General features: G+C 66.7%; 208 protein-coding genes, 2 tRNA genes, 1 rRNA gene, 3 pseudogenes, 3 riboswitches and 1 other annotated feature (1 of these 218 cut by a window edge). Of the genes and pseudogenes, 98 read left to right on the forward strand and 116 right to left on the reverse strand.

Annotation, left to right across the window (positions count from 1 at the left end; all coding sequences use genetic code 11):
- Window positions 1-241: ribosomal RNA gene (locus tag METUNV1_RS14005) — 16S ribosomal RNA — on the reverse strand; the annotation flags it as partial.
- Between the two features lie 351 nt (window positions 242-592).
- A complete protein-coding gene (gene tyrS / locus METUNV1_RS14010) occupies window positions 593-1,792 on the reverse strand; it encodes a tyrosine--tRNA ligase (RefSeq protein WP_008062899.1) in 1,200 nt (399 codons plus the stop codon).
- A 99-nt stretch (window positions 1,793-1,891) separates the two neighbouring features.
- Here tyrS and METUNV1_RS14015 point away from each other — a divergent pair, with 99 nt between their 5' ends.
- Window positions 1,892-2,977, forward strand: a complete 1,086-nt coding sequence (locus METUNV1_RS14015; RefSeq protein WP_008062900.1) for an anhydro-N-acetylmuramic acid kinase — start codon at window positions 1,892-1,894, stop codon at window positions 2,975-2,977.
- 13 nt (window positions 2,978-2,990) lie between these two features.
- On the opposite strand, the gene erpA is transcribed toward METUNV1_RS14015, so the two are convergent.
- The 6 genes from erpA to rplM form a co-directional block, all read right to left on the reverse strand.
- Complete coding sequence (gene erpA / locus METUNV1_RS14020) at window positions 2,991-3,341, reverse strand: iron-sulfur cluster insertion protein ErpA (RefSeq protein WP_008062901.1); 351 nt, start codon at window positions 3,339-3,341, stop codon at window positions 2,991-2,993.
- 31 nt (window positions 3,342-3,372) lie between these two features.
- On the reverse strand, window positions 3,373-3,774 hold the full coding sequence (locus METUNV1_RS14025; protein WP_008062902.1) for a bactofilin family protein: 402 nt from the start codon (window positions 3,772-3,774) through the stop codon (window positions 3,373-3,375).
- A gap of 25 nt (window positions 3,775-3,799) precedes the next feature.
- Entirely contained in the window at window positions 3,800-4,462 is a 663-nt protein-coding gene (locus tag METUNV1_RS14030) for a DUF6776 family protein (protein WP_193374315.1), read from the reverse strand.
- A 74-nt stretch (window positions 4,463-4,536) separates the two neighbouring features.
- On the reverse strand, window positions 4,537-5,568 hold the full coding sequence (gene argC / locus METUNV1_RS14035) for an N-acetyl-gamma-glutamyl-phosphate reductase (RefSeq protein WP_008062904.1): 1,032 nt from the start codon (window positions 5,566-5,568) through the stop codon (window positions 4,537-4,539).
- A 125-nt stretch (window positions 5,569-5,693) separates the two neighbouring features.
- On the reverse strand, window positions 5,694-6,092 hold the full coding sequence (gene rpsI / locus METUNV1_RS14040) for a 30S ribosomal protein S9 (RefSeq protein ID WP_008062910.1): 399 nt from the start codon (window positions 6,090-6,092) through the stop codon (window positions 5,694-5,696).
- A 13-nt stretch (window positions 6,093-6,105) separates the two neighbouring features.
- Window positions 6,106-6,534, reverse strand: a complete 429-nt coding sequence (gene rplM, locus METUNV1_RS14045; protein WP_008062912.1) for a 50S ribosomal protein L13 — start codon at window positions 6,532-6,534, stop codon at window positions 6,106-6,108.
- A gap of 482 nt (window positions 6,535-7,016) precedes the next feature.
- Here rplM and METUNV1_RS14050 point away from each other — a divergent pair, with 482 nt between their 5' ends.
- Window positions 7,017-7,439, forward strand: a complete 423-nt coding sequence (locus METUNV1_RS14050; RefSeq protein ID WP_008062913.1) for an OsmC family protein — start codon at window positions 7,017-7,019, stop codon at window positions 7,437-7,439.
- A 39-nt stretch (window positions 7,440-7,478) separates the two neighbouring features.
- Here the strand turns inward: METUNV1_RS14050 and coq7 are convergent, their stop codons facing one another.
- From coq7 to METUNV1_RS14075, 5 genes are all read right to left on the reverse strand, one after another.
- A complete protein-coding gene (gene coq7 / locus METUNV1_RS14055) occupies window positions 7,479-8,099 on the reverse strand; it encodes a 2-polyprenyl-3-methyl-6-methoxy-1,4-benzoquinone monooxygenase (RefSeq protein WP_008062914.1) in 621 nt (206 codons plus the stop codon).
- Window positions 8,100-8,123: 24 nt separating this feature from the next.
- Window positions 8,124-8,696: a CNP1-like family protein gene (locus METUNV1_RS14060; RefSeq protein WP_139026374.1), complete on the reverse strand. Its 573-nt coding sequence runs from the start codon at window positions 8,694-8,696 to the stop codon at window positions 8,124-8,126.
- Window positions 8,693-9,274: a DUF3501 family protein gene (locus METUNV1_RS14065; protein WP_008062916.1), complete on the reverse strand. Its 582-nt coding sequence runs from the start codon at window positions 9,272-9,274 to the stop codon at window positions 8,693-8,695. The genes METUNV1_RS14060 and METUNV1_RS14065 overlap by 4 nt, the downstream gene beginning before the upstream one ends.
- Window positions 9,275-9,303: 29 nt before the next feature.
- Window positions 9,304-9,723 carry a rubrerythrin family protein gene (locus METUNV1_RS14070; RefSeq protein WP_008062917.1) on the reverse strand — a complete coding sequence of 140 codons (420 nt, stop codon included), beginning with the start codon at window positions 9,721-9,723 and terminating at the stop codon, window positions 9,304-9,306.
- Between the two features lie 69 nt (window positions 9,724-9,792).
- Entirely contained in the window at window positions 9,793-10,380 is a 588-nt protein-coding gene (locus METUNV1_RS14075; RefSeq protein WP_008062918.1) for an RNA pyrophosphohydrolase, read from the reverse strand.
- Between the two features lie 145 nt (window positions 10,381-10,525).
- On the opposite strand from METUNV1_RS14075, the gene METUNV1_RS14080 reads away from it, so the two are divergent.
- Together METUNV1_RS14080 and METUNV1_RS14085 are read left to right on the forward strand one after the other, a co-directional pair.
- Window positions 10,526-12,247: a proline--tRNA ligase gene (locus METUNV1_RS14080; protein WP_008062919.1), complete on the forward strand. Its 1,722-nt coding sequence runs from the start codon at window positions 10,526-10,528 to the stop codon at window positions 12,245-12,247.
- A gap of 2 nt (window positions 12,248-12,249) precedes the next feature.
- On the forward strand, window positions 12,250-12,861 hold the full coding sequence (locus METUNV1_RS14085; RefSeq protein ID WP_008062920.1) for a lytic transglycosylase domain-containing protein: 612 nt from the start codon (window positions 12,250-12,252) through the stop codon (window positions 12,859-12,861).
- On the opposite strand, the gene METUNV1_RS14090 is transcribed toward METUNV1_RS14085, so the two are convergent.
- Both METUNV1_RS14090 and ffh read right to left on the reverse strand, forming a co-directional pair.
- Entirely contained in the window at window positions 12,862-13,482 is a 621-nt protein-coding gene (locus METUNV1_RS14090) for a response regulator transcription factor (RefSeq protein WP_008062921.1), read from the reverse strand.
- 21 nt (window positions 13,483-13,503) lie between these two features.
- Complete coding sequence (ffh, locus tag METUNV1_RS14095; RefSeq protein WP_008062922.1) at window positions 13,504-14,859, reverse strand: signal recognition particle protein; 1,356 nt, start codon at window positions 14,857-14,859, stop codon at window positions 13,504-13,506.
- A 37-nt stretch (window positions 14,860-14,896) separates the two neighbouring features.
- Between ffh and METUNV1_RS14100 the strand changes: the two genes are divergently transcribed.
- The 14 genes from METUNV1_RS14100 to METUNV1_RS14165 all read left to right on the forward strand — a co-directional run bounded on the left by METUNV1_RS14100 (window position 14,897) and on the right by METUNV1_RS14165 (window position 27,450).
- A complete protein-coding gene (locus tag METUNV1_RS14100; protein WP_008062923.1) occupies window positions 14,897-15,703 on the forward strand; it encodes a cytochrome C assembly family protein in 807 nt (268 codons plus the stop codon).
- Window positions 15,704-15,709: 6 nt separating this feature from the next.
- Window positions 15,710-16,984: an HlyC/CorC family transporter gene (locus tag METUNV1_RS14105; RefSeq protein ID WP_008062924.1), complete on the forward strand. Its 1,275-nt coding sequence runs from the start codon at window positions 15,710-15,712 to the stop codon at window positions 16,982-16,984.
- 112 nt (window positions 16,985-17,096) lie between these two features.
- Complete coding sequence (pilB, locus tag METUNV1_RS14110) at window positions 17,097-18,812, forward strand: type IV-A pilus assembly ATPase PilB (protein WP_008062925.1); 1,716 nt, start codon at window positions 17,097-17,099, stop codon at window positions 18,810-18,812.
- 62 nt (window positions 18,813-18,874) lie between these two features.
- On the forward strand, window positions 18,875-20,107 hold the full coding sequence (locus METUNV1_RS14115; protein WP_008062926.1) for a type II secretion system F family protein: 1,233 nt from the start codon (window positions 18,875-18,877) through the stop codon (window positions 20,105-20,107).
- Window positions 20,108-20,119: 12 nt separating this feature from the next.
- Window positions 20,120-20,977, forward strand: a complete 858-nt coding sequence (locus tag METUNV1_RS14120) for a prepilin peptidase (protein ID WP_008062927.1) — start codon at window positions 20,120-20,122, stop codon at window positions 20,975-20,977.
- Between the two features lie 172 nt (window positions 20,978-21,149).
- Window positions 21,150-21,455: an FmdB family zinc ribbon protein gene (locus METUNV1_RS14125; RefSeq protein WP_008062928.1), complete on the forward strand. Its 306-nt coding sequence runs from the start codon at window positions 21,150-21,152 to the stop codon at window positions 21,453-21,455.
- Window positions 21,455-22,084, forward strand: coding sequence for a DUF502 domain-containing protein (locus METUNV1_RS14130; protein ID WP_008062929.1), 630 nt, complete (start codon window positions 21,455-21,457; stop codon window positions 22,082-22,084). Before METUNV1_RS14125 ends, METUNV1_RS14130 begins: the two co-directional genes overlap by 1 nt.
- Window positions 22,085-22,124: 40 nt before the next feature.
- On the forward strand, window positions 22,125-23,918 hold the full coding sequence (aspS, locus tag METUNV1_RS14135) for an aspartate--tRNA ligase (RefSeq protein ID WP_008062930.1): 1,794 nt from the start codon (window positions 22,125-22,127) through the stop codon (window positions 23,916-23,918).
- Window positions 23,919-23,921: 3 nt separating this feature from the next.
- Window positions 23,922-24,299 carry a guanyl-specific ribonuclease gene (locus METUNV1_RS14140; protein ID WP_008062931.1) on the forward strand — a complete coding sequence of 126 codons (378 nt, stop codon included), beginning with the start codon at window positions 23,922-23,924 and terminating at the stop codon, window positions 24,297-24,299.
- A gap of 3 nt (window positions 24,300-24,302) precedes the next feature.
- The gene (locus tag METUNV1_RS14145) at window positions 24,303-24,761 is read left to right on the forward strand and encodes a barstar family protein (RefSeq protein ID WP_008062932.1); all 459 of its coding nucleotides are present in this window, start codon (window positions 24,303-24,305) and stop codon (window positions 24,759-24,761) included.
- Window positions 24,758-25,207 (forward strand): dihydroneopterin triphosphate diphosphatase, encoded by a 450-nt coding sequence (nudB, locus tag METUNV1_RS14150; RefSeq protein ID WP_008062947.1) that lies wholly within the window; start codon window positions 24,758-24,760, stop codon window positions 25,205-25,207. The genes METUNV1_RS14145 and nudB overlap by 4 nt, the downstream gene beginning before the upstream one ends.
- 69 nt (window positions 25,208-25,276) lie before the next feature.
- The gene (locus METUNV1_RS14155; protein WP_008062948.1) at window positions 25,277-25,699 is read left to right on the forward strand and encodes an Hsp20/alpha crystallin family protein; all 423 of its coding nucleotides are present in this window, start codon (window positions 25,277-25,279) and stop codon (window positions 25,697-25,699) included.
- A gap of 111 nt (window positions 25,700-25,810) precedes the next feature.
- Window positions 25,811-26,713 (forward strand): acetylglutamate kinase, encoded by a 903-nt coding sequence (argB, locus tag METUNV1_RS14160; RefSeq protein WP_008062949.1) that lies wholly within the window; start codon window positions 25,811-25,813, stop codon window positions 26,711-26,713.
- Window positions 26,714-26,823: 110 nt separating this feature from the next.
- Entirely contained in the window at window positions 26,824-27,450 is a 627-nt protein-coding gene (locus METUNV1_RS14165) for a pyrimidine 5'-nucleotidase (protein WP_139026381.1), read from the forward strand.
- 6 nt (window positions 27,451-27,456) lie between these two features.
- Here METUNV1_RS14165 and hemB read toward each other — a convergent pair whose 3' ends face one another.
- Both hemB and yihA read right to left on the reverse strand, forming a co-directional pair.
- Entirely contained in the window at window positions 27,457-28,470 is a 1,014-nt protein-coding gene (hemB, locus tag METUNV1_RS14170) for a porphobilinogen synthase (RefSeq protein WP_008062951.1), read from the reverse strand.
- Window positions 28,471-28,787: 317 nt separating this feature from the next.
- Window positions 28,788-29,411, reverse strand: a complete 624-nt coding sequence (gene yihA, locus METUNV1_RS14175) for a ribosome biogenesis GTP-binding protein YihA/YsxC (protein ID WP_008062953.1) — start codon at window positions 29,409-29,411, stop codon at window positions 28,788-28,790.
- Window positions 29,412-29,520: 109 nt separating this feature from the next.
- On the opposite strand from yihA, the gene METUNV1_RS14180 reads away from it, so the two are divergent.
- Window positions 29,521-30,171, forward strand: a complete 651-nt coding sequence (locus METUNV1_RS14180; protein WP_008062954.1) for a c-type cytochrome — start codon at window positions 29,521-29,523, stop codon at window positions 30,169-30,171.
- A 23-nt stretch (window positions 30,172-30,194) separates the two neighbouring features.
- Here METUNV1_RS14180 and METUNV1_RS14185 read toward each other — a convergent pair whose 3' ends face one another.
- Entirely contained in the window at window positions 30,195-31,016 is an 822-nt protein-coding gene (locus METUNV1_RS14185) for a ferritin-like domain-containing protein (protein ID WP_008062956.1), read from the reverse strand.
- 66 nt (window positions 31,017-31,082) lie between these two features.
- Between METUNV1_RS14185 and msrP the strand changes: the two genes are divergently transcribed.
- The gene (gene msrP, locus METUNV1_RS14190) at window positions 31,083-32,039 is read left to right on the forward strand and encodes a protein-methionine-sulfoxide reductase catalytic subunit MsrP (protein ID WP_008062958.1); all 957 of its coding nucleotides are present in this window, start codon (window positions 31,083-31,085) and stop codon (window positions 32,037-32,039) included.
- 26 nt (window positions 32,040-32,065) lie between these two features.
- Complete coding sequence (locus METUNV1_RS14195; protein ID WP_008062962.1) at window positions 32,066-32,701, forward strand: protein-methionine-sulfoxide reductase heme-binding subunit MsrQ; 636 nt, start codon at window positions 32,066-32,068, stop codon at window positions 32,699-32,701.
- Between the two features lie 7 nt (window positions 32,702-32,708).
- Here the strand turns inward: METUNV1_RS14195 and METUNV1_RS14200 are convergent, their stop codons facing one another.
- From METUNV1_RS14200 to bioB, 7 genes are all read right to left on the reverse strand, one after another.
- The gene (locus METUNV1_RS14200) at window positions 32,709-33,218 is read right to left on the reverse strand and encodes a PEP-CTERM sorting domain-containing protein (RefSeq protein ID WP_008062965.1); all 510 of its coding nucleotides are present in this window, start codon (window positions 33,216-33,218) and stop codon (window positions 32,709-32,711) included.
- A gap of 18 nt (window positions 33,219-33,236) precedes the next feature.
- Window positions 33,237-36,359 (reverse strand): ExeM/NucH family extracellular endonuclease, encoded by a 3,123-nt coding sequence (locus METUNV1_RS14205; RefSeq protein WP_008062967.1) that lies wholly within the window; start codon window positions 36,357-36,359, stop codon window positions 33,237-33,239.
- 82 nt (window positions 36,360-36,441) lie between these two features.
- Entirely contained in the window at window positions 36,442-38,379 is a 1,938-nt protein-coding gene (locus METUNV1_RS14210; protein WP_008062968.1) for a 5'-nucleotidase C-terminal domain-containing protein, read from the reverse strand.
- Window positions 38,380-38,495: 116 nt separating this feature from the next.
- Window positions 38,496-39,704, reverse strand: a complete 1,209-nt coding sequence (locus METUNV1_RS14215) for an MFS transporter (protein WP_008062970.1) — start codon at window positions 39,702-39,704, stop codon at window positions 38,496-38,498.
- Window positions 39,701-39,871 (reverse strand): hypothetical protein, encoded by a 171-nt coding sequence (locus METUNV1_RS14220; protein ID WP_008062972.1) that lies wholly within the window; start codon window positions 39,869-39,871, stop codon window positions 39,701-39,703. Before METUNV1_RS14220 ends, METUNV1_RS14215 begins: the two co-directional genes overlap by 4 nt.
- Window positions 39,868-40,773 (reverse strand): methyltransferase domain-containing protein, encoded by a 906-nt coding sequence (locus METUNV1_RS14225; RefSeq protein WP_008062973.1) that lies wholly within the window; start codon window positions 40,771-40,773, stop codon window positions 39,868-39,870. The genes METUNV1_RS14220 and METUNV1_RS14225 overlap by 4 nt, the downstream gene beginning before the upstream one ends.
- 7 nt (window positions 40,774-40,780) lie before the next feature.
- The gene (bioB, locus tag METUNV1_RS14230; protein WP_008062975.1) at window positions 40,781-41,761 is read right to left on the reverse strand and encodes a biotin synthase BioB; all 981 of its coding nucleotides are present in this window, start codon (window positions 41,759-41,761) and stop codon (window positions 40,781-40,783) included.
- A gap of 23 nt (window positions 41,762-41,784) precedes the next feature.
- On the opposite strand from bioB, the gene METUNV1_RS14235 reads away from it, so the two are divergent.
- Together METUNV1_RS14235 and METUNV1_RS14240 are read left to right on the forward strand one after the other, a co-directional pair.
- Complete coding sequence (locus METUNV1_RS14235; protein ID WP_008062977.1) at window positions 41,785-42,561, forward strand: ComF family protein; 777 nt, start codon at window positions 41,785-41,787, stop codon at window positions 42,559-42,561.
- A 68-nt stretch (window positions 42,562-42,629) separates the two neighbouring features.
- Window positions 42,630-43,115, forward strand: coding sequence for a tRNA (cytidine(34)-2'-O)-methyltransferase (locus tag METUNV1_RS14240; RefSeq protein WP_008062979.1), 486 nt, complete (start codon window positions 42,630-42,632; stop codon window positions 43,113-43,115).
- A gap of 12 nt (window positions 43,116-43,127) precedes the next feature.
- Here the strand turns inward: METUNV1_RS14240 and METUNV1_RS14245 are convergent, their stop codons facing one another.
- The 5 genes from METUNV1_RS14245 to METUNV1_RS14265 are packed head-to-tail and all read right to left on the reverse strand — an operon-like array spanning window position 43,128 to window position 45,776.
- Window positions 43,128-44,117 carry an NAD(P)H-dependent glycerol-3-phosphate dehydrogenase gene (locus tag METUNV1_RS14245; RefSeq protein WP_008062981.1) on the reverse strand — a complete coding sequence of 330 codons (990 nt, stop codon included), beginning with the start codon at window positions 44,115-44,117 and terminating at the stop codon, window positions 43,128-43,130.
- 16 nt (window positions 44,118-44,133) lie between these two features.
- Window positions 44,134-44,583, reverse strand: a complete 450-nt coding sequence (locus tag METUNV1_RS14250) for an SH3 domain-containing protein (RefSeq protein ID WP_008062984.1) — start codon at window positions 44,581-44,583, stop codon at window positions 44,134-44,136.
- Window positions 44,583-45,062 (reverse strand): protein-export chaperone SecB, encoded by a 480-nt coding sequence (secB, locus tag METUNV1_RS14255; RefSeq protein WP_008062986.1) that lies wholly within the window; start codon window positions 45,060-45,062, stop codon window positions 44,583-44,585. The genes METUNV1_RS14250 and secB overlap by 1 nt, the downstream gene beginning before the upstream one ends.
- A gap of 35 nt (window positions 45,063-45,097) precedes the next feature.
- Complete coding sequence (grxC, locus tag METUNV1_RS14260) at window positions 45,098-45,355, reverse strand: glutaredoxin 3 (RefSeq protein WP_008062987.1); 258 nt, start codon at window positions 45,353-45,355, stop codon at window positions 45,098-45,100.
- A gap of 4 nt (window positions 45,356-45,359) precedes the next feature.
- Window positions 45,360-45,776 (reverse strand): rhodanese-like domain-containing protein, encoded by a 417-nt coding sequence (locus METUNV1_RS14265; protein WP_008062990.1) that lies wholly within the window; start codon window positions 45,774-45,776, stop codon window positions 45,360-45,362.
- Between the two features lie 276 nt (window positions 45,777-46,052).
- On the opposite strand from METUNV1_RS14265, the gene gpmA reads away from it, so the two are divergent.
- The 5 genes from gpmA to METUNV1_RS14290 are packed head-to-tail and all read left to right on the forward strand — an operon-like array spanning window position 46,053 to window position 50,864.
- On the forward strand, window positions 46,053-46,874 hold the full coding sequence (gpmA, locus tag METUNV1_RS14270) for a 2,3-diphosphoglycerate-dependent phosphoglycerate mutase (protein ID WP_008062992.1): 822 nt from the start codon (window positions 46,053-46,055) through the stop codon (window positions 46,872-46,874).
- On the forward strand, window positions 46,862-48,121 hold the full coding sequence (locus tag METUNV1_RS14275) for a murein hydrolase activator EnvC family protein (RefSeq protein ID WP_232416317.1): 1,260 nt from the start codon (window positions 46,862-46,864) through the stop codon (window positions 48,119-48,121). Before gpmA ends, METUNV1_RS14275 begins: the two co-directional genes overlap by 13 nt.
- A 43-nt stretch (window positions 48,122-48,164) precedes the next feature.
- The gene (locus METUNV1_RS14280) at window positions 48,165-49,550 is read left to right on the forward strand and encodes a S41 family peptidase (RefSeq protein ID WP_008062994.1); all 1,386 of its coding nucleotides are present in this window, start codon (window positions 48,165-48,167) and stop codon (window positions 49,548-49,550) included.
- A gap of 44 nt (window positions 49,551-49,594) precedes the next feature.
- Window positions 49,595-50,056 (forward strand): hypothetical protein, encoded by a 462-nt coding sequence (locus METUNV1_RS14285; protein ID WP_008062995.1) that lies wholly within the window; start codon window positions 49,595-49,597, stop codon window positions 50,054-50,056.
- A gap of 55 nt (window positions 50,057-50,111) precedes the next feature.
- The gene (locus METUNV1_RS14290; RefSeq protein WP_008062996.1) at window positions 50,112-50,864 is read left to right on the forward strand and encodes a HesA/MoeB/ThiF family protein; all 753 of its coding nucleotides are present in this window, start codon (window positions 50,112-50,114) and stop codon (window positions 50,862-50,864) included.
- Between the two features lie 48 nt (window positions 50,865-50,912).
- On the opposite strand, the gene METUNV1_RS14295 is transcribed toward METUNV1_RS14290, so the two are convergent.
- The 13 genes from METUNV1_RS14295 to METUNV1_RS14355 form a co-directional block, all read right to left on the reverse strand.
- The gene (locus tag METUNV1_RS14295) at window positions 50,913-52,235 is read right to left on the reverse strand and encodes an NAD(P)/FAD-dependent oxidoreductase (RefSeq protein ID WP_008062997.1); all 1,323 of its coding nucleotides are present in this window, start codon (window positions 52,233-52,235) and stop codon (window positions 50,913-50,915) included.
- A 367-nt stretch (window positions 52,236-52,602) separates the two neighbouring features.
- Window positions 52,603-53,082 (reverse strand): disulfide bond formation protein B, encoded by a 480-nt coding sequence (locus METUNV1_RS14300; RefSeq protein WP_008062998.1) that lies wholly within the window; start codon window positions 53,080-53,082, stop codon window positions 52,603-52,605.
- A 48-nt stretch (window positions 53,083-53,130) separates the two neighbouring features.
- On the reverse strand, window positions 53,131-54,453 hold the full coding sequence (hslU, locus tag METUNV1_RS14305) for an ATP-dependent protease ATPase subunit HslU (RefSeq protein WP_008062999.1): 1,323 nt from the start codon (window positions 54,451-54,453) through the stop codon (window positions 53,131-53,133).
- A gap of 26 nt (window positions 54,454-54,479) precedes the next feature.
- Entirely contained in the window at window positions 54,480-55,019 is a 540-nt protein-coding gene (gene hslV / locus METUNV1_RS14310) for an ATP-dependent protease subunit HslV (protein ID WP_008063000.1), read from the reverse strand.
- 73 nt (window positions 55,020-55,092) lie between these two features.
- Window positions 55,093-56,301, reverse strand: a complete 1,209-nt coding sequence (locus METUNV1_RS14315; protein ID WP_008063001.1) for an STAS domain-containing protein — start codon at window positions 56,299-56,301, stop codon at window positions 55,093-55,095.
- Window positions 56,302-56,443: 142 nt separating this feature from the next.
- Window positions 56,444-58,456, reverse strand: coding sequence for a TonB-dependent receptor (locus tag METUNV1_RS14320; protein ID WP_008063003.1), 2,013 nt, complete (start codon window positions 58,454-58,456; stop codon window positions 56,444-56,446).
- Window positions 58,457-58,554: 98 nt separating this feature from the next.
- Window positions 58,555-58,905, reverse strand: coding sequence for a hypothetical protein (locus METUNV1_RS14325; RefSeq protein ID WP_008063007.1), 351 nt, complete (start codon window positions 58,903-58,905; stop codon window positions 58,555-58,557).
- 22 nt (window positions 58,906-58,927) lie between these two features.
- Window positions 58,928-59,365: an RNA polymerase-binding protein DksA gene (dksA, locus tag METUNV1_RS14330; RefSeq protein WP_008063009.1), complete on the reverse strand. Its 438-nt coding sequence runs from the start codon at window positions 59,363-59,365 to the stop codon at window positions 58,928-58,930.
- Window positions 59,366-59,463: 98 nt separating this feature from the next.
- Window positions 59,464-60,678: a class I SAM-dependent rRNA methyltransferase gene (locus tag METUNV1_RS14335; protein WP_008063011.1), complete on the reverse strand. Its 1,215-nt coding sequence runs from the start codon at window positions 60,676-60,678 to the stop codon at window positions 59,464-59,466.
- A 309-nt stretch (window positions 60,679-60,987) separates the two neighbouring features.
- Entirely contained in the window at window positions 60,988-61,638 is a 651-nt protein-coding gene (locus METUNV1_RS14340) for a DUF484 family protein (protein ID WP_008063013.1), read from the reverse strand.
- 7 nt (window positions 61,639-61,645) lie between these two features.
- Complete coding sequence (gene dapF / locus METUNV1_RS14345; RefSeq protein WP_008063016.1) at window positions 61,646-62,479, reverse strand: diaminopimelate epimerase; 834 nt, start codon at window positions 62,477-62,479, stop codon at window positions 61,646-61,648.
- Window positions 62,476-62,913: a CoA-binding protein gene (locus METUNV1_RS14350; RefSeq protein ID WP_081471367.1), complete on the reverse strand. Its 438-nt coding sequence runs from the start codon at window positions 62,911-62,913 to the stop codon at window positions 62,476-62,478. Before METUNV1_RS14350 ends, dapF begins: the two co-directional genes overlap by 4 nt.
- A complete protein-coding gene (locus METUNV1_RS14355) occupies window positions 62,910-63,785 on the reverse strand; it encodes a lysophospholipid acyltransferase family protein (protein ID WP_008063020.1) in 876 nt (291 codons plus the stop codon). Before METUNV1_RS14355 ends, METUNV1_RS14350 begins: the two co-directional genes overlap by 4 nt.
- Before the next feature lie 171 nt (window positions 63,786-63,956).
- Here METUNV1_RS14355 and metK point away from each other — a divergent pair, with 171 nt between their 5' ends.
- A complete protein-coding gene (gene metK, locus METUNV1_RS14360) occupies window positions 63,957-65,120 on the forward strand; it encodes a methionine adenosyltransferase (protein ID WP_008063022.1) in 1,164 nt (387 codons plus the stop codon).
- Between the two features lie 82 nt (window positions 65,121-65,202).
- On the opposite strand, the gene METUNV1_RS14365 is transcribed toward metK, so the two are convergent.
- The 3 genes from METUNV1_RS14365 to pmbA all read right to left on the reverse strand — a co-directional run bounded on the left by METUNV1_RS14365 (window position 65,203) and on the right by pmbA (window position 68,429).
- On the reverse strand, window positions 65,203-65,859 hold the full coding sequence (locus METUNV1_RS14365; protein ID WP_139026375.1) for a hypothetical protein: 657 nt from the start codon (window positions 65,857-65,859) through the stop codon (window positions 65,203-65,205).
- Window positions 65,860-65,933: 74 nt separating this feature from the next.
- Window positions 65,934-67,016, reverse strand: coding sequence for a TRAP transporter substrate-binding protein (locus tag METUNV1_RS14370; protein WP_008063025.1), 1,083 nt, complete (start codon window positions 67,014-67,016; stop codon window positions 65,934-65,936).
- Between the two features lie 72 nt (window positions 67,017-67,088).
- A complete protein-coding gene (pmbA, locus tag METUNV1_RS14375; RefSeq protein ID WP_008063027.1) occupies window positions 67,089-68,429 on the reverse strand; it encodes a metalloprotease PmbA in 1,341 nt (446 codons plus the stop codon).
- 83 nt (window positions 68,430-68,512) lie between these two features.
- Between pmbA and yjgA the strand changes: the two genes are divergently transcribed.
- The gene (yjgA, locus tag METUNV1_RS14380; protein ID WP_008063028.1) at window positions 68,513-69,100 is read left to right on the forward strand and encodes a ribosome biogenesis factor YjgA; all 588 of its coding nucleotides are present in this window, start codon (window positions 68,513-68,515) and stop codon (window positions 69,098-69,100) included.
- Window positions 69,093-69,695, forward strand: a complete 603-nt coding sequence (mog, locus tag METUNV1_RS14385) for a molybdopterin adenylyltransferase (protein ID WP_008063030.1) — start codon at window positions 69,093-69,095, stop codon at window positions 69,693-69,695. The genes yjgA and mog overlap by 8 nt, the downstream gene beginning before the upstream one ends.
- Before the next feature lie 25 nt (window positions 69,696-69,720).
- Here mog and mtgA read toward each other — a convergent pair whose 3' ends face one another.
- The 3 genes from mtgA to METUNV1_RS14400 are packed head-to-tail and all read right to left on the reverse strand — an operon-like array spanning window position 69,721 to window position 72,215.
- Window positions 69,721-70,413, reverse strand: coding sequence for a monofunctional biosynthetic peptidoglycan transglycosylase (gene mtgA, locus METUNV1_RS14390; protein WP_008063031.1), 693 nt, complete (start codon window positions 70,411-70,413; stop codon window positions 69,721-69,723).
- A gap of 11 nt (window positions 70,414-70,424) precedes the next feature.
- Window positions 70,425-71,258, reverse strand: a complete 834-nt coding sequence (gene aroE, locus METUNV1_RS14395; RefSeq protein ID WP_008063033.1) for a shikimate dehydrogenase — start codon at window positions 71,256-71,258, stop codon at window positions 70,425-70,427.
- 33 nt (window positions 71,259-71,291) lie between these two features.
- Window positions 71,292-72,215: an energy transducer TonB gene (locus METUNV1_RS14400; RefSeq protein WP_008063034.1), complete on the reverse strand. Its 924-nt coding sequence runs from the start codon at window positions 72,213-72,215 to the stop codon at window positions 71,292-71,294.
- 136 nt (window positions 72,216-72,351) lie between these two features.
- Here METUNV1_RS14400 and METUNV1_RS14405 point away from each other — a divergent pair, with 136 nt between their 5' ends.
- Both METUNV1_RS14405 and METUNV1_RS14410 read left to right on the forward strand, forming a co-directional pair.
- Entirely contained in the window at window positions 72,352-73,176 is an 825-nt protein-coding gene (locus METUNV1_RS14405; RefSeq protein WP_008063035.1) for an undecaprenyl-diphosphate phosphatase, read from the forward strand.
- A complete protein-coding gene (locus tag METUNV1_RS14410) occupies window positions 73,176-73,760 on the forward strand; it encodes a YqiA/YcfP family alpha/beta fold hydrolase (protein WP_008063036.1) in 585 nt (194 codons plus the stop codon). Before METUNV1_RS14405 ends, METUNV1_RS14410 begins: the two co-directional genes overlap by 1 nt.
- An 18-nt stretch (window positions 73,761-73,778) precedes the next feature.
- Here METUNV1_RS14410 and METUNV1_RS14415 read toward each other — a convergent pair whose 3' ends face one another.
- Window positions 73,779-75,248: a hypothetical protein gene (locus METUNV1_RS14415; protein WP_193374316.1), complete on the reverse strand. Its 1,470-nt coding sequence runs from the start codon at window positions 75,246-75,248 to the stop codon at window positions 73,779-73,781.
- Window positions 75,249-75,408: 160 nt separating this feature from the next.
- Here METUNV1_RS14415 and METUNV1_RS14420 point away from each other — a divergent pair, with 160 nt between their 5' ends.
- The gene (locus METUNV1_RS14420) at window positions 75,409-76,203 is read left to right on the forward strand and encodes a thymidylate synthase (RefSeq protein ID WP_008063038.1); all 795 of its coding nucleotides are present in this window, start codon (window positions 75,409-75,411) and stop codon (window positions 76,201-76,203) included.
- A complete protein-coding gene (locus METUNV1_RS14425; RefSeq protein WP_008063039.1) occupies window positions 76,200-76,718 on the forward strand; it encodes a dihydrofolate reductase in 519 nt (172 codons plus the stop codon). Before METUNV1_RS14420 ends, METUNV1_RS14425 begins: the two co-directional genes overlap by 4 nt.
- Window positions 76,719-76,787: 69 nt before the next feature.
- Here METUNV1_RS14425 and METUNV1_RS14430 read toward each other — a convergent pair whose 3' ends face one another.
- The 5 genes from METUNV1_RS14430 to METUNV1_RS14450 all read right to left on the reverse strand — a co-directional run bounded on the left by METUNV1_RS14430 (window position 76,788) and on the right by METUNV1_RS14450 (window position 82,327).
- Window positions 76,788-79,040 (reverse strand): arginine/lysine/ornithine decarboxylase, encoded by a 2,253-nt coding sequence (locus METUNV1_RS14430; protein WP_043360018.1) that lies wholly within the window; start codon window positions 79,038-79,040, stop codon window positions 76,788-76,790.
- Window positions 79,041-79,201: 161 nt separating this feature from the next.
- Window positions 79,202-79,873, reverse strand: coding sequence for a PEP-CTERM sorting domain-containing protein (locus METUNV1_RS14435; protein ID WP_008063042.1), 672 nt, complete (start codon window positions 79,871-79,873; stop codon window positions 79,202-79,204).
- Window positions 79,874-80,026: 153 nt separating this feature from the next.
- Window positions 80,027-80,593, reverse strand: coding sequence for a dCTP deaminase (dcd, locus tag METUNV1_RS14440; RefSeq protein ID WP_008063044.1), 567 nt, complete (start codon window positions 80,591-80,593; stop codon window positions 80,027-80,029).
- 136 nt (window positions 80,594-80,729) lie between these two features.
- Entirely contained in the window at window positions 80,730-82,013 is a 1,284-nt protein-coding gene (locus METUNV1_RS14445; RefSeq protein ID WP_008063047.1) for an NAD(P)/FAD-dependent oxidoreductase, read from the reverse strand.
- Complete coding sequence (locus METUNV1_RS14450; RefSeq protein ID WP_008063049.1) at window positions 82,010-82,327, reverse strand: c-type cytochrome; 318 nt, start codon at window positions 82,325-82,327, stop codon at window positions 82,010-82,012. The genes METUNV1_RS14445 and METUNV1_RS14450 overlap by 4 nt, the downstream gene beginning before the upstream one ends.
- Window positions 82,328-82,614: 287 nt before the next feature.
- On the opposite strand from METUNV1_RS14450, the gene soxY reads away from it, so the two are divergent.
- Window positions 82,615-83,400 carry a thiosulfate oxidation carrier protein SoxY gene (gene soxY, locus METUNV1_RS20165; RefSeq protein ID WP_008063051.1) on the forward strand — a complete coding sequence of 262 codons (786 nt, stop codon included), beginning with the start codon at window positions 82,615-82,617 and terminating at the stop codon, window positions 83,398-83,400.
- An 84-nt stretch (window positions 83,401-83,484) separates the two neighbouring features.
- Here the strand turns inward: soxY and apbC are convergent, their stop codons facing one another.
- Window positions 83,485-84,573 carry an iron-sulfur cluster carrier protein ApbC gene (gene apbC / locus METUNV1_RS14460; protein WP_008063053.1) on the reverse strand — a complete coding sequence of 363 codons (1,089 nt, stop codon included), beginning with the start codon at window positions 84,571-84,573 and terminating at the stop codon, window positions 83,485-83,487.
- A 173-nt stretch (window positions 84,574-84,746) separates the two neighbouring features.
- Here apbC and metG point away from each other — a divergent pair, with 173 nt between their 5' ends.
- The 4 genes from metG to METUNV1_RS14480 all read left to right on the forward strand — a co-directional run bounded on the left by metG (window position 84,747) and on the right by METUNV1_RS14480 (window position 89,150).
- Complete coding sequence (metG, locus tag METUNV1_RS14465; protein ID WP_008063061.1) at window positions 84,747-86,897, forward strand: methionine--tRNA ligase; 2,151 nt, start codon at window positions 84,747-84,749, stop codon at window positions 86,895-86,897.
- Between the two features lie 9 nt (window positions 86,898-86,906).
- Window positions 86,907-87,200, forward strand: a complete 294-nt coding sequence (locus METUNV1_RS14470; RefSeq protein WP_008063063.1) for an acylphosphatase — start codon at window positions 86,907-86,909, stop codon at window positions 87,198-87,200.
- 145 nt (window positions 87,201-87,345) lie between these two features.
- Window positions 87,346-87,792, forward strand: coding sequence for a hypothetical protein (locus METUNV1_RS14475; protein WP_008063065.1), 447 nt, complete (start codon window positions 87,346-87,348; stop codon window positions 87,790-87,792).
- Between the two features lie 326 nt (window positions 87,793-88,118).
- Window positions 88,119-89,150: a hypothetical protein gene (locus METUNV1_RS14480; RefSeq protein ID WP_008063069.1), complete on the forward strand. Its 1,032-nt coding sequence runs from the start codon at window positions 88,119-88,121 to the stop codon at window positions 89,148-89,150.
- A gap of 37 nt (window positions 89,151-89,187) precedes the next feature.
- Here the strand turns inward: METUNV1_RS14480 and METUNV1_RS14485 are convergent, their stop codons facing one another.
- From METUNV1_RS14485 to thiC, 4 genes are all read right to left on the reverse strand, one after another.
- Window positions 89,188-89,754 (reverse strand): YggT family protein, encoded by a 567-nt coding sequence (locus METUNV1_RS14485; RefSeq protein ID WP_008063070.1) that lies wholly within the window; start codon window positions 89,752-89,754, stop codon window positions 89,188-89,190.
- A 64-nt stretch (window positions 89,755-89,818) separates the two neighbouring features.
- Window positions 89,819-90,631: a pyrroline-5-carboxylate reductase gene (gene proC / locus METUNV1_RS14490; protein WP_008063073.1), complete on the reverse strand. Its 813-nt coding sequence runs from the start codon at window positions 90,629-90,631 to the stop codon at window positions 89,819-89,821.
- A gap of 85 nt (window positions 90,632-90,716) precedes the next feature.
- Window positions 90,717-92,690: a reprolysin-like metallopeptidase gene (locus METUNV1_RS14495; RefSeq protein ID WP_008063075.1), complete on the reverse strand. Its 1,974-nt coding sequence runs from the start codon at window positions 92,688-92,690 to the stop codon at window positions 90,717-90,719.
- Window positions 92,691-92,758: 68 nt separating this feature from the next.
- Window positions 92,759-92,847: riboswitch (cyclic di-GMP riboswitch) on the reverse strand.
- 357 nt (window positions 92,848-93,204) lie between these two features.
- Entirely contained in the window at window positions 93,205-95,121 is a 1,917-nt protein-coding gene (gene thiC / locus METUNV1_RS14500) for a phosphomethylpyrimidine synthase ThiC (RefSeq protein WP_008063077.1), read from the reverse strand.
- 49 nt (window positions 95,122-95,170) lie between these two features.
- Window positions 95,171-95,272, reverse strand: a riboswitch (TPP riboswitch).
- A 108-nt stretch (window positions 95,273-95,380) separates the two neighbouring features.
- Between thiC and METUNV1_RS14505 the strand changes: the two genes are divergently transcribed.
- Window positions 95,381-96,976: a carbonic anhydrase gene (locus METUNV1_RS14505; protein ID WP_008063078.1), complete on the forward strand. Its 1,596-nt coding sequence runs from the start codon at window positions 95,381-95,383 to the stop codon at window positions 96,974-96,976.
- An 87-nt stretch (window positions 96,977-97,063) separates the two neighbouring features.
- Here METUNV1_RS14505 and ahcY read toward each other — a convergent pair whose 3' ends face one another.
- Window positions 97,064-98,473 (reverse strand): adenosylhomocysteinase, encoded by a 1,410-nt coding sequence (gene ahcY / locus METUNV1_RS14510; protein WP_008063080.1) that lies wholly within the window; start codon window positions 98,471-98,473, stop codon window positions 97,064-97,066.
- Window positions 98,474-98,546: 73 nt separating this feature from the next.
- Window positions 98,547-98,643: riboswitch (S-adenosyl-L-homocysteine riboswitch) on the reverse strand.
- A 131-nt stretch (window positions 98,644-98,774) separates the two neighbouring features.
- On the opposite strand from ahcY, the gene METUNV1_RS14515 reads away from it, so the two are divergent.
- On the forward strand, window positions 98,775-100,208 hold the full coding sequence (locus METUNV1_RS14515) for a C13 family peptidase (RefSeq protein ID WP_008063082.1): 1,434 nt from the start codon (window positions 98,775-98,777) through the stop codon (window positions 100,206-100,208).
- 140 nt (window positions 100,209-100,348) lie between these two features.
- Here METUNV1_RS14515 and METUNV1_RS14520 read toward each other — a convergent pair whose 3' ends face one another.
- From METUNV1_RS14520 to METUNV1_RS14535, 4 genes are all read right to left on the reverse strand, one after another.
- Entirely contained in the window at window positions 100,349-100,726 is a 378-nt protein-coding gene (locus METUNV1_RS14520) for a hypothetical protein (protein ID WP_008063083.1), read from the reverse strand.
- A 1-nt stretch (window position 100,727) separates the two neighbouring features.
- Window positions 100,728-102,812, reverse strand: coding sequence for a protein kinase domain-containing protein (locus METUNV1_RS14525; protein ID WP_008063084.1), 2,085 nt, complete (start codon window positions 102,810-102,812; stop codon window positions 100,728-100,730).
- Window positions 102,813-103,256: 444 nt separating this feature from the next.
- Entirely contained in the window at window positions 103,257-104,129 is an 873-nt protein-coding gene (locus METUNV1_RS14530; RefSeq protein WP_008063085.1) for a c-type heme family protein, read from the reverse strand.
- 135 nt (window positions 104,130-104,264) lie between these two features.
- The gene (locus tag METUNV1_RS14535; RefSeq protein WP_043359983.1) at window positions 104,265-104,645 is read right to left on the reverse strand and encodes a YkvA family protein; all 381 of its coding nucleotides are present in this window, start codon (window positions 104,643-104,645) and stop codon (window positions 104,265-104,267) included.
- A 186-nt stretch (window positions 104,646-104,831) separates the two neighbouring features.
- Between METUNV1_RS14535 and METUNV1_RS14540 the strand changes: the two genes are divergently transcribed.
- Entirely contained in the window at window positions 104,832-106,892 is a 2,061-nt protein-coding gene (locus tag METUNV1_RS14540) for an autotransporter family protein (protein ID WP_008063087.1), read from the forward strand.
- 70 nt (window positions 106,893-106,962) lie between these two features.
- On the opposite strand, the gene rng is transcribed toward METUNV1_RS14540, so the two are convergent.
- The 9 genes from rng to METUNV1_RS14585 form a co-directional block, all read right to left on the reverse strand.
- The gene (rng, locus tag METUNV1_RS14545; RefSeq protein ID WP_008063088.1) at window positions 106,963-108,417 is read right to left on the reverse strand and encodes a ribonuclease G; all 1,455 of its coding nucleotides are present in this window, start codon (window positions 108,415-108,417) and stop codon (window positions 106,963-106,965) included.
- A gap of 29 nt (window positions 108,418-108,446) precedes the next feature.
- Entirely contained in the window at window positions 108,447-109,073 is a 627-nt protein-coding gene (locus tag METUNV1_RS14550) for a Maf family protein (RefSeq protein WP_008063089.1), read from the reverse strand.
- Between the two features lie 73 nt (window positions 109,074-109,146).
- The gene (gene rlmH, locus METUNV1_RS14555) at window positions 109,147-109,617 is read right to left on the reverse strand and encodes a 23S rRNA (pseudouridine(1915)-N(3))-methyltransferase RlmH (protein WP_008063090.1); all 471 of its coding nucleotides are present in this window, start codon (window positions 109,615-109,617) and stop codon (window positions 109,147-109,149) included.
- Window positions 109,618-109,633: 16 nt separating this feature from the next.
- Entirely contained in the window at window positions 109,634-110,008 is a 375-nt protein-coding gene (gene rsfS / locus METUNV1_RS14560; RefSeq protein ID WP_008063092.1) for a ribosome silencing factor, read from the reverse strand.
- 9 nt (window positions 110,009-110,017) lie between these two features.
- Window positions 110,018-110,665, reverse strand: coding sequence for a nicotinate-nucleotide adenylyltransferase (nadD, locus tag METUNV1_RS14565; RefSeq protein ID WP_008063094.1), 648 nt, complete (start codon window positions 110,663-110,665; stop codon window positions 110,018-110,020).
- Complete coding sequence (locus METUNV1_RS14570) at window positions 110,658-111,452, reverse strand: BPSS1780 family membrane protein (RefSeq protein ID WP_008063095.1); 795 nt, start codon at window positions 111,450-111,452, stop codon at window positions 110,658-110,660. Before METUNV1_RS14570 ends, nadD begins: the two co-directional genes overlap by 8 nt.
- Window positions 111,443-112,399, reverse strand: coding sequence for a homoserine kinase (locus tag METUNV1_RS14575; protein WP_008063096.1), 957 nt, complete (start codon window positions 112,397-112,399; stop codon window positions 111,443-111,445). The genes METUNV1_RS14570 and METUNV1_RS14575 overlap by 10 nt, the downstream gene beginning before the upstream one ends.
- 44 nt (window positions 112,400-112,443) lie before the next feature.
- A complete protein-coding gene (locus tag METUNV1_RS14580; protein ID WP_008063097.1) occupies window positions 112,444-112,800 on the reverse strand; it encodes a DUF2782 domain-containing protein in 357 nt (118 codons plus the stop codon).
- A 120-nt stretch (window positions 112,801-112,920) separates the two neighbouring features.
- The gene (locus METUNV1_RS14585) at window positions 112,921-113,649 is read right to left on the reverse strand and encodes an LOG family protein (RefSeq protein WP_008063098.1); all 729 of its coding nucleotides are present in this window, start codon (window positions 113,647-113,649) and stop codon (window positions 112,921-112,923) included.
- Between the two features lie 125 nt (window positions 113,650-113,774).
- Here METUNV1_RS14585 and polA point away from each other — a divergent pair, with 125 nt between their 5' ends.
- From polA to METUNV1_RS14620, 7 genes are all read left to right on the forward strand, one after another.
- On the forward strand, window positions 113,775-116,501 hold the full coding sequence (polA, locus tag METUNV1_RS14590) for a DNA polymerase I (RefSeq protein ID WP_008063099.1): 2,727 nt from the start codon (window positions 113,775-113,777) through the stop codon (window positions 116,499-116,501).
- 178 nt (window positions 116,502-116,679) lie between these two features.
- Window positions 116,680-117,783, forward strand: coding sequence for an acyltransferase family protein (locus METUNV1_RS14595; protein WP_008063100.1), 1,104 nt, complete (start codon window positions 116,680-116,682; stop codon window positions 117,781-117,783).
- Between the two features lie 212 nt (window positions 117,784-117,995).
- A complete protein-coding gene (locus METUNV1_RS14600; protein WP_008063101.1) occupies window positions 117,996-119,366 on the forward strand; it encodes a surface lipoprotein assembly modifier in 1,371 nt (456 codons plus the stop codon).
- A gap of 63 nt (window positions 119,367-119,429) precedes the next feature.
- Window positions 119,430-120,272: a FecR family protein gene (locus tag METUNV1_RS14605; protein WP_008063102.1), complete on the forward strand. Its 843-nt coding sequence runs from the start codon at window positions 119,430-119,432 to the stop codon at window positions 120,270-120,272.
- 86 nt (window positions 120,273-120,358) lie between these two features.
- Complete coding sequence (locus METUNV1_RS14610) at window positions 120,359-122,245, forward strand: glycosyltransferase (RefSeq protein WP_008063104.1); 1,887 nt, start codon at window positions 120,359-120,361, stop codon at window positions 122,243-122,245.
- Between the two features lie 13 nt (window positions 122,246-122,258).
- Window positions 122,259-127,424 carry a tetratricopeptide repeat protein gene (locus METUNV1_RS14615; protein ID WP_008063106.1) on the forward strand — a complete coding sequence of 1,722 codons (5,166 nt, stop codon included), beginning with the start codon at window positions 122,259-122,261 and terminating at the stop codon, window positions 127,422-127,424.
- Complete coding sequence (locus tag METUNV1_RS14620; protein ID WP_008063108.1) at window positions 127,421-128,266, forward strand: class I SAM-dependent methyltransferase; 846 nt, start codon at window positions 127,421-127,423, stop codon at window positions 128,264-128,266. Before METUNV1_RS14615 ends, METUNV1_RS14620 begins: the two co-directional genes overlap by 4 nt.
- Here METUNV1_RS14620 and METUNV1_RS14625 read toward each other — a convergent pair.
- Window positions 128,232-129,185 carry a class I SAM-dependent methyltransferase gene (locus METUNV1_RS14625; protein ID WP_139026376.1) on the reverse strand — a complete coding sequence of 318 codons (954 nt, stop codon included), beginning with the start codon at window positions 129,183-129,185 and terminating at the stop codon, window positions 128,232-128,234. The genes METUNV1_RS14620 and METUNV1_RS14625 overlap by 35 nt on opposite strands.
- A gap of 193 nt (window positions 129,186-129,378) precedes the next feature.
- Here METUNV1_RS14625 and METUNV1_RS14630 point away from each other — a divergent pair, with 193 nt between their 5' ends.
- A complete protein-coding gene (locus METUNV1_RS14630) occupies window positions 129,379-130,233 on the forward strand; it encodes a class I SAM-dependent methyltransferase (RefSeq protein ID WP_008063111.1) in 855 nt (284 codons plus the stop codon).
- Between the two features lie 6 nt (window positions 130,234-130,239).
- Here METUNV1_RS14630 and METUNV1_RS14635 read toward each other — a convergent pair whose 3' ends face one another.
- Genes METUNV1_RS14635 through METUNV1_RS14650 form a run of 4 tightly spaced genes read right to left on the reverse strand, consistent with a single transcriptional unit; the run spans window position 130,240 to window position 133,994 of the window.
- Window positions 130,240-130,914, reverse strand: a complete 675-nt coding sequence (locus METUNV1_RS14635) for a methyltransferase domain-containing protein (protein ID WP_008063113.1) — start codon at window positions 130,912-130,914, stop codon at window positions 130,240-130,242.
- Between the two features lie 11 nt (window positions 130,915-130,925).
- Entirely contained in the window at window positions 130,926-132,002 is a 1,077-nt protein-coding gene (locus METUNV1_RS14640; RefSeq protein ID WP_008063114.1) for a class I SAM-dependent methyltransferase, read from the reverse strand.
- 52 nt (window positions 132,003-132,054) lie between these two features.
- Window positions 132,055-132,954 carry a WcbI family polysaccharide biosynthesis putative acetyltransferase gene (locus tag METUNV1_RS14645; protein WP_008063115.1) on the reverse strand — a complete coding sequence of 300 codons (900 nt, stop codon included), beginning with the start codon at window positions 132,952-132,954 and terminating at the stop codon, window positions 132,055-132,057.
- Window positions 132,951-133,994 (reverse strand): GSCFA domain-containing protein, encoded by a 1,044-nt coding sequence (locus METUNV1_RS14650; protein WP_008063116.1) that lies wholly within the window; start codon window positions 133,992-133,994, stop codon window positions 132,951-132,953. The genes METUNV1_RS14645 and METUNV1_RS14650 overlap by 4 nt, the downstream gene beginning before the upstream one ends.
- A gap of 273 nt (window positions 133,995-134,267) precedes the next feature.
- Between METUNV1_RS14650 and METUNV1_RS14655 the strand changes: the two genes are divergently transcribed.
- The 5 genes from METUNV1_RS14655 to METUNV1_RS14675 all read left to right on the forward strand — a co-directional run bounded on the left by METUNV1_RS14655 (window position 134,268) and on the right by METUNV1_RS14675 (window position 140,747).
- Window positions 134,268-135,836, forward strand: coding sequence for an HAL/PAL/TAL family ammonia-lyase (locus METUNV1_RS14655; RefSeq protein ID WP_043360027.1), 1,569 nt, complete (start codon window positions 134,268-134,270; stop codon window positions 135,834-135,836).
- Complete coding sequence (locus METUNV1_RS14660; protein WP_008063118.1) at window positions 135,833-137,050, forward strand: AMP-binding protein; 1,218 nt, start codon at window positions 135,833-135,835, stop codon at window positions 137,048-137,050. Before METUNV1_RS14655 ends, METUNV1_RS14660 begins: the two co-directional genes overlap by 4 nt.
- Before the next feature lie 194 nt (window positions 137,051-137,244).
- Window positions 137,245-137,637, forward strand: a complete 393-nt coding sequence (locus METUNV1_RS14665; RefSeq protein ID WP_008063119.1) for a hypothetical protein — start codon at window positions 137,245-137,247, stop codon at window positions 137,635-137,637.
- A gap of 12 nt (window positions 137,638-137,649) precedes the next feature.
- Complete coding sequence (locus METUNV1_RS14670; protein ID WP_008063120.1) at window positions 137,650-138,963, forward strand: sensor domain-containing diguanylate cyclase; 1,314 nt, start codon at window positions 137,650-137,652, stop codon at window positions 138,961-138,963.
- Complete coding sequence (locus tag METUNV1_RS14675; RefSeq protein WP_008063121.1) at window positions 138,960-140,747, forward strand: putative bifunctional diguanylate cyclase/phosphodiesterase; 1,788 nt, start codon at window positions 138,960-138,962, stop codon at window positions 140,745-140,747. The genes METUNV1_RS14670 and METUNV1_RS14675 overlap by 4 nt, the downstream gene beginning before the upstream one ends.
- A 66-nt stretch (window positions 140,748-140,813) precedes the next feature.
- Here the strand turns inward: METUNV1_RS14675 and METUNV1_RS14680 are convergent.
- Window positions 140,814-140,890 (reverse strand) — tRNA-Arg (locus tag METUNV1_RS14680).
- A 171-nt stretch (window positions 140,891-141,061) separates the two neighbouring features.
- Here METUNV1_RS14680 and METUNV1_RS14685 point away from each other — a divergent pair.
- On the forward strand, window positions 141,062-141,583 hold the full coding sequence (locus tag METUNV1_RS14685) for a c-type cytochrome (RefSeq protein ID WP_008063122.1): 522 nt from the start codon (window positions 141,062-141,064) through the stop codon (window positions 141,581-141,583).
- Between the two features lie 72 nt (window positions 141,584-141,655).
- Here METUNV1_RS14685 and METUNV1_RS14690 read toward each other — a convergent pair whose 3' ends face one another.
- Window positions 141,656-143,665 carry a UvrD-helicase domain-containing protein gene (locus METUNV1_RS14690; RefSeq protein WP_008063128.1) on the reverse strand — a complete coding sequence of 670 codons (2,010 nt, stop codon included), beginning with the start codon at window positions 143,663-143,665 and terminating at the stop codon, window positions 141,656-141,658.
- A 136-nt stretch (window positions 143,666-143,801) separates the two neighbouring features.
- Here METUNV1_RS14690 and METUNV1_RS14695 point away from each other — a divergent pair, with 136 nt between their 5' ends.
- The gene (locus METUNV1_RS14695; RefSeq protein WP_008063129.1) at window positions 143,802-146,129 is read left to right on the forward strand and encodes a Tex family protein; all 2,328 of its coding nucleotides are present in this window, start codon (window positions 143,802-143,804) and stop codon (window positions 146,127-146,129) included.
- A 53-nt stretch (window positions 146,130-146,182) separates the two neighbouring features.
- Here the strand turns inward: METUNV1_RS14695 and METUNV1_RS14700 are convergent, their stop codons facing one another.
- Window positions 146,183-146,404, reverse strand: a complete 222-nt coding sequence (locus tag METUNV1_RS14700) for a hypothetical protein (RefSeq protein WP_008063130.1) — start codon at window positions 146,402-146,404, stop codon at window positions 146,183-146,185.
- A gap of 2 nt (window positions 146,405-146,406) precedes the next feature.
- Window positions 146,407-147,090, reverse strand: a complete 684-nt coding sequence (locus METUNV1_RS14705) for a DUF4197 domain-containing protein (RefSeq protein ID WP_043359986.1) — start codon at window positions 147,088-147,090, stop codon at window positions 146,407-146,409.
- A gap of 39 nt (window positions 147,091-147,129) precedes the next feature.
- On the opposite strand from METUNV1_RS14705, the gene METUNV1_RS14710 reads away from it, so the two are divergent.
- The 5 genes from METUNV1_RS14710 (at window position 147,130) to METUNV1_RS14730 (ending at window position 152,930) form a co-directional block, all read left to right on the forward strand.
- Window positions 147,130-147,633 (forward strand): TlpA disulfide reductase family protein, encoded by a 504-nt coding sequence (locus tag METUNV1_RS14710; protein WP_193374317.1) that lies wholly within the window; start codon window positions 147,130-147,132, stop codon window positions 147,631-147,633.
- Between the two features lie 51 nt (window positions 147,634-147,684).
- On the forward strand, window positions 147,685-148,911 hold the full coding sequence (locus METUNV1_RS14715) for an efflux RND transporter periplasmic adaptor subunit (protein WP_008063133.1): 1,227 nt from the start codon (window positions 147,685-147,687) through the stop codon (window positions 148,909-148,911).
- Window positions 148,912-148,919: 8 nt separating this feature from the next.
- Window positions 148,920-150,143 carry an ABC transporter permease gene (locus tag METUNV1_RS14720; protein WP_008063135.1) on the forward strand — a complete coding sequence of 408 codons (1,224 nt, stop codon included), beginning with the start codon at window positions 148,920-148,922 and terminating at the stop codon, window positions 150,141-150,143.
- Window positions 150,140-150,832 (forward strand): ABC transporter ATP-binding protein, encoded by a 693-nt coding sequence (locus tag METUNV1_RS14725; protein ID WP_008063137.1) that lies wholly within the window; start codon window positions 150,140-150,142, stop codon window positions 150,830-150,832. The genes METUNV1_RS14720 and METUNV1_RS14725 overlap by 4 nt, the downstream gene beginning before the upstream one ends.
- 64 nt (window positions 150,833-150,896) lie before the next feature.
- A complete protein-coding gene (locus tag METUNV1_RS14730) occupies window positions 150,897-152,930 on the forward strand; it encodes a site-specific recombinase (RefSeq protein ID WP_008063139.1) in 2,034 nt (677 codons plus the stop codon).
- 3 nt (window positions 152,931-152,933) lie between these two features.
- On the opposite strand, the gene METUNV1_RS14735 is transcribed toward METUNV1_RS14730, so the two are convergent.
- The 4 genes from METUNV1_RS14735 to METUNV1_RS14750 all read right to left on the reverse strand — a co-directional run bounded on the left by METUNV1_RS14735 (window position 152,934) and on the right by METUNV1_RS14750 (window position 156,305).
- A complete protein-coding gene (locus tag METUNV1_RS14735; protein ID WP_232416316.1) occupies window positions 152,934-153,998 on the reverse strand; it encodes an NYN domain-containing protein in 1,065 nt (354 codons plus the stop codon).
- 219 nt (window positions 153,999-154,217) lie between these two features.
- The gene (locus tag METUNV1_RS14740; RefSeq protein ID WP_008063141.1) at window positions 154,218-155,225 is read right to left on the reverse strand and encodes a DUF6976 family protein; all 1,008 of its coding nucleotides are present in this window, start codon (window positions 155,223-155,225) and stop codon (window positions 154,218-154,220) included.
- Between the two features lie 19 nt (window positions 155,226-155,244).
- Window positions 155,245-155,982 carry a hypothetical protein gene (locus tag METUNV1_RS14745; RefSeq protein ID WP_008063142.1) on the reverse strand — a complete coding sequence of 246 codons (738 nt, stop codon included), beginning with the start codon at window positions 155,980-155,982 and terminating at the stop codon, window positions 155,245-155,247.
- A gap of 238 nt (window positions 155,983-156,220) precedes the next feature.
- Window positions 156,221-156,305 (reverse strand) — tRNA-Leu (locus tag METUNV1_RS14750).
- 101 nt (window positions 156,306-156,406) lie between these two features.
- Here METUNV1_RS14750 and METUNV1_RS14755 point away from each other — a divergent pair.
- Window positions 156,407-158,146 (forward strand): ABC transporter transmembrane domain-containing protein, encoded by a 1,740-nt coding sequence (locus METUNV1_RS14755; RefSeq protein ID WP_008063143.1) that lies wholly within the window; start codon window positions 156,407-156,409, stop codon window positions 158,144-158,146.
- Window positions 158,147-158,225: 79 nt separating this feature from the next.
- Window positions 158,226-159,476, forward strand: coding sequence for an OmpP1/FadL family transporter (locus METUNV1_RS14760; RefSeq protein WP_008063144.1), 1,251 nt, complete (start codon window positions 158,226-158,228; stop codon window positions 159,474-159,476).
- Between the two features lie 46 nt (window positions 159,477-159,522).
- Here METUNV1_RS14760 and METUNV1_RS14765 read toward each other — a convergent pair whose 3' ends face one another.
- Window positions 159,523-160,809, reverse strand: coding sequence for a GGDEF domain-containing protein (locus tag METUNV1_RS14765; protein ID WP_008063145.1), 1,287 nt, complete (start codon window positions 160,807-160,809; stop codon window positions 159,523-159,525).
- A 112-nt stretch (window positions 160,810-160,921) separates the two neighbouring features.
- Window positions 160,922-162,304: a cation:proton antiporter gene (locus METUNV1_RS14770; RefSeq protein ID WP_232416315.1), complete on the reverse strand. Its 1,383-nt coding sequence runs from the start codon at window positions 162,302-162,304 to the stop codon at window positions 160,922-160,924.
- A 493-nt stretch (window positions 162,305-162,797) separates the two neighbouring features.
- Between METUNV1_RS14770 and METUNV1_RS14775 the strand changes: the two genes are divergently transcribed.
- From METUNV1_RS14775 to METUNV1_RS14785, 3 genes are read left to right on the forward strand one after another with little or no spacing between them, the layout of a single operon-like run.
- A complete protein-coding gene (locus METUNV1_RS14775) occupies window positions 162,798-164,474 on the forward strand; it encodes an alkaline phosphatase D family protein (RefSeq protein ID WP_008063150.1) in 1,677 nt (558 codons plus the stop codon).
- Window positions 164,475-164,507: 33 nt separating this feature from the next.
- On the forward strand, window positions 164,508-165,347 hold the full coding sequence (locus METUNV1_RS14780) for a PEP-CTERM sorting domain-containing protein (protein WP_008063152.1): 840 nt from the start codon (window positions 164,508-164,510) through the stop codon (window positions 165,345-165,347).
- Window positions 165,348-165,351: 4 nt separating this feature from the next.
- Window positions 165,352-166,113 carry a hypothetical protein gene (locus METUNV1_RS14785; RefSeq protein ID WP_232416314.1) on the forward strand — a complete coding sequence of 254 codons (762 nt, stop codon included), beginning with the start codon at window positions 165,352-165,354 and terminating at the stop codon, window positions 166,111-166,113.
- A gap of 10 nt (window positions 166,114-166,123) precedes the next feature.
- Here METUNV1_RS14785 and METUNV1_RS14790 read toward each other — a convergent pair whose 3' ends face one another.
- From METUNV1_RS14790 to gstA, 4 genes are all read right to left on the reverse strand, one after another.
- Window positions 166,124-166,411 (reverse strand): hypothetical protein, encoded by a 288-nt coding sequence (locus tag METUNV1_RS14790; protein WP_008063154.1) that lies wholly within the window; start codon window positions 166,409-166,411, stop codon window positions 166,124-166,126.
- Between the two features lie 61 nt (window positions 166,412-166,472).
- On the reverse strand, window positions 166,473-169,127 hold the full coding sequence (locus METUNV1_RS20140; protein ID WP_008063155.1) for an AAA family ATPase: 2,655 nt from the start codon (window positions 169,125-169,127) through the stop codon (window positions 166,473-166,475).
- A complete protein-coding gene (locus METUNV1_RS14800) occupies window positions 169,124-170,248 on the reverse strand; it encodes a metallophosphoesterase family protein (protein ID WP_008063157.1) in 1,125 nt (374 codons plus the stop codon). The genes METUNV1_RS20140 and METUNV1_RS14800 overlap by 4 nt, the downstream gene beginning before the upstream one ends.
- Before the next feature lie 97 nt (window positions 170,249-170,345).
- Window positions 170,346-170,954 carry a glutathione transferase GstA gene (gstA, locus tag METUNV1_RS14805; protein ID WP_008063165.1) on the reverse strand — a complete coding sequence of 203 codons (609 nt, stop codon included), beginning with the start codon at window positions 170,952-170,954 and terminating at the stop codon, window positions 170,346-170,348.
- Window positions 170,955-171,164: 210 nt separating this feature from the next.
- Between gstA and dksA (METUNV1_RS14810) the strand changes: the two genes are divergently transcribed.
- Window positions 171,165-171,593: an RNA polymerase-binding protein DksA gene (dksA, locus tag METUNV1_RS14810; protein WP_008063166.1), complete on the forward strand. Its 429-nt coding sequence runs from the start codon at window positions 171,165-171,167 to the stop codon at window positions 171,591-171,593.
- A gap of 69 nt (window positions 171,594-171,662) precedes the next feature.
- Here the strand turns inward: dksA (METUNV1_RS14810) and infA are convergent, their stop codons facing one another.
- Entirely contained in the window at window positions 171,663-171,926 is a 264-nt protein-coding gene (infA, locus tag METUNV1_RS14815) for a translation initiation factor IF-1 (protein ID WP_008063167.1), read from the reverse strand.
- Window positions 171,927-172,251: 325 nt separating this feature from the next.
- Between infA and paeA the strand changes: the two genes are divergently transcribed.
- Both paeA and METUNV1_RS14825 read left to right on the forward strand, forming a co-directional pair.
- Window positions 172,252-173,547, forward strand: a complete 1,296-nt coding sequence (gene paeA, locus METUNV1_RS14820; protein WP_008063168.1) for a polyamine export protein PaeA — start codon at window positions 172,252-172,254, stop codon at window positions 173,545-173,547.
- A gap of 37 nt (window positions 173,548-173,584) precedes the next feature.
- Complete coding sequence (locus METUNV1_RS14825; protein WP_008063169.1) at window positions 173,585-174,790, forward strand: glycoside hydrolase family 2 TIM barrel-domain containing protein; 1,206 nt, start codon at window positions 173,585-173,587, stop codon at window positions 174,788-174,790.
- A gap of 150 nt (window positions 174,791-174,940) precedes the next feature.
- On the opposite strand, the gene METUNV1_RS14830 is transcribed toward METUNV1_RS14825, so the two are convergent.
- On the reverse strand, window positions 174,941-176,023 hold the full coding sequence (locus METUNV1_RS14830; protein WP_008063170.1) for a serine/threonine protein kinase: 1,083 nt from the start codon (window positions 176,021-176,023) through the stop codon (window positions 174,941-174,943).
- A gap of 63 nt (window positions 176,024-176,086) precedes the next feature.
- On the opposite strand from METUNV1_RS14830, the gene queE reads away from it, so the two are divergent.
- From queE to METUNV1_RS14845, 3 genes are all read left to right on the forward strand, one after another.
- A complete protein-coding gene (gene queE, locus METUNV1_RS14835) occupies window positions 176,087-176,716 on the forward strand; it encodes a 7-carboxy-7-deazaguanine synthase (protein ID WP_008063179.1) in 630 nt (209 codons plus the stop codon).
- 62 nt (window positions 176,717-176,778) lie between these two features.
- Window positions 176,779-177,144: a 6-pyruvoyl trahydropterin synthase family protein gene (locus METUNV1_RS14840; RefSeq protein WP_008063181.1), complete on the forward strand. Its 366-nt coding sequence runs from the start codon at window positions 176,779-176,781 to the stop codon at window positions 177,142-177,144.
- 27 nt (window positions 177,145-177,171) lie between these two features.
- Window positions 177,172-179,226: a transglycosylase domain-containing protein gene (locus METUNV1_RS14845; RefSeq protein WP_008063182.1), complete on the forward strand. Its 2,055-nt coding sequence runs from the start codon at window positions 177,172-177,174 to the stop codon at window positions 179,224-179,226.
- On the opposite strand, the gene METUNV1_RS14850 is transcribed toward METUNV1_RS14845, so the two are convergent.
- From METUNV1_RS14850 to METUNV1_RS14870, 5 genes are read right to left on the reverse strand one after another with little or no spacing between them, the layout of a single operon-like run.
- Window positions 179,171-180,457, reverse strand: coding sequence for a dihydroorotase (locus tag METUNV1_RS14850; protein WP_008063183.1), 1,287 nt, complete (start codon window positions 180,455-180,457; stop codon window positions 179,171-179,173). The genes METUNV1_RS14845 and METUNV1_RS14850 overlap by 56 nt on opposite strands.
- Window positions 180,454-181,422 (reverse strand): aspartate carbamoyltransferase catalytic subunit, encoded by a 969-nt coding sequence (locus METUNV1_RS14855; protein ID WP_008063184.1) that lies wholly within the window; start codon window positions 181,420-181,422, stop codon window positions 180,454-180,456. Before METUNV1_RS14855 ends, METUNV1_RS14850 begins: the two co-directional genes overlap by 4 nt.
- Window positions 181,423-181,424: 2 nt before the next feature.
- Window positions 181,425-181,922 (reverse strand): bifunctional pyr operon transcriptional regulator/uracil phosphoribosyltransferase PyrR, encoded by a 498-nt coding sequence (gene pyrR / locus METUNV1_RS14860; protein ID WP_008063187.1) that lies wholly within the window; start codon window positions 181,920-181,922, stop codon window positions 181,425-181,427.
- Entirely contained in the window at window positions 181,909-182,352 is a 444-nt protein-coding gene (ruvX, locus tag METUNV1_RS14865; protein WP_008063189.1) for a Holliday junction resolvase RuvX, read from the reverse strand. The genes pyrR and ruvX overlap by 14 nt, the downstream gene beginning before the upstream one ends.
- A complete protein-coding gene (locus tag METUNV1_RS14870; protein ID WP_008063191.1) occupies window positions 182,345-182,923 on the reverse strand; it encodes a YqgE/AlgH family protein in 579 nt (192 codons plus the stop codon). The genes ruvX and METUNV1_RS14870 overlap by 8 nt, the downstream gene beginning before the upstream one ends.
- Before the next feature lie 118 nt (window positions 182,924-183,041).
- Between METUNV1_RS14870 and METUNV1_RS14875 the strand changes: the two genes are divergently transcribed.
- Entirely contained in the window at window positions 183,042-184,493 is a 1,452-nt protein-coding gene (locus METUNV1_RS14875; protein ID WP_008063193.1) for a cryptochrome/photolyase family protein, read from the forward strand.
- Window positions 184,494-184,505: 12 nt separating this feature from the next.
- Here METUNV1_RS14875 and METUNV1_RS14880 read toward each other — a convergent pair whose 3' ends face one another.
- Entirely contained in the window at window positions 184,506-185,300 is a 795-nt protein-coding gene (locus tag METUNV1_RS14880; protein ID WP_008063195.1) for a BPSS1780 family membrane protein, read from the reverse strand.
- A gap of 171 nt (window positions 185,301-185,471) precedes the next feature.
- Between METUNV1_RS14880 and METUNV1_RS14885 the strand changes: the two genes are divergently transcribed.
- Genes METUNV1_RS14885 through METUNV1_RS14895 form a run of 3 tightly spaced genes read left to right on the forward strand, consistent with a single transcriptional unit; the run spans window position 185,472 to window position 187,382 of the window.
- Entirely contained in the window at window positions 185,472-185,834 is a 363-nt protein-coding gene (locus METUNV1_RS14885; RefSeq protein ID WP_008063197.1) for a hypothetical protein, read from the forward strand.
- A 46-nt stretch (window positions 185,835-185,880) separates the two neighbouring features.
- A complete protein-coding gene (locus METUNV1_RS14890; protein ID WP_008063198.1) occupies window positions 185,881-186,390 on the forward strand; it encodes an acyl-CoA thioesterase in 510 nt (169 codons plus the stop codon).
- Window positions 186,391-186,443: 53 nt separating this feature from the next.
- Complete coding sequence (locus METUNV1_RS14895; RefSeq protein WP_008063200.1) at window positions 186,444-187,382, forward strand: MBL fold metallo-hydrolase; 939 nt, start codon at window positions 186,444-186,446, stop codon at window positions 187,380-187,382.
- A gap of 210 nt (window positions 187,383-187,592) precedes the next feature.
- Here the strand turns inward: METUNV1_RS14895 and METUNV1_RS14900 are convergent, their stop codons facing one another.
- The 4 genes from METUNV1_RS14900 to METUNV1_RS14915 form a co-directional block, all read right to left on the reverse strand.
- A complete protein-coding gene (locus METUNV1_RS14900) occupies window positions 187,593-190,214 on the reverse strand; it encodes a DNA topoisomerase III (RefSeq protein WP_008063202.1) in 2,622 nt (873 codons plus the stop codon).
- 187 nt (window positions 190,215-190,401) lie between these two features.
- The gene (locus METUNV1_RS14905; RefSeq protein ID WP_008063203.1) at window positions 190,402-190,863 is read right to left on the reverse strand and encodes a Smg family protein; all 462 of its coding nucleotides are present in this window, start codon (window positions 190,861-190,863) and stop codon (window positions 190,402-190,404) included.
- A gap of 82 nt (window positions 190,864-190,945) precedes the next feature.
- Complete coding sequence (gene dprA, locus METUNV1_RS14910) at window positions 190,946-192,037, reverse strand: DNA-processing protein DprA (RefSeq protein WP_008063204.1); 1,092 nt, start codon at window positions 192,035-192,037, stop codon at window positions 190,946-190,948.
- Between the two features lie 19 nt (window positions 192,038-192,056).
- On the reverse strand, window positions 192,057-193,073 hold the full coding sequence (locus METUNV1_RS14915; protein ID WP_008063205.1) for a LysM peptidoglycan-binding domain-containing protein: 1,017 nt from the start codon (window positions 193,071-193,073) through the stop codon (window positions 192,057-192,059).
- 256 nt (window positions 193,074-193,329) lie between these two features.
- On the opposite strand from METUNV1_RS14915, the gene def reads away from it, so the two are divergent.
- From def to METUNV1_RS14980, 13 genes and pseudogenes are all read left to right on the forward strand, one after another.
- Complete coding sequence (def, locus tag METUNV1_RS14920) at window positions 193,330-193,833, forward strand: peptide deformylase (protein ID WP_008063206.1); 504 nt, start codon at window positions 193,330-193,332, stop codon at window positions 193,831-193,833.
- Window positions 193,833-194,783 carry a methionyl-tRNA formyltransferase gene (fmt, locus tag METUNV1_RS14925; protein WP_008063208.1) on the forward strand — a complete coding sequence of 317 codons (951 nt, stop codon included), beginning with the start codon at window positions 193,833-193,835 and terminating at the stop codon, window positions 194,781-194,783. The genes def and fmt overlap by 1 nt, the downstream gene beginning before the upstream one ends.
- Before the next feature lie 125 nt (window positions 194,784-194,908).
- On the forward strand, window positions 194,909-195,763 hold the full coding sequence (gene htpX, locus METUNV1_RS14930; protein WP_008063210.1) for a zinc metalloprotease HtpX: 855 nt from the start codon (window positions 194,909-194,911) through the stop codon (window positions 195,761-195,763).
- Between the two features lie 108 nt (window positions 195,764-195,871).
- Window positions 195,872-196,261: a DUF2237 family protein gene (locus METUNV1_RS14935; protein ID WP_193374318.1), complete on the forward strand. Its 390-nt coding sequence runs from the start codon at window positions 195,872-195,874 to the stop codon at window positions 196,259-196,261.
- Between the two features lie 149 nt (window positions 196,262-196,410).
- The gene (gene rsmB / locus METUNV1_RS14940; protein WP_008063214.1) at window positions 196,411-197,661 is read left to right on the forward strand and encodes a 16S rRNA (cytosine(967)-C(5))-methyltransferase RsmB; all 1,251 of its coding nucleotides are present in this window, start codon (window positions 196,411-196,413) and stop codon (window positions 197,659-197,661) included.
- Window positions 197,612-198,223, forward strand: coding sequence for a DUF4390 domain-containing protein (locus METUNV1_RS14945; protein WP_008063215.1), 612 nt, complete (start codon window positions 197,612-197,614; stop codon window positions 198,221-198,223). The genes rsmB and METUNV1_RS14945 overlap by 50 nt, the downstream gene beginning before the upstream one ends.
- Window positions 198,220-200,322, forward strand: a complete 2,103-nt coding sequence (locus tag METUNV1_RS14950; RefSeq protein ID WP_008063216.1) for a sensor histidine kinase — start codon at window positions 198,220-198,222, stop codon at window positions 200,320-200,322. Before METUNV1_RS14945 ends, METUNV1_RS14950 begins: the two co-directional genes overlap by 4 nt.
- Window positions 200,323-200,337: 15 nt before the next feature.
- Window positions 200,338-201,585, forward strand: a complete 1,248-nt coding sequence (locus METUNV1_RS14955) for a sigma-54-dependent transcriptional regulator (RefSeq protein WP_008063217.1) — start codon at window positions 200,338-200,340, stop codon at window positions 201,583-201,585.
- Window positions 201,586-201,799: 214 nt separating this feature from the next.
- A pseudogene (locus METUNV1_RS14960) lies at window positions 201,800-202,642 on the forward strand (magnesium chelatase domain-containing protein); the annotation flags it as partial.
- A gap of 229 nt (window positions 202,643-202,871) precedes the next feature.
- Entirely contained in the window at window positions 202,872-204,479 is a 1,608-nt protein-coding gene (locus METUNV1_RS14965) for a hypothetical protein (protein WP_008063219.1), read from the forward strand.
- Between the two features lie 465 nt (window positions 204,480-204,944).
- The gene (locus METUNV1_RS14970; RefSeq protein WP_008063220.1) at window positions 204,945-205,247 is read left to right on the forward strand and encodes a helix-turn-helix domain-containing protein; all 303 of its coding nucleotides are present in this window, start codon (window positions 204,945-204,947) and stop codon (window positions 205,245-205,247) included.
- 179 nt (window positions 205,248-205,426) lie between these two features.
- Window positions 205,427-206,011, forward strand: coding sequence for a TIGR02391 family protein (locus tag METUNV1_RS20270; RefSeq protein ID WP_008063221.1), 585 nt, complete (start codon window positions 205,427-205,429; stop codon window positions 206,009-206,011).
- A 78-nt stretch (window positions 206,012-206,089) separates the two neighbouring features.
- Window positions 206,090-207,373 carry a hypothetical protein gene (locus METUNV1_RS14980; RefSeq protein WP_043359993.1) on the forward strand — a complete coding sequence of 428 codons (1,284 nt, stop codon included), beginning with the start codon at window positions 206,090-206,092 and terminating at the stop codon, window positions 207,371-207,373.
- 83 nt (window positions 207,374-207,456) lie between these two features.
- Here the strand turns inward: METUNV1_RS14980 and METUNV1_RS14985 are convergent, their stop codons facing one another.
- Both METUNV1_RS14985 and METUNV1_RS14990 read right to left on the reverse strand, forming a co-directional pair.
- Entirely contained in the window at window positions 207,457-208,245 is a 789-nt protein-coding gene (locus METUNV1_RS14985; protein ID WP_008063229.1) for a hypothetical protein, read from the reverse strand.
- Window positions 208,246-208,251: 6 nt separating this feature from the next.
- Window positions 208,252-209,154: a BrxR family helix-turn-helix transcriptional regulator gene (locus tag METUNV1_RS14990; RefSeq protein WP_008063230.1), complete on the reverse strand. Its 903-nt coding sequence runs from the start codon at window positions 209,152-209,154 to the stop codon at window positions 208,252-208,254.
- Window positions 209,155-209,243: 89 nt separating this feature from the next.
- Here METUNV1_RS14990 and METUNV1_RS14995 point away from each other — a divergent pair, with 89 nt between their 5' ends.
- From METUNV1_RS14995 to METUNV1_RS15010, 4 genes are read left to right on the forward strand one after another with little or no spacing between them, the layout of a single operon-like run.
- Window positions 209,244-210,437, forward strand: coding sequence for a ComEC/Rec2 family competence protein (locus tag METUNV1_RS14995; RefSeq protein ID WP_008063232.1), 1,194 nt, complete (start codon window positions 209,244-209,246; stop codon window positions 210,435-210,437).
- Window positions 210,434-212,689 carry a ThiF family adenylyltransferase gene (locus METUNV1_RS15000; protein WP_008063234.1) on the forward strand — a complete coding sequence of 752 codons (2,256 nt, stop codon included), beginning with the start codon at window positions 210,434-210,436 and terminating at the stop codon, window positions 212,687-212,689. Before METUNV1_RS14995 ends, METUNV1_RS15000 begins: the two co-directional genes overlap by 4 nt.
- A gap of 45 nt (window positions 212,690-212,734) precedes the next feature.
- Entirely contained in the window at window positions 212,735-212,893 is a 159-nt protein-coding gene (locus METUNV1_RS15005; RefSeq protein WP_232416313.1) for a hypothetical protein, read from the forward strand.
- 53 nt (window positions 212,894-212,946) lie between these two features.
- Window positions 212,947-213,300: a BP74-related protein gene (locus tag METUNV1_RS15010; protein WP_043359996.1), complete on the forward strand. Its 354-nt coding sequence runs from the start codon at window positions 212,947-212,949 to the stop codon at window positions 213,298-213,300.
- Between the two features lie 90 nt (window positions 213,301-213,390).
- Here METUNV1_RS15010 and METUNV1_RS15015 read toward each other — a convergent pair whose 3' ends face one another.
- A complete protein-coding gene (locus tag METUNV1_RS15015) occupies window positions 213,391-213,771 on the reverse strand; it encodes an H-NS histone family protein (protein ID WP_232416312.1) in 381 nt (126 codons plus the stop codon).
- 389 nt (window positions 213,772-214,160) lie between these two features.
- On the opposite strand from METUNV1_RS15015, the gene METUNV1_RS15020 reads away from it, so the two are divergent.
- The 3 genes from METUNV1_RS15020 (at window position 214,161) to METUNV1_RS19895 (ending at window position 217,545) form a co-directional block, all read left to right on the forward strand.
- A complete protein-coding gene (locus tag METUNV1_RS15020) occupies window positions 214,161-215,009 on the forward strand; it encodes a hypothetical protein (RefSeq protein ID WP_139026378.1) in 849 nt (282 codons plus the stop codon).
- A gap of 539 nt (window positions 215,010-215,548) precedes the next feature.
- Window positions 215,549-217,132: an AAA family ATPase gene (locus tag METUNV1_RS15025; RefSeq protein ID WP_157257872.1), complete on the forward strand. Its 1,584-nt coding sequence runs from the start codon at window positions 215,549-215,551 to the stop codon at window positions 217,130-217,132.
- Between the two features lie 5 nt (window positions 217,133-217,137).
- Window positions 217,138-217,545 carry a hypothetical protein gene (locus METUNV1_RS19895; protein ID WP_008063240.1) on the forward strand — a complete coding sequence of 136 codons (408 nt, stop codon included), beginning with the start codon at window positions 217,138-217,140 and terminating at the stop codon, window positions 217,543-217,545.
- 291 nt (window positions 217,546-217,836) lie between these two features.
- Here the strand turns inward: METUNV1_RS19895 and METUNV1_RS15030 are convergent, their stop codons facing one another.
- From METUNV1_RS15030 to METUNV1_RS15065, 8 genes and pseudogenes are all read right to left on the reverse strand, one after another.
- On the reverse strand, window positions 217,837-218,139 hold the full coding sequence (locus METUNV1_RS15030; RefSeq protein WP_232416311.1) for a hypothetical protein: 303 nt from the start codon (window positions 218,137-218,139) through the stop codon (window positions 217,837-217,839).
- A 112-nt stretch (window positions 218,140-218,251) separates the two neighbouring features.
- A complete protein-coding gene (locus METUNV1_RS15035; RefSeq protein ID WP_008063242.1) occupies window positions 218,252-218,830 on the reverse strand; it encodes a hypothetical protein in 579 nt (192 codons plus the stop codon).
- A 21-nt stretch (window positions 218,831-218,851) separates the two neighbouring features.
- Window positions 218,852-219,378: pseudogene (locus METUNV1_RS20235) on the reverse strand (HupE/UreJ family protein).
- 730 nt (window positions 219,379-220,108) lie between these two features.
- A complete protein-coding gene (locus METUNV1_RS15045; protein ID WP_008063245.1) occupies window positions 220,109-220,624 on the reverse strand; it encodes an MFS transporter in 516 nt (171 codons plus the stop codon).
- The gene (locus METUNV1_RS15050) at window positions 220,617-221,162 is read right to left on the reverse strand and encodes an MFS transporter (RefSeq protein WP_008063246.1); all 546 of its coding nucleotides are present in this window, start codon (window positions 221,160-221,162) and stop codon (window positions 220,617-220,619) included. The genes METUNV1_RS15045 and METUNV1_RS15050 overlap by 8 nt, the downstream gene beginning before the upstream one ends.
- Window positions 221,112-221,220: a sequence feature (AL1L pseudoknot), on the reverse strand. Its footprint overlaps the gene before it by 51 nt.
- Window positions 221,119-221,498 (reverse strand): annotated as a pseudogene (locus METUNV1_RS15055) (transposase); the annotation flags it as partial. (Overlaps the previous feature by 102 nt.) The gene METUNV1_RS15050 and the pseudogene METUNV1_RS15055, both read right to left, overlap by 44 nt.
- A 66-nt stretch (window positions 221,499-221,564) precedes the next feature.
- The gene (locus tag METUNV1_RS15060) at window positions 221,565-224,033 is read right to left on the reverse strand and encodes a heavy metal translocating P-type ATPase (RefSeq protein ID WP_008063248.1); all 2,469 of its coding nucleotides are present in this window, start codon (window positions 224,031-224,033) and stop codon (window positions 221,565-221,567) included.
- Between the two features lie 359 nt (window positions 224,034-224,392).
- Window positions 224,393-225,124: the 3' portion of a glycosyltransferase family 39 protein gene (locus tag METUNV1_RS15065; RefSeq protein ID WP_008063250.1), read on the reverse strand. The gene runs 222 nt beyond the window's last position; the window shows 732 of its 954 coding nt (coding positions 223-954); its start codon lies beyond the right edge, outside the window; its stop codon occupies window positions 224,393-224,395.

Below are 225,124 nucleotides of genomic sequence, written 5' to 3' on the forward strand. Positions count from 1 at the left end.
CTAATCTGACATCGGCCACTCCAATCGCGCGAGGTCTTGCGATCCCCCGCTTTCTCCCTCAGGACGTATGCGGTATTAGCACTTCTTTCGAAGTGTTATCCCCCACGACTGGGCATGTTCCGATGTATTACTCACCCGTTCGCCGCTCGCCACCAGGGTTACCCCCGTGCTGCCGCTCGACTTGCATGTGTAAAGCATTCCGCCAGCGTTCAATCTGAGCCAGGATCAAACTCTTCAGTTTAATTCCCAAAACTCGTCAGAATTCACAGGTATAAGCTTTCGCTTAAAACCTTTGATTCGTATGAGCACTTCAATTTAGTTGTCATGCGATCAACCACCGCCCCAAGTCACCCTGAAACGACAGCTGCTCGCCATCCCAACTACAACGTGCCCACACCTATCGGCTGTTTGTTTTGTTAAAGAACGTTCGCTGCTGAGCAACGAGAGGTGCGCATTCTACGGATAATTTCGAGGTGGTCAACACCTTCGCCAAAGATTTTTGAAGTTTTCTTTTCGACCCGAAACCGGAAATGCGAAAAGCATGCATCAGGAAGCAAAAACTTCCTTTTGCATCAGGGCTCATACCGATGCGTCAGCGAACAACCAGCCGCGCAAACTTTCTTTTGCCGACCTGGGCGACGACCGACATACCGGCAGCGAGCACCAGCCCGCGGTCAGAAATCTTGTCGCCGTCCAGGCGCACACCGCCCTGGTCGATCATGCGGAGCGCTTCGGACGTGGTCCCTGTCAGGCCCGCAGCCTTCAGCGCCTGGGCGATCGCGATACCCGCACCCGCGGTGTCCAGCACCGTGTCCTGAAGGTCTTCGGGAATACCCCCCTGCCGGAAACGGGATTCGAAATCGGCCAGCGCGGCCTCCGCCGCAGCCTGGCCGTGGAAACGTCCGACCAGTTCCTGCGCCAGCAGCACTTTCACGTCCCGCGGATTGCGGCCGCCGGCGATGTCCTGCCGGAAGGCAGCAATCTCCTCCGTACTGCGGAAGGACAGCAGATCGTAGTAGCGCCACATGAGGTCGTCTGATACGGACATGACCTTGCCGAAGATTTCGTTGGCCGGCTCGGATACGCCGATGTAGTTGCCCAGGGATTTGGACATCTTGTTCACGCCATCCAGACCTTCCAGCAGCGGCATCATGAGCACCACCTGCTGCGGCTGACCGTACTGCTTCTGCAATTCCCGCCCCATCAGCAGGTTGAAGCGCTGGTCGGTCCCCCCGAGTTCGACGTCAGCCTTCAACGCCACCGAGTCGTAACCCTGGCAGAGCGGGTAGAGGAACTCATGGATCGCGATCGGCTGATTGCCGGAGAAGCGCTTGGCGAAGTCGTCTCGTTCAAGCATCCGGGCGACCGTGTGACGCGACGCCAGCCGGATCATGCCGTCGGCGCCGAGTTCGTTCATCCAGGCAGAGTTGAACACGACCTGCATGCGCGAAGCGTCCAGAATCTTGCTGACCTGGGCGCGGTAGGTTTCGGCGTTTTCGAGCACCTGCTCGCGCGACAGAGGCGGGCGGGTCACGTTCTTGCCGGACGGATCACCGATGGCACCGGTGAAATCGCCGATCAGAAACAGGATTTCGTGCCCCAGATCCTGAAAGTGCTTCAGCTTGTTCAGCAGCACGGTGTGCCCGAGGTGCAGGTCGGGTGCGGTAGGATCGAAACCCGCCTTGATGCGGAGCGGACGCCCCGTCCTCAGTTTTTCAATCAGATCGGCCTCGGGGAGCAGCTCCTCCACCCCGCGCTTGATCAGTGCCAATGCCTTGTCGACTTCACTCATGACTGAATCCCGGATTACTGCGGCACTTACTGCGGCCGCGCACGAAGCGCAGGATGTTAGCGCATGCGACGGCCAGCACCGAAGCAGCGGAGCCCGGGCATGAGCGAACTGTTCGTAGGATTGATGTCAGGCACCAGCCTGGACGGTGTCGATGCGGTACTCGCGGATTTTTCGGATGGACGCCCGCGCGTCCTGGGGCATGCGCACCGCAGCTTTTCACCGGCGCTTCACGACACGCTGCTCGCGCTGTGCCAGCCGGGCGAGAACGAGATCGACCGCTCCCAGCGCGCCAGCCTTGAGCTGGCCGAGCTCTACGCAGCGCTGACGCGTACGCTGCTGGCGTCCACCCACACCGAACATGCCGCCGTATCAGCGATCGGCTGCCATGGTCAGACGGTAAGGCACATGCCAGACCGCGGATACACGCTGCAGCTGAACGCGCCCGCGGTACTGGCCGAAAGGACCGGCATCCGGGTGGTATCGGACTTCCGTGCGCGCGATGTTGCGGCGGGTGGACAGGGCGCCCCGCTGGTACCCGCCTTTCACGCCGCTCTGTTCGGCGAAGGAAAGAGGCGAGCCATTCTGAATCTGGGCGGCATGGCCAACCTGACGCTGCTGGCGCCGGGCGAAGCGGTGAGGGGGTTCGACTGCGGGCCGGCCAATGCGCTGATGGACGCATGGATCGCAGAACGGCTGGGGCGAGCTTATGACGCAGACGGTCGCTGGGCCGCCAGCGGACAGGTGGACACCGTGCTGATCGAGCAGCTCCTCGCCCATCCCTTCTTCGCCCAAAAGCCGCCGAAGAGCTGCGGACGGGAGCAGTTCAATCTGAACTGGCTGTATGCACACCTGCCGGAACATCTGGTCGCGCAGGACGTACAGGCGACCCTGGCGGAGCTGACTGCGCGCTCGGTCGCCCAAGCCCTGGCTGACGCCAGCTTCCGACCGGACGAAATGCTGGTCTGCGGCGGCGGCGCCTACAACGGTCACCTGATGCGGCGGATTGCTGCCTGTACCGGCTGCACGGTCAGAAGCACCGCGGATGAGGGCGCCCCGCCCGAACAGGTCGAGGCACTTGCCTTCGCATGGCTGGCACGCTGTGCAGTCACCGGCGCCCCGGGTAACCGCCCAGAGGTGACCGGGGCACGCGGGCTGCGCGTGCTCGGCGCGGTATGGCCAGCCTGAATCGGCCTAAGGGTCAGACCGAGAAGGACGAACCGCAACCGCAGGTCGAGGTCGCGTTCGGATTCTTGATCACGAACTGCGCGCCTTCGAGGCCTTCGCTGTAATCGATTTCAGCGCCCACCAGATACTGGTAGCTCATCGGGTCGATCAGCAGGGTCACGCCGTTCTTTTCGAGCGCGGTATCGTCCTCGTTGGTCACCTCGTCAAAGGTGAAACCATACTGGAAGCCAGAGCAGCCACCACCGGACACAAACACACGCAGCTTCAGGTCGGGGTTGCCCTCTTCGAGGATGAGTTCCTTCACCTTGGAGGCAGCGCTGTCGGTGAAGACGAACGGGAGCGGCATATCGGTCACTGCATTCATTTCAGTACTCCTGTCTAAAGCGGTGCCGGCCTCAGCTTGCGCTGGCCAGCTTCAATTCGACCGCGCGGGGCGCGGCCTCCTGATGTTCGAGCTGTCCCTTGACGATAGCACCAAGGTGAACTTCAAGTCTGTTGTAGACCACGTCGCCCGCAATTCGTGCCTGCGGCTGCAACTCGAGGAACTCGGTCGACACGATCGGCCCCTGCACGGTGCCGTTGATCATGGCATGGGTCACGGTCACTGCGCCCTCGATGCGCGCATGTTCGCTCAGCACCAGCGTACTGGGTTCGTTGTCATCGGCGCGCACGTTGCCGATCACTTCGCCGTCTACACGCAGGCCGCCGCGGAAATGGATATCGCCGTTCACGCGCGTACCTGCGCCAATCAGGCTGTCGATGCGCTTGCTGGGCTTTTCAGGTTTCTTTCCGAACATCCGTGAGCTCCGTCGCTGTGGGCCGTCAGGGCGAGGCGGTCGCCCGCGCCCTGATCTGCCCGTCCTGCAGGAAGCGCGCCTCAACCGACAGCAGCCGGGCCCCCTGGGGCAGCGTGAACATACCGTCCACGCGCTGAAAGTGCCGGAAAGTCAATCGGTTGCCCTGACCACCTGCTTCCGGCGAGAGAGCGATGGTAGCACCCTGTCCGGCGCGGTCAATCGACGCCACGATCTGGTAGACACCGCGCACATCGGCTTCACCCTTTCCGCCGACACGCGCAACGAGCATGCGGTAGCGGTAACGCCCCGCACCGCCGGCATCCGGCTCGATCGCAAGACGGTTGATGCGAAAGCCGGGCTCCAGGCCGGTACTGCCGCTGCCGGCCAGGCTTTCGAACATCAGCATGTCTTCCCGCAGCCGCGCGTTATCGGATTCCAGCGTACGGATGCGCGCCGCGAGCTGTTCCTGCGCCGCGCGCTCGATCTGCAGGGTGCTGTGGGCCGAATCCGCCTGCTGGCGTGCGCTGATGAGCTCTGTCTCCAGCACGGCCAGCCTTTCCCGCAATGCACCCACCTCGCTCTGCATGCCTCCGACATCCAGCCCCGACCAGCCGCGGCCCGCATCGTAGAAGCCACGTGCGATCAGCACGAACACCGCTGCGAGCAGCGCGCCGACCGCCAGCCGCATCCACCACGGCGCATGCGAACGGATGGCCACCCGTCGCGCCGTGATGCCGTGACGGAAGCGCCAGCGGCGCGCCTTCAGGGCAAGACCGGAACGAGCTCTAGTCCACACGACTCGGCGAATCCGAACATCAGGTTCATGTTCTGCACCGCCTGGCCGGCCGCGCCTTTCACAAGGTTGTCGATGACCGACAGCACCACCACCGTGTCGCCGCCCTGAGGGCGATGCACCGCAATGCGGCAGTTGTTGGACGCCCGCACCGAGCGGGTTTCCGGATGGCTGCCGGCCGGCAGCACGTCGACGAAGCGTTCGCCGCGATAGCGGTTTTCGAACAGCGCCTGCAAATCGCAATCCTTGGTGAGGCGCGCGTAGAGCGTCGCGTGGATGCCGCGGATGAGCGGCGTCAGGTGGGGCACGAACGTCAGGCCCACCTCTTCGCCCGCAACGGCGGCCAGCCCCTGCCGAATCTCCGGGAGGTGGCGATGGCCCGGCACACCGTAGGCCTTGAAATTGTCACCGGCCTCAGCGAACAGCGTATGGACCTCGGCCTTGCGGCCGGCACCCGACACGCCGGACTTCGCATCGGCGATCAGGGATGCCCGATCCACCACACCGGCTTCGATCAGCGGAATGAAACCCAGCTGCACCGCGGTCGGGTAGCAGCCGGGATTGGCCACCAGCTGCGCCGACCTGACCTGCTCGCGATTCACTTCCGGCAAACCGTACACCGCGCCCTTGAGGACCTCCGGGCAGGCATGCGGCATGCCGTACCACTTCTCCCAGGACGCCTCGTCCTTCAGGCGGAAGTCAGCCGCCAGATCGATCACCTTCACGCCGGCATCGAGCAGCGCCGGCACCTGCTGCATGGCGATGCCGTTGGGTGTGGCGAAGAACACCGCATCGCAGCGTTCGAGTCCGGCCTGGGCCGGATCGGAAAAAGCCAGATCGACATGGCCGCGCAGGCTGGGGAACATGTCCGACACCGGACGCCCCGCGTCGCCGCGCGAGGTGATCGCCGCCAGCTCGACCTCCGGATGACGCGCCAGCAAGCGCAGCAATTCAACACCGGTGTATCCGGTACCGCCGACGATGCCCACCCTGATGCCCACTTCGATTCCTCCTGCGATGGAACACGCGTCGGACAGCCGAGGCCGGACGCGAAAAAGAGAATGATGCCAGAAATGAAAAAGGCCGCCTGAAAGGCGGCCTTTTCCGTGCGCCGGGGCGCAGCGTATCAGCGCTTCGAGAACTGCTTGCGACGACGCGCCTTGTGGAAGCCGACCTTCTTACGCTCGACTTCACGGGCATCGCGGGTCACAAAGCCAGCCTTGCTCAGCGCAGGCTTCAGGTTCGCATCGTAATCGATCAGCGCGCGGGTGATGCCGTGGCGCACCGCACCTGCCTGACCCGATTCGCCACCGCCGGTGACGTTCACCAGGATGTCGAAGGTGCTGACATGCTCGGTCAGTTCGAGCGGCTGGCGCACGACCATACGACCGGTTTCGCGCGAGAAGAACTCGTCCACCGGCTTGTCGTTGACGACGAAAGCGCCCTTGCCCGGACGGAGGAACACACGGGCAACCGCGGTCTTGCGACGGCCGGTGCCGTAGTAATAATCAACTTTGAATGCCATGACCGTTCCGTCCTCAGATGTCCAGAGCCTTGGGCTGCTGCGCGGCGTGCGGATGTTCCGCGCCGGCGTAGCACTTCAGCTTCTTGATCATCGCGTAGCCGAGCGGACCCTTGGGCAGCATGCCCTTGACGGCCTTCTCCAGCACGCGCGCCGGGAAGCGCTGCTGCAGCTTGGTGAAATTGGTTTCGTAGATACCGCCCGGGTAACCCGAATGACGGTAGTACTTCTTGTCCTGCGCCTTGTCACCGGTCACGCGGAGCTTGTCCACGTTGACGACCACGATGTAGTCACCGGTATCGACGTGCGGGGTAAACACGGGCTTGTGCTTGCCGCGCAGACGGCGTGCGATCTCGCTGGCGAGGCGCCCGAGTACCTTGTCAGAGGCATCGACAACGTACCAGTCGCGCACGACTTCATGCGGCTTGGCTGAAAAGGTTTTCATCTCGAACGTCCTGTGATTCTGGGCGAGATCGCCCAAAAGCCCGCGAATTTAACTCGCGATATTGAGCGTGTCAATCCCTGGGAGACAACAAAAAAAGCGCGACTCCTGGGAGTCGCGCTGAATCCACACCAAAGGAGGAGGGTGGAGGAGACACCTGCGGCGGGCCCCGCTTGTGACGCAACCCGCGAAAACTTGATTTGATTATTGCCGAGCAGCCGGCCGAAATCAAGAATTTTTTTGCATCGCACAAGAAGAATTCGGGCCGTTTTCAGGCGCAGCCCTGCTCTTCACTACCGATCAATACCCTTTCAAATCACATGGATATGTGTGCCACGCTTGTGCAAGCCCTTGATGTACAAACGTTCACTTCGCTGCAGCCGGGATGCAATCCGCCATGCGGTGCGGCAATGCAACACACGCACCACGCCCGACGCCACCGGGTGCGCGATTACAATCGCGCTTCGCCAAACGAGGGTGCTGCAATGGAATGCGTGGTCAAGTGGGTCGACAACATGAGCTTCCTGGCCGAAACCGGCTCAGGGCATGTGATCAATATGGATGGTGCGCCGGAGGCCGGCGGCCGCAATCTGGCGCCCCGCCCGATGGAACTGCTGCTTGCCGGCACCGGAGGCTGCACCGCTTTTGACGTGGTGCTCATCCTGAAGAAGGCTCGCCAGCAGATCGAGGGCTGCGAAGCGTCGATCAAGGCCGAACGCGCAAGCGAGGATCCCAAGGTATTCACCCGCATCAACTTCCACTTCAAGGTGAGCGGCCGCGGACTGAAGCCGGAGGCTGTGGAGCGGGCCATTCACCTGTCGGCCGAAAAGTACTGCTCGGCCTCCATCATGCTGGGCAAAACCGCCACCATCGAGCACACCTGGGAAATCGTGGATACGGCTGCCTGAGCAACACGGCCGGCGCCCGACCGGGCGCTGCCGCGGTCTTCAGATGTAATAGGCCACGCCGGTCATCACACGCGAAGCGGCCCGCATCGCGACACGGACCGGCGTCGGCAGTTCGGCCGCTCCCAGCCGCTCGGCGGTGTGCGCATGTTCGCGTTCGTCCTGACGCATCTGTTCGAGGATGCGCCAGGATTTCTGGTCGGCGGGCGGGAGCCGGTCAAGATGGCTCTGCAGATGGGCCTCGACCTGCTTTTCGGTTTCCGCCAGGAAGCCGAGGTTCCACTTATCCCCGACGATTCCGGCGGTCACGCCGATCGCCAGCGCGCCGCCGTACCAGAGCGGATTGAGCAGGCTGGGGCGGCTCCCCAGTTCGGACATGCGCGACGCCGTCCAGTTGAGGTGCTCGGTCTCTTCGACCGCCGCCTGACGCAGCGCGTCGCGGGCCGACGGATCGCGGCAGGTCAACGCCTGCCCCTGATACAGCGCCTGGGCGCAGATCTCGCCGACGTGATTGACCCGCATCAGGGCGCCGACCTGGCGGCGCTGCGCCTCGTCGAGGTCGGCTTCGGGAAGGTCGGCGCCCGGCAGCGGCCGAGTGGTACGTGCCGGCGCGGCCAGCGTACGCAGGGCGCGGTCGAATTCGGTAATCAGGCGGTCAAGCATGAGGACAGTCCGGAAGACGGTGATTCATCGATAGCCGGTGATCGGCGTGCCAGTGCGGGCATTGAAGCTGTCCGCCAGCACCTCCAGTATGCGGCGCGGTTCCATCGCGACGCCGGCCGAACACAGGTAATCGGAGTACAGCATGAACACGTAGGAGTTGAGGCGATTGCCCCCGCCGATCGGCAGCCAGCGGCTGCCGCGGGTTTCACTCCACTCGCCATTCCTTTGCAGCGTCGCGTACAGCCGGCGCTCACCGGTGCCACACCGTATGCCCTCGACCGAAATGTTCTCGGTGCCGCTGGGCGACACCACGCGCGAAATGAAGCGGACAGCGCCGTCCGTCCCCACGTTCAGATGCTCACGCGCGATGTAGTAGCGGTTGCGGGTCTGCGCATTCAGGTAGTACTCACGCCAGTCCGGCCGCGACGGCATCGGGGGAATGGCGTAGTCGTCCTCCTTCACCTTGGACGGATCCTTTTCCTCGCCCCGGAAGGGCTCGGGGCTTTGCCAGTTGGTGATCTGGGCAGACGCGACGCCAGCCGACAGGGCCAGCAGCAAGGCGACCATGGGCCGCAGGAGGTGAAAACGCTTTTTCATAGAGGAATCAGGTCTGCGCACAGCGCGGCACGGACCGCCTGCGGCAGGGCGCCGGATCGCGCCGGATAGTGCGCGTGATCCACCCCTGCCGACAGTGCCGCACCCGCTGCGAGCGCCCTTCTCATTTCATCCGTCAGTTCGAATCTCAGGAAATGTACCGCCGAAGTCTTGAGCGCGTCGCTGCGCGGAAGATCTTCGTCGGCAATCGCATGCACCGGCGCGTGCCCATCCACCTGCAGCCAGACCGCGTGTTCGACACCGACCAGCCGGGACAGCCACTGCCGGCGCTGCAGTGCATCATCGTAACCGATGAGCATGCTGGCTTTCAGATTGCTGCCGCCGGGCACCAGCGGCGCATAGGCGGCAATCTCCTGATGGATGCCGTCCTCTTCGAAAATGCGCTCGATACGCAGCATTTCCTGTATCTGGTAAAGCACCGTCAGTGCATCCTCGAACTGCAGCACGACGTGGTCGCCGAGCGCCACCGTGCGCATCTTCTTGTGGGCGATCACCCGACGACGGAAAGCCGGCCGCTCACGCGCGTACTGCTCGAGGCTGAGCAGCTTGTTGCGCAGCATCGCCGGCACTGAGGAGGCACCCGGCACATTCAATCCAGCAACTCGTCCAGCGCGCGCTTGAACCGGTTGGCGTGCGACCGCTCTGCCTTGGCCAGCGTTTCGAACCAGTCCGCCACCTCGTCGAATCCTTCCTCCCGCGCGGTGCGCGCCATGGCCGGATACATATCGCTGTACTCGTGCGTTTCGCTGGCGATCGACGCTTTCAGGTTGTCGCGCGTACTGCCGATCGGCAGGCCGCTCACCGGGTCGCCGCAGTGCTCGAGGTACTCGAGATGACCGTGCGCATGGCCGGTCTCGCCCTCCGCGGTCGAGCGGAAAACCGCGGCGACATCGCTCTGGCCCTCGATGTCGGCCTTGGCAGCGAAATACAGATAGCGCCTGTTCGCCTGCGCCTCGCTGGCGAAGGCCTCTTTCAGATGAGCTTCGGTTCGGGATCCCTTGAGCGGCATCGTCATTTCCTCCGGCCCGGTCGTACGGCGGGCGCCCACGACCCGTTGCCGAAGGATAGCCCCGACCGCTCAGGAAGACGAGTGCGAGTGCAGCGGATCGACCACATCCGTCGCAGGCGGTGTCATGGCTGGCGGTTCGCCCTCCAGACCGGTCGGTCGCGAGGTCGCGCCGCGCGGACGGGCCGGGCGGAAAGCCAGACGCGCCAGTTCGGTCAGCGCCTGCTGATAGACCTGACGCTTGAACTCGATGACCGAATCAAGCGGGATCCAGTAGTCGCTCCAGCGCCAGGCGTCGAACTCCGGATGATCGGTGGCGCGCAGACAGACGTCACAGTCGCGCCCGACCATGCGCAGCAGATACCAGATCTGCTTCTGGCCACGGTAGGCGCTGCGCCACTCCCGCCGCACCCAGTTACGCGGCACGTCGTAACGCAGCCAGTCGCGGGTGCGGCCGACAATGCGCACGTGCTCCGGACGCAAACCCAGTTCCTCCCAGAGCTCCCGGTACATCGCCTGCTCTGGCGATTCACCGTGGTTGATGCCGCCCTGCGGAAACTGCCAGGCGTGTTCGCCTATGCGCTTGCCCCAGAAGACCTCGTTGCGCGCATTGATCAGAATGATGCCGACGTTCGGGCGGTACCCTTCCCGGTCGAGCATGGTTGGACCTGCTTGGTGAAATTTTCCACGGATTCTTCCACATTTCGGGGCTGAATTGAAGCGAGGCAGCCAGTCGGGGCCGACGCGCGCGAAACCGCTAGAATCATGGGTTTATTGACCGATCCGCAGCGGACGCCGACTTTTCATGCACGCCAGCAAATTCTTCATTTCCACGCTCAAGGAAGCGCCCTCCGACGCCGAGGTCGTATCGCACAAGCTCATGACCCGCGCCGGCATGATCCGCAAGCTTGCCGGCGGCATCTACAACTACATGCCGCTGGGGCTGCGGGTGATCCGCAAGATCGAGGCCATCATTCGCGACGAGATGAACCGCGCCGGCGCCATCGAACTGCTGATGCCGCTGATCCAGCCGGCCGAGCTGTGGCAGGAAACCGGCCGCTGGGACAAGATGGGCCCGGAAATGCTGCGGGTGAAGGACAGGCACGATCGCGACTTCATCATCCAGCCGACCTCGGAAGAGGTGGTGACCGACATCGCCCGCGCAGAGATCCACAGCTGGCGCCAGCTGCCGAAGAATTTCTATCACATCCAGACCAAGTTCCGCGACGAGCGCCGGCCGCGCTTCGGCGTGATGCGGGGGCGCGAATTCACGATGAAGGACGCCTACTCCTTCGACCGTGACGATGAAGCCGCAGGCCGCAGCTACGACATCATGTTCGATGCCTACATGCGCATCTTCCGTCGGCTGGGCCTCGAATTCCGCGCGGTCGCGGCCGACACCGGTGCCATCGGCGGTTCGCGCAGCCACGAATTCCAGGTGATCGCCGATACCGGCGAGGACCTGATCGCCTGGTGCCCGGATTCCGACTACGCCGCCAACATCGAACTGGCTCAGGCCAGTGCGCTGATCGCCGAACGCGCCGCGCCGGCCCAGGCGCTCGCGAAGGCGCCCACGCCGGGTACCGTCCGCTGCGAGGACGTCGCCGCCCTGCTCGCCCTGCCGCTGGACCGCACGGTCAAGTCCATCGTGCTGGCGACCGATAAGGAAGGCAAGACCGAGCTGTGGCTGCTCATGCTGCGTGGTGACCACGAACTGAACGAAGTGAAGGCATCGAAGCTGGCCGGCCTGAAGGAAGGTTTCCGCTTCGCGACCGAAGCGGAAATCTTCGAGCACTTCGGCTGCAAGCCGGGCTACCTGGGGCCGGTCGGCCTGAAGAAGCCGGTGCACGTGATCGCCGACCTGACGGTGGCCAATATGAGCGATTTCGTGACCGGCGCCAACGAGGTCGACGCCCACCTGACCGGGGTGAACTGGGGCCGCGACCTGCAGGAACCGGAGGCGGTGGCGGATCTGCGCAACGTGGTCGAAGGCGACCCTTCACCGGACGGCAAGGGCCGGCTGTCGATACAGCGCGGCATCGAGGTGGGCCATGTGTTCTTCCTCGGCACCAAATATTCGGAAGCGATGAACTGCACCTATCTCGACGAAACCGGCAAGCCGCGCACCATGGTGATGGGCTGCTACGGCATCGGTGTGACCCGCCTGGTCGGCGCCGCGATCGAGCAGAACCATGACGAGCGCGGGATCATCTGGCCGCAGTCGATCGCCCCGTTCGAAGTGGTCATCTGCCCGGTGGGCTGGAGCAAGTCGGAACAGGTGCGCGAAACCGCCACGCGTCTGTACGCCGAGCTGACCGCAGCCGGCTTCGACGTCATGCTCGACGACCGCGACGAGCGCCCGGGCGTCATGTTCGCTGACTGGGAACTGATCGGCGTGCCGCACCGGATCACGGTGGGCGAGCGCGGCCTGAAGGAAGGCGTGATCGAGTACCAGAACCGGCGTGACGCGGCGGCGCAGAAGGTGGCGCCGGACGCGGTGCGCGCACTGCTGGGCGAGCCGGCCTGAAGATGAAGCGTCTGACTGCGACCGTCGTGCTTTCGCTGGCCCTGGCGGCCGGCGGGGCGCACGCGTCGCAGCAGTACGAACCATTGGCCGACAGCGTACGTGCAGCACTGCATCTGGCCATCAGCGACCGCGCCGCCCCCGACCTGCCGGCCTTCTCCTCGCCACAGAAGCAGATGTGGCTGCGCACGATGTCGGACCGTCTGGCGAAACGGATGCCGGACGAGGCCGGGCGCATGGAATTCCTGAAGACCGTGCATTACGAGGCCACCCGCGCCGGCCTCGACCCGCAGTTGGTGCTCGGCCTGATACAGGTCGAGAGCGGCTTCCGGAAGTACGCGCTGTCCAGCGCCGGCGCGCGCGGCTACATGCAGGTGATGCCGTTCTGGATCAAGCTGATCGGCAACGAGGACAGCAACCTCTTTCACCTGCGCACCAATCTGCGCTTCGGCTGCACCATCCTCCGCCACTATCTGGACATCGAGAAGGGCAACCTCTTCCGCGCGCTGGGCCGTTACAACGGCAGTCTGGGCAAGGCGGCATACCCGAACATGGTGCGCGGCGCCTGGGAACGCCACTGGTCGTGGCCGGAAATGACTGCGGCCAGCAATCCCTGATCAGCCCCCCGACAGCAGGCGCCACTCGGTCACCCAGGCCACCAGTTCGGCCAGCGAGCCGGCGCGCATCTTGTCCATCACCCGCGCACGGTGCTGTTCCACGGTCTTGCTGCTGATGCCGAGGCCGGCCGCAATTTCGGCGTTCGACGCGCCGGCCACGACCCGGTCCAGCACCGCGCGCTCGCGCGGCGTCAGCGCGGCGAGCGCATCACCGATCCGCTGCAGCCGGCGTCGTCGGGCCTCTGCGTCGGCCGCACGGGTGAGCGCCTCCGCCACCCTCAGCCGCAGCACGCCCACTTCGATCGGCGCCACCAGGAAATCCAGCGCGCCACCGCGCATCGCACGCACCGCGTCGGCCACTTCACAGGGGCCGGACACGAAGATGCGGAAAGCCCGATGGGCGATGGTGCTCAGACTGTCCTGCACCGGCTGGCCGTCCGGCCCGCGCAGCGAAGCTTTCAGCACGATGCAGGCGGCGCGCTCCAGCGATTCGCGCTCCTGCAGCAGCGGGGCCAGCCCGGCAAAGCCGCGCACGTCGGCATCCAGCACCGACAGCGCCTGACACAGCGCACGACGCATGGCCACGTCGTCATCCAGCACGCACACCAGCGGGCGCGCCATCACGTCGTGCTCCGCCGCAGATCAGCGCATGCCGGGCAGCATGCCCTTCATGCCGCGCATCATTTTCTGCATGCCACCCTTGGAGAACTGCTTCATCATTTTCTGCGTCTGCTCGAACTGGTTCAGCAGGCGGTTCACTTCCTGCACCGAGGTGCCGGAGCCGGCCGCGATGCGGCGCTTGCGGTTGGCCTTGATCAGTTCGGGCTTGCTGCGTTCGGCCGGCGTCATGGAATTGATGATGCCTTCGATGCGACGGATCGCCTTGTCGTCGGCGCCGCCCTGCATCTGCTGCGCGGCACCGGCGAACTGCGCCGGCAGCTTGTCCATCAGCGCCGACAGGCCGCCCATCTTGCGCATCTGCGCGATCTGGGTCTTGAAGTCATTCAGGTCGAAACCCTTGCCGCTCTTGAGCTTCTGCGCGAATTCCTTGGCCTGGTCCTCATCGACCTGGCGGCGGGCCTCCTCGACCAGGCCCATGATGTCGCCCATGCCGAGAATGCGCGATGCCATGCGCTGCGGATGGAATTCCTCCAGCCCGGTCAGCTTTTCGCCGACGCCGGCGAACTTCAGCGGCGCACCGGTCACGTGGCGCACCGACAGCGCCGCGCCGCCGCGGGCGTCACCGTCCAGCTTGGTCAGCACCACGCCGGTCAGCGGCAGCGCGTCCTTGAAGGCCTTGGCGGTATTGACCGCATCCTGACCCAGCATGGCGTCGACCACGAACAGCGTTTCGATCGGGTTGATCGCCTGATGCAGCGCGCGGATTTCATCCATCATCGCCTGGTCGATCGCCAGACGGCCTGCGGTATCGACCAGCAGCACGTCGAAATAGCGGGTTTTCGCGAACTCGACGGCGGCGCGGGCGATATCGACCGGCTTCTGGTCTGGCGTCGACGGGAAGAATTCGGCGCCGGCCTGACCGGTGACCGTACGCAGCTGTTCGATGGCGGCCGGACGGTAGACGTCGCAGGACACCGTCAGCACCTTCTTCTTCTGCGTCTCCTTCAGCCACTTGGCCAGCTTGCCCACGGTCGTGGTCTTGCCGGCACCCTGCAGACCGGCCATCAGCACGATGGCCGGCGGCTGGGTGGCGAAATTGAGGCTGGCGGTGGCACCGCCCATCAGTGCGGCCAGTTCGTCGTGCACCACGCCGACCAGGGCCTGACCCGGGGTCAGTGAGCCCACCACCTCCTGTCCGACCGCCTTTTCGCGGATGCGCGCTACAAGGTCCTTCACCACGGGCAGCGCGACGTCCGCCTCGAGCAGGGCCATGCGCACCTCGCGCAGCATGTCCGAAATGTTCTCGTCGGTCAGACGGGCCTGCCCGCGCAAGGTCTTGACGACTTTGGCGAGCCGTTGGGTCAGGTTGTCCAGCATGGGAGAGCGGCAGGCGCCTTGGGTTAAACTGAGGTCAATGATTCTAATCGAACTGCTTCCTTCCGCCCTCTATGCGGCGCTGGCGTTCTGGTTCATGCGGCCGGCAGCGGACGGCCGGCGCGCCGGCGTGACCACGCTGCGTACCGGCGCACTCGCTGCGACGCTGCTGATCCACGCCGCCGTGCTGGCGCTGGAAATTTTCCCCGAGGGGCGCATGCGCTTCGGCGCCGGGGACGCGCTGGCGGTCATGACCTGGCTGGCCCTGGTGTTCTACTGGGTGGAGAGCCTGTCATCCCGACTGGACGGCCTGCACATGCTGGCCCTGCCTGCGGCCGCGCTGTGCGCCGCGGTGCCGGTCATCTGGCCCGGCCGGCACGACATCGGGAATGCGGACACCCTGCTGTTCCGCGCTCATTTCGTGATGGCGATGACCGCCTACAGCCTGTTTACGCTGGCCGCCCTGCACGCCATGCTGATGTCAGCGGTCGAGCGCAACCTGCACCGCGGGCGACTGATCCGGCTGCTGGACAGCATGCCGCCGCTGCTGGTGATGGAAGGCCTGCTGTTCCGCCTGATCACCATCGCCTTCGTGCTGCTGACCGCCACGCTGGTGACCGGCATCGCCTTCTCGGAACAGGTGTTCGGAAAGCCGCTTTCGTTCAATCACAAGACCGTGTTCGCGCTGCTGGCCTGGCTGGTGTTCGGCACCCTGCTGGCCGGCCGCCACTTCCGGGGCTGGCGCGGGCGACTGGCGCTGCGCTGGACGCTGGGCGGATTCTTCACGCTGCTGCTCGCCTACATCGGCACACAGTTCGTACTCGAAGTCGTGCTCGGGCGCGGCTGAACTTTCATGGATGAAATATCGCTCTCCACCCAGCTGATCGTGCTGGGGGTGCTGCTGGTGCTGTCCGGCTTCTTCTCGATGGCGGAAACGTCCATGATGGCCGCCAACCGCTTCCGGCTGAAGGCGGCCGCACAGTCCGGATCGCGCGGCGCGCAGCGGGCGCTCGACCTGCTGGCACAGACCGACAAACTGCTCGGCGTCATCCTGCTGTTCAACAATCTGATCAACGCCGCCGCGGCGACGATGACCGGCGTGATCGCGATCGACCTGTTCGGCGACGGCGAACTGGCGCTGGGTATGGGCACGCTGCTCATCACCTTCATGATCCTGGTGTTCTCGGAAATCACGCCCAAGGTGGTGGGCGCCGGCTACGCCAACGCGATCGCGCCCATCGTCGCCTTCATTCTGGTGCCGCTGCTCAAGGTGTTCTACCCGGTGGTGTGGACGGTCAACCTGTTCGTGTCGGCGCTGCTGAAGATCACGCGGCTGCAACCGGGCGGTGCAGACGAGGGGCAGACCCTTTCGGCGGACGAACTGCGGGCGCTGATGACCGAATCCGGGCACTTCATCCCGGCCGCCCACCGGCGCATCCTGATCAATCTGTTCGAACTTGAGGATGTGACAGTCGAGGACGTGATGACGCCGCGCAGCCAGATCGAGGCCATCGATCTGGAACAACCGCTGGACGTGATACAGCACCAGATCGCCACCAGCCACCACGGCCGGGTGCCGGTGTTCGAGGGCGACCTCGACCGGGTTCTGGGCGTGCTGCCGCAGCGGCGGGTGGTGAGCGCGCTGTCGGCCGGCGAACTGGACCAGGACGAAATACGCGGCCTGCTGACCAAGCCCTATTTCGTACCGGCCGCAACGCCGCTCTACAGCCAGCTGCAGTTCTTCCAGGAAAACAGGCAGCGGCTGGCGCTGGTGGTCAATGAATACGGCGAGGTGGATGGGCTGGTGACGCTGGAAGACATCATCGAAGAGATCGTCGGCAAGTTCACCACCGGCCAGCCCGGCAGCACGCAGAGCCTGGGCTGGAACGAGGACGGCAGCGTGATCGTCGATGGCGGGCGCAGCCTGCGGGAACTGAATGGCAGGCTGGGCCTCAACCTGCCGCTGGACGGGCCGAAAACGCTGAACGGACTGGTGCTCGAGCATCTGCAGGACATCCCGGAATCGGGCCTGTCACTGCGCGTCGGGACGGTCGCCATGGAAATCCTGCACACCGAAGACCGCATGGTGCGCAGCGTACGACTGTTCAGGCCCCAGGACGGGCAGTGAGCGAACACGGCGGCCGCTCAGGTTACGGCCGGACAAACCGTTTACAGATCAAGCCCGAATCGTCATCATCGAAGACGATACTTCAACACTGACCCCGGTTTTTCCACACATCATGGCCGCCACCGCCAAAACTGCACTGTCGGGTCTTGCCCGCGCACTGGCGCAGAGCGGGCGGCTGACCGAAACCGAAGCGGAAACGCTTTCGCGCGAGGGCGCGCAGTCCGGCAACGGCTTCATCGGTCAGCTGGTGGCCAGCGGCAAGATGAGCGCGCGCGATGCCGCAGCCTTCGCCTCTGAAACCTTCGGCTATCCGCTGCTCGATATCAGCCAGTTCGAAGCCGACCAGTTCCCGGCGGACGCGATCGACAAGAAGCTGATGCGCACGCACAAGGTGGTCGCGCTGAAGAAGCGCGGCAACCGGCTGGCGGTGGCCATCGCCGACCCGTCCAACCTGCGGGCGATCGACGAAATCCGTTTCCAGACCGGCCTTCAGGTCGACCCGGTGGTGGTGGAAACCGACAAGCTGTCGGCACTGGTCGACAAGATGTCGGAAAGTGTCGAGAAAACCCTCGAATCGCTGTCTTCCGCCGAATTCGACTTCGACGGCGAGATGGGACCCGAAGAGGAAGCGCCGGCCAGCAACGACGCCCAGGTCGAGATCGATGATGCGCCGGTGGTGCGCTTCATCCAGAAAATCCTGCTGGACGCGATCAACGAAGGCGCGTCCGACGTCCACTTCGAGCCCTACGAGAAGTATTACCGCATCCGCTACCGTACCGACGGGGTGCTGCGCGAAATCACGCAGCCGCCGCTGGTGCTGCGCGAGAAGATCGCATCCCGGATCAAGGTCATTTCGCGGCTCGACATTTCGGAAAAGCGGGTGCCGCAGGACGGCCGGATGAAGTTCGTGCTGTCCAAGACCAAGGCCATCGATTTCCGGGTCAGCACGCTGCCCACGCTGCACGGCGAAAAGATCGTGATGCGTATTCTGGATCCCAGTTCGGCCATGCTGGGCATCGATGCGCTCGGCTACGAGCCGGAACAGCGGGCGGCGCTGATGAACGCGATCGAGCGCCCCTACGGCATGATTCTGGTGACCGGTCCCACCGGTTCCGGCAAGACGGTGTCGCTCTACACCTGCCTGAATCTGCTGAACAAGCCGGGCGTCAATATTTCCACCGCGGAAGATCCGGCGGAAATCAATCTGCCAGGCATCAATCAGGTCAACGTGAACGACAAGGCCGGCCTGACTTTCGCCGCATCTCTGAAGTCCTTCCTGCGGCAGGATCCGGACATCATCATGGTGGGCGAAATCCGCGACCTGGAAACCGCCGAAATTTCGATCAAGGCCGCGCAGACCGGTCACCTGGTGCTGTCCACGCTGCACACCAACGACGCGCCGACCACGCTGGACCGGATGCGGAACATGGGTATCGCGGCTTTCAATATCGCGTCCAGCGTCATATTGATCACCGCGCAGCGTCTGGCGCGCCGGCTATGCTCCTGCAAGCAGCCGATGAACATCCCGGTCGAAGCGCTGCTGGAGGCCGGCTTCACCGAAGCCGACGTGGATGGCAGCTGGCAACCCTACGGGCCGGTCGGCTGCGAGCGCTGCAAGGGCAGCGGCTACAAGGGCCGGGTCGGCATCTATCAGGTGATGCCGATCTCGGACGAGATTGCGCATATCATCATGACCAACGGCAATTCGATCGACATCGCCAATCAGGCCCGGCGCGAAGGCGTGAAGGATCTGCGTCAGTCCGGTCTGCTGAAAGTCCGCCAGGGCGTCACTTCGCTGGCCGAAGTGCTCGCCTGCACCAACGAATAATATGAACGACGCCGCGCGTCGCGTCCGCCCACGCAGCGGACTTATCCGGCAAGGAGCTTGATTTGGCCACCGCAACCCGCCCCGCACGCAAGGACAGCGGTTCCAAGGAAACCGTCTTCAACTGGGAAGGCAAGGACAAAACGGGCAAGCTGGTGCGCGGAGAAATGCGCGCTGGCGGCGAAGCCATGGTGCAGGCCACGCTGCGGCGTCAGGGCATCATGGTCACCAAGGTCAAGAAGCGCAGCTTCGGCCGCGGCGGCAAGGTGACCGAAAAGGACATCACGCTATTCACCCGCCAGCTGGCCACCATGATGAAGGCGGGCGTCCCGCTGCTGCAGGCCTTCGACATCGTCGGCAAGGGTGCGGGCAATCGTGCGGTATCCAAGCTGCTCGGCGACATCCGGCTGGAGGTGGAATCCGGTTCCAGTCTGAACCAGGCTTTCCGCAAGTACCCTCAGCACTTCGACCAGCTGTTCTGCAACCTGGTCGCCGCCGGCGAACAGGCCGGTATCCTGGATGGCCTGCTCGACCGTCTGGCCACCTATCGCGAAAAGATCCTGGCGATCAAGGGCAAGATCAAATCGGCGCTGTTTTATCCGACCGCAGTGATCGTTGTAGCCATCGTGATCACCGCCGTGATCATGATTTTCGTCATACCGGAGTTCAAGAAAGTGTTTGCGAGCTTCGGTGCCGATCTGCCCGCGCCCACGCTTTTCGTGATCGCGCTTTCGGATGCGTTCGTCGAATATTTCTGGCTGATTGCCTTGGTCGCAATCAGTGGCGGGGTGGCTTTCGCCTACACATTGAAACGTTCGATTCCGTTGCAGATCGCATTTGATCGCATGATGCTGAAGATCCCGGTGGTCGGCGAAATCTTGCGCAAGGCCACCATCGCGCGCTGGGCCCGAACGCTTTCAACCATGTTCGCGGCCGGCGTGCCGCTGGTGGAAGCACTGGATTCAGTGGGCGGTGCGGCCGGCAATTACATATACAAGACCGCCACCAAGCAGATCCAGTCGGAAGTCAGCACCGGCAGCAGCCTGACTGTGGCCATGCAGAACACCAACGTTTTTCCGGTCATGGTGATCCAGATGGCGTCAATCGGCGAAGAATCCGGCCAGCTGGATTCGATGCTGTCCAAGGTGGCCGATTTCTTCGAACAGGAAGTCGATGATGCAGTCGAAGCGATGTCCAGCCTGCTCGAGCCCATCATCATGGTGGTGCTCGGCACGCTGATCGGTGGCCTCATCATCGCCATGTACCTGCCCATTTTCAAGGTCGCTCAGTCGGTCTGACCTTAGGCCCACATGGACACTCTTCAAGCACTGGCCGATGCCGGCCTGCTGCCGGCGCTCGCCGGCGTGATCGGCCTGGTGGTCGGCAGCTTCCTGAACGTGGTGATTCACCGGCTGCCGCTCATGATGGAACGCGAATGGGCGGCCCAGTGCGCTGACCTGCGCGGCGAAGCTGCACCGGCGGGTGAAGCGCTGACGCTGGCACGACCGCGCTCACGCTGCCCGCAGTGCGGTCACGCCATCACCGCGCTGGAGAACGTTCCGGTGCTGTCCTGGCTCTGGCTGCGGGGCCGCTGCAGCGGATGCGGTACCCGCATCAGCGCGCGCTATCCGCTGGTCGAACTGCTGACCGGCCTGCTGTCCGCCGGCTGCGCCTGGGTCTTCGGGCCTTCGCTGCAGATGGCGGGCGCCCTGGTTTTTGTCTGGGCCATGGTGGCACTCACCTTCATCGACCTGGACACCCAGCTGCTGCCGGACAGCATCACGCTGCCGCTGCTGTGGGCCGGGCTGCTGCTGAACCTCAACGGAGGATTCACCGATCTCAGTTCGGCGGTGACCGGCGCGATGGCCGGCTACCTGGTGCTGTGGACGGTGTACTGGGCGTTCAAGCTGGCCACCGGCAAGGAAGGCATGGGTTATGGCGACTTCAAGCTGCTGGCCGCGATCGGCGCCTTTCTCGGCTGGCAGATGCTGCCAGCGGTCATCCTGCTGTCGTCAGTGGTGGGCGCGGTGGTCGGCATTGCGCTGATCGCGCTGCGTTCGCACGGTCGCGACGTGCCTATCCCCTTCGGGCCCTACCTGGCCGCGGCCGGCGTGATTGCGCTGTTCTTCGGTGAGGCGCTGAACCGGGTCTATCTGGGTCTGTTCTGATTCGGACCGTCGTTTCCCGGAACTGCCGGGGCTTGAATACCGTGTCCGCCCCCTCATTTTCAATGCCTGCCATGCAGCCGACACGCGCGCCAGCGTCCGTGCGCGAGCTGGCGCGAAATGTGCATGTGCAACAATCGCTTAGTCTATAATTTCGTGTTTTCTGGAGCTCGACATGCCGATCTACGGTTACCGCTGCTCGTCCTGCGGTCTTCAAAAGGACGTGATGCAGAAAATCAGCGACGCCCCGCTGACCGATTGCCCGGCCTGCGGCGCATCGACCTTCTCCAAACAGCTGTCGGCGGCCGGCTTCCAGCTCAAGGGCAGCGGCTGGTACGTGACCGACTTCAAGGGCGGCTCCGGCGGCTCGGCGGGTACGACCACACCGAAGGCTGACACCGCGGCCGCGTCATCGTCCTCGTCCGACAGCGGCACGTCTGCCGCAAGCACGCCCTGCGGCGGCTCCTGCGCCTGCCATTGATGAAGCGTTACTTCATCACCGGTCTGCTGATCTGGATTCCGCTGGCCATCACGATCTGGGTGCTGGCCTGGATACTGGGTACGCTGGACCAGACCATGCTGCTGGTCCCCTGGCAATGGCGCCCGGCGCAGCTGTTCGGCTTTGACGTACCCGGTCTGGGCGTCATCCTGACCGTGCTCATCATCCTGGTCAGCGGCATCGTCGGCCACAACATCATCGGCCAGCGCCTGCTGCGCTACTGGGAAGGCCTGCTGTCACGGATTCCGGTGGTGAAGTCCATCTACAACGGCGTGAAGCAGGTGTCGGACACGCTGTTTTCCAGCTCCGGCGAAGCCTTCCGCAAGGCGCTGCTCGTCCAGTACCCGCGTCAGGGCAGCTGGACCATCGCCTTCCTGACCGGCCAGCCGGGCGGCGACGTGGCCGATCATCTGCCGGATCACGTCAGCGTCTATGTACCGACCACGCCCAACCCGACGTCCGGCTTCTTCCTGATGCTGCCGCGCAGCGAGGTGATCGAACTGGACATGACGGTGGACGAGGCGCTCAAGTACATCGTGTCCATGGGCGTCGTGCCGCCCCCCAGAAAAACAAAACCGCATGCGGCTGCAGTGCCCGCACTCGACAACTGAACCGGGGTTTTCCGACCCCGCATTTTCCCGGAAACACACCATGCGCACGCAATACTGCGGCCTGCTCGACGCGGGCTATCTCGACCAGACCGTCACCCTGTTCGGCTGGGCCCACCGTCGCCGCGACCACGGCGGCGTCATCTTCATCGACCTGCGCGACCGCGAAGGTCTGGTGCAGGTGGTGTGCGACCCGGACCGCGCGGAAACCTTCAAGGTGGCCGAGTCAGTGCGCAACGAGTTCTGCCTGAAGGTGACCGGTCGCGTGCGCCGCCGCCCGGAAGGCACGACCAACGCCAATCTGGTGTCGGGCGAAATCGAGGTGCTGGCGCACGAGGTCGAGGTGCTGAACGCCTCGGTCACGCCGCCCTTCCCGCTGGACGACGACAACCTGTCGGAAACCGTGCGCCTGACCCACCGCGTGATCGACCTGCGTCGCCCGGCGATGCAGAAGAACATGATGCTGCGCTACAAGACGGCGATGGCTTTCCGCCGCTTCCTCGACGGCAAGGGCTTCATCGACATCGAAACGCCAATGCTCACCAAGAGCACACCGGAAGGCGCGCGCGACTATCTGGTGCCGAGCCGCGTGCACGACGGCCAGTTCTTCGCGCTGCCGCAGTCGCCGCAGCTGTTCAAGCAGCTGCTGATGGTGGCCGGCTACGACCGCTACTACCAGATCACCAAGTGCTTCCGCGACGAGGATCTGCGCGCCGACCGCCAGCCGGAATTCACCCAGGTCGATATCGAAACCAGCTTCCTGACCGAGCACGAAATCACCGCGATGATGGAAGACATGATCCGCTATGTCTTCAAGGAAGCGCTGTCGGTCGACCTGCCCGCCCCCTTCCCGCGCATGAGCTACGCCGAAGCGATGAGCCGCTTCGGTTCGGACAAGCCGGACCTGCGCGTGACGCTGGAACTGGTGGACGTCGCCGACGCGGTCAAGGACGTCGCCTTCAAGGTGTTCTCCGGCCCGGCCAACGACCCGGCCTGCCGCGTCACCGCGCTGCGCGTGCCGGGCGGTGCCTCGCTGTCGCGCGGCGAGATCGACGGCTACACCGAATTCGTCAAGATCTACGGCGCCAAGGGCCTGGCCTACATCAAGGTGAACGACGTCACCAAGCTGAACGAGGAAGGCCTGCAGTCGCCCATCGTCAAGAACCTGAGCCCGGAATCGCTGGCCGCCATCATGGCGCGCACCGGCGCGCAGAGCGGCGACGTGATCTTCTTCGGTTCCGACAAGGCCAAGGTGGTGTCGGACGCGCTCGGCGCGCTGCGCCTGAAGATCGGCCACGAGAAAGGCTATGTGACCGGCGACGCCTGGCGTCCGCTGTGGGTGGTCGACTTCCCGATGTTCGAGTACGACGAGGACGAGAAGCGCTGGAACGCCTGCCACCACCCCTTCACCAGCCCGAAGGACGAGCACATCGCGCTGCTCAAGACCGATCCGGGCAAATGCCTGGCCAAGGCCTATGACCTGGCGCTGAACGGCTGGGAAATCGGGGGCGGTTCGGTGCGTATCCACCGCGCCGACGTGCAGGAAACCGTGTTCGAGGCGCTGAACATCGGCCCGGAAGAACAGCAGCTCAAGTTCGGCTTCCTGCTCGACGCCCTGAAGTACGGCGCACCGCCGCATGGCGGCCTGGCTTTCGGTCTGGACCGCATCGTCACCATGATGACCGGCGCCGAATCGATCCGCGACGTGATCGCCTTCCCCAAGACCCAGCGCGCCCAGTGTCTGCTGACCCAGGCGCCGAGTCCGGTGGACGAGCGTCAGCTGCGCGAACTGCACATCAAGCTGCGCAACGCGCCCAAGGTCGACGCCGGCGCCTGATCGATGACACCCCGTCTGCCCCGCTGGCTCTCCCGCGCGCCACTGATCGCGGTGCTGTGGCTGCTGCTGACGGGGTTTGCGCCGCCCGAGGTCGCGCTGTCACAGCTGCCGCCGGAGGCGGCGCAGACGCTGGCGCTGATCCGCCAGGGCGGTCCCTTCCCCTACCGGCGTGACGGCATCGTGTTCCAGAACCGGGAACGCCGTCTGCCGGAACAGCCGCGCGGCTATTACCGCGAATACACGGTGCCCACGCCGGGCCTGGACCACCGCGGCGCCCGCCGCATCGTCGCCGGCAGCGGTCCAGCCAACGACGTGCGCCGCTCCGGTGAGTACTGGTACACCGGCGACCACTACCGCAGCTTCCGCCGCATCAAGGAATAGAGCATGTCCGCACTGCCCCCCGCCGATTCCATGCAAGCCCGCCTCGCCGACGCCGCCCGCAGCGGCGTGTTTTCCGCCCAGCCGGCCGCCGCCGCCCGTGCCGCCCGCGTGGCCGAACAGGCCGGCCTGCTGCTGATCGGCATCGACCTGAAGGACACCCGCGACCAGGCTTCGCTGCTGCAGGCACTGGCCGACACGCTGGGCTTTCCCGACACCTTCGGCCACAACCTCGACGCGCTCGGCGACAGCCTGGGCGATCTGTCCTGGCTGCCGGAAAGTCGCGGTTATCTGCTGCACCTGAGCAACTGCGCCAAACCGGTCGAACGCTGCAAGGACGATTTCGACGCGCTGGTCGGCGTACTCAACGATGCCGCTGACGAATGGCGCGGGCGCGGCACGCCGTTCTGGGTGCTGATCGACCAGCCGCACAGCCGCAGCCGTCCGTTCATGGCGAGCGCATGAAACGCCCCCAGTCCGTCCTCGTACTGATCCACAATCCGGAGGGCGACATCCTGCTGATCGAGCGGGCCAAGCATCCGGGCTACTGGCAGTCCGTCACCGGCAGCATCGAAGCCGGTGAAACGCCGGAACAGACCGCGCGGCGCGAGGTGGAGGAGGAAACCGGCATCGTCGCGCCGCCCGAGGCCTTCGACCGCTGGCACCACACGAGCCGTTTCGAGATCTATCCGATCTGGCGCCACCGCTATCCACCGGGCGTTACCCACAACACCGAGCACGCCTTCAGCCTGTGCGTGCCGCGTGACACGCCGGTGCGGCTGGCACCGGACGAGCACCGCGACTGGCGCTGGCTGCCCTGGCGCGAAGCGCTGGACGCGGTTTTTTCGTGGACCAACCGCGACGCGATCCGGATGTTGACGCAGCGCAAGCGGCTGAACAGCCGGTCTTGAAATCGTTTTTTTCCAACCCTAGCTTGGGTGTACGCGGACCACCGCACCCGACATGGAAAGGACGAAACAATGAATCAAGTGACCCGCTGGGACCCGTTTGAAAATCTGTTCAAGGACTTTCGCGGCCTCGTGCTGCAGCCGGTAGACCTCGCCGGCAATCCGGACGTACCGGCGCTCAAGGTCGACGTGAAGGAAGACAAGGACGCCTACACGGTCCACGCCGACCTGCCGGGCGTGGCCAAGGACGACATCCACGTGAATATCGAAGGCGCGGTGGTGTCGATCAGCGCCGAAAAGAAGCGCACGGTGGAGAACAAGGAAGGCGAGCGTGTGCTGCGTTCCGAGCGCCACTACGGCAAGGTGTCGCGCAGCTTCCAGCTCGGCCAGGACATCGACGAAGCCAAAGCCCAGGCCCGCTTCGCCGACGGCGTGCTGGAGCTGACGCTGCCGAAGAAGGTGGCCGCCAGTTCGCGCAAGCTCACCATCCAGTAAGCGCCGCGGACGCGGTGGCACAGCGCGGACACCTCAGGGTGTCCGCTTTTTGTTTGTGCAGTGCACGGCTAGAATTCGGCCCCATTACAAACCCATGCCCGAGCCACCGCCATGTCGACCACGAACGACCTGATTTCAGGAATCACGCCCCACGCCAAGGCTGCGGTGCTGTCGGAAGCGCTGCCCTACATCCGCCGCTTCCAGGACAAGACCATCGTCGTGAAGTACGGCGGCAACGCGATGACCGATCCGGCGCTGAAGCTGGGTTTCGCGCGCGACGTGGTGCTGCTCAAGCTGGTCGGCATGAATCCGGTTGTGGTGCACGGCGGCGGTCCGCAGATCGACGAAGTGCTGAAGAAGGTGGGCAAGCAGGGCACCTTCATCCAGGGCATGCGGGTGACCGACGAAGAGACCATGGACATCGTCGAAATGGTGCTCGGCGGGCATGTGAACAAGGAAATCGTCAATCTGATCAACCAGGCCGGCGGCAAGGCGGTGGGCCTGACCGGTCAGGATGGCTCCTTCATCCGTGCCACCAAGCTGATGATGCCGAACAAGGACAAGCCGGACGAAATGCTGGACATTGGCCTGGTCGGCGACATTTCGTCGATCGACCCGACCATCATCAATTTCCTCGACAGCGGCGACTTCATCCCGGTGATCGCGCCGATCGGCGTCGGCCCGGACGGCGAGAGCTACAACATCAACGCCGACGTGGTGGCCGGCAAGCTGGCGGAAATCCTGAAGGCGGAAAAGCTCATCCTGCTGACCAACACGCCGGGCGTGCTGGACAAGGCGGGCAATCTGCTGACCGGCATCACGCCGCGCGACGTGGACGCGATGATCGCCGACGGCACGCTGTCCGGCGGCATGCTGCCCAAGATCGGCTCGGCGCTGGACGCGGCGCGCAGCGGCGTCAAAAGCGTGCACATCATCGACGGCCGGGTGCCGAACGCGCTGCTGCTCGAAGTGCTGACCGACGACGGCGTCGGCACGCTGATCAAGAGCAAATGACGTCCCCCTGGGCCGGGCGCCGCCCGGCCCGTCCCCCGGCGGGGGTTGAACGACCGGGCGCGGCCGGCTCGAGCCGAGCGTATATCGGGGGCGGGCGCCAGCCGGTCTGGATCTTCGATCTGGACAACACGCTGCACGACGCCAATCCGCACGTGTTTCCGCATCTGAACCGGGCGATGACCGCGTGGCTGATGAGCGAACTCGGGCTGGATCACGCGGCGGCAGATCATCTGCGTGCGCACTACTGGCACCGCTACGGCGCCACGCTGCTGGGCCTGATGCGCCACCACGGCACCCGCCCGGCGCACTTCCTGCACGGCACTCACGACGTCGAGGCGCTGCGCCCGGGCATCGTGTTCGACCGCGCGGTGCGCCACCTGCTGCGCCGCCTGCCCGGCCGCAAGATCGTGTTCACGAACGGTCCGCTGCATTACGCGGAAGCGGTGCTGCAGGCGACCGGGCTCGATACGCTGATCGACGGCGTGCACGCCATCGAACATTCACGCTACACCCCGAAGCCGAGGCGGACCGGCTTCCTGCACCTGCTGCGCGATTTCGGTCTCAGACCCTCGCGCTGCATCATGGTCGAAGACACTGCGGAAAACCTGCGAACCGCCCGACGGCTGGGCATGCGCACCGTGTGGATCAGCCGCAGCCCCGCGCATCATCCGTATGTGGACCTGCGGCTGCCGTCGGTGCTGCAACTGCCCCGCGCCCGCGCGCTGACGCGGGCTTGAGCGACCTCAGCCTTCCTTCAGCCAGCGCGCGGCATCCAGCGCGTAATAGGTCAGGATGCCATCGGCGCCGGCGCGCTTGAAGGCCAGCAGCGCTTCCATCGCGGTGGCGCGTTCATCAAGCCAGCCGTTGGCCACCGCCGCCTTCAGCATCGCGTACTCGCCGCTCACCTGATAGGCGTAGGTCGGCACGCCCAGTTCGGCCTTTACCCGGCGCACGATGTCCAGGTAGGGCATGCCCGGCTTCACCATCACCATGTCGGCCCCTTCGGCGATGTCGAGCGCGACTTCGCGGATCGCTTCGTCGCTGTTCGCCGGGTCCATCTGGTAGGTGTACTTGTTGCCCTTGCCGAGGTTGCCGGCCGAACCCACCGCGTCGCGGAAGGGGCCGTAGAAGGCCGAGGCGTACTTCGCCGAGTAGGCGAGGATGCGGGTGTGGATCAGCCGGTGCGCATCCAGCTCGAAGCGGATGCGGCCGACCCGGCCGTCCATCATGTCGGACGGCGCCACCACGTCGGCGCCGGCCTGGGCATGGCACAGCGCCTGTTTCGCCAGCGCTTCCAGCGTTTCGTCGTTCATGACGTAGCCGGCGGCGTCGATCAGGCCGTCCTGACCGTGCGAGGTGTAAGGGTCGAGCGCGACGTCAGTGATCACGCCGAGTTCGGGGAAGCGGGCCTTCAGCGCACGCACGGTACGCGGTACCAGACCGTCCGGATTCCAGGCTTCGGCGGCGTCCTCGGTCTTGAGCGCCCCGTCGATGACCGGAAACAGCGCCAGCGCCGGCACGCCCAGCGCCACCGCCTGTTCGGCCACGCCCAGCAGCAGATCCAGGCTCACCCGGTTCACGCCGGGCATGGACGCCACCGCCTCGCTGCGGGTCGGGCCGTCAAGCACGAACACCGGATAGATCAGGTCATCGGCCGACAGACTGTTCTCCCGCATCAGGCGGCGGGAGAAGTCGTCGCGGCGCATGCGGCGCATGCGGGTGGAGGGGAAATGGCTGGGCGCAGGGTTGTTCGACATCGGGCAATCCGTGAAAGGCAGCGTGAAGTGTTCAGAGGAACCGGGCCGGGGACCGGACGAACCTTGATGATAGTCGCTGGCCCGGCCGGCAGGACGACGCACGTCATGCCGTGGCCCGGCCGCACGGCAGTGCTCGTATCGGTCGTGCGCAAATAAGTTTGATTTGTCCAGGACAAATAGGGAACTCGGCACAACACCCCCGGTCGTAATCCATGACGGTGCGAGCCGTCACCCGCTTCACCTCCCTGAGCGGGTGCCTACAAGCGAGGCGTTTCTTACCCACGGCGATATCCCCTTGAGCCGTGGGTTTCTTTTTTTCAGGGTTCGGCGGATGCGTCCGGCAGTGCGGCGGTCAGCCAGGGCGCCACCACATTCTCCACCTCGTCGACACCGGTCTTCTTCAGGCTGGAAAAGAGCTGCACCGTTACCTGATCGCCCATGCCGGACAGCTGGTTGCGCACATCGGCCAGCGTCGAGGCCTGCGCGCTGCGGGTGAGCTTGTCGGCCTTGGTCAGCAGCACGTGCATCGGCTTTCCGCTCTGCGAAAACCACTGGATCATGTTCCAGTCCAGTTCGGTCAGCGGGTGGCGCGAATCCATGATGAGCACCAGCCCGACCAGGCTTTCGCGCTCCTTCAGATAGCGCTCGATCAGGCCGGCCCAGGCGCGGCGCACCTCGGGCGGTACCTGGGCGAAGCCATAACCCGGCAGATCGACCAGAAAGCCGCCCTTGACCAGCTTGAAATAGTTGATGAGCTGGGTGCGGCCCGGCGTCTTGCTGACGAAAGCCAGCCGCGTATGGCCGACCAGCGTGTTGATCGCGCTCGACTTGCCGGCGTTGGAACGGCCGGCGAACGCGATTTCGGGACCGGCCGCCGCCGGCAGACCGGTCGGCTTGGCTACGGAGATATGGAAGGCAGCGCCACGGAACAGAGAGGACAAATCAGAATCGCGCAATGCGCGCCCGGGAAAACGCGGTAAAATGGGGAGTTTAGCGTATCACCGAAACTTTCCCGGACCTTTGCCCGGCATCACCCGCTCAAGGATAGTCATGCGCCACCTCAACGCTCTCGGTTTCGCCCTGTCTCTGACCCTCGTTTCGGCCAGCGCGCTGGCTTCCGAAGAAAAAGCCGCTCCCAAGGCAGACGCTGCCGCGGGCAAGGCGATCGCCACCCAGGTGTGCGCGGCCTGTCACGGCGCGGATGGCAACAGCACCATCCCGGCCAACCCGAAGCTGGCCGGCCAGCATCCGGAATACATCTACAAGCAGCTCAGCAACTTCAAGAGCAAGGACGGCAAGCCCGCCGAGCGCGTGAACGGCGTGATGGCCGGCATGGCCGCCGGCCTGTCCGATCAGGACATGCGCAATGTCGCCGCCTACTACGCCAGCCAGAAGCCGGCCGGCGGTCAGGCTCGCGGCTCGCGTGAAAGCATCGAACTGGGCCAGAAGATCTGGCGCGGTGGCGACCAGTCCAAGGGTCTGCCCGCCTGTGCCGGCTGCCATGGCCCGGCCGGCGCCGGCCTGCCGGCGCAGTACCCGCGCATCGCCGGTCAGCACGCCGACTACACCGAAGCCCAGCTGAAGACCTTCCGCGTCGGCGAACGCGCCAACGATCCGGCCAAGATGATGCGCATGATCGCGGTGAAGATGACCGACGCCGAAATCAAGGCGGTCGCCGACTACGCTGCCGGCCTGAAGTAATCCGCGCGCAGCGCCGGGCCGGCTCAGCCGGCACCGGGCGGCGCTCGGCGCTCCGCCGCCAGCGTCGCGATTTCGTCTGCCGAAAAGCCCGCCTCCAGGCGGGCTTTTTCGTTCACCGGCGGCTGCAGCCGCGGCGCATCGAATTCGTTGAACAGCCGCAGGAAGGTGGGTTCCGGCGGCAGTCCACGCTGCGCGCACAGCTGCCGGAACCAGCGGTCGCCGATCGCCACGTGGGTGATTTCGTCGGTGAGCACGATGTCCAGGATGCCCAGTGCCGCCTGATCGCCGATGGTGCGCAGCTTGGCCATGATGGGCGGCGTGGCGTCCAGCCCGCGCGCCTCCAGCACACGGGGCACCAGCGCCATCCGGATCAGCGCGTCGTGCGCAGTGCGGCAGGCCATATCCCACAGCCCGGCATGCGCCGGAAAGTCACCGTAGTCGTAGCCCAGCGTCCGCAGATGGGTGCGCAGCAGGCCGAAATGGCGCGCCTCGTCGGCGGCTACCCGCAGCCAGTCGCCGCGGTAGTCGTCCGGCAGTTCGCGGAAGCGCCAGGCGGCATCCAGCGCCAGATTGATGGCGGTGAATTCGATGTGGCAGATGGCGTGGATCATCGCCCCATGCCCTTCACGGCTGCCCATGCGGCGCGAACGCAGCGCAGACGGCTCGACCAGTTCCGGCCGCTCGGGCCGGCCGGCGTCGGGAATGTGGTGCGGCGGCCCGGCGCTGCGGTCGAACACCACGCCGGCCTGCCAGTCGCGCCACAGCGCGGCCACCTGCGAGCACTTGGCGTCCGGGTCGGCGCACATCAGCGCCGCGTGCAGTTCGTGAAAAATCTTTCGGCTCATCGACGGTCTATCGGTAAGTTCTGGGCAGCGCGTACGGTCTGCTGCCGTGACAGGAGGAGTTTACCCATGCTGATCAAACGTCCGGCAGATATCGCGCCGTCCGAAATCACCCCGCGTGCGCTGTTCGACGGCCGTCGCGACTTCATCCGTACCGCCGGCCTCGGGCTGGGTGCCGCACTGATCGGCGCCGGCCTGCCGCCGGCCGCCCGGGCGGCCGGCCACGGCGGCCAGCCGCTGGGGCCGCTGGTGAAAAGTCCGTACTCGACCAGCGAGAAGCTGAACGACTATTCGGACATCACCGGCTACTGCAATTTCTACGAATTCGGCACCGACAAGAGCGACCCGGCGCGCAACGCCCACCGGCTGAAGACGCGGCCATGGACGGTAAGCATCGAAGGCCTGGTGAACAAGCCGAAAACGCTGGCCATCGAGGACGTGCTGAAGCTTGCGCCGCTGGAGGAGCGCATCTACCGGCTGCGCTGCGTCGAGGCGTGGTCCATGGTCATTCCGTGGGTGGGCTTTCCGCTGTCGGCGCTGCTGAAGCAGGTCGAACCGCTGGGCAGCGCGAAATACGTCGAATTCACCACGCTGGCCGACCCGCAGACCATGCCCGGCGTGCGCAGCGGCGTGCTGGACTGGCCTTACGTGGAGGGGCTGCGGCTGGACGAAGCCATGCATCCGCTGACACTGATCGCGGTCGGCCTGTACGGCGAAGTGCTGCCCAATCAGAACGGCGCACCGATGCGCCTGGTGGTGCCGTGGAAATACGGCTTCAAGAGCGCCAAGTCTATCGTGAAGATACGCTTTACCGACAAGGAGCCGGTCAGCTCCTGGACCCGTGCGGCGTCGCGCGAGTACGGCTTCTATTCCAACGTGAATCCGGATGTCGACCACCCGCGCTGGAGCCAGGCACGCGAACGCCGGCTGGGCGAGTTCACCAAGCGCAAGACGCTCATGTTCAACGGCTACGGCGATCAGGTCGCTTCGTTGTACACCGGCATGGACCTGCAGAAAAACTTCTGAGCATGCGTGTAACCCCAGGTCTGAACATGCGTCTGCCCCGCTTCAACCCGGACCGCCGGCAGTTCACGCTGATCTGGCGCGCGCTGTGGGTGGCCGGCCTGCTGCCGCTGCTCGTGCTGGTGTCGGCCGGCCTGCGCGACGCGCTGGGGGCCAATCCGATCGAGTACATCACCCGCGCCACCGGTGACTGGACGCTGCGGCTGCTGCTGCTCACGCTGGCGGTCACGCCGCTGCGCCAGCTCACCGGCTGGCACTGGCTGGTGCGGCTGCGCCGCATGCTGGGTCTGTATGCCTTCTTCTACGCCTGCCTGCACCTCACCACCTATGTGTGGCTGGACCAGTTCTTCGACTGGCCGGGCATGCTGAAGGACATCGCCAAGCGCCCCTTCGTCACGCTGGGCTTTGCCGCCTTCGTGCTCATGCTGCCGCTGGCCGCCACCTCGACGAACGCGATGATCCGCCGGCTCGGCGGTCGCACCTGGCAGCGCCTGCACCGCGCGGTTTACGCGGTCGCGGTGCTCGGCGTCGCGCACTACTGGTGGCTGGTGAAGAAGGACCTCACCGAACCCATTCTGTACGCCAGCGTGCTGGGCACGCTGTTCGCACTGCGGCTGTGGCACGCCCGGCGCCTGCAGCGCACGCTGCAGGCGCAGGCGGCCTGAACCGCGATCAGGCCCGGCGGCGCGCCATGCCGGCGAGCAGCGCCAGACCGCCGGCCATCAGCGCCCAGCTGCCCGGTTCCGGCACCGCCGGCGTGAAGGCCAGCGAACCGGCGCCGGACAGACCGGCCACCGTGTCATAGGCGACGAAAGCTTCGCCGATCTGCTCATAGCCCGCCACCAGCGAGAACAGCGGATCGCCGCTGGCGACGCTGTAACCCACGCCGACGAAACGGCCATCGACAAAAGCCGCTTCGGCCGGCGCGGCAGCATCAGCCAGCGCGTAGTGCTGGCCGAGCAGCGTGAAGCTGAAGCTGTCCAGCAGCAGCCATTCGTGGCCGACGCCAGTCAGCGCGGCGTCATCGAAGGCAACGCGGCCGCTGTAGGCGGCGCCGATGAGGGCGCCGGAATCGAACTGGCCGGAAAAGTCCCAGTTCTGGATCGCTGCCTGGGCCGGCAGGGCAGCCAGCAGCGTGATGGCGGAAGCTGCGGCGAGTACGGTCGTGCGAAGCATGTTCATGTCTGGATTCCTTCAGGTTCAGAGGCCGAGGTCGCGGGCAACGTCGATGCGGGCGGCGGTCACGCCGCGCAGGGTCACCAGCGCACGCGGTGCAGCCGTTCCGGCCAGGCCGTCGGTGTCGATCTGCACGGTGACGCCGGCGCTGCCGTCGAGCAGGCGCACGTGGCCGGCGGCCCAGGCGACGCTGCGATCGAGGCCAAGGCTGGCCAGCAGCGCGCTCAGGTCGATGCGGTCAGTGCCCGGCGCGAAGTCGGTCACGGTATCGACGCCGTCACGCAGGCTCAGATAGACGAAGGTGTCGGCGCCGGCGCCGCCGGTCAGCGTGTCCGCGCCTTCGCCGCCGGTGATCACGTCATCGCCGGCCGAGCCGGTCAGCGTGTCGCGGCCGGCGCCGCCCCGGATCGCCTTCTGCAGCGACAGGCCCACCAGTACCGGGTCGTGGTCAGACGAGCGGAAGGCGTTCGGCGCGTACAGGTCCTGCGGCTTGAACTCGGTGTTGTAGTCGATGACCGACGGTTCGTCCGCGTTGATGCGCCAGTGCGCGGCACCGGTGATCTGGGCGCTCAGGCTGGCGGTGGCCAGCGCGTGGTCCAGATAGCCGGCTTCGCCGTCGAACACGTAGGAGTAGCCGAACGCGTCGAAACGGTCGATCTGGTCGACATAGCCGTGGGCGGTCAGGTCGAGGATGGGGTCTTCCTTGCCATAGGCGTTCAGGTCACCGATCACGATCACGTCGGCGTCACCCGCCGAAGCCTGCAGGCCGGCGATGGTTTCGCGCAGCGCCTGCGCCTGCTGCACCCGCAGCGCGTTCCAGCAGCCCTGGCCATCGCCCTGGTCGAGGTCGGCGCCCGAAGTCGGGCAGCTGCCCTTGGACTTGAAGTGGTTCACCACCACGCTGAACTTCTCGCCATTGGCGGCGGCGAAGGTCTGCGCCAGCGGCGGGCGGCTGAACACCGCGCGGGTGTCGCTCAACGAGGCACCGGCGCGCGACAAGCGAGCCGGCTTGTAAATCATCGCGACCTTGATTTCATCGCTGCCGGTGCCGTTGGCCGGGTCCGGTACCACCGCGTAGGTGCCGGCGCCGAGCACCGCGTTGAGTCCGGACACCAGATCCTGGATGGCGCTGCGGCTGCCGTCGCCGTCGTTCTCGATTTCCATCAGGCCCACCACGTCGGCGTTGAGCGCACTCAGCGCGGCGACGATCTTGGCCTTCTGGCGCGAGAACTCGGCCGCGGTGCTGGCACCGCGGCTGGTCGGGAAACCGCCGCCCAGACCGTCGCCATTGAAGTAGTTCAGCACGTTGAAGCTGGCCACCTTCACGTTGCCGCCGACCGCAGGCGGCGTGGCGCTGCGCGGGTTGCTGCGCACAAACACCGGCGCTTCGGTCGGATGCAGACGGTAGTCGGCCAGACCGGTGTTGCTGTTGGTGGCCAGACCGAAGTCGATCACGCCGGTCACGCTGGCCAGCGTGTCGCCGGCACGCACCGTGTTGTCGGCACCGATGTAGGGAATCGGATTCGGGTTCTGCAGGCTGCTGCCGTCGTCCAGCAGGAAGCTGCGGCGCGCGTTGTCCAGCGTCAGCGCGGCGGCTTCAACGGACGCGGCCGGGTGACGGTTGGTCGGCTTCTCCAGACGGCCTTCGGTGGACAGCGTGAGCTGGCCGTAACGGCCGAGGAAGAAGTTCTGACCCACGGTGATCGGGCCTTCGATGCGCACCAGCATGCCTTCGTAGCGCTCCAGGCCTTCGGCCGGCATCGCCGCGATCACGGTCGGCGCGATGGCATGACCGCTGCCCAGCAGGCTCGCAGTCGCGTTCGTCAGCTGGGTGAGCGGACGCGCCAGCGTGGCGGCATTGGTGGCCGCGCCGACATTGAACTCGGTCACCGTGCCGGTCACGCGCAGGCGCTGGCCCACGTTGACCACAGGAGCGGTGCTGGTAAACACGAACAGGCCTTCCGAGGTCGCGTCGTCGCCATCCGGCAGGTCGTTCTGGATGAAGTAGCCATTGCTGTTCAGACGGGTCACCACGCCTTCGGTGACCACCCTCTGGCCGACCAGCGGGCTCGTTTCGCCGCTGCCCTGGATGACCGGAATCGGCGTGATCGCCGCCGCGGCGGCCACCGACAGATTCACCGTACAGTCACCGCTCTGCGCCTCGTTGTTGGCGAAGCGCAGCGTGATGGCATACGAACCGGCGGCGGTGGCGCTCGACACGTCGAGCGAGGCAGTGGCGGCATCGCCGTCCGCAGCCGCAGGGCTCAGGCTGCCCAGCGTGACGCCGGCCGGCAGGCTGCCGACCACGCTCAGCGCATTGACCACGCTGTCGGCATCGCTGGCCGACACGGTCACGTTGCCGGCCTGGCCGGCCTGCAGCGACAGCGACGGGCAGGTCGCGATGACCGGCGCATTGACGCCACCGGCCGCACCGCCGTCCACCACGATGTTGTCCACACCCACCCACTCGTCATTGCCGACCGCGTTGGTGGTGATGATGCGCAGCTGCAGCAGCGGCTGGTTGTCGGCCGCGGCCGGCAGCGTGGCCGACACCGGCGTCACCTTGCCGGCCAGCGACGGGCCTTCGGTGGCATCCGCCACATAGGCGGCCGGCACATCGGTGAACGGGCCGCTGCCGCCGACGCGGAACTGCAGCGCGACCGGCTGCACCGCGTTGTCGGTCGAGCCGTCGAGATCGCGCAGGTCGTAGCGCACCGTGATGCCGCTGCGGCCGGTGGTGTCCAGCGACAGCAGCAGGAAGGGGGCGTCGGCGGTGCCGGAACCGGTCAGCGCCACGACCGGGTCGGCCAGATGAAATTCGGCCACGCCGCCGGTGGTGAAGGTGTTCGGGGCAGTCTGGTTGGCATTGACGTCGATCACGCCAGTGCCGTCGACCGTGATGGCGCGCGGATCGGCACCGGTGGTGGTGACCAGATCGTCACCGCGGTAGCCGGTGATGCCGGGCACACCGTCCCAGCTGTCATTGACCGTGATGAGGCCGATGTTGGACCAGTCCTGCGCGAAGGGCAGCGGCTGGGCGATGTTGTCGGCATGGGCGGCGGACGCGAACAGACCCGCCACGGCGGCGGCCAGGGCGAGCCGGCGAGTGAGCAGGCGGGACGGTGCGGTACGGGAGAAGGAGGCCATGGGCATGTTCCGGCGACAGGGTGTAGCGTAATCGAAGTGCCCCGCGCGCTGCAGGCGCGGGGCGCGGATCAGCGATGCGCGATCAGGCAGCGGCGCGGCGGCGCGCGAAGAAACCGATCAGGCCCAGGCCGGCCATCAGCATGGCCCAGGTATCGGCTTCCGGCACCGGCGCGAGGGCGGCGTCGACCAGGCGGCCGGCGTTGTCCAGCGGGTTCGCCGCACCGTAGCGGCTGGCGGAGATCACGCCACCCAGACCGCCTTCGGCCACCGAGTCGGTGATGTATTCCTGCAGCGCCTGCTGGTAGGTGATGGTGTTGGTGGCGTTGTCGAACAGCACGCCCCAGGCCGCAAAGGCGTAACCGTCGCCGCCTGCGGCGGTGAAGTCGATGGTGGTGAGCGACACCGGACGGGCGCCGGCCACCGCCTTGCCGTCCAGCACCAGCACGGTGCCGTCGTCCAGCGTGATGCTGATGACCCGGTCGCCCACCGCACGCGTGGTGTCATACACCACGCGCATGCCGGAAATCTGGGCGAAGCGGCCGTCGGCGTTGCCGGCGGCCGAGGCGTTCGACACCGAGTGTTCCATCATGGCCTTGAGCTGTTCGGCATTCACGCTCTGCGCGGTCTTCACCAGATTGGTGAAAGGCAGCACGTCGAAGGTATTGCCCACGGTCACGTTGCCGGCGCCGATCGAGGTACGGATGCCGCCGCCGTTCTGGATGGCGATGTCGGTGCCGCCGGCGTGGCGCATCGCGTCGGCCACCAGATTGCCGAGGTTGGTTTCGGCATTGCGCACGCCGGCCTGGAAGCTGCCCGGTGCGCCGGCCACGCCGCGCGCGCCGTTGAGCGACACCTGCGATGTGCCGATGACGGTGGCGTTGAGCACGCCGATGTAGGACTGCACCGGATCGACCACCGCGGTCTTCAGGAAGCTGTCGCCGCTCACGCGGTCGGCGTCGGCCGCGGCACCGCTCACGCGCAGCATGCGCGAGCCGTCGATGGCGGTCACGGCACCGGTGACGTCGTCGATGGTGAGGTTCAGTTCACCGACATAGCGGTTGCCGAAGTTGGAGGTGACCAGCGCAACGTCGCGACCGTCCGCACCCTTCACCATCTGCGGCAGGCCGGTGATGCCGCGGCTGTCGCCCGGAATCAGCTTGTCATCGATATCGGCCATCAGTTCGTGACCACCGCCGGACAGCACCACGTCCACATTGCGCAGCTGCGGGATGAGCACATTGCGCTCGTTGGCCGCGTTCTGCAGGTGGCTCATGACGATGACGGTGTTGGCACCCTGGGCGCGCGCCGCGTCGATCTGGCCCTGCACGTGCGACACCAGCGCATTCAGGTTCTGCGCTTCGGTATTGGCCGCGGTCCAGCCGGCGGTCATGTTCACCGCGCCCGGCGAACTGATGCCGGGCAGCAGCGGCGTGGTCACGCCGACCACTGCCACCTTCTTGCCGCCGTCGGTGGTGAGCAGCGTGTAGGGCGCCACCTTGCCGGCTGCGGCCAGCGACGAGAACTCGGCAGTGGCACCGAAGTTCAGGTTGGACGACAGATAGGTGGTGCCGGACACCGCGGCGAAGCGGGCGGCCACCGTCGGGCCGAGGTCGAATTCGTGATTCCCGAACACCGCGGCATCGAAGCCGATGTGGCGCATCGCGATCGCGTCGTAGAAGTCCTGGCCGCCGTCGCTGTAGGCGCTGCCCAGATTCACGAAGCTGGCATTCAGGCGCGGGCCGGGCAGGAAGGCGTCGCCGGCGTTCAGCTTGAACACGGTGCGACCGGCGGCGCTGGCGGCCGATTCCGCGCCGGACATGACGCTGGCCAGTCGGTCGATGCCGCCGTAGTAGGAAATCGCCTGCGAGGCGTTGTCGCGCAGATTGCCCTGGGCCGACAGCAGCCAGGACTCCTGGTCACCGACATGCAGCAGCGTGAGGCCTTCGGCGAAGGCGGAGGATGCGAACAGTGCGGACAGTGCGGCGGCGAGTGCCTGCATGCGCAGCGGACGGGTATTCATGTTTCGGCTCCTGGAACAAGTCGCCGGCGGAAAGCCGGCAGATGCGGAGCGCGAGACTAGGCGGCGAACATGACCGCACGTGGGCCGGTTTTCCCCGGCTTGATGGTCCGAACGGACTACCTTTCGCCGCGCGCGAACAGCGCCCAAATCAGGCAGCCGGTGCCCAGCGTGCCGAAAGCGACGGTCCACGCCAGAGGGGTGTTCGTGCCCCCCGACAGATCGAGTGCGGCGCCGAAAACCAGCGGTGCGACAAAGCCGGCGCCGAAGCCGCCCAGCGAATACAGCGCCATCGCGGCCCCCCGCTGGGCCGGCGGCGCAGAGTGTACGAGACCCGCGGTCAGCGAGGCCGAATCGGCCATGACCGTCACGTTGTACAGCGACAGCAGTGCGAGCAGCAGCCACCAGGGCGCGCCGACCGCCGCGCCGGCAAGCCAGCACATCAGCCCGGACGCGAACATGACGCGCACGATCCAGCGGCTGCGGCCGACCTTGCCGGCCATCTCATTGCCGAGGATGCTGGCCGGCTGGCCCAGCAGCATGACCAGCGCCGCCGCCTCGGTCGGCGTCAGTCCGGGCGTGGAGGCCGACAGTGTCCAGCCGAAGGCGATGAAGGCGACCAGCCAGGAGCGCAGGCCGAACAGCTCCCAGCAATGCACTGCGTAGCCGCTGACCAGCGTGCGCACCCGCGGATGCGCCAGCACCGGGCCGAAGCGCGGCAGCCAGCGCGCCTCGTGCGCCGCCGGCGGTTTCACCTCGCCGATGCGCCACCACACCAGCGCCGCGGCCATCAGCGGCCCCAGTGCCATCAGGGCGACGGCGTGCTGCCAGCCGAACGCGCGGCCGAGCGCGCCGGCGACCAGCAGGGCGGCGCTGGTGCCGATGCCGAAGCTGGAGGTGTAGAAGGCGATGTGGCGGGTGCCGGCGTCGTGCGGTACCCGGTCGGCCAGCACGCGCAGGCCGGGCATGTAGCAGCCGGCCAGTCCGGCCCCGCTGACCGCCTGGAACAGGGCGCCGGACCAGAGCCCGGACGCGGCAAAGGCGAAGCCGGCCATGCCCAGCGCCATCAGCAGATTGGACAGCACGAACACCACGCGGGCGTCGACCCGGTCGGTGGCGCCGGACAGGAAGGGCACCGCCACCATGTAGCCGAAGAAGAAGGCGCCGCCGATGAAACCGGCTTCGGCGCCGCTGAGCGACCACAGCGCCGACAGTTCGGTCAGGAAGGACGGAAAGGCCGCGAGGCTGGTCATGCCCAGCACCTCGGCGCTGCACATGAGCAGCGTGAGCCGCACCGTGGCCGAGGCGCTGCCGGCGCTCGCGCTCACTCGTCGCGCGACTTCAGCCAGGCCGCCTTCTGGCGGGCGCGGCCGGCTTTCTTGTCGGTGCGCGCGTGTTCGCCACCCTTGCGCATCAGCGCCGCGGTGGCCAGCGGATTGCGCGGCTTCAGCGCGCGCGGCTTGCGACTGAGACGGGCCGCGGTCTTTTCGTTCATCGCCGGCCGCCGCGTTCGAACTTGATGATGGCGCGACCGTCCTCAGTCTGTTTCGGCTCGCCGCGCCAGGCGTGGCCGTAGATGATTTCCATCGTCGCCGGCAGGCGGCCGTCCTCCGCCCGGCGCATCAGCGCCGCGTCCAGCCGCGCACGGGCACGCGGCGTGAGCAGCCCGCGCGGACGCCCGGCCAGCGCGGCCAGGCTGCCGGTGTCGGCCAGGTCGCGGTACAGCCCCTCGGGCGACGGGAAGGTGAGGGTGATGTGTTCCATGTCCATCACCGGCTCGGCAAAACCGGCTTCGACCAGCATGTCGCCGACATCGTGCATGTCGATGAAGCGGTGGGCACGGCCGGGCAGGCCGGCTTCGTCGAGCGCGGCGCGCAGTTCGCGCAGCGTGTCCGGCCCCAGCATGGAAAACATGAACAGGCCGCCCACCTTCAGCGTGCGCTGAATTTCGCGCAGCGCGGCCGGCAGGTCGGGCAGCCAGTGCAGCGCCATGTTGGACCACACCATGTCCTGACTGCGCGGTGCGACCGGCAGCGCGGCGATGTCGGCGCGCACGACGGCGGTCTGGCTGCCGCCGAGCACGCCGGGCAGCCAGCGCCGCCAGCGCGGCGTGCGGCTCGCCGCATGCGCCAGCAGCGCGGCCGAACGGTCCAGCCCCAGCATCAGCGCGTCCGGGTAGCGCGCGCGCAGCGGCTGCAGGTCGGCGCCGCTGCCACAACCCAGATCGAGCAGTCGCGCCGGCTTCAGCGTGACCAGATCGAGCCGCTCTGCCATCCGGCGGGCCACCTCGCGGTGCAGGACCGCAGCGCTGTCGAAGCGCGCCGGCGCGATCTCGAAGCCGTGCGCGACGGCACGGGCATCGAGTGCGTAGTCCGGAGGAACGGTGGGCGTGGCCAAGCCGGGTTCAGACCGATTTCAGTCCCAGGCGCTCGAACAGGCGGCGATCGTTCTCCGCCTGCGGGTTGCCGGTGGTGAGCAGCTTGTCGCCGTAGAAAATGGAGTTGGCGCCAGCGAGGAAGCACATCGCCTGCATTTCGTCGCTCATCAGCTCGCGGCCGGCGGAGAGGCGCACATAGCTTTTCGGCATCGTGATGCGGGCGGCAGCGATGGTGCGCACGAACTCGAACGGATCGAGATCCGGCGCGTCGGCCAGCGGCGTGCCTTCGACCTTGACCAGATTGTTGATCGGCACCGATTCCGGCGGCGTATCCATCGATGCCAGCGTGGCGATCAGGCCGGCGCGCGCACGGCGGGTTTCACCCATGCCGACGATGCCGCCGCAGCACACGTTCATGCCCGCTTCGCGCACCGCTTCCAGCGTGTCGAAGCGGTCACCCTGGGTGCGGGTGCCGATCACCTCGCCGTAGTACTCGGGCGCGGTGTCGATGTTGTGGTTGTAGTAGTCGAGGCCGGCGTCCTTCAGCTTTTCGGCCTGACCCTCGCGCAGCAGACCCAGCGTGGCGCAGGTCTGCAGACCGAGGCCTTTCACCGCCGCGATCATTTCGGTCACCTTGTCGAGGTCGCGGTCCTTCGGGCCGCGCCAGGCGGCCCCCATGCAGAAGCGGGTGGCACCGGCGTCCTTCGCGGCGCGGGCGGCGGCCAGCACTTCGTCGACCGGCAGCAGTTCCTGGCTGGTCACGCCGGTGTCGTGGCGCACCGACTGCGGGCAGTAGCCGCAGTCCTCCGGACAGCCGCCGGTCTTGATCGACAGCAGCGTCGAACGCTGAATGGCATTGGCATCGAAGTTCTCGCGATGTACCGTCTGGGCGCGGAACAGCAGATCGTTGAACGGCAGCGCGAACAGCGCCTCGACCTGTTCGACGGTCCAGCGCTGGGCGGGCTGCGAACGGGAGGACGGCGGCAGATGAATGACCTGGGTGTGCATGGGTACGGAAGAGGCGCACGCGAATGCGCCGGAACGGCGAAGCCGCCATTTTCGTCGAAAACCGGGGCTTCATGTTGCAGCGCGTGATGATCAGCACGCCGGCCCGGCGCGTCGCCCGCCTGCTGGACGCGCTGCTGCCGCAGGACTGCGTGCTGTGCGGTCTGCGCGCCGGCGACAGTCCGCTGTGCGGGGGCTGCCGCGCCGATCTGCCGGCCCTGCCCGCCGCCCATTGCCCGGTGTGCGCACTGCCGGTGGCGACCGCGCGGGTGTGCGGCCGCTGCCTCAAGCACCCGCCCGCCTTCGATGCCACGCTGGCGCTGTGGTGCTACGCGGCGCCGGCCGACCACCTGATCCACGCGCTGAAATTCCACGCCCGGCTGCCGCTGGCCCGCTTCTTCGCCGACGCGCTCGCGGCGCTCGATCTGCCGCCGGTCGACCGTCTGCTGGCGATGCCGCTGCACCCGCGCCGGCTGGCCGAACGCGGCTTCAATCCGTCGGTGGAGATCGCGCGTGCGCTGGCCCGGCGCACCGGACTGGCCTTCGACGCCTTCGCGCTGGAGCGGCTGCATGACACGCCGCCGCAGCGCGAACTGGCCTGGTCGCAGCGGCGACGCAATGTGCGCGGCGCATTCGCGCTGCGCCGTGACGCCGAGGTGCGCGGCCTGCACGTGGCGGTGGTGGACGACGTGCTCACCACCGGTGCCAGCCTGCACGAACTGGCCCGGGTGCTGAAGGCCGGCGGCGCACTCACGGTGACCGCGCTGGTGCTGGCGCGCACGCCGAAGCTGCGCGGGCGCTGAATGCGGGCACGTGGTTGCGCGCCGCCGATCGCGGCACAATCCGGCCTCCGATCGATTCCGCACGACCCATGTTCCACATCGTCCTGTACCAGCCGGAAATCCCGCCCAACACCGGCAACGTGATGCGCCTGTGCGCCAATGGCGGCTTCAGTCTGCATCTGGTGAAGCCGCTCGGCTTCGACATCAGCGACAGGCATCTGAAGCGCGCCGGCATGGACTACCGCGATCTGGTGAATATGACGGTGCACGAGAACTGGGCGGCGCTGGCGGACGCGCTGGCCCTGCAGCCGGACGACGGCCGGCTGTACGCGCTGAGCACCCGCGGCCGTACGCCGCACACGCAGCCGCAGTACCGCGCCGGCGACATTTTCCTGTTCGGACAGGAAACCGCCGGACTGCCGCAGGCACTGCTGGACACGGTGCCGGAAGCGCAGCGTCTGCGCATTCCGATGCGCCCGGACAGCCGCAGCCTCAACCTGAGCAATTCGGTCGCCATCGTGGCCTACGAGGCCTGGCGACAGCACGGATTCGACGGGGCTTTCCAGCCCGGTTGAAGGGGGCCGGCCTCAGCCGGCGGTTTCGACCTTGGGGTCGCGCGCCAGCAGCTGCTCGACCGCCTGCGCGGCAGCCAGACGGCCGTCGAGCACCGCCGCCACCGCCTGCGTGATCGGCATATCGACGCCCAGCCGGGTGGCCAGCGCGGCGGCTTCGCGCGCAGTGGGCACGCCTTCGGCGACATGGCCCAGCGTGGCCAGCACTTCGTCCAGCGTACGGCCTTCGGCCAGCAGCAGGCCGACTCGCCGGTTGCGCGACAGGTCGCCGGTACAGGTCAGGATGAGGTCGCCCATGCCGGCCAGACCCATGAAGGTCGCGGTGCGCCCGCCGAGGGCCACGCCGAGGCGGGCGATTTCGGCGAGGCCGCGGGTGATCAGCGCGGCACGGGCGTTCATGCCGAAACCCAGGCCGTCGCACACGCCGGTGGCGATCGCCATCACGTTCTTCACGGCGCCGCCGACCTCGACGCCGGGCAGATCATCGTTGGCGTACAGCCGCAGCCGCGGGCTGTGCAGCGTGCTCACCACTGACTGCGCGAAAGCGAGGTCATCGCTGGCGACGGTGATTGCGGTCGGCTGGCCGCGCGCCACCTCGATCGCGAAACTGGGGCCGCTGAAGGCGCCGCGGGCGACACCCACCGGCAGCAGTTCGCGCGCCACCGCGTGCGGCAGCAGGCCACTGCCCTGTTCGAAGCCCTTGCACGCCCACAGCACCGCCGGCACCGACGACTGCGCGAGGGCGGCCAGCGATGCGCGCAGGCCGGCGATCGGCGTGGCGATCAGCGCCAGTTCGCAGCCGGCCAGCGCGGCGGACAGGTCTTCGTGGATGGAAACGGACGCGGGCAGCGCGATGCCCGGCAGCAGACGCTCGTTGCAGCCGCTCGCCCGCATCTCTGCGGCGTGACCCTCGTCGCGGGTCCACAGCCTGACCTCATGATCGGCCGCATAGGCGACCGCGAGCGCGGTGCCCCAGGCACCGGCGCCGAGTATGCAGAGTTTCATGCGACGTGGAGGGGCGTCACAGCCCCCATACCTGGCTGATGCGGACATAGCCGCTCTGGCCGTCGCGGTGCTTCACCCGCGCCCAGCCGGCCGGCGCCTGCTCGTTGAGCAGCGGCTCCAGCAGCACCCGGCGCTCGGCTTCGAACACCAGCGGCGCGGCGTCTTCAGGCCGGGCGAGCACGCGCGCCTTTTCCGCGGTCACGATGACCGAGCGCTGCGGCGACAGGGCGGACGACTCCACCCAGGCCAGCATGCCGCCCGGTTCGCGCACCTTGACCCAGCCGGCCTGGGTGCGCACGACTTCGACCGGCGTCTGGCGCGCGATCACGTACTGCTGGCGCGCCTGCTTCGACGGCGCGTCGTACAGCACGGCCACGTCGGCAAGCGAGCGGTATTCGAGCCCCGCCGCCAGGGCGGCGGGTGCAAGGGCGACGGCGGCGAGCGCCGCCAGCGCGAGACGCTTCATCACTGGACCGTGGGCGCGCCGTTCTGGGCCTGGTCGGCCTGGGCACGCTGCTGGTACAGCGCTTCGAAGTTCACCGGAGCCAGCACCACCGGCGGGAAGCCGGCGCGGTTCACCGCGTCCGACACGCTTTCGCGGGCGTACGGGAACAGGATGTTCGGGCAGGCGATGCCGAGGATGGGCTGCAGGTCTTCCTGCGGCACGTTGCGGATCTGGAAGATGCCGGCCTGACGCACCTCGACCAGGAACATGGTCTTTTCAGCGATCTTGGCGGTCACGGTGACGGTCAGCGTCACGTCGTACACGCCGTCCTGCACCGCCTTGCCCTCGGTCTGCAGCTGGATCTGCACGTTCGGGTTGTCGCGCGTCAGGAAGATTTCCGGCGCATTCGGCACTTCGATCGACAGGTCCTTCACATAGACCTTCTCGATCGAGAACACCGGGCCCTGGGGCTGTTGGGGTTGCACTGCTTCGTCGGCCATATCTCTATTCTCGGTGGGTGATGAACGCCGCAGGGTCAGCCCTGCAGCAGCGGATCCAGCTTGCCTTCGCGGTCGAGCGCGTGCAGTTCGTCGCACCCGCCCACATGGAAGTCGTCGATGTAGATCTGCGGCACGGTACGCCGGCCGGTTTTCTCCATCATTTCAGCGCGGCGCGACGGGTCTTCGTCGACGCGCACCTTTTCGATGTCGGTCACGCCCTTGGCGGCAAGCAGCCGCTCGGCCCGCACGCAGTACGGGCAGTAGGCGCTGGTGTACATCAGCACATGGGCCATGGCATCACTTCTTGGTCAGCGGCAGCCCGGCCTGTTCCCAGGCACCGATGCCGCCATCGAGCGCGAACACCTTGTCGAAACCGGCCTTGCGCAGCGTCGAACAGGCGCTGGCCGAACGATGGCCGCTGGCGCAGACGACGATGAGCGGGCGCTCCTTGAATTTCTCCAGATCGGCCAGCTTGGACTCGACCTGACCGGACGGGATGTGACGCGAACCGGCGATGCGGCCGGTGGCCCATTCGGCCTGTTCGCGCACGTCGATCACCTGTGCGTCCTCGCGGTTGATCAGCTGGGTGGCCTGGGCCGGCGACACGCGCGGGCCGGAGGTTTTCTGGCGCAGCGTCATCACGATCAGGGCAATGCCGCTGCCAAGCGCGGTGATGGCCCAGATGTAGTTGTTGTTCTGAGTGAGGAAATCCATGGGAAGGAGAGGCTGGAGCAGTGTGGGCGGGGCAGTCCGGGGCTGGAAACGGCCTCCTGTAACGGGGTCCGCATCATCACCGGGAACGGCTCATCCGGCAACGGCCGGATTGCAAGCTGTCATGTCCGGGCCAATTTTTACCGGGCCGCGCGTTGCGTTTTCTGGGAAAATGCGCATTTTAGCCCAAGCGCGGTCCGTCCACCTGCAGACCACGAGTCCGCAGTGCAGCACGTCTCACCGGGGCGTCGCGCGTCACACACATAGCCCACCCGAAATATGTACAAGCTCGTTCTGCTGCGCCACGGCGAATCCGTCTGGAACAAGGAAAACCGCTTCACCGGCTGGACCGACGTCGGTCTGACCGACAAAGGTGAAATCGAGGCCCGCGAAGCCGGCCGTCTGCTCAACCGCGAAGGCTACCGCTTCGACGTCGCCTTCACCTCGGTGCTCAAGCGCGCCAACAAGACGCTGTACGTCGCGCTCGAACAGCTGAATCTGATGTGGATCCCGATCCGCCCGACCTGGCGTCTGAACGAACGCCACTACGGCGCGCTGCAGGGCCTGAACAAGGCGCAGACCGCGCAGAAGTTCGGCGAGGAACAGGTGCTGGTGTGGCGCCGTTCCTACGACACCCCGCCGCCGGCGCTGGAAGAGGACGATCCGCGCCTGGACCGCAAGAACCCGCGTTACGCCGAAGTGCCGGACGCGGAATTCCCGCGCACCGAATGCCTGAAGGACACCGTGGCCCGCGTCATCCCGTTCTGGGACGCCGAGATCGCGCCGCAGATCAAGGCCGGCAAGAACGTGCTCATCGTCGCTCACGGCAACAGCCTGCGCGCACTGATCAAGTATCTGGACAACGTGTCGGAACAGGACATCCTGGGCCTGAACATTCCGACCGCCCAGCCGCTGGTGTATGAGCTGGACGAAAACCTGAAGCCCACCCGCCATTACTACCTCGGCGACCAGGAAGCGATCCGCGCCGCCATTGACGCGGTGGCCAACCAGAGCCGTGCGGTGCCGCAGCGCCAGCGTCCGCCGATCCCGGAAACCGAAGAGCCGCAATCGGCCGAACAGCGCGCACCGTGGATGGAGTGAAGGGCTGGCTGATCCGGGCGCTGCTGTGTGCGCTGCCCGGAGCCGCCCTTGCCGAGCGCGCAGTCCAGCCCGGACCGGACCAGCTGCGCGCTCTGCAGCAGCGCATGGAGGCGCTGCGCGATGAACTGAACCAGTCGGAAAGCGCCCACCGCGAAGCCCGCGACGAGCTGCGCAGCTCGGAGAAGGCGATTTCCGACGCCGCGCGCGCGCTGCGCGACATCAGCGACCGCCGCAAGGCGGTGGAAGCCCGTCTGGCCGACATCCGGCGTGAGGTCGCCGACGGCGAAAGCCGGCTGCGCACCCAGCAGGAGCAGCTGGCCCGCCTGCTGCGCGGCCACCAGCGCGCCGGCGAAGCCGACGCGCTGCGTCACCTGCTGTCCGGCACCGACCCCAACCAGAGCGCACGCGATCTGCACTATCTGCGCAGCCTGTCGAAAAGCCAGCTGCGGCTGATGGACGAGCACCGCGCCACGCTGGCGCGGCAGCGCGAACTGCTGGCCGCCCAGGATGCACAGCTGGAAGAGCTGCGCACGCTGGAAGAGGGGCGGGAACGCGAACGCCGGACACTGCAGGCCGAGCACGACGTGCGCCGCAGGGTGCTGGACCGCATCGCCGGCCAGCTGCGCAGCGAACGCAAGGAATTGGCCCAGCTCAAGCGCGACGAAGCGCGATTGGGCCGGCTGGTCGAATCGCTGTCACGCCGCAGCGTCCGCACACCGGCACGCCCCGCCACGCAGCCCGCCAGCCCCACCACACCGGCCGGAGAGGACACCCCGGTCAGCGCCACCCCGCCGCGCGGACGCGAAGCCAGCGGCCCCGTGGTGCAGTCGGTGCCGGTGGATCACGGCGGGGTCGCCTTCACGAAACTGCGCGGGCGCCTGCCCTGGCCCGCCACCGGAGAACTTGCGCGCCGCTTCGGTGCCCAAGGCGCCGATGGGGGTACACCACTGCGCGGCATCTTCATCCGCGCAGCGTCCGGCGACGTGAAGGCGGTCGCCGCCGGTACCGTGGTGTTCGCTGACTGGCTGCGCGGGTTCGGCAACCTGGTCATCGTCGACCACGGCGATCACTATCTGAGCATCTATGGCAACAACGAAGCGGTGCTGAAAACCGTCGGCAGCGCGGTACGCGCCGGCGAGGTGATCGCTTCGGTCGGCGCCAGCGGTGGGGCTTCGGAATCGGGTTTATACTTTGAATTGAGGCATCAGGGACAGGCGCTCGACCCGCTCAAATGGGTTGCGCAGTAAAGGTTTCAGCCGGTCCGGGCCATCATTTTCGCGGAGTGCATCGATGCAGAAGAAGTTGCAGCAAACCGGGCTGGTCTTGATCGGACTGTGCGCCGGCGTACTGCTCAGCCTGAATTTCTCCGCCAACGCGAACAAGACGCCGGGCTCCACGCTGCCGGTCGAGGAGCTTCGCCAGTTCGCCGACGTGCTCAACGCGGTGAAATCCGGCTATGTCGAGCCGGTCGATGACAAGAAGCTCATCACGCACGCGATCAGCGGCATGCTGTCCGGGCTCGACCCGCACTCGGCCTATCTCGACCAGGACGCGTTCAAGGACCTGCAGGCCGGCACCCAGGGTGAATTCGGCGGTCTCGGCATCGAGGTCGGCATGGAAGACGGCTTCGTCAAGGTCGTTTCGCCGATCGAGGACACGCCCGCCTTCCGCGCCGGCATCAAGGCCGGCGACCTCATCATCAAGCTGGACGACACTTCGACCAAGGGCCTGACCCTGGGCGACGCGGTCAAGCGCATGCGCGGCAAGCCGGCCACCAGCATCCGGCTGACCATCGCGCGCAAGGGTGAAACCAAGCCGCTCGAAGTCACGCTGACCCGCGAAATCATCAAGGTGCAGTCGGTGAAGTCCAAGCTGGTCGAACCGGGCTATGGCTACCTGCGCCTGACCCAGTTCCAGGAAGCCAGTGCCGAGGACATCGCCAAGCACATCGGCCGGCTGTACAAGGACGGCGAACTGAAGGGGCTGGTGCTGGATCTGCGCAACGACCCGGGTGGCCTGCTGCACGGCGCGGTCGGCGTGTCCGCCGCCTTCCTGCCGCCGAAGGCACTGGTGGTGTCCACCGACGGCCGCACCGAGGACGCCAAGCGTCGCTTCATCGCCGCGCCGGAAGACTATCTGCGCGGTTCGCGCGAAGACTTCCTGGCCACGCTGCCGGCCGGCGTCAAGACCGTGCCGATGGTGGTGCTGGTGAATTCGGGCTCGGCCTCGGCGTCGGAAATCGTGGCCGGCGCGCTGCAGGATCACAAGCGGGCGGTCATCATGGGTACCCAGACCTTCGGCAAGGGCTCGGTGCAGACCATCATGCCGCTGGCCAACAACACCGCGATCAAGCTCACCACCGCGCGCTACTACACGCCGAACGGCCGCTCCATCCAGGCCAAGGGCATCGTGCCGGACATCGTGGTGGAAGAATCGGCCAACGGCTCGGGCGGCGGCATACGCCTGCGCGAAGCCGATCTGGACCGCCACCTCGGCAACGACAAGGAACCGGAGGAATCGGTGGCGAAACCGGCGGCAGGCAAGGTCAAGCCGGCGCGGGACGATGACGAAGATGCCAAGCCGGCAGCGCCGTTCGAATTCGCCACCGGTTCTGACTACCAGTTCACGCAGGCGCTGAACCTGCTGAAAGGTCTGCAGATCATCCAGAAGAACTGAGGTCGGGCCGCCCGGCGGCCGGGACCGGATGCAGGAGCTGAACCATGGTCGCACATGCCAGCCAGCGTCGTTTCGGCCGCGAGCACCGCGCGCCGCGCAAGCCCGGTTACGGCCCCCAGGCGGGGCTGATGAAGCACCGCGAACTGCGCCTGTGCCGGCGCTGTCCGCGCGGCGCCGACGATGCACTCGAGCTGATCAAGCGCCTTGACCGCGTCGTGGTGACCGGCCAGCGCGAGCGCGTGATCGCGATCGAATACAGCCTGGCCGACCACAGCTTCCGCAGCATAGAGCGGGCACTGCGCCGGGAGGGCTTCCAGCTCGACCGCTCGATCGGCATGCGGCTCATTCGCGCCGTGCTCTACTTCTGCGAGGACACCCAGCTGCGCAACCTCAGGCAGCCCGAGCGGCTGATCAAGAAATCGAACGAAATCTACGTGCAGGCCTGGGAACACCACCCGCACGGCGACCACGACGACACTCCGAGCGAACTGCGCGAATACCGCTGAGCGCGCCGCCCCACCGCCATATTCGCCGCCCGCACCGCAGGCGGCCACAGTCCTCATGAACGACCAGCAACTGCTGCGCTACAGCCGCCACATCCTGCTCGACCCGATAGGCATCGAAGGCCAGGACCGCCTGCTCGGTTCGCGCGCCCTCATCGTCGGCGCCGGCGGCCTCGGCTGCCCGTCCGCCCTCTACCTCGCCGCGGCCGGCGTCGGCACGCTGGTCATCGTCGACGACGACGAGGTCGACATGACCAATCTGCAGCGGCAGATCCTGCACCGTGAGCAGTCGGTCGGCCGCGCCAAGGTGGATTCGGCGCGCGATGCGCTGCATGACATCAATCCGGGTACCGAAGTGATTGCGCTGAAGCAGCGGCTGGCCGGCGACGCTCTGCTGGAACAGGTGGCGGCGGCGGACGTGGTGCTGGACTGCAGCGACAACTTCGCCACCCGTCACGCGATCAACCGCGCATGCGTGGCCACCCGCACGCCGCTGGTGTCGGGTGCGGCCATCCGCTTCGACGGTCAGGTGGCGGTGTTCGACAGCCGCGAGCCGAACGCGCCCTGCTATCACTGCCTGTTTCCGGAAGGCGGCGAATCGGAGGAGGTGCGCTGCGCGGTCATGGGCGTATTCGCGCCGCTGACCGGCATCATCGGCACGGTGCAGGCGGCCGAAGCACTGAAGATCCTGGCGCAGACCGGCCGCACCCTGGCCGGCCGCCTGCTGCTGCTCGACGCGCTCGGCATGGAGTGGCGCAGCATCGCGTTGCCGCGCGACCCGGGCTGCGCCGTCTGCGGCGAGGGGGCCTGAACCCCTGGCCCCTAGCCCCTAGCCCCTAGCCCCTAGCCCCTAGAAAGGCTAGTGCAGCTTCACGTGCGGCTCGGTGCTCTGCTTGATGAAGCGGGCCACCGCGTCGAGCGAGCTCTTGACCCAGCCGTGCAGCGCGATCTGGTGCATCTGGTAGAGCGAGCGGTACATCATGCGCGCCACCAGACCTTCGATGAACATGCTGCCGCCGACCACGCCGCCCATCAGATTGCCGGTCGCGCCGCTCTTGCCCAGCGACACCAGCGAACCGAAGTCCTTGTAGCGGAAGGGGCCCGGGTCGCCCTTGCCTTCCAGCCGCATGGCGAAAATCTTCACCAGATAGCTGGCCTGCTGGTGGGCCGCCTGCGCGCGCGGCGGAATCGTGCCTTCGCCGCCCAGCCACTGACAGGCCGCGCAGTCGCCGAAGGCGTAGATGTCCGGATCGTGCGTGGTGACCAGATGGTCGTCCACCACCAGCTGGTTGATGCGGTTCGATTCCAGCCCGCCGAAGCCGGACAGCATGTTCGGCGCCTTGATGCCAGCCGCCCACACCATGAGGTCGGCGCGCACGAATTCGCCGCCCGGAGTGGCCAGACCGTCCGGGCGCACTTCGCTGACCCGCACCGAGGTGCGCACGTCGATGCCCATGTCGCGCAGCAGCTTTTCGGCCGAGGCCGAAATGCGCGCCGGCAGCGCAGGCAGCACCCGGTCCGCCGCCTCGATCAGCGTGATGCGCACGTCCTGACGCGGATCCATGCTGTGCACGCCGAAGGCGCGCAGCACCTTGCTGGTGTGGCGCAGTTCGGCCGACAGTTCGACGCCGGTGGCGCCGGCGCCGATGATGGCGATCGACACCTCGTGCGGCTCGCCGCGCTCCGCACGCGCGTCCGCACGCATGCAGGCGGCCACCAGCTTTTGGCGGAAGCGCTCGGCGTCGTGCGTGGTGTCCAGCGCCATCGTGTGCTCTTCCGCGCCCGGAATGCCGAAGGTATTCACCGTGCTGCCGACGGCGATCACCAGGTAGTCGTAATGCAGCTCGCGCTCCGGCAGCATGGGCTCACCGTCGAAGTCGGCCACCGCCTCGATGTGCAGGGTCTTGCGGGCGCGGTCGATGGCGGTCATGCGACCGAGCTGGAACTCGAAACTGTGCCAGCGCGCCTGCGCGACGTATTCAAGACGGTGCATGTGCATGTCCATGCGACCTGCCGCCACCTCGTGAAGGTGCGGCTTCCAGATGTGGATGGGCGAGGCGTCGACCAGCACGATGTCGGCCAGCCCCTTGGCGCCATAGCGGTCGCCCAGCTGGGTAACCAGTTCGAGGCCGCCGGCGCCACCGCCGACCACCACGATCACGGGCTTCTTGGAATTGTTCATGATCTCCTCAGACCTTGGGCGTATTCGAAATAGGTTTTGTCATTGCGCCGGCATTTGAGGGCATTCAGGTCAGGGCGTCCGGGCGGACGCCCTCATGCACCGCGGGGGCGAGGCGGGCAGAAGGCCAGTCGGGCAGCGGACTGCACGGCTGTCCGGAGGGCACGGCATGACGCTGTGCGCACGGTCCTCTCCGTGGCGCGCCATGCCGGAACCTGTCCTGAACACATCTCCGGGCCGTCTGATGCGGCCTGGGTCCGCCCTGCACGGGAGCGGACGGTGCATTCTGCTACAGCACCCGGTGCTTGTGCAGGCCGGGCGCGCTGGCGGGAGCGGGTGTCATCGAGGCGGAACAGTCTCCGCCGGCTTTTCAGGCGCGGCGCAACGAAAGCAGCACAGCCACCACGGTCAGCACCGCCAGCCACAGCAGCGACCACTCCGGAATGTCGAGACCGAGGATGGGCGGGAGCTTGGCGCCGCAGGTGCCGTCAGCGAAGAAGGCCTGGGGCAGCCACTGCGCCGGCGGCAGGCTGTTGACGAAGTCCTCGACCGGATCGAGACCACAGCTCACCGACGGGTTGTAGAGCACATATACGTGCCGGCCGGCGACCGCGGCACCCAGCGCCGCCACCAGCCCGGCCGCCCACAGGCCGCTGCGCGCGAGCGGCCCGCCGAAAAGGCCGCTCAGCAGGAAGAACACGCCGGCGCCGACGAAGGCGTAGCGCTGCAGGATGCACAGCGGGCAGGGCGCCAGCTGCTCGACGTGCTGCAGCCACAGCGCGAAGGCCACCAGGCCGAAACAGACATAGGACAGCAGGAAGTACAGGCGCGTACGGACAAGAGGCGTCATCGTGTTCTCGTTATCGTTGCGTAAGGGGGCTGCGCGGCGCGGACAGGCTCAGAGCACGTAGCGTGCGAGGTCCTCGCTGCGGGAAAGTTCGCCCAGACGGCTGTCAACATAGGCGCCGTCTATGGTCACGGTGCGACTGTGCTGACCGGCGTCGAAGGACACTTCTTCCAGCAGCTTTTCCATCACCGTGTGCAGCCGGCGCGCGCCGATGTTCTCGGTGCGCTCGTTCACCGACCACGCCACTTCGGCCAGCCGGCGTATGCCGTCCGGCGCGAATTCCAGCGTGACGCCATCGGTCGCCAGCAGCGCGGCGTACTGGCGGGTCAGACAGGCATCGGTCGCGGTCAGGATGCGCTCGAAATCGTCCACCGACAGCGATTCCAGCTCCACCCGGATCGGGAAGCGGCCCTGCAGTTCCGGAATCAGGTCGCTCGGCCGCGACAGGTGGAAGGCGCCGCTGGCGATGAACAGGATGTGGTCGGTCTTCACCATGCCGTACTTGGTGGTGATCGTGGTGCCTTCGACCAGCGGCAGCAGGTCGCGCTGCACGCCCTGACGCGACACGTCGGCGCCGCCGTGGTCCGAACGCGACGCCACCTTGTCGATCTCGTCCAGGAACACGATGCCGTGCTGCTCGACCGCGGCCAGCGCCTGCTGCTTCACCTCGTCCTCGTTGACCAGGCGCGCCGCCTCTTCGTCGGCCAGCGCGCGCATCGCCTCGCGTATGGTCATCTTGCGGCTGCGTCGGCGCTGCGTGCCCATGTTCTGGAACATCGACTGCAGCTGGCCGGTCAGCTCCTCCATGCCGGGCGGGGTCAGGATTTCCATCGACGCCGGCGCCACCGCCAGTTCGATGTCGATTTCCTTGCCGTCCAGTTCGCCTTCGCGCAGCTTCTTGCGAAATTTCTGGCGCGTACCGCTCTCGTCGGCCGCCGCCGCATCGGCGCCGAAACCGACCGGGCGGGCCGGCGGCAGCAGCACGTCGAGAATGCGGTCTTCGGCCGCGTCCTCGGCGCGGGTGCGCACCGCCTTCATCGCGCGCTCGCGCAGGTCCTTGATCGCGATCTCGACCAGATCGCGGATGATGGTGTCGACGTCGCGGCCGACATAGCCCACTTCGGTGAACTTGGTCGCTTCCACCTTGATGAAGGGCGCGTTCGCCAGCCGCGCCAGCCGGCGCGCGATTTCGGTCTTGCCGACACCGGTCGGGCCGATCATCAGGATGTTCTTGGGCGTGATTTCGGTGCGCAGCGGCTCGGCCACCTGGGCGCGGCGCCAGCGGTTGCGCAGCGCCACCGCGACCGAACGCTTGGCCTGCTGCTGACCGACGATGTGCTTGTCCAGTTCGGACACGATTTCGGACGGGGTCATGACTTGTGCGGATGCGGACACGGTATTCACCACTCCAGGGTTTCGATGGTGTGGCTGTGATTGGTGTAGATGCACAGGTCGCCGGCAATCCCCAGCGACTTGGACACCACCTCGTTCGCCGGCAGGTCGGTGTTCTCGACCAGCGCGCGGGCGGCCGACTGGGCATAGGCACCGCCGGAGCCGATGGCCACGATGCCGCCTTCAGGCTCCAGCACGTCGCCGTTGCCGGTGATGATGAGCGAGGACTCGCGGTCGGCCACCGCCAGCATGGCTTCGAGCCGGCGCAGCATGCGGTCGGTGCGCCAGTCCTTGGCCAGTTCGACCGCGCTGCGCACCAGATGGCCCTGATGCTTTTCCAGCTTGGCTTCGAAGCGCTCGAACAGCGTGAAGGCGTCGGCGGTGCCGCCGGCGAATCCGGCGAGGATGCGGCCCTGATAGAGCCGGCGCACCTTGCGCGCGGTGCCCTTCACGACGATGTTGCCGAGCGTGACCTGACCGTCGCCGCCGAGGGCGACCTGATTGGGGCGACGCACCGACAGGATGGTGGTGCCGTGATACTGTTCCATGGCGATTCCCGAAAAGACCTGAAAGCAGCCGGGCGCGCCTCATGCGGCGCCGCGCACGGCAGGGCGGATGGTGTCAGAAACGCCGCTGCTGGATTTCCGCGACCGCGGCGACACCGATCAGCAGCAGCAGCGCGGCCACCATGGGCCGCACATCGACCAGCCGCGGTTGCCGGCCGGTGGCCTGTACCGCGGTGATCACGTTGAACAGCAGGCCGGCGCTGATGAAATCCATCCGGCGCAGGTCCGAACAATCGACCTTCATCAGCCCCTGCGGCAGGTCGGCCTGCTGCAGCACCGCGAAGGCATCCTGACGAGCGCCGACGATCTCCCCGCGCAGCGCGATCGGACCGCCGCAGACCGGCTGTGCCGTCTCGGCCGCCGGCGGTACCAGCGCCGAGGCGACCCAGCGCGCGTCCCAGGACGGCGGCGACAGTTCGAAGGTGATCGCGTACTGGATGGCGAATTCCTCGAAGTTCGCCTCGTCACCGAGCTGCTGCAGCGTTTCCAGATAGAGCAGCCACTGCGCCGGCCCCTCGGCCTGACCCGGCACCACGCGCGGTGCCAGCAGGTCGCGCAGGCCGGCCGCGCTGAGCATGGCGACGCCATGGCCGCGCCGGCGCACGTCGGTCAGTACGTCCAGCAGCAGGCGGGCGCCGTCCTCGTCGACTTCGTGCAGACGCGCCAGATCCAGCCGCACGACCGGTGCCTTGGCACTGAGGCGCTCGATCTGCGAAATCGAGGGCTGGCTGGCCGCGGTCAGCTTGCCGGACAGCGTGAGCGTGGGCGGGCCGCCGCAGGCACCGCCGGACGGCGTGGCCGGCCAGGTCGGCGCCGAACGTTCGAAGCGTTCGGCATAGGCCAGCGCGTGCGCCTCGAAGGCATCGATGCGGCCGAGCGCGTGGCACAGATCGAACAGCATGGCCCACACCTGTTCGGTGGAGTTGCCCAGTTCGTCGAAGGTGGCCTTTTCCAGCACCGACAGCGCGGCCTCGTCGTCACCGTTGGCGAACAGCATGGCCGCTTCCTCGACCACCGGATGCAGACCGCTGGATACGTCGCGCACCTCGAGTTCGCCCTTGCCGGTGCGGCGGGCGCCGTCGAGCGGGTCCTTCGATACGAAATCGAGCGAAATCAGCCCGGCGGACGACGGCGCCACGCTGCTGGCGAAGCCGGTGTCCGGCGCACGGCTGGCCGGCACCGCGGAAGGCGCGGCGGGACGGGCCGGCTTCCGGGTTTCGACCTGCGGCGTCGCAGGGGTTTTCTTGAAGAAGGAAAAAGCCACGGGTGCGTCGGGTTGCGTGCCGGTGCGGCTCGGACAGCCGGGCGGCAGTTAAGTGCATATGAACCGTCACTTTACCTGCCAAACCGGGGGCGACGCATCCCCCAGATGTATCAGGCGGCATCCGCCGCCCGGCCGCCTCCGGTCAGAAACTCGCCCGCAGGCCGGCCATGATGCTGCGACCCGGCATCGGTGCGATGCCCTTCAGGAAGGACACGTGATTGCGCGCTTCGGTATCGAACAGGTTGTTGCCACGCAGCCAGGCCTCCCAGTTCACGCCGCCGGAGGTGAACGCGTAGCTGGCGAAGGCATTCACCAGCGCATAGCCGGCAGTTTCGGATTCGCCGGCGCCCACGCGGTCCTGCCGGCTGGCGCCCTGCACTTCCATGCGCAGGTTCACCGCCTCGCGATGCCAGTTCAGCGCCGCCATGCCGCGCACCGGCGCGATGCGCGGCAGCGGCTCGCCGGTGTCGCGGTTGGTCGCACGCACCATGTCGGCCTGCAGATCGAGGTGAAGCTCGCCGGCGCAGCGGCACAGCAGCAGGTGAGCCTGGGCCTCCATGCCGTAGAACTTCGCCGGCACTGCCTGGTAGGCGAATTCCGGCAGTTCGCCCGCCGGATTCAGCAGGCCGTCCTCTTCGCGGTTGCGACCGGTGCCGGCCAGCGCGATGTAGTTGCCGAAGCGGCTGTAATAGGCGCCGAGGCTACCGCTGTGCTCGCCGTGTTTCACCCGCAGTTGGGCATCGATCGAATTCGACTGTTCCTTCTGCAGCCCGGCGCTGCCCACTTCGTAATTGCCGGTGGCGGCGTGCGGGCCGTTGGCGAACAGCTCGTAGAAGGTGGGCGCACGTTCGGTGTGGGCGAACTGCGAGCTGACCGAGAAGGTGTCGTTCAGCGGGTAGATGGCGCCCAGCGCCGCGCTGCGCGCGGTGAAACGCCGCTCCTGCGCCGGTTCGAAGCGCGGCGCAGCGGTGTTCGGATCGATGGGACCGCCGCCCTCGGTACCGACCTCGACCCGCTCCAGCCGGCCGCCGAAGGTGAGCTTGAGCGCGCCGATGCGGGTTTCCTCGAACAGGAACAGCGCACGGCTGTCGGTGCGAGTCGACGGCACGAAGGCCTCGTCGCCCAGCGCCGAAAAATCGCTGCTGTCGAGCTGCGCGCCGATCACGCCGCGGAAGGCGCCGATCTGCCGGTGGCTGGCTTCCACGCGCAGGTCGGTCCCCTTGTTGAAGAAGCGGGTGGCCGGCGTGCCGCCATCCAGTTCGACATGGCGGTAGTCGGTGTGGCCGGCACGGAATTTCAGGCCGGTGATGAAGCCGTCAAGGTCGGTCGCTTCACCGGCCAGATCCCAGCGCTCGCTGCGCATGTCTATGGTCACGTTCGGCTCGGCCACGGTGCCATAGGTGGAGTCGTACAGGCCGTACGAGGCGCCGATATAGCCCTTGTCGCCCGCCCAGGAGGCACCGATGCCGCCGCCCTCCGTGTCGGCGGCCGAATTGCGCAGACGGGAGGCGCCGCTGCTGTCCGGAATGCGCAGGTCGGAGGTGCTGCGGGTGAATCCGTCCGCGTGCAGATTGAATCCCTGCTTGCCGAATTCGACCCGGCCGGCCAGCGCGCGGGTGGAATCGGCGCCACCGACCACGCCATCGACCCGGCCGCTGACGCCGCTCATGGCCGACTGCGGAATGCGGTTGTCCAGCGTGTTCACGACGCCGCCCATCGCGTTGCCGCCATACATCAGCGCGGCCGGGCCGCGCACCACCTCGACCCGCTCGACCACCAGCGGATCGACCGTGGTGGCGTGATCGAAGGACAGGGAGGACGCATCAACGGTGGCGCCGCCATTGCCGAGGATGCGCACGCGGTCGCCGTCCATGCCGCGGATGACCGGACGGCTCGAATTCGGGCCGAACCAGGTGGAACTGACGCCCGGCAGATTGCCCACGGTTTCACCCAGCGTACTGGCGCCGCGCAGCGTGAGGTCGTGGTCGTCCATGACCGACACCGGACTGACCAGGTCGGACAGCTCGCTGCCCAGCGGATTGCCGGTCACCACCACCGCCGGCAGGGTCTGGATGGACTGTGCGTACACCGGCACGGAAAAGGATGCGGAGGCGGCTGCCGCAACGGCGCCGCCCAGAAGGCTCTTGAACTGCATGAAATATCTCCCGGCGCCCGCCATGGCGGGCGCGTCCGCGCGGATGAACGCGCGGACATGACTGAATCGAACGAAATGCGCCTGAGGGCGCGGACGGATCAGATCAGCGGGAATACCGGCGGGCCGTGGGCACAGGGCTCGGGCGCCGCACCATGTACCGCCACCCGCAGCGAGGCGGCGCGCAGCACATGGGACAGGTCGGCCACCGCGGTATCCGGCGCGGAGCCGGAGAACAGCGTGGCCAGGGAATGGGCGGACAGACAGTCCGGACACACCGCCGCATGGGTCGGCGCGCCATCGTCATCGCTCTCGGCCAGCACCGCCGCCGCGCGCGGCGACAGGTGCTCGAAAGCGTGTACGAGGGATACGTGCTGCGCCCCGACGAGGCACAGCACGAGCAGGACGAACCGCAGCGGACCGAACCGCAGCGCGGACAGGCGCCTGAACATCACGGTGTGTCCGCGCCCGGCCTCAGTCGCCGTACAGCTTCTGCAGGCGTTCGCGGCGCTCCTGCGCCTCGATCGTCAGCGTCGCGGTCGGACGGGCAAGCAGGCGGCCGATGCCGATCGGCTCGCCGGTTTCATCGCAGTAACCGTAGTCGCCGTTGTCGATGCGCTCGATCGCCTGTTCGATCTTCTTCAGCAGCTTGCGCTCGCGGTCACGCGCGCGCAGTTCCAGCGTGTGCTCTTCCTCAACCGTCGCGCGGTCGGCCGGATCGGACACATTGTCCACCTCGCGCATGTGCTCGACGGTTTCGTCGGCCTTGCGCAGGATGTCGTCGCGCATGCGCGACAGCAGATCGCGGAAGAACGCGAGCTGCGCTTCGTTCATGTAGTCCTTTTCCGGCATCTTGAGGACGTCGGCTTCGGTCAGCGGCTTGTCGGCCTTGCTGGCGTTCTTGGTGGCCATCCGCATGAACTCCAAGGTTTGGAAAGGCGAAGAGGATACCAATGTTTTGATGAAAAACCGTCGACCGGATCACTCCCCGGCCACGGTCGGCCCGCCGCTCAGCCCACGCGCAGCAGCAGGCCCTTCAGATACTCGCCTTCCGGGAAGGCGAGGCCGACCGGATGGTCGGCACCGGCCGACAGCCGGCGCAGCACCCGGGCCGACACGCCGGCATCGGCAGCGGCGTCCGCCACGATCTTCTGGAAGAAATCCGGATCGACGCCACCGGAGCAGGAATAGGTCATCAGCAGCCCGCCCGGCGCGAGCAGCCGGAAACCGAGCAGATTGATGTCCTTGTAGGCGCGGGCGGCCGCCTTCGCGTGCGCGGCCGACGGCGCGAACTTGGGCGGATCGAGCACGATGAGGTCGAAGCGGCGGCCTTCGGAACGGAAGGTGCGCAGCGCCTGGAACACGTCGGCTTCCAGCCATTCGGCACGCGCGGCGTCGATCTGCGGGTTGTGACCGACGTTGCGCCGCGCGGTCGCCAGCGCCGGGCCGGACGAATCGATGGACAGCACCGATGCGGCACCGCCGGCCAGCGCGTGCAGCGAAAAGCCGCCGGTGTAGCAGAAACAGTTCAGCACCCGGCGCTCGCGCGCCAGTTCGCCGCACAGCCGCCGGTTGTCGCGCTGGTCGAGATAGAAACCGGTCTTGTGGCCACCGGCCACATCGATCTCGATATTCACGTCACCGGCCACGCCGGGCTCGGCGATCACCGGAAAGGGCGGCTCGCCGTCGCCGATCAGCCAGCCACAGCGCGGCTCCAGGCCCTCGAGCGCACGCACGTCGGAATCCGAACGTTCATAGACCCGCGCGATGCCGGTCGCGCGCACCAGCGCTTCAGCAATCGCCTGTCGCCACTTTTCACCGCCGGCGCCGGTGATCTGCAGCACGATCACGTCGGCGTAGCGGTCGGCGATCACGCCGGGCAGGCCGTCGGATTCGCCGTGCAGCAGCCTGACGCCGCCACGCGGCCCGAACTCGCCCGCCAGTTCGGGCAGATCGCGCCGCTGTTCGACCGCGCGCGTCACCGTGCGGCGGAAGAAGGCGTCATCGATCGACTCGTCCTCGAAAGTCCACATGCGGGCGCGGATCTGCGACGCCGGCGAAAACGCGGCGCGACCGAGCACGCGGCCGCTGGCCGCCTGCACCAGCACGGTATCGCCCGGCCGCGCCCGCCCGTCGAGGCGGTCGACCGAACCGGCGAATATCCACGGGTGACGGCGCATGACCGAGCGCTCGCGGCCCGGTGCAAGAATCAGGGTGGCACTCATGCTCTGTCCGTCATGTGCTGCGCCTGCCGAACGGGCCGGCTGTGCAGCGGCGACCTGCACGAACAGTCGGGGCATCGAAGCCAACGCGCCGTCCGAAGGGCCGCCCCGAGGGGTGTAGCGAGGGTTTCGGCGAGCACCGCTCGCCGCCCGAGCAACCGGTCGGCTGTGTAAAGCCGGCCGCGCATAGCCGGCCCTCCTGAGCGAACAAAGTAAGGGCGGGAGACAACGCGCCGCCCGAAGGGCCGCCCCGAGGGCGAGCGCTGCCCCCTTGGGGGGCAGCGAACGAAGTGAGCGTGGGGGCCCACACGCTCAGCCCAGCTCGCGGATCAGCGACGCGCCAAGCAGTTCGCCGATGCGTTCGAGATAGAGGGTGCCCATGTCCGGCACGAAGCGGGCATCGTCGTTGGCGCCCAGGGCCAGCAGGCCGACCACCCGCGCGTCGCGTCGCAGCGGAACCAGCGCGATCGACTGCACGCGGGGCGCGGCCTCGCCGAACCAGGCCACGACGCCGAGGTCGTTCACCGGGCCGCAGTAGGGCTGGCGCGCCTCGTTGGCGAATACGCGGATGCGCTCGTCCACCGGCTCGAACACCTCGCCTTCGCGTGTCAGCACGCTGTTCCACAGCCGCAGCGCGGTATGCGGCACCGAAAACCCTTCCGACAGCTGCTCGCGCAGCGCGCTCATGACCGCGTCGAAACTGCCGGCGCTCATCAGCGCCAGCGACAGCGCATGCACGCGGGTGGAAATGACGTCATTGTCCTCACCGAAACGCAGCAGTTCGGCCAGCTTCAGTTCCAGCGTGCGGGTCTTTTCGCGCAGCGTCAGGATCTGCCGCTCGGTGATCGAAATCGCCCGGCCGCCGTGCGGATGCGGCACATAGAGGTGGGCGAGCAGTTCGTGGTATTCGTCGAAGAACTGCGGATGGTCCTGCAGATAACGCGCGACGTCGTCGGCTCTCATGGGGGTGCTACTCCAGATGGATGTCGGCTTCGAATACGGTGACCGCGGGGCCGGTAATGAACACCGGTGCGCCTTCGCCAGCCCAGGCGATGTTCAGTTCGCCGCCGCGGGTGCTGACGCGCACCGGGCTTTCCAGCAGATTGCGGACGATGCCGGCGACCACGGCGGCACAGGCGCCGGTGCCGCAGGCCAGCGTTTCACCGGCGCCGCGTTCATACACGCGCAGCCGGATGTGATGCGGGTCCACCACCTGCATGAAGCCTGCGTTCACGCGGGCCGGAAAACGCGGGTGGGATTCGATCAGCGGCCCCTGCACGCCGACCGGCGCGGCGTCGGCATCGGCGACCACCTGCACCGCGTGCGGGTTGCCCATGGATACCGCGGTGATCGCCACCGGCGTGCCCGCGACATCCAGCGGCTGGACGAAGGCGTCGGAATCGGACTGGAAGGGGATGCGCGCCGGTTCGAACACCGGCACGCCCATGTTGACCGTGACCTGGCCATCATCCTGCGCGCTCAGCGTGATCACGCCACTCTTCGTTTCAACCCGGATTTCCTGCTTGTCGGTCAGCCCCTGTTCGATCACGAAGCGCACGAAACAGCGCGCGCCATTACCGCACTGCTCCACCTCGCCGCCATCGGCATTGAAAATGCGGTAGCGGAAATCGACATCCGGCCGCTGCGCGCGCTCGACCACCAGCAGCTGGTCGCAGCCGACGCCGAAGTGGCGGTCAGCGAGAAAGCGCACCTGCTGGGGCGTCAGGTCGACCTGCTGGCGAATCGCGTCGATCACCACGAAATCGTTGCCCAGGCCGTGCATCTTGGAAAAACGGAGCTTCATTCGGTCACCATCGTGCTGTAGTCGCGCCACACGCAGCGGTCCATCACCACGGCCAGACCGGCCGCCTGCGCACGCAGCGCGGCCGCCTCGTCGATCACGCCGTCCTGCAGCCACACGGCCGGCAGGCCGAGCGCGATTGCCTGATCGACGAATTCGCCGACGCGGTCAGCAGCGATGAAGAAATCGACCAGATCGATCTCGCGGCGCAGCGCGTCCGGAATGTCGGCCAGCGAGGCGTAGGCCTTTTCGCCCAGCACCTGATCGACCGCCGGCCGCACTGGCACGATGCGCCAGCCGAAGCGCTGCATGCCGCGCGCGACGCGATGACTGGGACGGGATTCGATCGGGGACAGGCCGACCACGGCCACCGTGCGCACGCTGCGCAGCAGGTCAGCGATGGCCTGCGGGGCAGGATTCGTGAACATGGTCATCATTCTACCGCTGCCGGCCGCTCCACACCGGGCGGCCGCTTGTAGCGCTTGTAGCCCCAGATGTACTGCGCAGGCCAGCGCCGCACCAGCGCCTCGACATTGCGGTTGATCGCATCGACCCGCTGCGCGGTGTCGCCCTCGACCGGCACTTCGGGCTCGATGAAATGCAGGTGGAAACCGCGGCCCGCCGGCAGCCGCTCGGCAAACACCATGACGGTGCCGGCGGCGATCGAGGTCAGCCGGGCGGCCAGGGTCATCGTATAGGCCGGTCGACCGAAGAAATCGGCCCACACCCCCTCGCCGTTGGCCGGCACCTGATCCGGCAGGATGCCGACCAGTCCGCCGTCCTTCAGCGTGCGCAGCAGACGGCGCACGCCGCTGCCGTCAGCCGCCGCCAGCGACACGCCGGCGCCCTCGCGCCCGCGCTCCATCACCGGCGCAAGCCAGGCCTGGCGCGGCGCGCGATACAGCACGGTAATCGGGATGCGCGAACCGATCAGCCGGGCGGCGATCTCGAACGCCCCCATGTGCGGTGTCAGCAGCACCACGCCGCGGCCGCTGGCGTGCAGCCGCTCGACGCATTCCCAGCCGCTCACCTGCACGACCGCGCGCAGCACCTCGGCACGCGGCCGCAGCCACAGCCAGGGCAGTTCAAGCATGGTGCGGCCGGAATGAGCCGCGGCCGCGCGGATCAGCGCGGCATCGGCCTGCGGCACGGCGCCGGCGAGGTTGCGGTCGAACTCCCGGCGGAACTTGGCCGAGCGTGCGTGCATCAGACGGCCGGCCGCCGCCCCGACGGCCTGCAGCGTGCGCAGCGGAAGGAGTGACAGCAGCCGGAAGGCACCCGTGGCCAGACGGCTCGCGAGGTCGGACATGGACAGGAAGCTGAGTACGCGAATATTGCAGAACGCGGTAGACTACTGTTTCCGCCGAGTTAAACGAGACAACTTGCAGGGCGGCCTAAAAATACTGCTAAAGCGTCGCCTGCTCGCTTCCCGGAGCCGGTTCGACGAACCGCAACAGGGAAGTTTGATAGGAGCAGGTGCATGTCAGAGTATTTCTTCACTTCGGAATCGGTATCCGAAGGCCATCCCGACAAGGTCGCGGACCAGATTTCCGACGCCATCCTCGACGCCATCCTGGCGCAGGATCCGACCGCCCGTGTCGCCGCCGAAACCCTGTGCAATACCGGTCTCGTCGTGCTGGCCGGTGAAATCACCACCACCGCCAACGTCGACTACATCCATGTCGCGCGCGACACCATCAAACGAATCGGCTACGACAACACCGAATACGGCATCGACTACAAGGGCTGCGCGGTGCTGGTGGCCTACGACAAGCAGAGCCCGGACATCGCCCAGGGCGTGGACCGCGCCAGCGACGACTATCTGAACCAGGGCGCCGGCGACCAGGGCCTGATGTTCGGCTACGCCTGCGACGAAACGCCGGTGCTGATGCCGCTGGCGCTCAACCTGTCGCACCGTCTGGTCGAACGCCAGGCCCATCTGCGCAAGGACGGCCGCCTGCCGTGGCTGCGTCCGGACGCCAAGAGCCAGGTCACCATCCGCTACGTCGACGGCAAGCCGGAGCGCATCGACACCGTGGTGCTGTCCACCCAGCACGCGCCGGACATGTCGCTGGAAGCGATCCGCGAAGCGGTGATCGAGGACATCATCAAGCCGGTGCTGCCGCCGGAACTGGTGAAGGGCGAAATCAAGTACCTGGTGAACCCGACCGGCCGTTTCGTCATCGGCGGCCCGCAGGGCGACTGCGGCCTGACCGGCCGCAAGATCATCGTCGACACCTACGGCGGTGCCGCACCGCACGGCGGTGGCGCCTTTTCCGGCAAGGACCCGTCCAAGGTGGACCGCTCGGCCGCCTACGCCGGCCGCTACGTGGCGAAGAACATCGTCGCCGCCGGCCTCGCGTCGAAGTGCCAGGTGCAGGTGAGCTACGCCATCGGCGTCGCCCAGCCGACCTCGGTCATGGTCGAAACCTTTGGCACCGGCAAGGTTTCGAACGAAAAGCTGACCGAACTGGTGAAGCGCCACTTCGACCTGCGTCCGAAGGGCATCGTGCAGATGCTGGACCTGCTGCGCCCGATCTACCAGAAGACCGCCGCCTACGGCCACTTCGGCCGCGACGAGCCGGAATTCACCTGGGAAGCGACCGACAAGGCCGCCGCACTGCGGGCTGACGCCGGGCTGTAAGCTGCGCGCTGGCGCATGAGTCATGCCGGGGCCGCACAACGCGGCCCCGGTCCGTTCAGTTCGCTCTCGCTAACGCCACCTGTCAGCGGACTAAAGGCATCGGGTCTAGCCGAGGCGTTACGCCCTCCGCGCTCCACGGTCCGAGCGGAAACGCCGAGGACCGGACTCTGCCCTCGAACTGCGGGTAGCGCTGTCTCAGCAGCGCAAGGTCGCGGTCGGCTGCGTCGACGACGCCGACATGGCCACCGCCGGTAATTTCAATGCCGAACAGGTTCTTGCCGCGCAGCAGATGGCCATGAAAAGCGCCAACGTAGATCACCTCGCCAGCACGCACCTCGAATTCGAGCGGCGGAAGTTCGCCCCGGGGGAATATCCGCAGGCCTGACCCGTTCGAGATCTGCCAGTGCGTAAACCGGTGCGGACCGGGCGCCATTTCCACCACATGCAGATAGCCCTGCACGTCAGAGAAGTCATTCGGACGCCGGAGAACCACGGCGGTACCGTTCGCAGACCCGAAATGCGCCCCGCCACTGGTGAATCCGCCATCAAGATAGACGATGGTCTTGTTGGCGTCCCCACCCTCGACGTCATGCGCTACCGAAAAGACGACGACGCCGACCTTCGGGTTGGCCTCAGGCTTAAAGTCCTTTGCGACCTGCGGTGCTGCGCATCCGGCGAGAGCCGCCAATACCCCGAGCAGCACAGGGAATCGACACCAGCTTGTCATCGACGATCGCATCTGAATCCTTTCAGAAAGTGATCGTCATTGTGCCAGCGTCATCGCGCCCCGTAGCCGTTTTCCTTTGTCGGCAATCACTCCACCGGATGCCTGCCCACGAAAGCATCCACCGAGTTCTCGGCGATGCGCGTCCACAGGTGCTGCTCCGAGCGGAAGCGGTTCCACGGTTCGAACACCTTGCGGAACTGCGGGTTGGCGGCGGCGGTTTCGCGGTAGAGCGCGAACGCCTCCTTCTGGCAGGCAAGCAGGATATCGCGCGGGAACATGCGCAGCTGGGCGCCGCCCTCGATCAGCTTTTTCATCGCCGCCGGATTGCGCGCGTCATAGCGCGCCTGCATGGCGACATGGGCGGCGGCGCAGGCGGATTCCAGAATCTGCCGGTACTCGGCCGGCAAGGCGTCGAAGCCCTGGCGATTGACGTAGAGACTGAGCTGCGGGCCGGCTTCCGCCCAGCCCGGATAGTAGTAATAGGGCGCGACCTTGTAGAAACCGAGCTTGAGGTCGTCATAGGGCCCGACCCACTCCGCGGCGTCGATGGCGCCCTTTTCCAGCGCCGGATAGACGTCGGCGCCCGGTATCTGCTGCGGCACCACGCCCAGCCGCGACACCACCTGGCCGGCATAGCCGCCGATACGCATCTTCAGGCCCTTGAGGTCGGCCACGCTGCGGATCTCGCGGCGGAACCAGCCGCCCATCTGCGCGCCGGTGTTGCCGCAGGGGAAATTGACGATGTTGTAGCCGGCGAACAGTTCGCGCATCAGCGCCATGCCGCCGCCATCGACCAGCCAAGCGTTCTGCTGCCGGCTGTTCAGGCCGAAGGGCATGGCGCAGTCGAAGGCGAAGGTGGGGTCCTTGCCGATGTAGTAGTAGGACGCCGAATGCCCGCACTCCACCGTGCCTTCGCGCACCGCGTCGAGCACGCCGAAGGGCGGCACGATTTCGTTGGCGGCGAACACCTGGATCTGGAAGCGGCCGCCGGTGGCCGCGCTCACCTGCTGCGCCACCTGTTCGGCGGCGGCATGCAGCGCATCAAGCGCCTTCGGAAAGCTGGACGCCAGTCGCCAGCGCAAGGCCGGCTGCGCGGCATGCACGGCCGGCGCACTCGCCAGCGCTGCGGCCAGCGGCGCCGCTTTCAGGAAGCCACGGCGGTCGGTCATGTCACCGGATCCATTCAAGGTCGCGCCGCTCAGATGAGGGGCAGCGAACGAAGTGAGCGTGGGGGCTCACACTCAGGCACCGGCGATCCGCATGCGGTCGATCAGCACCGAGCCGCTCTGCTTCGAGCCGCGCACCAGCGCGTCCGAGCCGACTGCCTGTATGCCCTTGAACATGTCGCGCAGATTGCCGGCGATGGTGATTTCCTGCACCGGGTAGGCGATTTCGCCGTTCTCGATCCAGTAGCCGGCGGCGCCGCGCGAATAGTCGCCGGTCACGTAGTTCACGCCGTGGCCCAGCAGTTCGGTCACCAGCAGGCCGCGCTTGATGCCGCGGATCAGGTCGTCCAGGCTCTGCGTGCCGGACTGCAGGATCAGGTTGTGCGAGCCGCCGGCGTTGCCGGTGGTCTGCATGCCCAGCTTGCGCGCCGAGTAGGTGCTCAGGAAGTAGCCGTTCAGCACGCCGTTCTCGACCACTTCGCGGTCGCGGGTGGCCACGCCGTCGTCGTCGAACATGCCGGAGCCCATCGCGCGCGGCAGGTGCGGGCGCTCGGAAATGTTGATGTGCTTCGGAAATATCTGCTTGCCCAGGCTGTCGAGCAGGAAGGAGGACTTGCGGTACAGCGCGCCGCCGCTGGCCGCCTGCACGAAATGGCCGAGCAGGCCGATGGCCAGCGGCGCTTCGAACAGCACCGGCACCCGGGTCGTGCGCACGCGGCGCGCATCGAGGCGGGACAGCGCGCGGCGGGCTGCGTACTCGCCGATCGCTTCCGCCGGCGGCAGGTCGCCGGCGGCGCGGCGGCTGGCGTACCAGTCCTCGCGCTGCATGCCGTCGCCTTCGCCGGCGATGACCGAGCAGCTCACGTACTGGCGCGAACTGGCGTAGCCGGCCATGAAGCCCAGACTGTTGGCCGATACGAACTGCGACTGCTGGGCCGACACCGACGCGCCTTCGGAATTGCGGATGTCGGGCGATACCGCGAAGGCGGCGTCCTCGCAGCGACGGGCGATGTCGATGGCGGTTTCGACCGGCAGATCCCACGGGTGGTACAGATCCAGGTCGCGGAACTCGTTGGCCAGCAGCGACTTGTCGGGCAGGCCGGCCGCGTCATCCTCGGCGGTGAAGCGGGCGATGGACAGCGCGGCATCCACCGTGGCGCGCATCGCATCCAGCGAAAAATCGCTCGAACTGGCGTAGCCGCGGCGCTGGCCGACATACACGGTCACGCCTATGCCCTTGTCGCGGTTGTACTCGATGGTTTCGACCTCGCCGCGGCGCACCGTGACCGACTGGCCGAAGCCTTCGGACACATCGACTTCGGCGGCGGAGGCCCCGCCTGCGCGGGCGTGATCGAGAAGCTGCTGCGCGATATTGCGCAGGCTGGCGTCGGTATGGCTGAAACCCTGTCGGGACATGGCGGATTCGTGGTCAGGCAAAGGCTGCAATAATAGCCGCTTGCCACGCTTCACCCCGCACATCGCTTCTTCATTGCCTTTCCATGCACCCCAGACAAGACCCTCACCCCGACGACAGCGACGAACAGGACCTGCCCGAACGTCCGAGCAAGAGCCAGAAGAAGCGCGACGCGCACGCGCTGCAGGCGCTCGGCAAGGAACTGGTGGCGCTGTCCGCCGAGCAGCTCAAGCGCATCGACATGCCGGACAACCTGCGCATCGCGATCGCCGAGGCACAGCGCACCCGCAGCCATGAAGGCCTGCGCCGGCAGATGCAGTATGTCGGCAAGGTGATGCGCGGCGTCGATACCGGACCGCTGACCGAGGCGCTGGACGTGATCCGCGGCCTGTCGGCTGCCGCCGTGGCGCGCGAGCACATGCTGGAGCGCATGCGCGAACGGCTGATGGCGGACGAACAGGTGCTCGGCGACATCGCCGCCCAGTGGCCGGGCGCCGACCTGACCCGGCTGCGCACGCTGCGCCGCAACGCGCTGCGCGAGCGCGAGCAGAACAGGCCGCCGCGCGCCTTCCGCGAAATCTTCCGCGAGCTGCGCCAGCTCGACAACGCCGCCCGCGGCGAGGACGCGGAACACGATTCCGACAGCGAACAGGAGGGATACGACGATGAGTGACACGCAACAGGATCTGCTGACCGTCGGGCTGGTGTCGGTGTCCGACCGCGCCTCCAGCGGCATCTATCAGGACCAGGGCATTCCGGCGCTGAAGGAATGGCTGTCCGCCGCACTGAAGAATCCGGTCATGTTCGAAACCCGGCTCATTCCGGACGAGCGGCCGCAGATCGAGGCCACGCTGGCGGAACTGTGCGACAGCGCCGGCTGCGATCTGGTGCTCACCACCGGCGGCACCGGCCCGGCGCCGCGCGACGTGACGCCGGACGCCACGCTGGCGGTGGGCGACCGCGAAATGCCCGGCTTCGGTGAACAGATGCGCCAGATCAGCCTGCGTTTCGTGCCGACCGCCATCCTGTCGCGCCAGACCGCGGTCATCCGCGGCCGCACCCTCATCCTCAACCTGCCCGGGCAGCCGAAGTCGATCAGGGAAACGCTGGAAGGCCTGAAGGACGCGGACGGCCAGCAGATCGTGCCCGGCATCTTCGCCGCCGTACCGTACTGCATCGACCTGATCGGCGGCCCCTACATCGAGACCGACGACGCCGTGGTGAAGGCCTTCCGGCCGAAGTCGGCGATCCGGCCGCCCCGGAGCTGAGGCAGCGGGGCGCGCAGGCCGTCGCTCAGGGCACCTGCGAATAGTGCATGCGCGCCGCCACCCGGGCGGCGTGGGCGGCCAGGCGGGGGCCGAAGGTTTTTTCGTACTTGCGCGGGTTGGGCAGCATGACCGCCAGCCGCGCCGCCTGTTCCGGTCCGAGCTGGGCGGCGGACACCCGGTAGTAGCGCTGGGCGGCCGCCTCGGCGCCGAACACGCCATCGCCCCACTCCACCACGTTCAGATAGATTTCCAGAATGCGCCGCTTGTCCATCACCGCTTCCATCATGAAGGTGATGGCGGCCTCCTGTGCCTTGCGCAGATAGCTGCGGCTCGGGCTCAGAAAGAGGTTCTTGGCCAGCTGCTGGCTGATGGTCGAACCGCCGGCCACCGCGCGGCCCTTCTTGCGGTTCTTTTCCATCGCTTTCTGGATGCCTTCCCAGTCGAAGCCTTCATGGTCGACGAAACCATCGTCCTCGGCCGCCACCACTGCCCGCTTCAGATGCACCGAAATGCGTTCGTACGGCACCCACTGCTGGCGCAGCTGCGCGTCCGGGCTGCGTTGGCGCAGTTCGTCCAGCCGCAGCGACATGAAGCTGGTCTGCGACGGGTTGAACCGGGTCCACCACAGCAGGTGGCCGAACACCCAAAGCTGGTAGGCCAGCACCAGCAGCACCGCGCTGGCGAGCAGCCACTTCAGCAGACGGAAAGCGCTGCGCATGACCGGTACGCTCAGACCAGCGGCGGCAGGGCGGCACGCAGCGTGGCGCGCACCGCGGCGGTGTCCGGATGCACACCGCGCCACAGCGCGAACGCCTCCGCCGCCTGTTCGACCAGCATGCCCAGTCCGTCGGCCAGCCGCGCCGCGCCCTGATCGCGCGCCTGCTTCAGATAGGCGGTCAGGCCCCGGCCGTACACCATGTCGTAGGCCAGGCTGTCCGGCGCGTACAGGCCGGCCGGCAGCGGCGGCGCCTCGTCGCTGAGGCTGGCGCTGGTGGCGTTGATCACCACGTCGTACGGTGCGTCGGCGGCCTCCTGCCAGCCGCCGGCAGCCAGCACGCCGCGCGCGTCGTGGCCGGCGAAATGCGCCTGCAGCGCGCGCGCCTTGTCGGCGGTGCGGTTGGCGATGAACAGCCGGGCCACGCCGGCGTCGATCAGCGGCAGGATGACGCCGCGCGCCGCGCCGCCGGCCCCCAGCAGCAGCACGCGCGCACCGGCCAGCGGCGCACCGAGCACTTCGAGGTCGCGCACCAGGCCGGCGCCGTCGGTGTTGTCGCCCTGCACGTCGCCGCCGAACACGAAGGTGTTCACCGCGCCGGCCAGCCGCGCGCGTTCTGTCAGCCGGTCGGCCAGCTGCCAGGCCTCTTCCTTGAACGGCACCGTGATGTTCATGCCGCGCCCGCCTTGCGCGCGGAACTGCGCGACCGCGGCGGCGAAGCCGTCCAGCGGCGCCAGCAGCGCCTCATAGCTCAGGTCCTGCGCGGTCTGCGCGGCGAAGGCGGCGTGGATGGCCGGCGACTTGCTGTGGGCGATCGGGTGGCCGATGACGGCGTAGCGGTCAGTCATGGTGCTCGGAAACGTGAGTGGGCGCGGGAACGCTCAGTTTGATTCGACCAGATCTCCGCGCGCGAAGATGAGCGTGCGGGTGATGGACAGGATGTCGTACTCGCGCCGGATGTGGTCCGGGAAGGACGGATAGGGTGCGGCCATGCGCACGATGCGGATGGCCGCGTCGTCCAGCACCTTGTGGCCGGACGAGCGCTCCAGCGCGATCGAGGCGACTTCGCCGTCCTGGCGGATTTCGATCGTGAGCGTCACGTTGCCATACACCTTGCCGCGTGCGGCCGGCGGGTAATTCAGGCTGCCGATGCGCTCGATCTTCTGCCGCCAGTCGTCGATGTAGCGCGCGAAGGCGTACTCCTGCGTGCGGGTGAGCGCATAGGCCTTGCGCGGCTTCTTGTTGTAGTCGTCGACATTGCGCGCAATCGCCGCCAGATTGCGGGCGGTGGCGGCCGCGCTGGCGGCGATTTCGTCGCCGGTCAGCGTCTTCTTCTGTTCGGGGGTGGGATCCGGCTGTTCCAGCCGGTGCTCCTGCCGGTTCAGCGCCGGCCCGGACTTCAGTTCGGACAGCAGCTTCTGCTGCTGCGATTCCAGTTCCTGCACCCGGCGCTGGGTATCCACTAGCTGGTCGCCGGTCTTTTCGCGCGGGCTGACCGGCAGCGGCGTGCTGGCGCGGCGGTCCTGGTCCACCGTGCCGCCGCCGTCCAGATTGGCCTGGGCCAGCGCCTGCGGGTCGATCGGCTTCTGCCTGCTGCGCGCATTGACCAGGATGACTTCCAGCGCCTGGTCCTTCGCCTTCTGTTTCGGCTTCAGGTCTGGCGTGAAGTGCAGGGCCAGCACGAAGGCATGCACCAGGATGGACAGCGCGATGCCCAGCGCCAGCGGAGGCACGCCGGCTTCGGCCGGCGTATCGGCGGCCAGTACAGCGGCGGGGGTGCGGGCGGCGGCGCGTTTCAGGAACATGGCGGCGGATTTTACAGGTGGCGGGTGAAATACCGCCGCCCGGTCGACAATTCGCGCGACAGGCGATGCGGGCTCTTCACCGTGCTCGCCTATACTCGGCCGCCTGATCCGATTTGCCGCACCGCACACAGACCCCATGGACCATCTGCTGCTGATCAAGGCCGTCATCCTCGGCATTCTCGAAGGCCTGACCGAATTCCTGCCGATTTCGAGCACCGGCCACCTCATCATCGCCGGCAGCCTGCTCGGCTACACCGACGACACCAGCCGGGTGTTCAAGATCGTGATCCAGCTGGCGGCCATCCTGGCCATCTGCTGGGAATACCGGCGCAAGATCATCGACGTGGCGAGCGGCCTCGGCCGGGTGCCAGCGGCCAACCGCTTCGCGCTGCACGTATTCATCGCCTTCCTGCCAGCTGCGGTGCTGGGCCTCATGTTCCACCGCATCATCAAGACCTATCTGTTCAACCCGCTCACGGTGGCCGGCGCGCTCATCGTCGGCGGCGTCATCATCCTGCTGATCGAGCGGCGCACCCATGTGCCGCGCTACGAAACCGCGGACGACCTGGACTGGCGCGCCGCGCTCAAGGTCGGTTTCGCGCAGTCGCTGGCCATGTTCCCGGGCGTGTCGCGCTCCGGCGCCACCATCATGGGCGGCCTGATGTTCGGGCTGTCGCGCCGTGCGGCGACCGAATTCAGTTTCTTCCTCGCCATCCCGACCATGTTCGCGGCCACGGTGTATGACGTGTACAAGAACTGGGCGCTGCTGCGCGTGGAAGACCTGCCGGTGTTCACGGCCGGCTTCGTCGCCTCCTTCCTGGCCGCCTTCTTCAGCGTGCGCTGGCTGCTGCGCTACATCGCCAGCCACACCTTCGAACTGTTCGCCTGGTACCGCATCGCCTTCGGCCTGTTCGTGCTGGCGACCGCGGGGTTCGGCTGGGTCGACTGGGCCGACCACTGATGCAGACGCTGTTCTACTTCCACGGTTTCCGCTCCGGCCCGCAGTCGGCCAAGGCGCAGCAGCTGCGTGCCCGGCTGGCGCGGCGCGGTCAGGCCGACCTGCTGTGGTGCGAACAGCTGCCGCCGGCACCGCGGGACGCGATCGCGCTGATCGAATCGGCGCTGTGCCCGGCGCTTGAGGCCGGCCGCGAGGTATCGCTGGCCGGTTCGTCACTGGGCGGCTTCTATGCGCTGCATCTGGCGGAGAAGTACGGCCTGCGCGCCGCGCTGATCAATCCGGCGGTGGTCGCGCCGCTGTCGCTGGGCGACTACATCGGCGAACACAGCCACATGTACACCGGCGAAACCTTCCATTTCGGGCAGCAGGACGTCGACGCGCTGCGCGCGCTGGACGTGCCTGCGGTCACCCGGCCAGAGCGCTATCTGGTGCTGCTGGAAACCGGCGACGAAGTGCTGGACTGGTGGCAGGCGGTGCTGAGGCTGCGCGGCGCGAACATGGTGATCCGCGCCGGTGGCGATCACAGCCTGCAGAGCTTTGCCGACGAACTGAACCGCCTCTGCGACTTCCTGCTGCCGGAACGCTGACGCGGACCGGCCGCGCGTTCAGCGGAAGTCGCTGACGCGGAAGCGGGCGAGGTCGAAATTGGAGCCGCGCTCGATCAGTTCGACCGGATCGAGCCGCACGTGGCGGCCGTTGATCGAGGCATGCAGCGGATATTCGGCGGAATAGCCAGTGCCGTTGATGGCCAGGCGCACCACCGCACCGCTGACCGGCTCGTCCAGCGCCACCGCCTCGCCGCTCTGGCGCTCGGAAAACACCTCCAGCGGCCGGGCGGTGGTCGACAGCGTTTCGATGCCCACGGTGCCGCGTGCGTCGCGGCCACGCAGGTAGCGGCGCACCACGCCGACCAGCCAGTTGTCGCCGCCCGAGGGCTGCATGCCGACCAGGGAACCGACCCGCACCCATTCGGCGCTGGCGGTCGGTGCGGTGGCACCGATGCCGCCCAGGCTGGCGTCCGACATTTCCCAGCGGTAGATGACTGCCTCGTCGCGCGCGCCGCGCAGCACGTGGTGCAGATGCTTGATCCCGTTGGCCACCGCCAGCGCCCCGCCCAGCGTATGCCGGCGGTACTGGCGGGTCGGCGGATCCAGCGCCCAGTTGGACGCCAGATGACGCAGCAGCCGGGACAGCGCGTCGCGCTCCGGCAGATCGTCCAGACTGAGCGACTCCGGCAGGTCACCGCCCTCGACCCGGCGCGCCAGCGCCAGCGCGGCATCGGCCGCGGCGATGCCGGAGAAGAAACGGATGCCATCGACCTGCTGCGGCGCACGCACCAGGCGCAGCGGCGGCGACGGCTGGTTGGCATCCAGCCAGTGGGTGCTGCCGCGCTCTATCGTCGGCGACATGGAGTAGCGGGCGGCGAAATAGCCGGTCAGGTGTTCGGCCAGGCGCACGCTGTCCGGTACCAGGCCTTCGGGTGCGGCGACGTGCAGCGCGATCAGGCGCAGGTATTCGCGCTCGACCGAGGTCGGCACCTCGTCGGCGGCATTCACCACTTCACGGGATTCGGCATTGGCCGCCTGCGCCAGCAGATAGGCCTGACCGGCCACCTGCCACAGCCCGGCATCGACCGGACCGTTGTGATAGACGTCCCACTTGAAGCGCTGGCGGCAGGCGCGCACGGTGCGCGATGCCAGCCGGGACAGGCCGCTCAGCACGGTGGCATGGGCCGGATCGGCCAGATAGCGATCCAGCGCCACTTCATAGGCGGACGACAGGATGGACCAGAAATCGCGGCCGGTGCGCCAGATCACGTCGCTGCCCTGCGGGTCGGCAGCGTAGGCCTGCTCCAGCTTGCGCAGGTGCGGCTGGGCGCTGGAATCGAACTGATAGAGCAGATTGACGTGATGGGCGAGGTCGATGTTGGCGGCTTCGCCCACCGACTCGACCCAGCCGGTCAGCTCGTTGACCGCCAGCTCGGGCTGGGCGGCAGCGATTTCGGCCAGCACGCGGCGAAGCTCGGCGGGGTTGCCGAGCACGCTTGCCGGTGATGAAGAGAACACGCCGAACATACCTGCCACCTCTCCGCCGTCGGGGACATCCCGACCGGACCGCTCAATACATGCATTATCGTCACGCGGCGATCCGCTGCCGCCACGCACGGCTTCCAGTACTCACCACGTGATCTAGAATGCCGACCCTGTAGCGTAACGCGACTGCGCGAACTTTTCCATGAAGCAATATCTCGACCTCATGCGGCACGTGCTGGAACACGGCACCGAAAAGACCGACCGCACCGGCACCGGCACCCGCTCGGTGTTCGGCTGGCAGATGCGCTTCGATCTGTCGCAGGGCTTCCCTGTACTCACGACGAAGAAGCTGCACCTGCGCTCCATCATCGTCGAACTGCTGTGGTTCCTGCGCGGCGAAACCAATATCGCCTGGCTGAAGGAACGCGGCGTCAGCATCTGGGATGAATGGGCGGACGCCGACGGCAACCTCGGCCCGGTCTATGGCGCCCAGTGGCGCAGCTGGCCGGCGCCGGACGGCCGCCGCATCGACCAGATCACCGAACTGCTGGACGGCCTGCGTCGCAACCCGGATTCGCGCCGCCACATCGTCAGCGCCTGGAACCCGGCCGACATCCCTTCGATGAAGCTGCCGCCCTGCCACGCACTGTTCCAGTTCTATGTGGCGGATGGGCGATTGTCGTGCCAGCTCTACCAGCGCAGCGCGGACATATTCCTCGGCGTGCCGTTCAACATCGCCAGCTATGCGCTGCTTACGATGATGATCGCCCAGGTGTGCGGGCTGAAGCCGGGCGATTTCGTCCATACGCTGGGCGACGCCCATCTGTATTCAAACCATCTGGAACAGGCCAGGCTGCAGCTGTCGCGCGAACCGCGGCCGCTGCCCACCATGTGGATCAATCCCGAGGTGACCGATCTGTTCGCCTTCACGCCGGAGGATTTCCGGCTCGACGGCTACGATCCGTGGCCGCACATTCCGGCGCCGGTGGCGGTATGAAGCTCTCGCTGATCGCCGCGCTGGCGGCCAACCGCATGATAGGTCGCGACAACGGCATGCCCTGGCACCTGCCGGAAGACCTGAAGCGCTTCCGCGCGCTCACCATGGGCCACCCCATCATCATGGGTCGCAAGACCTGGGATTCGCTGGGCCGCCCGCTGCCCGGCCGCACCAGCATCGTGGTGAGCCGGCAGGCGGATCTGGACATCGCCGGCGCACACGTGGTGCCGTCGCTGGACGCGGCCATCGAACGGGCGGCCACCGTCGAGGGCGGAGACGAGGCCTTCGTGATCGGCGGCGCCCAGCTGTACGCGCTGGCGCTGCCCCGGGTGGACCGTCTGCTGCTCACCGAAATCGCCGACGCCTTCGACGGCGACACGCTGTTTCCGGATTTCGACCGCGCCGACTGGGTAGAAACCGCCCGCGAGGACGCGGTCAGTGCCGGCGGCCTGCGCTACGCCTTCGTCGATTACGCGCGACGCACGGCGCCGGCCGGCGCGCATCCACTCCGCTGACACCGCGTCGGGCCCGCAACCGCGCGGGCAACAGGCGTCATCAGCGGCGGCGCATGTTCGCGCCCGACCTCAGTCGCGCACGCAATCCACCGCGTAATCCAGCTCGTCGCCGTCGCCGGTCGCCACCAGACCGTGAATGTCGGTTTCGAAGCCCGGGAAGGTGCGGTTGAATTCGCGGGCGAAGAACAGGTAATTAACGATGGTGCGGTTGAAGCGCTCGCCGGGAATGAGCAGCGGAATGCCCGGCGGATAGGGCGTCAGCAGCACGCTGGTGATGCGGCCTTCGAGGTCGTCGATCGCCACCCGGTCGATCTCGCGATGCGCGGTGCGCGCCCAGGCATCGGCCGGCTTCATCGCCGGCTCCATCGGCGACAGATACATTTCGGTGGTCAGGCGCGCGATGTCGTGCTTCTTGTACATCTCGTGGATGCGGGTGCACAGGTCACGCAGGCCGACCCGCTCGTAGCGCGGGTGGGCGGCGACGAATTCCGGCATGACGCGCCACAGCGGCTGGTTGTTGTCGTAGTCGTCCTTGAACTGCTGCAGCTCGGTCACCATGGTGTTCCAGCGGCCCTTGGTGATGCCGATGGTGAACATGATGAAGAAGCTGTACAGGCCGGTCTTCTCGACGATGATGCCGTGCTCGGCCAGATAGCGGGTCAGGATGCCGGCCGGGATGCCCCAGTCGGCGAAATCGCCATCGACGTCCAGACCCGGGGTGATGACCGTGGCCTTGATCGGGTCCAGCATGTTGAAGCCGTCGGCCAGATCGCCGAAGCCGTGCCAGCGTTCGCCTGCACGCAGCGTCCAGTCCTCGCGCGTACCCAGACCCTCGTCGGCCAGATGGTCCGGCCCCCACACCTTGAACCACCAGTCGGCGCCGAATTCGGCATCGACCTTGCGCATCGCGCGACGGAATTCGACCGCCTCGGCCAGCGATTCCTCGACCAGCGCGGTACCGCCCGGCGGCTCCATCATCGCCGCCGCCACGTCGCACGAAGCGATGATGGCGTACTGCGGGCTGGTCGAGGTGTGCATCAGATAGGCCTCGTTGAACACGTCGCGGTCGAGAGCGCGGGTCTGCGAGTCCTGCACCAGGATCTGCGACGCCTGTGACAGGCCGGCCAGCAGCTTGTGGGTCGACTGGGTCGAAAAAATCATCGACTCCTTGCAGCGCGGACGGCCTTCGCCGATCGCGTGGTAGTCGCCGTAGAAGTCATGGAAGGCGGCGTGCGGCAGCCAGGCTTCGTCGAAGTGCAGCGTGTCGATCTCGCCATCCAGCACGTCCTTGATGGTTTCGACGTTGTACAGCACCCCGTCATAGGTGGACTGGGTGATGGTCAGGATGCGCGGCTTCTTGTTCACCGCCTCACGCGCGAACGGATTCGCCTCGATCTTGGCGCGTATCACGTCCGGGCTGAATTCGGACAGCGGGATCGGACCGATGATGCCGTAGTGGTTGCGGGTCGGCGTCAGGAAGACCGGAATCGCGCCGGTCATGATGATCGAATGCAGGATGGACTTGTGGCAGTTGCGGTCCACCACCACGATGTCGCCCGGCGCCACGGTCGAGTGCCACACCATCTTGTTCGAGGTGGACGTGCCGTTGGTGACGAAGTACAGGTGATCGGAATGGAAGATGCGCGCGGCATTGCGCTCCGACGCCGCCACCGGACCGGTGTGGTCGAGCAGCTGGCCCAGTTCCTCGACCGCGTTGCACACGTCGGCGCGCAGCATGTTCTCGCCGAAGAACTGGTGGAACATGCGGCCGACCGGGCTCTTCAGGAAGGCGACGCCACCGGAGTGGCCCGGGCAGTGCCAGGAATACGAGCCGTCCTGCGCGTAGTGGGTCAGCGCGCGGAAGAAGGGCGGCGGCAGCGAATCCAGATAGGCACGCGCCTCGCGCACGATGTAGCGGGCGACGAATTCCGGCGTGTCCTCGAACATGTGGATGAAGCCGTGCAGCTCACGCAGGATGTCGTTCGGGATGTGACGTGTGGTGCGCGTTTCGCCGTACAGGAAGATCGGGATGTCGGCGTTGCGGCGGCGGATTTCGGCGACGAAATTGCGCAGATTGGTCAGCACCGCCCTGATTTCGGCTTCACCGCCGCTGCCGAATTCCTCGTCGTCGATCGACAGGATGAAGGTGGAGCCGCGGCTCTGCTGCTGCGCGAACGAGGTCAGGTCGCCGTAGCTGGTGACGCCCAGCACGCCAAGACCTTCCTTCTCGATCGCCTCGGCCAGCGCACGGATGCCCAGACCGGAGGCGTTTTCCGAACGGAAGTCCTCGTCGATGATGATGACCGGAAACTCGAAGCGCATGATGCCCAACCTTCAAAGTAAAAGAGGGCACCCTGACGCGGCGCCCCCGGACTGCAGCGGGGCTGCAGGCTTGAAGCGCGCGATGGTAACAGTTCGGTATTGCAAAACAATCGGGGCCGCACAAGGCGGCCCCGATTGTTTGAAACAGCGTCTGTCCGGCGTCAGGCGATGCGGCGGCGGGCGATGGCACCCACCACGGCCAGGCCGGCCACCACCAGCGCCCAGGACTCAGGTTCCGGCACCGCGGCGGCAATCGCGGCGTTGCTGGTCAGGAACTCGACGCGCACGCCGGTCGGGTTGCCACCGCTCTGGGCGTAATTGGTGACGTAGAAGTCCAGCGTGTTCAGGCCGGACACGAAACCGGCGCTGGCGCCGAACGAGGTCGGGCTGGACAGATTCACGCCGCTGGAAATGGTGTGGCCATTCAGCTGCACATAGCCCTGGTTGTCCGCCCACCAGCGGCCGGCAAACGATGCGGTCGCGATGTCCTTGCCGGTCAGATCGAAGCTGATCGACCACTTGTACAGGCCGTTGCTCGACGGGTCATAGCTTTGACCGGCATTGGCGCTGGGCGTGAGCCAGGACGAGGCCACGTCGTTCTCTGCCCAGATCGGGAAGGGGAAACCTTCGCCAGTGGTCACCACGCCGTAGCCGCCGGTACCGGTTGCGGTGCCGCTGATGACGGTGAAGCGGTAGTTGGTGTCCTGCTCGCCAGCGAAGAACACCTCGCCGGTGTTGTACAGGCCTTCGATCCAGGCGGTCGGGGCAGCGGCGGACGCCACGGCCGAAGCCAGGGCCAGACCGGAAGCAAGCAGCAGGTTCTTGATGTTCATCTTGGCGACTCCGCGCAATTCAGGAATGGAGCGAAGTCTAGGGATCGGCCCTGTCACCGGCCGTTCATAAAGTCACACCTGCGGCGGGTGCCTGCAAACGACTGTTACGGCGGACACCGCAACAGTGACTTATGCACGGCCGGGACAGTGGATTCAGATCTTGGGCAGCGTGACGCCGGTCTGGCCCTGGTACTTGCCGCCGCGGTCGCGGTAGGAGGTTTCGCAGGGCTCGTCCGATTCGAAGAACAGCATCTGGGCAACACCCTCGTTGGCGTAGATGCGCGCCGGCAGCGGCGTCGTGTTGGAAAACTCCAGCGTCACGTGACCCTCCCACTCCGGTTCCAGCGGCGTCACGTTCACGATGATGCCGCAGCGGGCATAGGTGCTCTTGCCCAGACACACCACCAGCACGTTGCGCGGGATGCGGAAGTACTCGACCGTGCGCGCCAGCGCGAACGAGTTCGGCGGAATGATGCAGGACTCGCTGTCCATCTCGACGAAGGAGTTCGGATCGAAGGTCTTGGGGTCGACGATGGTGGAATTGATGTTGGTGAACACCTTGAATTCGGAGGCGCAGCGCACGTCGTAGCCGTAGCTCGAGGTGCCGTAGGACACGATGCGGCGACCTTCGACATGGCGCACCTGACCCGGCTCGAACGGGTCGATCATGTGGTGCTCCTGCGCCATCCGGCGTATCCAGCGGTCGGACTTGATGCTCATCTGCGTGCCCTCGAATGCATGCCGGCCCCGGGGGAGGAGCCGCAAAAGGACGCAATTGTTGCAATTTCGGGCCGGAAAAGCACGCGGCCCGGGTGGCAGACGCCAGCCGGGCCGCGTACCCCGCGTCAGCGGGCCATCAGGTCAGCATGTCGGCCCAGATGTTCTTCGCCCACGCCAGCCCGAACTGGCCTTCCAGCTCGTTCGGCGCGGCCGACACGCCGCCGGCACCCTTCACCGGCTGCACCAGCTTCGTCGCCGGGTCGTAGGCATGCACCGAAGCCACGTGGATCACGTTCTTCGCATCGACGAAGCTGTAGCAGGTGTTCATCACCAGCGGCGCGTCCGACGGCGGCAGGCCGGCCTGCAGGTTCACGATGGCCGCCGCCGCCAGCTTGGCGTGCTGGTTGGCCATGTGGCCCGACTTCGGCATCGTCGGTGCCGGGAAGATGGCATCGCCCAGCACATGGATGTTCGGCGTGCTGGTCGAACCCATGGTGAGCCAGTCGATCTCCACCCAGCGGCCGTTCACCAGCTTCAGGCCGGACCTGGCCGCGATGTCGCCGGCGCGCTGCGCGGGCACCACATTGAGCACGTCGGCCTTCACCTTGTCGAATTCCAGGATGGCGGTGCGGTTCTTCGCATCGACATCGCGCAGCTCGCTCTGCGGCCGGTACTCGATGATGCCCTTGTACTGTTCGTTGAACACCTTGGTGAACAGGCCCTTCTTGGACACGATCTCCTCGTTCGCATCCAGCACCAGCACCTTGGACTTCGGCTTCTTCGTCTTGAAGTAGTGCGCCACCATGCACGCGCGCTCGTACGGTCCGGGCGGGCAGCGGTAGGGCGCCTTGGGAATGGTCAGCGCGTACACGCCGCCATCCGGCATCGCTTCCAGCTGCCGGCGCAGCGCCACCGTCTGCGGACCCGCCTTCCAGGCGTGCAGGATGTCCTGCTGGGCGGCGGCCGAATTCAGGCCGGGCAGCGTGTCGTACATGAAGTCCACGCCGGGCGACAGCACCAGGCGGTCATAGGCGAGGTCACCGCCCTTGGCCAGCCGGATCACCCGCTTGTCGGCGTCGACCGCGAGCACCTCGTCCTGCACCACCTTGATGCCGTACTTGGCCAGGCCCTCGTAGCCGATGGTGATGTCCGACAGCTGCTTCTCGCCGGCCAGAACCAGATTCGAGATCGGGCAGGACACGAAGGCCGCGTTGCGTTCGACCAGCGTGACCTTGATGCCGCCATTGCTCCACATCGAAATGTACTTGGCCGCGGTGGCGCCGCCGAAGCCGCCGCCCACCACCACCACATGACCCTTGCCCTTGCCGGCACCGGCGCAGCCGTACAGCGCGGCCATGGCCGATACGCCGAGCGCGCCCTGGATGAAACCGCGGCGTCCGAAATCGGTGTGCTGGCTCATTTGGCGCCTCCTGCCGGCTTGATCGCCGCGAAATAGCCGGCGATCAGGTCCAGCTGCTCGTCGGTATAGCCCTTGGAAATCTGGTGCATGATGGTGGCCGGCTTATCGCCGCTGCGGAAGGCCTTCAGCGAAGCGAGCAGCTTGTCCTTCGGCTCGCCGGCAAGCACTGCCATGCCACCCGCGCTGCGGCCGTCGGTGCCGTGGCAGTTGGCGCAGGTGGCCGCGAGATTGCGGGCGAGATGGGGGTCTGCGGCCTGGGCGGCAGCGGACAGCAGCAGGGCAAGGACGCCGGCCAGCGGCGCGATTCTTCTCATTGAATTTCTCCTGGTCTCCGGGATCGGCGGGGCGCGGCCGGACGGCCTGACCCGCGACACTTCACACGCTATTAAAAAATCGGCCTCGGCTCAAATAACCGATGGTTCATTGCTTATCCGTTCTCCGGATAAAGCGGACAGCACCGCGCGCGGAACCTCCTGCCCGCCGGGCACCCCAACTTGTCAGGCAGACGCAGGCAGGGTATTCATGCGCCCCTCACGGCGGGCGTCGCCGTATCCGCCTGACCCGATTGCCGTACTTCCGTCCCCGAATACAGAGCCCATCCATGCAACGCAGACAGTTCATCGCCGCCGGCAGCAGCCTGCTGCTGGCTTCCTTCCTGCCGCTGCGCGCCTTCGCGAACCCGCAGCCGCGCCCGGCCTTTGCCGCCACCACGCTGGACGAGGCGCTGAAGGCGCTGGGCGCCGACAAGGCCGCGGCCACGCGCGACATCCAGATCACCGCTCCGGACGTGGCGGAGGACGGCTCGGTGGTGCCGCTTGCGGTGCAGAGCGGGCTGGCGGGCACCGAAGCGCTGTCGATACTGGTCGAGAAGAACCGCACCCAGCTGATCGCGCGCTTCACGCTGCCCGAAGGCACGCAGGCCAACATCAACACCCGCATCAAGATGTCGGAAGGCTCGCGGGTGCTCGGCGTCGCGCACACGAAGGCCGGCGTGTTCAGTGCCGCACGCGAGGTGAAGGTGACCCAGGGCGGCTGCGGCCCGGGCGATCCGTCGGGCCGCGCGCCGGACGGCGCAGCGCCTCAGCCCACCCGCATCCGCGCCACGGTGACCGGCGGCGAAACCGAGGTGAAGGTGCTGATGAGTCACGACATGGAAACCGGCCAGCGGCGCGACGCCGCCGGCGCACTGGTGCCGGCGCACTACATCACCGACGTGCGCATCACCCACAACGGCCGAGACGTGCTGGTCGCCCAGTTCGGCACCGGCGTGTCGCGCAACCCCTTCCTGCACTTCCGTTTCAAGGGTGGGGCCAAGGGCGACAAGCTGCGCGTGGACTGGACCGACAACAAGGGCCGTACCCGCAGCGACGAAGCCGCGCTGGGCTGAAATGACACGGCCCGCTGCACGGGCAGCGGGCCGCGAATGAGGCTGCAAGCAATCAGGGCGATGCGCGCGCACCGCCCGCCTGCGTCAGGTGTTCTGCACCACGATGCTCGGGAACTTGGCTGTCATGTCCTTCGCCTTGTCGGCGATCTTCACCGCCACCCGGCGCGCGATGTCACGGTAGATTTCGGCCACGCGGCCGTCCGGGTCGGACACCACGGTCGGCTTGCCGGAATCGGCCTGTTCGCGGATCTGCATCGCCAGCGGCAGCGAACCGAGCACGTCGAGGTTGTAGTCGGCCGCCATGCGCGCACCGCCGCCCTCGCCGAAAATGTGCTCTTCGTGGCCGCACTTGGAACAGGTGTGCAGGCTCATGTTCTCGACGATGCCGAGGATGGGGATGCCTACCTTCTCGAACATCTTCAGACCCTTGCGCGCGTCCAGCAGCGCGATGTCCTGCGGCGTGGTGACGATGACCGCACCGGTGACCGGCACCTTCTGCGCCAGCGTGAGCTGGATGTCGCCGGTGCCCGGCGGCATGTCGATCACCAGGTAATCGACGTCGTCCCAGCGGGTTTCGGTCAGCAGCTGTTCCAGCGCCGAGGTCACCATCGGGCCGCGCCACACCATGGGGGTTTCGACGTCGATCAGGAAGCCGATCGACATGGCCTGGATGCCGTAGGCGGTCATCGGCGACAGCGACTTGCCGTCCGGCGATTCCGGACGGCCGGTGATGCCCAGCATCTGCGGCTGCGACGGGCCGTAGATGTCGGCATCGAGCAGGCCGACAGTAGCGCCTTCGGCTGCCAGCGCCAGCGCGAGGTTCACCGCGGTGGTGCTCTTGCCGACGCCGCCCTTGCCGGAGGCGACGGCGATGATGTTCTTCACGCCCGGCAGCAGCTTCACGCCGCGCTGCACCGCATGCGACACGATCTTCTGGCTGACGCTGACGCTCACGTTGCCCACGCCCGGAATGGCGCGCAGACGGGCGATCGCGAGGCGACGGAGATGATCCATCTGGCTTTTCGCGGGATAGCCCAGCTCGATGTCGACCGACACGTCGGCACCGTCGATGCGGATGTTCTTCGCGCTGCGGCTGGTCACGAAATCCTTGCCGGTATTCGGATCGATCAGTTCCTTGAGCGCGCTCTGGACCTGGGCTTCGGTGAGGGACATAAAGACGACTCCATCTGCGCGGGATTCCGCCGCCTCGCCTCGTGCGCGGCCGCCGCGGAAATACCCGATCAATTTACTAAAGTATAACCGATCACCCCGGCTGTCGTGGCGCCAGCGCGCGGGGACAGTAGAATTGCGGGTTTTCCGCTCTGGCCGCTTCGCCGCCCGTCACCATGTCCCGCCGCCGTCTGCTCGTCACCAGCGCCCTGCCCTACGCCAATGGCGCCATCCACCTCGGCCATCTGGTCGAATACATCCAGACCGACATCTGGGTGCGCTTTCAGCGCATGCGCGGCCACGAGGTGCACTACGTCGGCGCCGACGACCAGCACGGCACGCCCATCATGCTGCGCGCCGAGAAGGAAGGCATCACGCCGCGCCAGCTGGTCGAACGCGTGCTGCACGAGCACGCGCGCGATTTCTTCGGCGGCCTCGCCGTGCAGCAGGCCTGGAAGAAGGGCGAAGGCGAACTGGGCGGCTTCCTGGTCAGTTTCGACAACTACCACGAGACCGATTCGGACGAGAACCGCGCCTTCTGCGAGGACATCTACGGCAAGCTGAAGGCGGGCGACCTGATCGCCCAGCGTTCGGTCGAACAGTTCTACGACCCGGTGAAGGACATGTTCCTGCCGGACCGCTTCATCAAGGGCGAGTGCCCGAAATGCGGCGCCAAGGACCAGTACGGCGACTCGTGCGAAGTGTGCGGCGCCACCTACGCGCCGACCGAACTGAAGAATGCCTATTCGGTGGTGTCCGGTGCCGCACCGGAGCGCCGCTCCAGCGAGCACTATTTCTTCCGGCTGTCGGCGCCGCAGTGCGAAAGCTTCCTGCGCGACTTCACCCAGGGCTCGAACCGGCTGCAGCCGGAAGCGGCGAACAAGATGAAGGAATGGCTGGGCGAGCCGGGCGACAACCGGCTGTCCGACTGGGACATTTCCCGCGATGCGCCCTACTTCGGTTTCCGCATCCCGGGCACCGACAGCAAGTTCTTCTACGTCTGGCTGGATGCGCCGGTCGGCTATTTCGGCAGCTTCCGCAACTACGTCGCGAAGCAGAAGGCGCTGGGTCATGACATCGACGAGGCGGACTTCCTCGACGCCGCGCGTGCGAAGGCAGCCGGCACCGAAATGGTCCATTTCATCGGCAAGGACATCCTCTACTTCCACGCGCTGTTCTGGCCGGCCATGCTGGAGCACTCCGGCTACCGCACGCCGACCCAGATCAACGCGCACGGCTTCCTGACCGTCAATGGCGAGAAGATGAGCAAGAGCCGCGGCACATTCATCACCGCGCAGAGCTATCTCGACCTCGGCCTGAATCCGGAGTGGCTGCGCTACTACTACGCCGCCAAGCTGAACGGTTCGATGGAAGACATCGACCTGAACCTCGACGACTTCGTCGCCCGCGTCAATTCCGATCTGGTCGGCAAGTACATCAACATCGCCAGCCGCTGCGCCGGCTTCATCACCAAGCGCTTCGGCGGCAGGCTGTCGGCGCCGACCGTGCCCTTCCACTGGCACGAAGTGTCCATCCGCGATGCCTACGAGTCGCGCGACTACGCGCGGGCGCTGCGCGAGGTGATGGCCTGCGCCGATCAGGCCAATGTGTTCGTGAACGACCATACACCGTGGGTGCTGGCCAAGCAGGAGGGCCAGGACGAGAAGCTGCAGTCGGTGTGCAGCACCGCGCTCGAACTGTTCCGCCAGCTGTCGGTGCTGCTCAAGCCGGTGCTGCCGCATCTGGTGGCCGAGGTCGAGCGCTTCCTGAACATCGCGCCGCTGGGCTGGGACGACTTCGGCGCCACGCTGACCGCCGGCCACACGATCAACGAATACAAGCACCTGATGACCCGCGTCGACCCCAAGCAGGTGGTCGCGCTGGTCGACGCCAACAAGGAATCCCTGGTGAGCACCCAAGCCCCCGCCGCCGCGCCGGCCAAGACCGAAGCCCCGAAAAAGGCCGAAGCGCCGGCCACTGATGCCGGCGCCCACATTTCGATCGACGATTTCTCCAAGGTCGAGCTGCGCATCGCGAAAATCGTCGCCGCCGACCACGTCGAGGGCGCGGACAAGCTGCTGCGCCTGCAGCTGGACATCGGCGAGGAAAAGCCCCGTCAGGTGTTCGCAGGCATCAAGTCGGCCTACGACCCGGCGTTGCTGGTCGGCCGTCTGACCGTGATGGTGGCCAACCTCGCGCCGCGCAAGATGAAGTTCGGCATGTCCGAGGGCATGGTGCTGGCCGCCTCCGACGACAAGGGCGAGGTGCCCGGCCTGTTCATCCTGTCGCCGGATTCCGGCGCCCAGCCGGGCATGCGCGTCAAGTAAGCGACAGCGATGGACGAGCACGAGATCGAAGCCCTGCACTTCGCCATCCGCGGCCGGGTGCAGGGCGTTTATTTCCGCGCGTCCATGGTGGCCGAAGCACAGCGTCTCGGCCTGACCGGCTGGGTGCGCAACCGGCACGACGGTTCGGTCGAAGCCTATGCCTGCGGCAAGCCGGCCGCGCTCGATGCGCTGGTGGCCTGGGCGGAAGGCGGTCCGCCGGCCGCACGGGTCGATGAATGCGTCGTATCGCCGGCCGAGGCTGACGCCGCACTGCACGACTTCACGCAAGCCGCGACGGCCTGAGATTTCAGCGACAGATCACCCGGCAAACCCGCGCCGGATGGTGCACTGCCGCCATGGCAGCGCGTCATGACTTCCTTCCGGCATCGTTCTAGCGTCCACAACAGGCGCGCGCATCGACGCGACCCACACTGTGGAGGAGACAACCATGCTGCCAACGGAGGAAGCGTGTTTCCGCGCGGTGTTGCGCGCCTGCCAGGACCACGCCGACGCGATGCTCGCGTGCGGCACCCCGCCCCGTCCCACCGCGCTGGTCACCCGGCTCGACCAGGGGCGCATCGTCGATGCCGCGCTGGCGCGGATGGACATGCTGGATGAAGCGTCGGTGGTGCGCTTCGTGCAGGAAACCATCACCGACCCGGAAGTGGACGTGATCGGCCTGAGCTGCGTACTGCGGCTGGCCGAATTTGATGACGACGCGCCGACGGCTGCTCCGGTCACGCGCGACGTGGTGGTGATCTATCTGGTGTCCCGCGAGCGCGAAACCTGGGTCGCCAACGACATCGACCGCGCCGCCCGCCGGCTCGTTCGCGGCACGCTGGACATGAGCCGAGGCAGCAACACCTTCATTGCAACCCCCGCGCTGATGCACTGAAGGCGCGGCTTTCGCCGCACCTCGCCCGGCAGCGGGTGCCGATCCGCCCTGCATGTCGTCTAACCCTGTGGAACCTCCGCTTCCAGGACGTAAACCCGGACATCCGCCCGGAAAGTGAAGCGCACGCGCGGCTGCCGCCCCGGCCTCCGGGGTGCGACGCGCTGGCCCGACTGTCCTGTCAGGTCACGCGCCGCCAAGCCGCCCGACCGTCGATGCCCGATGGCCAGGAGAACCACCTCCGCATCGCTTGTCCGCACGTGGGCACGTGCGCGCGCTTCACTTTCCGGGTGGCCCCGAGGTCAGACAACACATGGAGGCACAGAACCGTGAAGGTCGCCACCAGCAGCGTACAGCTCGAATCCAGCCACGCCGAATCACGGCGGCTGGACGTTTCGGAACGGCTTGAAACGTGGACCGGCAACCGCCGGCCCAGTGCAGCGGACGATGGACGGACGTCCGCCGTGCCCCGCGTGACGCTGTCCGCCGAAGCGGTGGCGGCGCAGCAGGCCGACGCCGCCGCTCCACCTGACCGCCTGGAGGACGCGATACGCAAGGATCCGCGGCTGTCCCTGCTCATCCTGATGATAGAGAAGATCACCGGACGCAAGGTCGAGCTGCTGGACAGCAGCGCGCTGCAGGGTCCGGCTGCCGCCAGCGGCGGCGAGAGCGGAAACGGGACGCCGCAGCGCGTCGGCTGGGGCATCGAATACGACTACCGCGCCGAATACAGCGAATCCGAAACCACCGCCTTCTCCGCCGAAGGCCGGGTACGCACCGCGGACGGGCGCGACATCGCGTTCAAGCTCGATCTTGAAATGTCGCGCAGCTTCAGCACCACGGTCAGCGCATCCTTCCGCGCCGGCGACGCGCTGCTGAAGGACCCGCTGATGCTGGATTTCGCCGGTCCGGCGGCGGCGCTGTCGGACGTCCGCTTCGCCTTCGACCTCGACGCCGACGGCGTCAAGGAGCAGGTGCCGCTGGCCGGCGGCCGGGGCATGCTGGCCTTCGACCGCAATGGCAATGGCCGCATCGACGACGGGCGCGAGCTGTTCGGACCGACCACCGGCAAGGGCTTCGAGGAACTGGCTGCGCTGGACGAGGACGGCAACGGCTGGCTGGACGAGGCGGACAGCGCGTTCGCGAAACTGCGCCTGTGGCGGCCGGACGCGGAGGGCGCCGGCACGCTGCTCACGATGAAGGAGGCCAATGCCGGCGCCTTCTATCTCGGCCGGGTCGACACTCCGTTCAGCCTGCGCAACGCCGCCAACGAAACGCTGGGCGAAATGCGCGCCACCAGCGTCTATCTGCACGAGGACGGCAGCGCCGGCACGGTGAGCCAGGTCGATCTGAGCGTGTGATGCACGCTGCCGCGGCCTGTCGCCGCCGGCGGCTGCCTCAGAACAGCAGCCCGAACAGCTGGCGCGAAAAGGCCTCGATCAGGTAGAGCAGCACCTGCAGCAGCAGGATGAGCACCAGCGGCGACAGATCGACGTTGGCGATCGGCGGCATCACCCGCTGTATCGGCTGCAGGAAGGGGCGGGTGAGCGCATTCATCATGCTGCCGAGCGGATTGCCCGGCGACACCCAGCTCATCACCGCCGAAATGATGAGCACAATCATCAGGAACCACACCGAAAGGCGGGCGATCTCGATCACGCCCCGCAGCAGAGCCAGCGGAATCAGCCCGTCGGCACCGATGCTGCCGTGGAGCAGCGCGCCAACGAGAATGAGCGCCACCTGGATCAGCCAGGCCACCACCAGTGTCGCCATGTCCAGCCCGAACAGCGCCGGCACCACGCGCCGCGCCGGCAGCACCGCCCAGTCGGTGGTCTGGATCACGAAGGCACCCAGCTGATTGCGGAAACTCACCCGCGCCCACTGCATGTAGAAGCGGGCGAGCAGCAGCGTGGTGACGAAACTGGCGACGGCGTTGAGTACGAGCAGGACGAGATCGGTCAGCATGGGTGCGTGGCGAGGGGGTGTCCGAAGGAATATCGCGTGAAAGACAGTGCGTCGCAGCCGGCGTTCAGGCCCGGCCGAGCTGGTCGCCCAGTTCGGCGCCGCGCGCGGCCGCGGCAGCCAGCGCGCGCACGATGGCGTCGCTCACCGCGTCGGCGTTCATCGACTTCAGCGCCGCTTCGGTGGTGCCGCCCTTGGAGGTGACCCGCTCGCGCAGCGTGGCCGGCGATTCCGGGCTCTGCGCCGCCAGCGCGGAAGCACCGGTGAAGGTGGCGATGGCCAGGTCGCGCGCCTGTTCGGCGCTCAGTCCGAGCGCCTCGCCGCCGCGCACCAGCGCTTCGATGAAATAGAACACATAGGCCGGACCGCTGCCGGACACCGCGGTCACCGCGTCGATCAGCGTTTCGTCGTCCACCCACACCACGCTGCCGACCGCGCTCAGCACCTGTTCCGCCTGAGCGCGTTCGGCCGCACCCAGCGACGCGTCAGCGTACAGTCCGGTCACGCCCTGGCCGATCAGCGCCGGCGTGTTGGGCATGGCGCGCACCATGCGGGCATGACCGCCCAGCCAGCGACCGATGTCGGCCGCGCGCAGGCCGGCGGCGATGCTCAGCACGGTCTGCCGCTTCATGTGGGGCGCAATGCCGGCGCACACCTCGCGCATCTGCTGCGGCTTGACCGACAGCACCAGCAGGTCGCAGTCCGCGGCCTGTGCGTCGAGCGATTCGAGCGTCCGCACACCGAAGTCACGGACCAGGCGCTCCCGGCCTTCGGCCAGCAGCTCAACCACCGCAATATCCGACGCCTGAGCGCCGCGCTTCAACATGCCGCCGATCAGCGCGCTGGCCATATTGCCGCCGCCGATGAAAGTGATCCGCATGACTGCCCCGTTCAGTTGAAAGGCCCGACCCCGGGCCGCAGGGCGCTATGGTAACCGCGCCCGGTGGCCGGACGCGGCCATGCGGTCAGCGCACGATGAAGTTCTTCTTGGTCTGGGCCGCGGTCACGTTGCTGAACGACAGCACGCCCGGGGTCACGCTGGCCTGAACCTGCGGCGTGATGGTGCCGCTCCAGCCCCAGGGCACGGTGCAGGCGTAGGCGCCGGTGCTGCCGCTGGCGGTGCAGCTGGCGCCATTGCTGGCGCTCAGTGCCACATTGGCCAGCGGTCGGCCGGCACGGGAAATCGTGCCGGACACCTGATAGCTGGTCGCGATGGTGGTCGCGGTCCAGTTCGACACCGCCACGCGGTTGTTGATCAGCGCCAGCGCGTTGTGGGCGGAAGCAGGGTCGGTCGTGGCGACACCGCAGGCGCTGCCGGCGCAGGTATTCAGTTCCGGATTGGAAAAGCGGCCGATCACCGGGGAGATGTAACTCATGATGGTGCCGAAGCTGCCGCTGCGGCCGTAGCCGAAGGCATAGGGATAGCTGCCCTGACCGCCGCCCTGCCGCGCCACCGTGTCGCGGTCGTGCATCAGGCCCATGTTGTGGCCCAGCTCGTGGGTGAAGGTGTAGTCGGTGCAGTAGTAATTGGTGCCGGCCATATCGCGGCCGTCGCTCACCACCGAATAGGCGTAACCGGCATAGCCGGCCATATTGCTGCCGTTGTAGCCGCCGACATAGCCGACGCCGCAGCTGCCGCCCTGCGCATTCATGTAGAACGGACGCACCACGGTCACCAGATCGGCGCCGTACTTCTTGCGCAGCGTCGGCACCGTCTTGTAGGCGCCGGTGGCGCGGGCGAGCGCGGTCAGGGTGCTGGAATTGGTGGTGGTGTCGCTGTCGCTCACCGGTTCGGAACCGACCAGGCGCAGACGGATCGGCACGCCGCTGTCGACATAGGCCTGATTGGCCAGTGCCACCAGTTGCGCGATGCGGGTGGTGTAGCCGGTGCCGTACTTCTTCTTGAAGCCCGGCGTGTAGAGCACCAGCAGGTCGATCTGGGTGGCGGTGGCATCGGCCACGGCGCCCGCGGTAGTGGCCGATGCGGTGGTCGTGGCTCCGGCGGCGGCGCTCACGCCGCCGGCTGCAGTGCCGTGCACCTCTTCACCGACCGAATCCGCGTGTTCCGACTCGAACTGCGACAGACCGGAGCGCACCGGGTCCACCAGCCACTGCCGGCCGTTGTTCTCGACCAGCATCAGTTCGCCGGACGGGGTCAGGATGTTGCCCATGCTGCCATTCGGGCCGGAAGTGATGATGACGCGGAACTCGCTGCCGTAATCCTTCAGGTGACCGACCCAGGTGCTGGTGTCGGCCGCGCCGGCGTCGGTCCGGTCGTAGCTCACGCGGTAATCGCCGTGATCGGGGATGGACAGCGACACTTCGTCGCCCGGTTCCAGCGCCGACAGCGCCACCAGATTGAAGGCAACCGGATGCGCCACGTCGGCCGGCGGCTGGTCGGCGGCGACCTCGCGGCCCGGGCGCGCGGACACCGGCGGCAGCGCGGTCTCTGCCAGCGAGAACATCGGCGGCAGGGTATCGAGTTCGAGCGGACCGGCGGCCACCGACAGGTCGGGGCCCATCATCTGGACGCCGTCGACGTGACCCAGCACGAAACCGCCTTCCGGCGTACGGATGACACCTGCCGCGAGCGCGCCATCAATGCGCAGCCGCACTGCGTACTGGCGGCCGGCCGCGTGATGGCCTATCCACTGCGTGCCGTCCGGGCCGCCGAGGGTGGCGTCATACACCAGATCCAGCGTACGGCCGTCCGGCAGCGCGAGGCGGAACACCTCACCCGCGCGGGCGGCCTTGAGGCTGGACAGATCGAGCCTGACCGCCCACATGCCGCCTTCCGCGTCGCGGGCCGGCAGGGGCTGCAGCACCACCGGAGCGGTCGCCTGCACCGGCAGCGCCGCTGACGCGGGCAGGGCGGCAGTCAGCGCGAGCGCGCACAGCAGGCTCTGGCAGAGGGGAGAGAGGCGATTCAGGGCGATCATCGTTCGGAACTCCGGCCGGTCGGTTCGGTGGTTCACCGGCCGGCGGAATCCGCGCCCTCGGGAGGGTCAGTGGCGGTCCCGCCGTCATCCCGCGCACGCGCGGATTAGACCGGTGACTTTGCGTCCCCGCCTTTCGACGGGTTTGCCTTTTTCAGCTTCGAATCGCTTAACGGCCTCGGCCGCTCCGGCCTTGAGGAGCGCAGAAGGTGATGTGTGAAAAATTCACGTTCTGGGCGGGGAAATGCCCTGAACCGGGCGAATCCGCGCTGCTGCCGAGTCACTCGACCACGGGTCGGACTGTGCCTGCAGCGAGGCAGCGGCAGTCTGGAGCCGTGAGGTCCTTCGGCCGTGCGACGGCCGCATCGCGGCGAGGCGCCGCGCCCACAGGAATTCGCACCCTCCGTCAGGGTGTCGTGGGAGCGGCGCCCTCGCCGCGATCCAGCCTCCGGATGAAGTGCGGCGGACCCGGCGCCGCACCCGCAGGCGATGCGGGAAGCGGCGCCGGCCACGGGCCTTACACCTTGCGGTAGATCTCCGCGCCCGACTTCACGAACTCCACCGCCTTCACTTCCATGCCCTTGGCGAGCGCCTCGTCTTCATTGAGGCCCTGCTTGGCCGCGAAGTCGCGCACGTCCTGCGTGATCTTCATCGAACAGAAGTGCGGGCCGCACATCGAGCAGAAGTGCGCCACCTTGGCCGATTCCTTCGGCAGCGTCTCGTCGTGGAAGCTCTTGGCCTTGTCCGGATCGAGGCCGAGGTTGAACTGGTCGTCCCAGCGGAACTCGTAGCGCGCCTTCGACAGCGCGTTGTCGCGGATCTGCGCGCCCGGATGACCCTTGGCGAGGTCAGCAGCGTGGGCCGCGAGCTTGTAGGTGATGATGCCTTCCTTCACATCGTCCTTGTCCGGCAGCCCCAGGTGCTCCTTCGGCGTCACGTAGCAGAGCATGGCGGTGCCGTACCAGCCGATCTGCGCCGCACCGATGCCGCTGGTGATGTGGTCGTAGCCCGGCGCGATGTCGGTGGTCAGCGGGCCCAGCGTGTAGAAGGGCGCTTCCTTGCAGTACTCGAGCTGCAGGTCCATGTTCTCCTTGATGAGATGCATGGGCACGTGACCCGGCCCTTCGATCATCACCTGCACGTCGTGCTTCCAGGCGATGTCGGTCAGTTCGCCCAGCGTCTTCAGCTCACCGAGCTGCGCGTCGTCGTTGGCATCAAAGATCGAACCCGGACGCAGACCGTCACCCAGCGAGAAGGCCACGTCGTAGGCCTTCATGATTTCGCAGATCTCTTCGAAGTGGGTGTAGAGGAAGCTCTCCTTGTGGTGAGCGAGACACCACTTGGCCATGATCGAACCGCCACGGCTGACGATGCCGGTCATGCGGTTGGCGGTCATCGGCACGTAGCGCAGCAGCACGCCTGCGTGGATGGTGAAGTAATCCACGCCCTGTTCGGCCTGCTCGATCAGCGTGTCCTTGAAGATGTCCCAGGTGAGTTCTTCGGCCTTGCCGTCGACCTTCTCCAGCGCCTGGTAGATGGGCACGGTGCCGATCGGCACCGGGCTGTTGCGGATGATCCACTCGCGCGTCTCGTGGATGTTCTTGCCGGTGGACAGATCCATCACCGTGTCGCCACCCCAGCGGATGGCCCAGGTCATCTTGTCGACTTCCTCGTTGATCGAGGAGCCCAGTGCCGAGTTGCCGATGTTGGCGTTGATCTTCACCAGGAAGTTGCGGCCGATGATCATCGGCTCGCTTTCCGGGTGGTTGATGTTGTTCGGGATGATGGCGCGGCCGCGGGCGACTTCGTCGCGCACGAACTCGGGCGTGATCTCGGCGGGGATGGAAGCACCGAAGCTCTGGCCCGGGTGCTGGCGGGTGAGCAGCTTGGCCATCTTTTCGCCGGTCGGGCCAGTCGCGCGCAGCGACTCGACGTAGGCCTGACGGTTCATGTTCTCGCGGATGGCGATGAACTCCATCTCCGGCGTGACGATGCCCTGGCGGGCGTAGTGCATCTGGGTCACGTTGCGGCCGGCCTTGGCACGGCGCGGGTGGCGGTGCAGGCCGGGGAAGCGCAGGTCGTCGAGCGCGGCGTCGGCGGCGCGGATGCGGCCGAATTCGGACGAGAGGTCGGTGAGCACCTCGGTGTCACCGCGTTCCTCGATCCAGCGCGCGCGCAGCGCGGGCAGGCCCTTGCGGATGTCGATCGAGGCCTTCGGGTCGGTGTAGGGGCCGGAACAGTCATAGACGAACACCGGCGGGTTCTTCTCGCCGCCGAAGCCGGTGGGCGTGTCGGCCTGAGAGATTTCGCGCATCGGCACCCGGATGTCCGGGCGCGAACCTTCGAGATGGATCTTGCGCGAGTTCGGCAGCGGCGCGATCGCCGCCTCGTCAACGTGTGCCTGCTCGGCGAGGAAGGTGTCTTTGGCGTTCATGGAAGCTCCTGTGCTTGCAGCGTCGGCGCGGGGAACGCCGGCTTCCATGTCGAGAAGTCGCCCGTTTCCCTACGCCGGCATGATCCGGATCAGGTGTTGAGGGTGTGTCTCAGCCGGCGCGCACCGGGCGCCGGCACCCCTAACGTGTGCGCTGCGAAGGTACTCCGGCCGGCGCAGCGACGCAAGGCGCACGTTCAAGCCGACGACCGCCGCTGCCGTAGACCCGGCTATCCAGAGATTGAAGCGCCCGAGACAGCCCATGACGCCAGTGCACCCTTTCCGCCGTACCCTGATCGCGCTCGCCCTCGCCTGCGCCAGCGGCAGCGCATTGACGGCCGACTGGGCCACTGTGGCCACCGAGCGCGGCAAGAAGATCGAAATCGACCGCGACAGCGTGCTGCGCGCGGAAGGCGGCAAGAAGGTGGCCTGGGGCAGGCTGGTGCTGAGCGAAGCCGATGCTGAAAAGACCGGCTACGCGATGGTGCAGGCGCTGAACCGCTACGACTGCCAGAGCCTGAAGTTCGCCACCATCAAGCGGGTATATCTGGACGCCGGCCAGCGCATCCTGCGCGAGGAACGCACCGGCTCGGACGGCGAGATTTCGCTGATGCCGGGCACGCTGGATGAAAAGCTGTTCCGCGAAGTGTGCCAGCCGCCGGGTGCCGAAGAACTGCGCCAGGTGGCCGAACAGGCCGGCCGTGCAGCGCGCGCCGCCGCGAACAACCCGGGCGATGGCGGCCGCATCGAGCGCACCGAAATGGTGAACATCAAGCCGGACCTGCGCGAAGCGGCCGCCGCGGCGCGTGAGGAAATGGCCAGCTCGAAGAAGGCCGCTGGCGATAAAGGCACAGAAAAGGTCACAGACAAGTCCGCTGAAAAGCCTGTCGACAAAGCCGCCGCCAAGCCGGGCGCGCCGGCCAAGGTGGACGCCGGCAGAGCGGAAGCCACCAAGGCGGATGCGGCCAAGGCAGAGCCGGTCAAACCCGAGGCGCCGAAAACCGCCGAAGCCGCACCGAAAAAGCCGGAGCCGCCCGCGATCAAGGTACCGCCTATCGGTCACAGCGAAATTCCGCTGCCGCCGCGGCCCCGCCCGCGGCCGGTGGCACCGGTCGCGCTCGCCGCGAAGAAGCCGGCCGAGCCGGCGGCCGCGGTCATGGTGCCGCCGCAGGTCGTTCATGGCGATATTCAGTGGGCGTACGAAGGCGAATTCGGCCCTCAGAACTGGGGCAGGCTGAAACCGGAATGGACCCAGTGCGCAACCGGACGCACGCAGTCGCCGATCGACATCCGCGACGGCATCAAGGTGGATCTGCCGCAGATACAGTTCGACTACAAGAGCACCTATTTCACCGTGGTCGATACCGGCCACACGGTGCAGGTGAACGTGGGCGAAGGCAGTTCGATCACGCTGGTCGGCAAGCGCTATGAACTGGTGCAGTTCCACTTCCACAAGCCGTCGGAAGAGCGGGTGAACGGCAAGGTGTATGACATGGTCGCCCACCTGGTGCACAAGGACCTGGACGGCAATCTGGCGGTGGTGGCGGTGCTGCTGGACCGCGGCACCGAACATCCGCTGTTCAACACGCTGTGGGCCTACCTGCCGCTGCAGAAGAACGTGGAATCGCGTCCGGACGTGAGCATAGACCTGGCCAAGCTGCTGCCGGAGAAGCGCGACTACTACACCTATATGGGCTCGCTTTCCGAACCGCCCTGTACCGAAGGCGTGACCTGGCTGGTGATGAAGGACCCGCTGCAGCTGTCGCCTGAACAGATCGGCATCTTCGGCCACCTGTACCGCAACAACGCGCGGCCGGTGCAATCGGCCAACGGCCGGCTGATCAAGCAGTCACGCTGACGCGCGCGCCCGGACATGAAAAAGGCCATCCCGCGGGATGGCCTTTTCGTTGCCGCACCCCGAAGGGCGCGTCGCTGCCGCGACAGATCAGTAGCGGTAGTGGTCCGGCTTGTACGGGCCTTCCTTCTGCACGCCGATGTAGCGGGCCTGCGCATCGGTCAGTTCGGTCAGCTGCGCGTTCAGCTTCTTCAGCTGCAGGCGCGCCACCTTCTCGTCCAGATGCTTGGGCAGCGTGTAGACACCGACCGGGTACTTGTCGGTTTCGGTGAACAGTTCGATCTGCGCGATGGTCTGGTTGGCGAAGCTCGACGACATCACGTAGGACGGATGGCCGGTGCCGCAGCCGAGGTTCACCAGGCGACCCTTGGCCAGCAGGATGATGCGCTTGCCATCCGGGAAGATGACGTGATCGACCTGCGGCTTGATCTCTTCCCACTGGTACTTTTCCAGCGAGGCGACGTCGATCTCGTTGTCGAAGTGGCCGATGTTGCAGACGATGGCCTGGTCCTTCATCTTCGCCATGTGCTCGTGCGTGATCACGTGGTAGTTGCCGGTGGCGGTGACGAAGATGTCGGCGTGCTCGCACGCGTAATCCATCGTGACCACGCGGTAGCCTTCCATCGCCGCCTGCAGCGCGCAGATCGGATCGACTTCGGTCACCCATACCTGGGCCGACAGCGCACGCAGCGCCTGCGCCGAGCCCTTGCCCACATCGCCGTAGCCGGCGACCACGGCGACCTTGCCGGCGATCATCACGTCGGTCGCGCGCTTGATGCCATCGACCAGCGATTCGCGGCAGCCGTACAGGTTGTCGAACTTGGACTTGGTGACCGAATCATTGACGTTGATGCCCGGGAAGGCGAGGCGGCCTTCCTTGTGCATCTGGTAAAGGCGATGCACGCCGGTCGTCGTTTCCTCGGTCACGCCCTTGATGTGCTTGATGCGCTTCGAATACCAGTTCGGGTCGCGCGCCAGCGTGGTCTTGATCGCGTTGAACAGGCACACCTCTTCCTCGCTCGCCGGGTGATGCAGCGCGGTCGGGTCGGTTTCGGCCTTGGTGCCCAGATGCAGCAGCAGCGTCGCATCGCCGCCGTCGTCCAGGATCATGTTGCTGTAGCCGCCGTCCGGCCATTCGAAGATGCGGTGGGTGTAGTCCCAGTACTCTTCCAGCGACTCGCCCTTGACCGCGAACACCGGCGTGCCGGCGGCGGCGATCGCCGCAGCGGCGTGGTCCTGGGTCGAGAAGATGTTGCACGAGGCCCAGCGCACTTCGGCGCCCAGCGCTTCCAGCGTCTGGATCAGCACGGCGGTCTGGATGGTCATGTGCAGGCTGCCGGTGATGCGGGCGCCGCGCAGCGGCTGCTGCGTCGCGAACTCTTCGCGGATGGCCATCAGGCCGGGCATTTCGGTCTCGGCGATCGCGATTTCCTTGCGTCCCCAGTCGGCCAGCGACAGGTCGGCAATCACGTAATCCTTCAGTTCGGCGGGTGCATTCATTTGACGGGCTCCTATTCAAGCGGCAGGCGAAGCTCACCTGCCATCCGCGGCCGGACAACTGCCGGGCGGCGGGTTCAGGTGAGCGCCGTTGAAAAATGCCCGCGGCCGTGGCGGCCTGGCGGGTTCCGAGCCTGGGGGCCTTGCGGCACCTTGCAGCGCTCCTCGGAATCTGCGGATTATACCTGTCCGTTCCGCGCGCTTTCCGGTGCGTGACCGGGTTTCACGATGAACAGCCCCGCTCCGACCGCGGACCCGGATAATCCGTTCCCTCCACCCCCCACCGTTATTCCGCATTTCACCGATGACCGAGCCGCACGCCCTTCCCGACCGCCCCGCGCGGCCGCTGCGCGACCTCTGCTGCAACCTGTTCGCCGGCCTGCGTGCGCTGCTGCTGTGGCGGGCCATACCCTGGCTGCGCACCGGCGGCCTCGCCTGGATCGCCCTCGAACTGCTGGCGCTGGCTGCCGGCGCGGGCTTTGACCTGCTGCGGGTGGACGGCGCCGGCCAGTTCATGCCCGAGGCGCTGCCCGGCAAGCTGTTCCACCTGCCCTGGCTGATGCTGGCGGTGTGGGTGATCGCCCGCCTGAGCGGGCGCAGCGAGGCGTGGCTGCGCGGCGTGGTGGCGATGAGCGCGCTGTGGTTCTGGCTGTCGCTGCTGTGGAACGGCTTCGCGCTGCTGCCGACGGAATGGTGGGACGCCCTCGGTGACGACGCCACCGATCTGGTGTGGTGGGCACCGGCCGCCTGGGGCGTGATCGCATCCGCCGTGCTGCTGGGCGACCTGTTCGGCGCCAGCCTGAAACAGCGGCTGGCGATGCCCGCCGTGGTCGGCCTGTGCTATCTGGCACCGCTGGTCGCGCTCGGTACGCAGGCGCCACTGTGGCAGGCGGTCGAGCCGGAACAGGCGGCCGACGAGGCCGAACGCTGGGCCGCCGCGCGCAGCGAAGCGCTCATCTATCGCCAGCCGCACCTGCTCACCGCCACGCTGGCCCAGATCGAACCGGGCGAGCCCGGCCGGCCGGAGCTGTATCTGCTGGCGCTGGCCGGCCATGGCGCGCAGGACGTGTTCCTGCGCGAGGTCGAAAAGGTGGAGCACCTGTTCGCCGAACGCTTCGGCACCGCCGGCCGCAGCGTGGTGCTGGCCAACAATCCGGCCACCGTGCTGCAGCGGCCGCTGGCCACCGTGAGCGCGCTGGAAGCCAGTCTGCGGGTGCTGGGCGAGCGGATGAACCGGGACGAGGATGTGCTGTTCGTGTTCCTGACATCGCACGGCGCCGAAGACCACCGTTTCGATCTGAGCCTGTGGCCGTGGGAACTGGAACAGCTCACGCCGCAGCGCCTCGGCCAGCTGCTGGACGCGGCCGGCATCCGCAACCGGGTCATCCTGGTGTCGGCCTGCTTTTCCGGCGGGTTCATCGAACCGCTGTCCGGGCCGGACACGCTGGTCATGTCCGCGGCACGCGCCGACCGCAGTTCGCACGGCTGCTCGCACGAAGCGGACTGGACCTTCTTCGGTCGCGCCTATTTCGACGAAGCGCTGCGCCAGACCACTTCATTCACCGAAGCGTTCGCACGCGCCCGGGCGGCGGTCGCCAGCCGCGAAAAGGCAGAAGGCCTCACGCCGTCGGAACCGCAGATCGCGGTCGGCGAGGCGATCAAGCCGCGTCTGGACGCGCTGGCCGGCCGGCTGCAGACCGCGGCCTCGGCGAACCAGGGATGCGGCCCGCGCTGCTGAAACCGAAGCGGACGCGGCGTGAAGTCCAGGCACCATCCTCCATCGGATCGCGCCTCTCGCTGTAAAGCGCCGGAATCTCCTGCCAGCGCCGCTCCCACAAACCTCGCCCGCACCGGTACAAGGGCGAACAGGTCGTCCGCTCAGCCGCCCGAGAACCACCACCAGCCGCCGGCCGCGAACAGCGCGACGGTGATCGAAATGGCGATGGCCCGCTGCAGCGGATAGCGCTCCAGCTTCACCAGTGGCGTACGCCAGGTGACGTAGATGAAGCCACCGCCGAACAGCGCCAGCACCGCCAGCAACGACCAGCGGTTGCCGGTGCGGGCGGCCAGCCTGAGCAGCGTGCCGCACACCAGGATGAGGGCGAACAGCGCCATCAGCGACAGCGGCGTGATGCCGGTGCATGAGCGGCCGCCGCAGGCCGGGCACACCGCCGGCGATTTCGCCCGTGCGGTGAGCTTGATCAGCCGCGCGATGGTGTCCTGCCCGCAGTGCGGGCAACGATGCAGCGTCGCCATATCACTTGCCGGCCAGGAAAGCGGCGCGCTGCACCGGGTCCGGAATGTCGCGCGCAAGCTCGTCGAGCAGGGCCTGTTCGGTGCTCACCCGCTTGAGCGCACGGCCCACCAGGATGCGCGCCATCGGGCCGATCAGGCGCGCCAGCCGCAGTTCGATGTCGGCGATGAGGGCATCGTCCAGTGGCCGGGCGCCGAACATGACGCTGCGCGCGCTGGTGGTGGGCGGCGATGAACGGCGTGCGCTGCTCTGCGCATCGCCGCTGCGCGCAAGCGACGACACGCCGGTGGTACCGGCCACGTGACGCTTCGCTTCGATCAGGAATCCGGCGCGCTGGGATTCGCCCGGGATATGGGTGGCCAGCTGTTCGACCAGCTGGGCCGGGCTGGACGACAGCGGCGCGATGCGGGTGACCAGCACCCGGGCCATCGGCCCGATATGGCGCGCCAGCAGCGCCTCCAGCACCGGCGTGAGCGCGTCCTGCGCCAGCGCCGGCTGGGCCTCATCGGTGCGACGGGTGATGCCGCTGGCGGCGTCCAGTTCGAACACTTCCTGACTGCGCGAGGCGATGTCCGCCCGCTGGCCGGTGGTGTGCAGACCATCCGGCGCGCCGCTGCCGAGCGCCGACACGGTTTCGTAGTAGGCACGCGACACCAGCACCTGGCCGGCACGCGCCAGACCGGCCAGCGTGCGCGCGGTATCCAGACCGTCGCCCTGCACGTCGAGCGCGCCCGAGCCGGCGCGTATCACCCGTACCGGTCCGAGGTTGATGCCCTGGCGCAGACCACCGCCGGCTTCGCCCAGATCCAGCCGGCGCAGCTTCTGCGCCACCACGCAGGCGTCCTCCGGCTGGCCAAGCAGGCACAGCGCAGCGCCGTCGGTGGTGTCGTGGATGAGCCGACTGTCGGCGTCGACCGAGCGGGCGGCACGCGCCAGCGCGTCGTCCAGTTCCGACTTGCAGGCCAGACGCTGGGCGGTGTCCAGATCCACGCTGCGGTCGATCTGCGCGTACAGCACGCTGCACACGATGGTGCGCCGCTCTTCTGACGCGCCGGTGGCACGCACCGCTGGCGCGCGGGTGGGCGCGTCGCTGGCCAGCGGCCCGCGCGCGGCGGGTGCCGGTGCCGGCATGAACACCCGACGGAAATCGGCCACGCTGCGCGGGCGCTTGGCCTCGTGCGGCTCCAGCCCCCATTCGATCGCGCGCAGCAGCGAAGCGCCGAAAGTGCCGGAATCGGCCGCCTTCGACGCCGGCAGCAGCGGATCGCTGTGCACGCGTGCGGCCGACTCGACCGGCCGCTGCCCGGTCACCAGCCAGTACATGACGGCGGCCAGCGAATAGATATCGGTCCACGGCCCCTGGTTGCCGTGCGAGTGGTACTGCTCGAACGGCGCGAAGCCGGGCGTGACGATGGCAGTAAGCGTGTGCTCGGCGTCGTGGTAGCGGCGGGCGGCACCGAAATCGAGCAGCACCGGCGTACCGTCGTCGCGGATGCAGATGTTGGCCGGCTTCACGTCACGGTGCAGGAAACCGCCGTCGTGGATGGCCTGCAGCCCTTCCATCAGCGGCTTCACGATGGCCAGCAGCGTGGTGCGATCCATCGCGGTTTCGCGCTCGCGCACCCACTGGTTCAGCGTGCGCCCCTGCACGTAGTCCATCACCATGTAGGCGCTGCCGTTCGCTTCGAAGAAGCGGTTCACGCGCACGATGTTCGGATGGCGGAAGGTGGCCAGCGCGCGCGACTCGTCGAGGAAGCGGCGCAGGCCCTGTTCGAACATTTCGACCGCCGGCCCGGAGCGCGGCAGCACGCGCTGCCCGTCCCCGCGCACCGCGAGGTCGGTCGGCAGGAACTCCTTGACCGCCACCTTGCAGTCGAGCAGCGTGTCGTGCGCCAGATAGGTGAGGCCGAAGCCGCCACCGCCGAGCAGCGATTCGATGCGGTACTCGTTCAGCGCCCAGCCCGACGGCAGCGCGCCGGCCGAGGTGGTCGCGGTCGGCAGGAAGCCGCTGCCGGCCAGCACATCGCTGATGACGCTGTCTTCGGTGAAGGCGTCATCGTCGTCCGCCTCTGTCTGACCTTCAGTCATCCCGGTCGCCGGCAGTGAACGTCGGGGCCGCCGGCCGGGCCGTCCCAAGGGGTGTAGCGGGGGTTTCGGCGAGCACCGCCCGCCGCCCGCGCAACCGGTCGGCTGTGCAAAGCCGACCGTGGATGAGCGCAGCCCCCTCGGGGGGGTGAGGCTGGGGTTTCGCAGCGCAATGCGCTGTGCAAAGCCGGCCCTGTGCGAACGAAGTGAGCGTGGGGGGTGTAGCGGGGGTTTCGGCGAGCACTGCTCGCCGCCCGCGCAACCGGTCGGCTATGCAAAGCCGACCGTGGGTTGCGCCGCCCGCCGGGCCGCCCCAAGGGTGAGCGCAGCCCCCTTGGGGGGGTGAGGCTGGGGTTTCGCAGCGCAATGCGCTGCGCCTGCCGAACGGGCCGGCTGTGCAAAGCCGGCCCTCCCGAGCAAACGAAGTGAGCGTGGGGGCCATCACTCTCAGCTGTCTATCATGCGCATCGCGGTTTCCAGACTGCGGCGCATGCGGTTGAAGGAGGCGCCCAGCACCGACACCTCGTCGCGCCCGCGGTCGCCGAATTCCGGTACCGAGAAGTCGCCGGTGCTGATGCGGTCCGCAGCCGCCGACATGCGGGCCACCGGCCGGATGATGAGCCACTCCAGCATGATGTTGAGCACCGCCATCACGAACACGAACACGCCTACCAGCGAGGCCATGAAGGTGTTGAAGGCGCGGTCGGCGTTGCTCACCGGCAGGGTCATCGGCACCGATACCACCTGGGCGCCGATGATTTCATTCATCTTCCAGCCGAAGCCGTTGGATTCGCCATACACCTTCACCAGCGTCGGCGGCGCGGTGGCGGCGGTGTCGTGACAGGCCAGACAGGCCGGATTGGTGATGCGGATCGGCCGGGCGATGTACATCTGGCGCCCGGTTGGGGTGTCGCGCTCGCCGGTCAGTTCCTTCACCTCGTCAGCGTTGCGGAAGCCCTGCACCAGATCGGCCTCCCAGTCCGACGCGCGGTCGCGCGGGTTGGACGGGTTGAGCGTCGCTTCCTTGTAGGCGTATTCCGGATGGTTCTTGCGCAGCTCGTTCAGCGTTTCGGTCGCCGCGTAGGCTGGCACGGTCTGCGGCAGGAAACGCTCGGCCAGCATGGGGTCGAGGTGCGGCTTGATCTGGCTCACCGTGTAGGCGCGGATGGCCAGTGCCGCTTCCATCATCAGACGGGCGTTGCGTTCCACCTCGGCGCGCGCGTTGTCGTGCAGCAGGCGGTAGGACAGCGCCGCACACGCCGCCAGGCCGATCGCGAACACGCCGATCAGCACCAGATTGAACTTGAGTCTGAGTCCCATGGGAGGCACCGGAAAGGAGGCGGCGGACAAAGGCTCGCCGCCGGAGTTCATGGTGCCGGATTGTATGTCATCGGGCCGATTGCAAGGAATTGTGTCAGCGGGATGACGGCCCGCTGACCGGCCTGCAGCCGTGAATCAGGCGGCGTTGCGGCGCTGCCACCACCAGATGACGGCGGCGATCGACGCCATCCACAGCAGCAGGATGAACACGCCCGCGACCCAGTTCGCCGGCAGCCGGCCTTCGCGCGCCCGCGCGCGCGCCGCCTCCATCACGTCCGGCGGAATCATGCGCACGACGACCCACACGCCCAGCGGCAGCAGCACCAGCTCGTCGAGCAGACCGAGCACCGGAATGAAATCGGGAATCAGGTCGATCGGGCTGGCGGCGTAGGCCAGCAGGAACAGCAGCAGGATCTTGGCGCGGCGCGGCGTGCGCGTGTCCTGCGCAGCGACGGCAAGCGCCATCACCTCGAGCTTCATCGCGCGTATGCGCTCCTTCAGTCCTGACCCCGCCATGTTCTTCCGCCATTTTTTGTATTCGAGTGGGGTGGATCAAACCATAAAACATGTGGATGCGTCAGCCCTGGCGGCGGGATTTGAAAATTTCGTGCCCGGCCTGCCGCCCGATCTTCATTTCGGGTCATCCCGGCCGATAGAGGGCGACGAACGGAATCGCCCCTCTCCCGGAGAACGAGAAAAATCATGTACCGCAAGCACCCGCTTACCGTCGCGCTGGGACTGGCTTTCTCCGCCTGCCTGCAGGCAGCCACGGTCGAATCGGTCAATCTGAGCACGGTGAACGTGACCAGCGACCCGAACGCAAGCCCTGCCATCCGCTTCACCGGGTCCCACGGGCTGTCGATTTCCACCGCCGTCATTACCGGCGACATCGTCGGTAGCCAGGGCAATCTGAACCTGAACGGATCGGTCACGATCAACGGCCAGATCGGCGCGTCCGGCGCCGCCATCGCCTACGTGAGCCCGGGCCTGAACGGCAGCGGCATCACCGCGCGTACCGCCGACGGTGACCGCTACGTGTTCAACGGCAACACCTACATCACCAATCTGGTCATCAACAACGGGACCTCGGGTGACCCCTACAGTTCGACCGTGGTGTTCAACGGCGGCACCAACGAGATCTACCGCATCTACTGGGAATCGCCGGTGACCGGCAAGACCGCCGAAATCGATGTGGGCGGCAACCGGCTCAATACGAATACGGTCGAGTTCCGGAATTTCGCTGGCGGTCTGCCGGTATTCACCAGCACCATCATCGCCGCCGGCGGCCAGACACAGTGCGCCGCCAGCCCGGCTGCCGGTTGCATCAGCGCTGTCCGCCACGGCAGCTTCAGCGCAAGCAGCCGCATGCCTGCCGGCATGCTGGTCAGACTGCGGGTGGCCAATGGCGTCACCCTGGCCACCGGCACCCGTTACACGCTGATCGACTTCGCGCCGGGCACCGCCGCGGTGCCGACACTCAACTCGGCCATCACGTCGCTGACCGCCGGCTTCACCTTCGCGCAGGACACGTCCAATACGCAGGATCTGGTGATCGAAGTGACCGGCGTGCCGGTGGTGGTACCGCTGTTCCGGCCGCGCGCCGGTCTGGTCGGCGCGCAGGCAGCCGGGGTGCTCGACGGCCTGTCGGCCAGCGCCAGCGACCCGGGCATGATCGCGGCCATCAGCACGCTGCAGGGTCTGGGCGCCGGCGCCCAGACCGCGGCACTGCGCCGGGTGGCGCCGCAGACCGGGCGCGGACTGGGCGACGCCTCGTCCGGGGCGCTGGCCGGTGCGATGGGATCGGTCGAGGCGCGTCTCGAAGGCATACGCAGCCAGGGCTTCAGCCTGGGCCTGCTGGACGAGCTGAAGGCCGGCAAGCTGCAGATCGCGGGCGACGGCGATCTGGCGACCCTGATCGATCACAGCAGCCGGCGCACCCGCGGCGTATGGATCAAGGGCTTCGGCAGCCGCGTCCGTCAGGACACGCGTGACGGCTTCGCCGGCTACCACGGCCGCGGTGCCGGCGTGGCAGTGGGCGGAGACCTGCTGCTCGACAGCGACTGGGTGGTGGGCGCGGCGCTGAGTCAGGCCCGCACCGATGTCGATTACGACGACTTTCGCAGCGGCGACGGCAGCGACATCGACAGCACCCAGATCACCGGCTACGCGAGCAGGGCTTTCGGCCCGGCCTACGTCGATGCGCAGCTGGCCTGGGCGCACCACCGCTATGACAGCCGGCGCAACACCGGCGTGACCGGCTTCGCGCAGAGCCGCCACGACGGCGAACAGATCGCCGCGCGCGCAGGCGCGGGCGTGCCCTTCAGCCCCGGTTCGATCACGGTGACGCCTCATGCCGCACTGGAATGGACCCGGCTGCAGCAGGACGGCTACACCGAAAGCGGCGCCGGCGCGCTGTCGCTGACGGTGGATGACAGCAGCGCGCAGCGGCTGCGCAGCGTGCTGGGCATCCGGGCGACCACCGACACCGCGCTGCCCGGCGGCCTGGCGCTACGTCCGGCGCTGCACGTGAACTGGCGACACGATTTCCGCAACGAAGGCATCGACAGCCAGGCCCGCTTCACCGGCGGCGGCGCGGCCTTTACCACACCCGGGCAGTCACTGGCCCGCGACGTGTTCGGCCTCGGCGGCGCACTGACCCTGATGCTGTCGTCGCGCGCCTCGGTGGAGCTGCGCGCCGACCACGAACGCGGCGCCGGTTACAGTGCCAGCGCGGCCCAGCTCAGCGGTCGCTGGACCTTCTGACACCGGCGGCGTCCGGACGTGCAAGGGCCGCCCTCGAGGCGGCCCTTGTCTTTCCCGCGTACACCGGCCGCTACAGCAGCACGATGTCGAACTGCTCCTGCGAATAGCTCGACTCGGCGTGCAGCGAAATCGGCTTGCCGATGAAGTCCGACAGCATGGCCAGCGACTGCGACTCCTCTTCCAGAAAGAGGTCGATCACCTTCGGGTGGGCCAGGATGCGGAATTCGCGGGCGCTGAACTGACGCGCTTCGCGCAGCAGTTCGCGCAGGATGTCGAAGCTCATGGTCTGCGCGGTCTTCACTTCGCCGCGGCCGCCGCAGGTCGGGCAGGTTTCGCACAGCACGTGGGCCAGCGATTCGCGGGTGCGCTTGCGGGTCATTTCGACCAGGCCGAGCGAGGTGAAGCCGCTGACCGAAATCTTGGTGTGGTCGCGCGCCAGCGCCTTGTGCAGTTCGGCCAGCACCTGGGCGCGGTGCTCCTCGCTTTCCATGTCGATGAAATCGATCAGGATGATGCCGCCGAGGTTGCGCAGACGCAGGTGGCGGGCGATCTGGTGCGCCGCTTCCAGATTGGTCTTGAAGATGGTTTCGTCGAAATTGCGCGAGCCGACGAAGCCGCCGGTGTTCACGTCTATCGTGGTCATCGCCTCGGTCTGGTCGAAGATCAGATAGCCGCCGGATTTCAGGTCAACCCGGCGCGCCAGCGCCTTCTCGATTTCCTCCTCGACGCTGTGCAGCTCGAACAGCGGGCGCTCGCCGGTGTAGTGCTCCAGCAGCTTGGTCAGCTGCGGCATGTATTCCTCGGCGAAGCTGCGCAGCTTCACGTAGTTCTCGCGTGAGTCGACCTGGATGCTCTGGGTGTCGGCGCAGGCGAGGTCGCGCAGCACGCGCTGCGCCAGCGTCAGGTCCTCGAACACCAGCGAGGGCGGGCGCGCGGTCTTCGCGCGGTTGCGAATTTCCTGCCAGGTCTTGCGCAGGTAGGCGATGTCGGCCGCCAGTTCTTCGTCGCTGGCCGATTCGGCCATGGTGCGCACGATGTAGCCGCCCGGGTCCTCCAGCGGCAGCAGCGCGTGGATGCGCGCGCGCAGCGCCTCGCGCTCCTCGGTCGATTCGATGCGCTGCGAAATGCCGACATGGCGGTCCTGCGGCAGATGCACCAGCAGCCGGCCGGCGATGCTGATCTGCGTGGACATGCGCGCGCCCTTGGTGCCGATCGGGTCCTTCAGCGCCTGCACCAGCACGCTCTGGCCTTCGGTCAGGATGCGCTCGATCGGCTTCGGCGGTTCGCCGTTCTGGCGCGCCTCCCAGATGTCGGCGACATGCAGGAAGGCGGTGCGTTCAAGGCCCACGTCGATGAAGGCCGACTGCATGCCGGGCAGCACACGCACCACGCGGCCGAGATAGATGTTGCCGACGATGCCGCGCGCGCTGCTGCGCTCGATGTGCAGCTCCTGCACCGCGCCCTGCTGCAGCAGCGCGACACGGGTTTCGGCGGGCGTGAAATTGATGAGGAACTGGTCGTTCATGGGGCGGACCGGTAGGGAGTGAATTCAGTTCAGAGATCGAGGCCGAAGTCGCGTAGCAGCTGCCAGGTTTCGTTCAGCGGCAGGCCGACGATGCCGGTGTAGGAGCCTTCGACGTGCTGCACGAAGGCGCCCGCGCGGCCCTGTATGCCATAGGCCCCGGCCTTGTCCATCGGTTCGCCGCTCAGCACGTAGCGTTCGATGTCGCGCGCGGTGAGCGGCGCGAACCGTACGGTGGAAATCGACAGCGCATGCTCCAGACGCCGCCCGTCACTGACCGCGACCGCGGTCAGCACGCGGTGGGTGCTGCCGGACAGCCGGGTGAGCATGGCGGTCGCCTCGGCGGCGTCAGCCGGCTTGCCGAGGATGTCGCCCTCCAGCTCGACCGTGGTGTCTGCGGACAGCACCAGACCGGCGGACAGCCGGCGCCAGGCGAGGCGCTTCTCGCCGCCCAGCGCCTTGGCGCGCGCCACGCGCACCACATAGGTTTCGGCGTCCTCGCCCGGCCGCACGTCCTCGGACACGTCGATGTCCTCGCGCGGCACGCCGCGGAAAGGCAGCAGCAGGAAATTCACGGCGATCTGGGTCAGCAGTTCGCGCCGGCGCGGGCTGCGCGACGCAAGGTAGAGCACGGGCGGAACGGTATTCAGAAGGCTCATTGGACGGCTCGCACCGCTGACCGGCGACCCGCAGCCGCCCACCGGGGCAGCGGACAGCGTGAGCGTGGCGTCATCATTCGCGGTGGTAAGGATGGTTGGCTTCGAGGCTGACCGCACGATACAACGCTTCGACCAGCAGCAGGCGGGCCAGCGCGTGCGGCAGCGTGAGGCTGGACAGGCGGATCAGCTCGTGCGCACGCGATTTCAGCGCCGGCGACAGGCCGTCCGGCCCGCCGATCAGCAGCACCACGTCGTCGCCATCGGCGCGCCAGCGGCGCAGCCGGCCGGCCAGCGCCACCGTGGTGAGGTCGTCGCCACGCTCGTCCAGCGCCACGATGCGGGCGCGCGGCGGTATGGCCGCCTCGATGCGGACGCGCTCCGCCTCCATCAGCACCTCGACCGGCTTGCCCTGGGTGCGCGGCTCGGCCTTCACCTCGATGATCTGGGTGGCGGCGTCGCGCGGCATGCGGCGCACGAATTCCTGCACGCCGGCATCGACCCAGTCGGGCATGCGGTGCCCGACGCAGATCACCAGGAGCTTCAAGGCCGGACCTTCGGTGTCAGCGCAGCGTGCCGCGCGCGCGGGCGGCGGCCGCCTTGTCCGACGGCTTGGCGCTGCCGGACCACAGTTCCTCGAGGTTGTAGTAGGCACGCACCGCCGGCTGCATCACGTGCACCACGACGTCGCCGAGGTCGACCAGCACCCATTCGCCGGTGTCCTCGCCTTCGACGCTGACCACCGTGCCGCCGGCTTCCTTCACCTTTTCCTGCACGTTGCGCGCGAGCGCCCGGGTCTGCCGATTGGAGTCGCCGCTGGCGATGACCAGACGGTCGAACAGCGAATTGAATTTCGAGGTGTCGATCACCTCGATGTCCTTCGCCTTGATGTCTTCCAGCGCGTCGATCACGAGCGCCTGCAGTGCGTTGATGTCCATTTCAAACCTTCAGTAGAGCCGGTGACGGCGGATGTATTCGAGTACGGCGTCGGGCAGCAGGTAGCGGCCGCTTTCGCCCCGGGCCAGCCGGGCCCGGATGTCGGTGGCGGACACCGCCAGCGGCGTCATGTCGAAACGCACGATGGCGCCCGCCGGCGCGGTGCGCAAGTGCGCCGCGTCACGGCTGCGCGCCTGCAGTTCGGCGGCCAGCGCCGGCTGCAGTGCCGACGCATCGACCGCCTGCCCGGCGCGGGTGGCCAGCCCGATGTGGGTCAGGCCGAACAGCGCCCGCCAGCGGTGCCAGGTGTGCAGCCGGGCGAAGGCGTCCGCGCCCAGGATGAGCACCAGCGGCAGCTCGTCACCCAGTTCGGCGCGCAGCGCGGCCAGCGTATCCACCGTGTAGCCCGGTGCGTGGGCCAGTGCCTCGCGGGCATCCACCTCGAACGCCGGATTGCCAGCCACCGCGGCCTGCACCATGGCCAGGCGATGTTCCGGCGCGGTGCGCAGCGCATCGCGATGCCAGGGCAGGCCGGCCGGCAGCCAGCGCACGCGCGCCAGGCCCAGCGCCTCGCGCGCCTCTTCCGCCAGCCTCAGGTGAGCGACATGCACCGGGTCGAAGGTGCCGCCGAACACACCGAGCGGCGCCCGGTCACTCATCGGCCGGCCCGGGTGCGTCCGCTGCCGGCGGCGCGGCATCGGGCGCCGCCTGTGCGAATACCTGGCGGAAACTCACGTACAGGCTGGCGGCCATGGTTGGCACCAGCACGAACAGCAGCGCCATGCGCAGCACGAAACGCAGGATGCCGGACACGCCGTCGGAATCCAGCGCCTGCACCAGCAGCATGGGCAGGCCCACGCCCAGCAGCGCCGCGCCGGCGAAATACACGACAAAGGGCACGATGTTGCGCAGCACGCCGACCGCGCCGAAGAACAGCGCCTTGCCGAGCGGCAGGTCCGCGGTGGCGATCAGGTAAGGCGGAAACCACATGATCAGGATGAGCGGCAGCACCAGCGGCAGCAGCTGCATCAGCGTGCGCATGAACAGCGCTTCGTCGCCTTCGGCGATGGCGGCGTCCGCGCCCGGAAACAGCAGGGTATGGATGAGCACCACCAGCAGCGAACCGCCGAGGTGGACGAAACCCAGCTGCACCAGCGTGCGCGCGTTCGGCGCCAGCCCCTGCTTGAGCGCCTCGGCGCTGACCTCGCGCCGTTCGTCGAGCAGGCGGGAGCCATTGAACACGATGACCGACATCAGCGGCAGGCAGATCGCGACCAGCACCGGGCCGAGCAGCGGCACCACGTTCAGGAACACCATCACCAGCAGATAGCTCAGCGTGAGCGCGGTCATCAGCGGCGGATTGCGGCGGAACAGCGCAAAACCGCCGGCGATCCATGACCAGCCGGCCAGCGCCGGCAGCGCGCGTGCCTGCAGGCTCAGCGCCATGGCAGCGTGTCACCGGCGCGGATGCGCGCGCGCAGCACGTCGCGGAAACGGGCCGGATCGTGCTTGTGCACCATGGCGCCGTCGCGCGGCATGTGGAAATCGTACAGCCGCGACATCCAGAAACGCAGCGCGGCGCCGCGCATCATGGCCGGCCAGGCGCGGTGCTCGGCGTCGGACAGCGGGCGTTCGGCATGATAGGCGCGCAGCATGGCATCCGCCTTCGCCGGGTCCAGTTCGCCGGCGGCGTCCGAACACCAGTCGTTCAGCGTGACCGCCAGATCGAACAGCAGGTAGTCGTCACCGGCGAAGTAGAAGTCGATCACGCCGCCCACGCGTTCGCCGTCCATCAGCACGTTGTCGCGGAACAGGTCGGCATGCACCACGCCGTGCGGCAGCTCGCGGCACAGGCCGTCGTCGCGCGCGGCGCGCTGGAAGGCGATTTCGGATTCGAGCAGCGCGCGCTCGTCGGCCGGCAGGAAATCGAGCAGTCGCGGCGCGGTGTCCACCCACCAGGCGTAGCCGCGCGGATTGTCGAAGCGGCGGTTGTAGCTCTGGCCGGCCACGTGCATGGTGGCCAGCATGTTGCCGATGGCGGCGCAGTGCGCCGGGCCCGGCTCCATCTGCGAGCGGCCGGCCAGACGGGTAGCCAGCATGGCCGGCTTGCCGTGGATCGTGCCGAGATATTCGTTGTCGCGGTCGGCGATCGGCGCCGGGCAGGGAATGCCGTGGCGCGCCAGATGCGCCATCAGGTGCACGTAGAACGGCAGTTCGGTGCGCGTGAGCTTCTCGAACACGGTGAGCACGTAGCGGCCGTGCGAGGTGTCGACGAAGTAATTGGTGTTTTCGATGCCGGCCGGAATTCCCTCCAGCGACACCAGATGGCCGATGGAGTAATTCTTCAGCCAGTCGCGCAGCTCGTCTGCGGTGACGGTGGTGAAGACGGACACGAGTCAGGACGGAAAGTTGGGCAGGCGCCGGCGGCGCCCGCGGGTCAGTCGAAGGAGAAGATCACCCACTTCGGCACGCGCAGGCCGGAGTCGAGATCGTCATAGCGCGTCATCGCGCCGGAGCCGGTCTCGTCCATCAGGTAGTAGGGCACGCCATGGCTGGGCGTCACCTTGATCATGTAGAGCTTGCCATTGACCCGGTGCTCTTCAACGGTTTCGCCATTGCGCTGCAGGATGGTCACCTGCGGCTCGACCGCGACACCGCCTTCCAGCGGCTCGGGCGGCGGCGGCGGTTCCGGAATCGGCTGCAGATTGGACGGGCGGTTGGCCTGCGCGAATGCGACCGGCACGGCGGCGGCCAGCGAAACGGCGATCAGGGCGGCAGAAAGAAGCGGTCGCATCGAAAATCCTTCGTAATTCCCGCAGTTTAACAGAGGCACCCCACCCTTCCGTCCGGACGGGGGCGTATGCAACAGCCGCCGGACGGGTGTTCACGCGCGCTGGAACGCGTCCGGGCGCTGCTAAAGGTTCAGCATGGCCTCATGCTCCTCAGGCAACGGCATGAAGCTGCGGTTCTCGTAATGCCGGAAGATGGCGTCCACGATCTGGGCCGGGTCGTCGATGATCTGCACCAGATCCATGTCGGCCGGCGAAATCATGCCTTCGTTCACCAGCGTGTTCCGGAACCAGTCGATCAGGCCGGCCCAGAACGGCGAATGCACCAGGATGACCGGAATCGAGCGGCTCTTGCGGGTCTGGATCAGCGTCAGCGCTTCCATCAGCTCGTCCACGGTGCCGAAACCGCCGGGCATCACCACATAGGCAGCGGCGAAGCGCACGAACATGTACTTGCGGGCGAAGAAGTGCTCGAAGGAATGCGAAATGTCCTGATAGACGTTCGCGTGCTGTTCCATCGGCAGCTGGATGTTGAGGCCCACGCTGGGCGATTTGCCGTGGAAGGCGCCCTTGTTGGCCGCTTCCATGATGCCGGGGCCGCCGCCGGAAATGACCGAGAAGCCGGCGTCCGACAGCTGGCGGGCGATGCGCTCGGTCAGGTCGTAGTAGGGATGGTCGGGCGGCGTGCGGGCGCTGCCGAAAATGCTCACCGCCGGCCGGATCTGCTGCAGCCGCTCGGTCGCTTCGACGAATTCGGCCATGATGCCGAAGATGCGCCAGGCTTCACGCGCGCTGCTGGTGCGTGCGGCTTCACCCGGGTCGATCATGCCCGGCAGTTTGTCTTTCGCGCTCATGGAAATGGGGTCCGATGAAGGGTGTCCGGTCAGGGCGCCGGGCACGGGGACGCGGATTGTGCTCCGGTGGCCGGCGCTCCGGCGATAATCGCGGGCTGACCGAATGTCCTGATGCGGAACCCGCCATGCCCACGCTGCTGCTTGTCGATGGATCGTCCTACCTGTACCGCGCCTTCCACGCGCTGCCCGACCTGCGCAATGCACAGGGCGAGCCCACCGGCGCGCTGCGCGGCGTCATCAACATGCTAAGGCGGCTGGCAGCCGACTACAAGGCGGAATACCGCGCGGTCGTGTTCGATGCCAAGGGCAAGACCTTCCGCGAGGACTGGTACCCGGATTACAAGGGCCACCGGCCGCCGATGCCGGAAGATCTCGCGGCGCAGATCGCGCCCATCCACGAGGCAGTGCGCGCGCTCGGCTGGCCACTGCTGATGGTCGAGGGCGTGGAGGCGGATGACGTGATCGGCACGCTGGCCGCGCACGCGACCGAACGCGGCATCGACTGCGTCATTTCGACCGGCGACAAGGACCTCGCCCAGCTGGTGAACAGGCATGTGACGCTGGTGAACACGATGAGCGAGGAAAAGCTGGACGAAGCCGGCGTGCTGGCCAAGTTCGGCGTGCCGCCGTCGGCCATCGTCGATTACCTCGCGCTGATCGGCGACAGCGTGGACAACGTGCCGGGCGTGGACAAGTGCGGCCCGAAGACCGCGGTGAAGTGGCTGCAGCAGTACGGCGGCACACTGGATGCGGTCATCGCGCACGCGGCCGACATCGGCGGCAAGGTGGGCGAGAACCTGCGCGCCCACCTCGACTTCCTGCCGATGGCGCGCAGACTGCTGACCGTCAAATGCGATGTCGAACTGCCGCAGCCGCTGGAATCGCTGACCTCGGACGGCGAGAACGCCGAGGCGCTGCGCCCGATCTACGAGCGCTACGGCTTCCGCGGCCTGCTCGACGATCTGGCCAAGGGCGGACGCAAGACGGTGAATGCCCCGGCGCCAGCCGACGACGTCGCGCCCTCGACCGCGCCAGAGGGCAGCCACCGCGCCGACTACGAAACCCTGCTCGACCGCGCCGCCTTCGAGCGCTGGCTGGCGAAGCTGATGGCCGCCGAGGTGGTGTCGCTGGACACCGAAACCACCGGCCTCGATCCGATGGAAGCGCGGCTGGTGGGCATGAGCTTCGCGCTGGCAGAGGGCGAAGCCGCCTATCTGCCGCTGGGCCATGTCTATCCGGACGCGCCGGCCCAGCTGCCGCTGGACGAGGTGCTGGCCGCGCTCCGGCCCTGGCTGGAATCGCCAACCCACGGCAAGCTGGGCCAGAACCTGAAGTACGACCGTCACGTGTTCGCCAATCACGGCATCCGGCTGGCCGGCGTGGTCGATGACACGCTGCTCGAAAGCTATGTGCTGGAAGCCGACCGCAATCACAACCTCGACACCCTGGTCACCCGCCACCTCGGCCTGAAGGTGATCAGCTACGACGAGGTGACCGGCAAAGGCGCCGCACGCATCGGCTTCGAACAGGTGCCGCTGGAGCGCGCCGCCGCCTACGCCGCCGAGGACGCCGACGTGACGCTGCGCGTGCACCGGGTGCTGGCACCGCGCATCGCCGCCGACCGCAAGCTCGCCTACATCTATCGCGACATCGAACTGCCGGTGTCCGACATCCTGTTCGAAATGGAACGCAACGGCGTGCTGCTCGACGTCGGCTCGCTGGCCGCCCAGAGCAACGAACTGGGCCAGAAGATGCTCGATCTGGAACGGCGCGCGCACGAAGCGGCGAAACAGCCTTTCAACATCAATTCACCGAAACAACTCGCGGAAATCCTGTTCGAGCGCGAAAAGCTGCCGGTAATCAAGAAAACGCCGTCCGGCACGCCGTCGACCGACGAGGAAGTGCTGTCGCAGCTGGCGCTGGACTATCCGCTGCCGGCCCTCATCCTCGAATACCGCAGTCTGGCCAAGCTGAAGGGCACCTATACCGACAAGCTGCCTCGCATGGTGCGTGCCGACACCGGGCGGGTGCACACCAGCTTCGGTCAGGCGGTGGCGGTGACCGGCCGGCTGTCCTCGGTCGATCCCAATCTGCAGAACATTCCGGTGCGCACCGCGGAAGGCCGGCGCATCCGCTCCGCCTTCATCGCCCCGCCAGGCCATGTGCTGGTGAGCGCCGACTATTCGCAGATCGAACTGCGCATCATGGCCCACCTGTCGCAGGACGCCCGCCTGCTGCAGGCCTTCGCCGACGGCGAGGACATCCACCGAGCGACCGCCGCCGAGGTGTTCGGCGTGGCGCCGGCCGAGGTGAGCAGCGAACAGCGCCGCTACGCCAAGGTGATCAATTTCGGCCTGATCTACGGCATGAGCGCGCACGGTCTGGCGAAGAACCTGGACATCGAGCGCAGTGCCGCGCAGAGCTGGATAGACCGCTACTTCGCGCAGTACCCGGGCGTCGCCCGCTATATGGACGAAACCCGCGCGCTGGCGCGCGAGCAGGGCTATGTCGAAACCGTGTTCGGGCGCCGGCTGCAGCTGCCGGACATCCGCGCCCAGCAGGTAGGCCGCCGCCAGGGCGCCGAGCGCGCGGCAATCAATGCGCCGATGCAGGGCACCGCGGCCGACCTGATCAAGCTGGCGATGATCGCGGTGTCCGGCTGGCTGAAGGCGGAAAAGCTGGCGACCCGCCTCATCCTGCAGGTCCACGACGAACTGGTGCTGGAAGTGCCGGACGCCGAACTCGACCTCGTCCGCGAGCGGGTACCGGCGCTGATGGAAGGCGTGGCGCAGCTGTCGGTGCCGCTGAAGGTCGAGGCCGGCGTCGGTCGCAACTGGGACGAAGCGCACTGAAAGCACGGCGCTGACGGCGCATCGGGCGGCGGAACACGAGGTCGGGATGGCACGGCCGTCAGACCGTTCACGCGACGGACGCGACAGGGGCTTGATCCTTGCGCACCGCAGTGCACAATGCGCAGCTTTGTGCCCGCACCGGCCGTGCGGTGCAGCCCGCTAGCGCGACCCGCACTCCGTGACCACCTATACACCCACCGCCAACAGTCCGGCCCTCGGCACGGTACACCTTCCGCAGGCCAGCCCCCGCGCACGCGCGGCTGGCGGTCGGCTGACGGTGTTCGACGCGCTGAAGGCCTTCGCATCCCAGCTCATCGTGCTGCATCACCTGGTCGCCTACGGGCCGCTGTCCGAAGCGCTGCGGCTGCGCTTCCCGCACCTGGTCGATTGGCTCTACTACGATGGCCGGCTCGCGGTGCAGGTGTTCTTCGTGATCGGCGGCTTTCTCGCCGCGCGGGCGCTGGCGCCGTCACTGCAGGCGCGCCCGCTGTCGCTGTCGTCGGCGCTGTGGAAGCGTTATCGCCGGCTGGCCCTGCCCTGTACCGCCGCGGTGCTGGTGAGCATTGTGTGCGCGGCGATCGCACGCGCCCTGATCGCCGACCCCAGCCTGCCGGCCGCGCCGCATTTCAGCCAGCTGCTGGCCCACCTGCTGCTGATGCACGACGTGGTCGGCGTCGAAGCGCTGTCGGCCGGCGTCTGGTATGTGGCCATCGACTTCCAGCTGTACGCGATGATGGCCGCGACCGTGTGGCTGACCCGGCTGGCGCGCCCGCCGCGACGCACCCGCGTGCTGGCGCTGCTCACATCGGGCCTCGCGCTGCTGTCGCTGTTCGCGATCAACCGCAACCCGGACCTGGATTTCATCGCTCCTTATTTCTTCGGCGTGTACGCGCTCGGCGCGGCGGCCTGCTGGCTCAGCCGGCGCGACCGCTCGCCGCTGTGGGGCCTGGCCATCGCGCTGGCGGTGCTGCTGGCACTGCAGATCGAGCACCGCGAACGGGTGGCGGTGGCCGCCTGTGTCGCGGCTTCGCTGTGGGTCGGCCTGCGCAGCGGCGCCTTCGATCGCTGGCCCGAGCTGCGTCCGCTGGCCTTCCTCGGCCGCATTTCGTTCTCGGTCTTCCTGATCCACTACCCGGTGGCCATGCTGGTCAACGCGGTGGTGAGCCACATCTGGGGCGCCACCCCGGCCACCGCAATCGCCGGCCTGCTGTTCGCCTGGGCAGCCAGCATCGTCGCCGGCGCGGTATTTCACCGTCAGGTCGAACAGCGGTTTTCGGCCTGATCTCCGGACGTAGCTCCGTACGCTGCGCGCGGCGCGTTCGCGGGAATGACGGGTACAGACTGTTGTATTCAGATCCGTTATGCGCCGTACAACGCGCAAAACAGGAAAGCGGGCGCTATTCCCCGCCTGTGCGGACACCGGCTTCTGATAGATTTTCGTTCCTGCACGAACACTGCGCATTCACACCCGAGGAACACCAATTGAGGCGATCGATGGACTTCCGCATATCCCGCCTGGCACCGGTCGCCGTCGTGGCCCTGACTGCAGGCACCGCCGCTTTCGCCCAGACGCCCGCCGTGACCGATCTCGACCGGCAGGTCAATGAGGCGTTTCAGCAGGTGCTCCGGAACCCCGGCAATGCCGACGCCGGACTGAACTACGCCCGCCTGCTCGTGCAGGACGGCAATTACGAAGGCGGCATCGCCGCCATGGAGCGCCTGCTGCTCGACCCGGCCGCTCACCCGGCAGTGCGCCTGGAACTGGCGGTGCTGTATTACCGTCTCGGCTCCTATGCCATGGCGGAAAGCCAGCTCACCCAGGCGCTCGACAATCCAGCGCTGACCGGCGCCTATCGCACCCAGGCCGAAGCGCTGCTGCGTGACACCCGCGAACGCAACCGCATTTCCCAGCTGGATGGCTCGGTCATGATCGGCCTGCGCGTGCAGAGCAACCCTTCCGCGCGTTCCGACCGCGATGTCGTACTGGCCAGCGGTCTGCCGCTGGCCGTGCCGGGACCACTCAGGCCCCGGTCGGATACCGACGTGCAGGCGACGCTGCGTCTGGACCATCGTTACGACCTCGGCACCCAGAACGAGGCGGCCATCGTCAGCTCGCTGGTGGCGCAGGTCGTGAAGTACAGCTCGTCGTCCGGCTCGCAGCTGAGCCTCAACCAGACCGACCCGTACAACTACGCGCTGGCCGAGCTCACCAGCGGCATCCGCTTCAAGCCCTCGGCCATCGGTGCGCCCGGCCTCACGCTGCGCCCGCACCTGATTCTGGGCGGCATCCAGTCCCAAGGTCACAGGCTGCTGGATACCTATGGTGCGGGCGTCGATGTCGGCTACGTCATCGACGAGCGCACGCGCATCGATGCCGGCTACGAGTACCGCCAGTTCGACTACGCCACCCGCGTCGACGTGCCGAACGCCAGCCTGCTCGGCGGCCCGGACAATCTGTTCCGCGTCCGGCTGAGCCGCGAACTCAGCCCGGGGTCGGCACTCAGCGGCGAACTGCGCAGCCGCTTCCATCGCACCGACCGCGATTTCTACGACTACGACGCCTACGAGGCGCGTGTCACCTACGCGTTCAGCTATGCCAATCCGTTCGCCAGCGACGGTGGATTCTGGACAACCTCGATCTGGGGCGGTGCGCTGCAGCGGCACTACCAGGCCGCCGACCCGGCGGTGGACCCGTCGAAGCGGCGGCGCGACACCGAATGGCGGCTGGGCGTGGGCAATACCTTTGCGCTCACGACCGCCTGGTCGGTGCTGGTTCAGCTCGAACGCATCGAAACCGACGCCAATCTGCCCAATTACCGCAACAAGAATTCGTCGCTGTTCGGCGCAGTGAACTACCGCTTCTGAGCGCGCGCGCGGAATGATCACGGCCCTGACAACGCATAGAACCGATATCACGAGGAACCTGCAATGACCCCGCCGATTTCCAAGGACTGGTGGATGGCCGCCGCCCTGACCGGTGCCACCCTGCCGGGCGCTTTTGCGCAGACCGCATCGACGCCTCAGGCCGGCGTCGTGTCCGCGATCACCGCCAGTGCCCCGGCGACCGCCAACCGGAAGACCGTGGTGGTCGGCGACAGCGTCCAGCCCGGCGAAACGCTGCGCACCGGACCGGACGGGCAACTGCACGTTCTTTTCCTCGACCAGTCGGCGGCGACCCTGGGTGCCGATTCGGAAATGGTCATCGAAACGTTCTCGTACGATCCGGCCACGAAGCAGGGGCAGATCCGGCTGCGGCTGAACCAGGGTCTGCTGCGCGTGGTCGGCGGACACATCAGCAAGACCACCGCGACCGAAGTCGCCACGTCGCAGGGCAAGGTGGAGATCAGCGGCGGCATCTCCGTCATCGAGTCCCGCCCGAATGGCACGAGCGCCACCTTCCTGTTCGGGCAGCAGATGCGGGCGACTGACAACACCGGCAACACCCAGACCATTACGCGTCCGGGCTTCGGCAGCACCATCGGTTCACAGGGCGTTTCAACGCCGTCACGCACATCACCGCAACAGCTCACCGCGCAGTTGCAGCAGCTGGAAACCCGGCCAGGGGGCAGCAACCAGGGCAACCCCAATCCTGCCCCCGCCCCCGCCGGTCAGCTGCTCAGCACCGGAAATATGCCTGGCGGCGCCAGCAACCCAGGCGGTACGCTGGCCCACGACAGACTGAAGAGCGTCGTTGACAACAGTGTCGCAAGCAACCCGTCGCAGACCTTGCGCAACCTCCTTTCGGTCGGCCAGGTTCCTAACGCTTCCTGAGCACGCGTCTTGCGGGAGCGGAGCGGTGACCGATCCGGGTCACCCTGCGGAAGACGCTCCCGCCGCCTTCACAACACGGGTAGGCCATGCGCGTCCTGTTTGCTTCCAACTATGCCCACCTGCCCGACCTCACCGGCGGGCTGCAGACCACCACGCACGACCTCTGCCTGGCCATCAAGGCGATGGGCGCCGATGCGGCCGTACTGTGCGGGCGTCTGCGAGCCGACCCGACCGCCGAGGAGCAGCCGGCGAGCGGCGATGAAAGCCTCGGTTACCTCGTGCTGCGCACCGACGCGCCGGAACGGGCGCTGCCGATGGCCGCCGCCGCCTGGGGTGCCGACGTCATCGTCGTACAGAATGGCACTGCGCTGGCGCCCATGGTGCTGGCCGGTCTGACGACCGGACGCCCGACCGCGGTCTACCTGCACAACGTCGAGACCCACCAGCTCGCGGGCCATCTCGCGCCGCACCCGTCGCTGCTGTATCTCGCCAATTCGGCCTTCACCGCGCAGCGCTGGCGCGCGCTGTACGGCATCGACTGCACGGTCATCCCGCCGGTGGTCGCGCCCGAGCCTTATGTCAGCGGACAGACCGGCGACAAGGTGCTGTTCGTCAATCCGACGCCGATCAAGGGCGTCGAAATCCTGTTCGCGCTGGCAGCGGCCTGCCCGGAACTGCCTTTCCTGGTAGTGGAAAGCTGGCACATCGATCCGCACTGGCGCGCCTACTGTCTGGACCGGGCGGCACGGCTGGGCAATATCGAATGGTCCGGCCCGACGCGCGACATGCGCGAGGTGTTTGCCCGTTCGCGGTTGCTGCTCATGCCGTCAGTGTGGGAAGAATCCTTCGGCCGCACCGTGATCGAGGCTCAGCTCAACGGCCTGCCGGTGCTGGCCAGCAACCGCGGCGCGCTGCCCGAACTGGTGGGCGAGGGCGGATTCGCGCTCGCACCGGAGGCGCCGGTGTCCGACTGGGCGCTGGCGCTGCGGCATCTGTACGACCCGGCACGCAGTGCGGCGCAGCGCGATGCGGCGCGGCGTCAGGCCACCGGCCACGCGCTGTCCACGCCACTCATCGTCGGCGAATTGCTCACGCTGCTGGCCGCTCACGCCAGCCAGTCCCCGCCCCTGGAGCCCGCCGCCCCGCCCTCCGGCATTCCCGCCGTGGCGACGCCCGACCCGGACTCTGCGCCGCCGCTGCCCACCCTGCGGGAGGTCATGCCACGCGCTCCGCGGCGGGAGGACTGCCGGTTCTACCACTCCTGTGATCTGGACGACGGCGAGGAGGTGACCGGCGAGTGGGACCTGAGACCGGACCCCTTCGGCTATCTGGGCGACATCTGCGTCACCGGCCAGTCGGTGCTGGAAATCGGTCCGGCGAGCGGCTTCCTGTCCTTCTACATGGAGGCGGCGGGTGCGACCGTCACCTGCGTGGAACCGACGATGGCACATCTGTGGGACACCGTTCCGCTGCACGACTTCGATACGCCGGGCTGGCGCCAGGAATTCGCCGAACACATCGAGAAGGTCCGCAATTCGTTCTGGTACCTGCATCGCCAGAACGCCTCGCGGGTGCGCGTGTTCGAAGGCGATCCCTACGAGCTTGCGCCCGGTTTCGGCCCATTCGACATCGGTGTGCTGGCCTCCGTGCTGCTGCACTGCCGGCGTCCTTTCGACCTGCTGCAGAGCGTCGCCGACCGGGTGCGCCACACGATGGTGGTGACCGAGGCATACGACCCCGCGCTGGGCGATGCGCCGCTGTGCCGGCTGCTGGCCCACGACTCGCTCAGGCAGGTGGATACGTGGTGGCAGTTCACCCCGCAGTTCTTCGTTTATGCGCTGAGGGTGCTGGGCTTCACCGACTGCCGGGTGAGTTTCCACACCCAGAAACAGCCGGCCGAGAACCGGGAGGTGGCGATGTTCACCGTGGTGGCCCGGAGGCCGGCGCCGAACGACATCGGCATGGTGTCCTGAGCGGACACGGTCCGTGATCCCGACCGAACTGATCGCGCAGGCCTGGCAGCATTTCGCTGCCGGCAACAAGGGCCTGGCCCTGCACTGTGCGCGGCAGGCGCTCATCGACGGCGCCGGGCCGTCGGCCGCCGCCGCACTCGGCTACTTCCTGATCGACGCCGGTCAGCTCGACGCCGCGGCCGAGGTGCTGGGTCCGGCGCTGTGCCATGCGCCTCATCACGCGCCGCTGCACTGGTACGCCGGGCTGCTGCACCAGCGGCGCGGCGAAAGCGCGCAGGCGATCGCTGCGCTGCGCCGCGCCTGCCAGCTGGACGAACGCCTCGATGAAGCGGCAACGGCACTGGCCTGGCTGCTGCAGGACGCCGGTGAGCTGACCGAGGCCCTGCACTGGGCAGCAAAGGCGCTGCAGGCGTCGCGTCAGCCGCCGCGTCTGCTGCAGTCCGGCTGGCTGCTGCAGCGGCTCGGCCATCTGGCGGACGCCGTCGACCTGTACGAAGAAGCCGTGGCCGGCTTTCCCTTCGACGCGCCGGAACAGCGCACGCTGCACCTCCACCTCGCGCAGTGCCACGCGGCGCTGCATCGTCCGGACCTGGCCACGCGGGCGCTGCAGCGGGGGCTTGAGCGCCGGCCCTTCGATCCGGAGCTGATCACCGAACAGGTCCTGCACGCCTGGTCACAGGGCCACCGCATTCAGGCCATCGGACTGGCTCGCGCCCAGACCGAGGCACACCCCGAACGCCCGGATGCCTGGTATCTGCTCGGCGTCCTGCAGCACCGTTCGGGCGATCTCGACGCGGCGGACCACTGTTTCGGCCAGGTCCAGCAGCGCGATCCGACGAACGCCGAAGCGCTGCTGCGTCGCGCGCAGATCCAGTCCGGCCGGGGGCACGCCGACGCGGCGCTCTGGCTGGCCGATCTGGTCCTGCTGCAGCAGCCGGACAACTTGCCGGCGCGGGCGCTGAAAGTGCAGGCGCTGCTCGACCTGAAGCGGACGGCGGAGGCCCGCCGCCTGCTCCTGCCCCTGCTGCGCACGACACCGGGCGAGAGCGAGCTCTGGCGTCTGCTGGCCGCAGTGCGCGCCCAGCGCGGCCGCATCACCCTCGCACGGCGCGCGCTCGGCAGCGCGCTGCGCCGTGACCCGGACAACGTCGCCGCGCTGCGCACCCTGGGCTGGCTGGCGCGCGAACAGGGCGATCTGCCCGCGGCGGTGCAGGCGATCCAGCGCGTCCTCGAACGGCTGCCCGACGATGCGGCGGCGCAGATTCAGGCCGCTTTCGTGTTCGCCGCCGCGAACGATCTGCCTCGCGCCGCCGAGCTCGCGCAGACCGCGCTGGCCCGCGATCCGCAACAGGTCGATGCCTGGCGCGCACTGGCCGAAGTACGGCTGGGGCAGCGCCGGCTGAGCGAAGCCGAAACCGCCATCGAAACCGCGCTCCAGCTCGCACCGGAGCGCAGCGACAGCCTGCGCCAGCTGGGCTGGATACGGCTCGCCGACCGCCGGCCGGGGCAGGCCCAGCTCACCTTCCTCCGGTTATGCGAGCTGACGCCGGACTCACCGCTGCCCTGGCTGGAACTGGCCGAAGCGCATCTGCGCTCAGGCGATTTCGAGCGAGGCGTGGCTGCGGTCGACACGGTGCTCGAGCGGCAGCCGGCCCATGCCGCCGCGCTGCGCATGAAGGCCCGCTTGCTCACCGAAGGCAGCGCCGGCTGGCCGGACGGCGCAGGCCGCGCGCTGTCGCTGTGCCATCGGCTGTCGGGCGCGGAGGCCGCAGCCATCCTGACCCGGCTGGTCGGGCTGGGTACGCCGGGTGCGCGGGCCGCCCTCCGGCAGATCGCACCCACGCCACGGCAGGCGGCGCTGCGCGAGGCGATCGGCCTGGCGGTCGCACGCCACGGCCATGCAGACCTTGAGCGTCTGGCCGTCGCCGCGGTCGATGAATGTCCGCTCGATCCGTGGCTGGCGAGTGCGGCCCTCTATGTGGCCACGCTGTCCGACGGCACCTCGCCGAAGGATCTCGCGCGCGCCGCTCGCGAGGTCTGCCGGGCGCTGAAGCTGCGGGCGGGACTGAATGAGCTCCCGCGACTGCAACGGCCGCGCCCGCACGGCGCGCGCATGCGCATCGGGTACATCGCCGGGCAGCCGCACCACAGCCTGCTGCGCCGGGTGCTGGCCGCGCACGACCCCGACCGTGCGGAAGTGTTCCTGTTCAGCCGTCAGCCCCTGCCAGGCCTGCCGGACCACATCCACTGCGAGAACCTGGACACGCGCACCCTGGCCCAGGCCTGTGCGGCCAACCGCATCGACGTCGTGATCGATACCGGCGGCCTGCATCCGTTCGAAGGCCAGTACGACCTGCTTGAAGCCTATGCACGCCGGCTGGCGCCGCTGCAGGTCGGGTGGCTGGGATGCCCGGTCACCGCAGGCGGACTGTTCGACGCGCTGCTGACCGACGCCTGCGCGATACCGGCCGAGCACGAAGCCTTACATGAAGAGGCCCTGTGGCGGCTGGACGGCGGTCAGTGGTGCTGGGATCCGCCAGTGCATGCCCCGGCGCCCGTCCCACCGCCCTCGCTGCACCAGGGCTTCGTCAGCTTCGGCGTCACCGCGCGCGGGCTGCGTCTGGGCCGCGGCTGCCTCGACATGTTTGCCCGGGTGCTCGCTGACACACCGCGGTCACGCCTCCGCTTCATCGGCGAAGTGGCGGACGACTGGCCTCAGCGCGCCCACATCCTCGCCGTGCTCGGTGAGCACGGCATCGCCCCGGCACGGGTCGAGTTCGACCCGCCGCGCAGTTACAGCGCCCTGCTGGACTGGCTGCAGCAGATCGATCTGGTGCTCGACAGCTTCCCCGGCAACGGCGGCCTGAGCCTGCTCGACCCGCTGTGGATGGGCGTGCCGGTCATCAGCCGCGCGGGCCACTGGCCCGGCACCCGTCAGGGGCTGTCGGTGCTCGCTGCGCTCGGTCTCGACGCCTGGGTCGCGGACAGCGCGGACGGGTTCGTCGCCATCGCCACCCGGCTGGCGGGCGATGTCGATGCGCGCCGCCGGCATCGCGAGGCGCTGCGTGCCCGCATGTCGGCGTCGCCGCTGCTTGACGGACGCCGCGTGGCGCGCCAGATCGAACAGGCCTGCGGACGCTTCCTCGACGCCCAGCCCGCCGATGCGTACGCCGACGACCCCAAAGCGCAGGTGCGCGCCCGCGCGCGCCGGGCGCTGAATGCCTGGCTGGGCAGGGCCGCCGTCATCGAACTGCCTGAGCTTGCGGCCGACGCGACGCCGGATCTGTCGGTGATCGTGGTGCTGTACGGACAGGCCGGCCTGTCGCGCACGACGCTGCAGGCGCTGGCCGACCAGCGCGGCGCCGCCTTCGAAACCATCGTGGTGGACAACGCGTCGGACGACGAAACCGGGGCGCTGCTGCAGCGTGTCCGCGGCGCCCGCATCGTGCACAACCGCGAAAACACCGGCTTCCTGCGCGCCGCCAATCAGGCCGCGATGCTGGCGCGCGGCCGTCATCTGGTGTTCCTGAACAGCGACGCCATCGTGCAGCCGGGCGCACTGGCTGCCACCGTCGCGCACCTCGACGCCGAGCCGGCCACCGGCGTGCTCGGCGGCCGCATCGTGCTGACCGCGGGCGGCCTGCAGGAAGCCGGCAACGTGATCTTCCGCGACGGTTCGACGCTGGGCATCGGCCGCGGTGAAGACCCCTTCTGCCCCGCAGCAATGGCCCGCCGGGCGACCGACTACGTGTCCGGCGTGTTCATGGCGGTGCGCGCCCCGCTGTGGCGCATGCTGGGCGGATTCGACGAGCGCTACGCGCCGGCCTACTACGAGGACACGGATTTCTGCCTGCGCGTCTGGCAGGCCGGCTTCCGCGTGGTGGTTGACCCGGCCGTGCTGGTCGAGCATCTGGAATGGGGCAGCGCCGCCGGCGACGAGGCGCCGCGGCAGATGCGCGAGAACCGGCAGCGATTCCTGGCACGTCACAGCGACTGGCTGCAGCACCAGCCTGCGCCGGCGCCGCAGCCCCTGGACGGAGACCGCTGGCGTTCGCCGGAAGACCATCCGCGTCGCCCGCGCGTGCTCATCATCGACAACGAAGTGCCGCACATGGTGAAGGGCGGCGGCCTGCCGCGCGCCCGCCTGATGCTGCACGCGCTGCGTGACTGGCCGGTCACCCTGTTCCCGCTGTGGTTCGCCGACGACGACTGGCGGGACGTATACGCATCACTGCCACCGGGCACTGAAGTCATGCTGGGCTGGGGCATGTCGCGGCTCGAAGCCTTCCTTGAACAGCGGCGCGGCGTCTATGACGTGCTGATGGTGAGCCGGCCGCCCAATCTGAAAGCGCTGGCCCCGCTGCGGCAGCGCCGCCCCGAACTGTTCGCCGGCATGCGTCTGGTCTACGACGCCGAAGCCCTGTTCGCACTGCGCGAAATTCCGGAAGCGGCGGTCAAGGGCCGGCCGATGACGCGCGCGGCCGCACAGGCCCATCTGGCCGCCGAGATCGGACTCGCGCGCGGCGCCGACGACGTGCTGGTGGTGTCCGACCGCGACGCCCACCTGTTCCGCACGGCCGGCCACCGGGTGCATGTCGTGAGCCACGCCATCGCACCCCGGCGCACGGCCCCCGGACCGCAGCCGCGCAGCGGCCTGCTGTTCGTCGGCGCACTGCACCCGGACACGCCGAACGAGGACGGGCTGGTCTGGTTCGTCACCGAGGTCATGCCCCGGCTGCACGCGCTGCTGCCGCAGCCGCCGGTGCTTTCGGTCGTCGGCATCAACCGGTCGAGCCGCGTGAGCGCGCTGGCCAGCGACACGGTTCACGTGCTCGGCCCCGCCGACAGCCTGGAGCCGCTGTATGACCGCGCACGGGTATTCGTTGCGCCGGTGCGCTTCGCCGGCGGCGTGCCGGCCAAGGTGATCGAAGCCGCCGCCCACGGCGTGCCGGTGGTGGCGTCCGCGGTGCTGGTGCGGCAACTGGGCTGGACCGACGGCATCGACATCCAGTCCGCGCGCGACGCCGACGCCTTTGCGCGGCGCGTCGCCCTTCTGTTCCGTGATGACCAGCTATGGGCGCGACAGCAGCGGGCTGCGTGGGAACAGTGCGCCGCGCGCTACGACCCGGAACGCTTCGGCCAGATCCTGCGCGACGCGCTGTCCGAGGTGTCGCGATGAACGCCCCCCATCCACTGGAAGAGCCGACGCTGCGGCGCTTTCGCAACCTGATGAAGCACGGCCTGACCGACGCCGCGCGCCAGACCCTGCTCGACGCGCTGGCCCGGGAGCCCAATCTGCCCGCCGTACACGTGGCGCTGGCGCGACTGCGCTGGCCCGGTCCGGACTATCTGGACTGGCTGGCCTGGTTCCACACGCATCTGTCGCCGCGCCTCTATCTGGAAATCGGCGTCGAAAAGGGCACATCGCTGGCACTGACCCTGCCCTCGACCCGCGTGGTCGGCGTAGACCCGGCACCACTTGGCGATCCGCTGCAGCACTGCCGCGGCGACGCCCGCCTGTACTGCCAGACCAGTGCTGCCTTCTTCGCCGACGTACCGACGGACAGCGGGCTGGTGCCCGGCGGTTTCGACCTCGCCTTCATCGACGGTGACCACCGCTTCGAAACGGTGCTCGACGACTTCGTAGCCGCCGAACGTCACGCCGCCCCAGGTGCAGTGGTGCTGCTGCACGACACGCTGCCACTCAACGCGCTCACGGCCGCGCGCGAGCGCCGGACCGGGTTCTACACCGGCGACGGGTGGAAGATCGTGCCCTGCCTGCGCGCCCTGCGCCCGGACCTCCGGATCATGACCCTGCCGACCGCACCGACCGGGCTGACCGTGATCACCGGCTTCGGCCCGGAGAGCGCGGTGCTGCGCGAGCGTCTGCCGGACATCCTGCAGACCTATGAGGCGCTGCCGCCGGATCAGGCGGTGGCCGCTCCGCAGGCGGTCTTCGCACTCGGACAGAACGATCCGCGCTGGGTCACGGCGTGGCTGCTGCAGGCACGCGGGCGATGACGCAGGCGAGATCCCACTGCAGGCGTCCGCCGCGGAACAGGTCGTCCTCGGCGCGCAGCAGCGCGTGCAGCCAGGGTTCGGCGTCGGCGGTCATGAAGTTCTGCGCGATCGCCGCGAGCACCACGCGCAGCAGTGCGCCGCCATAGGGACGGCGTTCGAGCACCTCGAAGTGGCGCTCGAGCAGCGGCAGCACTTCGGAAGAACGTACCGCTTCGGTCGGGTCCACCGCCACGACCTCGTCCACCGACGGTCGCCAGAGATTGCCGCGCAGCTGCCCGTCACGCGTCGTGCGCAGGCGGTGCGGCGATGCGTCGAGCAGCTGGTTCATGAAGCGCAGTTGCGACTCCTCGCACTGGAAGCGATCAGGACCGACGTACTCGTCGAGGTAGAACCAGCCGCCGGGCACCAGCAGCGTTGCCACGCTGGCATACAGATGCTCGAGCGCGGAACAGTGATGCACGCTGGAAATGCCCAGCACGGCATCGAAGCTGCCCGCCTCGAATCCGTCCTGCCCCACCGGCAGCCTGTTCATGTCGGCCTGCAGGTAACGGATGGGCGCACACGCGGCGCGCGCCTTCCCTTGCGCCACTTCGAGCACCTTTGACGACAGATCGATGGCGACGATTTCGTCCGCCCAACCGGATGCGGCTACCCGCCGCTCGTCCCTGCCCTCGCCACAGCCGAGGAAAAGGACCCGCCGCAGCGGCAGGGGCTGGTGGCGGCCCACGAAGCGGAAGAACCACTCCAGCGGTTCGACCGAGGCGTCACCGCTCACCTGCGCGTGCAGACGCGCCTTGACCGCCGGAAGATGGGTCCATTGCAGGCCGTGCTCGACCCAGGCGGCCGGATCGCCCCAGGCGGTATCGAGGCGGCCGGCAAGTTCATGGTCGATGTCGGGAGAGCGCGCGCTGTACAACACGGATACGGGGCTTCTGTACGGGTGAAAGGCCGGCGCGGACCGGCATGCAATAATGCGCCGGCGGCGCGACTGGCCGGCCAGCCGCGAGTTTGACACAGCGGCGTGAGACACAGCCCCGTGACACACCCGCCCGACGTGGCTGCATGAGCGGCGGCACGTCGCAGCCGGTTCCACCCACATCAGACATCACGCGATGAAGCCGTCCCCCGAGACCGTCCCCGAGCTGTTTCCATCCGGGCACTTCTACTCGCCCTATCCGGACCCGCAGGAGGTCCGGCGCAACGAGGCGCGCCTGTTCGGCACGGTACCGCGCGAACTGCCCGGCATAGACATGCGGGAGGCGGCGCAGCGTGCGCTGCTGGAGCGGTTCGCACTGCTGTACTCGACCATCCCGTTTGGCGACGCGCCCAGGCCCGGCCTGCGCTACCACTTCATGAACCCGGCCTACGGCCACTCGGACGCCATCATGCTGCACTGCATGCTGCGCACGCTGGCGCCGCGCCGGCTGATCGAGGTCGGGTCCGGCTACTCGTCCTGCGTGACGCTCGACACCAACCAGTACTTCCTGGGCCGCACGCTGCACACCACCTTCATCGACCCCTATCCCCAGCTGCTGCAGACGCTGATCCGCCCGGAGGATGAGGCCGGCTCGACGATCATCGCCCGGCCGCTGCAGGAGGTCGATGTCGACGTATTCCGGCAGCTGGAAGAGAACGATGTGCTGTTCGTCGACTCGACCCACGTCGGCAAGGTGGGCAGCGACGTGAACCGCCTGCTGTTCGAAATCTTTCCGGCCCTGGCCCCGGGTGTGGTGATCCACCTGCACGACATCTTCTATCCCTTCGAATATCCGAAGGAATGGATCTACGAAGGTCGCGCCTGGAACGAGGCCTACATGATCCGCGCCTTCCTGCAGGACAACGCCCGGTACCAGATCCTGCTGATGAACACCTTCATGTCGCATTTCTTCCGCGACTTCTTCGAAACCCGGATGCCGCTGTGCCTGCGCAACACCGGGGGCAGCCTGTGGCTGCGCAAGGTGGCCTGAGCGGCCCTACGGCTGCGGTCCGACGCGGCCGCTGAGCGCCTGCAGACGGATGCGGTCCTCGGTGTCCGCCTGCGGATTCAGGAGGCCCTCGACGCCGTATCGGCGGCCGTTCATGTAGCGCTCGATGCCATCCAGCATGCGCCGGGGATGAAGCGCCGCGTACGCGGCGTCCTTGACGAACACGGCGACGAAGTCGTTCCAGATGTCGAGATGCTGATAGGTGGTGAAGGACTCCAGCAGCGCCGGCCGGAAGCCCGAGCGCACGCCCCAGCGCACCAGCGCGTCACCCGCGTCCGGATAGAAGCGCCAGCAATCAACCGGATAGCGGTGGAAGGCGCCGTTCGACGGCGCGTTCAGGTAGAACAGGCCGCCGGGTCTGAGCACGCGCAGGATTTCGTTGAACGTGAGCCAGAACATGTCCACGTGTTCGAAACACGAACTGCTCACCACCGCGTCCGCCACGCCGTCCTCGAACGGCAGCTGATAGGGGTCGTCCAGCACCCGATCGACGCCGCGACCTTGCGCGAAATCCAGCCCCACATAGCGCGCGCCGGTCGGCGCCGCCTGCCGCAGCGAGCCGTTGATGTCCTGCGAACCGATGTCGAGTATCAGCGCCGGTGCGCTCGCATCGAGATAGGTGGTGAAGAAACGGCGGCCGTTGTCCATCGCGGTCGGATGCATGGGCGCTCCCTTCAGTCGGCGCGTCGCCTGAGCAGTACGAGATCCTGCATGCAGGCGGTGGCCGGGAGGATGTCGAGCACGTCGAACCAGCGTGCCCACCGGCTCATGATGTAGTCCGGCGAATGCATGACGTTGCGGTAGTACTCGGCGTCGTCGAGCACCGCCTGCAGCTGGTTGTTCACACCCACGTCAAGAATGCCGCGTCGATGTGCTTCGAGATTCAGTTCGGGCGGGGTGCCGTAGAAGGCCATCTGCGTCAGCCCCTGCACCGACAGCAGCAGCAGGGCGTCCGGACGCGTGATGCGTCGCAGCTCTTCCAGCCAGGCGTCCTGCACCGGTTCGTCGAGATGAGTGAGCACCGACAGCCCGATCACCAGATCGAATGCCCCGTCGGCAAAAGGTGTGGGCGGCATCAGGTCGATGTGGACGAAGCGGGCGCCGGGCAGCGTCCGGGCGCAGGCGGCCACGTTGTCGGCATCGATGTCGATGCCGGTCACCGCAGGCGAAAGCTGCGACAGATAGCGACTCAGCCTGCCCGCACCGCAGCCCCAGTCGAGGATGGATTCGAACGAAGCGAGCGGACGGTCGAAGCGCTCCGGCAGCAGTTGCTCGACATGCTTGGCGATGGTGGCGCCGCCCAGACGGAATGCCTGCAGATTGCCGGCGCCGATGACGCGCTCGATCTGCTCGGGCGAGGGCATGGCGGGTTCGCGCGCGGGGTCGGCCAGATACCAGGCCGTCCGATAGGACAGACGGTGCTCGCCGAACGGGCCGGTCACGTTCAGACGGATGAAGCCGTCGGCGAACAGCTCCGGCCGGCCGGCCCGAAGATGCCGGCAGAAGAAGCGCGAGGTCGATGCGTGCGGGATGTGGGCAAACGGCGTCAGCAGGTCTGTCGATGCCCGTGCGCGGTCGACCTGATCGAAGTCGGCACCGTTGATCAGGAAGCGCAGCTGCGCCGGGTCATCCCAGATCGACAGCGCCCAGCCGGATACCGTGATGTCGTCGTCGGTCACGACAATGCTGTCCGGCATCCATCCCAGATGCCGGGCGGCGGCGATCTGGATATCGGCGTGATAGATGTTCATGCTCTATGCATCCTGTAATCGGAAGAGGCGTGTGGCGCGCAGCGGGCGCCCATCACGGGCGGACGTGCTCGCGCAGGAAGCGCATCGCACGTTCGACAGGCGGCGCGAACCAGTCGGCATTTTCGAGCTGATGCGCGGCATAGCAGGCGTAGCTGCTTTCGATCAGTTCCGCCCATGGAATCACCCGCTCTCCAAGAACCAGCTGCAGCGCGCCGCCCGGCGTCACGGCCTCCTGCTCGCCGAACGGGTAACCGGGCAGGCCCGGATAGACCGGCCACTGCAGGGAGCACTGCATCAGCCAGTCCTCCGGCGGCGGCACGTCCCGGGGTTCGATATTCACCCGTGCCAGCATCTGCTTCGCCAGTTCGAACAGGGCGGCCACGGCCGGATGATTCGGCGTGTGCATGAAGGTGCGGCCGGCAGCAAGGATGGGGCGGGCGTCAAAACCCAGGTGCGAAAAACTGTCCACCAGGGCGTGTCCGTGCTGCACGAAATCGCTGACATAGCCCAGGCCGGCATAGACGAAACGATTGAACAGTGCCGGCACCCGCTCGGCGGGCAGCCCGCTGAGGTAGGCGCCGGCAATGATGGCCGAATGACAGAGGGAGGCCACCGTCTCGATGTAGCGACCATTGCACCTGAGCACGCAGCAGTCCGGCTGAAAGCCGCCAAACACGACAGTGGGCACCGCGATCATCGACTGCGGACGCACCTGTGAAAGGGCGTGCCGCAGGGCCTGCTGGGGCTCGGCACTGACCACCGCATACTCCGGCTGATGCGCGAACAGCACATCGACCTCGTTCGCCAGCGCGGTCACGGCCATCAGCGTCGCTTCGCCGCCGCCGTCCAGCGGCTCGATCGTGATCAGTTCGAACAGATGGTCGGGGGCGAGCACTTCGAGACAGTCGCGCAGGCCACGCGACTGGCAGTTGCCGACGATGCCGAACCTCATGGCGCAGCCAGCAGCTCTTCGTCGCACCACACCGCGTACCACTGGTCACGCTCCGACCGGGTGGTCTGTGCAGGCGGCGTATCCAGCACGGACGTCTCGCCGGGCGAATCCGCGGTCAGGTAGAGCCGGGTGAAGTACTCCACCACGTCGTGCACGCCCTCGGGGGTGATGTGTCGCATGTCCGGCTGGAAGTAGCGCCCGGCGGTGTGGTGACCGGCGGCACATTCGTAGGAAGGAAAGTAACTCGCGCGGGCGTCGCCGCGGACCGCCATGTCCGCCACCACGCGCAATGCCGCCTTGGTGTAGCTGTTGGACACCAGCACATGGCGCGGCTCGTAGGTCGCCGCGATCGATACCGGCGACACGCTCAGCACCAGCTTGACCGATGGGTTCAGCAGACGCAGGCGATGCACGAAGCATTGCAGGTCATCCACCATTTCCGGCACCGAAAAATTGTGGAAATGGCAGGTTGCGCCGTCCTCCGGCTCGCCATGCACGCCGGGCGCCAGCGGGAATACGGCGCCATCCGCGTCGGACACCCAGGCTTCGGTCATGCCCAGCGTAAACACGAATACATCGCACTGTTCGAACATGCGCCGCACAGCGGCCAGATGCGACACGCGGTCAGCCAGCAAGGCCTCCCTCGTGGCGAAGCCTGCCGGCTCGACATTGGGCCGGAATGGGTCGACCCACACCTCGCCCCAGCGCCAGGCCTCATCCTTCGGCTCGAACAGTCCGTAGGCGCGTTCGAACAGCTGCCGCAGCTGGCGCACCGTATAGACATTGCCGAAGCGCGCCGGATAGACGCCGAACAGCCGCTCTTCAGGGCCGGTTTCGGTCACCAGATAGCGGAAGCCGCGGGTGGGCAGCAGGCGGGCCAGATGCTGGGCAAAACAGCTGCCCGCCGAAACGACCTTGTCCTCGGGGTGAATCACGAACCCATCGGTCACCGCGGGCACCGAATTCATGTCGAAGCCGCCCGCGCCGACGGTACGCGACCAGAACGCGGAATCGGGCAGAGCGGAGTAGGGATGCGGCATGAGACGGATGGATCGGTATCGGTTGAAGGCGCAGGATGCGGCCGGACCGGATGGATGCGCCCGTACAGCACCCGCCGGCCGCAGATGATAGCGCCCCGGATGCGCCAGGTGCGCAGACAGCCCGCCACCGGACGCGGCGCTTTGCCCGCTGAAGCGCCGGGCAAGGCACTATTCCGGCACGGCTTGAAACCGGCGCGCCGGCCGCTTGTCTTCGCTTGCGCCGGATCGCGTCCGCCGCGCATCCCTCTCCTTCGCTCACGCATGCACCTGAACATGAACCTGACTGACGCCACACCGGATACCGGGCGCGTACTTTTCGACGGCCAGCCGCTGGACCTGGAGGCGGTGGCCGCCATCGCGTCCGGACGGCGGCGCATCCGGCTGTCGGACGCGGAGGCCTTCCGCCACCGCATCAACGCCGGCGCGCAGGCCGTGTGGCGCCTGCTCGCCGAAGAGGGCGTGATCTACGGCGTGACCACCGGCTACGGCGATTCCTGCACCGTGGCGATACCGCCGGAACTGGTGGCCGAACTGCCGCACCGCCTCTACACCTATCACGGCGTGGGCATGGGACGCCTGCTCGATGCGGACGAAACGCGCGCGGTGCTGGCGGCACGCCTGGCGTCGCTCTGCCAGGGAATGTCCGGCGTGCGCTACGCGCTGCTGGAACAGATCGCGGCGCTGATCGACCATGACATCCTGCCCTGCATTCCGGCGGAAGGATCGGTCGGCGCCAGCGGCGACCTGACCCCGCTCTCCTACGTCGCCGCAGCGCTGTGCGGCGAACGCGACGTGATCTGGCGGGGGCGCCGCATGGCGGCCGCCGACGCGCTGCGGGCGGTCGGACGCGCACCGCTCGCACTGCAGCCCAAGGAAGGGCTGGCGGTCATGAACGGCACCGCGGTCATGACCGGACTCGCCTGCCTGGCCTGGCAGCGCGCCCGGCGCTGCAGCCTGATCGCGAGCCGCATCACTGCGCTGAACGTGTTCGCAACCGCGGGCAACCCTCACCACTTCGAGGCGCAGCTGTTCGACGCCAAGCCACACCCGGGTCCGCGCGCGGTAGCGCGACGACTGCGCCGCGACCTCGCGTGCGAGGACAGCACGGCCCGCAATCCGGCCCGGCTGCAGGACCGCTATTCGCTGCGCTGTGCACCGCACGTGATCGGCGTACTGGAGGACGCGCTGCCCTTCACCCGCACCCTGATCGAGAACGAGCTGAACAGCGCCAACGACAATCCGCTTATCGACCCGGATTCGGGCCGGGTACTGCACGGCGGCCATTTCTACGGCGGTCACGTCGCCTTCGCGATGGACGGACTGAAGACCGCGGTAGCGAACGTGCTTGACCTGCTGGACAGGCAACTCGCGCTGCTGGTCGACAGCCGCTACAGCCATGGACTGCCGGACAACCTGAGCGCCGCAGACGGTCCCCGCGCCGCGGTCAATCACGGCCTGAAGGCGCTGCAGATCGCGGTGTCGGCATGGACCGCCGAGGCGCTGAAGGGCACGCTGCCCGCCTCGGTGTTCTCGCGCTCGACCGAATGCCACAACCAGGACAAGGTGAGCATGGGGACGATCGCCGCCCGCGATTGCCAGCGGGTGCTGGATCTGGGCGATCAGGTGCTGGCCGCCATGCTGATCGCCGCGCGGCAGGCGGTCACCCTGCGCCTGCGCCTTGCGCCCGGCACGCTGCCGCCCGGGCTGGCGGACAGCCAGGCGTGGCTGGAAGCGCACATTCCGCTGGTCGAGGAAGATCGCGCACTGGACCAGGATCTGGCCGGTCTGGTGCGGGCGCTGCGCGACGACGCGGTGCCCGGCGCATCGGAGTCCGGCCGATGAACGCGCCCTGGCATGCATGCGGCGCCGCGCTGCGCCGGGTGCTGAACGACCTGGTGCTCGACGAGGTCGGCCGCCTGAGGCCGGGCGCCACGCCGCTGCCTCCGCCGCTCTGGCCGGACGACACCGCACTCGGTGCGCACGGCCTCGGTCTCGATTCGCTCGAACGCTATACCGTGGCCGCGGCGATCGCGGAAATGCTCGATCTTCACGCATCGACCGTGCTCGACGACCTGCCTGCGGCAGAGCAGTTCGGCCAGTGGTGCGCACTGGCCGGCCGGGGCCTGGCGGAGGCCGGCACCCATCTGACCTTCCGCACCTCCGGCAGCACCGGATCGCCCAAGCGCTGCCGCCACGCACTCGCCGCGCTGGAAACCGAGGCGGACGGCCTCGCCGCCTGCATCGGCCCGCGCCGGCGGGTGCTGGTCGCGGTGCCGGTGCATCACATCTACGGTTTCATCTTCGGCGTGCTGCTGCCGCCCCGGCTGGGCGCGGACGCCGTGCTGGACGTGAGGCGGCGGCCACCGCAGGCACTGCAGGCGCAGCTCGAACCCGGCGACCTGCTGGTCAGTCATCCGGCCCACTGGGCGCTGGTGGACCGCTTCTGCAGCGCGTTGCCGGCCGATGTGGTCGGCGTCACGTCCACCGCCCCCTGCCCGGACCCGCTGGCCGACGCACTGGTCGAGCGTGGCCTGAGCCGGCTGCTGCAGATCTACGGCAGTTCGGAAACCGCAGGCGTGGGCTGGCGTGACCGCGCAGGTGCGTCCTACACGCTGATGCCCCACTGGCAGCGGACCGACGGCGCAGCGCCACCGGTGCGGGCCGCGGCCGAAGGCGACGTGCAGCCGGCGGACCTTCAGGACGTGCTCGAGTGGCTGCCGGACGGGCGTTTCACCGTGTGCGGCCGGCGCGACGAGGCAGTACAGGTGGGCGGCGTGAATGTGTTTCCGGGCCGGGTGCGGACGGTCATCCTGGCGCATCCCGGGGTAGAGGACTGCGCCGTCCGCCGCATGGCGGCGTCGGAAGGCGAGCGGCTCAAGGCCTTCGTCGTGCCCCGGACGGGCGTCGACACCGCTGCACTGCTGCCCGCGCTCGAAGCCTGGACAAAGGAACGCCTGTCCGCACCCGAATGTCCACGCGCATGGTCATTCGGGCCGCAGCTGCCGACCGACGACCGGGGCAAGCTGCGCGACTGGCCGATCTTTCCGCCGGCGTAAGGGCGCAACGTCAGAAATCCTTTCGCGCACCGGCGCAGCGCTGCACCTGTACTGCAAGGCGGTCCGGTGCAGACGGCTCAAGTTGAACGCGGCCTGTCCGATAACGGAACGTCCCTCCGGTTTACCGACCGCTCAGGTCCCGACCCGCAACGTCGCGAGGCGGGACAGCCCTGGATAGCGAATCAAGGAGCACCATGAACACGGAACAGACCGTCGCATTCTCCGAAGCCCGGATGCTTGAATTTCTGGAAAGCGCCAGTGATGAAGACCTGGACAGGCTCGATTTCGGCGTGATCGGCATCGATGCCGGCACGAACGTCAAACGCTACAACCGCTTTGAATCGGCCGCAGCAGGGCTGTCGAAAGACCGGGTGATCGGTTACGCGCTGTTCACCGTGGTCGCCCCCTGCATGAACAACTTCATGGTCGCGCAGCGCTTCGAGGACGCCCAGGAGCAGGGCAGCGCACTCGACGACACCATCGACTACGTGCTCACGCTCCGCATGCGGCCGGTCAAGGTGAAGCTCAGACTGCTCGCCGCCCCCGACCGCGCCCTGCGCTATGTGCTGGTTCAACGGCAGACCTGAAGCGGAGCATCAATGAGCGCACCGGTAGAAGAGGAATACGAAGCGCTGCTGCAGTTCATGTACATGGCCCCGATCGGCCTGGTACAGACCCTTGCAGACGGAGAGATCACGATGGTCAATCCGCTCTGCGCGCAATTGCTGATGCCGCTGTCCCCGGACGGTCAGCTGTCCAATCTTTTTGTCGCGCTCGAAGCCGTCATGCCGGATCTGCGCCAGCGGGTGCAGGACTTTCCCGACGGCCACGGCACGGTCTGCGATGCGCTGCAGGTGCCGATCGCGAGCGGGCACGCCGGCCGCAGACAGAGCCAGGTGCTGTCGCTGACCCTGCTCAAGCTCGATGCGGAACGCCTGATGGCGGTGATTTCGGACGTCACCCAGTCGGTGCGCCGGGATCGCGAGCTGCGCCAGAGCCAGGCCTGGATCAACACGCTGGCCATCGGTCTTACCGACTACGCGCTGGTGTCGCTCGACCCGCGTGGCTGCATCCAGGACTGGAACCCGAGCATCGAACGCATCACCGGCTTTTCTGCCGAGCAGGTATCGGGCCGCAGCCTGTCGATGTTCTATCCGGGAGACGCGATCTCCGAACAGCGGGTACTGGACCGGCTGCACGAGGCGGACCGTACCGGCTGGAGCCTGGACGAAGGCTGGTGCATGCGCGCCGACGGCAGCCGCTACTGGGGCAGCTGCCTGATTGCGCCGCTGCACGACCGCGACGAATGCAGCACACAGGACGAGCACGCCTACAGCCTCATCATCCGCGACGTGTCGGACCGGCGCGAAGCGGCTGAAGCGCTGCTGAAGGCCGTGTCCTGCGATCACCTGACCGGGCTGTACAACCGGCGCGCCTTCTTCGAGGCGGCCGAACTGGAAATGCAGCGCTGGGCACGCTTCCCGCGACCGATGTCGCTGGTGATGATCGACGCCGACCACTTCAAGCGCATCAACGACCAGTACGGCCATGCCGCTGGCGATGCGGTGCTGCGCCATCTGGCCGCCGGCATGAGCGCCACCTTCCGTGCGATGGACGTGCTCGCGCGTCTCGGCGGCGAGGAATTCGTCGTGCTGCTGCCGGACACCACGCTGGAGGGCGCGGAGGCAGTCGCCCGACGCTTCTGCCAGCTGATCGCCGGCCAGTCGGTGGAGGTCGGCGACCAGGCCATCCGGTACACGGTCAGCGCCGGCATCGCGACGATGGACGAGGACGTGGCGAACATCGACGCGCTGATGCAGCGTGCGGATGAGGCGCTCTACGCCGCCAAGGCCGGCGGTCGCAACCGGGTCGAGCGCTGGCAGCCCGAATCCCATCCGGCGATCGCACGATGAGCAACGAAACCGACCAGGACAGTCTTCAGGCGCCGGCCTACGAGGCGCTGATCCAGTTCCTGTATCAGGCGCCGATCGGCCTGCTGCAGATACGGCCGGACGGAACGGTCACCATGCTCAATCCGCGCTCCGCGCAGCTGCTGATGCCGCTCGCGCAGCAGGGCAATCTGGACAATCTGTTCGAGGTGCTGAGCGAAGTGGCACCGGACCTGCGCTCGCTGGCCGACGCGGCGGTCGATCCGGGATCGCTCGTATGCGAAGGGCTGCGCATCCCGGTGCTCGCGCCCACCGGCAGCCGCCGGGTGCTCGGCCTCAGCCTGCTGCGGCTGGACACCCACACCATGATGGGCTGCGTCAACGACGTGACCCATGAAGTCGAGCTGGAACAGCAGCGGCTCGCCTCCCGCATGCGCGACGCGTCGCGCACCGACAGCCTGACCATGATGCCCAACCGTTCGGCGGTGCTGGAACGTATACAGCAGGCGCTCGCGCGGTCGGAGAACAACGCGCTGCACAACTTCGCGGTGCTGTTCATCAACTGCGACCGCTTCAGCCGGGTCAATCTGACGCTCGGACAGCAGGGCGGCGACCGGCTGCTGCGCATGGTGGCCGAGCGCCTGAACGGCACCGTACGCCAGCGCGACGCGGTGGGCGCGGTGCAGGAGCCGCTGAACACCACCGCGCGTCTGGGCGGTGACGAATTCGTCGTGCTGCTCGACGGACTGCGGGCCAGCGAGGACGTGCATGGCATCGCGCAGCGGCTGATCGACACGCTGTCGCGGCCCTATCTGATCGAAGGCGTCGATGTACACATTTCCGCCAGCGTCGGCGTGGTCACCCGGGCCCATGCGGCGACCGACGCCAATGCGGTCCTGCAGGACGCCAGCCTCGCGATGCAGGAAGCCAAGCGCTCCGGCGGCGGTCGCCACATGCTGTTCACCCCGTCGATCAAGGACCGCGCAACCCGGCGCGGCGCGCTGGAACTGGAACTGCGGCAGGCGCTGGATCAGCGCGAACTGTTCGTGGTGTATCAGCCCATCGTGGACATCGCGGACGGCCGCATCGCCGGCTTCGAGGCGCTGGTGCGCTGGCAGCATCCGAAGCGGGGCGTGGTATCGCCGGTCGAGTTCGTCGAGATCGCCGAGGAATGCGGGCTGATCGGCCCGCTCGGGGAGTTCGTGCTGGAATCCGCGTGCTGGCAGCTCGCCGCATGGAAGCGGCGCTTCGGCGCCGATGCGCCGAAGATGGTGTCGGTGAACCTGTCGCGTGCCCAACTGCAGGACACAGCCATAGTGCGCCAGGTCAGGCGCGCGCTGAATCTGAGCCGGCTGCCCGCGCGCGCGCTGCAGCTGGAGGTAACCGAAAGCATGGCGGCCCAGGGCGACGACATGCGGGACCGCCTGCTCGAACTGAAGGCGCTGGGCGTGACGCTGGCGCTGGACGACTTCGGCACCGGCTACTCGTCGCTGGCCTGCCTGGGCCAGCTGCCGATCGATGTGGTCAAGATCGACCGCTCCTTCGTGGCCGACGCCGAAAGCAATCTGCACAAGCGGGTACTGATCGAAGCCACCGTGCGGGTCGCGCGCAGCCTCGGCATGAGCACCACCGCGGAAGGCATCGAAACCGAAGGTCAGGCCGCCCTGCTGGCCACGCTGGACTGCAACAAGGGCCAGGGCTATCTGTGGTCGCGCCCGCTGGAGGCCGCGGCTGCCACGCAGTGGCTCGCGGTGCAGCTGAACAGGCCCGCCCTGCCGGACGACGGCCCGATCGCCGCCGCGCGCTGACCGGCGCATCCCGGCAGCCCGGAAATGAAAACGGGCCAGTCCGCGAAGACTGACCCGTTGAATGACTGGCGCGCCCGGCGCGATTCGAACGCACGACCCCTGCCTTCGGAGGGCAGTACTCTATCCAGCTGAGCTACGGGCGCATGGGAGCGCGGTGAAACGCCCCGCAGGGCGCGAAGGATAGCGGCTTTGCGGTCGCGCGTCCATGCGCACCGGCGGCGGGGGCGTCATCAGGGGGTACAGGCCGCGCGGCAGCCGCTATAATGGCGCGTTCTGTTTTTCCAACCCATACAGGTCATTCAGAGGAAAGCACCATGTCGGACGCGCACGAAGAGCACGAAACCCTCATCAAGACGCCGCAGCAGCTGATCGCGGTCGTCGTTCTGTCATTTGTCGTGTTTGTCGGCCTCGGCGTGACCGTGGCCCAGTACGTGTCGTCCGGCTACAAGGGCGCCAGCAACCCGGATCCGGAAACGGTGGCCAAGGCGATCCAGCCGGTGGCGCAGCTGACGCTGGGCGAGCCGGAAACCAAGGGCCCGAAGACCGGCGAACAGATCTACAAGGGCGCCTGTGCCGCCTGTCACGATGCCGGCATGGCCGGTGCGCCGAAGCTGGGCGACGCCGGCGCCTGGGGCAGCCGCATCGCCACCGGCCTGGACGCGCTGGTGCATTCGGCGGTGAATGGCAAGGGCGCGATGCCGGCCAAGGGTGGCAACGCTTCGCTGAGCGAAGAAGAGATCAAGCGCACCGTGGTGTTCATGGCGAACAAGGGCGGCGCGAACTTCCCGGAACCGAAGCTGGAAGCGGAAGCCGCTCCGGCCGAAGCCGCGAAGTAAGCAGCAGGCCGGTTCGTAGCCGGCAGAAAAAAGCCCGCCGATGGCGGGCTTTTTTTCGTCCACGCCCGGCGTTCAGCTGCCGGGCAGCACCTTGCCCGCCAGCCGCGCCTTCATCGCTTCGAGCTGGGCAACCCGGGCAGCCCGGTCTTCGGCAGTGGGCGCGGCGCCATCCTTCTTCGGGCGCTGGATGTCCTCGCCCATTTCCGCGATGAAGCGCGACGGTTCGCAGTCGCGCAGTTCGCGGCCGCTGCGGCGCCGTTCGCAGTGGCTCAGCGTGAGCGTGCGCTGGGCGCGGGTGATGCCGACATACATGAGCCGGCGCTCTTCCTCGATCTTGCCGCCGTCGATCGATTCGCGGTGCGGCAGGATGCCCTCCTCCAGCCCGATCAGATAGACGTGCCTGTATTCCAGCCCCTTTGACGCGTGCAGCGTGGACAGCTGTACCGCGTCGCGCTCCTCGCCGTCGTCGCGCTTGTCCAGCATGGTGATCAGCGCGACGGTCTGGGTGAGCTCGTTCAGCGTCTTGCCATCCTCCTCGCCCTTGCGGCCCATCCAGTCGACGAATTCGCGCACGTTGTTCCAGCGGGTTTCCGCCTCCTTCGGCTCGAACTGTTCGAACAGCCAGGTTTCGTAGCCGATGCCGCGGAGCAGATCTTCGAGCAGCACGCGCGGCGACTCGGTACGGGCGCGCCACTCCAGCCGGTTGATGAATTCGCCGAATTCGCGCAGGGGATTCAGCGCGCGTGCCGGCAGCGCATGCTCGGCGCCGGTTTCGAACATCGCCGCGAACAGCCCGATGTGGCGTTCGCCCGCGTAGCGGCCGAGCGCTTCCAGACTGGTGCCGCCGATGCCGCGCTTGGGCGTGGTGACCGCGCGGATGAAGGCCGGGTCGTCGTCGCCATTGGCGACCAGACGCAGATAGGCCATCACGTCCTTGATTTCGGCACGGTCGAAGAAGCTCTGGCCGCCGCTGATCACGTAGGGAATCTTCTGTTCGCGCAGCGCGGTTTCGATCACCCGCGCCTGATGGTTGCCGCGGTACAGCACCGCGTAGTCGCTGAACTTGCCGCGGTGTTCGAACTTGTGCGAGGCGATGCGCATGGCCACGCTTTCCGCCTCGTGCTCCGCGTCGCGCGCGACGAACAGCGTGATCGGGTCGCCGCGCCCCATGTCCGACCACAGCTTCTTGTCGAACAGCTTTTCGTTGCGCGCGATCAGCGTGTTGGCCGCGGTCAGGATGCGCTGCATCGAACGGTAGTTCTGCTCCAGCTTGATCACGTTCAGCTTCGGATAGTCGCGCTGCAGATTGCGCAGGTTCTCGACGTCGGCGCCGCGCCAGGCGTAGATGGCCTGATCGTCATCGCCCACCGCGGTGAAGGCGCCGCGATGGCCGGCCAGCAGCTTCACGATCTGGTACTGGCAGCTGTTGGTGTCCTGGTACTCGTCGATCAGCAGGTAGCGCAGCCGGCCCTGCCAGCGCTTCAGCAGGTCCTCGTCGGTTGCCAGCAGCCGGGCCGGAATGCCGATCAGATCATCGAAATCGACCGCCTGATAGGCGCGCAGCGTGCGCTCGTATTCCTCGAACACGCGGGCGGCCTGCACGTCCAGTTCGTCGTTCAGCTGCGAGGCCGCCGCGGCCGGCGTAAGCAGCGCGTTCTTCCAGTTCGAGATGCGCGACACCAGCGCGCGCAGCCGCGCCTTTTCGGTTTCCTTCGAAATGTCGGACACGATGCTCATCGCGTCCGAGGCGTCGAGGATGGAAAAGCCCTGCTTGAGCCCGGCCGCTGCCGCTTCGGCGCGCAGCATCTTCACGCCCAGCGAATGGAAGGTCGATATGTTGAGCTGGCGGCCGGCGCGCCCTTCCAGCAGGTGGGACGCGCGCTCCTGCATTTCCTTCGCCGCCTTGTTGGTGAAGGTGATGGCCGCGATATTGCGCGGGTCGAAGCCGCACTCCTGCACCAGATAGGCGATCTTGCGCGTGATCACGCGCGTCTTGCCCGAGCCGGCGCCGGCCAGCACCAGCAGCGGGCCGTCGAGGTATTTCACCGCCTCGCGCTGAGGCGCGTTCATGTCGGACAGCATGGGAAGGACGCGAAGTCGGCGCCGTCCGGACCGGCCGGCGCACGCAGTGATGGACGCGCCAGATTGTACCGGCTTGCGGCATGCGTCCCGCGTGGGTATGGTTCGCGCCTCCCGTAGTCCATCCAGCCTGCTTCACATGCTCCCTCCGATCGAACAGCGGCTCGCCGCCGAACTGGGCGCACGCCCGCAACAGATCAACGCCGCCGTCGCCCTGCTGGACGAGGGCGCCACCGTGCCCTTCATCTCGCGCTACCGCAAGGAAGCCACCGGCGGCCTGGACGACACCCAGCTGCGCCTGCTGGAAGAGCGGCTCGGCTACATGCGCGAACTGGAAGAGCGCCGCGTCGCGGTGATCGCCAGCATCGACGAACAGGGCAAGCTCACGCCGCAGCTGCGCGCCGAGATCGAGAACGCGGACAGCAAGCAGCGGCTGGAAGATCTGTACCTGCCGTACAAGCAGAAGCGCCGCACCAAGGCGCAGATCGCGCGCGAAGCGGGCATCGAGCCGCTGGCCGACGCGCTGCTGGCCGACCCGACGCTTTCTCCGGAAACCGAAGCGGCCAGGTTCCTGAACGCCGAAGCCGGTTTCGCCGACGCCAAGGCGGTACTCGACGGCGCGCGCCAGATCCTGATGGAACGCTTCGCCGAAAGCGCCGAACTGGTCGGCGCGCTGCGCGACTACGTGACCGAACACGGCGTGGTGGTGTCGGTGGTGGCCGAGGGCAAGGACAGCGATGCCGAAGCGGCCAAGTTCCGCGACTACTTCGCCTACCGGGAGAAGCTGGCCGACATTCCGTCGCACCGCGCGCTGGCGCTGTTCCGCGGCCGCAACGAAGAGGCGCTGCGGGTGAAGCTGGCGCTGGACAGCGACCCGGAAGACGGCAGCCGCTCGCCCGAGCCCAACCCGTGCGAACGGCGCATCATGGCGCACGCCGGCATCCGCGATCAGGGCCGGCCGGCCGACCGCTGGCTGGTCGATACCGCGCGCTGGACCTGGAACGTGAAACTGTCGGTGCACATCGAGCTGGACCTGATGGGCGAGCTGCGCAGCCGCGCCGAACTGGAGGCGATCCGCGTGTTCGCCAAGAACCTGAAGGACCTGCTGCTGGCAGCCCCGGCCGGCCCGCGCGCCACCATGGGCCTGGACCCGGGCATCCGCACCGGCGTGAAGGTGGCGGTGGTGGACGCCACCGGCAAGCTGGTGGATACCGCCACCATCTACCCGCACGAGCCGCGCCGCGACTGGGACGGCGCGCTGCACACGCTGGCCGCACTCGCGCAGAAGCACGGCGTGCAGCTGATCGCCATCGGCAACGGCACCGCCAGCCGCGAAACCGACAAGCTGGCCGCCGATCTGATGAAGCTGAAGCCGGAACTGGCGATGACCAAGATCGTGGTGTCGGAAGCCGGTGCTTCGGTGTATTCGGCGTCGGAACTGGCGGCCAAGGAATTCCCGGGGCTGGACGTGAGCCTGCGCGGCGCGGTGTCCATCGCCCGGCGGCTGCAGGACCCGCTGGCCGAACTGGTGAAGATCGACCCCAAGGCCATCGGCGTCGGCCAGTACCAGCACGACGTGAGCCAGACCAAGCTTGCGCGTTCGCTCGACGCGGTGGTCGAGGACTGTGTGAACGCGGTCGGCGTGGACGTGAATACCGCGTCCGCCCCGCTGCTGGCGCGCATCTCGGGCCTGAACACGACGCTGGCGCAGAACATCGTCGCCCACCGCGACGCGCACGGCGCCTTCCCGTCGCGCAAGGCGCTGCTGTCGGTGCCCCGCCTCGGCGACAAGACCTTCGAACAGTGCGCCGGCTTCCTGCGCATCATGAATGGCGACAACCCGCTGGACGCTTCGGCGGTGCACCCGGAAGCCTATCCGGTGGTCGAGCGCATCCTGGCGGATGTGCAGAAAAAGGCGCGCGAACTGATCGGCGACGCCGCCACGGTGAAGAAGCTGTCGGCGCAGAAATACACCGACGAGCGCTTCGGCCTGCCCACGGTGCAGGACATCCTGCGCGAACTGGAAAAGCCGGGCCGCGACCCGCGACCGGAGTTCAGGACCGCCAGCTTCCGCGACGGCGTGGAAGACCTGAAGGATCTGGAGCCGGGCATGCAGCTTGAAGGCGTGGTGACCAATGTCACCAACTTCGGCGCCTTCGTCGACATCGGCGTGCACCAGGACGGCCTGGTCCATGTGTCGGCGCTGTCCAACCGCTTCGTGAAGGATCCGGCCGAAGTGGTGAAGGCCGGCGACATCGTGAAGGTGAAGGTGATCGAGGTGGATCTGGCGCGCAAACGCATCGCGCTGTCGATGCGGCTGAGCGACGAAGCGGTGAAGAAGCCGGCGGGCGGTGGCCGCGACCCGCGGAACGCCCGCCCCGACCCGCGCGCGATGGCGAAAGCCAAGGAAGCGCCGGCCGCCAACAACGCACTGGCCGCGGCGTTCGCGAAAGCCGCGAAGCGCTGACCACTGCGCCAGCGGGCGCACCCGCCCTGGTCAGCGACCGGGCGGGCGCCTGCTCAGCAGCCGCAGAGCGCGCTGCCGCACAGCTTGCTGCGCATGTCCTTCAGGTGCTGGGTCGGCACGTGCTCGACCTCGCCGCGCAGGATGCGCTCGACCTGCACCACCGACACCCCCAGTTCGGACGCCGCGCGCACGGCGTCCCAGCCCTTGCCGGCGATCAGCGCGGCCACGTCCTCGGCGTGCTTGCGCCGGACGATGAGTGCCGGATCGACCGCCATGATCACTTGCCCAGCGCGCCGAACACCTTCTTCGCCAGATCGCCGGCCGCGCCCACCGGGTTCTTGCGGATGGCCTTCTCTTCTTCCGCCACCATCGTGAACAGGCCGTCCAGCGTCTTCTGCGTCACGTAGTTGTCGAGGTCGGCGTCCTCCTTGCTGATCACGCCATACTGCGCCCCCTTGGACGCGAACTTCTCGTAGGTCTTGGCCAGACCCACCTTGTCCATCGCCTTCTGCACGATGGGCTTGAAGCGTTCCTTCAGCTGGGCCGAGGTCTTGCCCTTGAAGTACTCGGTGCCCGAGGTTTCGCCGCCGGTCAGGATCTTCTTGGCGTCCTCGACGCTCATGTCCTTCACCGCGCCCACCAGCAGCTCCTTCGCTTCCGGCACCGCAGCTTCGGCCGCGCGGTTCATCGAGGTGATCAGTTCGTCCGCCTGCTTCTTCATGCCGAAGGTGCGCATCAGCTTTTCCGCCTGACGCAGGCCATCGGGCATCGGAATCTTCACCTTGGGGTTCTTCAGGAATCCGTCCTGCTTGCCGAGCAGGGCAACCGCCTTGGACGCCCCCTGGCTCAGGGCCTCCTTCAGGCCTCCGCCGGCGTCCTTGTCCGACAGGTCGGACAGCGAAATCGCCCACACCTGGGTACACATGACAAGACAGGCCACAAAACCGACAATTGCGCGCATGGTCCAACCTTTCCGCTGTGTGAAGTACGAATCCGGATTATGAATCGCAAATGGGTATCGCCGTTAGTGCTGGTCGCGCTGATCGCCGTCGTGTGGCTGCTGCGCGGAAGCGGGCATCCGGAACAGGTGCCTCCGGTCAGGATCGCGCTGCTGGACGGCGGCACGCTTGATCTGGGTCAGCCGGACGGCCGGGTGCGTCTGGTGAACTTCTGGTCCACCTCCTGCGGCCCCTGCATCCGGGGCATGCCGGGGCTGGCGGACACCCATCGCCGCTACGCCGGCCGCGGCTTCGAAGTGGTGGCGGTGGCCATGTCCTACGACGCCCCGGTGCAGGTACAGGCCTTTGCCCAGCGCGAAAGATTGCCGTTTCGCGTAGGCTTCGACCCGGTCGCCGAAGCCGACCACGGTTTCGGCGGCATCCGCGCCACGCCCACCAGCTTTCTGGTGGACCGCGATGGCCGCATCGTCAAACGCATCATCGGCAACCCAGATCACCGGCAACTCGACGCCCTGATCGATACACTGCTCGCGCCCCGGTCCTGACCGACGCTCACGTTCCGCTTACGCCTCCGCACCTTCCTGCCGATTTCCCCGATGAAAACCCGTCACCTGATCGCACTGCTGCTGGCCGCGGCAGTGCTGGCTGCATGGCTGCTCTGGCCGCGCGGCGTCCCTGTCGATGTCGTGAAAGTCGAACGTTCGCCGCTCACCCAGAGCGTGGTGGCGACCGGTCGTGTCGCCACGCCGTCGCGCATCGAACTGGGCACCCAGGTCACCGCCATCATCGACGCGGTGGCAGTGCGGGAGGGCGCGCGGGTGCAGGCCGGCGACGCGCTGGTAAAACTGCGGGCCACCGACGCCGACGCGGCGATCGAACAGGCGCGCTCGCAGATCGCCGAAGCGCAGGCGCGCTTCACCCAGCTCGACGCGGTCGGCCTGCCGGTGGCCGAGCAGGCGGTGAAACAGGCGGAAGCCAATCTGCGCGTGGCGGAAGCCGAGTACCAGCGGGCACAGGCGCTGGTGGCGCAGCAGTTCTACTCACCGTCGAAGCTGGATGAAGCCGCGCGCCAGCTCGACAACGCGCGCGCCCAGCTGCGCACCGCGCAGGCCCAGCGCGACGCCAACACGCCGCGCGGTGCCGAGCGCGCCACCGCCCAGGCGCGGCTGGCCCAGGCCACCGCCGCGCTCGATACCGCGCGCGCGAAACGCGATCTGCTCACGCTGCGCGCACCGGTCGATGCGCTGGTGATCGCACGCGACGCCGAACCGGGGGACGTGGCCCAGGCCGGCCGCGCGCTGCTCACGCTGGCCGAGAACGGCGAAACCCGCATCCACGCCACGCTGGACGAAAAGAATCTGCGCTACCTGCAGCTCGACGCGCACGCGCAGGCGGTCGCCGACGCCTTCCCCGGCCAGTCCTTCGACGCGGTCGTGTATTACCTGTCGCCGGCCATCGACGCCCAGCGCGGCACGGTGGAGGTGCGCCTGCGGGTACCGGCGCCGCCGGCTTTCCTGCGGCCTGACATGACGGTGTCGGTCGAAGTGGTGATCGGCCGCAAGCCGACCGCCCTGTCGCTGCCGCTGGAAGCGGTCCGCGACGTCGATGGCACGACTCCCTGGGTGCTGCTCGCGCGCGACGGCAATGCGGTCCGGGTGCCGGTGAAGATCGGCCTGCGCGGCGTCGGCCGGGTCGAAATCACCGACGGGCTGAACGAAGGCGAAGTCGCCATCCTGCCGGCGGGCGGTGCGGTCGATGGCGACCACATCCGCCTCAAGCCGCCGCGCGGCGCGCCCGGCCCGACGCCCAACCTCGGCCGCTGAACACGCCCATGGCACGGCCCAAGCTACCGTTCGAATTCCTGGTGGCGCTGCGCTTCCTGCGCGAGGGGCGCATGCAGACCGCGCTCATCCTGCTCGGCGTAACCGGCGGCGTGGCGGTCATCGTGTTCCTGTCGCAGCTCATTTCGCAGCTCCAGGCCACCATCATCGACCGCGTGCTCGGCAGTCAGGCGCATGTGGTGATGCGGCCGCTGGAAGAAGCCAACCAGCGCGCGCTGAACGACCCGGCCAGCATCGCGGTGATCGAGCCGCGCGCGCAGCGCCTGCGTTCGATCGACCAGTGGGAGGCGATGGTGAAGCTGGCCGAAGCGCAGCCGCGGGTGGTGGCGGTGTCGCCGGTGGTGAGCGGGCCGGCCTTCGCGCTGCGCGGGCGCGCCAGCAAGTCGGTAGCACTGATGGGCGTGGATGCCGACCGCTACCGGCGCATCGTGAAAATGGACGGCTACATGACGCGCGGCACCTTCCATGTCGAGGGCACCAACGCCATCATCGGCATCGAACTGGCCAAGGATCTGGGCGTCACCGTGGGCGACAAGGTGTTCGTGCGCGCGGCGGGCGGGCGGGACGAACTGCTGCAGATCACCGGTCTGTTCGACATCGGCAACAAGGACCTGAACCGGCGCTGGGTGTTCACCACGATGAAGCTGGCGCAGTCGCTGCTGGATCTGCCGGGCGGCGTGTCCAACATCGACATCACGGTGACCGACATTTTCGACGCGCAGGACGTGAGCGAGCGGCTGCAGGCCGGCAGCGGCCTGACCGTCGACAGCTGGATGACCACCAACTCGCAGCTGCTGGCCGCACTGCGCAACCAGACGGTGTCGAACAACCTGATCCGCAGCTTCGTCATCGTCATCGTGGCGCTCGGCATATCGAGCGTGCTGGTGGTGAGCGTGGTGCAGAAGCAGAAGGAGATCGGCATCCTGCGCGCGATGGGCACCAGCTCCAACCGCATCATGGGTATCTTCCTGCTGCAGGGCGGGCTGGTAGGCTTCACCGGCGCGCTGGCCGGGGTCGGTCTGGCCTGGGGGCTGCTGCAGTTCTTCTCATCGGTCTATCGCACCGGCGATGGCGCACCGCTGTTCCAGCCGCAGCTCGACACCGGCATCGCGCTGTCGGCCGCGCTGATCGCGCTGGTGGTGGGCGTGCTGGCGGCGCTGATTCCGGCGCGGCGCGCGGCCAAGATGGACCCGGTACAGGCGATCAGGGCATGACAGCCATCGTTTCGCTGCGCGGCCTGCGCAAGTCGTACGGGGTGGGTACGCCGGTGGAAACCGAGGTGCTGCATGGCATCGACATCGAACTGGCCGAGGGCGAGTTCTGCGCGCTGATCGGCCCCAGCGGCTCCGGCAAGAGCACGCTGCTGAACCTGATCGGTCTGCTGGAGCGCCCGACTTCCGGCGACCTGGCGATCGCCGGCAGCGAAACCGCCGGCCTGAAGGAACAGGCGCTCACCGTGCTGCGCGGCCGTCATATCGGCTTCGTATTCCAGTTCCATCATCTGCTGCCGGCCTTCACCGCGCTGGAGAACGTGATGATGCCGTCCATCATCGAACAGGGCGTGGCCACCGCCGATGCGGAAGCCATCTCGCGCGACCTGCTGCTGCGGGTCGGGCTCAAGGGGCACGAGCACAAGAAGGCCAACCAGCTGTCCGGCGGCCAGCAGCAGCGGGTGGCCATCGCCCGTGCGCTGTCGCGCTCGCCGCGTCTCATCCTCGCGGACGAACCGACCGGCAATCTGGACACCCACACCGCCGACGACATCTTCGCGCTGCTGCGCGAATTCAACCGCGAACGCGGCAGCGCCTGCCTCATCGTCACCCACGATCCGCGACTGGCGGCGCGCTGCGACCGTCGCATCGAACTGGTCGACGGCCGGGTGGCGCACGTATCCTCCGCCTGAGCGTCCGGGGAACCGGACCGCCTGTTCAGCGTTCAACTCCCCTCCTTCAGCACCGGTTCCGCCTATGACGACACACAGCACCGCCTACGTCGCCGAACTGACGGCACTGCTCGAAGACCTGTCCCGCCATGCCGGCGACACCGGCGGCGAAACGCTGGCCCGGCTGATCGCGCTGATCCGCCCGGCCGGACGAGAAACACATGAAGTCGCCGAATCGCGCTTCCGCGCGCTGCTGCGGCTGCTGGCCGCGCGCCCGGAGCTGGCGGCCGCACTCGGTCAGCATCTGAACGCGGTGCTGGCGGCGCGCATGCACCGCACGCTGTATTCCGAATCCGGCGTGCTGGCCAATCAGGGCTTCTTCAGCGGACTGGGCAGCCGACTGCTCGGCCGCATGCTGCCGCCGGCGGTGGACCGCGATTTCCTGCGCAGCCTGTTCAGCGAAATCTTCGACGACGCGCAGGATGGTGAATGGATGAGCGCGCTGCCGCGCGAAGACTGGCTGCTGCTGCTCGACACGCTGGACGTGGAGGGCGAGCGCTTCGCCGACGCGCGCCGGCAGTGCCGCCACGAACTGTTCGAAGCGATGCGCATGGCCTCGCACCGGCTCGCCGCACTCGGCATGGAACAGGCGCTGCTGCGCTACCTGCCTTCGCTGGCGCGGCACGAATCGCCCTTCCTCGCACAGAGCGACGAAGTGCGCGCCTTCATCGACCGCCATGCCCACAGCAAGGAACCCGCGTCACACGACGGCCACCTCGAGGTGCTGCTGGACCAGTGCATGAGCTATGTCGATACGATACGGCGCCGCTCGCGCGAGGCCGGCGTCGGCGTAAACCTGGTATTCGTGCTGGCGCGCATCGAACAGATCGTCGAACGGCTGCGCCTGCTGCGCACGCTGGTGGAGCCGGCGCCGGAAGACGACGCCCCCACCGTGCGGGCGCGCGCAATCGACTTCTTCCTCGGTCTGGTGCGGCAGGAGAACCGCCGGCACAGCGTACGCGACCTCTTCCAGGGCACGACGCAGCTGCTGGCACGTCGCGTCACCGAACAGGCGAGCAAGTCGGGCGAGCACTACGTGACCGAATCACGCGGCGAGTTCTTCGGCATGTTCCGGGCGGCCGCCGGCGCCGGCCTGATCATCGGCAGCATGGCGATGATCAAGATACTGAGCGCCAAGCTCGGCCTGCCCCCGGTGTGGGAGGCGGTGGCCTACAGCCTGAATTACGGTCTCGGCTTCGTGCTGGTGCACATCCTGCACCTGACCATCGCCACCAAGCAGCCGGCGATGACCGCCGCCACGCTGGCGGCGGCACTCGATGGCAAGCAGAACCGCGAAGCACGGCTGAACGTGCTGGCCGACCTCGCGGCCCAGGTCAGCCGCACACAATGGATATCGATCGCCGGCAACGTGTCGATCGGCTTCCTGACCGCGCTGGCCATCGTCATGGTGGGCGGCCAGTTCTTCGGCTGGCATCCGGTGGACCCGGTCAAGGGCGCCCACCTGCTGCACGACCTGCACCCCTGGCAGAGCCTGGCGCTGGTGCACGCGGCGATCGCCGGCGTCTATCTGTTCCTGAGCGGCCTCATTTCCGGCTACTACGACAACCAGTCGCTGTATCACCGGGTACCGGAGCGGCTGCGCCGGGTGAAATGGCTGAAGAGCCTGCTGGGCGAGGCGCGGCTGGGCCGGCTGGCCGACTATGTCGAACACAACCTCGGCGCGCTGATGGGGAATTTCCTGTTCGGCTGCATGCTGGGCTGCACCCCGATCATCGGCCAGCTGCTGGGCCTTCCGCTGGACATCCGGCACGTGGCCTTCGCTTCGGCCAATCTGGCCTACGGCCTGCACGCGCTGGATTTCGATCTGGCCTGGCAGACCATCGCGATCAGCGCGCTGGGCGTCGCTCTGGTCGGCCTGACCAACCTCATGGTGAGCTTCAGTCTCGCGATGAAGACCGCGCTGCGCTCGCGCGGCATCGGGCCGGAGGACACCCGCGGCCTGTCGGTGAAGCTGGCACGCCGCTTCCTGAGCCGGCCGCGCGACTTCTTCTGGCCGCCGAAGCCGGCGGCCGTACCGACGACCACGACGACCGGCTGAACCTCAGCCGGCCGGGGTATCCGCGGCCGGTTTGCGCGCGCGACTGCGGCGCGGCGCGCGGCTGCGGGGCGGCTTGGCTTCGCCGCTCTCGGCGGCCGGTGCGGGCGCGGCGGGCTCGGCGGCATCCACCGCTTCGGCCGACGCCGGTGCGGCGGCTTCGGCCACCGGCTTGGTCTTGCGCGGCGTGCGGCTGCGGCGCGACTTGGCGGCAGGGGCTTCGGCCGCCGGCAGATCGTTGGCCGCCTCGCTGCCGGCTTCGGGCAGCGCTTCCGGCAGGGGCTCTGGCAGCAGTTCGAGCTGCTTGTCCGCCGCACGCTCGATCAGCTGCACCTGGGCCTGACCGTTGTCGCCCTTGTGCAGACGGAACAGTTCCGGATGGCTTTCCAGCAGGCCGGACAGGCTGGCGTGGCCATAATCCTTGTGGCTGAAGCCCGGTTCGAACTGGCGCACGATCTGGCCGACCCGGCCGATGCCGGCCCAGCCGCTGTCCTCGTCGGTGGCCGAACGGATGCCCTGTGACAGCAGTTCGAGAATCTGCGCGTCCGGCTGGCGGTTGCGCGGCTTGCGCGACTGTTCGTTGCGCGCCGGCGCGGCCGTCGGCTTTTTCTTCTGCGCCGACAGCGGCGGCGCGGCGCGCATGTCGTCGGTGAATACGAATTCCTCACAGGCGCGCTGGAAGGCCACTGGCGTGGTGCGGCGGCCGACGCCCATCACGAACAGACCGCTTTCCTGGATGCGGCGGGCCAGCGAGGTGAAGTCGGAATCGCTGGACACGATGCAGAAGCCATCGACCAGGCCGGAATGCAGCAGGTCCATGGCGTCGATGATCATCGCGCTGTCGGTGGCGTTCTTGCCGCCGACGATGCGGAACTGCTGGATCGGCCGGATCGAGTGATCGAGCAGATAGGCCTTCCAGCTGGTCATGTTGGGCGAGGTCCAGTCGCCGTAGATGCGGCGTACCGTCACCCGGCCGCGCGAGGCGGCGGCCAGCAGCACCGGCTGGATCAGCGAGGGCTGGGCGTTGTCGGCATCGATGACCAGCGCGAGCCGGCGCGATTGCGAATTCATGTCGTTCATGTGAAGCAGGGTATGCGGTGTGAAAGCGCTGATGCTACGCCAGTCACCCCGCGACCGGGCACTCGCCTTTTGGGAAGATTCCGCATCCGGGCGCCGGACTGCTGACGGATGATCGCGCAAGGCGCTTGACCGCCGCGCGGCGGCAGCCATCCGTCACCCGAACCGGGCGCCGCTCCGGCGAGAGGCGCCCGGCAGGGGCCGGCGAACGGCTCAGCCTTCGATGGTGAGATACACCAGCGTCTGGTTCAGCAGCTGGTAAGCCACTTCGCCGAAGGTCATCGGGCCCAGCATGGCCGGCACGCGCTTGCCCTCCAGTTCGCTGTACAGATAGTTCAGCACGCAGTTGCAGCTGAAGCCGATCGGCCCGGTCTGCGCCGGCAGCGATGCATGGAAGGCGCTCACGTAATCGGGCACCGGCGCGGCGAAGCGGTACTCGATGTCGTCGAATACCGGGGCGTAGAAATCCACCGTGCCCTTGGCGGCATCGACCGCCTTGATGCTCACGTTGATCATGGCGCCGCTGTAATCGGCCACCAGCGGCAGCTTGGTGTCGATCGCGCGCGAAGCGACGTACTGCGCGAAGTTGCCCGGCTGATCGTTGATCAGACAGTCCGATGCGCTGAAACCCTTGGCCGGGAAGCGGATGCGGTCGCCCTCGCCCTGGGTGAACAGGTTGATGATGTCGATCTGCGCGTACTTGGTTTCCGGCAGCGGCACATGCATCACCAGCGCGCGCTCGCCGTCGAATTCCAGCGTTTCGCCATTCACCACCAGCGGGCTGGCGCGGCCGAGGTCGGCCAGATGAATGCCGGAAATCCAGCCCACCAGCGGCTTGATGTACATGTCCTCATAGCCCGGCGCATTGCGCGCGAACAGCGAATGCACCGCCGAGAACGCCGGCATGACGATGATGGAGAAGCCGTTGTCCGGGCCGTCGGCACACACGCGCTCGAGGCTGATCGGGTCGTAGAAGCGGATTTCAGGCGCGCCGCCGAGCACCGGCACCGCAGCGACATAGAGCTGGTCGCGCGTGGTGACGCCACCGTCCTGCCCCATGAAATAGGGAATGGTGCCGCCAATCCAGTGGCCGCGCGGCAGCTGGCGCAGCAGCGCCTCGTCGCCGGCGATGCTGTAGTGGCCGCCTGCGCGGATGAGGGCCGTCGCTTCGGACAGCCCCATCATGCGTCCGCTCAGGGCGGACGGGTGCTGAGTCGTCATCGGGAGTGGTCCGGTATGTTCAGTGCGTGCGCAGCTGCGCCAGTTCGTGACCGAGCATGCGGGCGTTCTTGACGAAGTAGCGGTGCAGCTCGCGCAGCTTGAGCATGCGCACCTCGTCGTCGGTGATCACTTCCATCTGGCTGCGCAGACGGGTCATCAGCAGCTTCAGGCTGAGTGCGCGGATGTCGATGTCACGCCGCCCTTCGATCAGCTGCAGCCACACCGGGTCGGCGACATCAGGTACGTCGTCATCGGACGCAGCGGACGCCGGTGCCGCCGCGTCGCCGGCCACCGCCGCCTGCGCGGCTGCAGCCACCCGGGCCGGATCGGTGATCGCGGTCTTGCCCTGGTCGAGCGCGAACTTGAACTTCCACAGTTCCTGCAGAGGAATGCCGGTGATGGCGCAGATGCCGTTCAGCGATACGCCCTCGTTGAACAGCGCGAATACCTGTTTGGAAAGCGCCTGCGAGAAGGGCATGTCGGCCGGCCCGGCCCAGGGCAGGGCGCTCAGATCAGCGCTGGCGGGCGCCAGCACATGCAGGTGGCAGCGCCACCCCGCGAGATCGATGTGACGCCAGACCCGTTCAGCGCCCTCCTGATCGGCCTGCTTGCGACCCAGGCCGAACCATCCGCGTTGAACTTCAAGGCCTATCCATGCATCGACCCGCCTCGCACCCGGATCGAATCGGAAGTCACGTACCGTCCACGGTTCGTTCAATTGCAGCAAGCGCCCGAGCAGGGCCTTGTCCAGCGCCATCGTCGTCTCCTTCTCCGACCTTGTCCGCCTCCTGCTCGTAGTCAGGAAGTCGTTGGTTGATAGAGTGGCTGGGAATTGCGACGCGCATAGTAACAAAGCGCAGGACGCCGGACAGGGCGTGCTGCACGCGGCCGCAAAGAGACGACAACGGATGAAATCTGGATTTCTGAACCGGGGAACCCGGATTGCCCGCACCGGAGAGCCCGGTGAGGCAGTACCTTGAACGGTACGGAAGGTGTGGTGCGCGGAGAGAGACTCGAACTCTCACGCCTTGCGGCACTGCCCCCTCAAGACAGCGCGTCTACCAATTTCGCCACCCGCGCACTTGGGTAGGGGCGCGAATATACCTGAAAAAGGATGACTTTGCGTGACTGAATCGAGAATAGAAGGCACCCGGCCCGACCTGAAGCGGATACGGCAGGTGATGTGGGCGCTGATACGCCCGCATCGCGGCCGGCTGCTGCTGGCTGCGCTCGGCCTGATGCTGGCCGCGGGCTCGGCCCTGGCGCTCGGCCAGGGCCTGCGCACCGTGATCGATCGCGGCTTTGCCGCCGCCGATCCGCAGTGGCTGGACCGCGCGCTGGCCGCGACGCTGGGCCTGGTGCTGCTGCTGGCGGCCGCAACCTGGCTGCGCTTCTACAACGTGTCCTGGCTGGGCGAGCGGGTGGCGGCTGACCTGAGGACGAAGGTATATGCCCACCTGCTGTCGCTGCCGCCGTCCTTCTTCGAAGCCGGGCGCACCGGCGACGTCATTTCAAGGCTGACCAACGACACCGCACAGATCGAGAACACGGTCGGTTCGACGCTGTCGATCGCGCTGCGCAACACGCTGCTGCTGATCGGCGGGCTGGTCATGCTGGCGCTGACCAGTGGCCGGCTCACGCTGCTGGTGCTGGCCGGCGTGCCGCTGGTGGTGGCCCCCATCGTGCTGTTCGGCCGCCGCGTACGCGGCCTGTCGCGCGAGCGGCAGGCACGGTTGGCGGATCTGGGTACCCACATCGACGAAACGGTTCATGCCATCCGTATCGTGCAGGCCAGCAATCACGAGGACGCGGACCGCAGCCACTTCGCGGAACTGGTCGAGCGCAGCTTCGCCACCGGCGTGCGCCGCTACCGGCATACCGCGGTGATGATCGTGATGGTCATCCTGCTGGTGTTCGGCTCGGTCGCCCTCATCCTGTGGGTGGGCGGCCACGACGTGCTGGACGGCCGGCTGTCGGCCGGCGAACTGTCGGCCTTCGTGTTCTATGCCGCCATCGTGGCCAGTTCGGTCGGCGCACTGGCCGAGGTGTGGGGCGAACTGCAGCGCGCGGCGGGGGCCACCGAACGGCTGATCGAACTGCTGGACACGCGGCCGGCGATCGCCGCGCCGGCCGCCCCCTTGCCGATGCCCTCGCCCGCGCGCGGCGACATCGCCTTCCGCAGCGTGCGCTTCTGCTACCCCAGCCGCCCGGACAGCCCGGCACTGGACCGCTTCGACCTCGACGTGCGCGCCGGCGAAACGGTGGCGCTGGTCGGCCCTTCGGGCGCCGGCAAATCCACGCTGTTCCAGCTGCTGCTGCGCTTCTACGATCCGCAGTCCGGCACAGTCGAGATCGACGGCGTACCGCTGCACTGCACCGACCCGGCCGTACTGCGCGCCCGCATCGCGCTGGTTCCGCAGGAAGCGGTCATCTTCGCCGCCAGCGTGGCGGACAACGTGCGTTACGCGCGGCCGGACGCGAGCGACGACGAAGTGCGCGCCGCCTGCAAGGCGGCCTTTGCCGATGCCTTCATCCGCGACCTGCCCGGTGGATACGACAGCCCGCTGGGCGAGCGCGGCGTGCGCCTCTCGGGTGGCCAGCGCCAGCGCATCGCCATCGCCCGCGCCATCCTGGCCGACCGGCCCATCCTGCTGCTGGACGAAGCCACCTCGGCGCTCGACGCCGAAAGCGAACGCATGGTGCAGGCCGCACTGGAACCGCTGATGGCCAGCCGTACCACGCTGGTGGTGGCGCACCGGCTGTCGACCGTGCAGCGCGCCGACCGCATCGTCGTGCTCGACCACGGCCACGCGGTGGAATCCGGCACCCATGCCGAACTGATGGCGCGTGGCGGGCTGTATGCGCAACTGGCACGGCTCCAGTTCATCGACACAGGCCCACAACGCATCGGAGAAAGCTGAAGAGCTCAGCAGGAAATATTGGTTGGGCCGGTGAGCGCCGCTTCGTAAGCTCCGCGTTCCCGTCGATACCGATACGATCATGACGCTGCGACACCTGCTGTCCTTTCCCCTGCTCGCCGCACTCGCCGCAGCGCCCGCCTTCGCCACCAACGGTTACCTGCAGCACGGCTACGGCGTGAAGTCGCAGGGCATGGCCGGCGTGGGCATCGCGCTGCCGCAGGACGGACTGCCGGCCGCCACCAATCCGGCGGGTACCGCCTTCGTCGGCAACCGGATCGACGTCGGCGCGGTGTGGTTCCGGCCCAGTCGCGGCGCCGAGATCTCCGGCAACGGCGCAGGTCTGGACGGCCGCTACGATGGCAACGACACGCGCAATTTCTTCATTCCCGAGCTGGGCTATGTGCGTCAGTTCGGCGGCGACTACGCCTTCGGTGTCGCGGTCTATGGCAATGGCGGCATGAACACCGACTACCGCCGCAACCCCTTCCGCAGCTTCGGCGCGCAGGGCAATGCCGGCATCGATCTGGCACAGGTTTTCGTGTCGCCGTCGCTGGCCTGGCGCATCACGCCGGATCACGCGGTCGGGGTGGCGGTGAACCTGGCCTGGCAGCAGTTCAAGGCCAAGGGCATACAGCCTTTCGCGGGCTTCTCCGCCGCTCCCGGCAATGTGTCGGATCAGGGACGCGACGACGCCACCGGCTGGGGCCTGCGCCTGGGCTACACCGGCCGGCTGTCGCCGACGCTGACCGTGGGCCTGACCTGGGCGTCCAAGACGCGCATGGGCGACTTCGACAAGTACCGCGGACTGTTCGCCGAAGGCGGCGGCTTCGACGTGCCCGAGAACTACGGCGCCGGCCTCGCCTGGCAGGCCACCCGTGCGCTCACGCTGGCGGCCGACGTGCAGCGCATCGAATACAGCGGCGTGCCTTCGGTCGGCCGCACGCTGGCGCCGCTGTTCGCCGGCAACCCGCTCGGTTCAAACGACGGTCCGGGTTTCGGCTGGCGCGACGTGACGGTGTGGAAGCTCGGCGCAGGCTACGAGTGGAGCGATAACCTGACGCTGCGCGCCGGCTACAGCCACGTGTCGGCACCGGTCCCGTCCGGCCAGACGCTGCTCAACATCCTGGCACCGGGCGTGGTGCGCGACCACGCGAGCATCGGTGCGACCTGGAAAACCGCTGGCGGCGAACTGAGTCTGTCCTACACCCGCGCCTTCCGCGAAACCGTGCGCGGCAGCGCTTCAATTCCGGCCGTACCCTTCGGCGGCGGCGAGGCGGACGTGCATCTGAGCGAACACATTCTCGGCATCGCCTGGGGGCGCGCGCTCTGAGCGGCTGAGCCGTGTGGCGCCCGAGCGGGCGTCTTCAGCGCCGTCCTCAGCGCCTTCTTTTCGCCGCGTACATCGCCGCATCCGCGGTCAGCAGCAGTTCCTTGGTGCCGTCCCCGTCCTCGGGCCAGTGGGCGACGCCGATGCTGGCGCTGACTTCCAGCTCACGCCCCTCGACCACGAAGGGCGGTCGCAGGGCTTCGCCGATCTTGTCGGCCACGTGGGCCGCATCGGCCGCCTGGGTCAGATCGCCCAGCAGCACCACGAATTCATCGCCACCGAGGCGCGCGACCGTGTCGGCGTCGCGCACCGCGCGGCGCAGCCGCTGCGCGATTTCCTGCAGCAGCTGATCGCCGGCGGCGTGACCCAGCGTGTCGTTCACGTCCTTGAAGCGGTTCAGATCGAGATAGAGCAGCGCCAGCCGGCCACGGGCGCGGCGGGCGACCGCGATGGCGGTGTCGATGCGATCGTGCAGCAGCGCCCGGTTGGGCAGGCCGGTCAGCGCGTCGTACTGCGCCATGCGACGCAGCCGCGTCTGCAGGCGCATGCGTTCGAGCGCGGTGGCGATCTGGGTGGCCACGAAGTGCAGCAGGTCGCGGTCGCGCACGGCAAACAGCGGCCCGCCGGCACGGCGCTTCAGCGCAATCGCGCCCAGCCTGTCGTCGGCTGACGAGAGCGGTGCGCCCAGCCACTGTTCGCCGTCGTCGAGCGCACGCATTTCCGGTTCGCCGCGACGCACGATGTCCTCGCAGAATTCCAGACAGCGCGCCGGCAGGGCATCAGCAGGCAGCCCCTGGGCATCGGCGGCATAGGCAATGTTGAGCGCGCCATCGGTGTCGTTGCGCACCGCGACCATGGCGCGGTCCGCCGGCAGCAGGTCGGCCACGATGCGGTGGGCCAGCGCCAGCAGTTCGAACGGATCGGTCGCCACATGCGCCGCTTCCGACATGGCGTACATCGCGGTCTGCATCGACTCCGCACGCTTGCGGGCGGTGATGTCGTGCGCGACCGCCACCCGCACCTGCTCGTTCTCCGACCAGCGCGCCGACCACATGACGTGGACCACGCGCCCGTCCTTGCGCACGTAGCGGTTCTCGAAACTGAGCTTGGGCTCGCCGGACATGATTTCGGCCGCGGCACGCAGCGTGCGCTCACGGTCCTCGGGCAGCACGTATTCGATCATCGCGCGGCCCACCACTTCGTCGCAGCGGTAGCCGAAGATGCGCTCGAATGCGGCACTGACGAAAAGGAAATGGCCCTCTCGGTCGACGACGCAGACCGCGTCGAGCAACAGATCCATCACCGCTTCAAGGGGGGCACTGCGTTGTATGTCCATGACCGGGAAAATACCGCGCGAAGACAGCGCGGCAGCGGCATTGTCGGTCAAATTGAGCAAACCGGGGCGGCCGGCTGTGCAAAGCCGGGCCCCGGCGCCCGGCGGCGCGGGCCTACACGGCGGCGGGCTGCCCCGCGGACCGGTGTCGCGATGAGGTATCGCCGGCGATCAGTTCGGCCACCGCGGGCCGGGTGCGCAGCAGGTGGGCGAGGAAAAGACCGGCGCCGACCGAGGTCAGCACCGACAGTATGACCAGGCTGGTGTAGGCGACCGGATTCACGATGCCGGCCGAAAAGGCGGTGGCCGCCACCAGCAGGCCGGGCCCGCCGCGCGCATTGACGCTGATCGCCAGCGCATTCGCCATCGGCAGCGGTTCGCGCGCGAACAGACCGCCGATCAGCGCACCGCCGTACTTGACGATGCTGCCGAACAGCAGGATGCCGACCGTGAGACGCCAGTCGAAGTCGCGGATCAGGTCCAGCGACACGCCGATCAGCGCGAAGTAGAGCGGAATGAAGAAGCCCAGGCCGACCGATTCCACCTGCTGCTGCGCCTTCACCACGTCGGCGTGGGTGTTGCGTGACGCCACGATGCCGGCCACCAGCGCGCCGAACATCGGCGCCAGCCCGAGCAGCATGGCGACGCCGGTGGTCACCAGCACCGACGTGAACAGCCAGGCCAGCGGACTGCGCCGGGCGATGAAATTGAAGCGGGCGCAGGCTTCGCCCTCCGGCGTCCGCACCGGCCCGAATCCCCAGGCCGCCACCGCGAGCAGCAGCAGGCTGGCCGCGATGTGCCAGATCACGAACGCGGGTTCCGCCGGGCCGATGCCCAGCCCGGTGAGCACCGACGCATCGCCACCGGCGCTCGCCTGCACCATGCCGAGGGCGATCGACAGCGCGACGTAGAGCAGCACGTCCTCGATCACCGCCACCGACAGCACGATGCGGGCGAGCCGGGTGTGCATGAGGCCGAGGTCGATGAAGATGCGCGCAATGACCGGAATGCTGGTGATGGCCAGCTCGATCAGCAGCACGATCTTGAGCGCCCCCAGATGGCCGGCACTGCCGGCATAGGGGCTGAAATCCACCAGCTCGAACAGCAGCAGGCCGGCGCCTACCGGCACGATGACACCGGTGGCGGCCACCCAGCCGACCGAGCCGGTGTCGTCGCGGGTGAGCAGGCGGCGCAGCTGCAATCCACCGATGAACATGAGCAGCAGCAGGCCTATGGTGCTGCAGAAGCTCAGCACGGTGAGCACCGGCGGCACCGTGCCACCGGTGGCGGGCAGGGCCGGCAGCAGCCAGCCGTGGGCATCCGGCCACAGTCTTTTCAGCACGGTCTGGCCCAGCAGCAGGCCACCGGCCAGTTCGCCCACCATGGGCGGAATGCGCAGGCGCGCGGCGGCATAGCCGCCCAGATGCGCGCAGCTCAGCAGCACGGCCAGCGTGATGATGACGTGGAACAGATCGACCAGACCCAGGTTCAAGGGCATTCCTCCGGACTGCACCGGCTGCAGCCGCCGACCGGAGAGGACCGGATGTCGGCGCCACGGCGGGCGCGGTGCGCACGGACCTCCGGCACACCGATGAATCCAGCCTAGCCGCCGCCCCCATCGTGACGAACGAATCAATGCTTGATTGCTTTTTCGTTACAGAGATATTGAAACGCAGCGAGGGCGCCCGGCGAGCGCCGGCTGCGAGGCAGGGCCGGGCGCAATCCCCGCTGCGGCGCCCGATGTACGCCAGACGCCGATTTCGGCGGGTGCCGGCAGGTTCGCCGGCACCCGGCCAAATGCGGTTCGGCGCGCAGCAAACGACCTGAGGCGCAGCGTGATCCGGATCACGTCGGCACCGGCCGGTGGCGCGGGGCCGATGGGTAGGGATTGATCCGAACGGACCATGCCGGCCGCCGGTTCAGCGGTGCGAACTGTCATCGGCCACCCGGACACTGCGCGGCTTCCGTTTTCACGCACCGCACCGACTCCCATGAGCACGCATCACTCCGGCCGCCGCCGCTTCATCGGCACGCTGGGCGCCGCCGCCCTCGCCACGCCCGTCCTGCTGCACAGCCGTCCGGCCGCCGCCGCGGCCCCCTTCCTGCACGGCATCGCGAGCGGCGACCCGCTGGCGCGCCGGGTCATCCTGTGGACCCGGGTCAGCGCGCCCGGCGACGCCAATCCGCGCGTGAACTGGGAAGTGGCGACCGATGCCGGTTTCTCGCGCGTGGTGCGCAGCGGCCAGTTCCGCACGAATGCCACCCGCGACTTCACCGTGAAGATCGACGTCGACGGTCTCAGCCCGGACACCCGCTACCACTACCGCTTCACGTACGCCGGCCAGCGCTCGCCGGTGGGCCGCACTCGCACGCTGCCCGAAGGCGCGGTCGATCAGGTGAAGCTGGCAGTGTTCTCCTGCTCCAACTTCCCGGCCGGCTATTTCCACGCCTATGCCGAAGCGGCGCGCATGGACGACCTGCACGCCGCGCTGCACCTCGGCGACTACATGTACGAATACGGCCGCGGCGGCTACGCCAGCGACGATGCCGCCGCGCTCGGCCGCGAAGTGCTGCCGGCCGGCGAGTGCATCACGCTGGCCGACTACCGCACCCGCCACGCGCTCTATCGCAGCGACGCCGGCCTGCAGGCGCTGACCGCGTCGCTGCCGCTGATTCCGGTGTGGGACGACCACGAGGTGTGCAACAACACCTATGTGAGCGGCGCCGCCAACCACACGCCGGCCACCGAAGGCGACTACTCGACCCGACGCAACGCCGCGCTGAAGGCCTATCACGAGTGGCTGCCGGTGCGCACGCCGGACACCAGCGACCTGCGCCGCATCTACCGCTCCTTCGACTTCGGCGACCTGCTGTCGCTGCACATGCTGGAAACCCGCCTGCTGGCGCGTACCGAACAGCTGTCCTTCGGTGACTTCGTCGGCCCGGACGGCATCGATGCCAATGCGCTGCGCGCCGCGATGGGCGCCTCTTCGCGCCAGATGCTGGGCAGCGAACAGCAGGCCTGGCTGGAGTCGCGGCTGGAAGCGTCCACCGCCACCTGGCAGGTGCTGGGCCAGCAGGTGCTGATGGCGCGCGCCGAAATTCCGGCCGCCATCGCGCTGGACCAGATTTCGATCTCGAACTGGATCGCGCTGAACGAGAAGGCCGCGACCCGCCCGGACGATCTCACCCGCGCCGAGCGCTACGTGCTGAACCAGCCGGCCATCCCGCGCAGCACCGACGCCTGGGACGGCTACGCCGCCGCCCGCGAGGCGGTGTATGCCGCCGCCCGCCGGCTGGACAAGAACCTGGTGGTGGTGGCCGGCGACACCCACAACGCGTGGGCCAGCGATCTGGTCGATGCCGACGGCCACCGCATCGGCGTCGAGTTCGCCACGCCCGGCGTGTCTTCGCCCGGCATGGAAGTGACCCGCCGCACCGACGCGCCGGAAGTGGTGGCGCAGTGGATGGTCGACGCCATACCCGACCTCAAGTACGCCGAAACCGGCCACCGCGGCTTCCTGGTGCTCACCGCCACCCGCGACGAATGCCGCGCCACCTGGCATTTCGTCAGCACCGTGAAATCGCGCAGCTACACGCTCAGCGAAGGCGCCACGCTGCGCACCCTGCCGGGCAGCGCACACCGCGCGCTGCTGCCGCTCGCCTGACCCCCCAGAACAACCGATACGGAGCACACCGCCATGATCATCCGCACCTTCGCCCTCGCCCTGACCGCCGCCCTCGCAGCACCGGCCCACGCCGCACTGAGCGTCACGCTTGAACGCGACGCCTGGGGCCAGTTCGACAGCTATGAATACCAGCAGACCTTCGACACGCTGGCGTCGGCCAACGGCAACACCAACGTCGCCTGGGCCAATGACAGCACGCTGGCCGGCTGGTCGCTGTTCAATGCGCTGAAGAACCCGATCACCTACTACCGCGCCAGCGCGGGCGCCGACGCCGGCGGCTATGTGTACAGCTACGGCGCGAACGGCAACAGCGACCGCGCCCTCGGCGCCCTCGGTTCCGGCGGCGCCTACTGGGGCTCGCCGGCGTCCAACGCGCTGTCGGCCTACATGGCGGTGTCCTTCCGCAACGATGCGGCGCGCACCATCGAAGGTGTGGACGTGTACTGGGACGCCGAACAGTGGCGCGTCGGCGAATCGAACGCCACCACTGACACGCTGGACTTCCGCTACGGCTTCGGCGACACCTTCGGCGCGGTCACCACCTGGATCAATCCGGGCGTGTCCTTCAAGTACAACTCGCCGGTGGCCAACGCCGGCACTGCCGGCTACGGCACCGACGGCAATGCCAACGCGGTTCAGCTGGGCGGCGACATCGCGCTCGAATGGCAGGCCGGCCAGACCCTCTGGATCACCTGGATCGACTACAACAGCGCCGGCTTCGACCACGGTCTGGCGATCGACAACGTGTCGCTGAGCGTGGCCATCCCGGCGGTACCGGAGCCCGCTTCGATCGCACTGCTGGCCGCCGGCCTCGGCATCATCGGCGTGGCGGCGCGCCGCAAGCAGGCCTGAGTCGATGAGCGCAATGAAGGCTTTCCACACCCGTCTGCTCGGCGCCGCGCTGCTGGCCGTGGCGCTGCCCGCCACGGCCGACATCCAGGTCACGCCGGACGCGACCGGACGTTATGTCTACGTCCAGGACTTCAACACGCTGGGCGCGACCAGCCGCGCCTTCGAGTGGCGCGACAACGACACGCTGCCCGGCTGGCGCCTGCTCAACTTCGTCGAACAGCCGCTGGTCACGCCGACCTACCGCGGCGACACCGGCGACGACACCGGCGGCAGCTTCTACAGCTACGGCCTGGAAGGTGACAGCGACCGCGCGCTCGGCGGCCTGGGTTCGGGCGGCGGCTACTTCGGCACGCCGGCCGCCGGTCAGCTGGCCGGCTACATCACCGTGTCCTTCCGCAATGCCGGCGACCGCGACATCGGCAACGTGAAGCTGGCGTTCGAAGGCCAGCAGTGGCGTCAGGGCGCCAGCGACGACCTGAACCGGCTGGTGTTCGAATACGGCGTGGGCGAGGAATTCGGCCATGTCGAATGGGTACGCCCGGGCGCCGGCTTCGATTTCGAATCACCGTCGCCGCTCATCGTCACCCCGGCGGGCTCGCCGGTGTACGGACGCGACGCGCTGGCGAAGCAGGCGCTGGGCGGCGTCATCCGCCCGGCCTGGACCGCCGGCGGCCGGCTGTGGCTGCGCTGGGTGGTGCGCAATCACCAGGGCTTCGACCACGGCCTCGCGATCGACAACCTGAAGCTGACGGTCGAGCGCCCCTGAGGCGTCTCGCTCAGATCAGCGACTGCACCGCGGCCACCACGGCGGCAGCCGCCAGCCACGCGCCGATGCGCCGCAGAAGCGCGGTGTCGAGCGTGCGGCTGGCGTCGTGACCGGCTCGGCCCAGGCCCACCACGAACAGGTGGGCCGGCAGCGCGATCGCCAGCAGCGTGGCAATCACCAGTCCGGCACTGTCGCCGCCCTCGCCGCCGAAGCGTGACCACAGCAGCGGCCACACCGCGGCGGAAAAGGCGCCGGCCAGCGCGGCGGTGATCGGGGTGGCGTTGATGTTCAGCGGCATGGGCGTTCCGGTTTCGGTGAAGTCTTGATCAGGGCTGCTTTTAAGGTTTCACGGGCGCCACTCAGGCGACGGCATCGAGGGTGCGCGCCTGCACGCCCAGATCGCGCCAGTTCTCCGGGTGGCAGGTGAACAGCAGGATCTGGTGCCGGCTGGCGGCGTCGAACAGCACCCGCTTCATCCGGTCCAGTCGCGCGGCGTCGCTGTGCACCAGCGCGTCATCGAGGATGATGAGGGTGGGGCGACCGGCTTCGCGCAGCAGGTCGGCATAGGCGAGGCGGGCGATCACGCCCATCTGTTCGCGGGCGCCGAAACTGAGTGCCTCCACGTCGCCGCTTTCGCTGCCGCCCGCGCCTTCGCGGGTGAGCGGGCCCGGGCCCAGGCTGTCGTCGATCGCGATGCGCGCGCCCGGAAACAGCAGGCCAAGGTAGTGATTCAGATGCGTCTGCAGCGGCGCCTGCAGGCGCTGGGTGAGGGCGCGCCGCTTGTCGCGCAGCCGGCCGAGCAGCAGGTCCAGCGCCCGGGCGCGACGCGCCAGCTGGTCCTGCCGGCGCCCGGCCGCCGCGAGGTCACGGGCGAGCGCGGCATGCCTTTCGTCCAGCCCCTGGGCGCCCGCCGCTTCAAGTTCGATTTCCAGCCGGGTGATGTCGTCACGCCGCTGGTCACGGGTCTTCTCAGCGATGTCGGCACTGCGGTCCAGCCGCTGTACGTCCTGTTCCAGCGCCTGCGGGCGGGCCGCCTCGAGCTGACGTGCCAGCGCCTCGACCTGCTGCGCCTGGGCGGCCTGCCGGGCCAGTGCGTCGACCAGCGCGCGCTGCGCCGCCGTCTGCCGCTCGGCACGGCCCGGATCGTCGAGCCGCGCGCGCGCCGCAGCCGCCTCGCCCTGCGCGGCTTCGAGCACCGCATCCGCCGCCGCCCGCCGGCTGACCGCCTCGCCCAGATGGCGCGCGGCTTCGGCCAGCGACTGACGCGCCCGCTCTTCGGCCGCTTCGGCTTCGACCACCGACGGCAGGTCTGCCGCGTCGCTCGCACCCTGTGTCTCGGCGGTCAGCAGGGCAAGGCGCTGCGTCAGTTCGGTCACCCGGCCGGCGAGCACGCTGCACTCGGCGCGCAGCGCATCGACGCCGCGCGGCGCCAGCGCCTTCACGGTCGCGTCCGCCGCCTTCAGGTCGGTCAGCTTCTGTGCGTGCAGCTGCTGGCGCGCCTCGGCCGCCTCGAGCGAGGCGAGACCAAGCCGGGCCAGCGCGCTGCCGTGACGGTCGGCCAGTTCCGCCGCTTCACGCGCGAGCGCGGCGGCATCGCTGCCGCCCGGTTCGATGCGCAGCCGGCCGTGGCCGGGCAGGGTGATCGTGGTGGCTTCGGGCAGCAGCCGTTCGCCGCTGCCAGTCAGCACCTCGTCGCCGATGCGCAGTTCGCGACCGTCGTCGAGTGCGAAGCGCAGCCGGGTGGCAAGTGCGGTACGGCGAATGTCCAGTTCGCGCAGGCGCTTCGCCTGTTCGCGCAGCGCGGTCAGGTCGGCCGCGCGGATTTCGCAGGCGGCGGCTTCGGCCTGCAGCGCGAGCACGCGCGCCTGTGCCGCCTCGGCCTGCGTCGAAGCGGTCTGCGCGGCATCGGCCTTGCGGCGCGCGTCATCGAGCTCGCGGCTCACCTGCTGCAGGTTGTCGCGGCTGCGCGCCTGCTGCAGCCGCCTGCGGGCGGCTTCATGCGCCTGCGCCGCCTCGCGCTCGCGCTGCTGCCAGGGCGCGGCCAGCGCCTGCACCGCGTCCAGCGCGCGCTGGGCGGCGGACACCGCTTCGGCCCGGCGCGCGGCGTCGGCCGCGTCCGCATCGAAAGCCGCGATCTGGCCGCGCAGCAGCTCGACCTGCCGCGCCAGCCCCTGCGCCGACTCGCGTTCACCGATCAGCCGCGACTGCAGCGACTGCGCCTCGGCCAGCGCCGCACGCGCCTCGGCGGCCTGCGCACGCAGCGCCACCCAGGGGCAGCTCTGTGCTTCGTCATCGTGCTGCTGCCGCAGCTGCGCCAGCCGGTCCACCTTCTGCCGGCTGTCCTGCAGCGCGGCCTCCACCGTGGCCAGCTCGCCGGCCAGCCGTGCGCACAGCTGCTGGGCTTCGAGCCAGATGCCGCGCGGCCGGTCGGAGGACGGGGTGAGCAGTTCGTTGCGCTGCTTCTCGACTTCGGCGGTGATGTCGTCGCCGTCGCCGCCGGCGATCTCGCCGAGCGAGGCGGTGAGCACGCTGCGCAGGTGGTCGGTGGCATGACCGACCGACTCGCGCAATTCCTGCGCGCTGCCCTGCTCTATCCAGAGCAGGCCGGGAATACCCCAGTGCTCGGCCTTGCTCGCGCCCTTGGACGCGAAGGCGAAGCCCAGCCGTTCGGCGAGGAAGTCCTCGGCCTCGGCGCCGTCGAAGACGCGCTCGCCGTACTGCAGCGTGCAGCGCTTGCGGCCAAGAAAGCGCTTGTTCAGGCGACAGTCCCGGCCGTCCAGTTCGAAATCCAGTTCGACTTCGGGCGTGGCGCCCGGATCGCTCCACGGCCGCAGGTGATCGACGGTGCCGGAGCGGTGGCGCTCGAAGAAGGCGGCGCGCAGCGCGGCGACCAGCGTGCTCTTTCCGGTCTCGTTCGGACCGGCGAACAGGTTCAGCCCGGGTTCGAGGTCGCGCAGTTCGAAGGGCTGGCGGAAGCGGCGGAACTGTTCGACCCGCAGACGGTGCAGCTTCATCGCGCTTCCCCGGCCGCACGGCGTGCGTCGAGCAGGCCGGCCAGCAGCACCAGCGCGTCGCGCGCGGTGTCTCCATCGGCACCATCCTGGGCGGCACGCAGGTCGGCGATCACTTCGCCCAGATAGCCTTCGGCGGCCAGCCGGGCCAGATCGTCGTCGGTCGGTTCAATGCGCACCGGGTCGAGGTCGGCGCGCAGCGCGCGGGCGCGGCCCTGTGCCTGCGCCAGCGCATCGCGCAGGCGGGCGAGCCCGGCCAGGTCGGTCTGGCCAGCGAGTTCGAGCTGCAGCACGTCATCCGCCTGCAGACCGTCGAGCAGCGCGCACAGCGCATCGATATCGCTGGCCACCTGCAGCACCACGCGCTCGCTGCGCCAGCGGTAGCGCCCGGTCTGCAGCACGCTCACCTGCGGCAGTGCGCCCGGTGCGTCGATATCGACCCGCAGCGCACAGCCGGAGTCGTTGTTGCGGAAGCGGTCGGTTTCCGGCGTGCCGCTGTACCAGCAGCGCGCGTCGATCTGCCGGCAGCCGTGCCAGTCGCCGAGCGCGAGATAGTCCAGCCGCGCCTGCGCGGCGCGATCGGCGGCGATCGGATTGGCCGAATCGATGCCTTCGGCCAGCACGCCCTGCACCGCACCGTGCGCCAGCCCGATGCGGAAGGTGCCGGGCGGCGTGTCGGCCGCGGCGAACCACTCGGTCAGGTCGGTATAGGTGTGGCGCTGTGTGAGCGGCGCTGGCAGGACCACCGCATTCAGCCCTTCGAAGTGCAGCGGCACCGGCCGCAGGCACAGGTGCACGTGATCCGGCACGGCATTGAGCCGCTGCGCGCGCGTCCACACCGATTCGCTGAGTGCGGCGTCGTGATTGCCGGGCAGCATGACCCAGGGGCCGGCGAAGCCGCGGGTGGCGTTGAACAGCCGCAGCACGGTCTTGTCGGCGATGCCCTGGGCATCGAACACGTCGCCGGCCACCAGCACCAGATCGACCTTCTGTTCGGTGGCCAGCGCGGCCAGCCGCTCGACCGCGGCGATGCGCGCTTCGGCCAGCAGCACCGCTTCGTCCGGTTCGAACTGTCCGTATTGCTTGCCGATCTGCCAGTCGGCGGTGTGAAGGATTTTCAGCACGGAAGAATGGGGAAGACACTCGACACATCGGCGGGCGCCCACCTTGCTTCGGCGGCGCCCGCACTGTCAATCGGCGCTGCGGCGGAGAACCGTCCGTTCAGCCCTTCAGGCCTTCGGCCGCACGCGCGGCCTGCACCGCCGGACGGGCGGCCACGCGGGCAAGATAGGCCTGCAGGCGCGGCAGCTGCGACAGGTCGAGACTGACCCAGGCGCTCCAGCCGGCCACCACGTACAGATAGGCGTCCGCGACCGTGAAGTCCGGCCCGCACAGCCAGCCGTCCTCGCCCAGCTGGCTGTCCACCCAGGTGAACTTGCGCAGCAGGATGTCGGCCGCCACCTTGCGTGCCGCGGCGTCGAACAGCGGGTTGAACAGCGGCGAGTAGCCCTTGTGCAGTTCGGAGGTGATGAAGTTCTGCCATGCCATCACGCGGTAGCGCTCGCGCGAGCCGGCTTCGGGAATGAGGCGGCGGTCCGGCACCTGGTCGGCCACGTACTGGGCGATCACCGGGCCTTCGGTCAGCACTTCGCCGTCGTCCAGCTGCAGTGCAGGCACCTGGCCCTTGGAACTGATGCTGCCGAAGGGCGTGCCGTCAGCAGTGGTCTGGCTCTTCAGATCGACGCGCACCAGTTCGAACGGCAGGCCGGCTTCGCGCAGCACGATGTGCGGGGCCAGCGAACAGGCGCCCGGCAGGTAGAACAGCTTCATTCAGATCTCCATGGATGGGGTCGGCAGCGGGCGCCATGCTATGCGGTCTCGCGCGATGAATAAACCCGTGCCGGCGCAGGACACGCCGGCGAAACGAAATGCTCACACCGCTGCACACGGGGCGGGTGTATGGTGAGCGCTTCGCAGGGTGGTCGTGACCCGCACCGGAGCCGGCCGCTCACCCCACCGCTCACACGGAAGGTAAGAACCATGAGCGCTGTCCTCTTGCCCGAATCCGATTCCGACGTGGCGCTGCTCACGTCCTCGCCGTCGGATTACATGTCCCCGTCGCAGCTGGCTTTCTTCCGCAGGCGGCTGCTCGCCGAGCGCGATGCGCTGCTGCAGTCCGCACACGACACCACGCAGCACCTGCACGAGTTCGAACGCACGCCCGACCCGTCGGATCGTGCATCACTGGAAGAGGATCATTCGCTCGAGCTGAGGGTGCGCGACCGTGAGCGCAAGCACCTGCACACCATCGACGAGGCGCTGGCGCGCATCGACGACGGCAGCTACGGCTGGTGCGAATTCACCGGCGAGCCGATCGGCCTCGCGCGGCTGCTGGCACGGCCGACCGCGACGCTGTCGGTCGAGGCGCAGGAGCTGCACGAGAAGCGTCGCCGGATGCGCGGGCGCTGAGAGCCCGCGCCATACGGTCAGTGCCCGGAGCGCCCCCGGGGGGCGCAACCGGTCAGACCCGGCAGGCGATCAGTGGGTGCGGCGGGCCGGCGGCGGCGTCGCCGGACCACGGCCTTCGATGTGACGGAAGGTGATGCGGCCCTTGCTGAAATCGTAGGGCGACATTTCCAGCGACACCTTGTCGCCGGCGATGATGCGGATGTGGTGCTTGCGCATCTTGCCGCTGGTGTAGGCCACGATGATGTGGCCGTTTTCCAGCGTGACGCGGTAGCGCGAATCGGGCAGGACTTCGGTCACTACGCCGTTCATGTCGATCAGTTCTTCCTTGGCCATTGCGGTTCTCCCGGAGCAGGCATGAAAAAGGTGCGTCAGCCGGGTGACGGGCAGACGCCATGGAGCCAACTGCGGAATCGCTTTGGGATGCGAAGGAATTCAGGTCGCCCCGACTGCGTCAGGGCGGGCAGGAAACCGGAATACAGCAGTGACGGTGTGCGCGGCGGGCGGCCTGTTCACACGCCCCGGGCCATCGCACCGCCCGACACTATGCACCTAAAGGCGGCATCCTGCCCGATTATCTGCAGACGCCGCGGGTGACAGGAAGCCGCCACAGGCACGGTAGACTGCTGCAACGTCCTGCAAGTCGCCCTGCGCACCCATCATGAGCCTGACCCAGAGCGTGCTGCTGCTCGCGGCGCTGATCCTTACCAGCGCCTTCTTTTCGATCGCCGAAATCGCGCTCGCCGCCTCGCGCCGGCTGCGTCTGCGCCAGATGGCGGAAGACGGCGACCCGCGCGCCGAACAGGTGATGCGCATCCAGGAGAACCCGGGCCATTACTTCACCGTGGTGCAGATCGGCGTGAACGCGGTGGCGGTGCTCGGCGGCATCGTCGGCGAAGGCGTGCTCAGCCCCTACGTGTCGGCGCTGCTGGAACGCTGGCTGGCGGCCGACACCGCCGCCACCACCGGTTTCCTCGTGTCCTTCCTGCTGGTCACTTCGCTGTTCATCCTGTTCGCCGACCTTATCCCGAAGCGGGTGAGCATGGCGGTACCGGAAGCGCTGGCGGTGCGCGTGGCCGGGCCGATGCTGTTCCTGAGTGCGCTGTTCCGGCCGCTGGTGTGGCTGTACGCCCGCCTGACCGACCGCCTGATGCAGTTGCTGCGCCTGCCGCGCGCACGCGAGGAGAAGGTGACCTCGGACGACATTCTGGCGCTGACCGAAGCCGGCGCGCAGAGCGGTGCGCTGGCGCGGCGCGAACAGCAGGTGATCGAGAACGTGTTCGAGCTGGACAGCCGCACCGTGCCGAGCGCGATGACCCACCGCGAGCGCATCGCCTACTTCCTGCGCGACGACCCGGACGCGGTGATCCGCGCCCGCATCGCGGAAGAGCCGTACTCCACCTATCCGGTGTGCGACGGCGACATCGATCACGTGGTGGGCTATGTCGATGCCAAGGACCTGTTCCAGCGCGTGCTGAAGAACCAGCCGATCACGCTCACCGACGACAGCCTGCTGCACAAGGTGCTCATCGTGCCGGACCGGCTCACGCTGGCCGAAGTGCTGGACCAGTTCCGCCAGGTGGGCGAGGACTTCGCGGTCATCGTGAACGAATACAGCCTGGTGGTCGGCGTGGTGACGCTGAACGACGTGATGAGCACGGTGATGGGCGATCTGGTGTCGCCCTGGTACGAGGAACAGATCGTCCGGCGCGACGACCATTCCTGGCTGATCGACGGCATCACGCCGATCGGCGACGTGAAACGCGTGCTCGGCATCGACGCGCTGCTGGCCGAGGACGAGTACGACACGCTGGCCGGCTTCCTGATGGTGATGCTGCGCCGTGTACCCCGCCGCACCGACAGCGTGGTGTGGGGCGGCTACCGCTTCGAGGTGATGGACGTCGACAGCTACCGCATCGACCAGGTGATGGCGACGCGGGTCGAACCGGGCCACTGAGCGGGAACCGCCGGCCGGTGCCGGCACTCGGACGGGCATGATGACGCCCTATCGACTGGTGCGCCCGCTCGTGCTGATCGCGACCCTGCTCGCCTGCACCCAGGCGCGCGCCGCCGACCCCGCCTGGCAGGGCGCCGCGTTCGAGGGCGACCGCGTGGCGCTGCAGAAGCTCGCCGATGCCGGTGCGCGCGTGGTGCGCGTCTATCGCGAAAGCGACGCCTGGGTACTGGATGCCGCGCACGCGCTGGGCATCAAGGTGGTGATGGGGCTGTGGCTGAGCCATCCGCGCCACGGCTTCGATTACGGCGACCCGGCCATGGTGGCGGCGCAGGACGCGCGCATCCGCGATTTCGTGCAGCGCCACCGCGACCATCCTGCGCTGCTGGCCTGGGGCGTGGGCAACGAGATCGAAACCGGCGTCGCCGATCCAAAGCCGCTGTGGCGCGAGGTCGACCGCGTGGCCGGCATCGTAAAGGCACTCGATCCGCGCCACCCGACCGTGATGGTGGTGGCTGACAACAGCGACGACGGGCTGCGCCCGCTGGCCGACTGCTGTCCGCAGGTCGACCTGCTCGGGCTCAATGTCTATGGCGGCGCGATTTTCGAACTGCCGGCGCGCCTGCAGCGGCTGGGCGTCACGAAACCGATGGTGGTGACCGAACTCGGCCCGCTGGGCCAGTGGCAGGCCGGTCGCAAGCCCTGGGGCGCGCCGGTGGAACTGACCAGCACGCAGAAGGCGGATTTTTTCCGCGAGGCACTGGCTTTCGTCGCCAGCCAGCCGCAGATCGTCGCCGCCTTCCCCTTCCTGTGGGGCGAGAAGCAGGAACAGACCGCGACCTGGCACGGCCTGCTGGCCGGTGGCCACGAAACCGCGATGACCGACGCGCTGGCCGCGGCCTGGGGGCGTCCGGAAGCCACCGCCGCACCGCGCATTCTCGGCATCGGCATCGCCGCGGACGACTTCGCGCCCGGTGCTGAAATTTCGGCTGGCGTCGATGCTCGCGCCTTCGACGGGTCGGCGCTTACGACCGAATGGACCGTGCATGCAGAGGCGACCGACCTGCGCCTGGGCGGCGATGCCGAAGCGCCGCCGCCGCGCATCGGCGTGCGCATGCTGCAGGCAGACGCGCGCAGCGTGCGCTTCGTCGCGCCCACGACCCCGGGTGCCTACCGGCTGTTCATCACGCTGACCGACAGCGCGAGCAAGGTGGCGACCGCCAACCTGCCGTTCCGGGTGCGCTGACCGCGCTCGGGCGACCGCCCATGCAACCGGCCGGTGGACGCGACGCCCGGTCGCGACGGACGTTAAACCTAGGGAACGCGTCCGTGCGTCGCTGCACCGGAGGCGGAACGCCGCGACCACCGCAACGTTCCGAAGCCCGCGCCCGGGCGCTCAGCCCATGCCGGGCATGCGCCACAGCGGCGGCTCGTCCATCACCGCGATCTGTTCGCGCAGTTCGAGCACCCGTGCTTCCCAGTAGCGCGGCGTGTCGAACCAGGGGAAGGCGGCCGGGAAGGCCGGGTCCTGCCAGCGGCGGGCGATCCAGCCGCTGTGGTGGATGAGCCGCAGCGTGCGCAGCGCTTCGACCAGATGCAGCTCGCGCAGGTCGAATTCGCAGAACTCCTCGTAGCCGGCCAGCACGTCGCCGAGCTGGCGTACCCGGTCTTCGCGCTCGCCGGACAGCAGCATCCACAGATCCTGGATCGCCGGCGCCATGCGGCTGTCGTCGAAATCGACGAAGTGCGGTCCCTGGCCCTCGACCCACAGCATGTTGCCGACATGGCAGTCGCCGTGGGTACGGATGCGCGTCACGTCGCCGGCCCGCTCGAAGGCGGCGCGCACGCCATCCAGCGCCTGAGCGACCACGCCGCGATACACCTTTTCCAGCTCCGGCGGCACGAAGCCGTGGTCGAGTACATAGGCGGCCGGCTCGTCACCGAAGCTGGCAATGTCCAGCGCCGGCCGATGGGCATAGGGCTGCACCGCACCCACCGCATGGATGCGGCCCATGAAGCGGCCTATCCATTCCAGCGTGTCGCTGCGGTCCAGCTCGGGCGCGCGGCCGCCGCGTCGCGGAAACACCGCGAAACGATGGCCGGCGTGGTGCGCCAGCGTGTCGCCGGACGGCAGACGCAGCGGCGGCACCACCGGAATCTCGCGTTCGGCCAGCTCCAGGCTGAAAGCGTGCTCCTCCAGGATGGCCTCGTCGCTCCAGCGCGCCGGGCGATAGAACTTGGCGATCACCGGCGTACCCTCGTCCAGCCCCACCTGATACACCCGGTTCTCGAAGCTGTTCAGCGCCAGCAGCCGGCCGTCGACCGGAAAACCGGCCGCTTCGAGCGCATCGAGCACGGTGTCCGGATTGAGGTCGGCATAGGGCTGTGAAGAAGGCTGCGATGCGGCCTGAGCCGCGCGCTGCACTGCTACGGGCAGCGGCGGCTGGGGTGGATCCGGCAGGTCGGTGTCGTCGGTCATCAGGTGGAAAAATCCAATAAACGCGATACCCTAGCGTGTTTTGCGCAGTTTCTGGCATCGGTCGTGGCATATCAGGTCAAGGAAATCTTCTACACGCTGCAGGGCGAAGGCCTGAACGCTGGCCGCGCCGCCGTGTTCTGCCGCTTCGCCGGCTGCAATCTGTGGAGCGGCCGCGAGCAGGACAGGGCGAGCGCGCAGTGCCGCTTCTGCGACACCGACTTCGTCGGCACCGACGGCACGCTGGGCGGCCGCTACGACGCCGATGCGCTGGCCGACACCGTCGCCGCGAGCTGGGCGGGCGAGGGTGGCGCGCGCTTCGTCGTGCTCACCGGCGGCGAACCGCTGCTGCAGGTCGACGCGCCGCTGATCGACGCGCTGCACGCGCGCGGCTTCGAAATCGCGGTGGAAACCAATGGCACGCTGCCGGCGCCGCCCGGACTGGACTGGGTGTGCGTCAGCCCGAAGGCCGGCAACCCGGTGGTGCAGACCCGCGGTCAGGAACTGAAAGTGGTGGTGCCGCAGGCCGGCCTCGACCTGACCGCGATGGAAGCCTGGGATTTCGAGCACTTCCTGGTGCAGCCGATGGACAATGCGGCTTCGGCGGACAACACCCGCTGGGCCATCGAATGGTGCATGCAGCACCCGCGCTGGAGGCTGAGCTTCCAGACGCACAAGGCGGTCGGCATACGCTGACCGCTGCAGACCCGGAACCGCGCGCACTGCATGACGTGGCGGTTCCTTTTGGACGTATCGAGATGGTTGTTGAACTGAGCCAGCGCTTCTTCTTCGAAGCCGCCCACACCCTGCGCCGCAAGGTGGAAACCGAATCCAGCCTGCGCATTCACGGGCACACCTATCACGCCGAAGTGAGCCTGCGCGGCGAGCCGGACCCGGCCAGCGGCATGCTGATGGATCTGGCGGTGTTCCGCGCCGCGCTGGCCGAGGTCAGGGCGAAGCTGGACCACCGCTTCCTGGACGAGGTCGAGGGCATCGGCCCCGCCACGCTGGAGAACCTCTGTCATTACCTGTGGCGCGAACTGGCGCCGCAGCTGCCGCAGCTCGCGCGGGTGACCGTCGAGCGCCAGGCTTCGGGCGACAAATGCACGCTCAGTGCATGCTGAACTGACACCGCGGCCGCCCACCGCACGATGAACCTCTTTCTGCGGCGGACCTGTGCTGCCGCCGCCTGCGCGCTGCTGGCGCTGGCGGCGCCCGCGGCGCGTGCGCTCGCGCCCGATTTCGCCACCGTGCGCGACGGCTGGCGCTCTTCCGAAGCCCGCCTGCTCGACCGCAACGGCCAGCCGCTGGCCGAAATCCGCGTGGATTTCACCGAACGGCGGCTGGACTGGGTGTCCGCCCGCGCGCTGTCGCCGCCGCTGATCCGCGCGCTGCTGGTGGCCGAGGACAAGCGCTTTCTCGAACATTCGGGCGTAGACTGGACCGCGCTCGCCGGCGCCACCTGGGACAACATCTGGCGCACGCTGGAAGGCCGTCGTCCGCGCGGCGCCTCTACGCTCACCATGCAGCTGGCCGGCCTGATCGATCCGGCGCTGCGGCTGCAGGGCAGCCGCCGCTCGGTCGGCCAGAAATGGGACCAGGCGGCCGCCGCGCGCGAAATCGAACGCCGCTGGAACAAGGCGGAAATCCTCGAAGCCTATTTCAACCTCGCGCCCTTCCGCGGCGAACTGCGCGGCATTTCGGCCGCCAGCCGCGGCCTGTTCGGCAAGGACCCGGATGCGGTCGACCTGCGCGAGGCGCTGCTGCTGGCTGCGCTGCTGCGCGGCCCGAATGCCGGCGCCGACCGGGTCGGCCAGCGCGCCTGCGCGGTCGCGCTCAAGCTCAAGCCGGCGCCGGCCTGCAGCGAACTGAAGGCGCTGGCCGATCAGGTGCTCGCCCGCCGCTACCGGCTCGACCCGCGCTGGAACGAAGCACCCGCGCTGGCCCGCCGGCTGCTGCGCGAAACCGGAGAACAGCGCGCCACCACGCTGGACGCGCGACTGCAGCGGCGCGCGCTGGACGCGCTGGGCCGCGAGCGCAGCGACGTGTCCGTCGTGGTGATGGACAACGCGAGCGGCGAGGTGCTGGTATGGGCCGGCGGCCCGGACGAGGTCGACGTCGCCGCGCGCAAGCTGCCGGCCGGCAGCGTGACCCAGCCCTTCCTGTACGGACTGGCGCTCGACCAGCGCTGGATCAGCGCTGCATCGGTGTTCGACGACAGCCTGGTGCATGTCGCGCTGCCGGTGCCGCCCGGCGTACAGGGCAGTGGCGCCGCGCTCAGCACCCGCACCGCACTGGCCCAGGCGGCGGACATTCCCGCGCTGCGAGTGCGGGCGCTGGTCGGCGACGACACGCTGATCGCGCTGCTGCGCGCGCACGGGCTGGACGCCTCGGCGGGCAGCGGCACGCGCGCCAGCCTGCCGGACATGGCCAATGCCTTCCGCACCCTGGCCAATGACGGCGTATGGACGCCCTGGGCGGTCGAAGCCGCGCAGTGGCGCGGTGCCGACCGCAGCGGCAAGCGGCTGTGGGCGCCGCCGGTGGCCTGGCTGACCGGCGATCTGCTGTCCTCGCGCACCGCGCCGGACGGTCGCCCGTGGCACGCGGTCATGCACGGCCGCAGCGCAGACCGCAGCACCTTCTGGTCGGTGGGCTGGACCCGTCGTCACACCATCGCGCTGCGCGCCGCACACCCGGTGGCCGGGCTGTGGAACGGCGTGGTCGCCGCGCTCGATCCGGCGCCGGGCGAAGCGCCGCCGCCGGCGCCCGGACTGGAGCCGCAGCATCTGCGCTTCGAACCGGAGATCGAAACCGACCGCGAAGAGTATTTCCTGCCGGGCACGCAGCAGGCGTTCGCCGACGCGGTGCTGCGCGACCTGTATGGCCGGCCACGCATCGTGCAGCCGACGTCGGGCGTGAAGCTGGTGAGCGCCGGCCTGCCCGGCGGCCGGCAGGCGCTGCTGTTCGAAGCGCGCCCGCCGCTGCCCGGACTGCTGTGGCAGATCGGCGACGAAAAGCTGCCGGCGGTCGAAGGTCGCGCGCTGTGGAGCCCGCGCCCCGGCCGCTACCGGCTCACCCTGACCGACGCTCAGGGTGAGGCGCTGGAAGCGACGGAATTCGAGGTCCGGCTGGACCTCGGTCCGGAGGCGCTCAGTGGCGCGCCGGCGCCTCGTACACCACCTGGCCCGACACCAGCGTCGCGCTGACCCGGCCCAGCAGTTCGCGGCCGAGGTAAGGCGTGTTCTTGCCCTGGCTACGCAGCGTTTCCCGGCTGATGCGCACCGGCGCGTCGGCGTCGAAGATGCACACGTCGGCCGCGCCGCCCACCTTCAGATGACCGGCGTTCAGGCCGAGCACGCGCGCCGCGTCCGACGTGATGCGCGCCAGCGCGAGCTTGAGCGGCAGATGCATTTCGCGCGCCCAGGCCAGCGTCAGCGGCAGCAGCAGTTCGAGACCGGTGGTGCCCGGTTCGGCTTCGGCGAACGGCACCTGCTTGGCGTCGTCATCGACCGGCGTGTGGTCGGAACACAGCGCGTCGATGCGGCCGTCGGCCAGCGCGGCGCGCAGCGCCTCGCGGTCGAACTGCGCGCGCAGCGGCGGCACGGTGCGGCACTGCGGGTCGAAATAGCCGATGTCGACGTCGCACAGGTGCAGCGCGTGGATGGCCACATCACAGCTCACCTGCATGCCGTCCAGGCGCGCCTGGTCGATCAGCATCAGGCCGGCGCGGCTGGAAATGCGGGCCAGGTGCAGGCGGCAGCCGGTGGCGCGCGCAAGCTGCAGCATGCGGCCGATGGCCAGCGTTTCGGCCAGCACAGGAATGCCGGTCAGACCCAGCCGCGCAGCGATCTCGCCCTCGTGCGCCACGCCGCCGGCGGCCAGATGCAGGTCGGTCGGCTGCAGCCACACGGTATAGCCGAAGGTGGCCGCGTACTGCATGGCGCGGAACAGCACCTGGGTGTCGTCCACCGGTTCGTTGGCCTGCGAGAAGGCGATGCAGCCAGCATCAGTCAGTTCGCCCATTTCGGTCAGCCGCTCGCCCTTCAGACCGACGGTCAGCGCGCCATGCGGATACACGTGCGCGAGATTGAGCATGCGCGCCCGGTGCTTCAGCATTTCGACCAGACCCGGTTCGTCCAGCACCGGATCGGTGTCCGGCGGGCAGGCCAGGCTGGTGACGCCGCCGGCGACCGCCGCCGCCATTTCCGACTCCAGCGTCGCGCGGTATTCCAGACCCGGCTCGCGCAGCCGCGCGCACAGGTCGATCAGGCCGGGCACCACGATGTGCCCGGCAGCGTCGATCACCCGGTTGGCATGGAAGCCATCCGGCGCCGCGCCCAGCGCCACCACCTTGCCGGCCGCGATGAACACGTCGGTCTGCGCGTCGATGTCCTGCGCCGGATCGATCAGCCGGCCGCCCTTGATGTGGATCTTCATGCGTTTCCTCCGCCCAGCATGGCCATCACCGCCATGCGCACCGCGATGCCGAAGGTGACCTGCGGCAGGATGACCGCCTGCCGGCCATCAGCCACCGCGGAATCGATCTCGACCCCGCGGTTCATCGGTCCCGGGTGCAGCACGATGGCATCGGGCTTGGCCAGTGCGAGCTTCTCTTCGGTCAGGCCGAAGAACTTGAAATACTCCTGTGCGCTGGGCAGCAGCGAGCCCTGCATGCGCTCGTTCTGCAATCGCAGCATCATCACCACGTCTACGCCGCGCAGACCTTCGCGCATGTCGTGGAAGACGCGGCAGCCGAGGCGTTCGATGTCCTGCGGCAGCAGGGTTTTCGGCGCGACCGCACGCAGGTCGGGTACGCCCAGCGTGGACAGCGCGTGGATCTGGCTGCGCGCCACCCGCGAATGCAGGATGTCGCCGACCACCGCCACCGACAGCTGCGTGAAGTCGCGCTTGTAGTGGCGGATGGTGTACATGTCGAGCAGGCCCTGGGTCGGGTGCGCGTGGCGCCCGTCGCCGGCATTGACCACATGAATGTGGTCGCGCCCGGTCGCTTCCAGGTGCTGGGCGATCAGGTAGGGCGCGCCGCTGGAGGCGTGGCGCACGACGAACATGTCGGCCTGCATGGCCGCCAGGTTATCTACCGTGTCGAGCAGGGTTTCGCCCTTGTTGGTCGAACTGGTCGCGATGTTCAGGTTGATCACGTCCGCCGACAGCCGCTTGGCGGCGATCTCGAAGGTGGTGCGGGTGCGCGTGCTGTTCTCGAAGAACAGGTTGAACACGCTCTTGCCGCGCAGCAGCGGCACCTTCTTCACTTCGCGCTCGGCCACGTCGGCGAAGGGCTCGGCGGTGTCGAGGATGCGGGTGATCACGTCACGCGGCAGGCCTTCGGTGGTGAGCAGGTGCTGCAGCTCGCCGTGCTTGTTCAGTTGCGGATTGCGGGCCATGTTCACTCCTGATCCTGTACCAGGCGCAGCGCGAGACGGCCATCGTCCTGCACCAGCTTCACGCGGCTGCCGGCCGGCGGCGCGTAGCGGGTGGCGCAGTACGTCGCGGCCACCGGCAGCTGACGACCGCCGCGATCGACCAGCACCGCCAGTTCGACCCGCGCCGGCCGACCGTAGTCGAACAGTTCGTTCAGCGCGGCACGCACCGTGCGGCCGGTATGCAGCACGTCGTCGACCAGCACCAGCGGCCGGCCTTCGATATCGAAGGGCAGGCTGGAACGGCGCGCGTCGCGCGACAGCCCGCGCTGTGCGTAGTCGTCGCGGTAGAAGCTCACGTCTAGCGCGCCCGGCGGCTGCGCCAGACCCAGCAGCGCGTGCAGGCGCTGCGCGACCCACACCCCGCCGGAGTGCAGGCCGACCAGCGCGGTGTCCGGCGTCATGTGCGGCCGCATCTGCGCCGCCAGATCCGCCAGCAGAAGTTCTGCGTCAGGCAGTGACATCGAAATAGTCCTTCAGGATGAGCTGGGCCGCGTGTGCGTCCAGCTGTTTCTTGCGTTCGCGCCAGTCCTTCTGGCCACCGTCGCGCAGCTGCGCGTCGGCTTCGGCCGAAGTGAAGCGTTCGTCCTGCAGCGCCACCGGCAGCCGGTAACGGCCTTCGAGCTGGCGCGCGAAGCGCTGAGCGCGTGCGGTCATGTCGTGCGGTTCGCCGTCCGGCGACAGCGGCAGGCCGACCACCAGCAGCGCCGGCTTCCATTCGTCGAGCAGGCGGCCGATGCCGGACCAGCGGGCGTCGTTGGTTTCGGCATCCAGCGTGGTGAGGGCGGAGGCGGTGCGCAGTTCGCATTCGCCGACTGCGACGCCGATGCGCTTTTCGCCGAAATCGAATGCGAGCACGGTGCCGCGCGCGGGCAGCGCGGCCGGATCAGGCATGTCCGGCCACTTCGGACAGCGACGCGTAATCGACGCCGAGCAGCTGCATGGCGGCAATCAGGCGCTCTTCCGGCGGCAGGCCGAAAATGATCTGCGGGTCGGCGCGCACCGTGAGCCAGGCGTTCTGCGCCAGTTCCCACTCGATCTGGCCGGCCTGCCAGCCGGCGTAACCGAGCGTGACCAGCACTTCTTCCGGCTCGTTCTCGCCGCCCAGCGACTGCAGCACGTCGCGCGACGAGGTCAGCGCAAGGCCGTTGCCGATGTCGATGCTGGACTGGAAGCTGCCGACCGGGCGGTGCAGCACGAAACCGCGGTCGGTCTGCACCGGACCGCCGAAATACACCGGCTGGCCCTGGAAGCGCGAGGACTCGAGGGTCATGTCGATGCGCTCGAACAGGTCGTCCAGCGACATGTCGATCGGCCGGTTCACGATGACGCCGAGCGCCCCCTGATCGTTGTGCTCGCACACCAGAGTGAGCGTGCGCGCGAAATTCTTGTCGGCCATGGCGGGCATGGCGATCAGGAAATGGCCGGTCAGATTGACCGTGGGCGTCATGGCGTGTGCGGACATGGGATGATTTTATCCGTGTTGGGCGCCGGCCGCGAACCGGCACGAAACTGAAGCGGCGGCGCGCACTCGAAGCGCCACCCGTTCCCCCCCTGAATTCTCCTTTTCACGGACTGCCCGCATGGCTGACAACGCCGCCCCCCGACTGGTCTGGTTCCGCCGCGACCTGCGCATCGATGACCACGCCGCCCTCTACCACGCGCTGCGCGCCGGCGGGCCGGTGTGGTGCGTGTTCGTGTTCGACACCGACATCCTGAACGAACTGCTGGCCGAAGGGCTGAGCGCCGATCGCCGGGTCGAATTCATCCACGCCTCGGTGAGCGAGCTGGACGCTGCGCTGCGCGCGCTGGGCGGCGGTCTCATCGTGCGCCATGGTCGCGCCCGCGGCCTCATCCCGCGGCTGGCGCGCCAACTGGGCGTGGCCGCGGTGCTGGCCAACCGGGACTACGAGCCGGGCGCGCTGGCCCGTGACCGTGCGGTGCACGACGCGCTAGCGCAGGACGGCATCGGCTTCGACACCTTCAAGGATCAGGTCATTTTCGAGTGCGACGAGGTGCTCACCCAGGGCGGCAAGCCGTTCTCGGTGTTCACGCCGTACAAGAACGCCTGGCTGAAAAAGCTCACGCCCTTCCATCTGAAGGCCTATCCGGTGCGCACCTACGCCGGCGCGCTGGCCGCGCCGCCCGCCGGCACGATCCCGTCGCTGGCCGACATGGGTTTCGCGCCCACCAATCTGCCGACGCTGAAGCTGCCCACCGGCATGAGCGGCGCCGACACGCTGTTCGACGGCTTCTGCGACCGCATCGACCGCTACAAGGTGCTGCGCGACTTCCCGGCGGCCAAGGGACCGAGCTATCTGTCGGTGCATCTGCGTTTCGGCACGGTATCGATACGCCGGCTGGCGCGCGAAGCGCACGCGCGCGGCGGCGCCGGCGCCGAAACCTGGCTGTCGGAGCTGATCTGGCGCGATTTCTACTTCCAGATCCTGTGGCACAACCCGCATGTGCTGACCGGCAGCTTCCGGCCCGAGTACGACGCGGTGCACTGGGTGGACGACGACGAGAAGTTCCGCGCCTGGTGCGAGGGCCGCACCGGCTATCCGCTGGTGGACGCGGCGCAGCGCCAGCTGGCGCAGACCGGCTACATGCACAACCGACTGCGCATGGTGAGCGCCTCTTTCCTGACCAAGGACCTCGGCATCCACTGGCGGCGCGGCGAACACTGGTTCGCGCGCCAGCTGAACGACTTCGATCTGGCGGCCAACAACGGCGGCTGGCAATGGGCCGCCTCGACCGGCTGCGACGCCCAGCCCTGGTTCCGCATCTTCAATCCGGTCACGCAGTCGGAAAAGTTCGACGCCGACGGCCAGTTCATCCGCCGCTACTGCCCGGAACTGGCGAAATTCGACAAGAAGCGCATCCACGCGCCCTGGCTGGCCACGCCGCTGGAACAGAAGATGGCCGGCTGCGTGATCGGCAGCGATTACCCGGCGCCCATCGTGGACCACGCGGCAGCGCGCGAAGCCACGCTGGCGCGCTTCAAGGTGGTGAAGGGCGCCGCGGAAGAAGCGTGAGCCGGGCGCTGATCAGGCCTGGTTGAACACGTCGCGGTAGCTGGCGTACATCGCGCCGAAGGTGACCGGCAGCAGCACCAGCCAGCCCAGCATGGCCGGAATGGACGCCAGCACCACCAGCACCACGTAAAGCAGCGCAAACACGACGAAGGCCGGCGCATTGCGCAGGCTGGCGAAGAAGCTCAGCTTCATCGCCTCCAGTGCCTTCATGTCGTGGAACACCACCAGCGCCGGCGCGAACCAGACCGCCATCAGCACCGGCGCCATCAGCATGATGGCGACGATGAACATGGCCGGAATCGCCGCCATCAGCATGGCCAGACCGGCCACCGCCGCCAGGCCGGCCAGACCGGCACCGATGGCGGACAGCAGCACCACCAGCATGCCGATGGCCAGCGACGCCAGCAGATAGAGGCCGCCCAGCAGCAGCAGCGGATTGATGCGGTCGCCGAAACCGGCCCACAGGTGATGCACACCGAAGGGCTCGCCGCGCGACAGCGCCCGGCAGCCGGTCATGAGGCCGCCGACCGTCACCATGGCGAGCAGCGTGGCGGCAATCATGCCGAACAGCGGCACCAGGTTCAGCACCACCACCGCGGTCACCCACAGCAGCGTGATCACCACCCACACGCCGGGCGCGGCGATAAAGGCCTGCCAGCCCTGGCGCAGCCATTCCAGCCCCTGGCCGGCGTCCACGGTACGGGAGTCGGGTTCGCCGGCAACCGGCCGGAAGGCGGAGTCGCCGTCGGGCGCCGGGCGCGCGGCGTCCGGGGCGGATTCGAAAGGATTGCGGTCGTCGGGATTCATGGGCGCATCATTCCACAAGCCGGCGCATCCATCACGGGGCCGGCGCAGGCTGTGGCGCGCAATCCACACTCCGTGCCGGCGATCGCGGCCGTGTCGGGCTGCGCAGGGCCGGCACCGCCTTTGGCACTACACTTGAATCATCCAGTCGTGCCACCGGACCGGGAGGTCGCCATGAACATCCATAGCCTGCTCGCAGCTACCCTGCTGACCGTTTCACCGCTGCTGTCCGCCGCCGGCGGCAGCGGCCATGTGCCGGTCACGCCGCTCGGCCCGGAAGGCTATGGACAGGGCATGAGCGGCGCCAGTCCGGGCGGCATGATCGGGCAGCACCCGCGCGAGCTGATCCGGCCGAACGCGCGCAGCCGCACCACGGACATCTACCCGACCGTGCGCGGCACCCAGATCCGGGACTACTCGAAACCGGGCGTACGCATCGAAGAGGATGCAAACGGCACACGCGTCTATCAGATGCGGCCGTACAGCAACGTCCGCGACTACGACCAACCGGGCTGGCGCATCGAACGGCGCGAGTGATGGCACCGGGTTGCGGGCACCGATCGACATCCCCGCTCTGAACACGATGAACGAACTGCCCAAACACCAGCTCACCATGACGGTGCTGATGACGCCCGACATGGCCAACTTTTCCGGCAATGTGCATGGCGGCGCACTGCTCAAGCTGCTCGACCAGGTCGCCTACGCCTGCGCCGCGCGCTACGCGCAGTCCTATGTGGTCACGCTGTCGGTGGACCAGGTCATCTTCCGCTGCCCGATTCACGTCGGCGAACTGGTCACCTTCTTCGCCTCGGTCAATTTCACCGGCACCAGTTCGATGGAAGTGGGCGTCAAGGTGGTGACCGAGAACATCCGCGAGCACACGACCCGTCACACCAACACCTGCTACCTCACCATGGTGGCGATGGACGAGGACCGGCGGCCGCACCCGGTGCCGCCACTGGTTCCGCATTCGCCGGACGAACAGCGCCGCCACACCGCGGCCCAGGTCAGGCGCCAGCTGCGCAAGGAATTCGACGCGCGCTTTCTGGAACTGATGGAAGAGGAACAGGCGCGCGCCGGCCGCGGCTCGTGAAGCGTTGCCGGCAGTGATTCATACTGTCGGCTGCGTTCACCGGAGTCCGCTGCATGATCGATTACGACCACGACATTTCGGCCATCGACGCCGACCTGATCCGCCACGGCATGGCGTCCATCCATCTCGTCCGCGCCGGTGACCAGGCGGCGCTGGTCGATTGCGGCACCGGCCACTCGCTGCCCAACGTCCGGGCCGCGCTGGCGCAGAAAGGCATCGCGCCCGAGGCGCTGCGTTACATCATCCTGACCCACGTGCATCTGGACCACGCGAGCGGCGCCGGCGCCATGATGCGCGCCTTCCCGAACGCGCAGCTGGTGGTGCATCCGCGCGGCGCGCGCCACATGATCGACCCGTCGAAACTGATCGCCGGCGCCACCGCGGTCTACGGCGAACAGGCGATGGCCGACATGTACGGCGACATCCTGCCGGTGGACGCCGCTCGGGTGATCGAAACGCATGACGGCTTCGTGCTCGACTTCAACGGCCGGCCGCTGGAATTCATCGACACCCCGGGCCACGCCCGCCACCACCACTGCATCTGGGACGCCCGCTCGCAGGGCTGGTTCACCGGCGACACCTTCGGCCTGGCCTACCCCGAATGCACGGTCGATGGCCGCGCCTTCATCTTCCCGACCAGTTCACCGGTGCAGTTCGAACCGGCGGCGATGCAGGCGTCGGTGGAACGCATGCTGGCGCGCGATCCGCAGGCAATGTACCTGACCCACTACGGCAAGGTGACCGGCGTACCCGCGCTCGGCCGCGCGCTGCTGGCGCGCATCGCGGCCCATGTGGCGATCGCGAAGGCCTGCGCCGGCGCAGGCGAGGGCCGCAAGCAGGCGCTGCTGGACGGTCTGGAAAAGCTGCTGCTCGACGAACTGCGCGCGCACGGCAGCGCGCTCAGCCGCGATCAGGCGATGGCGGTGTGGGGACTGGACATCGAACTGAATGCCCAGGGGCTGGAGGTGTGGCTGGACAGCACGGCAGCGTAAGACAGGCGCGCCGGCGCCGCAGCGCCGACGTTACTGAGGCACCGGTCGCCACCCGCGCTGACGGTTGAAGACGGATTTCCCGTTCTCGTCCCGGGATCGCGCGACCTGGCGCGATGCCACGCCGACGACTGGAGGCGCATGCGGCATCGGCGGCCGCCTCCCACCTGGCGCGCCGCGTCGGAACGCGGGCGTACCCGGCCCGACCTCGGGTCAGGCGGACTTCTTGCGCGTCGTGGTCTTGGTGGCCGGCTTCTTGGCCGCCGCGGTGGTTTTCTTCACTGCGGCCTTCTTCACCGGCGCTTCGGCCTCGGCCTCGGGCGCCGCATCGGCGGCTGCAGCCTTGGTCTTGGCACCCGCCTTCGGCTTGACCGCGCGCGGCTCGAATTCGAAGCCGACCTTGCCATCCGCCTGACGCACCAGGAAGGCCGAGAACTTGCGCTTGGTGCGCGAGGACACGAAGCCCTTCAGCAGGTCGGTGCGACCGGCGGTCAGCAGCTTCTGCATCTGTTCCGGCTCGATCGGCTGCTGCAGGATGATCTTGCCCGAGCGGAAGTCGCAGCTCTTTTCCGGGCCGACCGACTTTTCGCAGATATAGGACATCGGCTGTTCGAACACGCTGGCGGCGCACTTCGGGCAGGGGCCGAGCGGCGTCTGCTGCGAGAAATCGACCGGCTCCGCGTTCTCGTCCTCGCGCGGCTGGCCGAAATCGAATTCCGGCTCCAGCGAATCGTTCAGCTTGATCACCGCATTGAACGGCCGGCCCATCTTGTTGCGGAAGCCGGTCAGCGGGCCGACCTGACGGTCGCGCAGCAGCGTGTCGATCTCGTGCGTTTCGAACTGGCGGCTGGCGACGATCTTCCACAGCGAGAAGTCGCAGCTCTGGCACTGGAACTTCTTGTAGTTCTCCTTCACCACGCCGCCGCAGCGCGGGCACTTCTCGTGCAGCGTCGCGAAGTCGCCCGGGATGGTGTCGCTCTCGTAGCTCTTCGCCTGGTGCACGATGTGCTGCGTCATGTCGGCGATTTCGCGCATGAAGGCGTCACGCGACAGTTCGCCGCGCTCGATCTGCGACAGCTTGTATTCCCACTCGCCGGTCAGTTCCGGTGAGCTCAGTTCATCGATCTTCAGGCCGCGCAGCGCGATCATCAGCTGGAAGCCCTTGGCCGTCGGGATCAGCTCACGGCCCTCGCGCAGCATGTAGTTCTCGAGGATCAGGTTCTCGATGATCTGCGCACGGGTGGCCGGCGTGCCGAGGCCGCGGCCGGCCATCGCGGCCCGCAGTTCCTCGTCATCGATGGTCTTGCCGGCGCCTTCCATGGCGGTCAGCAGCGTCGCTTCCGAGTAGCGTGCGGGCGGCTTGGTCTGCAGCGCCTTGACGATCATGTCATTGACGCGGGCACTTTCGCCCGGCTTGACCGGCACCAGACTGGCGGCGGCGGTTTCACCGCCCTTGCCGTCCTCTTCCAGCTGCGCTTCCTTGCCATAGACCGCCAGCCAGCCCGGATTCACCAGCACCTTGCCTTCGGTCTTGAACGCTTCGCCCTCGACCCGCGTGATGCGCGTCGTGATGCGGTATTCGGCGGCCGGGAAGAACACCGCCAGGAAGCGGCGGGTGACCATGTCGTAGATCTTCGCCTCGGCCTCGGACAGCGACTTCGGCTCGGTGCCGGTCGGGATGATGGCGAAGTGATCGGAAATCTTGGCGTTGTTGAAGATGCGCTTGTTCGGGCGCACCCAGCCCTGCTTGACGATTTCGTTGGCGTGCGGCGCGTAGGTGTGCGGCAGACGGGCCAGCACGTCGTTCACGGTGGGCAGGTAGTCCTCCGGCAGCGCGCGCGCGTCGGTACGCGGGTAGGTCAATACCTTGTGCTTTTCGTACAGCGCCTGCGCGATCTGCAGCGTCACCCGGGCGGAGAAGCCGAAGCGGCCGTTGGCTTCACGCTGCAGCGAGGTGAGGTCGTACAGCAGCGGTGACAGCTGGGTCGAGGGCTTGGCTTCTTCCTCGACCGTGCCGGTCTTGCCGGCGCACTTGGCCTGGATGGCCCTGGCCCTCGCTTCGTCCCACAGCCGTTCGGCGCGGGCGTGCTCGTCGCCCTCGGGCTTCTTGAACTTCTCGTCGAACCAGCGGCCGGCGTATTCGCCGGCGGCAACGCCGAAGCGGCCTTCGATTTCCCAGTAGTCGCGCGACTTGAAGCGGCGGATTTCCTCTTCGCGCCGCACCACGATGGCCAGCGTCGGCGTCTGCACGCGGCCGACCGTGGTCAGATGGAAACCGCCGGTCTTGGAATTGAACGCGGTCATCGCCCGCGTGCCGTTGATGCCGATCAGCCAGTCGCTCTCGGCGCGCGACATCGCCGCCTGACGCAGACCTTCGACTTCCTGCGCCGAACGCAGGCCGGCAAAGCCGTCGCGGATGGCGGTGGCCGTCATCGACTGCAGCCACAGCCGTTCGATCGGCTTGTTCGTCTTGCTGTGCTCGACGATGTAATTGAAGATGAGCTCGCCCTCGCGCCCCGCGTCACAGGCGTTCACCAGACCGTCGACGTCCTTGCGCTTGATCAGCCGGGTGAGCAGGCGCAGCCGCTCGGCGGTCTTGTCGATCGGGTTCAGCGTGAAGCGGGGCGGAATGACCGGCAGGTGCGCGAACGACCACTTGCCGCGCTTGACCTCGTATTCCTCCGGCACCGCCAGTTCGAGCAGGTGGCCGACCGCCGAGGACAGCACATAGTCCTCGCTCTCGAAGTAGTCGCCCTCGCGCGTGAAACCGCCCATGGCGCGCGCAATGTCCTGCGCGACCGACGGCTTTTCCGCGATGATCAGTTTCTTGCCCATGCCTGCCCGATACCTGCCGCCGGCTTGTGCGCGCAGGATGCGCGCCGGTTCAAGCGGCGTGAAAGCGGCGCATGATAGGGACAAAAAATCGGAACAGGCAAGACACGTCGCAACGACGCCATATTTATTGCATGACGTGCATCACCCGGCGGCACGGCCTGTGCCGCCGGCGCAGCGGCGTCCGGCCTCAGTGCGGCGCGCGCGGTTCGTCGTCGTCGGACAGCAGTTCTTCCAGTACCAGCGTGTCGGTGGTGACCTGCTGGTTCCACAGCACCATCAGCACGATCACCTTGAGCTGGGACAGCGACACATCCTCGTCTTCGAGCGCGAGTGCCCGCTCGACCACGATTTCGCGGGTGAGCGCATTGATGGCGCCCGCTTCTTCGAGAAAGGCGAGAAAGCCACGGCATTCGGTGTCGAGACGTGACATCTCTTCCGACGAATACAGGCGGATGGAGCGGCTTTCTGCCTCGATGCGCGGCTTGTCCGCGCCGCCGGCACTTTCAAGGCCGGACAGCCAGCCCATGGCTTCCTCGATTTCGTCCTGCTCGAAGCCGGCGGCCGACAGCTTGCGTGCAAGCTGGTTGGGCTCGGGATAACTGTCCAGATGCGCGTAAGTTTCGAAAAGATAGACCAGAACGTCGATCATGATTCGGCTCCGCGCGAGCCGGTCGGCGGGGAAGCCCACCGGCGGGTTTGTCACCCGGCGACGCGCTGGGCGCTTCGCCGTGCTACTTCAATCGCTGGAAACGTCCGTCGGGCAGCGTCGCCACCCGGTCTTCGAGTTCCAGTGAGAGCAGCATGGCGGAGAGGGTGTCCGCCGTCAAGCCGGTATGTTGCGACAGCAAATCGATACCGACCGGGTCGAAACCCATCGCGTCGAGCACGGCACGCTGTGCGTCGCCGGCCGGTTCCGCGGCGGACGACGCCGCCGGCGCGGACGATGCCGGCTGCAGTTCGGACAGGATGTCGCGCGCGTCATCGACCAGCTTTGCGCCCTGCCGGATCAGCTGATGGCAGCCCTTGGACAGCGGCGAGTGGATGGAGCCGGGAATGGCGAACACCTCGCGCCCCTGTTCGCCGGCCAGTCGCGCGGTGATCAGCGTACCGCTGCGCGCGGCCGCCTCGACCACCAGCACGCCGCGCGCCAACCCGGAAATGATGCGATTGCGGCGCGGAAAGTTGTCGCGCAGCGCCGGCGTGCCGAGCGGAAATTCGGTCACCACCGCGCCCTGTTCTGCGATGCGGCGGGCCAGTTCCTGATTGCGCGACGGATAGATGCGGTCGGCGCCGGTGCCGATCACCGCAATCGTGCTGCCGGCCCCCTCCAGCGCGCCGGCATGGGCCGCCGCATCGCAGCCCAGCGCCAGACCGCTGACGATGGTGAGCCCGCCGCGCGACAGCTCACGGGCGAACTGTTCGGCGTTCGACGCCCCCTGAGCGGTGGCATTGCGGGCGCCAACGATGGCGAGGGCACGCGCGTTCAGCAGTTCGACCCGGCCCTTCACGTAGAGCAGCGTGGGCGGATCGGCGATCTCGAGCAGTGCCTGCGGGTAGGTGGGATCGGCCAGCGTGACCAGATGGTTGCCGGGCTGGGCAGCCCAGTCCAGCGTGCGTGCGACCTGATCGTCCGCGTCGAAAGCGGCCAGCGCGCGCGCCACCCGGTCGCCGACAGCGGCACGCACCGCGGTGCCGGCGGCGGCAAAGATGCGTTCGGGCGGGCCGAAGGCGGACAGCAGCCGGCGCTGCGATTCCAGCCCGACGCCGCGGGTCAGCGTGAGCCGCAGCCAGGCGGCTGCGGATTCCGGACTGTCTAGCGGCACGCCCTGGCGCGAGGCAGGATCAGGGCTTGCGGAAGCGGTCGCCGACCGTGATCGGACGCTTGGCGTCCATCACCAGCGCGTAGGAAATGGTGTCGTACACGCGGAACACGAACACCAGACCGGAACGTTCGTCCGGCAGCTGATAGGTGTCGATCTTCTGTTCTTCGCGGATATCGACCTTGGCGCCGGCCAGATAGGCGGCGAACACGTGACCGATCTCGACCCCGTCGTTGGCGCCGCGGTTCAGCAGCACCACGTTGTGACGGCCGGACGAGGCGACGCCGCCGACGATGCGCGCAACGCTGCCCTGGATGTCCTTCTCCGGCGCACGCGGCGCATAGGCCACCAGCTCGGGCGGACGCGCCGGCACCAGCCGGTCGCCCTTGCCGATCTCGAACTGCGACGCCACGACCTGGAAGGTGGCGGGTTCGCCCTCGCGCACCAGCTTCAGCTCGCCGAGGTATTCCGCCTCGTAGCCGATCACCTGCTTGGTTTCGGGATCGCGGATCGGCGCCGCCGGACGGTAGGCGTGCCAGTTCGGTGTCTTGTCGGTCACGCCGCTCACGTAGGCGGTGTCGCCGCTGCTCAGGTAGACACGGCCCTCTTCGGTGCCGACGATGCGCGGCGCGGTGTCGTTGAAGCTCGCTTCAACCACGATGGGCTTGGCCAGGAAGGGTTCGATCGCCTTGTGCGGAATCGACGCAATCGGTTCCTTGAGCGGCTCTTCGTAGGTTTTCGGGCTCAGCTTCACCGGCTGGGCGACGCGCAGTCGCGGCGAGCCGCCGAAATCCTCCAGATAGACGATCTGACCCGGGTAGATCAGGTGGGGATTGCGGATCTGGTCCTTGTTCAGACGCCACACCTCGGGCCAGCGCCACGGTTCCTTCAGGAACAGGCCGGCGATACCCCACAGCGTGTCCCCCGGCCGGACGACGTGGCGATCGGGCGCGTCATGGGCCAGGGCCGGCGCTGCCGACTGGGCGAAGGCGGTCGCGCTTGAAAGGGCGACCAGCAGGGAGCATATAATCTTGCGCATGGTGTGGCCTCGCACGGACAGGCCGGAAAACCGCGGATTCGCGCGCCTCCGGAACCTGCCTCGGGTTTGCCTTTCAATATGGTCGTTACGAACCTGATCTTACGTACTGGCCCCGCCTGAACTGAAGGGCCGCCGGTATGCAGACGCACACCGGCCGCCGAAACGCCAAGCGCATGCCGAAGTGTAGCAAGCAGCGTCATCTAATGACAGTCTGCATGAAAATACCCCGCTAATCCATTAAATCAGCACGACTTTTATGGCCCTGCTTCCGATTCTGAAGTTTCCTGACCCCCGCCTGCGCAAGAAGGCGGCGCCGGTTGCCGCGGTGGATGACAGCCTCCGCCGGCTGGCCGCCGACATGGCCGAAACCATGTACGCCGCACCGGGCATCGGACTGGCCGCCACCCAGGTGGATGTACACAAACAGGTGATCGTGATCGACATCAGCGAGGACAAGTCGGGCCTGATCACGCTGATCAACCCGCGCATCGTCGAACGCGACGGCGAGCAGGTCTATGAAGAGGGCTGCCTGTCGGTACCCGGCATCTACGACAAGGTCACCCGCGCCGAACACGTGAAGGTGCGCACGCTGACGCTGGACGGCAGCGAAACCGAGATCGATGCGCATGGCCTGCTGGCGGTGTGCATCCAGCACGAAATGGATCACCTGCAGGGCAAGGTGTTCGTCGACCACCTGTCGCAGCTGAAGCAGACCCGCATCAAGACCAAGCTCGCGAAGCAGGCGCGCGAGAGCGCCTGATGCCGCCCGCCCCCGCCCGCCGGCCGCGCATCGCGTTTGCCGGCACCCCCGAGTTCGCCGCCCGCGCGCTCGACGCGCTCGCCACCTTCGACTGCGACATTCCGCTGGTGCTGACCCAGCCGGACCGCCCGGCCGGCCGCGGCATGAAACTCATGCCCAGCCCGGTCAAGCAGCGCGCGCTGGCGCACGGCCTGACGGTCGCTCAGCCGGATACCCTGAAGACGCCGGAACTGCGCGCGCCGCTGGTCGAGGCCGCGCCCGACCTGCTGGTGGTGGTCGCCTACGGCCTGCTGCTGCCGCGCGCCGTGCTCGACATCCCTCGTCTCGGCTGCATCAACATCCACGCCTCGCTGCTGCCGCGCTGGCGGGGTGCGGCGCCCATCCACCGCGCGATCGAGGCGGGCGACGCCCGCACCGGCATCACGCTGATGCAGATGGACGAAGGTCTGGACACCGGTCCGATGCTGGCCGAACGCACAGTCGACATCGCCGCCGACGACACCACTGCAACACTGCACGACAGGCTGGCCGTCACCGGCGCGCAACTGCTGATCGACACCCTGCCCGCGCTGCTGGCTGGCCGCATCAGGGCGGTGCCGCAGCCGGCCGACGGCGCCTGCTACGCGGCCAAGATCGGCAAGGCCGAGGCGGCGCTGGACTTCCGCCGCCCGGCGGTCGAACTCGCCCGCGCGATCCGCGCCTTCAATCCCTTCCCGGGCGCGCTGATGACGGTGGACGGCACGCCGATCAAGCTGTGGCGGGCTCGCGTCGAGCCGGCGAGCGGCGAGCCCGGGCGCATCCTCGCGGTCGGCGACGACGGCGTCGTGATCGCCTGCGGGGAAGGCGCGCTGCGCGTGACCGAACTGCAGAAGCCGGGCGGCAAACGGCTGCCGGCGGCCGATTTCCTGCACGGCCATCCGCTGGTGGTCGGCCAGCGCGCCGAGGGGTGACCCGTCGCCGCAGCCGCGTCGCCCGGGTTTCCTTGTAAGCGCAGTTTTCAACGGCGCCATCGCTTGAATTTCTTGCTTCGCGCACGATCTATAGTGCGCATCCTCTCTTACTGAAAGGTATTCGAATGTTCGGCAACTGGCTCAAGACCTCGATACTGATGGCGGGCATCGTCGCGCTGTTCGGCGTGGTCGGTGCAGCCATCGGCGGTCAGCAGGGCATGCTGATCGCACTGCTGTTCGGCGGCGCCACCAATCTGTGGGCCTACTGGTTCTCCGACAAGATGGTGCTGCGCATGTACAACGCGCGCGAAGTCGACGCCGCCTCGTCGCCGTATCTGTACAACATGGTGGCCGAGCTGGCGCAGCGCGCGCAGCTGCCGATGCCGCGCGTCTACATCATCGACGAGGCGCAGCCCAACGCCTTCGCCACCGGCCGCAATCCGGAAAACGCCGCGGTGGCCGCGACCACCGGCATCATCCAGATGCTGTCGGCGCGCGAACTGCGCGGCGTGATGGCGCACGAACTGGCGCACGTGAAGAACCGCGACATCCTGATCTCGACCATTTCGGCGACCGTGTCCGGCGCGATCTCCGCGCTGGCGCAGTTCGGCATGTTCTTCGGCGGCAGCCGCGACGAGGAAGGCCGGCCGACCAATCCGGTGGTGGGCATCATCGTCGCCATCCTGGCACCGATCGCGGCCATGCTGATCCAGATGGCGATTTCGCGCACCCGCGAGTTCGGTGCCGACCGCGAAGGCGCAGCGATCTCCGGCGACCCGGAATCGCTGGCCAGCGCGCTGGCCAAGATCGACGCCTACGCCCGCGGCATTCCGATGCCGACCGCCGAAGCGCATCCGGAAACCGGCCAGATGATGATCATGAACCCGCTGTCCGGCGGCGGCCTGCGCGGCCTGTTCAGCACCCATCCGGCGACCGAGGAACGCATCGCGCGACTGCGCGAGCTGGCACGCGGCCGCTGAGCCGCGCGACACCTCCGCCTCATTGCGGCATCATTCCGCAGTGTGCGCTGCCCTGACCGGCGGCGCGCACTGCGGTTTTTCTTCGTACCCAGACAGGACGGCATGGCCATGGACAGAGGCTGGAACGGTGGCGGCGGCGCCCGCAACGTACTGGGCGGACCGCTCGAACCCTGCTCGTTCAAGCCGATCACCGGCTTTTTCCGCGATGGCTGCTGCAATACCGACGAGAACGATTTCGGCTCGCACACCGTGTGCGCGGTCATGACCGACGAATTCCTCGCGTTCTCTCGCGGCCGCGGCAACGACCTGTCGACGCCGCGGCCCGAGTACGACTTCCCCGGTCTGCGGGCCGGTGATCGCTGGTGCCTGTGCGCCGCGCGCTGGCGCGAAGCGCTGGAAGCCGGGCAGGCGCCGCAGGTCATCCTGGTCGCGACGCATGAGGCGGCCCTGCGCTACGCACCGCTCGAGGCACTGAAGGCGCACGCCTGGACCGGCTGAGCCGCCTACAATCCGCCACCCGCACCCATACCTTCAGCGTCTTGAATTCTCACCACCGCTCCTCCGGACGTCCCGCACCGGGCCCGTCCTCCCGCCCGCCTGCACCGCCGTCCAACCGTCTGCCCGCGGATTCGCTGGCCGCAGCCCTGGTGGACGCGGCCCGCGCGGTCGCCGCCGTCACCGCCGGCGAAACGCTGGATGACGCCTTCGCGCGCATGTCGGACGGCCTGTCCGACAACGGCGCGGCGGTACGCGACCTTGCCTACCAGTGCCTGCGCGCGCACGCCGGCATCGACCGCCGGCTGGCGGTGCTGGTGCCCAAGCCGCTGCGCGAGGCCGACCGGCAGGCGCTGCTGCGGGTAGCGCTGTGCCGGCTGGAGGCGCGGCCGGACGGTGCGCACACCACGGTGAGCCAGGCGGTGGACGCCGCCCGCGCGCTCGGCGGCGACCGCTTCGGCGGCCTGATGAACGCGGTGCTGCGCAACGCCCAACGCCGCCACGCCGAACTGGAGGCCGCGGTCGCGGCCGACGAGGCGGCCCGCCTGCAGCACCCGGCCTGGTGGCTGGACCGGCTGCGCGCCGACCACCCGGACGACTGGGCCGGCATCGCCGCCCAGGGCAACAGCCATCCGCCGATGGCGCTGCGGGTGAACCGCCGGCGCAGCACGGTCGACGCGGCCGCCGCAGCGCTGGCCGCCGCCGGCATCGGCGCCCAGGCACACGGCACGACCGGCCTGCTGCTGGACAAGCCCTGTCCGGTGTCGCGGCTGCCCGGCTTCGCCGAGGGCGTGCTGTCGGTGCAGGACCTCGGCGCACAGGGGGCGGCTGCGCTGCTCGACGTCGCCGCCGGCCAGCGGGTGCTCGACGCCTGTGCCGCGCCCGGCGGCAAGGCCTGCCATCTGCTCGAAGCGGCGGACGTCGATCTGCTGGCGCTGGACCACAGCGAGGCACGTGCGCAGCGCATCGCCGACAACTTTGCCCGCCTCGGCCTGCCCGGCCGCATCGCGGTGGGCGACGCCGCGCGGCCGGACGACTGGTGGGACGGCCGCCCTTTCGACCGCATCCTGGCCGACGTGCCGTGCAGCGCTTCCGGCGTGGTGCGCCGCCACCCGGACGCGAAATGGCTGCGCCGGCCGAAGGACATCGCCCAGTTCGCGTCGCAGCAGCGCGCCATCCTGGACGCGCTTTGGCGCGTGCTGGCGCCGGGTGGTAAATTGCTCTATGCCACCTGCTCGGTGTTCCGCGCCGAGAATCAGGATCAGGTGGCCGCCTTCGCCGCCCGCCATCCCGACTGCCGACGCCTGACCCTTTCCGGTGCGCCCGACCTGTCACTGTTGCCGACCGCCGAGCATGACGGCTTCTACTACGCACTGCTGCAGAAAGCCGCGGACGCTGCGTGAGGCGGCGCGCGCGCTGTTCGGCGCACTGCTGCTGGCCGCGCTGACCGCGCACGCGCTGGCGGCCGGCGTGCAGATGCGCGACGTGCGGCTGGACCACGGCGATGACGGCTACCAGCTGTCGACCGACATCAGCGTCACGCTGACCCAGCGGCTGGCCGATGCGGTCATGCGCGGTGTGCCGCTCTATTTCGTGCTGGAGTTCGAGATCAGCCGGCCCCGCTGGTACTGGCTGGACGAGGACGTGATCGAGCGCAGCCAGACCTATCGGCTCAGTTACCACGCACTGACCCGGCAGTATCGGGTATCGACCGGCGCACTGCACCAGAGCTTCGAAACGCTGGACGAGGCGCTCAAGCTGATCGGCCGGCTGCGCAGCTGGACCGTGGTCGACTACGGCCGGATCAAGCCGGGCGAAAGCTATGTCGCCGCGCTGCGGCTGCGGCTGGACGTGACCCAGCTGCCCAAACCGTTCCAGCTCAGCGCCATCGGCAACCGCGACTGGACGCTGGAATCCGACTGGCAGCGCTGGGGCTTCACCGCCCAGCCGCAGGAGGCGAGATGAAGGTTTTCATCATCGCCACCACCGCGATCAGCGGCGTGCTACTGCTGCTGCTGTCGCTGGCCAGCGAGAACACCCAGCTGTTCGCGCGCAACTACCCGCTGCTGCTGGGTCTGAACATCACGGTGGCGATCGGCCTGATCGGCCTGGTCGGCTGGTTGGTGACCCAGCTGCTGCGCGAGCACCGCGCGGCGGTATTCGGCTCCCGGCTCAAGCTGCGGCTGTTCGCCGCCTTCGCCGCACTGGCGGTGGCGCCGGGAGCGCTGATCTATGTGCTGTCGGTCAGCTTCGTGTCGCGTTCGGTCGATTCCTGGTTCAACGTGCGCATCGAGCAGGCGCTCGAGGGCGGCCTCAACCTCGGCCGCAACACACTGGACTACGTGTCCGCCGACCTGCTGGAAAAGGCCCGCGCGATGGCGCGCGAACTGGCGGATACGCCACTGATCCGGCGCGACGCCCGGATGGACGTGCTGCGCGAACAGGCCGGTGCGGCCAGCGCCACACTGTTCTCGTCGGCCGGCCGGGTGCTGTCGACCAGTTCCGCCGCCACCCGGCTGGTACCGCCGCTGCCGTCGCCGTCGCAGCTGCGCCAGGCGCGCCAGGGCGCCGGTTTCGCGGCGGTGGACACCGACAGCGGCGACGGCCTCACGGTGCGCGCGCTGGTGTTTGTCGGCAGCGCCTCGCTCGCCTCGGACGCGCCGGTGCTGCAGCTCACCCAGCCGCTGCCGGCTTCGCTGGCCCAGAACGCGGAAGCGGTGCAGAGCGCCTATCGCGACTACGAAGAACTGTCGCTCGCGCGCGCCGGCCTGAAACGCATCTTCGCGCTGACGCTGACCCTGGCCCTGCTGCTGGCGCTGCTGTCGGCGCTGGCGGTGGCCTTCGTGATCAGCCGCCGCATGTCGGCGCCGCTGTCCATCCTGGCGCGCGGTACCGACGCGGTGATGCAGGGCGACTTCAGCCCCATCCCTGCCGTTGCGTCGCGCGACGAGCTGGGTACGCTGACCCAGTCCTTCCGTCGCATGACGCAGCAGCTCGAGGACGCCCGGGCGCAGGCCGAACGCAGCCGGGCGGAAACCGAAGCCGCGCGCACCTATCTGGAAGGCGTGCTCGGCAACCTGTCGGCCGGCGTGCTGGCCTTCAGCCCGTCCACCAAGCTGCGGGCCGCCAACCAGGGCGCGATGGCCATCCTCGGCGACACGCTGGACGGCTGGGAAACGATGACGCTCGCACAGTGGCCGCGCCACCCGGAACTGCGCGACACCATCGTGGCGGCGATCGACGAAGGCCATGAATCGTGGAGCCGGCAGATCGACATTCCCGACCCCTTCGGCCCGGCCAAGACCCTGCTCATCCGCGGTTCGCAGCTGCCGGCAGCCGGTGGCGGCGGCTTCGTGGTGGTGTTCGACGACATCACCCAGCTCATTTCCGCCCAGCGCAGCGCCGCCTGGGGCGAAGTGGCGCGCCGGCTGGCGCACGAGATCAAGAACCCGCTGACGCCGATACAGCTGTCGGCCGAGCGGCTGCAGTTCAAGCTGTCGGACCGGCTCGATCCGGATGGCCAGAAAATGCTTGCGCGCGCCACCACCACCATCGTCGAGCAGGTGGAGGCGATGAAGAACATGGTGAACGCCTTCCGCGACTACGCGCGGCTGCCGGCGCCTGCGCTGGCGCCGCTGGATCTCAACCATCTGGTGGACGAAGTGCTCGGCCTGTACGAAACGTCGGCCGCCCGCATCGAGCGCCAGCTGGCCACCGACCTGCCCGATGTGGCGGGCGACGCCGGCCAGCTGCGCCAGGTCATCCACAACCTGCTGCAGAACGCGCAGGACGCGCTGGCGGAAGCCGACACGCCCTGCATACAGATACAGACCCGGCGCCGGGGGGGGCGCGCGGAACTGGCGGTGCGCGACAACGGCAGCGGCTTTCCGCCGCAGGTGCTGGCGCGCGCCTTCGAGCCCTATGTCACGTCCAAGGCACGTGGCACCGGGCTCGGCCTGGCCATCGTGAAGAAGATCGTCGATGAACACGAAGGCCGCATAGAAATAGAGAACGTCGCGCCGCATGGCGCGGAAATCCGCATATCACTGCCGCTGGCGGCATGAAGGAAGCAGGCAACAATGGCTCGCATACTGGTCGTAGATGATGAGATGGGGATCCGGGAGCTGCTGTCGGAAATCCTCAGCGACGAAGGGCATGACGTGACGCTGGCGGAGAACGCCGCCGCGGCACGCACTGCACGCGCCGCACAGAAGCCGGATCTGGTGCTGCTGGACATCTGGATGCCCGACACCGACGGCATTTCGCTGCTGAAGGAATGGGCGTCCGGCGGCCAGCTCACGATGCCGGTCATCATGATGTCCGGCCACGGCACCATAGACTCGGCGGTCGAAGCCACCCGCATCGGCGCCATGGATTTCCTGGAGAAGCCGATCGCGCTGGCCAAGCTGCTGGCCGCGGTCAAGCGCGCGCTGGCGCGCGGCAGTTCGCCGGAACAGCGGCCGGCCGCACCGTCCCTGGCCGCTGTCGGCCGCAGCGGCCAGCTGCGCGACCTGCGCCGCAAGGTCGAACAGATGGCGGCGCGTTCGCGCGTGCTGCTGCTGCGCTGCGGGCCGTCCAGCTTCGGCGAACTGGCAGCGCGCACGCTGGCCGCGCCCGGCCGGCGCTGGCTGGAACTGGCCAGCCTGAGCGGCCCGATCACGCAGGAACAGCTCGACGCCGCGCGCGGCGGCGTCATCCACACCGGCGATCTCGGTCACCTGTCGCGCATGCAGCAGAAGAACATCGCCTTCGCGCTCGACCGGCTGGACCGGCTGGACGCCCGCCTGATCGCCAGTTCCGCGCTCGGCCCGGCCGAACTGCAGGCCGCCGGCTGGGAAGACGCGCTGCTGGCGCGGCTGTTCGAAATCGTGCTGCCGCTGCCGACGCTGGCCGAGCTGCGCGACGAAGTGGCCGATCTGGCCGAGGACGTACTGAAACATCTGGTCGACGCCGGCGAAGTGCCGCCGCGCCGGCTGCCGGAGTCGGTGCGGCCGCTGCTGCGCCAGCACGCCTGGCCCGGAGGCTATGCCGAACTGGTGGCGGCGCTGCGCTCGGCTGCGCTCGCCTCGCTCGACGACGAGCTGGACGCCGCCTCGCTGCGCACCCTGCTGCGCCCGGGCAGCGCCCCGGCCCTGCCCGGCCTGGACCAGCCGCTGCGCGAAGCGCGCGAAGCCTTCGAGCGCATGTACTTCGAGCACCACATGGAGCGCGAGGGCGGCAACATGACCCGGCTGGCCGAGCGCTCAGGGCTGGAACGCACCCACCTGTACCGCAAGCTCAAGCAGCTGGGTCTGCCGGTCGGCCGTCGCGGCGAGCACCACGACTAGGTCTTTCGTGCGGCACCCGGACCGGCCGGCGGCGGGCGGACGTGGTGGGAGCGGCGCCTCGCCGCGATACCGCCCTGAAACCGGAGCCGTGCGCACCCACAGACGCCATCGCTGCAGAGACTTCGCACCCCGCCTGCCATAGCCGGACAATCCGTGGCGCCATGCCTCCGGCATTTCCAGATAGACTTCCGCCGTCACATTTCATGACGTAAGAATGTCTCTCGCCATCCTGCGCAGCCGTGCTCTGGCCGGCATGCATGCCCCAGAAGTCGCGGTCGAGGTCCATGTCGGCAACGGCCTGCCCGCCTTTTCGCTGGTCGGCCTGCCGGATGTCGAGGTGCGCGAGGCGCGCGACCGGGTGCGGGCGGCCATCCTCAGTTCGGGCTTCGACTTCCCGGCCCGGCGCATCACGGTCAATCTGGCGCCGGCCGACCTGCCCAAGGAATCGGGCCGTTTCGACCTGCCGATCGCGCTCGGCATCCTGATCGCGGCCGGCGCGCTCGACGCGCCCGGCTGCGACGGTTTTGAATTCGCCGGCGAACTGTCGCTGAACGGCGCGCTGCGCCCGGTGCGCGGCGCGCTGCCGATGGCGCTGGGCGCCCGCGCGGCCGGCCGGGCCTTCGTGCTGCCCGCCGCGTCCGCCGCCGAAGCGGTGATGGCCGGTGGCCTGACGGTGCTGGCCGCCGGCTCGCTGCTGGAGGTGTGCGCCCACCTGTGCGGCCAGTCCGCGCTCGCGCCGGCACAGCCAGAGACCTGCACGCCGGGGGACGACGGCCCGGATCTGGCCGATGTGCGCGGACAGCTGGAAGCGCGGCGCGCGCTCGAAGTGGCCGCGGCAGGCCAGCATTCGCTGCTGCTGTCCGGGCCGCCGGGCACCGGAAAGTCCATGCTCGCGGCGCGCATCGCCGGCCTGCTGCCGAGGCTTTCCGAGGCGGAGGCGCTGGAAACCGCAGCGGTGCTGTCGGGCGCCGGTCTGTTCGAGCCCGCGCAGCTGGGCCGCCGGCCCTTCCGCGCGCCTCACCACTCGGCCAGCGCCGCCGCGCTGGTCGGGGGCGGCTGTAACCTATCAAAATAAGCGCGAAGTTATCGAATATGTTGCAACCGTAATTGCCACACACTGTCGCGGTCGGGCCGATGGTAAGTGGCGGATTTACCAACACTTTCTTATCGCATGACATTGAGTGGCCATCCATCCACTCTCTTGGCACCCCAACCATCCGAACGATCTTAGTGATGCGCACCCGTTCTATTGCTAGAGTCTCGCGCTTTTATGCACGCGAGTCCGCATGGTCAGCGATGAAGAAAAGTGGAGGCTCAGCCTCCGCATAGCCGCCTTTCCCAATGACAACAAGGAGTGGCAGATCGACTGGTTCGGCGCCGTGAGATATCGGAACAGATACGCGCAGGGTAGCCAGATCTCAGTCGAAGTTCATCTGTCCCGTGCGCGCCTTTTTAAGCACAAGTATCAAAACAAGGAAGATGTCTGCACTTGCTGGGTGTCTGTTGGCACCCTTGTCGTTCTTCGAATCGGGGATCGATGGAAAAATCAGCGGTTCGTGGGTAACTCTAAGGGTGCCACCGAACTATTCCCCGACATTGACGTGCAGCCCACCACGTGGAGCTACGTGAAGGCGGGTGGCCGACACCCGGATACAGGCGAGTATCTGCTCCCCTTCGCAGAGCATCCTGAACATCAGAACAGCACGAAGTCAAACTGCGTCGAGGTTCGACTACCCAACGACAAGTTTCTGATGATCCCCTGCATGGAACTGATTAGGTTCTACTTCGGTTCTTCATCCAAGCTCATAGGGAAGCTCTTCACGCCAGGCCTCAGGCGTTCTGACCTGGGTGTCGCTCAACACTTTCCAGGCCTGACGCAACTTGACCTAGGCCCGGGCATTCGCGGACGCAGTGCTTCCGACGTCGCTCGAATCTTGGGAGACAACGAAGCATGGAAGGCAGCCGCCGCCATCTCCTTATCTGGAGTAGGAGATGACTCAACAGAGGGAGGCAAGTACCGCAATTCGCACTTTCCGTTTGTGGGCAAGACCTCACTCAGCGCTCGCGGAGTCTGGGTTAGGCGCGGCAACGACGACGAGGGCTCGTTCGTAGTGCACGAGTTGCTCTCCTGCTCGCACCCTTTCCCCTTTCAGCGTCTGCGATACCGCGAGAGTGATGCCTGTGGGGATAGGGATGGCGACAACGCTCAACAGCAAGCACGCGCTAAGCCCAAAGTGCCCAGCAAAGCAGAGCTCGTCGACAAAGATGCTTCGACGTCGCTGACTCCGGCGACCTACGTGATCTCCCGCAGACGAAAGTTTCCCGATCTGGAAAAAAAGCCTGTCTTTGCCCAGAAACCGACTGCAGCGCGAAGACCGCAAGGCGCTGAAGTGGCGATGGGGGTCACGCCTGCGACAAAGCTAGTGGCCGTGGGAGATCCGCTCGGATCCTTGGAGAAAATTCGGAGCATCGACATCGTCGAAGCGGGCGACTTTCTGGCTTGGGCGCTTTCCGCCTGTCAGCATCTTGCGGGTTACTACGCAAACGTCATCAACGCTTCGCCCGACGTCATCCTCCATAAAGTTGATGTTGATGCCGAGAAACACATCGTTCAGTTTGAAGGCACATCCTATGCTGTCAGGGAAATCGCCTTCATAAAGCTAACGAGTGAGGCTACCGATGAGAGCTCGCTGCTCACGCTGATCCGGAGTGCGGAGTTCGTGTTCCCGCTTTGCACACGTCTACACGAGCCGGGAGATGACAACCGCCTTATCTCCGAATCCAAACGTCCGACCGCCCTGAGGTTAGATCGAGATGAGACGATTCGGGTGCCGTACAACGGAGCGAGCGCCGAATCGAAGCTCTTGGCGTGGTTAGAGAGCCGTCGACCCTAGCGAACCGTTGAACGCCATCCCGATCTCGTTTTTGAGGCAGCGTGGTGTCTAGAAGATGCGTGCGATTCAGTATCACTGAACTGGGAATCCAGGACCAATAAATCGAGGGGATCAGGGGTAGGTCGGGATCGTTGATTGAGCGACGTTTCCCGGGCCCTATCCTTGACCATAAGGCGCCGGGACACACTGAACCTTCTGCCTGTTACAGTGATGACAACAGGCTGGATTCTTTCCCGACGAGACGGCGGCGGCATGAGCGGCGGCATGAGCGGCGGCTACCGCACACCGCTGTCGGCCCGGATCGGCAGCCGTTACGTGTTCCTGCATGGGTTCCCCAAGAGCGACAAGGCAAAATCACGCAGGACGAGAAGAAGGCGCTGCAATGCGCCGGCAAGGTGTTCCTGGAACTGTCCGCCGAGGCTTTGTCGAAGGCGTTGCAGTCGGGTGCGCTATTGGAGGTGCATTGTGAGCACGATCATTGAACCCCTGCGTGGCGACCTAGCTGCGCTCCACGAAGCGGGAGCGATCAGCAAGGTGACGATGCGCGAGTTCGACGCGATCTGCCCGCCGCCAGTGGGGGAGTTCAGCACTGCCGACATCAAACACCTGCGCGAAGCCCTGAATTTCAGCGAGCCGATGTTCGCGCTTCATTTGCACACTTCGGCCTCGACCGTGCGCAAGTGGGAGCAGGGCGAAACCCATCCCGCCGGGCCAGCTCTCAAACTGCTCAATGTCATCGCCGACAAGGGCTTGCAGGCCATCATCTGATGCCTAACGAGGGAGACAGGCATTGGCGACGCGAATTGACCCTTTCAGCTCACAGCACCTTGAAGCCGCCTGTCGTGTGCTGGCCGATACCGAGCGCGGTTTGAGCGGGACGGAGATCGAGCGCCTGTTGAAGAAATCGAGGTTGCCGACACGTCGCCCGGCATGAAAAGTGGAAGCGGTTGTTCAATGCGCGGACCGGCGCGCAGAACCAGCATCAGATCGGCAACCATCTCATCATATTCATCAATCGCGCGATGAACCGGGTGAACTGCGATCGTGATCCAGCGACGTTCGCTTGGCGGCGCGACGAACTCAGTGTCGTCCTTGCCTTCTCCGGCTTGTACGTGCACGACGACGGCAAGGTCGCGCACCTAGACAAGGCCACGACGCTCGATGCTGCGCGTGCACGAGCTGGACGATTCAAGGCCGCGCTGGAAAGCCGCGTCGTCCGCTTCGAAATGCTGAACTATTGCCGCGCCGAGCTGCTGGACGAAAACTACTTTCATGCCGTGTTCGAGGCAACGAAGGGCGTTGCGGAGCGGATTCGCCTGCTGTCGGGCCTGAACGGCGATGGCGCTGACCTGGTGAACAAGGCATTCGCGGGCCAGCAGCCCGCTCTCGCCTTGGGACCACTCAACACGGAGTCCGAGAAGAGCGAGCAGAAGGGCTTTGCCAACCTGCTGATCGGCCTGTTCGGCGCCCGCTGGCCCATGCGCCCAAGACGAATCGGCCCATGTCCGAACAGGACGCACAGGACATCCTGACGCTGGTATCGCTGATTCACCGCAAGCTGGATCGCACCACGAAACTAGCGGCCATATCGCCATAAGGAAAGGACGGGAATGGACGAGGCGATCGTTGTCTTCTCTCGAAAAGGGATTTTCCGGACAACGATCGCCGCGCGCGACGTTCGCAGCCGTGAACATGCGCGCAAGCTGTGGCCCCTCGTGTCTCCCGGCGCATCGCGGCAGATGGTGACATGGGTCAGCCCCTCCTTTGAAAGCGGGAAGCTACGTCGGCGATCCCATTTCCGCGTGCTTCCAACCCAGCATACCTTCAACCCCAAAGCGCACTTCGACGATGAAGAAGCCAGCCGGTGGCGCGCCGTACAGGAAAGCCCTGAACACCGGCGGGCGAAGGAACTTGTCGCGGCCGAACTCTCCCGGCGCTTGAACGCCGGGCTCGCGATGCCCTGGGCGTTCAAGGATGCGGATGCGTCAGACTATCCGCTGGAAGGCAATTTGTTGCTCGGCGCCGAAAAGGTAGCAACCGAGCATCCTCTTGAAACGCGATTCGGTAGCAAATTCCGGCTCGACGTTGGCGTGCTCGGCCCACCGGTCCAGGCTGAGCCGATGGTGCTGGGTGGCGTTGAAATAGAACTCGGCCACGCTTTCGACGGACGCAAAGCGCTGATCGGGAAGTCGCTAGGATTCCCGCTCATCTCCATCGACATCACCGAAATGACGCTGGACGAACTCACGCCCGAGTGGGCACAGCGGGTACTGACCGCAACCACGCGGAGCCACGAGCAAGGACGCCGGCAGACCTACATCTATCTCCACGACCTGCTGTACCCCCTCTACGCGCAATTGCCGGCGTTTCTGGATGACGAGCAACGCCATCAGTTCCTTGTGTTTGCCGACGATGAGACCTTGAACAAGTTGGTGCGCTGGATGAACCTGCTCGCCGAAAAGCTGGAGTACCCGAAGGGTACGGTCGCCGTTGCCCTGGTCAACGGCAAGAACGAGCAGTCCCGCAAGATGCTGGAACGCGCGGGGCAAGTCGTTGGCCCCGACTGGAGTGAGTTCAACGCCCAGCGATGCCTACGGCTGACCCTACCGCGTCCCAGAGGCCAGGCGGACCTCCAGGCCCATCGCTTCCACATGACGATGGCGCGCATCCTGCTGTCGCACACCGATGCGCTCGTTGGCTACAAGTATTGCAACGGCGTGGACAACAACCACCCCGAAGAGGACGTATGGGTGGCGCATCGCTGGATCGCCGATCTGAAAACCCATACCCAGCATCGCGTATTGCCGAAGCGGCTGGCCGAACCGATCAACAGGCTGATCGCCGTGGTTTCGGACTTGCATCGCAATCACGTGGCCGCCAGCCACGAGACTTGACCATCCTCTGCCGAAAGTCAGCCGATAGGCCAACATTCCAGCGGAGTTACGCGCCTATGCCTATCCGCAGAGTGCGTTGAATCTTAGTCCGCAGTCGGTTTTGCAGGCTTTTTTCTCGGGGCCGAAGAAGACAAAGACGGCAAGCACTCGAACAGGCGTTCCGCATAAACGAACCCCATCCGCCTGACTGCGCCCTGATCGAAGTACAGCAGCCAAGCAGCAAGCAAGGCCAACGAAATGAGCAACGTCAGGCCTGCGGCAAGCCCCGGATCGGCAAGTTGCATTGGGTCAAAATGGGGTGGGACTACCTGCAGAACCTTCGCAATCAGCAATCCGTAGATGATGCCCAGGATGCACGACACGATACCGACCGGCTTCATCGCCAGCATATTGCGGTGAAACCCATAGGCAATGTTCTCTTTCAGCAAGAGCTGCTTGTTGGAGCGCGTGAGTTCGCGAAGCCGCTTGGTGGCGCCAACGTAGATATCGTCCGCCTTGTCAGGGCTTGCTGACTCTTCTTCTGCCGTTGGCATGTCGATACCCAGCTTGGCCGTGATCGCCGTGTGATAACGCTGTTTGCTGACACCATCGAGAAACTTGTCGCGATGACGCAGTGCGATGGTTGTGGGCATGCCGCCCCACTTTGCAACCAGCATCTCTTCAAGCTGTTTCCCGCGCCCGCGGGCGACACTCGCCAGCGCATAGATAGCGCCGCAGCCACCAAGCAGGCCGATCACACCTGTAAGCACGGGATGCTTTGGCCCGTAGACACACAGAAGCGGCACCAGCACCGGCAGGGCCACAAGAAGTCCGGGGACCACACGCGCCTTGCGCTCGTAGGGGTCCTTGACCAGCTCAAAAAAGGTTGTCATATGAAGTCAGGCCTGTGCCGTCAAGGCATCGATATAGGGTTGGATTTCATCGCGATTTTTCAGCGTGATCTGCTGCGCAAGAGGGTCTGGCGCTTCCTTGGTATGCAAGCCCAGACGCCTCAGCGTGTAGTACAGAAACGCTTGGCGGCATGGAAGTTTGACCTGTCCGTATTCCATGCCGTAATCCAGCTCCAAGACTCGCTTCTTGGCCGGGGGCAAATCAGGGTGCGGCGCAAGGACCAGCATCAGCACAGTATGCCAATGCGCATCCTGGCTGAAGTCAACTTGGCTCAGCTCGAAACCGTCGATGCGCAGAATTCGGGCGAGAACGAAATCGCTGAAGCGCTGGCGCTTGTGGCAAAACGCTCGCACGTGCCAGCGAAAACCGTCGTTGCCAAGGGCGTGCGGTGACAGCAAGCGAATCGATTCGTCCAGGGACGTCATGGACTGGTAGCTCACCCGAATGGCTTCCCGCTGCCGGATTGCCCGAACCACCGCTTCGACAGTCTGCTCATTGATCGTGCGCCAAGGGGAAGGTGCCCAATCCGTCTCTGGCGCAGAACCGATGAAGCTGGCAGCCGGCTCGACAACACCCATCTTGGTTGCAAGCAACTCTGCCAGATAGCGCTGTGCCGAGCTTCGTTGATACAGCGGCTGGAAGCCCGGCGCTGCCGTGTAGGTCCTGGAGCTGCGGTCGTAGACCAAATTGCCCGGCGCCAACTCTGTGTATTTGGCAATGTCCAGTGAAGCCTGGGGAACAGAGATGCCGAAGTGCTCAGTGAGATCCATTCGATTGATGCGCCGCTCCCAGCGCAAACGAAAATCGATGAATTGAAGTCTGCTCTCCAGCCCCCAACTTAATCCCTTGGGTTCAGCGGGCTCAGCGGCAGTAACAGGGGGCTCTTGCATCAATAGCGCCTAAAAAGTAGACGGGCGTAAAAAATAGTCGTACATTAACTATACGCGATCATCCTTCGGTCGTCTACCCGGAGACCCTCATGCCCACCACCATCACGTTTTTCCCCGTTGATAACGGGGACATGACGCTCATCAAGTTCGGCGACCTCGACGCGACGACGCTGCTGATCGACATCAACATCCGGCAGGACGCCGACGACCCCGGAAAGGACGTGCGCGACGTTGCCAAGGACTTGCGCGAACGGCTGAAGAAGGATGAGAACGGTAGGCCGTATGTCGATGCCTTCCTGTTGAGCCACCCGGATCAGGATCATTGCCGCGGCCTGACGCGGCATTTCTACCTGGGGCCGCTCGACAAGTACCCGGATGACAAGAAGGACGACAAGGACAAGAAGATCGTGATCCGCGAGATGTGGTCGTCCCCGATCGTGTTTCGACGCACCAGCAAGACTCATACCTTGAGCGACGACGCCAAGGCCTTCAACACCGAGGCACGCCGGCGCGTGCAACTGAACCGGGACAAGAACTTTGCCGTCGGGAACGGTGACCGCATCCAGATCATGGGCGAGGACATCGACGGAAAAACCGACGATCTCACCTCGATCGTGCGGAAGGTGGACACGTGCTTCTCGACGATCAATGGCAAGAGTTCGGCATTCTTCTCCGCGCTTCTTTTGGCTCCCCTGGATGCCCAGGACGACGAAGAAGAGGAAGAGTGCCTGGTCAAGAACCAGTCCAGCGTGATCCTGAACATCACATTGGCCGCCGATGCGCAGACGCCGGATGGCGCGAAATTCCTGACTGGTGGCGATGCCGAGGTATTCATCTGGAACCGCCAGTGGCAGCGCCACAAGACTGAAGCCGATGTGCTTGAGTACGACATCATGCAGGCACCGCATCACTGCTCCTGGCATTCGCTGTCCTATGACAGTTGGTCCGATTTCGGCGAGAAGGCCAAACTCGACGCCGATGCCCGCAAGGCACTTTCGCAGACCCGTGATGGTGCCGTTATCGTCGCCAGCTGCAAGCCGATCGCAGACGATGACAGCGATCCACCCTGCATCCGCGCGAAGCGTGAGTACGTGGCGATCGTGAACGACGCAAAAGGCGAGTTCTACTGCACGGGCGAATATCCGAGCGAAAAATCCGTGGAGCCCCTCGTTTTCACCGTCACCGCTCAGGGTGTGCAGCCTCCTTCGAAGAAGGAAGCCGGATCGAAGGCCGCCGCCGTGATCACCTCTGCGCGCACGCCCATGCCGCACGGGGCATCATGACGGACCGCATCGCGGACGCACTGCATCAACTTCAGCGGCATCGGGGCCTTGTCCGCGTTGGCGAGCCAACGGCATTGGGCGCGTTGACGCAGATTGAAGTCGATGTTGCCGTTGAATTGCCAAGCAGGTCTCGGCGCAGAGGGGTATCCGAGACCGGAGTACGCTCGGTCGAAACATGCGTTCTGGTGTTCGGCGCTGAATGGCCCCTGTCCGCGCCCAAGCCATTCTTGCGAGCGGACTTCCCGCTCAACTTGCCGCATATCAACCCTCATCGCGAGGGCGAATTGGTCTCGCCTTGCCTGTTCGAGGGATCGCTCAACGAACTGCTGCATCGGTTTGGCCTAGACGCCATTGTCGATCAGTTGATCGATTGGCTGCACAAGGCCGCAGCGGGCACGTTGCTGGACCTTGAACAGGGGTGGGAGCCGACGCGACGAGACAGCTGTCCTTCGACCGTGGTATTCAGTGCCGAGAAGGTTGCGGCCACAGCTCCCGCTGACGGCACCATTCTGGTAGTCCCCGCAGGCTACGTGACGATTGATGGCGGTCTATACGCCATCGTCAATGCCGAATTGACCCCGCAAGTCGATCCTGTGTTTTACCAGGAGACTCACAACGACAAATTGGGCAAATGGGCAAACGGCCACACCGCCGCCTTCATTGCCCGGGCTACCATGACCGGAGGCCACCCGCATGTGGTCGGACACTACCAACCGGAGACGGTTGTCGATCTTGCGACGCTGCTTGATCGAGCAGCAGAACTCGGCATTGATCGTGACGCTTTGGCCCAAGGCTTGGATGGTTACTACAGACACTCGATCCTGGATATTCAGCAGGACTCGCGCGGCTGGGTGCACGGCTTTTACGCGATTGTGATTCTGACTGTACAAAGGCCAGCGTCGCTTGTGGGTTCACCAGGGAGAAGTGTCGAGCTATTGCCCTACGTGGTGCGCTATGAACTCAATGCTCAAGCACTCCTGGAGCGAAACGCCACGGTTCACCCGGCTTTTCACGCGCATGCGTTGTCTCCCGAGTTGCTAGCAAGGACATCTGGCATTACATCAGCAGCCACATCGCAGCCTCTGGTCATACTCGGCTGCGGAAGTGTGGGATCGAAAATCGCGATGCAACTGGGGCGAGCAGGCTTCGGCTCAATGACCTTCGTCGACAACGAGTCCATGTCGCCTCATAACGCGGCGCGGCATGCACTCATTGAGCGTGCATCAGTACTGGTCCCACCTCGGAAGTCGGCGCTGATGAAGACGGCCTTTGAGGAGCTGTCACATCTTCAATCGCGCGCGTTCGACATCGACGCTGTGACCCTCCTGGTGGATCCGGCACAGTTCGCCACAACCGTTCCGCAGGATGCAGCCATCATAGTGGACGCAACGGCATCACTTCAGGTGCTAGCCGCAGAAACACAATCAGCAGCACTGAACCAGTCTCCTGCCCGTCTGGTACGGATCGCGATGTATGGTCAGGGCCGCTGTGTCGCGGTTTTGCTGGAAGGACCTGGTCGCGCCGGACGGGTTGACGACCTCACGGCATTCTTGTTCGAGTGCTGCCGGTTTGTGCCGGAACTGCGCGCGTCGATTGCCGGTGATACGTCTGAGCCCACCCGCATTTTCGTAGGTGACAACTGCCGTTCACTGACGATGCCAATGTCTGATGCCGTTGTTTCTCGTTCTGCGTCACTGGCAGGCCTGCAACTGGAACGTTGGCTCGTTGGCGGGCTTCCGAAGGAAGCGACGCTTTGCGCGGGGATCTCGGATGCCGAAGGCCTGGGCATGGCATGGACCCGCGCCGGCCTTGGCCCAACCACTGTGCTCGAAGTAGTAGACGATGGTGGCTGGAACATTCGGATTCTGCACCCGGTCGTGCAAACAATCCATGCCGATGCGTTGCGCTGGGGCGCTTTGGAAACAGGCGGAGCCTTGGTCGGCCGCATCTCGTTTGAAAATCGAACCATCACCATTACGGGCACCGTGGACGCGCCGCCTGACAGCATTCGAGGGGCCGCCCGCTTCGTCCTCGGAACGGATGGACTTGTTCAGAATTTGCGCACGGCAAATGGAAACTCTTTGGGGTATCTCACCTTCATCGGAACTTGGCACAGCCACCCGAAAGGCGGCCCACACTCGGGCATAGACCGAAACACATTGCGCAACATCGCCGAGGATGCCGGCGGCCTTCCCGCCGTGTCGTTGGTTTGGACTCCGACAGGACTCACGTGTGCTGTGGATCGCTGGTAGGGGCAAAGCCACCAGCACTTTATTGGCATAAAGCGAGGGAGATGTATGGCTGACTACTTCGAGATCGATTTTCTTGGCGTCGAAACAGCAAAAAGTGGGGGTGCGATCCCGCTGCACTATTCGGTGAATGGTACCGAAGGCGTGCACGTCGTTGACGGTGGATATCTGGATACGGGAGATCAGATTGTCGAGCACCTGAAGTGACACCAATACTCACGTATGGCATGGTGACGAAAGCACATCCTTGAGAGCATGCCATGAGAGCTTACTTTGCCTTTGAGCAACTCATCCCCTCTGGCGAGCTCAAGCAATTTGTCTTCCAACTCAATGACGCGGCGAAGATCGAAGAGGCCCGGAGAATTTTGGCTTCAGGAAATCAACTTAAGGCGCACGTGCAAGGGAAGGTCGTACCTAGACCAGCCGACTATAATCCTGGCTGGTCATTTCACTTGGATCCCGAGACCATCGGTTTTTTCGAGTTCCAGATCGAAGTGTGTGATGCCAACGTTGCTTACGTAGAGGAGCACCTAGACGAAGTTGGAGGCGCCTTTTTGCCGAACAGCTTTTGGTGCCCATGGAGTTCGCGCCTGTCCAAAGAAGTCAGCTGCTAGCGCCTTGAGGCCGCCAACGGGCTCCTGACACGATGCTCAAAAACAGCCAGGAGCGCTTGGCTAGATCTCTTGACGGCGCAAACGGGATAATCAGCTCACGCGAGCGCGCTCAAGCTCATCCGCGCTCAGGCTCACTAACCACGTAGGCTTGCGGCCGGCGGCCCCGACCTCTTTCACTTCCCCTGTTTCCGGATTGCGATACTTACCCGGTGCAATCTTTACCTTCACGGCACTAGTCGCGCGAGCCGCGCGGCGAAGGTTGCCACCGAGGCCCAGATCCGCAGCTGAGAGGTTGTACTTCTTTATCTTTGCCTTGACGTCGGCGATTACTGTATCAAGTTCGCTCTTGCGGACGGCTTCAGCTTGCTGCTGCAGTTCGGATATTTTGGCAATCAGCTCTTCGTAGGTTTGCCCAGACATTGAGGCCTCCTCTTTATTGAAAACGGCAATGATACCGAGAAGTTCGTACAACGTCGGACATTAAAGTCCGTTGCCTCTTGTACCAGCACGAGATCGCCCTGAGTCCCCAAACACACTAACTCAATGAACAATTTGGCCGTGGGGAGGAGACTCCACGGACGAATTGGCAGGGGCGGCAATCGACTCCCATGTTCGCATTGACCGCACCCTGATCACCTTGACGGACGGGGTCAACGGCTTCTAGCGCACGGCGACGCCCCTCAGCCATTGCGCACCGAACGAGATGCGATATACTTTTTATGCCTTAGACGCGGCTTCCTCATCCGCCATGGAAGGCAGCCCTCCGCGCTGCAGCGTCTTTCAGTAGTTTTGCTTCGTGCACCATGGACCCTGTCGCCATGGATCGGTAGCGGATGTCGGTCTGGCAATAGGAAACTGCCATGTCTGCAAACCTGCCTACCTCTTCAGGCGCCAAAATCCCCTCTCCCCGCCGCCTCAAGAACGAGGCTAAGAAGCTTCGACGCCAAGATGGAGCGTTAACCCAGCTCGCAGCACTCGATCTGGCTGCAACTGCTCGTGGTTGGCCCTCATACAAGGCTTTCGAGCGGGAGTGGCGTAAGCAGCCATCAATAGATCGGCGCCACTTTCTGGTAACTCTCTCAGCACAGTGGTCAGACCGACTGAACAGCGCGCGAGGAACGATGCAAGCGCATGTTCAGCTGAGCGAACCTTGGTGGAACTTCCTCTCCCTTGCCGAGCGCCGCCAGATAGGTACGCTCAGCGACTTTCACATCGTTCGAGCAGATCGATCGCGCCTTGCTGCCACTGATGAATACACGTCTTGGATGTCGTGCGCTCACAATCTGAGTAAAGCGGCACGAAAGCTGGTTTTCATCGACGTAATGCGAGTTTTGGCCGCTTCACAATCCAAAGCGATCGCCGCATTTCAAGGTGACCCTCACCGCATGCTGAGCTCCCAATACCCAAATCGAGACCACGAGACTCTGTGGTGGGACCCAGCGACGGGCTTTCATTTCATATTGAACGAACCCTACCAAATCGACCCCGACAAACAAAATAGAGTCTTGGCCGCTCGCGAGATGGTGGCACACACAACTCGCGAATGGACGATCCATAATCCGTCTGGAACGTTGGCCCAATTGATTGCGCCGATGCGCAATGAACCAGAGTTAATGGTTTTTGTCCAGCGCAGCAACGCCTTACCTGCCCGATTTAGGCAGATAGTCTTTACGGATAACGAAGGGCACCAGTTCGATATCTTCACGTAGTTATGCAAGGCTAGCTCGTGAGGCGCCGTAGCAGCAACCATCTGCTGATAGGCGCTCACCGTCGCGCCCCCCCTGAACACGCCAAGCCAACGGCGTCGTTCAGGATCACACCCCAACGCTGGCCATAATCGCCCCTCAGTGTCGTTCTCAACCCTGATAGCCCGTCCGCCGCTGTCCGTCACAATAAACCCATCCATGCAATTCTCGTGGAACGAACCTTGCCGGAAGTAAGTCTATTATCTGGATTACGCTGAGTGAATACCGCATATAGTTCAATTTTAACCCCTACTCAAATTCTGCGAAATTGAACACATTATCCTTCTCGACAAAGGCGCCGAGGGCTCATTTAAAAGCTCACTCCCAACAGCCGCCGAAACACCCCAATTGACGTCGCGAAAAATACTCTTTAGCCCCCCCCAACAACGAATTACTCTGAGATCAGATCAATATTCGCCAACTATTTTTTTGCGACAAGACGCCGAAGAAGAGGTTTACAACCCTCTAAAACGATGATCTACTTCCGCCATCGAGAGGGCGACATGGCGATCCGAAACGTACTTTTAGACCGATTCTTCGCGAGCCACGAGGAGCTCCTTGGGCATGCTAAGGACGTTCAGGATCAGGAATTCTCTTGGTCCCTGTCGTTCTCTATTGAATTCCTTCCTGGACACATCTCCCTTGTCTTCAAGGCATTGAGTGAGTTCAAAGCTATCGTCGGCGAGAAGCGCCTTGCAGACGACTCCGCATTCTTTTTGTGGGCAGACGCCGCGCACGGCCCCACTGTCTTCATGTTCGCGAATGGCTTGGACCGAGCCCGTCGAACGGCACTCATGGAAAGATGCAAGGAACTTCGGATGGAAGCGGCGTATCGCTGCAAAGCGTGCGGCCGTCATCTGGATGAGATGTTCGACGGTTTCTGCCCTCCCCATTCCCGTCTTCACCGCTGGAAAGTGGAGAGATGGTATGCAGGCCCACACCAAGCTTCGCCTGAAGGCCAGAGTTCTTCTCCCAGCCATCAAGAATCAATCCTTGAAAGCGCGCCGTCTCGGATCGAGCCGGAGGAGTCAAGCTCCGAGCCGACGGCACTTGCCAGCCCTGAAGCGGCCAAAATGTGCGCCGAAGGCGGCACTTCGCCCGATATGGGACTGGTTGTTGAAATGTGGCATGAGCAGTCCGTCAGCCTGCTGAGATCTCAACTTCCCGGCATGGATGTGGACTCGAGAGCCCGCGTTCGGGGCTACATTGATCGCATCGCATCACAGAAACCAAAGAAGCCGCTCCGAATGTTTTCGGGCGTAACTCAAGGGCTTTTTGATGATTTGAGAATGCTTTTTCCGAACTTCGCCTCCGTAATCGATTACGTCGAGGGCCAATGTGCACTTTCATTGGCAACCGGCAGGGAACTCGCCTTTGATCCGATTCTTATTCACGGAAAGCCCGGCCACGGGAAGAGCATCTTTATGCAGCACTTGGCCGCGGGGCTGAACCTGACACCCGTGCTGTTGGTGGACATGTCGTCAGCACAATGTGGCGCATCCCTTAGCGGAAGCGAACAGTACTGGGCCAATTCAAGTCCCGGCCAGTTCTTCTGGCACGTAGTCTGCGGCGAGGTCGCCAATCCGGTTGTGGTCCTCGAAGAGATTGACAAGGTCGATCACCAACTGGGTTCACGCAATGCTACGTCGCCCCTGAGCGCCCTCCACCGACTGCTGGAACGCCATAGCGCTTCCCGGTTCTTTGATCTCGCTTTGCCCGAGTTTAATCTGGATGTAAGCCGTGTTATCTGGCTCGCAACCTGCAACGTCATCGAACGCGTTCCGGACGCTATCAAGCAGCGGTTTCTGGCCTTTGAGATTCCCAAACCCGATGAGAAACAGGCCAGACACATTGCGATATCCGTGTTCACCCACCTGCGTCATGAACGAGGCTGGACTCATTTTCTCGACGGAAATCTCAGTGACGAGGCGCTGCGGATCCTCTCTGTGATGCCTCCGCGCGAGATGCGAAAGCGCCTTACTGCTGGCGCTGGCCGAGCGCTTCTCGCGGGTCGGCGGTCTCTGGTCGCGGAAGACCTCCTCGGCGTCGCTCCTCTTGAGCACGGCGTGCAGCTCGTTCTTCACTGATCAAAATGACGCTGCAGCTGATCAGAGAACTGGTGGCCCGATATCCCTTGTTTCTGCGCAAGCTGAGAGCGCGAACGGAGTACGAATGGCGCTGGCAGTTTCTATGCGAGGACGGCTGGTTTGATCTGCTGGACACGGCATGCATCGGCATCGAGTCCGAATGCCGTTACGCCCTTGAGAAGCAGGGCCAGTCGATCCCGAACCTTCCTTACTTTGCAGGAGCGATGCGGACGCATTGGGAACTGGTCCTTAAGGTCCGAAACAGCACAGAAAACAGCCGATGCGTGACCGAAATCGTCCGGTCAGCGGCCCACAGCATCTGTGAGCGATGTGGCGCTCACACCTCGGATTACTCAGTTCGTCGGTCCTCGTTTTGTGAAGACTGCACACAGAGGCGGAGCGATGGTCGCTGAGGCTCCGGCGCACTTGGCCGCCCCCTGTTCAATACCCGAGAGCACGCATCAGAGATTGTCCGTCATGGGATCACGAACCCTCTTCCTGCTTGGGGACGTCCACGGTCGCTTCGATCACGTCCTCCACGAGGCGCTCTCCCGCCTTCCAGCTGGCGTTGTGTTCTTGGGGGACATCGAGCCGCCGCGCAGCAGGCGCGAGTTGATCGCCCTGTGCGTGGCGTCACTGGTTGTGGCCGTGACTCACAAAACCAAGGCCACAACTTTGAGCAATCCGTCTCTGCCGTCGATCGACTAGCGCGGAGTCGAAGAGGAAGTAGCAGCCGGCTTCTTGCTCGTGGCGGCGCACTGTTCCTTCAGCTTCTTCACTTCGGGGTACGCCACATCGCTTATGTATCGCTTCGTGTCGGCCAACTGCTCGCATGTCTTCGGCACGGCTTTCTCATCGTCGTCATGCGCACCTGCTTGGGTCATCACAAGCGTTGAGGCAAGCGAAGCGCTTATGATGGCTGCAATCAAGAACGGGCGAACTTTTATATCACTATCTCCTGGGGTAAAGCCCTGCCAAAGCGGCAGAACGGAAAACTTCGGTTTCATTTCGAACCAATGACATAACAATAGAACTAAAATGAAAAGACATTGGTCTGTGTCAGCTTGATTGATTACAGGACGTGCTTCATCTCCCCGTACTGGCCTCGAGTACGAACGATCACCGTGACATCGGCGTCACCACGGTTTCGCCAGAACCAGTGTGGTTGCCGCTAAAAGCGGCCTGAATCACGCCATCTCCTGCAGGCGCAGCACGTCCCTTCTTGTAGCTAACAGACTGGCCATCGCCATCGCCGTGGGTATCAAAATTCACCACGCCGCCTTCGGAAACCCAGTCGAATTCGGCTTGCTCGCCAACCTTCATACTCGACTTCACCTCGGCGCCTTGGCCGGGCTTTATCACGACACGCATTTCATCGCGCCAAGCCGAATCGTTCGCTACCGGTGTACCACTTTGTACCTGCGCTGGCATTGCGGAACCGGCGTTCCCTTTCGTCGCAACCTTTTCGGCATCCAAAGCAGCGTCAGCAGAGGCTTCTTCGGCCAACTGCGTCTTGATTTCTCCCATTTCCGTCAAGCCCAGAGCGCGTCCAATCCCGGTCGGGACGATCGCATACTCTGAGGGAAGGACAATGGCGATCAAAATGGCCATAGTAGCGATGAATGCAATCGACGTCGAGCGAAGCAGTTGTTTAGATGTGGGAAGGTCGTCGAGCGTCGGCTTGGTTGCGTTGTACATAAGATTTTCTCGGTGTGTGAATCAGAAAAAATAACCAGTGAGTTGATAGCCGACAAGAATGAAACAGGCACTTATCATAGCTACGTTTGCGGCGTACGCATGGCGCCAATAACCAGCTGTTCGGCGCCAATAGCTCATCGCAATCAAAATGGTGCCAAGCGCAAGCAACTGTCCGATTTCAACGCCTAGATTGAATGCCAGCAAGTTGGGGGTCAGGCCGTCAGGCGAAATGTTGTACTCGATGATCTTTGTGGACAGACCAAACCCATGGAAGAGTCCAAATACAACTGTTGCGATTTTCGTGTTGGGCTGAAAACCGAGCCAACGCCAAAGCGCCCCAACATTGTCGAGCGCCTTGTAAACCACCGAAAGGCCGATGATTGCATCAATTATGTAGCCATTTATCCGACATTGAAGTACACACCTAGAAACATCGTTGTCGAATGGCCAACAGCGAACAGCGTCATACACAAGGCAATGGGCTTCATCCGGTACAGGAAGAAAATCACCCCAAGCAAAAACAGGATATGGTCATATCCTGTAGCCATGTGCTTCGCCCCTCAAATACATAAAATGGATGATATTTACGCCAGATATCTCTTGAATGTAGCCCTTGTCGCCCTCGGCCACAGCATGGGCGTGCACCTGACTTGCGCACGCGAACGACAAGAGAAGCGTCGCTATGAGAAAGAGTGAAACTCGTTGCCAGGTTAGCCGATAGCAGCCCGGAATTACGCCAACAAATCTTTGATGCATGAACGCCATATACCCCCCTGAAATTTCCCTGCGTTCTCCGCGCTTTCTAAATCGAACGACAGCGCCCTTCAAGCCGGCTTTTACTGATCACCATCATCCTCAAGTGCGTGAAAGATTGAATATGCAGATCGTTCGCCACCATAGCAACGCCCAATCAACTCCCATCAAATCCGCCATCCGACCCACATTTACGACCCACCAATCAAAACCATCTACGATCACAACGGAAACTTGAAAACCCCCACAAGAAAATTTCATCCAAAACCTCAACCTCATTCTTTCTGACAGTCCTTTTTGCCTCTTGACTGACTGTTCTGCACGGCCTCCTCGATTATTTTCCGTTTCTTGCGTTCGCTGCGCATTTGCGTAACATCTAGAAATATATACAGAACAAGCATGAGTGCACCACCGCCTCCGAGAATCCAGAAGAAGTAATCGTGCAGCAAGGATAGCAGTACCAAATCACCCTTCATATCAGTCAGCGGTCTTTGCAAGGAGGAATTGGTTCATTGGCTTAGCGACTCAGTTACCGCTTGTCGGCCATCTCAGATGCAATTCATCGATGGCATAGGCGTGCTTGTGTCGGCCTGCACCGTGGGGCTCACCTGTCTCGAGATGAGCAAGACTGGCATCGTCGTCACCATGGGAATGCACCAATTCCTCCGCGTCATTGGCAGACCATAGCACCCATGCGCTCAACGTACCCAGAAGTGCGACGACCGCCAGTACTCCAAATGCCGCCGGCAGCCCCGCCGCTATCCCGATTTGTCCTGCCAATGGATAGGTCAGTAACCAGCAAAGGTGCGAGAGTGAAAACTGAGCTGCAAACACTGCAGATCGATCATCCGCAGTGGCGAAGCGACGTAGCAGGCAGCCACTTGGCGTTTGCGTCATTGAATAGCCAACGCCAATTACAAACAGCGTCAGGAGAAAGAACGGCCACTCTGTGGCTTGCCCAAAAAGGCCTACAGCAGCCCCCACCGCCAGGCCCACTGTCATGATGGTCGCCCCCAGAAGCATGGGGCGACGATCAGACATGCGGTCCAGAGATATCGGGAGCCAGCAACGCCACAACCATCGATCCAAACCCAAAGCACGCTAGGGCCAGCGGAACATCGCCACTCTCACGCCCGAGCCTCGTCTGCACGTAGACCACCGTGTTGACGATCACCATTGAACTCGCAGCGGCAGCGGCTAGATTCAACCGTGGGGTACGCAGATAGATTGACATGCCACGGAACGTTTTCTCATAAACGGTTCCGGTGCGCTCCTTGGCCTCCGACAGGGGCAGCACGACGGATAGAACGAGCAACGCAGAGATCAGGAATCCCAGCGACGTGAATGCAAACAACCAGTGGAAGCTGATCACTGTCAGGAGCGCTGCAGCAATCATTGGACTGAGCAGGCTTTCCATGTCATAGGCCATGCGAGAGAGGGACAGTGCGCGGGTATAGTCCTTTTCGTTTGGCAGAACATCCGGGATGGTTGCCTGGAACGCTGGTGTAAAGGCGGCAGAGCAGCACTGCAGGACAAAGCTGACACATCGGCTCGACCCCGTGGCTGTCGCAGTACTCATCGACCAGCCCGTAAATCACTTCAAACGGCAGTCGAGCTCCGCCTGGGCGAAAAACGCGCTGGCAAGCTTCAGGATCTCGTTGGCGCGGCGCAGCTCCTTGACCTCGCGCTCCAGATCCTTGATGCGCTGCGCATCCGGCGTCTTCACGCCAGGACGTGCCCCCGCGTCGACTTCCGCCTGCTTGACCCAATCGAGCAGTGCCTGCGGCACGCATCTGATCTTCGGTGCGATCGATTCGATCGTTGCCCACAGCGACGGGTACTCCCTGCGGTGCTCCTGCACCAGTCGCACAGCTCGCTCGCTAACCTCAGGTGAGAACTTCGATGACTTCTTGATGGCTCCATCTTCTCAAGACTTGGAGCCTCCACAAAACCCGGGGCGGTTCACATCACTGGAATAAGCTCACCGTTCTCTGTAACCCAGCAAACGAAGCGCATTAAACACCACGAGCAGCGTTGAACCTTCGTGGATGGCGACTGCTGGGCCGATGCCGAGACCAAATATGGTCGCCGGAACAAGTAATGCCACCACTCCGAGACTGACGAAAACGTTTTGCCGAATAACGGCTCGTGTACGCCAACTCAGCGCCACCGCAAATGGTAAGCGGCGAAGGTCATCAGTCATCAATGCAACGTCCGCTGTTTCCAGAGCGACATCAGATCCGGCAGCGCCCATCGCGATTCCAACAGTTGCATTCGCCATAGCTGGAGCATCATTCACTCCATCACCGACCATGGCAACCTTGGCCCGCTCCTTGAGCTCTTTGATCGCTTTGACTTTGTCATCAGGCATGAGACCTCCCCATGCCTCATCCAACCCAACCTCTTTAGCCACCGCTGTTGCAACGACTGGGTGATCACCGGAGATCATGATCATGCGACTAACGCCCAGCTCCCGCAGTTGCTGCAGAACCTCCCGGACACGAGGACGGGGTGTGTCCATCATGCCGATGACCCCGAGATCACGGTTACCTAAGCGTACAGCCATGGTTGTATGACCTGCGTCGCTTAGCCGTGCTATGGCCGACGCCGTAAATTCCCCAAGATCTGGAATGCCGTCGGCACCGAACATTCCCTCTTTACCAACCCATGCCTGGCTACCATTCACCTTTGCAACGACGCCGCGGCCAGTCAGACTTCGAAGATCTGTCGCCGTTGGTATTGATTGCCCTTCCAGACGTTGGCGTCCGTCGCGAGCCAGAGCGAGCGCTAACGGATGATCACTCAAGCTCTCCACCGCCACGGCTATTGATAGCAACTCATCCGACGAAACACCCGGAGCCGGAACGACCTCGGTGATGTGGGGTTTGCCTTCAGTCAGTGTTCCGGTCTTATCGAAGGCCATGGCGCGCAAGGAACCAAGCTCTTCCAGCGGGGCACCGCCTTTCACCAGCACGCCTCCTCTCGCCGCACGCGCAACGCCAGATAACACCGCGCTCGGCGTAGCAATCGCCAATGCACACGGGCTGGCCGCAACGAGAACAGCCATCGCCCGGTAGAAGCTATCACTGAACGGCTCATCAATGACAATCCAGGCAAACAGCAGCGCAAGGGCCAAGCCAAGCACGGCGGGAACGAATATGCGCTCGAACCGATCAGTGAAACGCTGCGTTGGGGATTTGCGGGATTCGGCCTCGCTCACCATCTTCACAATCTTGGCCAAGGCTGAGTTACCCGAGGTTCGTGTGACCTCGATCTCGATCGCACTTGCGCCGTTGATAGTCCCGGCGAATGCGCGTGAAGACGAATCCACCAGATCAGGCTTTGAGCGAGCGTTGGCGACATCTGGGACGGGGTATTTGTCGACAGGAATGCTTTCGCCGGTAACAGGCGCCTGGTTGATACTGGACATCCCCTGTACGAGGAATCCGTCTGCCGGAAGACGCTCATTGGGTCGAACGATAACAACGTCTCCCACTGCTAGATCCTCGACCGCAATCTCCGTAATCTGGCCACCGCGCCGAACGTTTGCAGTGTCTGGGGCGAGTTCTGCCAAAGCTTCGATTGCGCGCCTTGCTCGACCCATTGCGTAGTGCTCAAGGGCATGTCCGAGGCTGAACAGAAATAGCAGCAGCGCTCCTTCGGCTAGTGCGCCGAGTGGAATGGCACCGGCAGCCGCCACGAGCATCAGGGTGTCGATCTCGAATCGCTTGCGCCGAAGATTGTCTGCGGCTTCACGCAGGGTGAAGAAGCCACCAAAGAAATAAGCAACGAGGTAGAGGGCAGACGGCAGCCACGGTGGCGCATCAGCGGTCAGCTTCTCAATTCCGAACCCGATGGCAAGAAGAGCTCCGCAGGTTAGGGCGAAGATCAGCTCGGTGTTGTCCCCTAGGAACTCACCATGCTTGTGAGAATGATCATCGGGTTCAACATTGGTATCTGTCTTGACCGACGGTACTGAAGCACCCCTGACGGGATTGCCGTCTTGTCGGAGAGATACTTTCAGGGAAATTAGGGATTCCCATATCTCTGTCTCATTTGTGCGAGTGCGGTCATATTCCATTTTGATGGAACCTGCGGCGCTCACATCCACTTCCAGCACACCTGGGATTCTGCTTAGTTCATCTTCTATAGACCTAGCTCGCCGCGTATGAGTGATGCCATTCACTTGCCACACGACATGTCCATAACGCTCAGTGCATGCGGCTCCCGCCCTCAGAATCAGAGCGCGGACTCGTGCGAGTTCAATCACATCGGGGTCGTAATGGATGCAGAGTTCGGCGGCGGCAGTACCGCCTTTCGCCACTATGTGGATCCGCTCAACGCCAGGTTGGCCTTGGGCCTCTTTAATCAGACGCTCAACGCATGCATCCGCTTCATCTTGCACATCCGGCAGCACGATGGCGATATCGAGGCTCAGCTTCTCAGTCATCGTCTGAATTCCTTTTGGGATGCCGTGGAAGTATGCTCAATCTGCGAGCACGTAGCGATATTCAACAGACGAGTGACCTGGCTTAGCATGAACATAGCTAAGCCGCAGGCTTGCACCCATAGCTCTGCCTGCTCGTTCGAACAGAGCAAGTCCTCCATCCCGTTGACCTAACAGTAGATGCGGCCTCTGATGTTCAGCAGGCAGTGGGCTGCCTGGCTTCCAGATGATGACCCTCACGCCGGGATAACGTATGCGAAGGACTCCTCCCAGAACTGCGTCATCAGTGATGGTCGGCGTTTCGCCCCGATAACCACTTTTTAGCAAGGTGTCGGTCAGAGCAACTATTGGCTCATAACTCATCAGGTCGATCCCGCCATCCATTCAGGAGATGGTCTGAACGCTGCCACGGCCAGATATAGCGCGGCAAGCACACTCAGAACGACTTTGAGCCACCGGAGGCGCGCATGGCCGACGAGCTTCTTCCGACAACAGAAGAAGGCGAACGGAACTGCGAACAACAATGGCTGCAGCCAGCGTCCCTTGAAGTGCATGACCCCAAAAAAAAGAACAAGGGCCAGTAGCAATGCGGTCAGTGCCCGGAAGTACTGTTGCCAGAATGAACAGATCTGTCGGTCATAGTGGTCTCCCTCATGCCTTTTCCACACTGACCAACCAAAGAGCAACATATAAATAAGGCAAAGCACACCAACAGTTGCCCCAGTGGCGCTGACGAGGCTGCTTATACCTCGAACGATGCCGTACCCGCCAAGGGGCGTCTGACCAAGCTTTTCCATTGTTCGAGTACTCGCCAGATCCCAATGGTCAAGCAGCCACAGTCCGTGCGGTATGAGTAAGAGGTACAGCCTGGGCGTCGGCCTTTCGATCAGACGAATCAGAACGTACAACGTCGCAGCAGCAACTGCTGCCGCAAGTACGGAGTGTGTGAGGTCTCGTTGAGATTCCCATCCGATCTGAGGGATCAGAAGCAATGAGGCGGCAGCTAAGACAGCCAGCGAAGGCGGTAACCAGCGACGTGCGGCTAACCACACGAATCCATAGGTGCTTGCGAGTAAAGTATTCTTCAGCAGCGA

The organism is Methyloversatilis universalis FAM5, assembly GCF_000214035.2.
Taxonomy (GTDB): domain Bacteria; phylum Pseudomonadota; class Gammaproteobacteria; order Burkholderiales; family Rhodocyclaceae; genus Methyloversatilis; species Methyloversatilis universalis.

What these genes read in the sequence shown, in the direction of transcription:
- tyrS (WP_008062899.1), bottom strand. Translation starts at nt 1,792, where the DNA reads ATGAGTGAAGTCGACAAGGCATTGGCACTGATCAAGCGCGGGGTGGAG.
- METUNV1_RS14015 (WP_008062900.1), top strand. Translation starts at nt 1,892, where the DNA reads ATGAGCGAACTGTTCGTAGGATTGATGTCAGGCACCAGCCTGGACGGT.
- erpA (WP_008062901.1), bottom strand. Translation starts at nt 3,341, where the DNA reads ATGAATGCAGTGACCGATATGCCGCTCCCGTTCGTCTTCACCGACAGC.
- METUNV1_RS14025 (WP_008062902.1), bottom strand. Translation starts at nt 3,774, where the DNA reads ATGTTCGGAAAGAAACCTGAAAAGCCCAGCAAGCGCATCGACAGCCTG.
- METUNV1_RS14030 (WP_193374315.1), bottom strand. Translation starts at nt 4,462, where the DNA reads ATGCGGCTGGCGGTCGGCGCGCTGCTCGCAGCGGTGTTCGTGCTGATC.
- rpsI (WP_008062910.1), bottom strand. Translation starts at nt 6,092, where the DNA reads ATGGCATTCAAAGTTGATTATTACTACGGCACCGGCCGTCGCAAGACC.
- rplM (WP_008062912.1), bottom strand. Translation starts at nt 6,534, where the DNA reads ATGAAAACCTTTTCAGCCAAGCCGCATGAAGTCGTGCGCGACTGGTAC.
- METUNV1_RS14050 (WP_008062913.1), top strand. Translation starts at nt 7,017, where the DNA reads ATGGAATGCGTGGTCAAGTGGGTCGACAACATGAGCTTCCTGGCCGAA.
- coq7 (WP_008062914.1), bottom strand. Translation starts at nt 8,099, where the DNA reads ATGCTTGACCGCCTGATTACCGAATTCGACCGCGCCCTGCGTACGCTG.
- METUNV1_RS14060 (WP_139026374.1), bottom strand. Translation starts at nt 8,696, where the DNA reads ATGAAAAAGCGTTTTCACCTCCTGCGGCCCATGGTCGCCTTGCTGCTG.
- METUNV1_RS14065 (WP_008062916.1), bottom strand. Translation starts at nt 9,274, where the DNA reads ATGCTGCGCAACAAGCTGCTCAGCCTCGAGCAGTACGCGCGTGAGCGG.
- METUNV1_RS14070 (WP_008062917.1), bottom strand. Translation starts at nt 9,723, where the DNA reads ATGCCGCTCAAGGGATCCCGAACCGAAGCTCATCTGAAAGAGGCCTTC.
- METUNV1_RS14075 (WP_008062918.1), bottom strand. Translation starts at nt 10,380, where the DNA reads ATGCTCGACCGGGAAGGGTACCGCCCGAACGTCGGCATCATTCTGATC.
- METUNV1_RS14080 (WP_008062919.1), top strand. Translation starts at nt 10,526, where the DNA reads ATGCACGCCAGCAAATTCTTCATTTCCACGCTCAAGGAAGCGCCCTCC.
- METUNV1_RS14085 (WP_008062920.1), top strand. Translation starts at nt 12,250, where the DNA reads ATGAAGCGTCTGACTGCGACCGTCGTGCTTTCGCTGGCCCTGGCGGCC.
- METUNV1_RS14090 (WP_008062921.1), bottom strand. Translation starts at nt 13,482, where the DNA reads ATGGCGCGCCCGCTGGTGTGCGTGCTGGATGACGACGTGGCCATGCGT.
- ffh (WP_008062922.1), bottom strand. Translation starts at nt 14,859, where the DNA reads ATGCTGGACAACCTGACCCAACGGCTCGCCAAAGTCGTCAAGACCTTG.
- METUNV1_RS14100 (WP_008062923.1), top strand. Translation starts at nt 14,897, where the DNA reads ATGATTCTAATCGAACTGCTTCCTTCCGCCCTCTATGCGGCGCTGGCG.
- METUNV1_RS14105 (WP_008062924.1), top strand. Translation starts at nt 15,710, where the DNA reads ATGGATGAAATATCGCTCTCCACCCAGCTGATCGTGCTGGGGGTGCTG.
- pilB (WP_008062925.1), top strand. Translation starts at nt 17,097, where the DNA reads ATGGCCGCCACCGCCAAAACTGCACTGTCGGGTCTTGCCCGCGCACTG.
- METUNV1_RS14120 (WP_008062927.1), top strand. Translation starts at nt 20,120, where the DNA reads ATGGACACTCTTCAAGCACTGGCCGATGCCGGCCTGCTGCCGGCGCTC.
- METUNV1_RS14125 (WP_008062928.1), top strand. Translation starts at nt 21,150, where the DNA reads ATGCCGATCTACGGTTACCGCTGCTCGTCCTGCGGTCTTCAAAAGGAC.
- METUNV1_RS14130 (WP_008062929.1), top strand. Translation starts at nt 21,455, where the DNA reads ATGAAGCGTTACTTCATCACCGGTCTGCTGATCTGGATTCCGCTGGCC.
- aspS (WP_008062930.1), top strand. Translation starts at nt 22,125, where the DNA reads ATGCGCACGCAATACTGCGGCCTGCTCGACGCGGGCTATCTCGACCAG.
- METUNV1_RS14140 (WP_008062931.1), top strand. Translation starts at nt 23,922, where the DNA reads ATGACACCCCGTCTGCCCCGCTGGCTCTCCCGCGCGCCACTGATCGCG.
- METUNV1_RS14145 (WP_008062932.1), top strand. Translation starts at nt 24,303, where the DNA reads ATGTCCGCACTGCCCCCCGCCGATTCCATGCAAGCCCGCCTCGCCGAC.
- nudB (WP_008062947.1), top strand. Translation starts at nt 24,758, where the DNA reads ATGAAACGCCCCCAGTCCGTCCTCGTACTGATCCACAATCCGGAGGGC.
- METUNV1_RS14155 (WP_008062948.1), top strand. Translation starts at nt 25,277, where the DNA reads ATGAATCAAGTGACCCGCTGGGACCCGTTTGAAAATCTGTTCAAGGAC.
- argB (WP_008062949.1), top strand. Translation starts at nt 25,811, where the DNA reads ATGTCGACCACGAACGACCTGATTTCAGGAATCACGCCCCACGCCAAG.
- hemB (WP_008062951.1), bottom strand. Translation starts at nt 28,470, where the DNA reads ATGTCGAACAACCCTGCGCCCAGCCATTTCCCCTCCACCCGCATGCGC.
- METUNV1_RS14180 (WP_008062954.1), top strand. Translation starts at nt 29,521, where the DNA reads ATGCGCCACCTCAACGCTCTCGGTTTCGCCCTGTCTCTGACCCTCGTT.
- METUNV1_RS14185 (WP_008062956.1), bottom strand. Translation starts at nt 31,016, where the DNA reads ATGAGCCGAAAGATTTTTCACGAACTGCACGCGGCGCTGATGTGCGCC.
- msrP (WP_008062958.1), top strand. Translation starts at nt 31,083, where the DNA reads ATGCTGATCAAACGTCCGGCAGATATCGCGCCGTCCGAAATCACCCCG.
- METUNV1_RS14195 (WP_008062962.1), top strand. Translation starts at nt 32,066, where the DNA reads ATGCGTCTGCCCCGCTTCAACCCGGACCGCCGGCAGTTCACGCTGATC.
- METUNV1_RS14200 (WP_008062965.1), bottom strand. Translation starts at nt 33,218, where the DNA reads ATGAACATGCTTCGCACGACCGTACTCGCCGCAGCTTCCGCCATCACG.
- METUNV1_RS14205 (WP_008062967.1), bottom strand. Translation starts at nt 36,359, where the DNA reads ATGGCCTCCTTCTCCCGTACCGCACCGTCCCGCCTGCTCACTCGCCGG.
- METUNV1_RS14210 (WP_008062968.1), bottom strand. Translation starts at nt 38,379, where the DNA reads ATGAATACCCGTCCGCTGCGCATGCAGGCACTCGCCGCCGCACTGTCC.
- METUNV1_RS14220 (WP_008062972.1), bottom strand. Translation starts at nt 39,871, where the DNA reads ATGAACGAAAAGACCGCGGCCCGTCTCAGTCGCAAGCCGCGCGCGCTG.
- bioB (WP_008062975.1), bottom strand. Translation starts at nt 41,761, where the DNA reads ATGCACACCCAGGTCATTCATCTGCCGCCGTCCTCCCGTTCGCAGCCC.
- METUNV1_RS14235 (WP_008062977.1), top strand. Translation starts at nt 41,785, where the DNA reads ATGCGCCGGAACGGCGAAGCCGCCATTTTCGTCGAAAACCGGGGCTTC.
- METUNV1_RS14240 (WP_008062979.1), top strand. Translation starts at nt 42,630, where the DNA reads ATGTTCCACATCGTCCTGTACCAGCCGGAAATCCCGCCCAACACCGGC.
- METUNV1_RS14245 (WP_008062981.1), bottom strand. Translation starts at nt 44,117, where the DNA reads ATGAAACTCTGCATACTCGGCGCCGGTGCCTGGGGCACCGCGCTCGCG.
- METUNV1_RS14250 (WP_008062984.1), bottom strand. Translation starts at nt 44,583, where the DNA reads ATGAAGCGTCTCGCGCTGGCGGCGCTCGCCGCCGTCGCCCTTGCACCC.
- secB (WP_008062986.1), bottom strand. Translation starts at nt 45,062, where the DNA reads ATGGCCGACGAAGCAGTGCAACCCCAACAGCCCCAGGGCCCGGTGTTC.
- grxC (WP_008062987.1), bottom strand. Translation starts at nt 45,355, where the DNA reads ATGGCCCATGTGCTGATGTACACCAGCGCCTACTGCCCGTACTGCGTG.
- METUNV1_RS14265 (WP_008062990.1), bottom strand. Translation starts at nt 45,776, where the DNA reads ATGGATTTCCTCACTCAGAACAACAACTACATCTGGGCCATCACCGCG.
- gpmA (WP_008062992.1), top strand. Translation starts at nt 46,053, where the DNA reads ATGTACAAGCTCGTTCTGCTGCGCCACGGCGAATCCGTCTGGAACAAG.
- METUNV1_RS14280 (WP_008062994.1), top strand. Translation starts at nt 48,165, where the DNA reads ATGCAGAAGAAGTTGCAGCAAACCGGGCTGGTCTTGATCGGACTGTGC.
- METUNV1_RS14285 (WP_008062995.1), top strand. Translation starts at nt 49,595, where the DNA reads ATGGTCGCACATGCCAGCCAGCGTCGTTTCGGCCGCGAGCACCGCGCG.
- METUNV1_RS14290 (WP_008062996.1), top strand. Translation starts at nt 50,112, where the DNA reads ATGAACGACCAGCAACTGCTGCGCTACAGCCGCCACATCCTGCTCGAC.
- METUNV1_RS14295 (WP_008062997.1), bottom strand. Translation starts at nt 52,235, where the DNA reads ATGAACAATTCCAAGAAGCCCGTGATCGTGGTGGTCGGCGGTGGCGCC.
- METUNV1_RS14300 (WP_008062998.1), bottom strand. Translation starts at nt 53,082, where the DNA reads ATGACGCCTCTTGTCCGTACGCGCCTGTACTTCCTGCTGTCCTATGTC.
- hslU (WP_008062999.1), bottom strand. Translation starts at nt 54,453, where the DNA reads ATGACCCCGTCCGAAATCGTGTCCGAACTGGACAAGCACATCGTCGGT.
- hslV (WP_008063000.1), bottom strand. Translation starts at nt 55,019, where the DNA reads ATGGAACAGTATCACGGCACCACCATCCTGTCGGTGCGTCGCCCCAAT.
- METUNV1_RS14320 (WP_008063003.1), bottom strand. Translation starts at nt 58,456, where the DNA reads ATGCAGTTCAAGAGCCTTCTGGGCGGCGCCGTTGCGGCAGCCGCCTCC.
- METUNV1_RS14325 (WP_008063007.1), bottom strand. Translation starts at nt 58,905, where the DNA reads ATGTTCAGGCGCCTGTCCGCGCTGCGGTTCGGTCCGCTGCGGTTCGTC.
- dksA (WP_008063009.1), bottom strand. Translation starts at nt 59,365, where the DNA reads ATGGCCACCAAGAACGCCAGCAAGGCCGACAAGCCGCTGACCGAAGCC.
- METUNV1_RS14335 (WP_008063011.1), bottom strand. Translation starts at nt 60,678, where the DNA reads ATGAGTGCCACCCTGATTCTTGCACCGGGCCGCGAGCGCTCGGTCATG.
- METUNV1_RS14340 (WP_008063013.1), bottom strand. Translation starts at nt 61,638, where the DNA reads ATGAGAGCCGACGACGTCGCGCGTTATCTGCAGGACCATCCGCAGTTC.
- dapF (WP_008063016.1), bottom strand. Translation starts at nt 62,479, where the DNA reads ATGAAGCTCCGTTTTTCCAAGATGCACGGCCTGGGCAACGATTTCGTG.
- METUNV1_RS14350 (WP_081471367.1), bottom strand. Translation starts at nt 62,913, where the DNA reads ATGATGACCATGTTCACGAATCCTGCCCCGCAGGCCATCGCTGACCTG.
- METUNV1_RS14355 (WP_008063020.1), bottom strand. Translation starts at nt 63,785, where the DNA reads ATGTCCGACCTCGCGAGCCGTCTGGCCACGGGTGCCTTCCGGCTGCTG.
- metK (WP_008063022.1), top strand. Translation starts at nt 63,957, where the DNA reads ATGTCAGAGTATTTCTTCACTTCGGAATCGGTATCCGAAGGCCATCCC.
- METUNV1_RS14365 (WP_139026375.1), bottom strand. Translation starts at nt 65,859, where the DNA reads ATGCGATCGTCGATGACAAGCTGGTGTCGATTCCCTGTGCTGCTCGGG.
- METUNV1_RS14370 (WP_008063025.1), bottom strand. Translation starts at nt 67,016, where the DNA reads ATGACCGACCGCCGTGGCTTCCTGAAAGCGGCGCCGCTGGCCGCAGCG.
- pmbA (WP_008063027.1), bottom strand. Translation starts at nt 68,429, where the DNA reads ATGTCCCGACAGGGTTTCAGCCATACCGACGCCAGCCTGCGCAATATC.
- yjgA (WP_008063028.1), top strand. Translation starts at nt 68,513, where the DNA reads ATGCACCCCAGACAAGACCCTCACCCCGACGACAGCGACGAACAGGAC.
- mog (WP_008063030.1), top strand. Translation starts at nt 69,093, where the DNA reads ATGAGTGACACGCAACAGGATCTGCTGACCGTCGGGCTGGTGTCGGTG.
- mtgA (WP_008063031.1), bottom strand. Translation starts at nt 70,413, where the DNA reads ATGCGCAGCGCTTTCCGTCTGCTGAAGTGGCTGCTCGCCAGCGCGGTG.
- aroE (WP_008063033.1), bottom strand. Translation starts at nt 71,258, where the DNA reads ATGACTGACCGCTACGCCGTCATCGGCCACCCGATCGCCCACAGCAAG.
- METUNV1_RS14400 (WP_008063034.1), bottom strand. Translation starts at nt 72,215, where the DNA reads ATGTTCCTGAAACGCGCCGCCGCCCGCACCCCCGCCGCTGTACTGGCC.
- METUNV1_RS14405 (WP_008063035.1), top strand. Translation starts at nt 72,352, where the DNA reads ATGGACCATCTGCTGCTGATCAAGGCCGTCATCCTCGGCATTCTCGAA.
- METUNV1_RS14410 (WP_008063036.1), top strand. Translation starts at nt 73,176, where the DNA reads ATGCAGACGCTGTTCTACTTCCACGGTTTCCGCTCCGGCCCGCAGTCG.
- METUNV1_RS14415 (WP_193374316.1), bottom strand. Translation starts at nt 75,248, where the DNA reads ATGTTCGGCGTGTTCTCTTCATCACCGGCAAGCGTGCTCGGCAACCCC.
- METUNV1_RS14420 (WP_008063038.1), top strand. Translation starts at nt 75,409, where the DNA reads ATGAAGCAATATCTCGACCTCATGCGGCACGTGCTGGAACACGGCACC.
- METUNV1_RS14425 (WP_008063039.1), top strand. Translation starts at nt 76,200, where the DNA reads ATGAAGCTCTCGCTGATCGCCGCGCTGGCGGCCAACCGCATGATAGGT.
- METUNV1_RS14430 (WP_043360018.1), bottom strand. Translation starts at nt 79,040, where the DNA reads ATGCGCTTCGAGTTTCCGGTCATCATCATCGACGAGGACTTCCGTTCG.
- METUNV1_RS14435 (WP_008063042.1), bottom strand. Translation starts at nt 79,873, where the DNA reads ATGAACATCAAGAACCTGCTGCTTGCTTCCGGTCTGGCCCTGGCTTCG.
- dcd (WP_008063044.1), bottom strand. Translation starts at nt 80,593, where the DNA reads ATGAGCATCAAGTCCGACCGCTGGATACGCCGGATGGCGCAGGAGCAC.
- METUNV1_RS14445 (WP_008063047.1), bottom strand. Translation starts at nt 82,013, where the DNA reads ATGAGCCAGCACACCGATTTCGGACGCCGCGGTTTCATCCAGGGCGCG.
- METUNV1_RS14450 (WP_008063049.1), bottom strand. Translation starts at nt 82,327, where the DNA reads ATGAGAAGAATCGCGCCGCTGGCCGGCGTCCTTGCCCTGCTGCTGTCC.
- soxY (WP_008063051.1), top strand. Translation starts at nt 82,615, where the DNA reads ATGCAACGCAGACAGTTCATCGCCGCCGGCAGCAGCCTGCTGCTGGCT.
- apbC (WP_008063053.1), bottom strand. Translation starts at nt 84,573, where the DNA reads ATGTCCCTCACCGAAGCCCAGGTCCAGAGCGCGCTCAAGGAACTGATC.
- metG (WP_008063061.1), top strand. Translation starts at nt 84,747, where the DNA reads ATGTCCCGCCGCCGTCTGCTCGTCACCAGCGCCCTGCCCTACGCCAAT.
- METUNV1_RS14470 (WP_008063063.1), top strand. Translation starts at nt 86,907, where the DNA reads ATGGACGAGCACGAGATCGAAGCCCTGCACTTCGCCATCCGCGGCCGG.
- METUNV1_RS14475 (WP_008063065.1), top strand. Translation starts at nt 87,346, where the DNA reads ATGCTGCCAACGGAGGAAGCGTGTTTCCGCGCGGTGTTGCGCGCCTGC.
- METUNV1_RS14485 (WP_008063070.1), bottom strand. Translation starts at nt 89,754, where the DNA reads ATGCTGACCGATCTCGTCCTGCTCGTACTCAACGCCGTCGCCAGTTTC.
- proC (WP_008063073.1), bottom strand. Translation starts at nt 90,631, where the DNA reads ATGCGGATCACTTTCATCGGCGGCGGCAATATGGCCAGCGCGCTGATC.
- METUNV1_RS14495 (WP_008063075.1), bottom strand. Translation starts at nt 92,690, where the DNA reads ATGATCGCCCTGAATCGCCTCTCTCCCCTCTGCCAGAGCCTGCTGTGC.
- thiC (WP_008063077.1), bottom strand. Translation starts at nt 95,121, where the DNA reads ATGAACGCCAAAGACACCTTCCTCGCCGAGCAGGCACACGTTGACGAG.
- METUNV1_RS14505 (WP_008063078.1), top strand. Translation starts at nt 95,381, where the DNA reads ATGACGCCAGTGCACCCTTTCCGCCGTACCCTGATCGCGCTCGCCCTC.
- ahcY (WP_008063080.1), bottom strand. Translation starts at nt 98,473, where the DNA reads ATGAATGCACCCGCCGAACTGAAGGATTACGTGATTGCCGACCTGTCG.
- METUNV1_RS14515 (WP_008063082.1), top strand. Translation starts at nt 98,775, where the DNA reads ATGACCGAGCCGCACGCCCTTCCCGACCGCCCCGCGCGGCCGCTGCGC.
- METUNV1_RS14520 (WP_008063083.1), bottom strand. Translation starts at nt 100,726, where the DNA reads ATGGCGACGCTGCATCGTTGCCCGCACTGCGGGCAGGACACCATCGCG.
- METUNV1_RS14525 (WP_008063084.1), bottom strand. Translation starts at nt 102,812, where the DNA reads ATGACTGAAGGTCAGACAGAGGCGGACGACGATGACGCCTTCACCGAA.
- METUNV1_RS14530 (WP_008063085.1), bottom strand. Translation starts at nt 104,129, where the DNA reads ATGGGACTCAGACTCAAGTTCAATCTGGTGCTGATCGGCGTGTTCGCG.
- METUNV1_RS14535 (WP_043359983.1), bottom strand. Translation starts at nt 104,645, where the DNA reads ATGGCGGGGTCAGGACTGAAGGAGCGCATACGCGCGATGAAGCTCGAG.
- METUNV1_RS14540 (WP_008063087.1), top strand. Translation starts at nt 104,832, where the DNA reads ATGTACCGCAAGCACCCGCTTACCGTCGCGCTGGGACTGGCTTTCTCC.
- rng (WP_008063088.1), bottom strand. Translation starts at nt 108,417, where the DNA reads ATGAACGACCAGTTCCTCATCAATTTCACGCCCGCCGAAACCCGTGTC.
- METUNV1_RS14550 (WP_008063089.1), bottom strand. Translation starts at nt 109,073, where the DNA reads ATGAGCCTTCTGAATACCGTTCCGCCCGTGCTCTACCTTGCGTCGCGC.
- rsfS (WP_008063092.1), bottom strand. Translation starts at nt 110,008, where the DNA reads ATGGACATCAACGCACTGCAGGCGCTCGTGATCGACGCGCTGGAAGAC.
- nadD (WP_008063094.1), bottom strand. Translation starts at nt 110,665, where the DNA reads ATGAGTGACCGGGCGCCGCTCGGTGTGTTCGGCGGCACCTTCGACCCG.
- METUNV1_RS14570 (WP_008063095.1), bottom strand. Translation starts at nt 111,452, where the DNA reads ATGGCGCTGAGCCTGCAGGCACGCGCGCTGCCGGCGCTGGCCGGCTGG.
- METUNV1_RS14580 (WP_008063097.1), bottom strand. Translation starts at nt 112,800, where the DNA reads ATGCGACCGCTTCTTTCTGCCGCCCTGATCGCCGTTTCGCTGGCCGCC.
- METUNV1_RS14585 (WP_008063098.1), bottom strand. Translation starts at nt 113,649, where the DNA reads ATGAGCGCGAAAGACAAACTGCCGGGCATGATCGACCCGGGTGAAGCC.
- polA (WP_008063099.1), top strand. Translation starts at nt 113,775, where the DNA reads ATGCCCACGCTGCTGCTTGTCGATGGATCGTCCTACCTGTACCGCGCC.
- METUNV1_RS14600 (WP_008063101.1), top strand. Translation starts at nt 117,996, where the DNA reads ATGGACTTCCGCATATCCCGCCTGGCACCGGTCGCCGTCGTGGCCCTG.
- METUNV1_RS14605 (WP_008063102.1), top strand. Translation starts at nt 119,430, where the DNA reads ATGACCCCGCCGATTTCCAAGGACTGGTGGATGGCCGCCGCCCTGACC.
- METUNV1_RS14610 (WP_008063104.1), top strand. Translation starts at nt 120,359, where the DNA reads ATGCGCGTCCTGTTTGCTTCCAACTATGCCCACCTGCCCGACCTCACC.
- METUNV1_RS14620 (WP_008063108.1), top strand. Translation starts at nt 127,421, where the DNA reads ATGAACGCCCCCCATCCACTGGAAGAGCCGACGCTGCGGCGCTTTCGC.
- METUNV1_RS14630 (WP_008063111.1), top strand. Translation starts at nt 129,379, where the DNA reads ATGAAGCCGTCCCCCGAGACCGTCCCCGAGCTGTTTCCATCCGGGCAC.
- METUNV1_RS14635 (WP_008063113.1), bottom strand. Translation starts at nt 130,914, where the DNA reads ATGCATCCGACCGCGATGGACAACGGCCGCCGTTTCTTCACCACCTAT.
- METUNV1_RS14640 (WP_008063114.1), bottom strand. Translation starts at nt 132,002, where the DNA reads ATGAACATCTATCACGCCGATATCCAGATCGCCGCCGCCCGGCATCTG.
- METUNV1_RS14645 (WP_008063115.1), bottom strand. Translation starts at nt 132,954, where the DNA reads ATGAGGTTCGGCATCGTCGGCAACTGCCAGTCGCGTGGCCTGCGCGAC.
- METUNV1_RS14650 (WP_008063116.1), bottom strand. Translation starts at nt 133,994, where the DNA reads ATGCCGCATCCCTACTCCGCTCTGCCCGATTCCGCGTTCTGGTCGCGT.
- METUNV1_RS14655 (WP_043360027.1), top strand. Translation starts at nt 134,268, where the DNA reads ATGAACCTGACTGACGCCACACCGGATACCGGGCGCGTACTTTTCGAC.
- METUNV1_RS14660 (WP_008063118.1), top strand. Translation starts at nt 135,833, where the DNA reads ATGAACGCGCCCTGGCATGCATGCGGCGCCGCGCTGCGCCGGGTGCTG.
- METUNV1_RS14665 (WP_008063119.1), top strand. Translation starts at nt 137,245, where the DNA reads ATGAACACGGAACAGACCGTCGCATTCTCCGAAGCCCGGATGCTTGAA.
- METUNV1_RS14670 (WP_008063120.1), top strand. Translation starts at nt 137,650, where the DNA reads ATGAGCGCACCGGTAGAAGAGGAATACGAAGCGCTGCTGCAGTTCATG.
- METUNV1_RS14675 (WP_008063121.1), top strand. Translation starts at nt 138,960, where the DNA reads ATGAGCAACGAAACCGACCAGGACAGTCTTCAGGCGCCGGCCTACGAG.
- METUNV1_RS14685 (WP_008063122.1), top strand. Translation starts at nt 141,062, where the DNA reads ATGTCGGACGCGCACGAAGAGCACGAAACCCTCATCAAGACGCCGCAG.
- METUNV1_RS14690 (WP_008063128.1), bottom strand. Translation starts at nt 143,665, where the DNA reads ATGCTGTCCGACATGAACGCGCCTCAGCGCGAGGCGGTGAAATACCTC.
- METUNV1_RS14695 (WP_008063129.1), top strand. Translation starts at nt 143,802, where the DNA reads ATGCTCCCTCCGATCGAACAGCGGCTCGCCGCCGAACTGGGCGCACGC.
- METUNV1_RS14700 (WP_008063130.1), bottom strand. Translation starts at nt 146,404, where the DNA reads ATGGCGGTCGATCCGGCACTCATCGTCCGGCGCAAGCACGCCGAGGAC.
- METUNV1_RS14705 (WP_043359986.1), bottom strand. Translation starts at nt 147,090, where the DNA reads ATGCGCGCAATTGTCGGTTTTGTGGCCTGTCTTGTCATGTGTACCCAG.
- METUNV1_RS14710 (WP_193374317.1), top strand. Translation starts at nt 147,130, where the DNA reads ATGAATCGCAAATGGGTATCGCCGTTAGTGCTGGTCGCGCTGATCGCC.
- METUNV1_RS14715 (WP_008063133.1), top strand. Translation starts at nt 147,685, where the DNA reads ATGAAAACCCGTCACCTGATCGCACTGCTGCTGGCCGCGGCAGTGCTG.
- METUNV1_RS14720 (WP_008063135.1), top strand. Translation starts at nt 148,920, where the DNA reads ATGGCACGGCCCAAGCTACCGTTCGAATTCCTGGTGGCGCTGCGCTTC.
- METUNV1_RS14725 (WP_008063137.1), top strand. Translation starts at nt 150,140, where the DNA reads ATGACAGCCATCGTTTCGCTGCGCGGCCTGCGCAAGTCGTACGGGGTG.
- METUNV1_RS14730 (WP_008063139.1), top strand. Translation starts at nt 150,897, where the DNA reads ATGACGACACACAGCACCGCCTACGTCGCCGAACTGACGGCACTGCTC.
- METUNV1_RS14735 (WP_232416316.1), bottom strand. Translation starts at nt 153,998, where the DNA reads ATGAATTCGCAATCGCGCCGGCTCGCGCTGGTCATCGATGCCGACAAC.
- METUNV1_RS14740 (WP_008063141.1), bottom strand. Translation starts at nt 155,225, where the DNA reads ATGACGACTCAGCACCCGTCCGCCCTGAGCGGACGCATGATGGGGCTG.
- METUNV1_RS14745 (WP_008063142.1), bottom strand. Translation starts at nt 155,982, where the DNA reads ATGGCGCTGGACAAGGCCCTGCTCGGGCGCTTGCTGCAATTGAACGAA.
- METUNV1_RS14755 (WP_008063143.1), top strand. Translation starts at nt 156,407, where the DNA reads ATGTGGGCGCTGATACGCCCGCATCGCGGCCGGCTGCTGCTGGCTGCG.
- METUNV1_RS14760 (WP_008063144.1), top strand. Translation starts at nt 158,226, where the DNA reads ATGACGCTGCGACACCTGCTGTCCTTTCCCCTGCTCGCCGCACTCGCC.
- METUNV1_RS14765 (WP_008063145.1), bottom strand. Translation starts at nt 160,809, where the DNA reads ATGGACATACAACGCAGTGCCCCCCTTGAAGCGGTGATGGATCTGTTG.
- METUNV1_RS14770 (WP_232416315.1), bottom strand. Translation starts at nt 162,304, where the DNA reads ATGCCCTTGAACCTGGGTCTGGTCGATCTGTTCCACGTCATCATCACG.
- METUNV1_RS14775 (WP_008063150.1), top strand. Translation starts at nt 162,798, where the DNA reads ATGAGCACGCATCACTCCGGCCGCCGCCGCTTCATCGGCACGCTGGGC.
- METUNV1_RS14780 (WP_008063152.1), top strand. Translation starts at nt 164,508, where the DNA reads ATGATCATCCGCACCTTCGCCCTCGCCCTGACCGCCGCCCTCGCAGCA.
- METUNV1_RS14785 (WP_232416314.1), top strand. Translation starts at nt 165,352, where the DNA reads ATGAGCGCAATGAAGGCTTTCCACACCCGTCTGCTCGGCGCCGCGCTG.
- METUNV1_RS14790 (WP_008063154.1), bottom strand. Translation starts at nt 166,411, where the DNA reads ATGCCGCTGAACATCAACGCCACCCCGATCACCGCCGCGCTGGCCGGC.
- METUNV1_RS20140 (WP_008063155.1), bottom strand. Translation starts at nt 169,127, where the DNA reads ATGAAGCTGCACCGTCTGCGGGTCGAACAGTTCCGCCGCTTCCGCCAG.
- gstA (WP_008063165.1), bottom strand. Translation starts at nt 170,954, where the DNA reads ATGAAGCTGTTCTACCTGCCGGGCGCCTGTTCGCTGGCCCCGCACATC.
- dksA (WP_008063166.1), top strand. Translation starts at nt 171,165, where the DNA reads ATGAGCGCTGTCCTCTTGCCCGAATCCGATTCCGACGTGGCGCTGCTC.
- infA (WP_008063167.1), bottom strand. Translation starts at nt 171,926, where the DNA reads ATGGCCAAGGAAGAACTGATCGACATGAACGGCGTAGTGACCGAAGTC.
- paeA (WP_008063168.1), top strand. Translation starts at nt 172,252, where the DNA reads ATGAGCCTGACCCAGAGCGTGCTGCTGCTCGCGGCGCTGATCCTTACC.
- METUNV1_RS14825 (WP_008063169.1), top strand. Translation starts at nt 173,585, where the DNA reads ATGATGACGCCCTATCGACTGGTGCGCCCGCTCGTGCTGATCGCGACC.
- METUNV1_RS14830 (WP_008063170.1), bottom strand. Translation starts at nt 176,023, where the DNA reads ATGACCGACGACACCGACCTGCCGGATCCACCCCAGCCGCCGCTGCCC.
- METUNV1_RS14840 (WP_008063181.1), top strand. Translation starts at nt 176,779, where the DNA reads ATGGTTGTTGAACTGAGCCAGCGCTTCTTCTTCGAAGCCGCCCACACC.
- METUNV1_RS14845 (WP_008063182.1), top strand. Translation starts at nt 177,172, where the DNA reads ATGAACCTCTTTCTGCGGCGGACCTGTGCTGCCGCCGCCTGCGCGCTG.
- METUNV1_RS14850 (WP_008063183.1), bottom strand. Translation starts at nt 180,457, where the DNA reads ATGAAGATCCACATCAAGGGCGGCCGGCTGATCGATCCGGCGCAGGAC.
- METUNV1_RS14855 (WP_008063184.1), bottom strand. Translation starts at nt 181,422, where the DNA reads ATGGCCCGCAATCCGCAACTGAACAAGCACGGCGAGCTGCAGCACCTG.
- pyrR (WP_008063187.1), bottom strand. Translation starts at nt 181,922, where the DNA reads ATGTCACTGCCTGACGCAGAACTTCTGCTGGCGGATCTGGCGGCGCAG.
- ruvX (WP_008063189.1), bottom strand. Translation starts at nt 182,352, where the DNA reads ATGCCTGATCCGGCCGCGCTGCCCGCGCGCGGCACCGTGCTCGCATTC.
- METUNV1_RS14870 (WP_008063191.1), bottom strand. Translation starts at nt 182,923, where the DNA reads ATGTCCGCACACGCCATGACGCCCACGGTCAATCTGACCGGCCATTTC.
- METUNV1_RS14875 (WP_008063193.1), top strand. Translation starts at nt 183,042, where the DNA reads ATGGCTGACAACGCCGCCCCCCGACTGGTCTGGTTCCGCCGCGACCTG.
- METUNV1_RS14880 (WP_008063195.1), bottom strand. Translation starts at nt 185,300, where the DNA reads ATGAATCCCGACGACCGCAATCCTTTCGAATCCGCCCCGGACGCCGCG.
- METUNV1_RS14885 (WP_008063197.1), top strand. Translation starts at nt 185,472, where the DNA reads ATGAACATCCATAGCCTGCTCGCAGCTACCCTGCTGACCGTTTCACCG.
- METUNV1_RS14890 (WP_008063198.1), top strand. Translation starts at nt 185,881, where the DNA reads ATGAACGAACTGCCCAAACACCAGCTCACCATGACGGTGCTGATGACG.
- METUNV1_RS14895 (WP_008063200.1), top strand. Translation starts at nt 186,444, where the DNA reads ATGATCGATTACGACCACGACATTTCGGCCATCGACGCCGACCTGATC.
- METUNV1_RS14900 (WP_008063202.1), bottom strand. Translation starts at nt 190,214, where the DNA reads ATGGGCAAGAAACTGATCATCGCGGAAAAGCCGTCGGTCGCGCAGGAC.
- METUNV1_RS14905 (WP_008063203.1), bottom strand. Translation starts at nt 190,863, where the DNA reads ATGATCGACGTTCTGGTCTATCTTTTCGAAACTTACGCGCATCTGGAC.
- METUNV1_RS14915 (WP_008063205.1), bottom strand. Translation starts at nt 193,073, where the DNA reads ATGCGCAAGATTATATGCTCCCTGCTGGTCGCCCTTTCAAGCGCGACC.
- def (WP_008063206.1), top strand. Translation starts at nt 193,330, where the DNA reads ATGGCCCTGCTTCCGATTCTGAAGTTTCCTGACCCCCGCCTGCGCAAG.
- fmt (WP_008063208.1), top strand. Translation starts at nt 193,833, where the DNA reads ATGCCGCCCGCCCCCGCCCGCCGGCCGCGCATCGCGTTTGCCGGCACC.
- htpX (WP_008063210.1), top strand. Translation starts at nt 194,909, where the DNA reads ATGTTCGGCAACTGGCTCAAGACCTCGATACTGATGGCGGGCATCGTC.
- METUNV1_RS14935 (WP_193374318.1), top strand. Translation starts at nt 195,872, where the DNA reads ATGGACAGAGGCTGGAACGGTGGCGGCGGCGCCCGCAACGTACTGGGC.
- METUNV1_RS14945 (WP_008063215.1), top strand. Translation starts at nt 197,612, where the DNA reads ATGACGGCTTCTACTACGCACTGCTGCAGAAAGCCGCGGACGCTGCGT.
- METUNV1_RS14950 (WP_008063216.1), top strand. Translation starts at nt 198,220, where the DNA reads ATGAAGGTTTTCATCATCGCCACCACCGCGATCAGCGGCGTGCTACTG.
- METUNV1_RS14955 (WP_008063217.1), top strand. Translation starts at nt 200,338, where the DNA reads ATGGCTCGCATACTGGTCGTAGATGATGAGATGGGGATCCGGGAGCTG.
- METUNV1_RS14965 (WP_008063219.1), top strand. Translation starts at nt 202,872, where the DNA reads ATGGTCAGCGATGAAGAAAAGTGGAGGCTCAGCCTCCGCATAGCCGCC.
- METUNV1_RS14980 (WP_043359993.1), top strand. Translation starts at nt 206,090, where the DNA reads ATGGACGAGGCGATCGTTGTCTTCTCTCGAAAAGGGATTTTCCGGACA.
- METUNV1_RS14985 (WP_008063229.1), bottom strand. Translation starts at nt 208,245, where the DNA reads ATGACAACCTTTTTTGAGCTGGTCAAGGACCCCTACGAGCGCAAGGCG.
- METUNV1_RS14990 (WP_008063230.1), bottom strand. Translation starts at nt 209,154, where the DNA reads ATGCAAGAGCCCCCTGTTACTGCCGCTGAGCCCGCTGAACCCAAGGGA.
- METUNV1_RS14995 (WP_008063232.1), top strand. Translation starts at nt 209,244, where the DNA reads ATGCCCACCACCATCACGTTTTTCCCCGTTGATAACGGGGACATGACG.
- METUNV1_RS15000 (WP_008063234.1), top strand. Translation starts at nt 210,434, where the DNA reads ATGACGGACCGCATCGCGGACGCACTGCATCAACTTCAGCGGCATCGG.
- METUNV1_RS15005 (WP_232416313.1), top strand. Translation starts at nt 212,735, where the DNA reads ATGGCTGACTACTTCGAGATCGATTTTCTTGGCGTCGAAACAGCAAAA.
- METUNV1_RS15010 (WP_043359996.1), top strand. Translation starts at nt 212,947, where the DNA reads ATGAGAGCTTACTTTGCCTTTGAGCAACTCATCCCCTCTGGCGAGCTC.
- METUNV1_RS15020 (WP_139026378.1), top strand. Translation starts at nt 214,161, where the DNA reads ATGTCTGCAAACCTGCCTACCTCTTCAGGCGCCAAAATCCCCTCTCCC.
- METUNV1_RS15025 (WP_157257872.1), top strand. Translation starts at nt 215,549, where the DNA reads ATGGCGATCCGAAACGTACTTTTAGACCGATTCTTCGCGAGCCACGAG.
- METUNV1_RS19895 (WP_008063240.1), top strand. Translation starts at nt 217,138, where the DNA reads ATGACGCTGCAGCTGATCAGAGAACTGGTGGCCCGATATCCCTTGTTT.
- METUNV1_RS15030 (WP_232416311.1), bottom strand. Translation starts at nt 218,139, where the DNA reads ATGAAACCGAAGTTTTCCGTTCTGCCGCTTTGGCAGGGCTTTACCCCA.
- METUNV1_RS15035 (WP_008063242.1), bottom strand. Translation starts at nt 218,830, where the DNA reads ATGTACAACGCAACCAAGCCGACGCTCGACGACCTTCCCACATCTAAA.
- METUNV1_RS15045 (WP_008063245.1), bottom strand. Translation starts at nt 220,624, where the DNA reads ATGTCTGATCGTCGCCCCATGCTTCTGGGGGCGACCATCATGACAGTG.
- METUNV1_RS15050 (WP_008063246.1), bottom strand. Translation starts at nt 221,162, where the DNA reads ATGAGTACTGCGACAGCCACGGGGTCGAGCCGATGTGTCAGCTTTGTC.
- METUNV1_RS15060 (WP_008063248.1), bottom strand. Translation starts at nt 224,033, where the DNA reads ATGACTGAGAAGCTGAGCCTCGATATCGCCATCGTGCTGCCGGATGTG.